Raw genomic sequence first — 230,686 nt, 5'->3', positions numbered from 1 at the left:
CGCCCGAAGCGCTTCGCAACATCTCGCAGTTGCGTTAAGGAGGGCACTACGGCTTGATTTGATTGGAAAGCAAATGGGAATTCTGCTCGCTCTGGCGCCGTTCTTCGTGTTCGCCCTGGTCGACCGGTTCGGCGGCGCCACCGAAGGCCTGATCGCCGCGGCGCTGGTGGCGCTGGCGCTGCTGATCCGTGGTGTGGTGATCCGCCGCGAAACGCCGAAGATCCTCGACCTCGGCACCGCGCTGCTGTTCGGCGGCATGGCGCTGTACGCGTCGCTGGGCAATCCGGACTGGTCGCTGATGGGCGTGCGGCTGCGGGTCGACGGCGGATTGCTGCTGATCGTCCTGGTGTCGATCGCCATCGGCAAGCCGTTCACCTTGCAATATGCCCGCGAGCATACTGAGAAGGAGCGGTGGGCCAACCCGTCCTTCGTGCGCAGCAACTATCTCATCACCGCGGTGTGGGCGTTGGCCTTTGCGGTCGTGGTCGGCGCCGACCTGATCCTGCTCTATCTGACCACTTGGCCGCACTGGGTTGGGATCAGCATCATCGTCGCGGCGATGGTGGCCGCGAGCAAATTCACCACCTGGTATCCGAAACACAGCCGGGCCGCGGCGGCCGCGGCCGGCGAAAGCGGCGCTGCTGAATAGCTATCGTCGCGATCCTCGGTTAGACATTGCGCGCTACAACAAGAAACCGAGGAAACCGTCATGTCCCAATCCGCTTCCCGCATCGTCCTGGCCTCCCGTCCGCAGGGCGAGCCGACACCGGCGAATTTCCGCCTTGAGGGATTTCCGGTGCCGACGCCCGGAGACGGCCAGCTGCTGCTGCGCACCATCTATCTGTCGCTCGATCCCTATATGCGCGGCCGGATGAGCGACGGGCCGTCCTATGCGGCGCCGGTGCCGGTCGATGGCGTGATGGACGGCGGCACCGTGGCCGAGGTGATCGCCTCGCACCATCCTGGCTTCGCCAAGGGCGATTTCGTGCTGGCGCATTCCGGCTGGCAGAGCCACGCGCTGTCCGACGGCAAGGGGCTGCGCAAGGTCGATCCGAAACTGGCGCCGATCTCCACCGCGGTCGGCGTGCTCGGCATGCCCGGCATGACCGCCTACACCGGGCTTCTCGAAATCGGCAAGCCCAAGGCCGGCGAGACCGTGGTGGTCGCAGCCGCCTCCGGCGCGGTCGGCTCCGCGGTGGGGCAGATCGCCAGGATCAAGGGCGCGCACGCGGTCGGCATCGCCGGCGGCCGTGAGAAATGCGACTACGTGGTCAACGAACTCGGCTTCGACGCCTGCCTCGACCATCGCGAACCCGATCTCGCCGCCAGGCTCAAAGAGGCCTGCCCGAAAGGCATCGACGTGTATTTCGAGAATGTCGGCGGCGCGGTGTTCGAGGCGGTGTTTCCGCGGCTCAATCCGTTCGCGCGGATCCCGGTGTGCGGGCTGATCGCCGACTACAACACGATCTACGATGGCGACACGCCGACGCCGAAATGGGCCAATTCGATCATGCGGGCGATCCTGGTGAAGCGGCTGAATTTCCGCGGCTTCATCGTGTCGGATTTTGCCGCGTTGCACGGCGATTTCCTGCGCGACATGTCGCATTGGCTGCGCGACGGCAAGATCAAGCACCGCGAATTCGTCACCGAAGGACTGGCGAGCGCGCCCGAGGCCTTCATCGGGCTGTTGAAGGGCGCCAATTTTGGCAAGCAGTTGGTGCGGGTCGGGCCGGACAACAGCTGAGACGTCAATGCTCAGGCGGCGGCGCGATGTCCGCGCGCGTCGCCTGAGCTGCGGCATCGGCGTCCGGCGAGCAAGGCGCCGATCGCCAGCGTCTGGATCAGGGCCGCGGCGATGAACAGCGCGGGCGCGGCACCCGCCGCCGTCGCGCTTGGCGCAAACTCGCGCAACAGTCCGAACGCCGCCGGAGCGAAGGCATAGCTCGCCTGCGCGATGGCGACGATCAGCGGCACCACGCGCGATACGTCGCTTGGCGCGAACTCGACCTGGGCGATCAGCGGCGGCAGCGAAGTGGCGTTGCCGATCCCGGCGCCGAACAGCACCACGCCGGCCAGCAGCAGCGGCAGGTTGTCACCGCCGGCGAGCAGCCAGGCGATCGATCCGGCGATCTGCACAGCGTAGCTCGCGCAGGCGACCAGTCGCCGGTCCGCGCCGAAGCGTCGGCTTGATGGTCAGGCCTCATCTAAGAGTCGTGGCGAAACTATTTAATCGTCCGGGTTGCAAGTCGTATTTTCTAAAATATACTACTATAGCGAGCATTATCCACCGATGCATTGGAGGGTTGTGAAATGAAGATCCCGTTGATTGTTTCTGCGCTTGCTTTGTTGATTGCACCGGCCTTCGGCCAAACCGTCGAGTATGGCAAGGACCGCATGGGTGCCGACATCGCCAACTTCGTGCTGCCGGCGAACAGCCTGCCGGAAAACTGCCAGGGCGCCTGCCAGGCCAACTCCAGTTGCATGGCCTGGACCTTCGTCCGCAGCGCCGGGCAAGGCCAGATGCCGCATTGCTGGCTGAAGAATCCGGCGCCGGCGGCGAAAGACAGCGTCTGCTGCGTCTCCGGCACCAAGTAATCACCCTGCAACGCTCGGGCGCGCATCGCCGAGCGCGAGCGTGCCCGAGCTTTCAGATCATCCGATCGCGGATCGCGGACAAGGCAGGATAGCCATTGCGGAAATAATGAAGCGTCATGGCGACCGCGTGCGCCGCTTCGGCTGAGCGCGGCTCGCCCGCCGCTGATCCGCTCGACAGGCTTGTGTATGATCGCCGTCCGGAGGCGCGCGCCGCGGCTCTGAGCGCCTGCAACGGAACCCGCTCCGCGATGGGTGGTTGTGACCCTGCCGAAGCTTGCGCCGCGTCGGCGGGGTTCATTGTCATTGGATGGGTGGCTCGCTATACGGGCAGCGCAGCCGCCGCCTGGAAGGTCGTCATGTCAGTTCAGATGGTTCTGCTGCCGGTATTCATGCTGGTGGCGCTCACCCTGGCGATGCTGTTGTGGTCGGGGCGGGGATCGCTCGGCGCGCGCGGCGACACGATCGCAGCAACGACCGAGCCGACCGTCGATCCGATGCAACTGGCGGTGCTGTTCTATGTGCTGATCGCGATCGGACTGCCGCTGCGGCGGATCGATCTGGTGCTGGTCATGCTGTCCTGGGTCTTCGTGGTGACGCGGCTGGCCCATGCCGGAGTGGTGGTGTCCTCCGGTGCGGCGGGCTTGCGCTCGCCGGCGTATTTGTCCGGCGCTCTGGTGCTGTTGGCGATGTGGGTCTATTTCGCACTGCGAATCCTGCTGCTGATCTGATAACGCTCGGCGCCTCCTGAATTTGAAAGTTTGCAATGACTCCTGCCGCACGGCTGTCCGCAGCCATCGAATTGATCGACGCGATCGACAGCCAGCGCGTTCCCGCGGCGAAAGCGCTGAAAGAATGGGGCACCGCGCACCGCTATGCCGGCTCCGGCGATCGCGCCGCGATCGCCGGCCTGACCTGGGACGTGCTGCGCCGCCGGGCCTCCAGCGCCTGGATCATGGACAGCGACACCCCGCGCGCCCGGGTGCTCGGCATGCTGAAGCTCGAGCGTGGTCTCGAAGCCGAAGCGATCGCCGCACTGTGCGACGGCGGCCGTTTTGCGCCGGAGCCGCTCAGCGAGGCAGAGCAGACGGCGCTGACTTCGCGCACGCTGGACGACGCCCCGCCGCATGTCGCCGGCGATTATCCGGAATGGCTCGACGGCGAACTCGCCGCGGTGTTCGGCGACGACCGCGTCGCCGAGGCCACCGCGATGGCCAGCCGCGCCCCGCTCGACCTGCGGGTCAATACGCTGAAGGCCAAGCGCGACAAGGTGCTGGGGTCATTGGCGCATCTCGGCGCCAAGGCGACGCCGTGGTCGCCGCTCGGGCTGCGGATCGAACTCGGCGCCGACGCCCGCAATCCCGGCATCCACTCCGAGGAGGATTTCATCAAGGGCGGCATCGAGGTGCAGGACGAGGGCTCGCAGCTCGCGGCGCTGTTGTCCGGCGCCAAGCCCGGCGAGCAGGTGATCGATCTGTGCGCCGGCGCCGGCGGCAAGACTTTGGCGCTGGCGGCGATGATGCAGGGCAAGGGCCGGCTGATCGCCACGGATCACGACAAGCGGCAGCTGGCGCCGATCTACGAACGGCTGTCGCGCGCGGGCGTGCACAATTGCGACATTCGCACCCCGAAGGGCCCGAACGACACCTTGAGCGACATCAGCGGCTCCGCCGATCTGGTGCTGATCGACGCGCCGTGCACCGGAACCGGCACCTGGCGCCGCAATCCCGACGCCAAATGGCGGATGCGGCCGGGCGCGCTCGAGGTGCGGCTGAAGGACCAGGTCGCGGTGCTCGACCGCGCGGTGCCGCTGGTCAAGCCGGGCGGGCGGATTACCTACGTCACCTGCTCGGTGTTGGGTCAGGAAAACGGCGCGCAGATCGCAGCCTTCATGGCGCGGCATCCGGAATTCGCGGTGGTCCCGCTGGAACAGACCGCAGCGGTGCTGTGGGACAAGGCCGAGGCGTTCCTCGCCGCGGCGCTGGTCTCCGAGCAGGGGCTATTGATGACCCCGCGCCGCACCGGCACCGACGGATTTTTCGTCAGCGTGATGAAGAAGGCGGGGTGAGAGGGCGGTCAGCCTACATCTCTGCGGTTCATGTTTGGTGTTCCCCGGATCAGCAGCGCGTCGCCCTTGCGGCGTGGTGCGCTGCTGATCTGGGGCCCCGGTGGCTTTGACGGCGCAGAACCGGGGTCCCGGATCTGCGAAGCAGCACCGCGTGCTGCATCGGGTCCGGGACACGGTTCCTATGGGCGCGGGCCGGCTTTTCGGGTTGCGAGCGGGCCCCCCATCGCGTAATTCCCTGCCATGACAGCACCCAGCAAAACCTCCGCTTCGCCCGTCGATCCGTCGCCGCATGTCGCCGCGGCGCATGACAAGATCCTGATCGTCGATTTCGGCTCCCAGGTGACGCAGCTGATCGCGCGACGGGTGCGCGAAGAGGGCGTCTATTCCGAGATCGTGCCGTTCAACAAGGCCGAAGCCGCCTTTGCTGCGATGAAGCCGAAGGCGGTGATCCTGTCCGGCGGCCCAGCCTCGGTGCTGGACGACGATGCCCCGCAAGCGCCGCTATCGATCCTCACCGCCGGCGTGCCGATCCTCGGCATCTGCTACGGCGAGCAGACGCTGGCCAAGCAGCTCGGCGGCATCGTGGAAGGCGGCCATCACCGCGAATTCGGCCGCGCCCAGATCGAGATCACCGACGATTGCGCGCTGTTCGACGGCGTCTGGGAGAAGGGCGGAAAATACGACGTCTGGATGAGCCATGGCGACCGCGTCACGCAATTGCCGGAGGGTTTCCGCGGCGTGGCGAAGGCGGCGGGCTCGCCGATCTCGGTGATCGCCGACGACGCTCGCAAGTTCTACGCCATGCAGTTTCACCCCGAGGTGGTGCACACCCCGGACGGCGCCAAGCTGATCCGCAACTTCGTGCGCAAGGTCGCAGGCCTCAAGGGCGACTGGACCATGCGTGCGTTTCGCGAGGAGGCGATCGAGAAGATCCGCGCCCAGGTCGGCAGCGGCAAGGTGATCTGCGGGCTTTCCGGCGGCGTTGATAGCGCGGTTGCCGCGGTGCTGATCCATGAGGCGATCGGCGATCAGCTGACGTGCGTGTTCGTCGACCACGGCCTGCTGCGCAAGGACGAGGGCAAGACCGTCGTCGACCTGTTCCGCCACCACTACAACATCCCCTTGGTGCATGTGGACGCCGCCAAACTGTTTCTCGGCGAACTCGAGGGCGTCAGCGATCCGGAATTGAAGCGCAAGACCATCGGCCGGCTGTTCATCAACGTGTTCGAAGGCGAGGCCAAGATGATCGGCGGCGCCGATTTCCTGGCGCAAGGAACCCTCTATCCCGACGTGATCGAGAGCGTGTCGTTCACCGGCGGCCCGTCGGTGACGATCAAGTCACACCACAATGTCGGCGGCCTGCCGGAACGCATGAACATGCAGCTGGTCGAGCCGCTGCGCGAATTGTTCAAGGACGAGGTGCGCGTGCTCGGCCGCGAACTCGGGCTTCCCGAAGTGTTCGTCGGCCGCCATCCGTTCCCCGGACCTGGCCTTGCGATCCGCTGCCCCGGCGAGATCACCGCGGAGAAGCTGGAGATTTTGCGCAACGCCGACGCGGTCTATATCGACCAGATCCGCAAGGCCGGACTCTACGACAAAATCTGGCAGGCCTTCGCGGTGCTACTCCCCGTCAAGACCGTCGGCGTGATGGGCGACGGCCGCACCTATGAATACGTCGTCGGGCTGCGCGCGGTGACCTCGACCGACGGCATGACCGCGGACTTCTACGGCTTCGAGATGAGCTTCCTCGGCGCCGCCGCGACCCGGATCATCAACGAGGTCAAGGGCGTCAACCGCGTGGTGTATGATATCACGAGCAAGCCGCCGGGGACGATTGAGTGGGAATGAAATGATGTGGTTCGCGGCGCTTCGTGAACTATCGCCATATCTTCATAACTAGCTGAAATCAAACAAAAAGTCAAGCATTCACTATCGGAGCCTATCGCCCTTAAGCGATGGGCTCTGACGGTGCGCGCGACGGTATGCGTTTTTCGCCGTCAGCTGGATTTTAGCCCTACCGTCAGGCAAAAATCCAAAGCTATCCGCCAAAATTCAGTCTAATAGACTGATATATAATGATTATTATCATCGATTGACGGTATCGAATTTGACGGTAAAATTGACCTCGAAAAAGGCGTTTTCGATCGTCAACGAGGCCGTCCCCATGCTCACTGACATGGCCATCAAGAGGCTGAAACCAAAGGATAAATTATACAAGGTGGCCGACCGTGACGGTATGTACGTTTCCGTCGCCACGACAGGCCAAATCACCTTCCGGTACGACTACCGTCTGAACGGCCGCCGGGAGACGCTGACGATCGGCCCCTACGGCCCCGATGGCTTCACGCTCGCCGAAGCGCGTGAGCGCTGCATCGCGGCCCGCAAGCAGGTGGCGGAGGGACTTTCTCCGGCTCACGAGAAACAGCGCGACAAGCGGCGCAAGGCCATGGAGCGCAGCTTCGGCGCGGTGAGCGGCATATGGATCAAGGAAGCGCGCATGGCGGAAAGCACCCGCTCGATGCGCAAGGCCATCCTCGATCGCGATATTCTCCCTGCCTGGAAGAACCGCCTTCTGACCGAGGTGACGCCGGACGATCTCCGACAGCTCTGCGCCAAGGTGAAGGAGCGCGGCGCCCCTGCAACCGCCATCCACGCCCGCGACATCGTCAAACAGATCTTCGCCTTCGCCATCCTGCACGGAGAGAAGGTGCCGAACCCGGCTGACGAGGTGGGGCCAGCTTCGATCGCAACCTTCCAGCCGAAGGACCGGGCGCTGTCGCCGGCCGAGATCAAGATCATGCTACAGCAGATCGAGCATGTGCCGACGCTGCCGACCATCCGGCTTGGCCTGCGCCTGATCCTGCTCACCATGGTGCGGAAGAGCGAACTGCAGGACGCCACCTGGGACGAGGTGGATTTCGAGAACGCCGTCTGGACCATTCCGAAGGAGCGCATGAAGCGGTCGAAGGCGCACAACGTCTATCTCTCGCAGCAGTCGCTCGACATCCTGATTGCGCTCAAGACCTGCGCCGGCAATTCGCGCTACTTGCTGCCGTCCCGTTATGACGCCGACGCCCCCATGTCGCGCGCAACCTTCAATCGCGTGACCACGGCCGTCGTGGCGCGGGCGAAGAAGGAGGGGCTGCCGCTGGAGCCGTTCACGGTCCACGACCTGCGCCGGACTGGCTCGACGCTCTTGAATGAGATGGGCTTCAACAGCGACTGGATCGAGAAATGCCTCGCCCACGAGGACGGGCGTTCGTCGCGCGGCGTCTATAACAAGGCAGAGTACGAACCGCAGCGCCGCCACATGTTCCAGGAATGGGCCGACATGATCGATGCCTGGGTGAACGGTCAAAAGCGGGCGCCGACGCTGTTGCCGCCGGCGATGGCATTTATGGGCGGCAAGGGGGAATGCTGACGGAGAGCGGACGCGGTCCATCCGTAAGCCATGTGGCTAGGCGGTATTCAATTTCCGTCCGGCGGAGAGTGCGGGCAGCAATTGAGAATCGGGCAAAGTGTGTGACGACAATTATCTTGGCCGGCGGACGACAACTAGCTTGGCCGGTGTGGCCGGACGGCGGGAGGGCGTAGCCCGACCAGAGTCCGGCCACACCGGCTGCGCCGTTTTGTGGGGTCATTTGACGTCACTGGCGGTCGTTTCTGAGGTGGTGCAAGCGGTTCTTTCCTCAATGGAAAGGGCCGTTCGTGCCAGGCAGCCACCTCAACGACCACCAGGTGAGAACGTACATGGACCATCGTCGAACCCATCCTCAGCACACTGCCGCCGCCAAAGCGGGAATCAGCGAACGCTCGGCTCGTCGGATCGATCGCGATCCAACCTTGCCATCGCAGCGCAAGACACCCCGAGGTTATCGGACCCGTCCCAACCCGTTCGACGGCGTTTGGGAAGCCGATATCGTGCCGCTGCTGCAATCGATGCCGTCGCTGCAGGCCATCACCATTTTGCGCGAGCTGCAGCGGCGTCATCCCGGCCGCTTTCCCGACAGCCATTTGCGAACCCTGCAGCGCCACATGCGGCGGTGGAGCGCACTCGCCGGCCCCGAGCGCGACGTCATCTTCCGTCAGGAGCATCCGCCCGGTGCGCAGGGCCTTTCCGACTTCACCGATGCGGGCGAGCTTGGTGTGACGATGGTTGGGCTCGCCTTTCCGCATCGCTTCTATCACTTCGCGCTGGCCCATTCGCAGTGGGAGTACGCCCGCGTGGTCGAGGGCGGGGAAAGCTTCTCGGCGCTTGCCGAGGGGCTCCAGAACGCGCTCTGGCTGCTCGGGGGGGCCCCGCGCGAGCATCGCACCGACAGCCTCTCGGCTGCGTTCAAGAACCTCTCGGAGGAGGAGGACTTCACGCGCGCCTATCGTGAACTTTGTGACCATTACGGCATGGCGGCGACCCGCAACAATCGCGGTGTCAGTCATGAGAACGGCTCGATCGAAAGCCCGAATCGCCACCTCAAGAAGGCGCTCGATCAGGCGCTGACGCTGCGCGGTAGCCGTGACTTCGATACTCGGGTGGCCTATCAGGCATTCACCGACGACATCGTCGGCCAACGCAATGCCGCCCGCGACCAGGCCTTCGCAGCCGACCGCGCCGCCCTGCGGGCGCTGCCGCCGCGCCGCACCACGGACTTCAGCGAGGCTGCCGTGGTGGTCACGTCCTCCAGCATGTTCTGTCTGCGCAAGGTGTTCTACACGGTGCCGTCGCGTTTGATCGGCCATCGCCTCAAGGTGCACCTCTACGACGATCGGCTCGACTGCTTCCTCGGCTCGACGCAGGTGCTCGTGCTGCCGCGCGGCCGGGTGCCGCGGGGGGCCCAACGCGGACACGTCGCCGACTACCGGCACGTGCTGCCGAGCCTTCGGCGCAAACCCCAGGCCTTGCGCAACCTGGTATGGCGTGACGCGCTGTTCCCGCGGCCGGCGTTCCGCCGGGCCTGGGACACGCTGGTCGAGCGAGGCCCGATCGACCGGGCTTGTCGCACCATGGTGGCGTTGCTCGACATCGCCTATTGCAGCGGTTGCGAAGCAGAACTCGCCGCGCATATCGACAGCGTGCTCGATCTCGGCCACCTGCCGGATCCCAACGCCCTGCGGGCTGTGTTCAGCCGCGATGCCGCGGCTCAAAACGGCGGGGCGGCATTGCCCACGGTGGCCGTCACGATGCCGGCCGCGTTGATCTACGACGTGCTGCTGTCCAGCGTCCACGGCGAGGTGTCGTCATGCTGACGCGCGACAACACACCAGCGCCCATCACGGTCGATCTCGCTCGCCTGCCGATGCTGCTGACCTCCCTGCGGCTGCCGACCATCGGCCAAATGTGGGCGGACCTCGCCGAGCGTTCAGACCGCGAAGGCTGGCCGGCCGCTCGCTATCTTGCGGCCTTGCTCGAGCACGAGCTTGCCGAACGCTATCAACGTCGAATCCAGCGCAACATGCAGGACGCTCACCTGCCGGCGGGGAAGAGCTTCGCCACCTTCGACTTCGCCGCCGTCCCGATGATCAACAAGAGCCAGATCACCGCGCTCGCGGCCGGCGGTTCTTGGCTCGACAAAGGCGCCAATCTATTGGCCTTTGGCCCGCCAGGCGTTGGCAAGTCGCATCTCGGCGCAGCTCTCGGCCAGGCTCTCATCGAAAACGGCTATCGTGTTCTGTTCACCCGCACGACCGACATGGTGCAACGACTTCAGGCCGCTCGCCGCGATCTAACGCTGCAAAACGTCATGGAAAAGCTCGACAAATACGACCTGCTCATCCTCGATGACCTCTCTTACGTCCGCAAGGATCAGGCCGAAACCAGCGTGCTCTTCGAACTCATCTCCGCCCGTTACGAGCGTCGCAGCTTGCTCATTACAGCTAATCAGCCATTCGGGGGCTGGGAGGAAATCTTCCCCGACAAGGCAATGACCGTGGCCGCCATCGACCGCCTCGTGCACCACGCCGTCATTCTGGAAATGAACACCGACAGTTATCGTCGCAAGGCCGCAGTCACGCGAATGACCGATCGGAAGGCCTCGGAAAACTCAAAGCAAAAGCCTGTAACCAAAACGATCTAATCGTCGCAATCGCGCCAATTAGATCTTGCGTCGTTGCTCAACTCCTTGCACCCTCAAATCGCTTCAGAGGCGACCGCCAAAACCGGCCATCCTAGTTGTCGCCGACCGGCCATCGTAATTGTCACTCTACAGGCAAAGTTCGAAGTGCCCGACTTTTTTGGCATTTCCTAAGCTAGACTGTTACGTCCGGGATGGGGCCGCGAGCGGACCGGCGGCTTGTAGGGAATGAGCGCTGAAAGCGGACGTCCGTAAACTTTCGCCTAGGCAGGACTTGTTGCGGCGTTGCTTGGTCAAACTACCAGTGCTGTGTGAATATGTCATTTATGACACGTAGGAGGGCATTGTGGTCGACCAGGTCCAAGTCAAGAGGCTTCCGCCGTTCCCCTCCCGTGCAACCGTGATCGCTGCAGCCAACATGTTGAAGGCCGAAGGTCACTCGGGCTTCGAAGCCCTTCGTCTGGAGTACGATCTTCAGCATACAGACGCCGGATTGGGTTCAGGGCTGTTGGCGCGGGCAACGTCCCTGGCCACTTACGCATTGCAAAATCCCGAGGTCCGCACCCCCGAAGGCATCCCACTGCAAACAGCCATCGTCGCGCGAGCAGGCGAGCACTATCGAAGCGGCATACAGGTGAATATCGGCGAGAGGGAACGCGAGGCCTTCAAACTCGCGTCGTCGCGCGATGGCAGCCTCAATGACGTGACCGAGTCCGGCGAGGATGTCATCAGCATGCGCGACGGTTTCGTAGAAAGAAGACCAGCGGCGCCGATGAAAAGCCAGCAGTCTCTATGGGCGCCAGAGGCCCAACTAGAGCGTTCGAAGCGAGTCTTCATTGTGCACGGCCACGACGACAACATGAAGCTCTCCGTTTCCAACTTTCTGATGGCCATCGGTCTGGAGCCAGTCATTCTGGCTGACCAAGTGAATGCCGGGAAAACGATCATTGAAAAGTTCGAACGAAATGCTGATGTCGGCTACGCCGTCGTCCTGCTTTCGCCCGATGACTACAGCCCCCAGGGGGGTGATGGCGCGCCCGCCAGAACGTCATACTCGAGTGGGGCTACTTTATCGGTAGGCTCGGCCGGTCACACGTCTGCGCGCTGAAGCGCGGTCATGTGGAGCTGCCTTCGGACATCATCGGGATGGTCTGGGAGAACTTCGACGAATACGGCGGATGGAGGAGACGTCTGGTCAAGGAGTTGATCGAGGCGGGGGTCGCAGTCGACGAGCACAAAGCGCGCATGGCATGATCGCGCCACATCGATGACGCGCACCGCGAAGTCGTTCCTGCGAAACGGGCCGCGAGGCCGGCGGGGATAATCCGAGGGCGCAGAACTTATCTTCTCATCAGCGAGGACTTCCAAGGACATGAATGACGAGCTTACCGCGCGCGACATCGACGCTCCGGAATGTCAATCGGCGTTCAAATTTGACCCCGCATCGGCGTCCAATTTTGACCCCCTTGGGCGACGGGTCTGGGCGGTAGCGCTCGCCTCGTCGGAGCTGGTCGGGGTTGCGGAGACGAGGCGAGCGCGGGCGATTTGGTCGTCGTCGCGGTTTTTGAATCGCCAACTGTCGTTACCGGTCTCAACGATGTCGCAGTGATGGGTCAGGCGGTCGAGCAGCGCAGTCGTCATCTTGGCGTCGCCGAACACGCTCGGCCATTCACCGAATGCCAGGTTGGTGGTGACGATGATCGAGGTCCGTTCGTAGAGCCGGCTGACGAGGTGGAACAGGAGTTGGCCGCCGGATTGGGCGAACGGCAGGTAGCCGAGTTCGTCGAGCACGATGAGATCCATCCGGGTGAGATGCTCTGCGATCTGGCCCTGCCTGCCGTTACGGGTCTCGGCCTCGAGTCGATTGACGAGATCGACGACGTTGTAAAACCGGCCGCGGGCGCCGGAGCGGATGCAACTGCGGGCAATGGCAATGGCCAGATGGGTTTTGCCGGTGCCGGTGCCGCCGATCAGCACGATGTTGCGTTGCTGGGCAATGAAGCCGCCGCCGGCCAGGTCGTTGACCAGGGTCTGGTTGATCGGGGTGCCGTCGAACAGGAAGCCGTCGATGTCTTTGGCAAGCGGCAGCTTGGCGATGGTAAGTTGGTATTTGATCGAGCGCGCCTGCTTCTCGTTGATCTCGGCACTGAGCAGATCGCCAACGATGCGCTGGGGTTCGTGTTGCCGCTTGATTGCCGTGGTCATGATCTCGTCGTAGGCGGCCTTCATGCCGTAAAGCTTGAGCTCGCCCATCAGGTCGAAGAGTTGAGTACGTTCCATCAGACGGTTCTCCTCAGGTTGTCGTAACGGGCACAATCGGCGAGCGGCGCGTGGCGCAATGTCAGCGCGGCGGGCGTAAGGATGTTGGCCGGCGGCGTGGGATCGCGCTGGCGCGCCAGGATGTTGAGGATGGCGTCGGCGGAATGAACGCCGTGATCGACAGCTTCGGCGCAGGCGGCATCAACCGCCGGCAGCCCGTCGGTTAGCACCGCATTGAGGATGTCGACCATCTGCCGATTGCCATCGACGACGCCGGCGAGCTTGCGCCGCACTCGCTCCATCGCGGCCGGCAGCACCCAGTCCTTGAACGGCGCACCGTTGCGCAAGGCCCCGGGCTTGCGCGCCAGCACCGGCACGTAATGCCAGGGATCGTAACTGGTCTCGCCGCGGCCGAAGCAGCGAGGATGCTCGGCCACGATGCGGCCGTCCTGTCGGATGACGATACGGTCGGCATAGGCATGAACCTCGACCGGACGCCCGACGGCGCTCGCCGCCACAGAGTATTTGTTGTTGTCGAAGCGCACCAGGCAGGTCTTGGAGACCGATGCCGGCACCGCATGGAATCCATCGAACCGGCCGGCATAGGGGACGAGCTTCGGCCGCTCGGCTTCAAATACCTCCCAGATCGTTTGCTCGGTCAACTCCGGATGGCGATGCGCCTTGGCGTAGGCGATGCATTTGTCGGTGAGCCAGGCGTTCATCTCGTCATAGCTCTTGAACCGCAGCCGCGGCGTAAAGAACCGCTCGCGCACCAGGCCGACCTGGTTCTCGACCTGGCCCTTCTCCCAGCCCGACGCCGGTGTGCAGGCGACCGGCTCAACCAGATAGTGGCTGCACATCTGCATGAAGCGGCGATTGTAAAGACGGGCCTTGCCGACGAAGATCGTCTCAACCGCCGTCTTCATGTTGTCGTAGATGCCGCGCCCGCAGGTCCCCTTGAACAGTGCGAACGCCCGGTCATGGGCGTCAAACACCATCTCCTGCGTCTCGCGCGGATAAGCGCGCACCAACAGCATGCGGCTGTGACAGAGCCGGACATGGGCGACCTTGACGATCACCGTCACCCCGCCGAGCAGCACGACTTCGTGGCTCCAGTCGAACTGGTAGGCTTCTCCCGGCGCAAAGCTCAGCGGCACATAGGCCGCGGCCGTCGCCTGGCCTCGCTCTTTGGCCCAGTGGCGGGCGTAGCGACGCACAGCATCGTAGCCGCCGTCATAGCCTCGCCCACGCAGCTCTTCGAAGATCCGGATCAGCGTCAATTGCTCGCGGGCGGCCTTCGCAGCGTTGCTTGCAAGCAGTGCATCGAGCTCAGCCGTCCATCGGCCAAGCTTCCGTCGCGGTTGAACCTCGCGCCCATACTCGAATGACGTCTCACCGGACCGCAGCACCTTGCGGACCGTGTTCCGCGACACCCTCAGATCCCGGGCGATCTCCTTGATCGTCTTGCCCTTGAGAAAATGCTCACGCCGAATCCGAGCCACCGTCTCCACTGTCAGCATTCCCCCACCACCCGCTTCGAGCCAAAAGCGGGTAGCTTGGAGTGGAGGGGGTCAATTTTGAACGCCGATCCCCCGGCTCAGGGGGTCAAAATTGCACGCCGAATAACACTGAAACTCGGCCTGATCGCCGACGACAAGCCGGTGAAGGTTACGCTGGAGCTTCCCGCCAGCCTACATCGCGACCTGACCGCCTATGCGGAAATCCTCGCCCGCGAGGCGGGCCAAGCCGCCGCCGATCCCGTTCGCCTGATCGTCCCCATGCTGGAGCGGTTCATGGCAACGGACCGGGGATTTGCAAAGGCGCGACGCCCCCCTCGTTACTGAGCCCGCTTGTACTGGATCTCTCCGCTGGGGGCTGCGTCAGCCAGCCGAATTGCCGTCTTCGGAAAGTCGCAGTGTATCGCCGTAACCTCATCTTTCGGAGCAAGTCAGGTGATCCAAATCCTCGGATATTAGATGCCACACTCCGAGCTCATGTATCTTGACTGAACTCGCTTCTCGCCGCTGCAACACCTGCACCATCAGCGGGAAACTGGTCTGTTTGGCTCGAGGCGGCAGCCATTTCGGCCTCAACGCGTGCGGCCTTTTCAGGCGTATCGATATATTGCGATAGCACCGGCCGAGGGCCAAAGACATTCCGGCAGATGATCTGGATCTCCTTTTCGCGCCGGCGCACTTCGGTGGTGATGGTGGGCACGAGCGCGGCATGGGCGCGTACCAGATCGTCGCTCGACCGATCTTGGCCGATGGCCATTCGATAGGAAAACTGCGAGATCGTCCGATTGAGTTGCCGCACTTTTCGACTGTCGAAGACGTCGCGGTGCCGCGAGATCATGTTCACCGGCCCGCGTTTGCTGGAGCCGCGCACGAGCATGCGCGCGGAAACTGGGAAGATCAGCTCGACTTCGCCGGAATGCTCGTAAGGCGTCCGCGTAAGGAGCGCTTGGCGTCGATCATAACTGCAAACTGGATTGTCCGATGTGAGGAAGGGCACGCTTGTCTTGTTGTGGAGCACCTCGAAGCCGAGTCGGAAGCAGAGATCACCGAAATCCTTGAACTCGCCAGTCATCGCCAACAACGTCTCATGCGGGTTGATTCCGATGGGCACCGTGTCGAACTGACCAGCGTAGCGCTCAAGTTCTGGAGGAAGTGCGCCGATCTCTTCGGCGATCTTGTGCTCGGCGCGAAGCTTGGCCTCGAGCATCAAAGCATGGCGGTCGCGCGTTGCCGGAACGCGAGCGCGCATGATCGTTTGCATACCTAAGACGTTGAAGGAAATGGCAGGTGACAGCCGGCGAGCTGCGAGTGCCTGGACCGTCTCAGGCCACACGGTCTCGATCGTGTTCCACAGATCCTCGAAGCGATGGTTCTCCTGACCGCCCTCGGGCAGCTTCTGGGAATAATAGTCTCGCTCGAACCCGATCGCCCGCGGGTTCATCGGGTGCGGGTCTTCTGGCGCCTCGCAACGGTAGACCTGCACCCGGCCCCGTTCATCAGCGAAGCCGTCCATATAGACGGCCGAGATGAAGTGATGTCGGCGGTTATTGCGGTTGGTATCATCTCGCTCGGGATTGAGGATGCTGAACGGTCGGACATCATCATCGACGGGTACGTTGCCCCATGCGCCGAAATATGTGGGCGGCTTCGTCATCCGCGTTCTAGGCTCCCCACAAGTCATCGGGGCCGAGATAGCTCAGATCGAGATGGGCAACGTTCTGAGAGACGTTCGCTCGCACGAGACCACGCCGATTTGAGTTGAGCGGGTGTTGCAGCAGGCCGATCGCGCGCCCGTCGGGTGCCAGCACCAGCGGCTGTCCATTCCGGTGACAGAGGTTAACGGGCGTCCCGGGAGGGGCGGGTGCGGCGAACCACTGGACGTTTCCAAGATAGTCTCGCCGCGCCCAAGTCCGGTTGTCGGCCGGCGCGAACTCCCGGATAAATTCGAGCCACATGGCCCTCGTTTCTGCGGTCGGCCAATCTGGTTCGGCCGACCAGATTGCGACGCCGGGTGTGCGAAGCCAAGCTCGCAGTTCCGCACCGCTCGTAAACGTGGCGCCGGTGTCGGTAATGATTTTGATGGCAGCGAGCCGCGAGTTGAAGCCTGCCTGGATCAGGATTGACGCGGAGCGATTGATCGTTCCGGTTTCCACGGCCGGTACCGCCAGGCCCAACTCGTAATCCCCCAGCGCTAGGCCGAACACACCGACGACATCGCCATTGGCGGCAGCCCGAACGCGCAACGCCTCCATGGCCCAAGGCAGGCGATAGACCAGCCCACCCTCGATGAATTGCAACGCTTCACCTTCTTGACCGGCGACCGTCGCGGCGAGCGGCTGCCCAAGCAGCCAGCATCGCAGGATGTCCCGCCAGTTGACTGGGAATGGGTCGGGCTCGAATGGGTAGAAGGCGAACACGCGCTCGGCGATCCCGGTGATCGCGGCGATCGCCGCCTCATGATCCGACACCATGAGGGCAGCGTTTGCTTGGACGAGGAGATCGTTTGCCTCGGCTGCAACGGCGTCGAGAGCGTGACCGGCTTCGAGGCCAAGGCCCGCGAGGAAGTAGCCGCGTCGCGTTGCAGCCGTGGAATTCGCCCAGATGTAGCGACTTCGGGTGAGCAGCGCGGCGCGATAGGCGGCGCGCGATGCGTCGTCCACGCGGAGCAATCGACGCTGCCAGAGCGAGGATTGAAGGATGTTGTCGAGCGCGGTCTCGATCTGGTCATCCGGCACGTCGGCTTCGCCGATGAGGCTGAGAATGGCCGTATCGAGCGTCGCCATATGGCGCTCCCACTCGTTAAGTGCCCGCTCGCGCTTATCGGGCTTTTCCCCTGCGACCTCGGGAAAGGTCCATGCTGCCGCGTTGTTAACGACATAGTCGATCAATTGGTCAAGGTTGCCCCCAAGCCGGGCGTGCATGCGTTTGAGCAGCGAGAAGATGAGCTGGATGAGCCCGCTCTCCATCTCGCGGGCGCCGAGATCTTCGATCAGCTCGATCCACTCGTTGAGCTTCCTATTCTTTGCGTCCTCAAAGATGGGATAGAGGACGAGGCCTTCGACATCGACGTAGGCGCGACCAGCGCGGCCGATGACGTTTTTGAACTCGGAGACCTTGATCTTCTCCCCATGCCGATAGAGCGAGTGCATGACGACGGCCGTCGCTGACAGGTTGAGCCCCTGAGCGAGGGTTGGCGATGAGATCGTGACTTTGAGCACACCGTCGCGCAGCAACCGCTCGACTTCCTTGCGATAGGCGGTCGGCAACGCACCATGGTGGAGCGCCACGCCAAGCCGCAGGCATTTGAGGATGTCGCTGTCTGGGCCGAGCCATTCCTCGCCAAGCGCGATAGCAGTTTGGAGTGTGGCCGGGTTGACGGTGAGCAGAGATGCGAGCGCACCGCGCGAGTGCAACTCCACGATGACCTTGGCGAAGGGCTCGACACTCCGACGCTCTGGGCAGTAGATCAGAACGGTTTGACCATCGCTCACGAGCCGCCACGCCGTGGCAAGGCTCAGCTCCTGTTGGTTATCCGGGAAGAGCCGGGTGCGCAGCTTCTTCGGCGGCACGAACAATGGTGGAGCCGCGCCGGTGAGGAAGCGAGGCACGAAGGGCTTTTCCTCCCCGACACGAAGATTGAGACGCGCTGTTGGCGAATTCCATGTTACCTCGCCAAACCGCAGGCGTGTCGGTCGCCAGTCATGCTTGATCGGGCCTCCGGGCTGGTCGCGACGCAGCCATGCCGAGAAATCCTCGAGTTGATCTCCGTCAGGAAGGATCGCCGACAGGCAAACGATCCGGCGTTGATCGGCGTCTTGGCGGCGCAGGAGGCGCTGAATCTGGACTTCGTACCGAACCTCGCGCTCCCCAGGTCCGATCATGTGGCCTTCGTCGAACACGAGCAGGCCAACGTCGTCGAGAAGCGACGGATCGTTTCTCAATGCGAAGTCAAGTTTCTCAGGGGTTGCGACGACGATGTCGCGCTCGCGGATGGCGTCCTCATCGAAGCCGGACACGCCGATGCTGCCGTAGAGCGCGGAGATGGTCTTGCCGAGTGGACCGAAGGTGCGTTGGAGCGTGGTTTCTGTCTGCGCCGACAGGGCGCGCAGCGGCGTCACGAACATCACTCGTCTGCCGCCGGCCAGGCACCGCAGGATGGACAATTCGGCGATTCGGGTCTTGCCGGCACTGGTCGGCAGCGAGACGACGAGATTGTCCGTCTGATCGACAGCGCGCGACGCGGCCTCGGTCTGCGACGGCCAGAGGTCGACCTCGGCCCTCGGACGCCGAGCGAGCAGGGCGATGAAGAGTTCGCGAAGACCAGGCCATGAAGGCGCGGCACCACCGGCGGGGAGCAGCGGGACTTTCTCGTGGAAAGTGTTGGACCAGAGATCGGAAAGGAGATGGATGGCGACCCGATGCACCCACCATTGTGGCAGAAGGTTCAATTCCGCGCAGATTTCGAGACTCTCTCGAAGCTGCGCGATCGCCTGGTCGACAAGAGCCCGCTCGCCACGATCCAGCGCGAGCAGAAACATCGCGAAGGCGCCGAAGAAGGAATCCGTCAGGGCGAGATCTAGGCCCTCGAAAAGGAAGTCCTGTCCATCGCGCTCCGGCGCATCGGCGGCGGCGGGCTCGGCGAGGCGCTGTTGGAAGAGCGCTGCAATAGTCGCGTCCGACCCTCGGCCATCCAGGCGGAAGGCATACACGCGCGCCCGCAACTCGGTGATGTCTCGGCGCATCAACAGCGCGAGCGCCTGTTCGATGGGGGAGAAATTCTCCTCGGCCGCGACGATCGCGAGGAGCGAATAAGCTCGAGCGGATAGATGCGCGAGATGATAGCTCGCCGCCGCCATGACGAAATGGAAGTCGCGGTCGACCTCAGCGCGATTGCCTTTAGCCATAACTGCCTCGAGGGCGGTCGCCGCTTGTTCGAAAGCGATCCGTGCTTGGTTTGGGTCACCATCCAGTTCGAGGAGGCGCAGCCCCAGCCCAAGCAAGCCATAGGCGTAACTGTGGAGGTCGAAGCTAAGCTGCGACGAGAAGGCGGGGGCGCCAGGAGGCAGTACACCGTCACGCCAGATCATGGCACGCGCTTGGCCCCGCGCGATAAGTCTGCCGCGAAAGCCCGTCGCCGCGGCGTCCGTGATGGCGGCTATGATCGCTTCAGGGCTGGTTGGCATCGGTGATGACCTGAGCGTAGACCGCCCCGACGAAGGCGGCATGGCCATCGACGTGCAGGCCTACACCCCATTGTCCGATCGGACCGGGATAGGCTTGCAGCGCTTGAGTCAGCAGTGCCTGCGGGGAGTTTCCGGAGAAGGTGAAAAGGAGATGTTTGACGCTCTCGGGCGGGATGCCGTGCCGATAGAGTGCCTCGTCGATCGCATCGACAAGCGGCGCGTCAGCACCCAGCTCCATCAGCCTGGCCGAGATGAAGGACAGCGCATGCGACGATGGAAGGCCACCATCCTTGTCCAGGCCGGTCCGCGCCTCCTGCAGCGTCTGGGCGCGCAGGTCGATGCGACTCTTCGCTTCCGTCTTCAAGAAGCGGAGACGCTGTGTTGCAGGGTCGAGGATCATGCCGATGACATCATCGCCGCGCATCGCCATGTTGCGATGATCTTTCCAACGCAGCCGCTTGATGGGAGCACGATAACCGCTGTGCGCGTCGATCCACTCCGTCGCGTAGATTTCGCCGAGGTCACCTGATCGAATCTGCGGCGTTTGAGGGAGAAGATCGGTGATCATCTTCGCTGCAGCGGCTTTGCCCAGCCTCGCAAGCGCTCCGGCAATGCGCTCTTCGGCGGCATAGTGGGCTGGGACGGCCGTAGCTGTTACCTGAATCCCGGTCGCAGAGTCCGCCGGTCGGCCCGTCATGACGCGGACGTGGTGGTTGCCTACGGGCGTGTCGGCGGAGTCGCACCAATCATTGAATTGAACCATGCGCCTCCTCCTTAGCTCGGGAAGAGGTCGCGAACGCGAAGGAAGGGCATGCCGGTTTCGGCAGCCCTTCGCACCTTGCGTTCAAGAACCTGGTTGAGCGGTATCTTCCGGTCGAGCATTTCGTAGAGATCGAGGCCGTCCATGCAGATGACACGCTTGCCTCGGCCGAAGGCGACGAGGCCGTCTTCGGAGAAACCGCTGTTGCTTACGAATAGACCCCGCGTCCAGGCGGCCTTCTGTTCGATCTTACCGTGGAACGTGTGGAGATCGGCGACGCCGATGGGCTGGCCGTGCCATTTGGCTTCCAGCAGATAGGTGTCGTTTCCAAGGTGGAAGCTGCCGTCGATCTGTTCGCCCCGCAGTCGGAACGGTTCCTGAGCTGCCAGGCCGAAGGCGTCGAACAGGCTCTTGAGAAATCCTTCAAAGGCGAAGCCGCGTGCCTGTGCGCCGAGTGATGAGATACGCAGCAGCTCCGCCTTGATCGCCAGGATCTTCTGACGATCGAGAATGGGCGCTGGTGCCGGTCGGGCTGGGTTTGTAGCCGCACAGCTAGACAGACGATCGATCAAGCCTTGATAGCGCGACGCCGCGTCGACCACCGGATCCTTTCCGCCGCTACGAGCGATATACTCGGTGCGGTGCTCCCAGAGCGCGGTGAGCGCGCGGACGGCTGCGGTGTCGTCACAGTTCTGTAAAAAATAGCGCAGCCGCTTCCCCTTGGAGCCACCATTCGCCGCGTATTTGGGATCGTCGATGCCGACCTTCAGCTCGGACTTGAAAAAGTCCGCAAAGCTCGTGTCGGAAAAGTCCAGCACGAACCCGGGGCCTCGGACGAAGTCGACGAGGTCATCTACAAGACGGAGGTCGATGGACCGTATCGAGCTAATAACGTGTCCTCCCCAGCGGACTGTATTTATCTACTTATTGATGGATTCTTGAAGTTTCTCGATTTTCGCAATTATGTCGTCGAACGATGGCGGCCGATCGTCAAACATCATCGGCGCCATCTGTCTGTAGTCGGCGCGAAGATCCTTGATGCGGGCTTCGTCCGGCATCAAGCGAAGGCTCCCCGGCTTGGCGGTCTCGTAGCTCGCCCAACCGGAGCGGAAGAAAGTCGCCTTGTGCTTAGCGACCTGCGCCAAGAGGTCAAAGTCTGTGGCGGCGGCCTTTCCTTCATCAGTGCCAAGCAGCATCGCGAGATCGTAATAGTGCCGCGAGAAATACTGTGGCGTCGGCGTCTCACTCGGCCGATGTGCCTCGGCGTGTAGCGCCGTCGCCTTTTCCCAGAAGGTGCGCAGCGCGGACAGCACGACGACGTTGATGTCGGGGGCTTCGAAAAAGTCGGGGAAGTCCTCTGCCGCATAGGGGCGAATGATCTTTTGTTCGGTCGGCCACGGATCGCCGCGCGCACCGAGTTCTAGCCTCACCCTCGGAGTGATGTAAGCCATTCCGGCATAGTGAGTTGCCTCAAGCGCGGCTGGGTAGCGGAAATTGACCGTCTGGGCATCGTTGGGATCGATCTCCAGCCGCCATTCGGCATCCTTCGGCTCGCCGAGTTGGTCTATGATCGTGCGCCGTAACGCGGGGAGCAGCTTCTCCGCGATGTGATTTTCGACGTCGGCCACTAGGTCGTCGATGAGCTGAGCCGTCTTTTTCTTGCTGAGCCCTTCTTTTTCAGGATCGCGGTCCCCTGCGTATCCAAGATCTGCGCGGTCGAGGGACAGGTCGATGTCTTCCGAGAAGCGGCGGATGGCGCCATAGGCCTTAGACAGGGAGGTGCCACCCTTGAAAACAAGGCTGGCGAACTCCTCGCCCTGCAGTGCGAAGAGCCGCTTCAGGGTCCAGCAAACCCAGAAGTCCTTCTCGATGATCGTATCCGCCACACCGCGAGCCGCGCCGGTTTCACCGAACAGCGCGGCACGATCCTTCGATGAGAGTAGGGCGACCTTATCCATCGATGCCGGCCGCCACCGCGTTAGCGATCGATACCAGCGTCGGCCGCATCCACGCTGGCGCCTGCACCGCGGAGAACGCGAGCGTTTTCTTGTCACTCACCGTGAGTTGGCGCGAAGCGACTTGCGCGACATCAGCCGCACGCACGGCCCCGACATGGCGAAGGGCCTGAACGACGGTGCCCGCCGGGCTGCCTGGGGCGATCAAATGCTTCGGCGATGCATGCCGAAGGTCGACCACGCGCTTGCCGAGCACGACGCGGCGAGAAGGGCCATCGGTCAAGTAAGTGTTCTTCGCAGGCACCTGCGTCGTAAGGCCGAGAGCGTTTGCAGCGCGCGCACCTGCGATCTGAACCTGCGATCCAGTCTCGCGCGCCAAGGCATGCGCGACATCATCGGGTGCTGGGGAAAGCTGGCCGAGTTTCGGATGGACCTTGGGAAAGTCGTACAGGCCCCGAGCTAGCCGGCGCAGCTTCCCGGCCTTGACCAACCTCGAAAGCGCCTGATCGACCGCGGCTCGCGCCGCCACGTTGAGGAAGTCACTGGGCGTGTAAACGCCGCCGCGCCCAGCTGCACGGGCGCGCTTCATGATCTGATCAGGAACTGATGCAACTGCTGTTTTCATGCGTCAGAAAATAAGGCATATTTTTCTGACATTCAAGAGGCGCGACGTAGACCGATTTGGCGCTGAGCACGGCACGAGTTATTTGCAGGAATCTCAGCGAACGTTATAAAAATACCAGCAAAATCAAATACTTGATTGTTTCAGTTCTGGATTGCCCTTTCTTGAGGGCGTGATAAAACCTCCGCTATTGGTAAAATATATCGAGGAAATATCACGACACTGCCCCAGATCGATTCTCAACGTGCTCAAGCGCTCAAGCTGCTGAAGGCATGCCCAATGATGCGGCTGAAAGATTTTGCCGCCAATGGCATTGGTGCGGAAACGCTGGCGCGTCTTGTCCGGGACGGGTCGGTCATTCGCCCCGCGCGCGGCCTTTATCAACTCGCGGATGGCTCGGGCGATGCGGCGCGTATCCTTGCGGAAGCGTCGGTGCTCGTTCCGAGAGGTGTCATCTGCCTGACCTCGGCGCTGCAATTCCATGAGCTGACGCTGCAAATGCCGTCGACCGTTTGGATGGCCATCGATCGCGCCGCTTGGCGTCCCAAGATCGACTATCCTCCCATCCGCTTTGTGCGCTTCACCGGCTCCTCTCTGACAGAAGGTGTCGAGCGGCACTCCATCGATGGCATCGAGGTGGCAATCACAAATCCAGCACGATCGATCGTTGATTGCTTCCGCTATCGAGCGAAGGTCGGTCTGGATGTCGCTCTAGAAGGTCTACGTGAGGGGCTTCGACAGCGGAAAGTCACGAGCGACCAGCTCTGGGCTTATGGGACGACGGGAAAGGTCTGGTCGACCTTGAGGTCCTATGTGGAGGCGATGGTGGCGGCTGACGCGTGAATCAGCGTGAGGCTGCGGTGTTCGGATTCGCTCGACGTTGAGGTCGCGGCTGGAGGCCTTCAGATCGAGTGGAGGCGCGGTATCAATCACGCCATCTATCGCAGTCAATCACGACCTTTTGCGATCGGATCTAGCTATTTCTCCCGCACTCTGTATATAATGCAAACGTACAGATCGACGCCGCGCACCACGACACATTTATTGTGGAAAATCAATTGCGTGCGATTCTGACGGTATATCTGACGGTAAACGTCGATTCCTTCGTTTTACACTCATCGAAAATTCAAATACTTACCGCTTCGGTTAATCATCGAGTGGGAGTGACGGGAACGAACGGCGGCAATATCGTAGTTTCGGTGGCGGTTTTCGCTGCCGAACAGTCGCCGCTTAACCCGTATTTCAAACCCGCTGAGCCGGCATTCTCCGTCTCTGAACTCGCAAGTCTAACCTGCGCCCACTTGCAGGATGATGTGAAGCCACTTCAAAGAGCGAGAGGGCTCTTGCGTAGATAGCGTGCACAAAGGCTGGTCTGCTTCGCGCCCAACGTTGGCCATCGGCGGAGCGAACGGGCGATCCCGAAAGGCGCCCCTTTGCGCATGTTGAATGCAACACAGAATGGGATCGTGTCCCTTGGCGTGGTGTAGTTGGCGGCGTGTCACCGCGATGGCCGGTAGGGTCCGGGCCGGTCAGCTGGCGAAGGCCGGGAGGCTGACGGCGGGATCATCGCCGATCGGGGCGATGGTTTCCAGCGTCATGTAGCGGGCGCGCTGCAACGCCCATTCGTCGTTCTGCTCGAGCAGGATGGCGCCGACCAGACGGATGATGGCGTCTTCGTTGTGGAAGATGCCGACCACCTCGGTGCGACGCTTGATCTCGCCGTTGAGACGCTCGATCGGATTGGTCGAGTGCAGCTTGGTGCGATGCGCCGGCGGGAAGCTCATATAGGCGAGAACATCGACCTCGGCTTCATCGAGGAAGGCCGCGAGCTTCGGCAGCTTCGGCCGCAGTTGGTCGGCGACCCGGCGCCATTGGGTTCGCGCGGCTTCAGCGTCGTCCTGCGCAAACGCCGTGCCGATGAAGGCGGAGACGACGCGCCGCCCGCTCTTGCCGGCATGGGCGAGCACGTTGCGCATGAAGTGGACGCGGCAGCGTTGCCAGGTGGCGTTGAAGACCTTGCTGACCGCGGCCTTAATGCCTTCATGGGCGTCGGAGATCACCAACTTGACGCCGCGTAGCCCCCGGCGGGCGAGCTTGCGCAGGAACCCGGTCCAGAACGTCTCGGCCTCGGAGGGCCCGATATCGAGCCCGAGAATCTCGCGCCGCCCGTCGCTGTTGACGCCGACCGCGGTCCTCGGGCTTGACCCGGGGATCACCGCGACCGAGACGATGCGGCCGGCCTGGCGCACTTTGACGTAGGTGGCGTCGATCCACAGATACAGCCAGTCGCCCTCGATCGGCCGGCCAAGAAACGCCTTCACCCCCGCCTTCGCGGGGGCAGGCTCTTGTCGTCGATCTCTTCGCACAGCCGCGACACCTGGCTCTTGGAGATCCCGCTCATCCCCTTCGCCTTGACCAGATCACCGACCGAGCGGGTCGAGACGCCGTGCACATAGGCCTCCTGGATCACCGCGGTGAGCGCCTTCTCGGCCATCCGGCGCGGCTCCAGAAAGCCCGGAAAATAGCTACCCTTGCGCAACTTCTGGATCCGCAATTCGACGGTGCCGGCGCGGGTCTCCCAGTCGCGGTCGCGATAGCCATTGCGCCGCGCCAGCCGCTCAGGGGTCTTCTCGCCATGGCCGGCGCCGGTCAGGCCGCCGACCTCCAACTCCATCAGCCGCTGGGCGGCAAAGCCGATCATCTCGCGCAGCAAATCGGCGTCGGGGGTGAGCGCAGGTTCATCATGTCGTCGGTCATCGGCGGTTCCTCGGTTGCGTTGGTGTGTCGCAACCCGATCCTGCCGAAGACATCGCCGATGACCGCTGCTCGCTCGCTACGACGCTCTGGGGGGCGCGCTCGCGAGCGGCTCCGCTACCGTCCAGCTACACCACCTGGTGGGACACCATCGACAGTCAATCCCGGCTGCGGATTGAAGACGCGCGGCTGGGACGAGGGCGAAGGCGCGCTGGTCAACATGGTCGAAGCAGCGCGGCGGATCCGCCAAGTCAGTGCGGAATGAAGCGGCACCGTCCTGAATAGCGCCCGGCTCGCTGCGATCGGGGAGGCCTTCGGCGCTACGCCGGAGGCCTCCGACCATCGCGCCCAGCGCTCCCGCGTCGTCCTTCAGGGACTGTTGCGACAACGCCACATCTTCGATCTGTCTTTCGCATTTTTGCATTTAGTTCGAATCGAACAAGTCGGCGTCCCGGCAACGTTAGACAGTGAAGCCCGCACCCGCGATCAAAATGCTCCGATTGATATTGAGACGCGGGTGGAATTAGAAATGTTCTTGAAGAGTTGGAAAGTCTCGGCGGTCACATTCTCTGTGGTTGCCTCATCGATAGCAGCCGGGCCGTCACAAGCTCAGACTACGCCCCAGACGCTCGATACGATTATCGTCACGCGGCCGGACGAGGTGCGGCAGCGACAGCAGAGGCCCAAATCGTCCGCAGCCGCCCGCAGCGCTCGTCGACAGCAAGCAGTAGGCAGGCCCGCGACTCCGACCGCTCCCTCGGTGGTAGGAGTGGCAGAGCCGACGACTCTCAAATCGTCCGGTCAAACGCTCGACAAGGTCGATGCGGGCGCATCGGTCGCCACCGCGGAACAACTCCGCCAAAACGACGTCCGATCTATCGACGACCTTCCAAAGGTGCTTCCGGGTCTCGTGATCGAGAATCGTGGCAATCGCGCCTATGCGAGTTTCACCGCGCGCGGCATGTCGTCGCCGGATTATTACAGCTCGGCGGTGCAGGTGTATATCGACGGCGTCCCGCAGGCGACCGCAGCTATGGTGCAGGATCTGGACAATGTCGAGCGGGTGGAATTCTTGCGCGGACCGCAAGGCACGCTGTTCGGCACAAATGCCTACGCGGGTGTGCTGAACATCATCACGCGTCAGCCGCGCCAGAGCACGGCCACGGTCTTCGGAACCGCCGCCAACCGCCGGTTCGACGGCGGTTTCGCCGCCACCGGAGAGGTGATCAAGGATACGCTGTTCCTCGACTTGACGCTCAAGGCGGTCGATCAGTTCGGCCAGATTCGCGACAGCAACGGCACCAACGATGCGATCGACGGGTCCAAGTCCGTCAACGGACGCATCGGGTTGCGTTACGCGCCAACCGGTGGCGCATTCGATTTCAACGTCTGGGCGCACCACAACCACTTGAAGTCGAACGAAGAGACTGCGATCCTGGACCAAGACGTTCCGGATCGGATCTATCGCAGCTCGATTCTGGCGTTCCCGTACAACGAGATTGAACGCGACATTTCGACTGGCGGGTTGAACTGGAACTATCGGTTCGGTGCGTTTACGCTGTCGAGCACCACATCTTATCAATACGTCGATCTGAAGCGAAAATTGTTCGGCTATCAGTTTCCGGAGACGACCGGCCTGTTCAACCAGGAGGTCAAGTTGACTTATAATGACGGCGGTCGGCTGCGCGCCGTCACCGGCGTCTCGTATCGTGACGGCACCTTCGAGCGCGATGCCTATGTCGGCCTGCCGATGCAGAGCGTCAACAAGGTCGATACGCGAAGTGCAGCGCTGTTCGGCGAGAGCACCTACGCCCTGACCAACAAGATGGATTTGACGGTCGGCGCGCGGGGCAGCATCGATTGGGCATCAATCGACTTCAGAGGGCTTGACCTAGCGACCTATGTGCCGCTGGCTCTCGCGAACGACGCAGAGTTCACCAGTTTTCAGCCGAAAGTCTCGCTCGGATATCAATTGACCGATCAGGTCAGGGTCTACGGCCTGGTTTCGGAAGGCTACAAGCCAGGCGGATTCAATCATGCGGTGTCGTTCGCTGCCGACGGCCAGGCTTACAGACCGGAGACGGCCTGGAACTACGAAATCGGCACACGTGCGAATTTCTGGAACGACCGTCTACAGTTCTCTGCGGCTCTTTATCGCATCGAGTCGAAGGACAAGCAGATCTATGTTGGCCCGATCGGTTTGCAGGTGCTGCGCAATGCTGGCGAGGCGACGAGCACGGGTGTCGAAGTCGAGACCAGGATCAGGCCGACGGAGCGGCTGACGTTGACCGCAAATGCCAACTTCGGACGATCCGAATTCACCGATTTCGTCGATCCGATCAGCGGTGTGATCTACAATGGCAATCGGGTGCCCTACGCGCCGGACGTGACCGCTCACCTGTTAGGACGCTACCTGATCGATCAGACGGCGATGGCGGCGGACATCAGTCTGACAGGCGCGGTGCATTACTACAGCCAGGTGTATTTCAACGAGGCCAACACCTTGGGGCAGGATGCCTACGCGACATACGACCTTGGTCTCGAACTGGCGGTCTATAAAGGGCCGACCGTCAAGATCTTCGCGCAGAATCTGACTGACGTTGTCTACCGGACCAACAGTTTTTCCACCGGAGGATTGGTCTTGAGCACGATCGGCCAGGGCAGGCTGTTCGGAGTGTCCACCAGATTCCAGTTCTGAAACGGACGCCGCCAGGCGCCCGCAAACGTGCTTTGAAACGTCAAAAGGCTCCGGTCCTCCGGGGCCTTTTTCGCCGGTTCAGGCACGGCTCGTCCGGGGGAGGATGGCGCCGGCGGCGTCGGGCGGCCGGAATGACATCGTAAGGCTGACTTCCGCGAGGGGGGGCGGCGCTGCTACAGTGTCCGGCTGTTATTCGGCGTGCAATTTTGACCCCCTGAGCCGGGGGATCGGCGTTCAAAATTGACCCCCTCCACTCCAAGCTACCCGCTTTTGGCTCGAAGCGGGTGGTGGGGGAATGCTGACAGTGGAGACGGTGGCTCGGATTCGGCGTGAGCATTTTCTCAAGGGCAAGACGATCAAGGAGATCGCCCGGGATCTGAGGGTGTCGCGGAACACGGTCCGCAAGGTGCTGCGGTCCGGTGAGACGTCATTCGAGTATGGGCGCGAGGTTCAACCGCGACGGAAGCTTGGCCGATGGACGGCTGAGCTCGATGCACTGCTTGCAAGCAACGCTGCGAAGGCCGCCCGCGAGCAATTGACGCTGATCCGGATCTTCGAAGAGCTGCGTGGGCGAGGCTATGACGGCGGCTACGATGCTGTGCGTCGCTACGCCCGCCACTGGGCCAAAGAGCGAGGCCAGGCGACGGCCGCGGCCTATGTGCCGCTGAGCTTTGCGCCGGGAGAAGCCTACCAGTTCGACTGGAGCCACGAAGTCGTGCTGCTCGGCGGGGTGACGGTGATCGTCAAGGTCGCCCATGTCCGGCTCTGTCACAGCCGCATGCTGTTGGTGCGCGCTTATCCGCGCGAGACGCAGGAGATGGTGTTTGACGCCCATGACCGGGCGTTCGCACTGTTCAAGGGGACCTGCGGGCGCGGCATCTACGACAACATGAAGACGGCGGTTGAGACGATCTTCGTCGGCAAGGCCCGTCTTTACAATCGCCGCTTCATGCAGATGTGCAGCCACTATCTGGTTGAGCCGGTCGCCTGCACACCGGCGTCGGGCTGGGAGAAGGGCCAGGTCGAGAACCAGGTCGGCCTGGTGCGCGAGCGGTTCTTTACGCCGCGGCTGCGGTTCAAGAGCTATGACGAGATGAACGCCTGGCTCACCGACAAATGCATCGCCTACGCCAAGGCGCATCGCCATCCGGAGTTGACCGAGCAAACGATCTGGGAGGTATTTGAAGCCGAGCGGCCGAAGCTCGTCCCCTATGCCGGCCGGTTCGATGGATTCCATGCGGTGCCGGCATCGGTCTCCAAGACCTGCCTGGTGCGCTTCGACAACAACAAATACTCTGTGGCGGCGAGCGCCGTCGGGCGTCCGGTCGAGGTTCATGCCTATGCCGACCGTATCGTCATCCGACAGGACGGCCGCATCGTGGCCGAGCATCCTCGCTGCTTCGGCCGCGGCGAGACCAGTTACGATCCCTGGCATTACGTGCCGGTGCTGGCGCGCAAGCCCGGGGCCTTGCGCAACGGTGCGCCGTTCAAGGACTGGGTGCTGCCGGCCGCGATGGAGCGAGTGCGGCGCAAGCTCGCCGGCGTCGTCGATGGCAATCGGCAGATGGTCGACATCCTCAATGCGGTGCTAACCGACGGGCTGCCGGCGGTTGATGCCGCCTGCGCCGAAGCTGTCGATCACGGCGTTCATTCCGCCGACGCCATCCTCAACATCCTGGCGCGCCAGCGCGATCCCACGCCGCCGGCCAACATCCTTACGCCCGCCGCGCTGACATTGCGCCACGCGCCGCTCGCCGATTGTGCCCGTTACGACAACCTGAGGAGAACCGTCTGATGGAACGTACTCAACTCTTCGACCTGATGGGCGAGCTCAAGCTTTACGGCATGAAGGCCGCCTACGACGAGATCATGACCACGGCAATCAAGCGGCAACACGAACCCCAGCGCATCGTTGGCGATCTGCTCAGTGCCGAGATCAACGAGAAGCAGGCGCGCTCGATCAAATACCAACTTACCATCGCCAAGCTGCCGCTTGCCAAAGACATCGACGGCTTCCTGTTCGACGGCACCCCGATCAACCAGACCCTGGTCAACGACCTGGCCGGCGGCGGCTTCATTGCCCAGCAACGCAACATCGTGCTGATCGGCGGCACCGGCACCGGCAAAACCCATCTGGCCATTGCCATTGCCCGCAGTTGCATCCGCTCCGGCGCCCGCGGCCGGTTTTACAACGTCGTCGATCTCGTCAATCGACTCGAGGCCGAGACCCGTAACGGCAGGCAGGGCCAGATCGCAGAGCATCTCACCCGGATGGATCTCATCGTGCTCGACGAACTCGGCTACCTGCCGTTCGCCCAATCCGGCGGCCAACTCCTGTTCCACCTCGTCAGCCGGCTCTACGAACGGACCTCGATCATCGTCACCACCAACCTGGCATTCGGTGAATGGCCGAGCGTGTTCGGCGACGCCAAGATGACGACTGCGCTGCTCGACCGCCTGACCCATCACTGCGACATCGTTGAGACCGGTAACGACAGTTGGCGATTCAAAAACCGCGACGACGACCAAATCGCCCGCGCTCGCCTCGTCTCCGCAACCCCGACCAGCTCCGACGAGGCGAGCGCTACCGCCCAGACCCGTCGCCCAAGGGGGTCAAAATTGGACGCCGATGCGGGGTCAAATTTGAACGCCGATTGACAGTCCGGCGGCCTCTGGTCGGGCATGGTCCTCAAGGCGGGCAACGGTTCGATGTAACAGGTCGCGCGGGTCTGCCGCCCGCCCGGTGCGCCTGATTGCAACGAGGGATACCGCCGTTCTTTTGCAGGCTGTCGCCCTGGCCCCGTCCGAATGCGCCGCCTCGGCCCCGCGATCACGAGCTCGATGCGGATCGATCCGGGCAGGCTAAACCACGCTGGGGTTCTGAACGGGCGCCCAGGCGCCAGGATCGCGCCTGCTGCTGAGCATCCCAAAGCTCGCGATAGCGGCCTTTCCGCTCCAACAGAACTTGATGTGTGCCGCGCTCGACGATCCGGCCCTGGTCGAGGACCCAGATTTCATCGGCTTCCGTCACGGTCCAGAGGCGGTGCGCGATGAACAGGACCGTTCGATCTCGCGTGAGTTCGGCGAGGCCGGCTTGGATCTCGGCTTCGTTCTCGAAATCGACCTGAGCGGTCGCCTCGTCGAGTACCAGGACGCTGGCATTTTTCAGTAGCGCGCGCGCGATCGAGATCCGCTGGCGCTCTCCCGCGGATAGATCGGTGCCGGTCGCATTGAGCATCGTCTGGTAGCCATCGGGAGAAGCGACGATGAAGTCGTGGGCGCGCGCGGCCCGAGCGACCGCCTGGACCTCCGCGTCGGTCGCGTCCGGACGGCCGAGTCGGATGTTGTCGGCGATCGTTCCTTCGAACAGCGCGACATCCTGCAACACCATTGCGACCGTCCGACAGAGCACCTCCGAAGTCATCTCGCGCACGTCGACACCACCGATGCGGATGGAGCCGGAGCCGACGTCCCAGAGACGACCGACCAGGTGGGCCAGCGTGGATTTCCCCGAGCCCGATGGGCCGACGATCGCGACCAGGGCCCCCGAAGGGATGAATCCGTCGATGTCGCGCAGCACCACGTCCTGGCCGTCCTCGCGCTTATGGGAGAACGACACACCTTCGATCGCGATCGATGCATCTTTCGGAAGCAGTCCGGTCTCGGGCATCGGCATCGGGGTGGACTGCACGAGTGCGCGGATCTGAGTCAAGGTGATCTGCGCGACCCGGAGTTCGGCGATCTGGATGCCGAGATCTGCCAGGGCTCGAGCGAACCGGACGCCGACGATGAGAAACATGATGAAGCGCTCGACGTCGAGCATGCCCCGCGCCAACAGAAACGCTCCCGCCAGGGTCGCGATGGTGAAGCCTAGCTGGCTCAGGATATTGAAGCTCATCAACGCCGGAGCCGGCGCGAGCTCGTGCCGCAGCTGTTCGCGCCCGAGGCGGTCGATCGTCTGATGGAGAAGTTCCGCACGTTGTCCCGCGCCATCGAATTGGCGGAGGTCACGGGCGCCTTCGATGGCTTCGATCGATCCGGCGACCAAGTCAGTCTGCGCGCCTTGCACGCGTTCCGAGGCCCGGCCGATCAATCGCCATGTCCATGGGACGACGATGATCGTGACCGGCACCATCACCGCCGCAATGCAGGCAAGCGGCCAGGAGGCCCACAACATGATCAGCCACAGGAACAGCGGCAGCGAAACGTTGACGATCGTCAATCCCCAGGCGTGGGTGATCAGTTCTTGATAGAGCGTGAAGCGACTCGTCAGCAGTTCCGCGATGGAGGAGCGTCGCGCTTCGCTGAGCGTCCCCATCGGCAGACGGCTCAGATGGTCCGCGATCCGGAGTCGCGCGTCCGCCACCAGACGATAGGTCGCGACGAAATTGACGACGATGCTGTTCGACCGCAGCCAGGCCTGCGCAAATGTGGCGGAACCGACGACGACAAGGGCCTCGATCACCAGCCCGATGCTCGCCTGGCCAGCCAGGATTGCGACGATGACGCGTGCGAGTTCGACGTAGGGAAGCGCCTCGCAAAAGGCCGACGCCACGCCGAGAGCAAATCCGAGCTTTAGGCGAGGCTCGCGTCGTCCCGCGAGATCGAAGCCGAGATCAACGATCATACTCGAAATCCTCACGTTCCGAAGATCGCAGTCGCCACGTTGAGGCCCGTGACTGCGCGGCCCAAAGCCGGCGATAGGTGGCTGACGACGTCAACAGCTCTTCGTGCGTTCCGCATGCCTCGACTCGCCCTGCGTTCAGGACGACGATCTGGTCGGCCTCGACGATGGTCGAAAGCCGGTGGGCGACCACCAGAACGGTGCGTCCGACGGCGAGTTGCGACAGCGCATGTTGGATGGAAAGTTCATTTTCGGGATCGACGAACGCGGTGGCCTCGTCGAGCAGGAGGATCGGGGCGTTCTTGATCGCGGCTCTCGCGATGGCGAGCCGCTGCCGCTCGCCGCCGGACAAGCGAGCGCTGCTGTCGGCGATCGACGTCGCGGTGCCGAGGGAGGATCGTTTGAAGACGTCGGAAAGATTGACTGCCGAAAGCGCGCGTTCAATAGCGTCGACGCCGGCGGCTGGCGAGGCTACGCGAAGATTCTCGTCGATGCTTCCGGTAAAAAAGTACGGCCGCTGGAACACCGTCGCCAACAGGGATTGAAGATTGGTATCGGAAATTCGCCGGATGTCGACGCCGCCGATCTGAATGCAGCCGGAGCCGGTCTCCTGAAACCGGGCGAGGAGCGCGAGAAGCGTGCTTTTGCCCGCACCGCTCGGTCCGACTAGCGCAGTGACCCGCCCCGCGGGACAGTGGAACGTGACGTCGCGCAGGGCAAGCTTCTCGCCATAGTCGAACGAGACCGCCTTGAATGCGATATCGAACCGCGCTGGAAGAACCGGCTCGTTTGATCGAGGAAGCGGCCGCTGCTCGAGAAGGGTGGCAATTCTGGTCCAGCCCTGACGCTGCCGTTCGAAGGACGACATCGCGATCAACAATTTGAGCAACGGCGCCGTCAATGCGGCGCCGAGTAGCGAAAATAAAACGAGCGTGGGCGCATCCAGCATGCCATTGAGCAGAAATGCAACTCCGACCGGAAGCACGACGAGCAGATTAGTCGACAGTGAGATGGTGAAAACGGCATAGGCGCCGGCCGATCGTCGCGTCATCGTGGCGGCAAGCTCGGCGAGGGCGTGTATCGATCCGCGCAACTGATCCAACGTCGTCGCGGTCCGGTTGAACGCCTTCAACGTCGCCAATCCAGAAACATAAGCCATTAGGCCTGAATTCGCCGCAGCTTCGGCGGCGTGCCAACGGGTCACGTTCTCAGCATAAGATCCAAAGATCCGGAACTGGGCGTAGACGCTCACCGGGATCAAAGCCAGCGACACCAGGGTCATCCGCCAGTCGATCGTCAATAGAAAAATCGCGCCCAGCACCGTCGTCGACAATCCCGTGATGGCGTCGGGGTAGGTATGGGAAATCAAGCCTTCGAGGCCACCAGGGTCGTCCACAATCGCCTTCTTGTAGTCTCCGGCGCGGCCTTCGAGTGCACCGATCGGCAGTTCCGCTATCTTGGCAACCAGCACGTGGCGAAGTCGGCGTGAGACGCGGAACGCAGCGGCATGCGATGCGAGCAGGCTCGTGCCGCCGATCAAGAAGCGCGCGCCTGTTGCGGCGAGCATGGCCGTGGCGAATATCATCAGGCTGCCGAGGTCAGGCTGCGGTCCGATGAGAATGATCACCATGCGATAGATCAGCCAATACGGAAGCAACTCGAGGACGCCGCAAAGGAGCGAGAGAACGCCGGCGGTCGCCAAAAGCGGAGCCTGAGCGACCAACAGCGCTCGTAGAGCGGAGCGCGGCACCGCGTCCGCATCGAGATCCGCGTTCCGGGTGAACGATTCGGGCTGGGAGGAAGCCAGCTGCGGTGTTTTGGCGTTCATGTGTGGGTCTTGAACATCTGACAGTTGCGCGGATCGTCGCTTGACCCTGTGAGGCCGTTAATCATCAGGACGCGAGATTGCCAAGTCTGTGTGAAAATGCGGGCGATGCGTTGCGTCGGCTGCCGGCGCACCTAGTTCGATGTCGTCGGTCCGAGACTGTCATCGAGATAGAATGGAGTGGATCCATGGCTGCCACGAGGCCCCCGTATGATGAAAGCCCTTCATGCTGCCGTCCGGCCTGCTACGACAAGGATGCTCTGGTAGATTAGTCCCGAATCCGTCAGCAATGGTCCGCTTCGCGTTGCCGATGCGACACATGATAGTGTGAATGCAAATTCGAACTCTGCTGCCGAGATTCGACGATCATTGTCGCAGCGTCCGTCTCGATCGCGTGGCTCAGCCGCCGAAGTTAGGGTCGCTTGGCATATTGGCTCGGCGCCAAGCCTTTCTCAGCTCTGAAAATCTTGCTGAAATGGCTCAGATTGTCGAAGCCGACCGAAAACGCGGCTTCGGTCACACTGTGCCCATCTTCCAGCAGCGTCGCGGCCGCATCGAGCCGAATCTTGCGGAGATAGGAATGAACGGAATTGCCGACCACTTGCCGAAAGCCTTGCTTCAGCTTGCGCTCGTTCAAACCAACCTCTCGGGCGAGGCGAGCGATGGTCCAGTCGATGTGGTATTGGCCATCGATGATCTGCCGCGCGCGTTCCAGGCGGTCCCGATCCTTGCCTCGTACGGCATCTGGGCGCGCCAAAATCTGGGGCAGTGATGAGGTGACCACGCTCAAGCTCTCGATGGCCCGGCTGTATAGATAGAGTCGGCGCGACATTTCGTCTGTCAACCTGCAGGTGATGATGTCTTGAGCTGCCTTCAACAACGGAGGTGGGGCACGGAAACCGACCAATGAGGTCTGGCACTCGGGAAGACTGTGGTCAGTCGCGAGGCTGCCACCGAGAGTCGCCAGAGCGGCACCTCCGGCCTTCAGGAGGAACCGAAAGTCGAAGCGGATATCGACGGCGAGAAGGCGCTGCCCGCCGCGGACGCTGTTCTGGCCACGGCTGAAACGCGAACTGGTGAACAGCGCCGCCATGCCCGGTTCGATCAGAAGAGGTTGCGCGCCATCCAATGAAACCGCCCCGCGCCCCTCGAGAAAGACGCTAAGCGAGAACGTCGCGGGTCCCTCCTGACTGAGTGTGACATCGTGTGGGACAAAGGTGTCGATGATGTAGATCGCCACGTCTTCGCAAGGATGGTCTACGCGGACGGCGTCTGCGCCACCGAGCGCCTCCATTTCCTGATCGACGGCGCTTCGGCACATCGCGAAGCTGTCCAAATGCTGAATCGCTAGCATGACGCCCATCCTCATCTGCGTGTCGGCCGCAACACGGTAGCTTAGGCAATCCTCGAACAGATTGGGAGGCAGTTGCAATGCAGCTTGGGGAATATCTAGGTATTCTAAATCCTGTGCTGTCAGCAGGGAGATTTGCTCGCCCGGGGACGGCTGAGTTGGTATCCGGACGTTGAGCCTGCCGAGGAAAAAGCCGTGCCGCGCAAGATCGTGGAGGCCATCCAATCGACAGGGCGTCCGGTGAGATCGCGTCCGACCGGCCGCTTGGGCCGGTCCGGCGCTTCACAAGGACTTCCTGAACATCGAGATTGCGCCGACCAACGCGGCCGAAGCTATCAAGGCAAGCGGCCAAAGATCAGGGATGAGATGATCGATGCCAACCCCTTCCAGATAGACCCGGCGGGTGATCTCGATCGCGTACCGCAATGGATTGATCGCGTTGATATATTGCAGGACCGGCGGCATATTGGCCACGGGAGTCGTCAGCCCCGATAACAGCGCGAAGGGCATTGCTAGGACAAACGACGACAGCATCGCTTGCTGCAATGTCGCGGTGGCAGACGAGACGACGAGCCCGATTCCGACGGCTGCAAGCAGGAACAAGGCGAGCCCGGCATAGAGCATCACGAGCGAGCCGGAAAATGGGATCTCGAACCAAAATCTCGCCAAGGCGAAGATCACACTAGCCTGAACCGCACCGACAAGAATCGATGGCAATGCCTTTCCTGCCATGATTTCGGTCGGCCGTATCGGTGTGACCAGCAACTGGTCGAGCGTCCCCTCTTCGCGTTCTCGAGCCACTGACATCGCCGTCAACATCAGGGTTTGCAGAAGTGTTAAGGTACCAATCAAGGATGGTATCATATACCAACGTGTTTCGAGGTTCGGATTGTACCAAGCCCGCGGTGAAATCTGGATCGGTGCGTCGACGAGGCTGCGGCGTTTCGCCCAGTCGATATTGAAGGCATCGACGATCGCGCTAACGTAACCGAGAGCGATCGCCGCGGTATTCGAATTGCGGCCGTCGGCGATTACCTGGATGGTGGCGGATCCGCCGGAGTCGATTCGACGACTGAAGTCCGGTGCAATATGGATGACAATCAAGGCTCGCTGATCGTCGATATAGCGCTCGATATCGGCGACCCGTCGGAGATCGCCGACGCGATTGAAGGATCTGGAACCTTCGAGGTGAGCGAGCAGAGCCCGCGAGGCATTGCTGCGGTCTTGGTCGAGAACGGCATAGGGGATGTGGTCGAGATCGAAGCTCGCCGCGTAGCCGTAAAGCAGGCATTGAATCAAGGGGACCACCAGCAGACCGAAGCGGCTTCGCGGGTCTTTCAGGATGGCGAGAAATTCTTTGCGAGCCAGGGCATATACGCGGATGAGCGCGTCGAGCATTCGAGCCTCACAGGATCTTTCGTGTTGCGCGGGCCGAGAAGATCAGGAGAACCGTCGCGATGGATCCGAGGACTAGTGCATTTGGCAGAATGATGCTCCACACGTTTCCCGCAAGGAAGAGTGTCTGAAGCGTACTCACATAGTATCGCGCTGGAAACAGATAGGTGATCCATCGAACGGCGGTCGGCATGCTGCGAAGATCGAACAAGAATCCGGAGAGCATGAGGGCGGGCAGAAAGGTCAGCAGGAGCGTCGCCTGGCTCGCGACGAACTGGCTTCGGGTCGCTGACGACACCCAAAGACCTATTCCAAGAGCGACGAGAAGATACAGCATCGACACCAGTGTCAGTATCCAGAAGGAACCTCGGAGGGGAACGTCGAATAGTAGGGTTGCCAGGCCGATGCACAGAAACAGCCCGGTCATTCCGAGGATGAAGTATGGAATGGTCTTTCCAAGAAGAATTTCGCCCGGTTGCACCGGCGTTACGAACAGCGACTCGAGAGTGCCACGCTCCCATTCGCGCGCCATGACCAGGGCGGTGAGAAAAGCCCCGATCAGCGTCACGATCAATACGATCACGCCTGGAACGAGATAGTAACGACTGTCGTTGTTCGCGTTGAACCACATTCGGCTTGCGATCGTCGCGGCCGGCGGGAGGAGGGCGCCGCCGGAGTCAGGGCGGTGAAGCTGCCAACGGCGGATCGCACCCATGGCATAGTTCCGGACGATGCGGGCTGTATTCGCATCGGTCCCGCGAACCAGAACCTGCAAGTCGGTGTTGCCCATCGCGAGTTGCCGTGAGAAGTCAGCGCGTATCCGAACGATGCCGTCGAGTTTGCGTTCCTGTATCAGCTGGGTGGCGCGGTGCAGGGATGTGACGACCCGGACGTCGAAGTAGGCCGATGACCGGAACGACGATACCAGTTCGGTGGTCTCCGGCGAAAAATCTTCGACCACGACCGCGATCGGGACGCTCCGGACGTCGAGCGACAATCCATAGCCGAACAGGAGCACCATCAAGATCGGCATCACCACGCCGATCGTCATGCTGCTCGGGTCGCGGATGATCTGGTAGAATTCCTTTCGGACCAGCGCCCGAATGCGTCGCAGCTTTTGCGTTGCGCGTGCTTGCATTCTCCCGCGCGCGGTCGTCATTCAGCGCTCCGATCGATTGTGACTTTGGTCGAGACGATTTCGACTGACGATGTCGACGAAGGCGTCCTCCATGCTCGGGCTCGGATTCTCGGCGGTGACGGCGCAGCTGCGGATATCTGAGGGCCGACCTTGTGCCAGAATCGTTCCGCCATCCAATATGACCAATTGATCGCAATATTCGGCTTCTTCCATGAAATGAGTGGTGACGATCGCCGTCACGCCGCGATCGACGAGATTGGTGATGCGTCGCCAGAACTCGCGGCGCGCGAGTGGATCGGCGCCGCTGGTGGGTTCGTCCAGAAACAGAATGTCGGGTTCGTGCAGCAGAGCCGCGGCCATCGCGAGCCGTTGTCGGTACCCTCCCGGAAGTTGACTGCTCGGCACGGTCGCGAACGGAGCCAACTGGAACTCATGCAATGCCCAGTCGAGGCGGTTGCGTTTGCAGCGGCCGCGGAGCCCGTAGAGACCCGCGAAAAAGTCGAGATTTTCCGTGACAGTGAGTGCGCCATAGAGCGAGAATTTCTGCGCGACGTATCCGATACGGCGTCGAGCCGACTTCCGACCGTGGCGCAGATCGAGGCCCGCAACACGCAACGTACCGCTCGTCGTCGGCAACAGGCCGCACAGCATCCGAAATGTCGTGGTCTTGCCGGCTCCATTCGGCCCGAGCAGGCCGAAAATCGTTCCGCTTTGCACGCGGAATCCGATGTTATTCACCGCCGTAAAACCGCCGAACCGACGGACGAGGTCACTGGCTTCAACTACCAATTCGCCGTTCGGCTTGGTAGACGGAGCGGGTGCCGGTTCGAAGAACTGATGTGTTTCGGTCTCCCGCAGCAACATCATGAAGCCATCATCGAATCGGGAAGGGACCGGTACGAATTCACAACCGATGCCGCGCGAACCATCCGACTGGAGATCGACGCCTCCGACAGGTGCAGCCGCACGAATGATCCGAACCTTGCCGGCCTCCGGCACGGCGTCGACCAGCGCAGGGTCGTGGAGCAGGCGGGCCTGTAACGAGCGCGCCGGGTCGGACGAACTGGCGACGAAGACGCGGCCGGCTGCTAGATCGGCAATGTCCTGCGGCGCGCCTTCTCTCAGCAGACTGCCATTGTGCAGCACGATGACGTGTCTGCAACGCTCGGCTTCTTCGAGGTAGGACGTGCTGAACAATACCGTGAGGTGGTGGTCGTCGACGAGGCGACGGACCATTGTCCAAAGATCGCGTCTCGAGAGTGGATCGATGCCGACAGTCGGCTCGTCGAGCAGCAGCAATTCCGGGGTGCGGATGAGAGTACACGCGATTCCAAGCTTTTGCTTCATGCCACCGGATAGATGGCCGGCAAGACGAGATCTGAAGGGAGTAAGGCCGGTCATTGCCAACAGCTGATGGCAACGCTCGCTCCGTTCGGGAAGGCCTACGCCATGAAGATCGGCGTAGAGATCGACGTTCTCTTGGACCGTCAGATCCTCGTAGAGGCCGAACGTCTGGGGCATGTAGCCGATCAGATCCTGGACGGCTTGCGTGTGGGTCGTCACGTCGAAGCCCAGAACCGATAGCCGACCTGCGTCAGGGCGCAGGAGGCCGGCAATGGTTCGAATGAGCGTGGTTTTGCCCGATCCGTCCGGTCCGACCAATGCGGTCAGCGCCGCTCTGGGGACGTGAAATGAAACGTTCCGGAGGGCTTGCACTGTCTCGCGGCTCGCGCCGCGGAACGCTTTGGCGAGTTGTGTTCCCAGAACTGCCGCGGCCGCTCCCGTCATGGGCTAAGCCGCGCTGGCTGCATGTCGGCCGACCGGGCGGAGCCGTCGCGATCGAGCGAAAGCCGCACCGTGGCGGGCATCCCGAGGCGCAGATCGTCCGACGGGTCGTGAACGAACACGCGCACCTGGTAGACGAGGCTCGTGCGCAGCTCCGCGGTCTGTATCTCCTTGGGGGTGAACTCGGCGGTGGGTGAGATGAAGCCGATCCAACCGTCGAAGCGCCGGCTCGGAAAGCTGTCGACCTCGACCGTCGCGCGGGCTCCCGGTCGCAGCTTGCCGAGGTCGGGCTCTCCGACATAAGCGCGAACCCATTTCGGATCGAGAACCGCCAAAGATAGGACAGGCCTTTGCGGCGACGCCATCTCCCCCGGCTCCATGAGCCGGGAGCGAACGACTGCATCGGCGGGGGCCAAAAGTTGGGCGTCAGCACGCTCGCGCCGGAGCCACGCCAGTCGTGCATCGTCGGCGCGCAATTGCGCCTCTGCCTGCTTGATCTCTTCGCGGCGTGGCCCGGCCACGATCAAGTCGAGGGCCCTCTCGTTCAAGCGGACCCGCGCGACGGCGATGTCGACAGTGGCCTTGGCATTGTCGAAGTCCTGCTCGCTCACCGCGGCTTTGCTCAGCAGGCTTTTCTTACGTTCGTATTGTCGTTGTGCGTTGTCGGCGTCGGCCTTCGCTTGATCCAAATTCGCTCTGGCTTGGGCGATTTCCTCGGGCCGACTGCCATTGCGCAGGCGCTCGACGATTGCCCGTTGCGCATCCGACTGGGCTTCGGCCTGCGCGACCCTCGGTTCGAGCCGGCTCGTGTCGAGGCGCGCAACCACGTCGCCTTTTCGAACGCGGTTGCCCTCCTCGACGAGCATGGCCGTGATTCGTTCGTTCCCGTTGAACGCCAGCTCGATGCTGCGCAGATCGACGTTCCCGAACAAGACCAGCTCGGACGGAGAGGCGCCCGATCCGGGACGCCACAACGCGAAGGCTGCGAGTGTCGCTGCCAGCACGGCTCCACCAATCGACAGTCCTAAGCGCATCTCCGAGCGATATCGGCGAAGTCGATCCGAGTCAAAGTCAAATTCGAGTTTGGAACTTGAACCTAGTCCTTTGGATGATAGTACGACCTGTCAAAACGACCGGTGCGCGAAATGGAAGACTCACTCGTGCGTGCACGCGCAACTCACAAGATCGTTCCGAATGCGGCAATCCTGAGCATGGATCGTTAGACGTCGCGGGACATACTTCATATCATGACCGATGGTAATGCGCCTTCGTCGGGACCGCCCATGCGTTCGATTCACATAATGAAGCGGAAGTTGGAGTAAATGTAGTTACATCGCGCCGTCTTTTTAACTACGACCACGCATCGTGCAAAATTGTGGAATGTTGATATGTGTACCGACGCGGATCCGGGTCGTTCCAGCCGAGATACTCTGGTTTCCCGTCTGGAGAAGTATGCGCAGCTCGAGGGTGGCAGGCCGGCGTTGGATTTCGTCGACCGGTCCACGGGTACACGAACGCAATTGTCTTATGGTGAGCTCTCGCATCGGGTAAAGGCCGTTGCCGTAAACGTGCAGGATGCGCTAGTGCCTGGAGGCCGCGCGTTGCTGCTGTTGCCGTCGGGGCACGACTACGTCGTCGCGCTTCTTGCGTGCCTGTACGCCGGCGCTGTCGCGGTGCCCGTCAATTTGCCGGGGGCATCGCGGGTCGCCCGCGTGCTGGGGCGAGTCGAGCACATCTCACGCGATTGCGGTGCGACAGCAATTTTGACCACTCGCGCCATCGCCGACCAGTCGCGCGAAGCGTTGACGTCGTTCGTGGCGGCTCATCGGCTGCGCCTTATCCTCATCGACGATGCTAAATCCGGTCGCGCATGGTCCGGATATAGTCCGTCAGAAACCGACATTGCCTTCATTCAGTACACGTCGGGCTCGACCGCGGAGCCGAAGGGAGTGATCAACCGCCACGACACGCTGATCAGCAACGTGTCGTTTCTTCGTTGTTTGCTATGGCCGAAGGATGCGCCGGTCGTGGCGAGCTGGCTGCCGCTGTTCCACGACATGGGCCTCATCATGGGGGTTCTTGCGCCGCTCGCGCTTGGCGGCCGGGTCGTCTACATGGCGCCGGGAGCGTTCGTCAGCGATCCGTTGATGTGGCTGGAGTTGGCCGCCCGAGAGCGTGCAGCGGTGCTGCCATGTCCCGCGTTTGCGCTCGACGCTTGTGTCGAGCACTACGATGCCGATCGGCTCCGCGATCTGGATCTGAGCTGCGTCGAAAGCCTCGTTCCGGCTGCGGAACCGGTTCATCTGCGGCAGGTACGTGCGTTCTTCGATCTGTACAGCCGTCACGGCCTGCATTGGGGCGCGATACGTCCTTCTTACGGCCTCGCCGAGGCAACGTTGATCGCGTCCGGATCGAGTCACGACGGCGGGCCGGTCGCGGTCAGCGTCGATGCGGCATCGATCGCCCGCGGCACGGCGCTCGTCGTCACCGACGGTGCGCCGGACAGCCGCGTGTACCTTTCGAACGGTGCTGATTTCGGCGGGCAGGACCTGCGTATCGTCGATCCGGAAACGCGGCGGACAAAGCCGGCCGGGGACGTCGGTGAGATCTGGATTTCGGGGGCGGCGATAGCGGCGGGCTATTGGGGGCGTTCCGACGCTACAGAAGAGACATTCGCTGCGCATCTGTCGGATGACGGTGCGAGCGACGCCACGAATTATCTGCGCACAGGCGATCTCGGATTCCTGCACGGCGGTCATCTCTACATCACCGGACGTTCGAAGGATGTGATGATCTTCCGGGGACAATGCCACTATCCGAACGACATCGAAGCGAGCCTGGCAAATCTCCACGACGATATTATTGCGGGAGGGGCTGCTGCTTTCGCGATTCCGGGGGATCAAGGCGTCGAGCGGTTGGTGGTCGTCCAGGAGGTGCGCCGCCATAGCGATCTCGATGCGGCGGCACTCGAAGCGTCAATCCGCGAAACCATTGCGCGTGAACACGGACTTGCGGCGCACGACGTCGTCTTGATTCGCCGTGGTACGCTCAAACGGACGACGAGCGGTAAAGTTCGCCGGGCCGAAATGCGTCGCCTTTACATTTCCGGCGGCCTCACGATCGTTGGCAGCGATCGGCAGCCCGCTGGTCAGGACACGCGTTCTCCTTCGAGGGAGCAACGGCGTGACGCCGTTCGCGGCAAGGTTCTGGATTGTGTCAGGCGAGCACTCGGTCCGTCGAGCCCTCGTGTGATCGATCCCGCCAGAAGCCTGTTCGCACTCGGTCTCGACTCGCTCGCTGCGACACAGGCGGTCGCGGCTCTCGAAAGGGATCTGGGGCGTTCGTTGCCCGAAGGGGTGTTGTTTGATTACCCGACGGTGGATGCGCTCAGCGATTGGCTGGTATCCCGCGCCGAGGAGGCGCCTTGTTTGCCGCCCGACCAGCCGCTGTCACGTCGAGAGGCAGGCGAGCCGCTCGCGATCGTCGGTCTTTCTTGTTTGTTCCCCGCCGGGGCCAACGATATCGAGGATCCCGCCGAATTCTGGCGCTGGCTGATGACCGGCGGCGATGCCGTGCGGGGGCTCGCGGCCGACCGCTTCCGTCAGGATCTCGACATTCCGGGATACGGAGCGTGCCTTCGTCGCGTCGACGGCTTCGATGCCGCGTTCTTCGGTGTCGGGCCGCGCGAGGCGATGAACATGGACCCGCAGCAGCGCCTTTTGCTTGAAGCGACCTGGCATGCGCTAGAGGACGCCGGCTTCGTGCCGCAATCGCTGCGCGGCAGCGACACCGGCGTCTTCGTCGGCGTTGGCACTGGTGACTATGGGCATTTGCCGTTCGTCACGCGCGATCCCGCCCACCTCGATCCGTACTACGGCACAGGAAACGCATTCGCCGCCGTTGCGGGGCGGATTTCCTACGTGTTCGACTGGTCGGGGCCGAGCATCGCCGTCGATACCGCATGTTCCGCGTCGCATGCCGCGGTTCATCTCGCCTGCCAGTCGCTTCGTACCGGCGAGAGCTCGCTTGCCGTCGCCGCTGGCGTCAAGCTTCAAATCCTTCCGGAGATCGATCTGGTGCTGGCGCGCGCTGGCATGCTGGCCGCTGACGGACGGTGCAAGACTTTCGACGCAGCCGCCGACGGTTATGTGCGGGGTGAGGGTGCCGGCGTCGTCGTGATCAAACGTCTGGCGGACGCGCTCCGCGACGGCGATCCAATTCGCGCGGTCATTCGCGAAAGCGTTCTGAGCCAGGACGGCGCGAGCGCCAGCCTCTCCGCTCCCAATTCCGAGGCGCAGCGGCGAATGCTCTCCAAGGCGCTGGCCCGAGCGGAATGGACGCCAGCCGATGTCGACTATGTCGAACTCCACGGCACTGGGACGCGACTTGGTGACCCCATTGAGTTCGAGGCTCTGGCATCGGTGTTCTTCGGTCGGGACGCGACCGACCCACTTTATCTCGGCTCGGTGAAGACCAATATCGGGCATCTTGAGGCGGCCGCAGGAATCGCCGGGCTCATCAAGGTGGTACTCGCTTTGCAGGAGGGGCGAATTCCTCCTAACCTGCATTACAATCGACCGAATCCGGCAATTGACCTTGCGCGCATACCCGCCGTGATACCGACGGCGCCGATCGATTGGCCGCTGCGGGGAGATCGGCGCCGCGCGGGCGTCACGTCGTTTGGGTTCGCCGGCACGATCGGCCATATTCTGCTCGAGCAAGCTCCGTTGCGGGAGGCTCCCGCATGCTGTCGTTCCGATCGGGTGTCGCTGTTACTACTCTCAGCGAGAAGCACAGGTTCGTTGGAGGAACTACGTCGACGATACCTGGAATGTCTTCGCGATTTGGACGGTCCCTTGTCGGCGTTCGTCAATGCTGCAGCTCGCCAGCGCCAGCATTTTCTGGACCATCGGTTGATTGCGATCGGTGCTGATGCAAAAGGCCTGGCGGGTGCCTTGGTCGCCGCAAATCCCGTGCAACAACAGCGCCCGGCACGTATTTGCTTTCTGTTCACAGGGCAAGGTGCGCAGCATGCCGGGATGGGCCGGGCGCTCTACGACGCCGAGCCGGCCTTCCGTCGCGCAATCGATCGTGTCGATGCGGCGATGTCTCCGTTCCTCGGCGGATCGATCCGCGATCTGATGTTCGCCGCGGATGCTCTGGAACTCCACGAGACACGTTATACCCAGCCGGCGATGTTTGCTTTCGGCTACGCATTGGCGCAGCTCTGGCGCGGCTGGGGCGTCGAGCCGGACACGATCATCGGGCACTCCATCGGCGAAGTTGCGGCCCTCGTGCATGCCGGTTCGCTGACTCTCGACGCCGCCGCATCCTTCATCGTGCGGCGTGCCGGGTTGATGCAGTCCTTAAAGCAGCGTGGCGGCATGATGGCTGTTAGGCTAAGTGCCGCAAACGTATCGGAGCGGATTGCCGACACATCGATCTCGATCGCAGCGATCAATGGTCGAGAAGACGTCGTCGTTGCAGGCCCGGACGCGGACATTGATCGACTATCGGCGGAATTCTCCGCTCAGGGCATCAGTGCGCGGCGGCTGAAGGTCTCGCACGCTTTTCATTCGGCACTGATGGATCCGCTTCTCGAGGAACTGGAGGCTGTGGCCGAGAATTGTGAGGCTCGCGCGCCCCGCGTGCGCTTCATTTCGACCCTGTCGGGGGATTTGCTGTCGGGCGCGCCCGATCCTGCCTACTGGCGCCGTCACGCGAGAGAGCCGGTCCGTTTCGCATCGGCGCTGGGTGTCGCGATCGCCAATGGCTGCGACTGCTTCATCGAGATCGGCCCGCGCCCCCTTCTGGTCTCGCTTGCTGGACGCGAGGCTCATGAGTCCGGTCTTGCGGACGGGCTGTTCCTCGCCAGCGCGAGGGAGGGAGAATCCCATCCGAACAGTCTGATGGAGTGCCTCGGAGCTTTGTATCTGCGCGGCGTAGACTTCAATCTGGAGGCGGCGTTTCGGGGACCTGCAGCATTGCCAGCGGCGCTCCCGTCGTATCCGTTCGATCGTCGCTCATACTGGCTCGAATATCGTGATCAGCACGAGGGACCGTCCCCTCAGTTGCCTCAGATGCGCAAGCAGGACGAGTCGGCCGAACTTTCATTGAGCCGCCTAACATGGACCGAAGCCGTCCTCCCTCAGAACGATCCGGCGCCCGCGCCGCGACTGTATCTCATCGAGGGGGGGGGTGCCGCAGGGCGAGCAGTCGCCGAGAGCTGCGCTGAAGTGGGGGTGATCGCATCCGATGCCGAAGCGCTGCCCGCTGCAGCCTCGGGCGATTCGATCCTGGTTTGGCTCGGTGCGCTCGCCGCGCACGAGGCCCCGCAGCCGGACGCGCTATGGCGGTACATTGCATATTGCCAGGCGCTGTACCGAGCCCGCCTGACGGCACGTATCGTGGTGGTTACCAGAGGAGGCCAGCGAGACGGTACTGCCGCGCCCGCACAGGCAGCTTTCTGGGGAGCGACCCGGGCGCTTGCGATCGAGTGCCCCGATCTGCAGTTTCTCCTCGTCGACGTCAACGCGGCAGACGATCCGGCCCGCGTTCTCGCGACGATTGCGCCTCGTCTGAGCGACATCATTCCGCAGGAGGACATGCTGGCGTGGGATGGGGCACAATGGCTCTCCCCGAGGCTGGAAGCGGTGCCGGCGTTCGAAGCCCAACCGGGCCCGGTCGGTACGGACGGTACCTACCTGATCTGCGGCGGCCTTGGGGCGCTGGGTGGACATGTGCTGGATTGGCTGGTCGCCTGCGGCGTACGTGACATCATCGTTACAGGTCGCGGCGAACCGGGATCCCGGGCGCGGTCGACATTCCAGCGCTACGGTCAGGCGGGAGTTGATATCCGATACGTCCGCGCCGACGTCGCGAACGAGACGGACATGCGCAATCTGTTTCGAGAGATCGACGAGTCGGCGCGCGCGCTACGTGGTGTCTTCCACTGTGCGGGTATCGGCCGCTTCGATACCATCGATGCGATCGATGAGGCCGCGTTCCGTGAGGCCACGCAAGCGAAGGCGGATGGCAGTTGGATCCTGCACTGTCTCACATGCGATCGGAGCGACGTCGAGCACTTCGTCGTCTTCACGTCGATCGCGGGGATCTGGGGGTCGCGCTTCCAAATCCACTATGGCGCCGCCAACGCCTACCAGGACGCGCTGGCCCGGTTGCGGCGAGCGCGCGGATTGCCGGCCCTTGCGATCGCCTGGGGAGCATGGGGCGGCGGTGCCGGGCTGTCGGAGGTGGACGACAGCCTTCTACAATATCTGCATCGTGCGGGGATATCGCGCTTCGAGCCGCAACGCGCCATCACCACATTGGCCGGCCTGATAGCGACCCCCGGCAATTGGATCGCTGCGGAGGTCGATTGGCGCAGATTCGCTCCGCTCTACCGGACGTTCGGCCGCAGTGATCTTCTCGCACGGCTTGCGCCGGCGACGGAGGCGACGGCGAGCCGTAGCGAGGATTGCCCGGATTGGACGCGCTTGTCCGCCGCAGACCGGCGTTGCGTGTTGGAGAGCTTCGTCCGCACGACCATCGCCACGGTGCTGCGGATCGACGCCGGGGAGATGCACGACGACGTCGAACTCATCAAGCATGGACTCGATTCGATTCTGGTGATGGATTTCGCCCGCGCGTGTCGGCAGAAACTCGGTGTCGACTGTGCGCTTCGCGCGATCTTCGAATCCGCGACGCCGGGCGGCCTAGTCGATTATCTCGAAGGGCTCGCCGCCTCGTGTGAGCGAACGCACGAGGAGGCGACCGTCGATCAGATCGTTCCCGATCTCGCGAGTCGGCACGAACCGTTTCCGTTGACGGATTTGCAGTACGCCTATTGGGCAGGACGTGATCCGCAGTTCACGCTCGGCAACGTCTCTTGTCATGCCTATCTGGAATCCGAAATCGTCGGCGCGTTCGATCTCGCGCGCCTGGAGGCCGCGTGGAATCTCCTGATCGCCCGCCACGACGCGTTGCGGCTCGTCATCGACGATCATGGCATGCAGCGGATCCTCGCCGAAGTACCGCGGTATCAATTCAGGTTGGTCGACCTCACCACGGCTGACGCGGCCGTCGTCGACGACCATCTTTCGGCCTGGCGGGAGGAGATGTCGCACCAGGTCCTCGATTCCACCTCGTGGCCGATGTTCGATCTCCGGGCGTCGAAACTGCTGGACGGACGAACCCGTCTCCACTTCAGCATCGACATGCTGATCAACGACGTCGCCAGCAGCCAGACCCTATGGAGCGAGCTCGGGCGCGTGTACCGCGCCGGATCGATCGAAGCGGCAGGTCTCGAGCCGTTCACCATCTCGTTCCGCGACTACGTCGTCGCCAAGGCGAATCCATCGCCGTCGCGGCAGGCGATCCGTCAGCGGGATTGGGCCTACTGGATGGAACGGCTGCCATTGCTGCCGCCGCCGCCGCAACTGCCTCTCGCGGTGAATCCGGAACAGGTCGCCCGTCCGCGATTCGTCCGTCACGCGGCGCGTTGCGATCAGGCCCAATGGTCGGAATTGCGTCGGCGGGCACGGTCGTTCGGGGTCACGCCCGCGACCCTGCTGATCGGCGTGTTCGGGGAAGTACTGGCCGCTTGGAGCGATCAGCTTGATTTCACCCTCAACCTCACGATCTTCGATCGTCTGCAGAACCATCCGGATGTTCCGCGTCTCGTCGGAGACTTCACGTGCGTCACGCTGCTTGCGGTAGATTGCCGAGAACCGATGCCGCTCGCCGCGCGTCTGCAGACGATCCAGAAGCGGATGCTCGAGGATCTCGAACATCGAAGCGTCAGTGCCGTCGAGGTTCTGCGCGAGAAGAATCGCGGGAACGATCGCTTGGTCGGAGCGCCGGTGGTATTCACCAGCCAACTCGGGATGCACGATCCCACGAAGGGAACCTCCGACGGTGATCCGCTCGGACAGGTCGTCTACGGGATAACCCAAACTCCGCAGGTATGGCTCGACTACCAGGCGGCCGAGCTCGACGACGGACTGCTGTTGAATTGGGACGTGGTCGAAGGGCTGTTCCCCGAGGGCGTGATCGAAGCGATGTTCAAGGCCAATGCGGACCTGCTCGCCGCGCTGGCTACTGCCGACGACGCCTGGACCCGCGCGGCGGGGGCCCTGCTGCCGCAGTCGCAGCGCGAGGTCCGCCGACACGTCAATGCGACGAAGAGCGAGCTGCCTCTCGATACGCTCGACAATCTGTTCTTCGAGACCGCGGCACGCGAGCCCGACCGCATCGCGGTGATTGCCGGTGATACGATGGTCAGCTATGGCGAGCTTGCGAGCTGGAGCCGACGGCTGGCAACACGACTGCGAGCCGAAGGCATCAGGCCGGGCGACCGTGTGGCGGTCGTGATAAGCAAGGGGCCGGAACAGGCCGCTGCATGCCTCGCGATCCTCTCACAAGGCGGCGTCTACGTCCCGCTCGATCCGGCTATGCCGACCGCCCGGATGGCCAAGGTCGTCGCGGGCAGCGGCATCGGCATCGTACTCGTTCAACAGTATCGGGATGATTGCGTCGCTGAACTTGGCGTTCGTGTTCTCGTCGCCGACCTCGTCGAATGTCGAGGATGCGAAGAAACCGAAGCGGCGCCGGGCCGATCGCTGAATGACGAGGCCTATGTGATCTACACCTCGGGCTCCACGGGAACCCCGAAAGGCGTGGTCATCGATCACCGTGGCGCGGCCAATACTGTTCTCGACGTCAACCGTCGCTTTGGTGTCGGCCCCGACGATCGGGTGTTCGGGTTCTCAGCGCTCGGGTTCGATCTGTCGGTGTACGATCTGTTCGGAACGTTCGCCGCCGGAGCGACCCTCGTGCTTCCGGAGGCCGACGGCACTCACGATCCGCGCCATTGGTCCGATCTGGTGCAACGTTACGGCGTCAGCGTATGGAATTCCGTTCCGGCGGTCTTCGACCTGTTGCTCGACGAAACGAACGCCGATCTCGCGAGCTTGCGACTGGTGCTGCTGTCGGGCGATTGGATTCCGCTGAAATTGCCGACCAGGCTCCGCGACCGTGTCCAAACCGCAAGGTTGATCGCGCTCGGTGGCGCGACGGAAGCATCGATCTGGTCGAACTGGTTCGAGGTTCGCCGCGTCGAGCCGCACTGGCGTTCGATACCATACGGATTCCCGCTCTCCAACCAGTCGTATCGCGTGCTCGATCCTGCACTGCGCGATCGTCCTGACTGGGTGGTAGGAGACCTTTACATCGGTGGTGTCGGCGTCGCGCTGGGCTATGACGGCGATGCCGAGCGTACCGCTGACGCCTTCATTGTTCATCCCGATGGCGAACGCCTCTATCGCACCGGAGATCTGGCCCGCTACTGGCCCGACGGCACGATCGAATTTCTCGGTCGCAGAGACGGCCAGGTGAAGATTGCCGGGCACCGCATCGAACTCGGCGAGATCGAGAGCGCACTCACTTCGCACCACGAAGTGTTGGACGCGGTCGTCGATGTGGTGGGAGCCGCTGAAGGATCTCGACGGCTCGTGGCGTGGGTCTCGCTGGGGGACGACGGCGACGATCTGCAGACCACTGTGGTCGCGGAAGCGGCCACCGTCGAGCGGAACGGCAAGGATCTCGGCCGCGCATTCGCGACGTCGTGGGAAGCCTCGCCTTGGGGTAACGACGAACTCGCCGACTTCTGGGGATGGCAGGAGCTCATTGCGCGGCAATGCGTGCGCGATCTCCTCGCGTCCCAAAGCGCGTTCGGGAACAGCGATCGGCCGTATACGCTTCCAGGCCTGGAGCGAAGCTTGGGGTTGACCGAGAAATACCGGGCCCTGCTGCCACGCTGGCTTTCGCTGCTCGAGACGTCTGGTGAGTTGCGCCGGAACGGGGGCGACTGGTTCGGGCAGCTCGCCGGGTCGGACTGGGACCTGATCGCTCTGCAGGCCGGCCGGTTCGGCGTGCCACCGGCGGTCATCGCGCGTCTGCGCGACAGCGCAGACCGGCGCCATGCGGTGTTGCGCGGGGAGGAGAGCGCGCTCGCGGTGTTCTATGATGAAGGTTCGGGACTCAGCCCCGAACAGCTTGCCAAGCTCCATCCCTGTGCAACTCGGATCTACGCGGATGTCGGCTGCCAGCTCGCGCGTATCGCCGCCGAATCCGATCGACCGCTGCGGATTCTGGAGCTCGGGGCGCGGGCAGGGGAAGCGACGCGGGAATGGCTCGCCGCCGCCGCCGCTGCGCCGATCGAGGTGACGATCACCGACCCGTCCTCGCTGCTGCTCGACGACGCTCGCGCACGCCAACCGGATGCCGCCGCTTCGATCTGGCGCGTGTTCGATCCCGATCGAAGTCCGACGGCCCAGGGATTCGTCGAACACGAGTTCGACGTCATCGTCGCATTCAATGCACTCCATCGCAGCGACGACGTCAATCGCGTACTGAGCAATTGCCGGCGGCTGTTGCGGCCGGCCGGCTTGCTGATCGGTGTCGAACTGACCATCAACAGCCCACTCCTCGATGTGACCGTGGCTCTCATTGAGAGTGGATTCGATCAATTGCAGGATCTGCGCCGTGGCCGCGGAGCTCCTCTTCTGAGTGGCGAGGAGTGGCGTGGCTGCCTGCAGGCGGCGGGTTTCGCCGATGTCGCCGCAGTGACGCCTGCGGCAGATGCCGGGCTGTACGTTCTCGCCGCGCGTAACAGCGACCGGGTCAAGGTATTTGAGCCGGACAAGGCGGTCGCGTTCTTGGAGCGACATCTTCCGGCGTACATGGTCCCCCGTCAGATCGTCCGCCTGGATGGCATGCCGTTGTCGCCGAACGGGAAGGTGGATCGCAAACGGTTGCCGCGACCCGATCAGACCGGACAGATGCCGAAGCACGGCCAAACGGAGGCGCCAAGGACATCCACGGAATGCAAGCTCGCGGAGATCTGGTCCGAACTACTCGGAACAAAAGCGGTCGGCAGAGACAGCAGTTTCTTCGAGGGCGGTGGCGATAGCCTCATCGCTGTACGTATGGTGGAGCGTGTCCGCTCGCGTCTGGGACGCAGGTTGGCCCTGCGTGACGTATTCGCGGCCCCGGTTTTGTATCAGCTCGCCGAACGCCTGGATGGCGATGCCGACGTCGCGGACGTCGTGAGCAGGAAACGCCTGGCGTCGGATATCGCCGCGCGCCACGATCCCTTCCCCTTGACCGACGTGCAGCAGGCCTACTGGATCGGACGACAGGGGTTGTTCCCGCTCGGGGGCGTTTCGACTCACCTTTACGTCGAGATCGACGTAAAGAAGCTGCCGCTCGGGCGCCTCGAGAAAGCGTGGAACCGGCTGGTGAGGCGGCATGATATGTTGCGTGCCGTGATCGATGAACGGGGGATGCAGCGCGTCCTGCAACACACGCCGGTCTATCACTTCCTCGGAGCCGATCTCAGCGACGCCGATCAGTGCGAGATACAGAACTGGCTTGAGCGTCAACGCGCGGATATGAGCCATCGCGTGTACGACGCATCGGTGTGGCCGCTGTTCGAAATTCGTGCGGCGCGCCTGTCGGAAAGCGTACGTCTGCTGATCAGCATCGACAATCTCGTTTGCGACGGCAGGAGCATGGTTCTGCTGCTGCACGAATGGGCGATGTTGGCACGCGATCCGGACCGCGACCTCGCGCCGCTCGAAATCGGCTTCCGCGATGTGGTCTTGCATCTGGTGAGCGAACAGGACGGCGCGCAGGCCCGGCGGGCTCTCGACTATTGGATCGATCGGATCGGCTCGCTTCCGTCGAGTCCGAATTTGCCGTTGATCGGCGATCCCGCTGCGTTGACCCCACCGCGGTTTCGTCGCCTCGAAGCCGTGCTCGATGCCCCGATGTGGCAGGCGCTCAGATCGCGCACGGTCGCGGCCGGGCTGACGCCCAACGCCGTTCTCCTCACGGCCTACGGAATGTCGCTTCGAGCCGGCGGCGGGGGCGATCGCTTCACTCTCAACCTGACGCTGTTCCAGCGACCGGAGCTTCATCCGCAGATCGACGATATCGTCGGCGACTTCACCTCGCTGCTTCTCGTCGCGTTCGAGGAACGGTCCGGCGACACCTTCACCGAGCAAGCACGGCGGCTGCAAGAGCGTCTCTGGATCGATCTGGATCATGCGGACGTGTCGGCCGTGCGCGTCATTCGTGAAGCCGCGCGGCGAGGGGGTAATATACAAGCGCTGGCAGCCCCGGTCGTTTTCACCAGCGGCATCGGAGTGGACGGGGCGGCTTCGGGCCTCGGGGGCGCTGCGCTCGGGGAACTCACATGGGGGATCACCCAGACGCCGCAAGTGTGGATCGATCATCAGGTGGTCGAACGCGACGGTCGACTGGTGTTCAATTGGGACTACGTCGACGGCCTGTTTGCGCAGCCGTGGATCGAGGCCGTGTTCGGCGGGTATCGAGACCTGCTCGTTGACTTGGCGCAGCAGGCCGAGGCGTGGGAGATCCCGACCTCCCGCCTCGTACCCGGTCTCGACACGACGTTGGTCGGCCACGCTACGCGAGCGCACGGACCGCAGATCGGGCAACCGGCCGCAAAGGCTGTCGTGATATCCGTTGGTGCCGGCCGCGATATGGAAGGCTGCGTATCCGAGGCCTTTGCGCGCGAGCTCTCGCGTGACGACATCGATCCGGCGCGTAACGTCTTCGAGCTTGGTGTATCCTCATTGGTTTTGATCCGCATTCATCAGCGGCTTCGTCGCGATCTCGGCTGCGATTTTCCGGTCGTGACCATGTTCGAGCACCCGACGATATGCGGACTGGCGCGCTATCTCTCAGGCGCAGCGGCCTCGGCTGAGCGCCATCAGGTCGATGAGCGCCTTGCTGCGCGGCAGAGAAACGCCAAGCGGCGTCGGCCCTCCATGCATGATGGCTCCGCGTCGATCTATTGATCAGAGAACGGTTAAAGATGAAAGACGACGTGAGTTATCGTGAGGTCTATGCCGACACGCAGCCGATTGCGATCATCGGAGCGGGCTGTCGTTTCGCCGGCGCGCGGAATCCATTCTCCTTCTGGCGTCGCATCGTCGATGGAGAGGAGTTCACCCGGCGCGTCACGGAGGAGGATCTCCGACAGGCCGGTTTCGATCCGGGATTGCTCGACCATCCGGGATTTGTGCCGATTGCCAGCGTCGTGGAAGACGTCGAACACTTCGATGCAGAATGGTTCGGCTACTCGCCCGCCGAGGCAGCGACGATCGATCCGCAGCAACGCGTGTTCCTAACTTGCGCTTGGGAGGCGCTGGACATGGCCGGCCTCGCATCTGCAGCGCGCGGCAGCCGTGTCGGCGTCTTCGGCAGCGCGCGGATGAGCACGTACAGGCTGCCGAAGGCGGGCGACGTGCTGGAGATCATGACGCCACGAGTGTTTCAGCGCTTGATCGGCAACGACAAAGACTATCTGGCGAGCCGCGTTGCCTACAAGCTCGGATTGAGCGGGCCTGCCGTCACGATTCAATCGGCGTGCTCCAGTTCGCTGGTGGCGATCCATACGGCCTGCGAGCAATTGCGGAGCGGTGAGTGCGACCTCGCGCTCGCAGGCGGTGCCGCGCTGACCTTTCCCATGGCCGCCGGCTACATGCATCACTCCGGCATGATTTTCTCACCCGACGGTCATTGCCGTCCGTTCGACGCCGATGCCGGCGGCACCTTCATGGGGAACGGCGTCGGTGTCCTGCTGCTCAAGCCTTTGCTCAGAGCCCTCGAGGACGGTGACGCGGTCATCGCCGTGATCCGCGGCTCGGCCGTCAACAACGATGGCGACGGCAAGGCAGGCTATACGGCGCCATCGTTGCGCGGCCAGCAGTCCGTGATCGAGGAAGCAATGGCGCTCGCCGGAGTAACGGCGCAGGAAGTCGGTCTGGTGGAAGCCCACGGCACCGCGACTCCGCTCGGGGATCCGTTGGAGGTGGAAGCGTTGGCACGGGCGTTCGATGCCGGCTCGTCGGCCTCTCGATCCTGTGCTCTAGGTTCGATCAAAGCCAATACCGGGCATTTGGATACGGCCGCCGGAGTGGCGAGCTTGTTGAAGGCGGCCTTCGCCGTACGATATGGTCTGATCCCGCCTTGTCTGCATTTCCAAACTCCGAACCCCGCCTTGCGGATCGACGAGACGCCGTTCTACGTCCCGCAAGCACTGATCCCATGGGAAGCGGAGCGTCGGATTGCCGGTGTCAGTTCGTTCGGTATTGGCGGGACGAATTGCCATGTCGTCGTGGAGCGGCTGCCGCCCGGATTGCAGCCTGCCTCCCGTCAAGAAGGCCTAACCGCCATCCTCGTCGTGTCCGGACGCGACGAGGAGACGCTGCGCCAGACGGCCGCCATGCACGCCGATACTTTGCTCGACCATCCCCCTGAGGAAGGTCTGCTGAACTACTGCGCGACCGTTGCCCATCATCGCACGATGATGCCGTATCGTCTGGCCGTCGCCGGTGACAGTGTCACGGCTCTGGTTGGGCGTTTGCACGAAGTGTCGAGACACGGGAGCCTCGCCTCCGAGCTGATGACGGGGGGCCACAATGGATGTGTGGTGTGGGCGGCGAAGGGGACGGAAGAACTGGGGGGTCGTCTCGGTGATACCATCCCCAAGCTCGACGACGTCATACCGCGTCCGCGCCATCGTGCGCTGGCACCGTCCGCGACGCTGCTCGGTGAACGTCATGTCGAAGAGGATGGTGAAGACTCTCGGCGATCCGGTGGTGCGGCCGACGTTTGGCGTACAGCCGTCGATTCTCTGGCCGCCGCCGCCGTCCGAACGACCGACGATCACGACTGGTCCAGCCTTTCGGAAGAGGCGGCCACCGTACGCGAGTTGCACGCGGTTCACGCCGGGCAGGCAGTCGTTGATCTCGCGCTGTTTCCCGACGCAAAGACATATCTGACGATCGATGAGGTGCTCCAACGCGGGCGAGTCAAACCGGTCTATCGTCAACTGCTTCAGCGGCTGTTGCGGGATCTCTCGGATGAGGGTGTCCTGGCTCGGGACGGCGAGCGCTATGGTCGGCTCCGGCTTCGTGCTGCGGGCGCGACTGACGGGCTGCTTGCTAAGATGCGCGTGCACGGCTACGGCCGTCTCGCCGATCTTGTGATGCGGGCCGGCGGGCATCTCGCCGCCATGTTGCGCGGCGAAGTCGACCCAGTCTCCGTCGTATTCCCATCGGGAGCGATGGATGACGTCGAGGAGATGTACGAACGGCAACGCGATTCCGTCTATCTCAACGGCATCGCCGCCGAAGCCGTGGCTGCGGTGGTGGCTGCAATGCCACGAGACGCCGAAATCCGCGTCCTCGAGATCGGCGCGGGGACGGGGGGCACGACGGGCGCGCTCCTGCCCACGCTGCCGCGATCTCGCTGCGACTACCTGTTCACGGATATAGGGCCGCTGTTTCTTCGACGTGCGGAGAAGAAGTTCGCGGCTTATCCGTTCATTCGCTACGGAACGTTCGATTTCGAAAGAAGCCATACGGAGCAGGGGCTGGCCGAGGCGCAATTCCATCTCATCGTGGCTGCAAACGTCATTCACAATGCGCGAGACCTCCGCGCATCGCTCGGCCGCGCACGAAGACTCCTGGCTCCGGGAGGCATCCTGCTGTTGCGCGAAATCACCGAGCCCAAGCCGCTGTTCGACTTCGTATTCGGTCCGTTGACCCCAGAAGTATCCGACATCGAGGAGCGCGGCGGTGAATTTTTCCCGGCGATCGATCGCTGGACCGAAGCCCTGAGCGATGCCGGCTTCGTCGGCTGGACTTCGGCTCCCGGCGTGGAGCAGATCACGGCCCGCATCGGCGAGAGGATCATCCTTGCGCGAAACTCCGGCGACCTGAAATTTGCGACGCGGCGTGCCCCAGCATGCGGCACGACCGCACCGATGGACGTGGCCGGACTGTTGCAGCGTCTTGTGGAGCGACACGGCTGCTGCCACTGGCGCCTCGAGGACGTATCCTGCGCACCTGCGACCGGCGCTGAGAATGAGCAATGGCGTGATTCCGGACAGGAGCTCGCACTGTTGGGGGGGGCTTCCGGCAGAGTGCTGCTGAGCGGCCGACGTGGTACGAAGACTGTGGCGATGCTGCCGCGCCTGGATCGCACCCGCGCCCGGAGGCTCGACGGCGAGCCGCGGCGGGTGCTCTCCGAAATGCTCGGCGTTCTTGGTCCGAACTGCGCATTTCATGCGAGTTCGATCGAATGCACCAGTGTACCGAAGGAGGGGGCGCACTGGCTGATGCAACATAAGTCCGATGCCGGCGTGGATCTGACCTTGTTCGACGATGCCGGCTGGCCGCTCATTCGGTTGGAGCAGGCGCATCCTGTCTCCGAAGCGGATGCGGCATCTCCTTCGCTGTATCGTTGGACGTGGCGCGCCGAGGACGGCGAAAGCGCTTGGCAAGAGATCTCCTGGGACGCGGAGCGCATTGTGCTGCTGTCCGAGGACGGATCGAATCTCAGCGAGCTACTCGGCGTCGCGCCGGTACGGGATTTCGCCTCGGTGCCGTCCAATGCGCCGGCGGGCGCGCATATCGTCGTCGATCTGACAGGCGGATCGACCCGGCCCATCGCACAGCTCTATGCCGACGTAGCGGCAATCCTGGACATCGCTGCTCGCACGCATGGGCGAGTGACGGTGATGACGTCGGGAGCGGCCGCTGTCGCTGCTTGGGACGCAGTCCGTCACCCAGAAATGGCGGGTATTCCGGCTTTGCTCCGTGTCGCGGGGCGTGAGCGGCGCGACCTTGTCCTGCGCTGGATAGACGTTGATGAACCGGCCGACCGCGATGGCCGATGGAAGCGCTGGTTTGGCGGCGACGCTGCCGAGGACGCCATTGCCGTGCGCCATGGCCAGATCTTCGTTCCGCGTTTGACTAGGCTTGCGACGGCGAGGTCACTCGCGACCATCAACCAAGATGGTATTTATCTCATCACCGGTGGGTTGTCGCCGCTCGCACTGTCCACGGCCGACTGGCTCGTTGCGCAAGGCTGTCGGGAGATTTGGCTGGTGGCACGTCGCCGACCAGCGGCGAACGAAGCAGATCGCGTCGAGGCCCTCCGAGCGGCCGGAGCCAACGTTCGGCTTTCATGCGATGTCGATGTGGCTGATCTGACGGCGTTGGAAACCCTATTGAAGTCCATTCAGCAAGACGCTCTCCCGCTTGCCGGCATCTTTCATCTCGCCGGAGTTCTGCAGGACGGTTCCATTGCGACCCTCGGCCCAAGCCATTTTGCCCAAGCTATCGCTCCCAAATGGGTAGGGGCGTGTACCTTGCTGTCGTGGATGCCGCGGCTGAAGCCGGATTTCCTGCTCTTGTATTCATCGGCGGCGACGATCTTCGGCCCGCCGGGGCAGGCAGCTCACGCGGTTGCCAATGCGATGCTCGAAGGCCTTGCGCGGCAGGCCAGCGCAAGAGGCCTGCCGGTCAAGGCGCTGTCCTGGGGATTCTGGGAGGAGGAACGCAGCGATCGCGCCGAACTGACCAAGAGTCTGCACGGACAGGGCATGCTCGGCTTGGCACCGAACGAAGCGTTCCGGCTCATTCACGCGGCCCTGGCCGATGCGGCAGCGGTTGTCGCGCCGATGCACATCGATTGGGAACGCATCGCGGATCAGCTTGGGGAGTCGTCGCCACGCATCCTCGAAGACTGCGTTCGTCCGACCGGGAGCGCGCCGCTGAGGCCCGCATCTCGCAACGTCCGTTCGAAGCTCCGTGAAATCGTCGCCTTGCTTCTCAAAGCCGAACCGATGACGTTGGATGTTGACGCCAATCTGGTGCAGCTTGGCCTCGATTCACTGATGTTTCTCGAACTCAGCCATACGCTGAAGGTTGAATTCGGCGTCGATGTGTCGGCCGAAGTCGCAATTGAATGCAACACTCTGTCCAAGCTTTCCGATTGTCTCCAGTCGCAGCTGGCGGAAACTGCGGTGTCGGATGTCGACGAGGTGCAGGCGATTCTTCGTCGCGAACTAGCAGTGCTTCTTCGCCGGCCCGAGGACCAACTCGATCCGACATGCAACTTGGTCCAGAGCGGTCTTGACTCGCTGATGTTCCTCGAGTTTAGCCAGCGCGTTTCGAAGACGCTCGGCGTCACCGTTTCGGCCGAGACCGCGCTACAGTACGACACGCTGGCCAAACTCGCCGCGGCTGTCGTCGAGCAACGATCGGGACGTCGCAAGACAGCGAGTCCCGTTCGTGCGGCTCTGGACGAGCTCGCTGCAGCCGAGCCACATCTGTTGCTGACCAACGGCGACTTGTGTCCATCGTCGGCGCCGGCTTCGGCCCATGCCTCGCTCTCGCCATTGCAACGAGCCTGGTGGCTCGGTCGTAGAGACGGACGGATTCTGGGGGGGATCGCGCGCCATCTTTACGTCGAATACGACAAGACTCCGACGGTCTTCGACATAGACGCCTTCGAGGTGGCCTGGAACAGTCTCATCGTCCGTCATGCCGGGTTGAGAACGACGATCGATGCCGACGGCAATGCCCGCGTGTTCGAGGAGACGCGCGCTTATGCGATTGTTCGCGAAGATCTCCGCGGCCTCGACGTATTGCAGCGCGACCTCCGTTTGGCGGATATTCGCGAGCGGATGAGTGGGCAACGTCTCGATCTTTCGGCTTGGCCGCATTTCGAGTTGCGGGCGTCGCTGCTCGACGACAGCCGCCTCCGTCTTCACCTCGACATCGATACCACTTGTGTCGATATCGAGAGCTTTCAAGTGATCCTGCACGAGCTCGGCGCCCTCATTCGTGAGCCAGAGCGACAACTTCCGTCACTGAGCTTCTCGCCGTCCGACTATCGGCGAGGAATGGAGTTGATCGGCACGACGAGTGTTCATGCCGACAACGAGGCCGATGCGCTGCGGCGTGCGGCGAGGTTAGCCGGTGCGCCCGATCTTCCATTGGCCTTGAATCCAGCGGAGCTCACGACGATTCGTTTCCAGATCCGTCGTGAAAGTCTGACGAGAGTCGATTGGCTCGCACTGAAAGGCGAGGCGCGCCACCGAGGAATCTCGCCCACGGCACTTCTGCTGTCTATCTACGCTGCGGCACTGTCCGCCTGGTGCGGCGATTGCTCGCGGTTCGCACTGCAGCTCGCTTATTCCGACCGCAGGTCGCTTCACGCGCAAGTCATGAATATCGTCTGCGACGCGAGCGCGATCCTGCCGATCGATTTCGACCTGCGCGAGAATGCGAGCTTTGCCGAAATGGCACGCACAACGCAGGCCAAGATCGACGCGCACCTCGCGCACGAAACGTACGACGGCGTTTCGATGCTCGCTGAGACGAACCATGGCCGGCGGTTTCCGGATACGCCGTCTCTCGGGTTGCCGATCGTGTTCACCAGCCTGTTCGGTGTTCGCAGCGCCTACGCTTTGCCCGAGACCGCCGATCCGGTCCTCGGCATGCCGAACTACGAATACGCGGCGCAGCCCCAGGTCGCGCTCAATTTTCAGGCGCTCGAAGAGGAACACAGCATGCTGTTCAATCTAGACTGGGTCGACGGGCTGTTTCCCGATCTGATGGGGGAGGCGCTCATCCTCGCGCTGTCCAGCCTGCTTCAATCGTTGGCTGCGAATCCCGGCACGTTTGATCTTCCTCTGTCGAAGCTCGCCTCCGCCGATCCCGAGATCGGCGTCGTCCGGACCCAGGCACCGTTCAGTTTGGCCGCTTGGCTACAGCGGGATGTCCGATGAGAAACTGTCCGATCAGGGTCGTCGTCTGCGGCACGCGCTTCGGGGAGCATTATCTCGCAGCCTTGGCGCAGGCCAGGGACAGCTATCAACTCGTCGGCATTCTGGCACGTGGGAGCGAGCGCTCGCGTGCCCTTGCCGCTCACTTCGACGTGCCGTTGTATGGCCGCCCGTCCGATATTCCCGATGGCGTCGCTGATGTGGCATGCGTGGTTGTTCGAACCACAATCTTCGGCGGTGACGGTTCGCGCATCGCCGGGGAACTGCTTTCGCGGGGCATCCATGTGCTGCAGGAACACCCGGTCTATCCGGGTGAAGTCACGCAACTGAAGGCGAAGGCGCGCGAGGCGAACGTTCGTTATCATGTCAATACGTTCTATCCGCACCTGCCTGCCGGCGATCTGTTCACCGACTATGCGCACCAGGCCGGGACGGCGCGGCGGCCGAGCTTTATCGAGCTGACGACCAGTCGCCAGTTGCTGTATTCGAGTCTCGACCTTCTCGGCCGTGCGCTCGGTGATCTGGCGGATTTCAGGCTCGACGGTCCGCTCGTGCATCGCGGCGCGCAGCCGCCTTTCCATGCGTTTCAGGGGAGCATTCGCGACGTCCCCTTCAGCCTGCTATTGCAGTCATATCTTGATCCCGCCGATCCAGATCACCATTCCCTGGTCATGCACCGGATCGCCGTCGGGTGGCCGGAGGGGACCGTCAATCTTCTGAACAGCTTCGGCCCCGTGGTTTGGACGCATGCGCTGTATGCGCCGCAATATCAACGCGATGATCTCGGTTCGTCCTACCTGTTGTCGCGTTGGAGCCAGGCCGATTGTAGGTACTTCACTCAGCCGACGGCACAGCTGTTCGGTGATCGGTTCGGCCCGCCTGTCGTGAGTGTGGTCGATGATCAGTTTCCAGGCGCGATACGGCGCGCGCTGGATGAACTTCGGCGTGCGATCGACGATCCACTCGACGCGCCGTGGCAAGCGGATTCCTATCTCGCAAACCTTGGGCAATGCTGGCTGCATCTCATGCGTGCGGCCGGCGCGCCGGCCAGTCGGTCGATGCCGCCGCCGCCGCCGCCGTTTCCAGATCCCGTTCGCTACGCTGCGGAGATCGCCAATGGACGATGAGGTCGTACGGCAAACCAATCGGCGAGCCTATGGTCGTCTGGATCGCGCGCTGAAGCTGGCCGGGCTGGGGCAGCACGCGCAGTTCCTCAATTGGGGTTACGCCCCGGTTGCCGGCTTCGCAAACGAGGCCGATGGCCCCGCACCGGACGCCGGTCCCAATGCGATGCAGGAGCGTCTGGTCGCTGAACTGATCGGTCGTGCGTCGCTCGACCAGAAACGCCTGCTCGACGTGGGATGCGGACGTGGCGGCTCGCTCGTGTTCATGCAACGCCACTATCGTCCGCTCGCATTGTCCGGCATCGATCTCAGCGCCGCCAACGTCGAGCGGGCGCGTCAGGCGCTCGGTGGTGCGCCGACGGGTACGGCACGAATACGCCTTCAGGTCGCCGATGCTTGCGCACTGCCGCAAACGGACGCGTCGCAGGACATCGTCTTCAACCTGGAATCGTCTGGCGCCTATCCTGACCTGGTGAGCTTCTTCGAGCACGTCCGCCGAGTTCTGGTGGAGGACGGGCTGTTCCTCTACGGCGATGTCTGGCCGGCTACGCTGATTACACCGTTGCGGCACGTGCTCGATGGGCTGGGATTTTCGGCCGAGATCGTTCGCGACGTCACGCCACAGGTCCTCGCGGCACGCGGTCTGGCGTCGGCGGGAATTCTCGGCCGCCTCTCGCAGGCCGATCCGGACCTGTGTGCCGACACCGAAAGCTATTTTGCTCTGCCGGGCTCCGCGATCTGGGAAAGTCTCGAGCGAGGCGATCTTCGCTACATTCTAGGTCGATGGCGTCGGACATCACGTCCGCGGTCACCGCGGCCGGATGGTGAACGGAGCCTTTGCAGCCGATCGGAACGGCTGCAGGCTCTGCTCCAGCAAGGAGCCGATCGAACGGAGTCCAAGAAGCGCTGGTTTCCGTTCGGATCTCCGGGTGCCGATGCCGCCATCAACGTTCTGGCATTCCCTTATGCGGTCGGTGGGGCATCGGCGTTTCGCGGTTGGCTGCATGTGGTCCCGAAGGATTGGGCGTTCTGTCCCGTGCAACTGCCCGGACGCGAGCAGCGGCTCGCTGAGCCGGCATTCCGTACCGTCGAGACTGCCGTGGAGGCGCTTCTTCCCCTCGTGCTTCCCTTTGCTTCGCGGCCGCTGGCTCTGGTCGGATGGAGCCTCGGATGCAAGCTGGCCTTCGAGTTCGCCCGCCGGTGGGAGGAGAGGACCGGCCAGCCGCCGCGGCTGCTGTTGCTCGGTGCATGCCCGAGCCCGCGCGTGTCGCGGTCGAACTGGCAGTTCCTGGAAGGTGAGAACTGGGCCGCACGACTCCGCGCGCTCGGCGGCACGCCTGAGGCGGTGCTGGCGAGCAGCGAGATGCTGGGAACGCTCGAAGGCGCGCTGCATGGCGATTTCGAAATGGCCGCGCGTTACCGGTGCGAAGCGACCATCCGCGCTCCGATTTTCGCTGTCGCTGCCGAAGACGACAAGCTGGTCTCCGTGGACGAGGTATCCGCATGGCGCCATTGCACGAGCGGCGGATTCTCGATGGAGCAGCGTCCGGGCGGACATTTCCTCGTCCGGGAAAGCGGCCGACAGATTCCGGAGCTCATGGTCGAGAAACTGTCAGGGTTGCTCGGCGCAGGCAGCATCGGACACTCCGGCGAGCGTTCCGTCTGCTCGTCATCCAACGCGTGGTTTCCATGCAATCGTTTGCCGTTGCCAGACGCTACGAGGTTGATCTGCTTTCATCATGCCGGAGGAAATGCGCAATCTTACCGGGATTGGACTTCGCATCCGGCTCTCGGGAAATTCGCTGTATGCCCCGTCGAGCTGCCGGGGCGCGGCACGCGGTACGGCGAAGCGGCGGCGCGCGATCTGACCGGACTGATCGACGCCTGCTGGCCACATTTTCGCGACGTCATCGGCACTGAACAGCCGGTCGTTCTGTTCGGCCACAGCCTCGGTGCGCTCGTCGCCTACGAGGTCGCTCGGCGCATGCAGGCGGACGATCGGCCGCCTGCAGCGTTGATCGCCTCGGCGCGGCGTGCGCCGACATCGGTCTCGCCGGAGCCATGGCGTCACATGTTGCAGGACGGGGAGCTGGTCGACGAACTCCAACGTCTCGGCGGAACCGCTGCCGAGATCCTCAGGCACCGTGAATTGCTCGATCTTGTCCTGCCAACCATTCGATCTGACTTCGCTCTGACAGAAACTTATCTTCATCCGCCGGGATCGAAGCTCTCGTGTCCGGTGATTGCGATACGCGGTACGGCCGACCACGAGGTCTCGGCCGGCGATCTGGATCGTTGGCAAGAGGTGTCGAGCGCGCGTTTCGAACGCTGGACGTTCGACGGCGACCACTTCTATCTCAACGACGCCACGATACGCGATCGACTGCTCGATCGACTTGTATCTCGTGTGGCGAGTTTGATGTCGCACGAGCCGTTACCGCGCGCGGCCGCCCTCGGTGGCGCTGTACAACGCGGCCCGTAAACTGCCGACGAGGGAGCTGCTCTGGTGATGCAAAGCGCGGACATGTCTTTGGAGCGAGCCCACGTCGGTTCAAGGCCGCGCCAATATCAACATCGATCAGCGAGGTAAGTCGTGCCGCAAGTGAATGTAGCTTCTTCGCTCAACGAGGTCGAGCGCCGGCTTCTGCAACAGGTCGCCTCGACCCTTCTCCCGGAGGGGGGCGGCTGCACGTTCCGGGTCCTGGAGATTGCCGCCCCGAGCCTGGATGTATTCGATTGCCTCGAGACGATCGCCACCGACGTGGACGTCAAGCACCTCGTGACGCATGCTTCGGTGCTGCATCTGGCAAATCTGCGACTGCGCGCGCCGAACTGCGCTCGCCTGCGTTTCGCCGCCTACGATCCGACCTCTTGCGCGCCACCGGACAAAGGACCGTTCGACCTCATCTTCGCGGCTCGTGACGCGATCTTGCCGTCCCGCGCACGCCAGGAATTGGCTGCTTTGCTGACTCCGACGGGAAGGTTCGTGACTTGGCAAACCGCAGCTGCGCAGGAGCGATCCGTGATCGCCGAAGCAGACGGCGTGCGGCTGGTCGAGGTTGCGCCGTTCGTCGAAAAGGGAGTGACGCCGCCTGAGCCGACCGCCGGTGTCGACGGCGGCGAGGCGAGTCCGAAGTTTCCGCTGACCGACATCCAGCATGCGTATTGGGTCGGGCGCGGTGACGTGCTCGATCTGGGCGGCGTCGCTTGCCACGTCTATTTCGAATGGGAGATCCCGAATCTCGATGCTGCGAAGCTGGAACGGGCCTGGAACGATCTGATTCAGCGTCACGGGATGTTGCGTGCGGTGGTGACGCCCGATGGCGAGCAATGTATCCTCCCCGACGTCCCGCACTATACGATCGCCATCGAGGACGTGTGCGGTCTGCCGGCGGCTGTGGCTGAATCCAGACGACTCGAGAAGCGGGCGCGGATGAGTGCTCAGGTTCTCGACGCGCATCAGTGGCCGCTGTTCGAAATCTGCGTGACCCGCCTGTCCGCACAGACATCCTTGTTACATCTCGATCTCGATCTCCTGATCGTCGATGTTCAGAGCTTCCATATCCTGCTTTCCGAACTGGAGATGCTGTATCGGGATTCGGCCTCTCTTCTTCCCGCTCCTTCGCTGACTTATCGCGATTATCTGCTGGCGATCGTCCGCGATCGTGAGAGCCCGGACTTCCAGAATGACCGCGCATGGTGGTTCGGCCGCATTGCTGATCTCCCGGGACCGCCCCGCCTTCCTGCCGCAAACCGCGGCACTGTGACTGCGACGACGTTTCGGCGGTTGCGGCGGCGTTTGCCCACAGAGCAGTGGCAAACGCTGGAACGGAGGGCGCGGGCGCACGGCATCACATGTTCATCGTTGCTGCTGGCCGCGTTCTCGGAAGTGCTGGCGCGGTGGGTTTCCGAGCCGCGTTTCCTCCTGAACCTGACGCAGTTCGACCGTCGCCCGCTGCATCCCGACGTGATGAGGCTGGTGGGCGATTTCACGTCGGTTCTGCTGATCGATATCGATGCGGCAGGCCGTGTCGGCTTCGTCGAGCGCGCTCGCGTGGTTCAGGCGACATTGTGGCGCGCTCTTGCGCACGCGCGCTTCAGCGGTATCGAGGCGCTTCGCGAGATCGCGCATCGACGCGGTGAAAGGGCGGATCGGCTCATGCCGATCGTTTTCACCAGCCTGCTCGGCATCGATATCGATTCGCTCGTTCATCGAAATGGGGGAGGGGGCATGCTGGGCGAGCCGTGTCATCTCTACACCTGCACGCCGCAAGTGTCGCTCGATCATCAGGCGATGATCCGCAACGGCAGCCTGGAATACAATTGGATCGTCATCGACGACGTATTTCCGCCGGGTGTCGCCGACGCCTTGTTCGAAGTATATGGCGCGTTTCTCGATCACCTCGCCAGCGAGAACGCGGACTGGACCGAGCCGTCGCCGGACGTCCTGTTGTCCGGCGTGGAAGTAGAAGAGCGGGCCCGCGCGAACGGGACCGCGGTGCCGATGAGACTGGCGCGGCTCGAGCGCCTGTTTCTGGAGCAGGCGTCGAGATCCCCCGATGCGATCGCAGTGATCGCGCCCGACGCTGAAATGACCTACGGCGCTCTGCGCGAGCGTATGGAGAGGTTCGCCGGGGCGCTCACGGCGATGGGGGGTGGTCCGGGAGAGCCGATCGGCGTCGCGCTGCCGAAGGGCGCCGATCAGATCGCCGCAGTACTCGCGATTTTGCATGTCGGTGCGTTCTATGTGCCGATCTCTCACGACATGCCGAATGAACGGATCGGGCTTGTCGTGGCGGGCGCCGGCATGAACAAGTCGTTCGGCAATCCCGACGCCCGCCGATGGCCGAACACGCTTCATGTGATCGATCCGAAGCGAGCAGCGGCTGCCGACCGAGTGGCGCCTCGGTGCGAAGCGTCGCTCGACGATCCTGCCTACGTCATCTACACGTCGGGGTCGACCGGCGTGCCAAAGGGTGTGACGGTGACGCATCGCGCTGCGGCCAACACTATCGTTGACGTCAATAACCGCATCGGCGCCTCCGCCGGAGATCGTGTTTTCGGGATCTCGGCACTCGGTTTCGATCTGTCAGTCTACGATATTTTCGGGACGTTGGTGGCCGGCGCAGCGCTCGTGCTCCCGGCAGAGGAAGATCGGCGTGAGCCGGACGCATGGCTCGGCCGCCTGGTCGACACGGGCGTGACGATCTGGAATTCGGTGCCGGCACTGATGCAGATGCTGGTCGAGCATGTCGAGGCGAAACGTAGTTTGCTTCCGCAGCTTCGCTGGACCTTGTTGTCGGGCGACTGGGTTCCTCTCGGATTGCCGGACCGGATACGCGCGGTGGCGCCGGGGAGCCGGATGGCTGCACTCGGCGGCGCGACCGAAGCCGCGATCTGGTCGAACTGGTATGAGATTGGCGAATTGAGTCGCGATTGGCCGTCGATCCCGTACGGCTTTCCATTGGCCAATCAGCGCTACCATATACTCGACGACGAATTGCGCCCACGTCCGAATTGGGTCGAGGGCGATCTCTTCATCGCAGGTGATGGACTTGCATCTGGTTACTACGGCGATCCGAAGCAGACTGCTCGCGCGTTCTTCGAGCATCCTCGGACGGGTGAGCGGCTCTACCGTACCGGAGATCGCGCACGCTATCGACCGGGGGGCATCATCGAATTTCTCGGCCGCCGTGACCATCAGGTCAAGATCAACGGCATGAGGATCGAACTCGGTGAAGTCGAAGCCTGCCTGGTCTCCCACCCGGACATCGAGGCCGCCGTGGTCGAGGCCGTCGACATCGGCAGAGCGCGCAAGCTGGTGAGCTATGTCGTGCCGTCCGCCGCGCCTCGTGAATGTTTCACGCAACGGTCGGTCGATGCCGCGGATGCCGTCGAACATTGGGACGTGGCGACCACCGCCATGGCGGAGGCCGCTGGTGAACAGGTCGAGAGTACCGTGCTCGCGTCGCTGCGCGATTTCGAGCGGATCGGGGAAGAGCTGTCGAATGCGGCGATCCGCCGGGCTCTCGTCGCGATCGGTCTGGGCGACCGAACGAGCCTCGATCCGAAGCGAATCGCGGACGACGTACCGCATTACGCCGGCCTCGTGAGGCAATGGCTGGATGCCTTAACACAGGAAGGCACCTACCGCCGGGAGGGCGATCGTTTCGTCCGGTCGGGGCTGCTCGGGGATCCGGACGAACTGGATCGTCGTATCGAGCGCCGGATCGCGGAGTTGAGAACCAGGCTGTCGTGGACAAGGCAGGGCGGGGCGCTGGTCGACTGGATAAGCACGTGCGTGCGTCGTTTGCCGGACATCGTGCGGCGGCAACCGGCGGAGGCGCTGGAATTGCTGTTCCCGGACGGGGATTTTTCGCGCAGCGAAGCATTGTACCAGGACAACGTGATCGCGTCCTGCCTTGGCCGAGCCGTCGCAGAGGGCGTCGCGGCGCGCGCTGCGGCGTGCCGTGGTCGCCTGTTGCGGATCATGGAGATCGGTGCGGGGGTCGGCGGGTTGACGTCCTATGTCTTGCCGCGTTTGGCGGGCGTCGATTGCGAGTACGTCTACACCGATGTCAGTCCCGGCTTCCTGAAGATGGCGAAGGAAAAATTCGGTGCGTATGGGTTTGTCCGCTACGATCTCTACGACATCCAGCGAGCGCCGGAAGAGCAGGTCGAAGCCCTGCACGGGTTCGATATCGTGCTCGCGGCCAACGTGCTGCATAACGGTCGGGACGTCGTGCGCACCCTGTCTGACGTGAAGCGGCTTTTGTGCCCCGGAGGTATGCTTGCTGTCATCGAGGCGACGCGCAACAAGACACTGCAACTGGTCACCGGCGGGCTGATCGAAGGGCTTCATGCCGAATTCGACGATGATCGGCGCGACAGCGGCCTGCCGATGTTGAACGCGGAGTCATGGTGCCGCGCGTTGCGCGAGGCCGGATATCCGGACGTCGCCGTGCCCGCGGAAGGACAGTCGATCGCAGCTTTCGGTCAGCAGGTGATCGTTGCACGTGGACCGGAGACGATCGTTACCGTCGAAACTGCACGCATCGACGCGTATCTGCGTGGCAAGCTGCCAGCCTATATGGTTCCGAGCCGGCATGTACGAATCGATCGGCTGCCCTTGTCCCTTAATGGAAAGATCGATCGAAGCCGCTTGCCGCGGCCGGTCGTGCCTGAGGCGTGGCCTGGACAACTGACGAGCGAGCCGCCACGGGAGGGTATCGAAGCTGCGATTGCAGGGGTGTGGCGAGAGCTCCTGGGATGCAAGGAAGTGTCCCGTACCGACAGTTTCTTCAATCTCGGCGGTGATAGCCTGATCGCGACACGGTTGGCGAGCAGACTCCGGAAGGAGCTCGGCCGGGACGTCGCATTGCGGCTTCTGTTCGATCATCCGGTTCTGGCGGACCAGGCGGTCGCGATCTCCGAGCAGGGGATGTATCGTCGTAGCGCACCGGTCCTGTTGACGTCGGGACCGAAAGGACCTTTGGTTTGCCTTCATGCCAGCGATGGATATGCCGCGGCCTACCGTCCGCTGGCCGAGCGCCTGCAGGGCGTTTGCGTCCTGTCGGCGGTCGATGCGCCGGGACTTCTCGCCGACGAGAGGCCGCTCGAATCCTTGAGTGCTCTTGCTGCTTATCATCGCGGTGCGTTGGGACAGATGCCTGGATCGGGTTGGCAGCTTCTCGGCTGGTCGATGGGAGCCCACACAGCGTGGAAGCTTGCAGGAGATCTGATCGCGGCTGGCGAGCGAGTGATGCGGCTGGTGTTGATTGATCCCTCTCCAAGAGGGCCTTTCGAGGCGGCGATACGTTCGCCGGGGGCACTGCTCGAAAGCTGCGCGAGTGACGTTCTACGCTCCGAACTGCTCGCACAAGGCCTCACGACCGAGGCGCTCGACGGAATGCCCGATGCGGACCGTGTCGCGGTGTGGCGAAGAGTGCTGAGCGGACGTGGCCTGCCGGATTCGCTTCTCTCCGATGATGATGCCCTCGGCAGGATGATCGCCGTCATGGCCGCCAATCTCGCCGCGATGGTACAAGCGAGGCTGGCACCGCTTCCTCCTGGTCCCGAAGTGGTGGTCTATACGGCGACACGCCGGATGCCGAATTGGGGTGAGCCATTGATGGATTGGTCGACGCTTTTCCCTCGGTCCACGCATCATGTGGCGATCGATGCCGATCATTGGTCGATTCTGGCGTCTGATGTTTTGACGAAGGATCTGGCAGGGCGCGTTACATAACCGCCGGAACATCCTCCACTTACCGGAATTGAAGCCGTGGTTGCGACGGAAGTCTGGATTGCACGCGTCGATAGCGATTTGGGCGAGGTGAATCGGCATTGGCTCGACGATACCGAGCGCGCGCGCCTGAATGCCTTCGTCGCTGAGGCCGAGTACCGTCGTCGGCTGACGGCCTGGTGTTTGCGACGCCATGTCATGTCGTCGCTCTGCCCGAGCGTGTCGACACATGCGTGGCGTTTCGACTATCCATCTGACGGTAAGCCGAGGCTTTCGTCGCCTTTCGATCTGTTTGGGATCGAGCATAATCTCAGTCATGCGGGCCAGTACGTATCGTGCATCGTTTCCGGCTATGCATGCGGTGTCGATGTCGAGTTGTTGCGCGACGGGATCTCCGGACTGACAGATGCGCTCACGCCGGAAGAGCTGGACGACGTTCGCCGAGACAGCCGACCAGACGAGCGCTTTCTGCGCTACTGGACGATCAAGGAGGCGGTCCTGAAGATGTTCGGCGTTGGTCTCGCTTGCCCCTTGCGTGCGGTGCGAGTCAGATTGGCGAGCGACGGAAGAGCGGTGGATGTCGAGGTGCCGTCCCGCTTGTCGCTCTCCCTCCGTGGCGGTCTGGTGGTCGACTCGTGGTCTTTGCCGGGCAATCACCGACTCGCCACGGCCTGTGCAATCCCGATCGGTACGGCGTCGCCCGTACTTCGGGAATGGCGAGGTGGGTCCTGATCGTCAGTCCTTGAGCCAGGCCCGAGCCTGGGTGAGCGCATCGGAATCGTTGGCAACGACTCGATAGGGGTAAGGAAGAAACACTTTGTTCGCGAGGCTGAGCGCTTTGACTGCGAACGAGGTCCGACGGCGAGCGTCGGGCTCGATCCGAATCCCTCCTGCGCACAGGCGTTGCTGCGTCGCCCTGGTTCGCTTGAACCAGTCTCGATAGAGCTTCATGAAGTGCTTGGAGTCTTTTGGCATCTCCGGGCCGTGAAAGACCAGGACGAATCGCTGGTTGCGCGCAAGAAGCGCGTCGAACTCGGCGATACTCGCTTGCGCCATGTCGTCTGGCACGTGCGCCGGCATCTGGTAGCGGGCGATCGGCCAGGAGGAAAGGTCGAAATTGGGTCCTAACGTCATGTTCGTCCATCCAGCAACTCGGCTACTCTGAGGAGCCGAACAAAAGTCATCGACGAATTAAACCAGTTCCACCGTATCGAGGGAATTAGAAATACACTAAGATGTTGAAGCTTGGAGGAGCGAACGCGAGACGAGCCGGCGGAGTGAATCGGCGAGGAGTAAGACATTTCACCTTGGCGCTACGAGGCGAAGCATGGTGTCGATCAATGTCTCTCCCGCGCGGAGCCGTTGAGCATGGTCGTTCCGAAAAACTGGTATCCCCGTTTCGGGATCATGCTCTAGTCTTCCAAGTAGTTAACCTTGGCGACGAGTTGGTAGCCACCGTTTCGAACCGTTTTGAAGAGGTGCGGAAGGCCGGAGTTGGCCAGCTTTCGCCGCAGCCGGCTGACCAGGACATCGATGGACCGGTCCGTCGCGTCTGGCTCGCGTCCGCGCGTCAGATCGAGCAATTGATCCCGCGACAGCACCCGGCCCGGACGATCGAGAAAGGTCCGGAGCAGATCGAACTCGGCTCCTGTCAGTTCGATATCGCGGCCCTGCGGATCGACCAACGACCGCGCAAACGGATCGGCGACGAAGCCTTCGAACGAATAGCGTTCCCTGCCGCCGTGAGCCGAACGGTCGTCTTGACCGCGACGAAGCACCGCGCGGATGCGCGCGACAAGCTCCCGCGGATTGAACGGTTTGCCGAGATAATCGTCGGCGCCGATCTCGAGACCGACGATCCGATCGACCTCCTCTTTCAGTGCCGTCAGTAGGATGACCGGAATCTTCGATCGCTCGGATCGCAAATCGCGGCAAAGATCCAGCCCCGACCCGTCGGGCAACATGACGTCGAGCACGATGAGATCGATCTGGCTGGTCGCAATTCGTTCGCGGACGTCGGCGCATCGCGACGCTAGCTGCACGCGGAAGCCCTGCTCCTTGATGTAGCGCGCCAGGAGCTTCCGAATCTCGAGATCGTCGTCGACGATCAGAATTTGCGGCACATGCATGGGCTGATTTGGTCACATTGGAGTAAGGGGCAGAAGGAACATTTGTAACGAAGGCTGTCCTCGAAACGCCTGGACATCTTTCGTCACAAACGCCGCTCGCGCGGCAATCTTCGGTCATGTCGGGTCGGATTTCCAGCCACGTGGGCCGCCTATCAAGAGCGCAGAGTTCAACATCAGGGGGTTTGAATGCGCTCCGCGGCCGAGCTGGATTTCTCCAGTATCTATAAGACGTTTCGCTTCCGCCGGCTATGGCGCGCCGAACAGCGCGGGATGCTGTCAGACGCGATGACTGCCCTGATGCTGGTCACAACGCTGCGGGTGACGCCTCTTGCCAGCGGCTGTTTGACGGGCGCGCTGATGCAGCTCCTATTCGCCGTGGCGCCGACGAGATCGCTTTCAAGGACGGCAGCAGGCTGGCGTGAGTTGGTGCGTGGCCAGCCTTCTCCCTCGTTGCTGACCATGCTGGCTGCGATGACACTGTCGGGCTGCGCGACGGCGCCGCTTGTCCAAGGTACGGGTCTGTCGTCCTATGACGGACTGCAGCAGTCGGACGGAAAGATCACCAAGTCGCGCCTTCACGTCAAGAAGGAGCAGGTCGCAGCCGCCAAGACGATCAACATCGCCCCCACGCTGTTTCCCCCTAACGCTGCGCCGACGTTGTCGAGCGAGCAGCGAGCGCTGGTCGCCAACGCCGTGAACCGCGCACTTTGCATCAGCCTCAGCGATCGCTTCGAGGTGATCGCGGCGGGACGTCCGGCAGACCTCACCGTTCGGGCAGCCGTCACCCATGCCACGGAGACCGACGAGGCCGCGGCGGGGGTCTCGGTCGCGGCGTCGATCGGGACGAAGTTCGTCGATATGGGCAGCGTTCCGATCCCGATCCCGCGCGTCCCGATCGGCCTGGGAGAGTTGTCGATCGAAGCAGAAGCGGTCGATCGCGGCGGCCGGCAGCAGGCGGCGATCGTCTGGGCCAGAGGCGCAACCGCGTTCTTCAGTTCGCCCCGGGTATCGAAAGCGGGTGACGCTTACGAGCTCGCAGGATCTTTCGGCGAAGATTTCGCGACGCTGCTCAACAAGGGCGAGAGCCCGTTCGGCGGCGTCGGCTTCAGCGTTCCGTCCTGGCAGAAGATCAGCTCGAATGTGGGGCTCGCGCCGAAGTACGCGGCGTGTGAGAGCTATGGGCGCTCGCCTGGCGTCGCTGGCCTGGTCGGCGGCAAGCTCGGGTTTCCGCCCGAATGGACCGATGACGGCGCAAACAGCGCTGCAACCCGCTGAAGACTATGAGCGCAGCGAGCCGCGGGCACGCGTCCTCGGCTTACGCTGGCTTGCAAGCGCGTGATGCCACGCTAACCCCAGATGCAGGTGGAACGGCAGATGCACAGCGTCGGTCGCCATCGCCGATCGCGTCACCAAGGAGCGAGGATGTCCGCATTGCCGAGGCCTGTCGGGCGGCGCATGTCGTGGATCGGGATGGCCGGGTCCGGATTCAGCTCGACGCCACTGCTTCGTCTTGCCGCTGTGTTGGTCGTGGCGTTGTCCTGCGCCGGATGCGCGAGCCTCAACGCGCGCAATGTTGTGCCGGAGCGACTTGCCGACGAGGCCGAACTCGCCGGCATGCCCAATATACGCATCTGGGGAGACGCCTCGGCCGCTCCGCAAATGATCACCCTGCAGCACTCGCCCAAAGCGCGTGCGCTGTCCCGCGCGCGAGGCGCGGAAGGACAGCAACCGCGGTTCAACGTTCTGGCGATCTCGGGAGGTGGCGAGGACGGTGCCTTCGGCGCCGGACTCCTGGTCGGCTGGAGCGACGCCGGGACCAGGCCCGACTTCGACGTGGTCACCGGGGTCAGCGCCGGCGCGCTCGCCGCGCCTTTCGCCTATCTGGGGCCAAGCCGCGACTCTGATCTGAAAGAGGTGTTCACCAGATACACCCGAAGCGAGATCTACGATCCAGGCATCCTGCCGCTGCTGGGCGGCTCCGGCCTGGTCGATAGTTCGCCGCTCCAAGGCCTGATCGCGAGCTACGTCGACGACCGCTTCCTGCGCGACATCGCCACCGAGCGCAGGAGAGGGCGCATCCTGCTGATCGGCACAACCAATTTGGACGCGCAGCGGCCGGTGCTGTGGGACATGGGACGCATCGCGATGAGCGGTCATCCGCACGCTCTCAGTCTGTTTCGCAAGATTCTGCTGGCCTCGGCCTCGATCCCTGGGGTGTTTCCGCCCGTCCACATCAAGGTGAGCGCCGAGGGCCGCAATTACGAAGAGCTCCATGTCGACGGCGGCGTGACCCAGCAGGTCTTCGTGCCCTCCTTGCCAATGGCAGCCGACGACCTCGAGGTTCCAGCACGACGATCGGCACGGCGGATGTTCATCATCCGCAACGGGAAGGTCAGCCCCGAGTGGGAGACCATCGAAGCCGGTGTGTTCTCGATCTCTCGCCGCTCGGTCTCCACGCTGATCAAGAACCAGGGCATCGGCGACATCTACCGGATCTACGCCAAGGCCCAGGCCGACGGCATCGACTTCAACCTCGCGGCGATCCCCTCCGACCTCGGCGTGAAATGGACCAAATCGTTCGATCTTTCCTACATGCGCGCGCTCTACGACGAAGGCTATCGCTCTGGCGTACAAGGCTATCGCTGGATCAAAACCCCACCCGGCCTGGCGACGGCAGCACGGCCTGCGGTGCCGCCAGTTGCAAAACCTCAAGGGGTGGCAATGTCGACAGCCGAGCGACGGTGAATGTCCGGCGAACGGCGAGTCGCAGCCGCAACTTGACCGACACAAACTCAAATACGCTGCCCCTTGAGCACACTGCCGTGGGCTCGTTCACGACGATCGATGAGCCGGCAGCCGCACGGTCTGCATCAACCCGCGCAGGCGACCGTTTTCGATTTTGATGGTCCCGCCGGCGCGCTGCACGATTTCATGGGCGATGGTGAGGCCGAGCCCGGCGCCGCCGAAATGCTTGGTGCGCGCGCGATTGGCGCTGAAGAACGGTTCGAACACCCGCCCGAGCATGTCGGAGGGAATCCCCGGGCCGTCGTCTTCGATGATGACGCTCACTTCCGACGGCGCGCTCTCGATCGCGACCCGCGCGCGCTTGCCGTGGGTGGCGGCGTTGATGATCAGATTGCGAAACCCGCGCTTCAGGCTGGTCCGGTCGGCGAGCACGCAGCCCGCCGCGGTGCGGGTGAGGTTGACGTCGTAAGACAGCGCCCGCAACTCCTCGACCGTTTCGGCGATCAGGAGGTCGAGCCCGAGGGATTCGGGCGTCGTCTTCCCCGCTTCCTCGCGCACCAGCTGGATCGCGCTGTCGGCAATGCGATCGAGCTCATCGATATCTTTCAGCCACATCGTGCGATCATCGTCGTCCTCGACGAACTCTGCGCGCAGGCGCATGCGGGTGATCGGGGTTCGCAGATCATGGCCGGCGGCGGCGACCACGCGCATCCGGCTGTCCATCGCCACCTTCAGGCGCGAGGACAGCGAGTTGAGCGCCTTGGCCGCGAGACGCACCTCGGCTGGTCCTTCGATCGGGAGTTCGGGCAGCAGGCCGTCTGGACCGACGTTCGCGATCGCCCGCTCGATCACCACCAGCGGCTTGACCATGCGATTGGCGAAAAACAGTGCCACCGGCAACACCCCGAAGGTGACGAAGGCGAGCCACTTCAACAGCCTGTTGAGGATGCCGCCTTCCGGGGGTAGGTCGGCGATCTCGGTGACAATCCAGCCGCGATCGACCGGAACTGACAGCAGCGGCAGATGGTCGTTCCGGGACACCACGACGTCGCGCGGCATGCCGCGTTCGGCGACGGCCTGGCGCAGCCAGGCGGTGAGGTTGGCCTCGACCTGGCCGCCGCCGGGCTCTTGCCGGACGCTCACCAGGCTCGGCGCGACGCGCGCGGCCCGATCGAGCAGTTCGACCTGGTCGGCAAGGGCACCGATCGCCTGCCGTTCGTTCGGCGGCTTGAACAGATAGACCAGCGCCGCAGTCGAGATGCTCACCGCCGCAACGATCATGACCGCGATCAAGACGGCGAGTTTTGCGCGCAAGGTGTTCACGATGGCATGTCCACGGCCTCGACCTTGACGACGAACTGATAGCCGCCGTTGCGAACCGTCTTCAGAAGCCGCGCCGTCCCCGACGGATCGAGCTTGCGTCGCACGCGGCTGATCAGGACGTCGATCGAGCGGTCGAACGTGTCGCTGCGGCCACGGGTGAAATCGAGCAGTTGATCCCGCGACAGCACGCGGCCCGGCCGATCCAGGAACACCTGCAGCAGGTCGAATTCGGCGCCGGTCAGTTCGATCGCGGTGCCGGTCGGGTCGACCACGCTACGCACTTGCGGGTCGGCGACAAACCCCTCGAACCGATACGCCCTCGACGCGCCCACCGGGGCGGGCGTCTCCGAGCGGCGGCGCAAGACCGCGCGGATTCGCGCCACCAGTTCGCGCGGGTTGAACGGCTTGGAAAGATAATCGTCGGCTCCCATCTCGAGGCCCAGGATGCGATCGACGTCCTCCTTGAGAGCGGTGAGCAGGATAATGGGGATCGGATTGCGCTTCGCCCTGAGGTCCCGGCAGGCATCGAGGCCCGAGCCGTCCGGCAACATGACGTCCAGCACGACAAGATCGATCTGCTCGGTCGCGAGGCGCTGGCGCAGCTCGGCGCAACTTGCCGCCAGCAGCACGCGAAACGCCTGTCCTTCGACATAGCGCGCGAGCAGCTTCCGGATCTCCGGGTCGTCGTCGACCACCAGGATCTGGGGCGTCTGTTCGGTCATGAGTCTGCGTTGGCCAATCTCATCGCTGCGTTCTACCGCGAAGCGCGGTCCAGGCGAGCCACCATTCGTAACGAACTGCGATCCCATAGCGATTCAGCAATGTTTCGACACAAATCGGCGGATGCAGAGACACGCCGACACGAACTGTCCAACCCAGGCAAAGCTCGCACTCTATGCGAATAGAGGCCGGGTTGCCCCGAGGTGGGACAACAACACCGGCTGTCGGACGAGCGAGGCCAAGATCCAGAATGACAACGACTGCAGAACACACCGGCATGTGGGCCGCCTCCATCGTAGTTCTGCTAGCGATTCACTCCGCGGCTCACGGACAGGATTCCTCGGCCGCGATGACGGTGGTCGCGAGGCCGGTGGAAAAATCCGAGATCACCGGCAGCATCACCGCGACAGGCAACGTGGTCGCCTGGCGCGAGATTCCGATCAGTTCGGAAGTCGGCGGCCTTGCGATCACGCAGATCGCGGTCGACGAGGGAGATGTCGTCGCGCAGGGCCAAGTCCTGGCGCGGCTCAATCAGGATCTGACGACGGCCGCGCTGGCGAAACAAAAGGCTGCGATCGACGAATTGCAGGCAAGCCTTGCGATTGCCCGATCCGACGCCGCACGCGCTCGCGCCGTCTCGTCCGGTGTGATCAGCGCGCAGGTGATCGAGCAACGCGAGACCCTGGTCAAGACGACCGAGGCGAAGCTGCAGGCCGCGCAGGCGCAGCTCGACGACGCCGAAGCGCGGCGGCGCCAGACGGTGATCGTCGCGCCCGCCGCCGGGACGATCGCCTCGAGGTCGGTTGCGATCGGCCAGGTGGTTCAGGCCGGCGTCGAGATGTTCCGGCTCATTCAGGACGACCGCGTGGAGGTCGATGCGCGGGTGCTGGAGCAGGATCTGATAGCCGCCGCCGCCAGGCAAACCGCGACGATTATCGGCCCGAGCGGCAAAGCCGAGCAGGGTGTCGTCCGAGCGGTCTCGCCGATCGTCGATCCGAAGACCCGTCTGGGGACCGTCCGCATCGCGCTCCCTCGCGATACGCCGCTGAAGCCCGGCATGTTCGCGCGCGTCGCCATCGCGGTCGAGAGCAAACTGGTGCTGACCATTCCGCTGAAGGCGCTGGTCTGGCGCGAAGCCAGGGCGCACGTCTTCAAGGTCGGCCGCGACAATCTGGTGTCGCTCACCGAAGTCCGCATCGGCCGCGGGGCGACCGACGATGTCGAAGTGCTGCGTGGTCTCGACGAGGGAGACCGCATCGTTACCCAAGGCGCCGGGCTTCTCAACGACGGTGACGTCGTGAACGTTCAGACCGCGGCGGCCAAGCGCGGTTCGGTCCGATGAACAACATCTCCAGTTGGGCGATCCGTCATCCGGTGCCGACCACGATCCTGTTCGTGCTGTTGACGTTGTCCGGCCTGGTGGGGTTTTCGCAGTTGCGGCTCAACAACATGCCGGACATGGACATCCCCACCGTGACCGTCACCGTCCGCTGGGCCGGAGCCGCGCCGACGGAGATCGAAACCCAGATCACGCGATTCATCGAAGACAGTGTTGCGGGATTGGGCGCCGTCGACCACGTTCGCTCGACCATCAACGAAGGCCTGTCGATGACGATGGTCGAGTTTGCGATCGGCACCGACATCGACCGTGCCAGCAACGACGTTCGCGATGCCGTCGTGTCGATTCGATCGAAGCTGCCGCAGGCGGCGCTCGATCCGATGATCCGCCGTGTCGACGCCACCGGGCAGGCCATCCTCACTTTCGTGGTCGATGCGCCGGGTATGGCCCCCGACGATCTGAGCTGGCTGATCGACAACGACGTCGCCAAGGCCGCGCTCGCGGTGCCCGGCGTGGCACGGATTTCGCGATCCGGCGGCGTCGACGCCGAGATCACGATCAAGCTCGACCCCGATCGGTTGATGGGGCTCGGCCTGACGGCCGTCGAGGTTTCCGACCAAGTCAGGGCGCAGACCATCACCGAGCCGGGCGGCCGCGCGGCGCTGGGCGGAATGGAACAGGCGATCCGCGCGCTCGGAAGCGTCGCGGACGTCGGGCGGCTCGAGGATCTGCGCATCGCCTTCAGCGACGGACGCAGCGTCAAGCTCTCCGAGCTCGGCAGCGTCGAGCGATCCTGGGCGGAGCCTCGCCAGAGGGCGAGGCTCAACAACCGCGAGGTCGTCGGCTTCAATGTCTATCGCGCCGTCGGCTCCGGCGAGTTCGCGGTGACCCGCGACGTTCGCAAGCGGATGGCGGAATTCACCGCAGCTCATCCCGGCGTCCGCATCCTCGAGGTCACCTCGTCGACCGACGCCGTGGTCGAGGGTTACGACGCCGCGATCGAGGCGCTATGGCTGGGCGGCTTGCTGGCGGTTCTCGTCGTCTGGCTGTTCCTGCGCGACATCCGCGCGACGCTGATTTCATGCGCGGCGCTGCCGTTGTCGCTGATCCCGACCTTCGCCGTGATGGCTGCGCTGAACCAGTCGCTGAACAACATCACGCTGCTCGCGATCGCCCTGGTCGTCGGCATCCTCGTCGACGACGCGATCGTGGAAATCGAGAACATCGTTCGACATGTTCGGCAATCCGGAAAACGCGTCTACGACGCCGCCATCGATGCGGCCGATGAAATCGGTCTCGCGGTGGTGGCGACGACGTTCGCGATCATCGTGGTGTTCGCGCCGGTCGGGTTGATGCCCGGCATTCCCGGTCAATTCTTCAAAGCGTTCTCGATCGCCGTCTGCACGTCGGTGTTCTTCTCGCTGATTGTTGCGCGGCTGCTGACGCCTTTGATGGCGGCGTTTCTGCTGAAGGCTAACCACAGCGAGCATGGCGAGCCGGCATGGGTTCGGCGCTACACGTCGATATTAGCCTGGACGCTGCGCCATCGCTGGATCACGATTGGCGCAGGCGTGGTGTTCTTCGTCGCCTCACTTGCGCTGGTTCCGTCGCTCCCCGCAGACTTCATGCCTGCGGCTGACCGCGGCCGGTCGGTTGTCATCCTCGAACTGGCGCCAGGCACGCCGCTGCAGGACACCGACGCCGCGACACAACGCGCCACGCGGCTGCTGATGGCGCGGCCTGAGGTGGCGTCGGTCTACGCGGCGCTCGGCACCGAAACCTCCACGATGTCCGGCCCAGGCGATCTGTCGACCTCGGTCGGCGACGTGCGACGCGCGACCGTTACGATCAACCTCGTGCCGCGCGCCGAACGCGCGCTGTCGCAACAGGCATTCGAGACTTCGATCGGGCGGCAACTGGCGTCCATTCCCGGCCTCCGGATCCAGCTTGGCGAGGACGGATCATCGGGCGCGAAAATCCAGGTCGCGCTGCTCGGCGACGACTCCGCGACGCTCGCCGACGCAGCCAGGCGATTGGCACAGGAGATGCGGACGCTGCCGGGATTCCATCGGGCGCGCGTAGCGAGCAGCTCGGCGAGGCCCGAGCTACATATTCTGCCCAAACAGGACAAGGCGGCACTGTTCGGCGTGACCACGGCCGCGATCGCCAAAACCGTGACGATCGCCACCGTTGGCGACATCGAGCAGAATCTGTCGAAGTTCAGCCTGGACACCCGACAGATCCCGATCCGGGTGCTGCTGAACGAGGCCGCGCGCAGCGACTTGTCGCGCCTATCTCTGCTGCAAGTCCCGGCCTTCGAACGCCCGGTGGCATTGGCGTCGGTGGCCGACATCAGCTTCGGATCCGGCCCTGTGCAGATCGAACGGACCGATCGAACTCGCAGCGAAACCGTCGAAGCGGCGCTGAGCGGGCTCACGGTCGGCGAGGCCGAGAGCGTTGTCGCCAACCTTCCGCTGATCAGACGATTGCCGGCCGGGATCGTCTACAAGCCGGAGGGTGACTCCGAACGAATGCGCGAACTGTTCGACGGCTTCAAACTCGCGATCAGCTCGGCGGTCGTTCTGTTGTTCGTGGTGCTCGCGCTGTTGTTCAATGGCTTCGTGCAGCCCGTCACGATCCTGACCGCACTGCCGTTGTCGCTCGGCGGCGCGCTCGGCCTGCTGCTGCTGACGAGTACCTCGATTTCGTTGCCGGTGCTGATCGGACTGCTGATGCTGATGGGGATCGCTGCGAAGAATTCGATCCTGCTCGTCGAATACGCCATCGTCGCGCAACGTGATGGCGGCGTGGATCGCGTGCAGGCTCTGCTGGACGCGGCGCGCAAACGCGCGCGGCCGATCGTGATGACCACCGTCGCCATGAGCGCCGGGATGCTGCCGATCGCGTTTGGCATGGGAGCCGATGCCGAACGGCGCGCCCCGATGGCCATCGCGGTGATCGGCGGCCTGTTCAGTTCGACGATCCTGAGCCTGGTTTACGTTCCGGCGTTCTTCACGATCATGGACGATCTGTCGTGCTGGATTGCAAAGCTGTTCCGTGGCCGAACGCAGAGGGGAGCATGACGACGGCGGCGATCCGCGAGCGGACGCTCGAGCGTTCGGCCCATCTCCGGGTAGCACGAATTATCAATCGGATCATCGAGTACGATCGGGTCTGCGCACGGCCCGTCGCGTCAGTAAGACCGCGGGCTCCGATCCCAACGCCGGTCTTCGGCCACGCATTTGCGCCCCGCGAAGCGGCGCGATTCCTCGGTCCGAAGAGGCCGATACGATGGCCCGACGTGGTGGCGGTCGCGCGCGCCGGCCCATGCCGTCCTGGCTACGCGAGGCCGGAGGCTCGCCAGGTGCGTAAATTTTCTGCACGAAGGCACCAATTGCGGCAGCTGTCGCCGCATCAATGCGCTTGACTGGAGATAAGATCTCGAAGACCGTATCAACCATGCGTTGGGCAAATGAGCCCAGAGACGAGCGACACACAACGATTTCCAACACCGCGCTGTCGAGCGCGTTTGGTTGGTGGCGAAAGCGCCCACGGCCTCACGGCCGGCGGGCGCTTTTTTTTGGATTGAGCGATGCTACGAAAGACGTATCGGATCGGCGTGATGCTATCGACGACGGGCTCCTACGGCGCCGTCGCGCGTTCGATGCTCAATGGCGCGACGCTTGCTTTCCAAGAGATTGCCGCTGCGGGCGGGGCGCCGCTGCTGGAGCCGGTGATCGTCGATCCAGCCGGCGATCTGGCGCGCTACCGCGCGCTCAGCCTGGAACTGCTGTCGTCAGGAGTGCGCCACGTGGTCGGCTGCTATACATCGTCGAGCCGCAAGGAGGTGATCCCGTGCTTCGAGAAGTGCGATGGATTGCTATGGTATCCATCGCACTATGAAGGGTTCGAGAGTTCGGACAACGTCATCTACACCGGTGCAGCGCCGAACCAGCACGTGTTGCCGCTGGTGGACTATCTCGTCGCGCGTGTCGGCAAGACCGCGTTCTGTATCGGCTCCAATTACATTTGGGCTTGGGAGAACAACCGAATCTTCCGGGAAGCGCTGATGGCGCGGGGCGGCAGCGTGATCGCCGAACGCTATTTGCCGGTCGGCGACACCGACGTCGATCGCGTGGTCGAAGCGATTGTCGACCAGCGGCCGGATTTCGTCTTCAACAATCTGATCGGCAGTAGCGCCTATTCGTTCTTCCGCGCGCTGCGCCGCGCCTGTCGCGCCCGCGGCATCGATCAGGTCGCTACGATCCCGGTCGCTTCCTGCACGCTGTCGGAGCCGGAGCTCGCCGAAATCGGCGAAGATGCAGTCGATGGCCATCTCTCCTCGAGCGTGTACTTCTCCTCGGTCGGCGGCGTGGCGAATGCCGTCTTCCGTCGCGCCTATGCCGCGGCGTTTCCGCAGGGGCCGGCCTCGTCGGCCGACGCCGAATCCTCCTATATCGCGGTCAAGCTGCTCGCGGCGGCGTTGCAGCAGGCCGGAACCGACGAGGCCCGCGCTGTGCGCGCCGCGGTGGCCAATCAACGGTTGGCTGCGCCGCAGGGCGAGGTCCGTATCGATCCGCAGACCTATCATGCCTGGTTGACGCCGCGGATCGGCCGCTCGACGGCCGACGGACAGTTCGACGTGCTGCTCGAAGCCCAGCAGCCGATTGCTCCCGATCCCTATCTCGTCCAGACCTCGCCGCGGTTCGCGACCGCGATGCGATCTCCGCTATTGAGGGTGGTGTAGGCATGACTTTGCAGCTTCTGCAGAATTTCAAGGGCGGCCGCGCGCTGGTGGTGATGGAGCGCTCGAGCAGAGAATGTGCGTTGGAAACCACGCTCACCAAGCTCGGGGTGTCCTGCCACTATCCAAGCATCGTCGACGGCCACGCGCAGATCGATTTCGCCGCATTGCAGGCGGATCGCGACATCCTGTTCATCGATGGCGATCTCGGCGACGCCGTCGCGATCGAGGTGAACCCGGCCTCGCGGTTGCCGCCGGTGCCGGTGATCGGTCTGGTCGGGGTCGAGGCGCCGAGCCGGCTCAAGGCGCTGGTCAATCTCGGGGCCACGTCGTTTCTTCGCAAGCCGGTGCATGGCGGCGCGGTCTACACCTCGCTGTTTATGGGCATCAACCAGTTTCTCCTGCGCAGCGAGATGCACGAGCGCGTGCAGTCGCTTGAAGAACGCCGGCGCGGACGCCGCGCGGTGCTGCGCGCGGTGGTCCAGCGGATGCGCGACACCGGCCTCGATGAGGACGGCGCCTACGCGCAGCTGAGGCGGGAGAGTATGGGCGCGAGGCAGTACCTGGAACTCTATTGCGAGAACCTGCTGAGCAGACGGGCCAAGCCGCCCGACGACACCGACCGCATCGGCGCTCCGCCGCTGCAGCGTGGACATCAACGAGCGATCTAGGAGATACACATGAACCGAACTGTAGTTCGGGGACTGCATGCCGCAGTCCTCGCGGGGACGCTTGTCCTCGCCTCAAATATGGCCTTCGCGGAGACGCCGATCAAGCTCGGCGTGCTGGAAGATCAATCCGGCGACTTCGCGGTGGCAACGATCGGAAAGGTGCACGCGATTCAGCTCGCCGCGGAGGAGATCAACAAGTCCGGCGGCATCATGGGCCGTCCGCTCGAACTGGTGATCTACGACACGCAGTCGGACAATACGCGCTACCAGGAATTCATGCGGCGCGTGCTGCAGCGCGACAAGGCCGACGTGGTGTTCGCGGGATTCTCCTCGGCATCGCGCGAAGCCTATCGCCCGATCGTCGATCAGCTCAACGGCTTTGCCTTCTACAACAACCAGTATGAGGGTGGCGTCTGCGACGGACATATGATCGTCACCGGCGCGGTCCCGGAGCAGCAATTCTCGACGCTGATCCCCTACATGATGCAGGCCTACGGCAAGAAGGTCTACACGCTCGCCGCCGACTATAATTTCGGTCAAATCTCGGCCGAGTGGGTCCGCAAAATCGTCAAGGAAAACGGCGGCGAAATGGTCGGCGAGGAATTCATCCCGCTCGGCGTCTCGCAATTTTCGCAGAGCATCCAGAATATCCAGAAAGCCAAGCCGGATTTCGTGGTGACGCTGCTGGTAGGCACCGCGCAAGCCTCGTACTACGAGCAGGCGGCCTCGGCCAACGTCAACCTGCCGATGGCGTCGTCGGTCAATGTCGGCCAGGGCTACGAGCACAAGCGCTTCAAGGCGCCAAGCCTGAAGGACATGTACGTCACCACCAACTACATCGAGGAGATCGACTCCCCGACGGCCAAGGCGTTCCTGGCAAAGTTCAAGGCCAAATTCCCCAACGAGCCCTATGTCAATCAAGAAGCCGAGAACTCCTATCTCGCGGTCTATCTGTACAAGCAAATGGTCGAGCGGGCGAAGTCGACCAAGCGCGACGACATCCGCAAGGTGATCGCGCAAGGCGACGTCTGCATGGACGCGCCTGAAGGCAAGGTCTGCATCGACCCGAAGAGCCAACACATGTCGCACACCATCTATCTGGCCAAGGTCGGCGCCGATCATTCCATCACCTTTCCGAAGGTCTGGGAGGGCATCAAGCCGTATTGGCTCGGCGACGCCGGGTGCGACCTGACCAAGAAGGATCCGACGGCGCAGTACACGCCGTCGAATCCGCCGCCGAAGCCGTAACCGACGACGCGACGCTCCGGGGGTGCACCGCACCTCCGGGGCGGCCGTGGCGACCGCAGCGCCGCTGCGGTGTTCTCAAACGACACGATGCTGGATCCGACATGGACATCACGACGCTGGCCTTCTCTGCGCTGTTTCAATTCGGGGACGCTTTCGCGTTCCTGGTGCTGTCGGCCTGCGGGCTTGCGGTGATCTTCGGCATGATGGGCGTGATCAACCTCGCGCATGGCGAGTTCATCATGTGCGGGGCCTATGTCACGGCTGCCACCGTGCATGCGGGGCTGCCGCTGCCGCTGGGGATCGTCGCCGGGGCGCTGGTTTCGGCGCTGGTCGGCATGCTGGTCGAGTTCGTCGTGGTGCGTCACCTCTATGAGCGCCCGCTCGACACCATCGTGGCGACCTGGGGGATCAGCCTGATCGCGACGCAGGGCACGCTGATCGCGATCGGATCGACGATGGGCGGCGTCGGCACGCCGTTCGGCTCGTTTCAGGTCGGGGCCTACTCCTATTCGATCTACCGGATCGTGCTGTTCGCATCGGCGCTCGGCGTCTTGGGCGGGCTGTACGCCTTGTTCAATTGGACATCGTTCGGCGTCAAGGCGCGCGCCACCATTCAGGTGCCGCACATGGCCAACGCGCTCGGCGTCGATACCCGTTGGATCTACAGCTTGACCTTCGCCTGCGGTGCGGGCCTCGCGGGCCTCGCCGGCGGGCTTTACGCGCCGACCATGACGCTGGTGCCGACGATGGGAGCCACCTTCCTGATGGAGGCCTTCGTCACCGTGGTGATCGGCGGCGCCGACGTCTTCCTCGGCACAGCACCCGCAGCCGCAGTGCTCGCCGTGGTGAAATCGGTGATGACCTCCTGGCAGGGGCAGCTGTTTGGCCAGATCGGCTTGCTGATCGCCGTCATCGTCGTGGTCCGCGTGCTGCCGAAGGGCATCTCCGGATTTCTGTTGCGCGAACGGACATGAGGAAGACGACGGTGAGTGGTTTGATGTCCTTGTTTCGACGCCTCGAGGGCCCGCAGACGGTGGGGCGAGGGCCGGCGTTCTGGTCGCTGTTCGGCGTCGTGTTGCTGTCGGCGCTGGCCTATCCGCTGATCAGCGACGGCTACACGGTGGGCAACACGGTGTACTTCTTCGTCTGGGTGTTCATCGCGCTGAGCCTGTGTCTGATCTGGGGATACGGCGGCGCGTTGTCGTTCGGCCAAACCGCGTTCTTCGGCATCGCCGGCTACTCCTACGGCATTCTGACGATCAATTTCGGCTCGGCCTATGGGCTGACGCTGGTCGCGATGCTGCTGGCGATCGGCGTTGCCGCGTTGGTGGCGGTGCTGCTCGGTTACTTCATGTTCTTCGGGCGCATCGAGGGCGTGTTCCTCGGCATCGTCACCCTTGCGGTCACCCTGATGCTGGAACGCTTCATGGCGCAGACCGCCGGGCCGGAATGGCGGATCGGCAGCGCGCGGCTGAACGGCTTCAACGGCATGAGCGGGATGCCGCCGCTCACCATCCCGTGGTTCGACGGACCGATCGTGCTGTTTGCCGATGTCGGACTGTACTACTTCGTGCTGGGCCTGGTCATTGTGGTCTATCTCGGCTTGCGCATTCTGGTGAACTCGTCGTTCGGCAACGTCATCGTGGCGATCCGTGAGAACCCGCAGCGCGCCGAGATGCTGGGCTACGACATCCGCAAGTTTCAGCTCATCAACTTCGTGATCGGGGCGGCGCTCGCCGGGATGTCGGGCGTGCTCTACACCGCCTGGGGGCAATACATCACGCCGTCCAGCATGGGCATGACCTCGGCGGCGTTGCCGTTGATCTGGGTTGCGGTCGGCGGTCGCAGCGACCTGACCTCGACGGTGATCGGCACGCTGCTGGTGCTGGCCGGCTTTCAGGCGCTGACGATCTACGGCAGCCAGTATGCGCTGGTGGTGATGGGCGTGCTGTTGCTGCTGACGGTGCTGATCGCGCCGAACGGCCTGGTGCTGGGCGCGATGAACTGGATTGCGGGACTGGTCTCGCGCAGCAAGCGGGAGCGGAACTGATGGCGCTTCTCGAGCTCCACGATCTGAACAAGCATTTTGGCGGTCTGCACGTCACCAACTCGGTCAATCTCGCCTTCGAGCCCGGCGAGATCCATTGCCTGATCGGGCCGAACGGCGCCGGCAAGAGCACGCTGTTTCGGCTGATCCTCGGCGAGTACCGGCCGGGCTCGGGCGAGATCCATTTCGCGGGTGAAGACATCACCGCCCTGAAGCCGTTCGCCCGGATCGGGCGCGGGATGTCGGTGAAATTCCAGGTGCCGGGCATCTTCAAGGGCCTCGCGGTCCGGCAGAATCTGGAGATCGCCCTGCAACGCACCCACCGCGGCGCCGAGCTCAATCACGAGATCGACCGGCTGTTGGCGTTTCTCGGCCTTGAGGCCGAGCAGAAGCAGACCGCGGGCAATCTCAGCCACGGCCAGAAGCAGTGGCTGGAGATCGGCATGGCGATCAGCCTGAAGCCGCGGATGTTGCTGCTGGACGAACCGACCGCCGGCATGTCGCCGGAAGAGACCTTTCAAACCGGCCAGATGGTGCAACGGCTCAATGCCGAGGGCATGACGGTGCTCGCGGTCGAGCACGACATGGCGTTCGTCCGGCAGGTCGCGCAGCGCGTCACCGTGCTGCATCTCGGCCAGGTGTTCGCGCAGGGCACGATCGAACAAATCGTCGCCGACGAGCGCGTCGCAGCGATCTATCTGGGGCAGGCTCATCATGCGTAAGGAAGTCATCCTCAACACCGTCGGCCTGCGCGCCGGCTATGGCGGCAAGCCGGTGCTGCAGGGCCTCGAGATCGAGGTGCGCGAGGGCGAGATCGTCGCGGTGATCGGGCGCAATGGCGTCGGAAAATCCACGCTGATGAAAAGCCTGATCGGGCTGGTGCCGCCGATGGACGGCTCGATCGTGTTTCGCGGCGAGGCGATCGAAGCGCTGCCGGCGTTCCGCCGGGCGCGGCTCGGCATCGGTTACGTGCCGCAGGGGCGCGACGTGTTTCCGCGGCTCAGCGTCGGCGAGAACATCGCGGTCGGCGCCGCGATCAAGGGCGGCCTGACCGACGCAGGCAAGCAGCAGATCATCGAGACGTTTCCGATTCTCGGCGAGCGATGGAGCCAGCCAGCCGGCACGATGTCCGGCGGGCAGCAGCAGCAGCTGGCGATCGGGCGGGTGCTGATCGCCGACCCCGACCTCATTCTGCTCGACGAACCCTCGGAGGGAATCCAGCCCAACATCGTGCAGGATATCGCGCGCGACATGGTGGCGCTGAACCGCAAGACCGGCGTCACCATTATCCTGGTCGAGCAGAATCTCGACATGATCCGCGCCATGGCGCAGCGCTGCTACGTCATGGAGAAGGGCCGCATCGTCGCCGATCTCGATCGCAGCGCGCTCGACGACGAAGCCGAAATGCGTCGCCACCTCGCGGTTTGAATTTCAACAATGGAAAAGGAGCTCATCATGGACTGGCAGACGGATTCGATTATGGCGCGCAAGGGCGTCGCCAAGGGCGTGGCCGGCACGAGCCACGCGATCACCGAGGCCGACCAGGGCAAGTATCACTATGTCTACGGGCCCTATGTCGATCCGATTCTGACTGTCGATCCCGGTGCGGTGGTGTCCGCCGAAACCCATGACGCCTTCGAGGGCGCCATCAAATCAGAGACCGACATTCCGTCGAAGATCCTCAACTTTCCATTTCTCAACCCGCAGAATGGGCCGATCTATGTCAACGGCGCCGAGAAGGGCGACGTCCTGGCTGTCTCCATCAAGAGCATCGTGCCGCGTGGGCCGCAGCCGCGCGGCACTACCGTGGTGATGCCGGAGTTCGGCGGCCTGGTCGGCACCGGGCAGACCGCATTGCTCAATCCTTCGCTGCCGGAGCGGGTCAAGAAGCTGCACATCGATCTGGAGACCGGCACCAAATGGAACGACAAGATCACGCTACCCTATGAGCCGTTCATCGGCACCATCGGAACCTCGCCGGAAATCGAGGCGATCTCGTCGCTGGTCCCGGATTACTATGGCGGCAACATGGACCTGCCGGATGTCGGCGTCGGCGCTATCATCTATCTGCCGGTCAACATCAAGGGTGGGCTGCTGTATCTCGGCGATTGCCACGCCGCCCAGGGCGACGGCGAACTGTGTGGCGTCGCGATCGAGCATCCCACCGTCACCACCTTGCAGATCGATCTGATCAAGGGCTGGAACATTCATTGGCCGCGACTGGAGACCAAGGACTTCATCATGTGCATCGGCTCGGCGCGGCCGATGGAGGACGCCGCGCGGATCGCCTATCGCGAGCTGTGCCGCTGGATGGCAGCCGACTACGGCTTCGAGGAGATCGACGCCTACATGCTGCTGACCCAGACCGGTCGGGTCCGGCTCGGCAACATGGTCGATCCGAAATACACGCTCGGCGCTTCGATCAAGAAATCGTTCCTGGTCTGAGAGGAGAACGGCGATGTCGCGCAAGATCCAGGTTGCCACCGTCCAGTTCGAACCCACCATGTTCGAAAAGGAGCGCAACATCGCCGGTCTCCTCGCTCTCTGCGAGCAGGCGGCGCAATCCGGCGCCCGGTTGATCGTGACGCCGGAAATGGGCACCACCGGATATTGCTGGTTTGATCGCGCCGAGGTTGCGCCCTATGTCGAGCCGATTCCCGGGCCGAGCACCGATCGCTTCGCCGCGCTGGCGCGAAAATACGATTGCTACATCGTCGTCGGCCTGCCGGAGGTCGACGACGACGGCATCTATTTCAACTCCGCGGTGCTGATCGGGCCGGAGGGCGTGATCGGCCGGCATCGCAAGACCCATCCCTATATTGCCGAGCCGAAATGGTCGGCGGCAGGGGATCTGCACAACCAGGTGTTCGAGACGCCGATCGGGCGCATCGCCATCTTGATTTGCATGGATATCCATTTCATCGAGACCGCGCGCTTGATGGCGCTGGGTGGCGCCGACATCATTTGCCACATCTCGAATTGGCTGGCCGAGCGGACCCCGGCGCCGTACTGGATCAGCCGGGCGTTCGAGAACGGCTGCTACGTGATCGAAAGCAACCGCTGGGGGCTGGAGCGCACAGTGCAGTTTTCCGGCGGCAGCTGCGTGATCGCGCCGGATGGCGGGATCGCCGCCGTCATCGATGGCGGCGACGGCGTGGCGATGGCGGAGATCGATCTCGATCTGGCGCGGGCGCGCCGTGTCGCCGGCGAGCCGGTGTTCCAGCGGCGCCGGCCGGAGCTTTACCCTGAGCTGCTGACCGACACCTTCAGCTGGAATCCGCGCGATTTCTTCAAGCTGTACGGTCATCAGCCATGGCCGGAGGGCAAGTCGTCGCGGGTCAGCGTCGCGCAATTTGCGCCGAGCTCCGATGTGGACGGCAATCTCGATCACATCGACGCGCTGGCTCGGCAAGCCAAGGCCGACGGGGTCGAGCTTGTTGTGTTTCCGGAACTGGCGATCAGCGGTCTGATCGACCCGGCGCAAGCTGCGCAGGCGATTCCGGGCCCGGCGACCGATCGGCTCGGCGACCTCGCCAAGCAGCTGTCGCTCTATCTGGTCTGCGGCATCGCCGAGCGAGCCGGCGAACTCACCTACAACAGCGCGGTCCTGATCGCACCGGACGGCGCATGGACGGTCTATCGCAAGACGCATCTCACCGAAGACGAGCGCAGCTGGGCGACCGCAGGCGACGACTGGACCGTGGTCGATACGCCGCTCGGTCGGATTGGCCTGCTGATCGGTCATGACGCGATGTTTCCGGAAGCAGGCCGCGTGCTGGCGCTGCGCGGCTGCGATCTGATCGTCTGCCCGGCGGCGATCGCGACCCGGTTCAGCTCGCCGCATGCCGGCACGGCGGTCGCGCAGCCGGCGCCGATCCCGACCGGGGCCGATCCGTATCACTGGCATCACTTCCGCGTCCGCGCTGGCGAGAACAACGTGTTCTTCGCCTTCGCCAATGTGATCGATCCTGCGCGCGGTTACGCCGGCCTGAGCGGCGTGTTCGGCCCCGACACCTTTGCCTTTCCACGCCGCGAAGCCATGGTCGAAGACGGCGAGGGCGTCGCCACGGCGGTGATCGACACCAGCAATCTCGACAGCGTCTATCCGACCAATGTGGTGCGGCGGAAGGACCTGGTGGCGATGCGGATGCCGCACAGCTATCGGCCGCTGATCCAGGCGGTGGCGGGAAATTTCTGAACACGGCAACGGAGCAGACCATGGATCTCGGATTGAAAGGCGCAAAAGTGCTGGTGACCGGCGGCACCAAAGGGATCGGCCGGGCCATCGCCGAAACCTTCGCCACTGAGGGCGCGGATGTCGGCGTCTGCGCCCGTAGCGCGGCGGACGTCGAGAGCACCGTCGCTGCGCTGAAAGCCATGGGCGTTGCAGCCTATGGCGGCGTGGCGGACGTGGCTGACGCCACGGCGCTGAAGGCCTGGGTCGAGACGATGGCGAAACAGCTCGGCGGGGTCGACGTCGTGGTCGCCAATGTCAGCGCGCTGGCGATCGGGCAAGATGACGAAAGTTGGGAGAAGGAATTTGCCACCGACATGATGGGCACGGTGCGGCTGGTCAACGCCGCGATGCCTTATCTTGAATGCAGCGATGCCGCGGCGATCGTCACGGTGGCGAGCGTCTCAGGCCGCGAGATCGATTTCGCTTGCGGTCCCTATGGGACTTTCAAGGCGGCGATCATCCATTATACGCAAGGACTGGCCTATCAACTCGCCGGCAAGAACATTCGCGCCAATTCGGTATCGCCCGGCAACACCTATTTCGAAGGTGGCGTGTGGGACCAGATCAAGCACGGCAATCCGGAGCTTTACAACACAGCGCTGGTGCTCAATCCCACCGGCCGGATGGGGACGCCGCAAGAAATGGCCAATGCGGTGGTGTTCCTCGCCAGTCGCGCGGCGAGCTTCATCACCGGAACCAATTTGGTCGTCGACGGCGCGCTGACCCGGGGTGTGCAGTTCTGACGGCACACGCCAAGGGGCGGTCAGCCGCTCGGAATGCCGCGCGACGAGAAAGGTCAGAGTTGTCCAGGGGCCGCACCGCGCAACCGCGCCCAACGGTCGCGCGGTCGGTTGCCTTTTCGACTCCCCTTCACTAATCACGTGGTGTAAGGCGGCTGCAAGTCGCTTATAACGCATTGCAAGCGCGCGACCGATTTGGCTCTCATCCGCGCGCGGACAACCAATGGAATCGATGGCGTGAGGTCACGCGATGAAATTCCGGGCCGCAGGCCGGTGTCGGCGCGGGAAGCTGCCGCAACGGCGCTCCTAGCAAGGCCTGTGCGGCTGTTCCAAGCTGCGATCCCTGTTCTGGCGACCGGAGTGCCGGCGGTGGTGGTCAGCATAACGGCCGTTGATGGCGTCGACGGATGGCTGGGGGCGGGACTGGCGCTGATCATGCTGGCGATCGCGGTCGTCGATCGTCGGCGCTTTATCATTCCTGATGTCCTGACCGCGACGGCGCTGGCGCTGGGAATCGTAAACGCGATCGTGGCGGGGCGCGACGATGCGGGCGCAGCGCTCGTCGACGCGACGCTGCGCGCGATGGTCCTCGGCCTGATGTTTCTTTCGTTGCGGATGATCTATGCCCGGCTGCGCGGGCGTCAGGGCATCGGACTGGGCGACGTCAAGCTCGCCGCCGTCGCCGGCCTATGGCTTGGCTGGTCGACCATGCCGATCGCGGTTGAGATCGCCGCGGTGTCTGCGCTTATGGTTTACGCGGCGCGCCGTTACATCCTCCGGCATGCCGTTCGGCGGAGCAGCCGGCTGCCGTTTGGCTTGTACTTCGCGCCGGCCATCTGGCTCGGCTGGCTTCTGGAGGCGACCGTGCTCCGGAGCGGGTGATGGGCCGGCGCTCCGTTCAAAAGTCCGGACCTGCCGACCATTGCCGAGCGAGCCATTGACCCTCGGCGATCTGGCCGCGTGTCATCTTCGATGCCACCGCGTTGCGAAGATTCTGGTATTTGCCGCGGAGCTGTTTCGGCGCGCGGGCTGCGGCGAGATTGAGCCAGGCGTACGCCGCAACCTCGTCGCGCGGCACGCCGTGGCCCTTGTCGTACATCAGGCCGAGCAGATACTGCGCCGTGGTATTGCCCTGTTCAGCCGAGAGGCGATACCAATAGCTGGCTGCATCGTAGGCCTGCGGAACGCCTTGGCCCGTCGCATACATGAACCCGAGCATAGCCTGCGCACGGGCGTTGCCGCGTTCGGCGAGCGGTGGAAGCAGCCGTGCGACCTTGACAAACTCGCCCCGGGCGAATGCGGCGCTAGCGGCGCGAACGGAATCCGCGAAGGCCGGACGGGTCACTGCGAGCGCAACGACGACGGTGACGAAAATCAATTTGGCTGATCGCTCCATGTGACCCCGCGGTTACAAGTGCCTCGCGCTGCCGTCGATCCACCCCGTTCAGCGGTGCCGCCGTTCAGCGGTATTTGGCGGGGACGGCTTGTCCCGACCCGACCGCCCCGATCGTGCCGCGAAGTTTGGTACGCAGTTCCTCGGCGACGAAATGCGCGTCCGAACCGTCGCGAATGATCTGCGGACGGATGAAGATGATCAATTCGGTTCGCTTCATTATCTTCTCGGTCTGCGAGAAGACGTCGCCGACCCCTGGAAGCTGGTCGAGCCCCGGAATGCCGGACCGGGTTTTGTTCTGGGTATCGCTGATCAGACCGGCGAGCAGCACGGTCTGGCCGCTGGCGACCGCTACCGAACTCTTGACCTTGCGGGTCGACACCGTTGGCGTCAGCGAGTTGGTCGAGGTCGATGAAGACGACGAGGTTGACGAGCTCGCGACCGGATTGCTGATCTCCTGCTCGATCTCCAGCCTGACATTGCCGTTGGCGTTGATGCGCGGCACGACCTGCAGCAGGATTCCCGTGCGGCGATAATCGGTGGTATTCGCGATCGTATTGCTGCTGCTGAGCACGGTGGCGCTGCCGGTCTGGATCGGGATCTCGTCGCCGACCTGAAGAGTCGCGACCTGATTGTCGATCACCACCAGCGAGGGATTCGACAGCACTTTGACCTCGGTGATTGCGTGCAGGGCGTTGAGGATTGCCTTCGGCGAGGATCCCGAACCGACCAGGAAATTGAAGCCGGGGATTGCGCGATTGAGCACGACGTCGCTGGCGGCGCTGATCAGCGCCGAACTTGACGCGGTGCCGAGCGATCCGCGGTCTGCCGGCATTCCGAAATCGCGGCTGGTGAGGTAGGTCTGAACGCCGAACTGCAGGTCGTCGGTCAGCGTGACTTCGGCAATCGTGGCATCGATGGCGACCTGGAGCTGAGGTTGGTCGACTTGTCGTACGGTTCGCTCGACGATGCTGTATTGCTCCTGGCTCGCGTAGATCAGCAACGCGTTGTTGACGGTGTCGGCGGTGATCCGGATGCCGTCCAATATGTTCCCGGAGCTGCTCTCCGCCGTTCCGCTACGCCCACCCGGCGAGCCGCCGCTGCGGGCATCGAACAGGCTGCCCTGCGCGCCGGACGGCGTTGCCGGCGCGTTCGTCGTGGCGGCGCCGCTGCTTGCGGTCTTCGCGCCCGTTGCAAAGCCGCTCGATGATTGGCCCGCCGATAGCCGGTTGAGTGCGGAACTGCTGCTCGAACTGGCCGCTAGACCGGACCCCGGCGCGATTTGGCCGGCGGCGCTGTCCAGCGCCGATGACGACCCGGTTGCGCCGCCACCGCCAAAAATCTCATTGAGGACGCGCGCAATCTGTCGGGCTTCGCCATATTTGACGCGGTAGACGTGGATCGCCGAACGCCCGGTGTTGGTCGTGTCGAGGCGCTGAATCCAGGTCTCGACGCGACGCAGCAGTTCGGACTTACGGGTCACCGCAAGCACAGCGTTCATCCGGCTGATGGCCTGGAACTTAATCATGCTCTGCGTCACGCCGCCTTCACCGGAATCCACGATCTTTTCCAGTTCGGCAATGATCGGCTCGGGGTTGCTGTTCTGGACCGGGAATATTCCGACCGACTGTCCGCGCATCCAATCGGCATCGAAGCCGAGCACGAGATCGACGGCATTGCGCCGCTCGCTGCCGGTGCCTTGAAGCAGGATCAGGTTGCGGCCGGTGTCGGCCCGCACCATGCCGGGCTTGGTGCCGAAGCTGTCGACCAGTTTGACGACCGTTTGCGCCGAAACATGCTGCAACGGCACCACCGAGATCCCGTAGCCCGCCTCGGTCCGCTCGGCTGCATCGGCCGATCCCACCCCGACCGCATCGGCCTGCGGCATCAGCCGGTAGGCGGCGTTATCGCGCACCAGCGCGACGCCGCCGATCCGCAGCGCGTTCTCGAGCGCGAACAGGATGTCGGACTTCGGCACCGGACGCCCCGACGACAGGCTGATGTTGCCCTGCACGCGCGGGTCGATGACGTATCCGATCCCGAGGATGTCGCCGAGCACGACCTTGGCGACCGAGGCGACCGGGGTGTTTTCGAAATTCAATTCAAAGCCGTCGCCGCTGGTCGCGGAAGCCGGCGGTGCCGTGGCGGATGCCGCCGCATTCTTCGCCGGATCGGCCGGGTAGATTGTCGGCTTCATCGGACGTCCCGTGCTCAGTTCGGCCGGGCGCATTTGGCTGGGATATCGCGGCAGCAGATCGATGGAGCGGATTCTTTCGAACACATCAGGGGCTTGGTCGGCGTCGGTGTCGGCGATCGTGTTGCACCCGGCGAGGATCGCGCCGAACACCACGAAATGGACCAACAAACCAACTCGGCGCGTTACTCGGCCCACTGTCTGCCTCACTGATACGCGCGCCTGTTTCGGTCGCCGGTACGACGACGAGGCGTATGATATTCCCTAACGAATCCGTGTGACGGCAATGTGTGGTGTGGTGAGAAATATATCAGATCGTGGTGCACGCGGATCGGTGATGACGTGGCAAAAGACGCTCCAGCGGCGGCGCTTCGCGTTCGATCGACGCGCCATATCGTGGTCACTTAACGGTATCGATATCATATTGAGATCCACCAATGCATCATATGTAACTCGCCGTGTCACATTTCCAATCGCATGCCGGAGGTAAGAAGCCCGGTCACCGTCCGTGGTCTCGACAACGAATTGGGACACGTCGATAATGGATCGGACTGCCCAGGATTTTGTCGCGCATTTTTGCCGCGAGAATGCTCTAGCGGCGGAATTCGCCGGCCGCGGTGCTGTTGCCGCCGGGGCGGCCGACGCCGACCGCGGCCTGCGTAAACTCTGGGAGATCAGCGAATTGTCGGCGAGTGAGTTCGCCGACGCGGTGGCACGGTTTTACGACCTGCCGCGAACTACGCTTCCGGAGCTGATTGCAGCGCAGTCGCAGGCGCATCGGTTCTCCCGCCGTTTCTTGCGGGAGATGGCGGTGTTTCCTTATCAGTCAGCGACCGGTGAGCCGATCGTCGCGATTGCCGATCCGAGCGACCACGCGTCGATACGGGCGGCGGCGATCGTGTTCGGCGCCGCCGTCAGCACCCAGGTCGCTTCGTTTGAGGACATCGCGACGGTGCTCGATCAGCGTCTCGGCGAGGATCACAACTCCGAGGACGAAAGCGTCGCGAGCATCTCGTCGCAGGACGACGACATCGACAATCTGCGCGATCTGGCCAGCGGCGCGCCGGTGGTCCGCGCGGTCAACGATCTGTTCGAAAGCGCGGTCGAACTGCGGGCCAGCGACATTCATATCGAGCCGACGCGCACCGCGCTGATCGCGCGGATGCGGATCGACGGACTGTTGCGCACCGTGCCGACGCCGGCCGGGGTGCCGCCGCAAGCGGTGATTTCCCGGATCAAGATCTTGGCGGGTCTCAACATCGCGGAACGGCGGCTGCCGCAGGACGGCGCTGCTCGGTTCCGTGCGGCGCGTTCGGAGATCGACATGCGCGTTGCGATCATGCCGACGCAACACGGCGAGTCCGCGGTCATCCGCTTGCTGCCGAGGGACCGCGGCCTGCTCTCGATCGAGAAGCTCGGCTTCCTGCCGGGCGACGAAGGCAAGCTCCGCGGCATGCTGACGCTGCCACACGGCATGATCGTGGTGACCGGGCCGACCGGGAGCGGCAAGACCACGACGCTTGCCACGGTCCTGTCGGTGCTCAACCAACCGACCCGGAAGATTTTGACGATCGAGGATCCGGTCGAATACGAAATTCCGGGGATATGCCAATCCCAGGCCAAGCCGTCGATCGGTCTGACCTTTGCGACCGCGCTGCGCGCCTTCGTCCGCCAGGACCCCGACGTGATCATGGTCGGAGAGATCCGCGACGCCGAAACCGCGCATGTCGCGATCCACGCGGCGCTGACCGGCCATCTGGTGCTCACCACGCTGCACACCGAAACCGCGGCCGCCGCGGTGCCGCGGCTGCTCGACCTGGGGGTGGAGGCGTTCTTGCTGCGCTCGACGCTACGGGCGGTGATCGCACAACGCCTGGTTCGTCAGTTGTGCGATCGATGCAAGGCCGGCCGTGCTTTGACCGAAGCCGATATCGAGGTCGATCCGCGCTATGCCGCCATTGGGCTCAAACTCGGCGAGACCATCTTCGAGCCGGTCGGCTGCGAGCGCTGCGGCGGTACCGGGTATCGCGGCCGCTGTGGCGTGTTCGAGATCTTGGAGATGAGCGAAGACGTCCGCCAGTTGATCGACCAGCAATCCGATTGGGCCTCGATCGACAAGGTCGCGGTTCGCAACGGCATGACGACGATGATCGATGACGGCCTCGCCAAATGCCGCTGCGGCATGACCTCGGCGGCCGAGATTCTTCGCGTCACCACGGTGCGGTGACGAGATGCCGAATTTCCGCTACCGCGCGCTGACCCAGACTGGCGAGATCGTCTCGGGGTCGATTTGCGCGGCGAGTCTGGGAGAGGTGTCGCAACGGATCGAGTATCTCGGTCTGGTCGCCATCGATATGGTCTTGGACAATGCGGCGAGCGGCTGGTCGTTGCAGCTGGGGTCGTTGTCGAACCCGCGCCCCGAGGACGTCACGGTCTTGACGCGGGATCTCGCTCTGCTGATCAAGGCGGGGGCCCGGCTCAACGATGCCCTCGAATTGTTGGCCAATGACATGGACGTCGGCCGGCTGCGCCCGGTGGTGCTGAAGATTAGAACGGCGATTCTTTCCGGCGAGAGTTTTGCCGAAGCGCTGGAACGTCATCCGGCGCAGTTCCCAGCGATGTACGTTGCATTGATCCGGGTCGGAGAGATGTCCGGGACGCTCGACCGCATCCTGGAGACGCTTGGCACCGAGCGTAATCGCGCCGAAGCGCTGCGCCGGAAAGTGACCGACGCGTTGCAGTATCCGGCCTTCGTGTTGCTGGCGGCCGGCGGCGTGCTGATCTTCTTTGTCTGTTTCGTGTTGCCGCAGTTTTCGTCGGTGCTGCGCGACTTCAACGCGAAACTCGATCCGGTCATGGAGATGTTCATGGCGCTGTCGGATCTGCTGCGCGGCCACGGCATCGAAGTTGCCGCAACCGCCGCTGGGATCATCATCGGCGGCTGGCTGCTATGGCGCAGACCCGGCGTTCGCGCCGGCACGGTCGCGCAATTGGCGCGGCTGCCGGTGATTTACTCGGTGGTCGAGTTTCACCGCACCGCCTTGTTCTGCCGCAATCTCGGTATTCTGCTCGGCAGCGGCGTGACGCTGACCGCGACGCTGCGGATTCTGACCGACATCATGTCGGAGACCGGAAACGTCCCGGTTTGGACGGCGATGGCCGATCGGGTCCGCCACGGCGGCAAGCTCTGCGATGCGCTCACCAACGCAGCAATGCTACCGCCGGTGGCGGTGCGCATGCTTCGGCTGGGCGAGGAAACCGGGCAACTGCCGACGCTCGCTACCCGCGTCGCGGAATTCTACGAGACCAAGCTGCAGCGCCAGCTCGATCGCTTGGTCGGGGTCATCGGGCCGGCCGCCATTGTCATGATCAGCGTCGTGGTCGGCGGGCTGATTGTTTCGGTGATGACCGCATTGTTGTCGGTCACCCAGGTTGTCGGATGAAGAACGGGAAAGCACCATGATGAACGGTCGAAACAGCATTGCACGAGCAACCGCCGGACGTCGCGCCAGAACAGGGCAGGCCGGGTTCACCCTGGTTGAGATGTTGGTTGTCATCACCATCATCGGCATGATCATGGGGTTGGTCGGGCCGCGCGTCCTCAACTATCTGAGCGAGTCGCGCGTCAAGGCGGCGAAGATCCAGATCCAGAGCTTTAGTAGCGCGATGGATTTGTTCTACCTCGATGCCGGACGGTTCCCGACAAGCTCGGAGGGGCTGGCGGCGCTGGTGCACCCGGTGAGCGGAACGTCGGCCTGGAACGGGCCCTATCTCAAAGGAGCCACCGTTCCCAATGATCCATGGGGCAACGCTTATGCTTACAGACAGCCCGCAGAACACGGGCCTTACGAAATTCGTTCGTTCGGTTCGGATGGACAAGAGGGGGGGACCGGGACGGCGAGCGATCTCACCTCGGCGCAGGACTGACGGCGACAGCGCCGAGGCGGGATTCACTCTGCTGGAGATGGTCTGCGTGCTTGCCATGGTGGCGTTGCTTGCGGCGATCCTGCTGCCGCGTTCGCCGACGACGACGTCGCGGCCGCGATTGCTGGCCTATGCGGTCGAACTCGGAGCTCTGCTCAAGGCCGACCGCAACGCGGCGCTTTGGCGCCGCGGTGCGGTCGCCGCCGTGGTCGATGCGCCCGGGCGAATGGTCAGGTCCGGGTCGACTGATCGCGTAGTGCGTGTTCCGGACGACGTCGACTTCGATGCGCTACTGCCGAAGCGCTGCAACGGCCGCATGGCGCTGTCGTCGATCAGCTTCTTCGGCAGCGGAATGTCCTGCGGCGGCACGATACGGCTGACGCGGTTCGGCAGCGGGTACGAGGTGCGGGTCAATTGGCTGACGGGGGGCGTCGACATTGTCGCGCAGGATACGTTCTGAGCAACGCGGCGAAGACGGCTTCACGATGATCGAGGCGGTGGTCGCGCTGGCGTTGGTGGCGGTTGTGCTGGCGGCGATCGGATCGCTCGTCGCGACCAACGCCCGCGGCGTGCGCAACCTCGAGCAGCACGTGACGCTGGCGCAGATTGCGCGGATGGTGGCGAACACGATCCCGCGTTATGGCGACGCTCTGCCGGATGAGCTTGCCGGCGAGACATCGGGCTATCGCTGGCAGATGCGCGCGTCGCCGTTGTTGGACGCGGCCGCGGTTCCGGGATCGCGATTTATTGCGCAGCGCGTCGAACTCCGCGTGAAATCTCCGTCGGGCGCTATGGTTTCGCTGGAAACCGTTCGGCTGCAAAACCGGAGTGAGCTCAGATGAGCCGGCCGCTCGCTCGCGCGCAACGGGAAGATGCCGGCTTCACCCTGTTTGAGGCGCTGGTCGCCATCGCGTTGATGGGACTGATCCTGGGTGCGCTGGCGACGGTGACGGCGCAGTGGTTGCCGAACTGGAATCGTGGTCTGGTTCGTGCCCAACGCAACGAGCAGGCGGCGATCGTGCTCGACCGCCTGGTGGCCGACCTATCGGCGGCCGAGTATGTTTCGGCGAGTCGCTTGAGAAACGTCCCGCTGTTCAGGGGCGCCGAGTTTGCCGTCGTTTTTGTACGTTCGGCGTTGGGTCCGAATGGCCGTCCCGGACTTGAGATCGTGCAGATCGCCGAAACCGCCGACAGCCGCGGACCGGCGCTGGTCCGCACGCGCGCTCCCTTCGTTCCACTGCCGACCGGGGATCCGCAGGTCGATCCGATTCCGTTTGCAGATCCCGTTGTGTTGCTGCGCCCGCCGCTGCACCTCGCGTTCGCCTACGCCGGGGCCGACGGCAATTGGAAGCGCGCCTGGCGGCCATCGGGCGAGTTGCCGAGCGCGGTTCGCTTTGATGTCCATGACTCCGAGCGCGGAACGCTGATTTCCACCGCGACCAGGATTCACATCGAAATGCGAGCGCCGCGACCGGAAACGGCCGGCGAGGCGGCCGAGGAAAATGCTCAGCCGCAACCCGGCGGCGCGACGGGGGGACAATGACAGCGAACAATTCGACGAAGCAACAATCGGGTTCGTCGTGCGACGGCTTCATCGTTGTCGCCGCATTATGGCTGCTGGCGGCGCTTGCCGCGCTGGCCGGCGTGGCATCGGCCTATGTGGCGCAATCGGCCACGGCGCTGGCGGCGTTCGACGCCGCGATACAATCGCAGATGGCGGCGAGCGCGGGAATCGAGTTGACCGCCTATCGGCTCTCCGGCCCTGCGACGGCCAACCGTCCGACCCACGGTGGATTCAACTTCAGACTTGGCAATTGCAACACGACCGTGGAATTCATGTCGGAGGCCGCACGCATCAACCTCAACATGGCGCCGCGCGCGATGATCGCCGGCTTGTTCAGGGCGCTCGGCGCGCAGACCGGGGCCGCCGATCAATTTGCCGATCGGGTGGTTGCCTGGCGCAGCGCGCCGAAGCCGAACGCGCCGGACCCGGAGGAGCGGTTGTATCGCGCCGCTGGATTGAACTATGGCCCCCGCCGCGCGCCGTTCGACAGCGTCGACGAGCTTTGGCTGGTGCTGGGGCTGCCGCCGGCAATTGTCGAACGCGCACTTGCCTTCGTGACGGTCTTCAGCGGCCTCGCCGAGGTCAACGTGTTGGATGCCGCTCCTGAAGTCGTTGCCGCGCTCCCCGGCATGACCCCAGGACGGCTCGACGCATTCCTCAGTCAGCGGGAGCTTCTTCCGCCCGATCCTGCGGTGATTCTCGGCGCGCTGGGCGGCAGGCAGCCAGGCGCAACAGTGTCGGGAAGCGAGGCCTATCGCGTCCGTATGCGCATCGGCTTTGCCGACGGCCGGCAAAGAACGCCGGAGGCCGTCATCATGATCCTGGAGGCTGGCGAGCGGGAGGCCTATCGCGTGCTGGCATGGCGGGACGAGCTCGAGCCGGGCATGGCGGCGCAACGACCGGAGCAAAGCCGATGAGCAGCCTGGGCCTTGTCGCGAAGGCGTTTTCGCTGTGGATCGAAACCGTTGCCCGCACGGTGAGCGCGCCGTTGGAGAAACTGAAATCAGTTCGCCGCATCGAGGTGGTGGAAGATGACGCCGGCATCTTCACGATGCAACTGCCGGCAAAGCCGGGGAAGGGTGGTGACATGCCGCCTTGTCGTATCGCGGCGGCCGAAGGCCAGATCTGTCGATCGTTGTCCCCGGAGTGGGCCGCCATGATCCGGGGCGGCCGGATCGAGGTGCTGCTGCGACCGTCGCGCTTTGTGTTTCGCCAGCTTGATCTGCCGAGCCGGGCGGTAGAGTTTCTCAACGGCATCATCCGCGCACAGATCGATCGGCTGACGCCGTGGACCGCAAGCGAAGCCGTCTATCACTGGACGCCGCCGCGCGGCGTCGCCGGCGACCGGATCGAACTCACCATCGTGGCGACTGGGCGGGCGGCGGTGGTGTCGCTTGCGCAAGAATTTTCCGATTGCGGGGCCGCCATCGTCGAGGTTTCGACCGCGCCGTTTGGTGCGGAGCGGGTGATGGTCCACAACCAGCGGGCCGGCGGTCGAACGGGTTTTGGCCGGCTGCGGCTCGCCTTGGTGGCGGGACTGGCGACCGCCGCGGTGCTGGCGGTGCTGTCGCGCGGGGTGGCGGGACTGCTCTGCGACTCCTACGACACCCAGCAGCAGCAGATTCAGCGACGGATCGCGGAGCGCCGCGCCATCTTGCGCGGCAGCCAGATCGGCTCGGCGACAACCCCGATCGAGCTGCTGGCGCGTCGCAAGCTGACGACGCCATCGAGCGTGATGGCGATCGAGGCGCTGTCCGCGCTGCTGCCCGACGATACCTATGCCACGGACGTTCGCATTGAGGGTAACAAGCTGCAACTGGTCGGTATCACGCGTAACGCGCCATCGCTGATCCAGATCCTGGAGCAATCACCCCATTTTTCCAGTGCCGTGTTCTTCGCGCCGACCACCCGCGCCGCCAACGAACCGGGGGAGCGTTTCCATATCGAGGCCAGGCTCAAAGCGCATTTCGGATTCGGCTCATGATCGATGTCAATCGGATCGCAAGCGGGCTCGCTCGGTTTCCTGTCGCGGCGGTCGCAGCCTATTTGGGGCTGATCATTGTGTTGGGGTTCATCAGCATCGACGGCGTCGTCGAGGTGCTGCAGCGACGCGACGCCGTCGCCACGGCGTCGGAGATTTTGAGCCGACTTGAAACCGGCCATCCGGCGCCGCCGCTGGCGGCCCGGCCCGACGTCAGCATTCCTGCCGGCTCACCTTTCCTCGAAGGCGCCACGGCATCGGTCGCCGGGGCGGCGCTGCTGCAGCGCGTGGCCGCCGCGACAAAGCTGATGCACGGCAACACCTTGTCATCCCAGCTCGACCTTGCGGGATCTGCCGCCAAGGCCGGCTCCATCAGGGCGACGTCGAGTTTCGAGATCGAACCCGCATCCTTGCAGCGGCTGCTGTACAATCTCGAGGCCGGAATGCCGTTCCTGTTTGTCGACGAACTGGTGATTCAGGCGTCCTCCGGGTCGACGAATCCCGGAAAACTGCGCGTGCTGCTGGGGGTCTCCGGACAATGGCAAGGTCCGAAATGATCGTGTTTGCTAGTCTGAGCTATCGCATACGGTCCAGGCGTCAGCCGTGAATCCGCCGGCCGCGGCGGGATCGTTCGAAGACGGCCGATGACGGCCGCGGCCGCGATGCGCGCACGGAGCCGAGGCGATTGAACCGGCACGGATTTTCTTGCGTGAGGTCGACACCGCGACGGGTGCAATCCGGGACTGTCTCGTCCGTTTCAAGGAAATGCCCCGGGCAAGGCCTGCCCAGGGCGTAGATCAATACCCAACTGCGCGGATGGTTAGTTGCTGCTCTGCTTGTTTGGCGCCGCTTGAGCACGGTCGAACCGCTCGATCGTCGCCGCGGAGCGCGCCTTGTCGACCAGATCAAACCGCGCCGCATTGGCAACCATGGCCGCGACCCGGTCGCGGATCTTTTCAAATTCCACCGGCTTGCGTGGGCGCCGCTCCTCGAGTTTGATGATGTGCCAGCCGAAGGCGGTCTTGATCGGCGCGGACACCTCTCCCGGCTTCAGCGCGAAGGCGACGTCGGCATATTCCTTTCCCATCTCCGGGCGCGTGCGCCAGTCGAAGTCACCGCCTCTGGCCTTGGTGGCGGGATCTTCCGATAGATCCGCTGCGACGGCCGCAAAATCTTCGCCCTTGTCGATCCGCGCGAACGCCGCCTTGGCCTTGACCTCCGTTGCGCTCGCCGCGGCCGCATCGTTCGCATCCGGAAACTTGAACACGAGGTGGCGAAGATGCAGCTCGATCTGGTCGGTCGCCGGCTTCACCACAACCTCCTGGTAGGCCTTGCGCACCGCATCTTCGGTCACCGCCTGTTGACCGACCACCTCGAGCAGATGGTTCATCAGCCCCTGATTGCGCGCGTAGCTGGCCCGACGTTGCAGATCCGCCTCATCGGCGATCTTTCGATCCTTGGCGACTTGGGCGAGCACCATTGAATCGATCACTAATGTGAGCAGCGCGTCGCGCCGCTCACGCTTCTCCTGAACGGGCAGGTTGCGGCCGATCATCTCGTCCGCCAACTGCAGATCGCTCTCATGAATGGGCGCGCCGTTGACGGTGGCGATCACCGGGTCGGCGGGCGCCGACTGGCCGGACGTGTGTCCCGCCGTGGCGGCGAGCAACACCGAAAAGCAGACGGCGGCAGCGCCGGCGCGCACAGCGCCGCGGGCCTTTGCCATACCGAGAGCGGGCATGGAAGTCATCATAATATCCTCCAATTCGACAGACCGCTTCTTAACAAAATGAACGTAACACCGGTGTGATATCGGCGCGACGGACCGGTGACCTCGCGCAAAAGCTTGCCGATCGACCGTCGGCAGTGCCGGGCGCGCTTTGCGGGAGCGGCTTCTATCGAAGTTGTGCGCCGATGACGCCAGCTGCGGCGCGCTCGTCCCGCCATCCGGCGTGGTGGTGTCATATCATAAAATAGGCGCGAAATTTTACCGAATATCGTAACGCGCCGCGCTTGCCGCGCCTGCGTCACGGCGGCTGACGAAGACTTGAATCGTCAGAGCGCCCGAATTGATGCGGCAATTTGCGACGTCTGAGGGCGGCGGCTGTTGTCGTACGTCGAACATAGTTCACAAAACAACAATGAGGTGATCACATAACATGTGTACCGTAACAACTGCGCCGACGCACTTCCAAACCGGCGGGGCGGGCGCCCAGTTCTTTCCAGGAGGTCTCAGAGATGTGTAACTTGAAGGCGTTACTCATGGGCTCGGTTGCGTTCGCCTGCGTCGGCGTCGCGTCGGAATCCGCCAACGCCCAGCAGTCCTATGCGTTCGGCGTCGGCGCGACGTTTCCGCAGATCGCGTATCGGCAGCTGGCCGATTGTTTGTTCGACCAGGCGCAGGGCAGTGCCGGCAAGCCCGGACCTCTCGCCAAGGCTGCGAGCTGTCCCGGTTTTAACAGCGGCGCCAGTGGCGTCCTCAACAGCGGCACCGGCGGTTTGATCCTCTACGCCGGCACCGGGTCGGGGAACGGCAAATTGGTGCTGCGGACCAACGATCCGACCCAGGCCAGCGCGCCGTCCAGTTCGATTCCGTGGACCGATCCGAGTATCGCTGAAAGCCTCGCCGATTACGATGGTGTTCAGTTCATCGGCAGCGATGACGTGGTGACGTCCTCCGACGTTGCGGCGTGGACTGCGCGCGGCAACAATGCCACCTTCGGCAATCTAATCCAGATTCCTGCGTTGATCGGCGCCGTCGGGCTAGGGTACAATGGCACGGACGGCGCCGGCAACCCGCTCAACACGCTTGCCGGCGGTCTGAACCTGTCGCGCAAGGCGCTGTGCGGCATCGTGTCGGGCCACATCACCCAGTGGAATAATGCGATCCTGACCGCAGACAACGGCGGCGTTCTTGGCGCCGGCAACATCACTTTCGTCCATCGCTCGGACGGCAGCGGCACCACCTTCCTGTTCAGCAACGCGCTGGCGACGCAGTGCCAGTTCGAGTTCGGACCGAACAACGAGACCGACACCACCGTGGTGTCCTACGCGTTCCCGTGGACGGACCGCTCCTCCGGCACCTCCGCGTGCCCGCTTCCGGTGGCGCGCGGTGCGAACCAGAACAACTGGCCTGATCAGTTCACCACCGACCAATGCGGCACCGCCGTTGCGAATCCGGGCGGTGGCCACTTCGCCAGCGCGTCCGGCAGTGGTGGGGTCGCCAGTCGGGTAGGATCCACCTTGCCCAGCGGCTACGGCACCATCGGCTACGCGTCGGTCGATTACTGGGCACCGGTCCGGGTCGGCGGCAGTCCGGTGGCGAACGTCCAGTCGCAATGGGATATCACTGCCGGCACCGGTCAGTTCCGGGCGCCGACCGCGGAAACCGCGCGGATCGCGATGGCGTCCGCGATTCCGCAGTTCAACGCCAGCAGCCGCGCCAATCCGCTGGCGTGGAGCCTGCAGGGCGTGGTTCCGAACCCGGTTGTGGAGGGCGCGTACCCGATCTCCGGCTTCACCTGGTTCGAAATGTACCAGTGCTACGCGCAGCACACCGGGAACGACGCGTTCGGCAAGTTCCGCTCCTTCCTGGACTATCTTTATAACGATAACGCCGGGGCTGTCGCCACGGCGATCCTCGACAATAACGGCTTCGCTCCGCTGCCGGCGCAATGGCGTACCGAGGTCTACGCACTCTTGAATGACACGGCTAACGGCCCGAACTACACCGGTGTCGGCGGCTGCGTCGGCAAGACCGGCGCCAAATGATCCGATTGCGGATCTTCAGCCGAGCGACGAACAAAATGTGAGCGTGTGCACCCGGCAATGCCGGGTGCACATTGCGTTTTAGTCATCGGCGTCGGACGCTCGGCGGTCGTGTTGCATTGTCGCGCGGTCATTACGCCTGGCCGATGTCACATTACGAATAACATTGACAGTTAGCATAAAATCTCGTTGCTTGCGGCTCATGATGCGGGCGCGCGGCAAAAGTACAAGAGCCGTGAACTTTCGTTCGTCATGCCCGGTCCTGTGCCGGGCATCCACGTCTGAGCGGCTCGCGACATCAAGGACGTGGAGGCCGGGATTAAGCCCGGCCATGATGATGCGGGTGGGGTGCGATCAACGACCGTCGGGGATTGCGCGGATCGATCGACGTTAGGCCGGGAGCGCGCTTCCGCCGGCGCAAAATGACAGGCTTAGAAATGGCGGTGCGCGGGTCCGTGATTGTGCTGATCGGTTTGCTACTGAGCAACGCCGAGACGCTGGCGGTGACCGCGCCGTTGACCGCGGATGCTCATGAGGAGATGTTGGCGTCGAAACCGATACCGAAGCCGGCGACCCCGGCTGCGGCGCGCGCGCCGGTCGGCAATCCGTTGTGGGCGATCCCGCTGGCGCGCTTGACCGCGACCCGGGAGCGCCCGCTGTTTGCGCCGTCGCGCCGCCCGGCCGTGGTCGCCAAGCCGGCCCCCGCGCCGGCGGCGACGCCGCCCAAGCCCGCTGAACCCGACCAGCCGCAATTGTCGCTGGTCGGAACCGTGGCTGGGGGAGGGGTCGCAAGCATCGGCTTGTTCGTGAATCAGGCTGACAAGAGCGTGGTGCGGCTGAAAATCGGCGAGACTCACAAAGGCTGGGTGCTGCGCGCGGTCCGGCCACGACAGGCGGTGTTGGGCCGGGGCTTGCAAAACGCCGTGCTGGACTTGCCGCAGCCCGACATGAGCAAGGCCGGTGCCGTGCCGCCAGCGGGCCGCGCGAACGTGGCGGCTCCGCCGTCATCGTCCTTGCCGGCGAATAGCCCAAATCCGCCCGGCCGGAATTCACCGCCGCCGCGGCCGAGTGCAGCGTCGGCTGCGCCGACCGACGCCGCGCAAATCATTGAGCCGCCGGTGCTTAGTCCGCGACCGCCGCCCGCTAACCGGGTTCAGAAGGTGCGGCTGCCTTAGGGCGCTGCGCGCGATCACCGGGCGGTTGGTCGATGTGAGCGTCGGCGACGGTAACTTAATCCACCATAACGCCTGACAAATACGACGGACTGAACGCAGCGCCCCACCATCGGCGGGCGAGGCGCCGTGCGCCGCAAAAGGCTGTGTACAGGCGTGCGACGAGGCGTCGCGGAGGTCGCGTGATATAATTCGTTCATACCAATGTTAACAAACGATCGGTAAATGCCGGGCGCGGTTGCGACCGTCCGCGCCCCGCTAGGGGGCGGGTTTAAGCATCAGGAGCCAGCATGGCCGATCGCGAAATACTCATTCGTTCTGGCCGTTTGCGACGGGCTCTCGACGCTGCGCTACTCGGCGGCGTCAGCCTGTTGGCGCTGATGCTCGGCAGCAATCCGGGCGCGGCGCGCGGCCTCACCCCCGGCGGATCTGTCGGCTCGACAGTGGCGGCGCAGCAGGCGGTCGCGGCGGCGGCCCAGCAAGCCTCGGCAGCGGCGACGCAGGCACAGGCCGCGCTGGCCCGCGCCGCGGCGGCGCTGGCGGCGGCGCGAAAATTCCAGGCGGACGCTGCCGCGGCGGCCCGGGCTTCGTCCTCATCGGTAGCGAACGGCCTGGCCACCGGGGGGCTGATGCCGTTCGGCGGCACCGCCGCCGATCCGTCTGCCGGGATCAGGGCCGGCACCACCGCCTGGACGCTCTCTGGCGATCTGCCGGTGCAGACCAGCAACGGGTCCCAGGTCACGGTCGATATCAACCAGACCCAGGCCAAGGCGATTTTTTACTGGGATACGTTCAACGTCGGCGCCAAGACCACGGTGAACTTCAACCAGAGGGCGTCGGACTGGATCGCGTTGAATCGGGTGCTCGATCCCTCCGGGGCGCCGAGCAAGATCCTGGGCCAGATCAACGCGCTCGGCGCGGTCTATCTGATCAACCGCAACGGCATCGTCTTCGGCGCCGGCGCGCAGGTCAACGTCCACACTTTGGTGGCCTCCAGCCTCGACATCGGCAAACTCGGCACCGATCTCACCGCGCGCGACCAGTACTTTTTCAACACCGGCATCGGAAATCTGAATTCCTTCTCGGTGCTGGATCCGGATGCGAGCGTTGGCGCCGCAACGAAATTCCTGCCCGGCGATGTCACGGTCGAACGCGGCGCCTCGATCACCGCCAATATCCGCACCGACATTGCCGCGCTCGGTTCGCCGGGCTCGATCTATCTATTCGGCAAGAACGTCAGCAATTCCGGTCTGCTCACCGTGCCCACCGGCGAGGTCGGGATGGTGGCGGCGCGCATCATCGATCTGATCCCGAACGGCTACTCAGCGCTGCCGACCGCGGTGCTGGGCACCGATGCGGACGGCAATGCGCTGACATTCCGTGGCACCGAATTCATGCTTTCCCAGTTCGGTTCGGCTTATGACTCCTCAGGGTACCCCACGGTTCAAGGCGGTTTTAACTACTTGGCCGGGACCGGCGCGGTTACCCATGACGGCCTGATCGAGGCCTCGCGCGGCATCGTGATCATGAACGGCGACAAAATCGCCATCAACAATCCCGGCGGCGGCTCGCTGCGAGATGCCTCAGGCACCCTCATTCAGGGCGTGATCTCGGTCGATACCAGCATCGACCGCAACAGCATGGTGCTGCTGCGCGCGGCCACCAGCGTCACCCTGAACGGCGTGATCTCCAGCCTGCCATTCGACGACGGCGCCGATCCGCTGCCGAGCGGATCGAGCAGCGGCAGCACGGTGCAAAGCTTTACGCCGGCCTATATCGAATTGAGCGCCAAGGGTGAGATGACGCTCGGATCAAGCGGGCTGGTCTCGGCGCCGTCGGCCCAGGTGGCGGTTAAGACGCTTGGGAGTGGTATCGGCTCGCTGTTCGCCCAGGGCGGCACCCAAGGCAACATTGCTTCCAATGGCAGCAACGCCGGGGTGTCAATCCTGCTCAATCCCGGCGCGACGATCGACGTCGCCGGGCTGCAGAATGTCGAACTGCCGGCGAGCTACAATTTCATTTCGTTCCAGCCGCGCGCCGAATTCGCCGACATGCCGCTGCAGCGCGATGGCGTGCTATACGGTAAGACCTTGTGGATCGACATCCGCGCCTCCGGCACCCGCGCCGACGGCACCAGCTGGGTCGGCACGCCGCTGGCGGACGCCAGCGGCTATGTCAACGCGGTCGGCCGGAGCATCTACCAGCTGATGACGGTGGGCGGCCAGGTCAGCCTGAGCACTGGCGCATCTGCCGGCACGGTCCAGACCACCGGCGCGGTGATCAACGTGGCCGGCGGCAGCGTCACATTCCTGCCCGGCGTGGTGCCGGTGACGCGGCTGCTCGGGATCGACGGCCGCATCTACAACATGACCAACGCCGATCCGAACATGACCTATGTCGGATTCGCCGGCCAGTTCACTGTCGACCATGCGCGCTGGGGCGTCACCGAAACCTGGTCCGTCGGAACGCAAACCTATGTCTCCGGCTATACCGAGGGCCGCAACGCCGGCGGCGTCGCGGTGACGACGCTGACGCCGACGCTGGGAGCGATGTATTTCGGCTCGGTGGCGGGCGAGCGGCAGATCGCGGCGGGCAGCCTGCCGTTGCAGGGATCGCTGACGCTGACCACGACTTCGGATGTGCAGATCGGCACGGCGCCTTCGGACAATTTCACGGCGAATCCGCTGTATTCCGTCACCCTGTCGGCCGACACGCTGTCGAGCTACGGGCTGAGCACGCTCGCGATCACGGCCTACGACCTCGTGGTATCGAGCGGCAGCACGCTGTCGCTGGCGGCCGGCGGCAGCTTCTCGGTCAAAGCTGCGGGCATCGTCGATATCGCAGGCACGGTCTCGGCCGCGGGCGGCGCGATCAGTCTCGAGACCGATTACTATGGTCTCCATAATGTTAGTGGACTGTTCCAGTCGTCGCCGATTAATAATTCCAAGGTGGCAGCGAATATCTTCGTCGAAGGCACGCTGGACGTCAGCGGCCGCTTCGTCAACGACACCGGCCGCTTCGGCACGGATGCATCCGGGCCGGCCTTCATCAACGGCGGCACCATCTCGATTAGCACGAACCTGAACAGTAGTGCTATTGACTCGAAACAGGTTGACACCACGGGCAGCATCTTGCTGGCCAAGACCAGCGTGCTCGATGTGTCGAGCGGCGGATATATATCGGCTCAAGGAAAGCCGAAAACCGTCGCCGGTGGCGGAATGGCCGGCAAGGCCGGTAGTGTTTCCCTTGCTATCGTCCAGTCAAACAGTTGGAGACCACGGGAGAGTGGTAGTCCTGTACCCGAATTCCCCGAATCCGGTACTATAGCCGTACTTCAGCTCGACGGCAGTTTGCGCGGCTATGGATTTGAGAGCAACGGCGGCCTGAGACTGGTCGCCTTCGATACGATCCGGATCGGCGGGACGCTGCAGCCCGGCGAGACGTCGTCGATTCGCGTCAACGGCGTGGCCACTACGCTGCCGGTCGCGCTGCTCACCGGCGGCGGGTTCGGCGACTATACGATCGAGTCGCTCGCGGACGGCTGGACCGGCGCCACCGCCAACATCATTGTCTCGGCCGGCGTCAGCCTGGCCCTGCAGCAGCAGAACCTGTCGAGCGTCGCCGATTACAGCGACACCGCGACCGGCACCAAGCTCGGCCAGCAGGCGCAACTGGCGACCCTTCCGGACGACCAGCGCAAGCCGGTCAACCTCACGCTCAGGGCTGACAACATCCTGCTCGACACCGGCTCGAAGATCGTGACGGACCCGAAATCCGCCATTGCCTTCGGTGGTATCGATGGCTTGTTGAAAGTCACCGATCCGCTGCGCAATGCGGCGGCGAAAAGCGTCCAATTTCTCGGCAGCATCGTCGATCCCAGCGGCGCCGTGCTGGTCAACGCGCTGAAGACCTATCTCGGGCCGCAGGCGGTGGTCGACCTGTCGGGCATCTTCGTCGCCAATTCCAGGTTCGGCGAGCCGAAAGGGCCTTCGACCGGCGGCAGCTATTTGTCGGGTGGCAGTTTTACGGTCGAAGCGGCCGGCCTTAGAACGATCAATGTTCTCATCGATACGTCGGATGTTACAAAGCACTATCTCTACTACACCTATGGCCTTCCGGGCACAGGCTATCTGGTTGCCGATCGCGGAGCGATCGTCGATGTCTCCGGCGCCGCCGGCTTGGTTGAGGTCGCCGGCGGGCACGGCACTTCGACGTCGGTGTGGTCGTGGAGCGACGCCGGCACCATCAGCGCCGACGTCACTGGCTTCGCCTGGGGCGGCAGCTTTGTCGCCACCGGCGGTCGATATCTCGGCGCCGACGGCATTGTCCATGCCGATTTACGCGCCAACAACGGCACCTTCATTCTCGGCGGCGGTTCCATCTTGCTGCGGCAGGATATGACGGACGTCAACGCTCATTTGTCTGCTCCGCAGTCGCTCTATGTCTCCGCCGATCAGCTCGCGCCGTTTGATAATATCTACCTTTACAGCGGCGCCGCTGTTGGCGGCGCGGCCCGGCTGTTCGATGAGCTGCCGGCGTATAACCGGCTGGCCGGGCGCAATGTCGTCGCCGGGACCTATGAGGTGGCCGGAAGCACCTACAACATTCCCTGGACGTTCACTGGTAGGCCAAACATGGTCTTCAACCCGCTGACCATCTCGGGTTCGCTGGACTGGCACGTGCAAACTGGGCTCCGCATTGCGGCCGGCACGATCGCGTCGTCGACGACCACGGACAATAGCACCGTCACGCTGGATGCGCCCTATCTGCTGCTCACTGGCGGCAATGGCACGGCGGCGTCCGGCCGCAACACGTTGACCATCAGCGGCCAGGCCATCGACATTTTTGGCGCGGTCAGCCTATCGGGTTTCGCGCAGGCCAACTTCGTCAGTTCGGGCGACATCCGCCTCGGTACTAGGAAAGTCTCGAATACGATTGCGACTGGCACGGGGGCATCGACCGCCGCCTCCAGCTTCACGGGCAGCCTGGATTCCAAGGGCGATGTTCTGCTCAAGGCGCAGCGGATCTATCCGGTTTCCGCGGTCGACTTCACCATCACGACGCCGGGCAAGGTGAAATTCCTGGCGCCGGCCGGCAGCGACGCCGCCATTCCGCTGGCCGCCGGGGGCGGCATGACGGTGATCGCAAGCGCGATCGAGCAGGCGGGCAATCTGTTCGCGCCGCTCGGCAAGATCACGCTCGGCAACACCGACAGCACGGTTTCGAGCATCATCACCCAGAGCGTCACCCTTGAGCCCGGCAGCCTGACCTCGGTCACGCTCGCCGACACGGTGGTGCCCTACGGCGCGACTTTGGACGGCACCAACTGGTACTACAACGCCAATCTCGATCCGATGTCGCAGCCGCCCACCAAGGGTCTGGTGCTCGACGGCGCCAACGTGGTGCGCGCGGACGGCTCGACCATCGACCTGCGCGGCGGCGGCGACCTGCAGGCGATCGAATGGATTCAGGGCAATGGCGGCTCGCGCGACACGCTGAATAAAACGACGCTTGGACAGACGGTCTACGCGCTGGTGCCGTCGCAGAGCACGGCGGTCGCGGCGTTCGATATCCATTTCACCACGTTGCGCACCCTCACATTGGACACCGGCAAAACCATCATGGTCGGCGACGCCGATCCGCTGGTCGGCACCCAGATCACCATCGCCGGCGGCAACGGCATTGCGGCCGGAACCTACACGCTCTATCCCGCCCATTACGCCACCCTGCCGGGCGCGATGCGCGTGGTCTATTACGGCAGCAATATCGGCCGCAACGTCGCATCAGGCACCACGCTGCCGGACGGCACCGTGCTGGTCACCGGCTACACCACGCAGTCGACCGCGTCGGCGACGCAATCCTCGGGCCAGAGCCTGTTCGCGGTGCAGACCAGCGCGGTCTGGCGGAAGTACAGCGAATACAATCTGAGCAGCGCCAACAGCTACTACAGAGCGTTGGCGACCAAGAACGGCAGTCTCGTGCCACGGCTGCCGATGGATGCCGGGCGCCTTGCGGTCCTGGCGCAACAGTCGATCCTGCTCGCCGGCGTCGCCCTGACCCAGCCGGGACAAGACAGCCTCGGCACCACCGGGCGCGGCGGCGAACTGGACATCAGCGCGCCGCAACTCGCGGTGATCGGCCACGCCCAATATGTCAACAACGACATTGCGGCCGGCTATGTCGGCCTCGATCTCACCCAGGTCGAGGGCTTCGAGAGCGTGCTGATCGGCGGCCTGCGCAGCGACACCACGACGGGGACGCTGATCACCGCAAGGGCGACCAATGTGCTGGTCGACACCCAGGGCGAGACGTTCACGGCGCCGGAAATCCTGTTGGTCGCCAAGACCGCCGGGGAGTGGCAACGGCTCAGGCAATCGGTGCAAGTCGGTTCCGATCCGGCAAATACAGTGCTGATCGAATTGCCGGTCTATGTGCCGATCGCCGGCACCGGGGTGGTCACGGTCAAGGCCGGAAGCGTCATCGAAACCACCGGCGCGGTCCATAACGGGTACGGACGCAGGTTCTACTTCCCCAGCAATTCCGGCACGACCCCGGCGCAGCAGATCGCCACGGCCTTGGGCGGAACGGTGGCTTCATCGGGAACCGCGATCACCGGGGTCGATCTCGCTAAATTGCAGGCAGCCCTCGCTGCGCAAACCAGCACCGGCTTCAATAGTCTGGCCTATTATGCCTATGGCGGCGGCGCCATGGACCCGCTCGGCGCGCTGTTCGCCGCCAGCAACGACCCCGATCTGGTGTTGTCCGGACCGGCGGGCGCTTCGGTGTCTGCACTTACCTTGCAGTTCGCGGATGTGACCAAGGGGAAGGTGACCGGCCTGCCGGCCGCGGTCGAAGGTGCGGTGACCGGGACGGTCACCCTGCAAGGCGGCGATAGCGGTCGAGTCTCGATTGAAAATGGCACAAGGATTGCGACCGACACCCTGACTTTGCAGGCGACCGCAGCGACCAACGCAATCAATCTGGAGACCAACGATCTGCACGCCGACCAGGTCAACCTGACGGCGCACAGCATTGCCATTGGCTCCAACCCGCCGGCCGCCAGCGGCAAGAGCCTGATCTTGGCGGCGAACAGCGGCCGGTTCGGCGACGTGCACGGTCTGACGCTCAGGGCGCTGACCGGCGGCATCAGCGTCTATGGCAATTTCGATGCCGGCGCGGTGATGGAACGGCTCACGCTGGACGCAGCCGTGGTGGCCCGGGGCGATAGCAGCGGCGCCGCCAAGGTCTCCGCCAAACGCGGCACCATCACCCTGGCCAACAGCGGTGCCGACGCCTCGACCGGTTCGGCCTCGACCGCCGGTGATCTCGGGCTCACGCTCGAGGCGGCCGACATCGTGCTCGGCGGCGGCGGTAAACAAGCAATTCTGGGCTACGCTCGCCTGAACTGGCTCGCCAGCGATCGCGTACTGGTTGCCGGCTCCGGAGCGCTTACGCTCGGCACCGCGACCGACAAGGTCGATTTCACGGTGACCACGCCGACCATCCTGGTCGCAAGCGCCACCGTGAGCGGCACCAAGAGCTTCGGCATCACCACGCTCGGCAACGTCATCCTGGCCGACACCACGCCGCGCAGCGGCGCGGTCGATCGTCCGACCGACAGCGCGGAGACCAACGGCGTCTTTGCGATCACCGCGGCGAGCATCAGCGTCGGCAACACCATCCAGGCCCAGGCCGGCACCATCACGCTCGACGCGACGGCGGGCGACGTGACGCTGCAGACCGGCGCCTATCTCGCCGCCGGCGGCTACAAGAAAACTCTGATCGACGTCGACACCTATGTCGCCGGCGGCAAGGTGGTGCTGAAGGCCGACGCCGGCAACGTCGTTACGGCGTCGGGCAGCGTCATCGACGTGGCGCAGCCGCAGGACGGTTTGGGCTACGCCGGCGAAATCGACGTCACCGCGCTCAACGGCGGCGCTACGCTTCATGGCACGCTGCGCGGCAGCGGCGGCCCCGGTCTCGGCGGCCGGTTTTATCTCGACATCAAGGGCGCGGCCGATCTGACCCGCCTCGCGGACACCTTGCTGGACGGCGGGATCACGGGAGTCATCGAGATCCAGACCCGGACCGGCAATCTCGAATTGCAGGCGGGACACACGCTGCAAGCCAATGCCGTCTCGCTGACGGCCGATGACCCGACCTGGGACAATACCGACACCTCAAAGCAGCTCGGCCAGCTCACCATCGCCGGCACGATCAACGCCGACGGTTACTCCGGCTACACCGCCGACGGACTATGGCAGGCAGGCGGGCAGGTCGGCCTGTTCGGCCACAACCGAGTCACTTTGAAATCCACCGCCCGGATCAGCGCCACGACCAGCCACGCCGACGAGCGCGGCGGCGACGTGATGATCGGCACCGCCTGGGCTGCCGGCGGCAACGCCGACCCATCGCAGAATTCCACCGCCGGCTATATCGACCTGCAGGCCGGATCGGTGATCGACGTCAGCGGCGGCACCAAGGGGGGACTCAGCGGCGGCACCGTGACGCTGCGGGCGCCGCTCGACGGCGCCAACGACGTCAAGATCGCCGGGTTGGACTCGACCATCCGCGGCGCACGCGCGGTCTACATCCAGGGCTTCATTACCATCAATACCGAAGCCACCCCGAACAATGTCAGCGGCATCGATGGCAGCAAGCTCACCACCAAGGACGGCACCGCGGTGACGTGGGACGGCTATATCGATCCGGCGGGAGCGGTGACATCCTCTGGCGCGGCGATCGATTTCGGGGTCTGGACCGGGGTGAGTGGCGTCAAACTCACCTACAGCGGCGGCTCCGGATATACCTCGGTTCCGAATATCTCGATTGGGACGCTCAATGGCAGCCTGGTGGGTAATTATTACCAGGTCATAGATCCCGTCACCGGTGCCATCTATCGATCTAGCCTCCGGATCGCCTCCGTTCAAGTTACCAACGGCGGTAGTTACACCACCGCGCCGACCGTTGTCGTCGCCGCGCCGAACGAGGGAAGTAGCGCAACTTTCAATCTCCAGATGAGGTACACAAACAACACGCTGACATTGAGCACCTCAAGCGCGGTACCTTATACCAACGTCGCCTTCTATAGCAGCGCCGGAGTGATGATGGCGAGGGGAAAAATTGCGCCGGACGCAACGACGCCCGGAAGGTACACTGTCACGATTACGACTTACCCATCGAATGTCGCGATAACTAATCTAAATCCATCTTCGATCAAGCTATGTTCATCTCTAGCCTGCCTCACGGGCACTTTCGTCGATATCACCAACACCAGCAGTGTGGTCTCCGGTAGCCTTTACGTCTATGCGATCGTCCCCGTTGATGGCGGCTCAGGTTACGTCAGCAGCAGCCAAGCGAGCCTGACTTTACAGGGCGGCGTGGGGACATCGCTGGCGACCGCGAGTGTCAGCATGGGCGCTGCGGTGACCATTCTTGGAGTTTCCAAAGGCTATACGGCCGCCGCGATAGCGCCCAAAATAGTGGCCGACGCCACCAGTTGCCCGACGGCCACTTGTACCGCCACCACGGTCGCGTTGGCGACGACCACGACCACCGGCCTGACCGGGGCGACGAAACCGCAAGGGACCAGTAACGTCTTCGTGCCCGGCTCGAACTACCTTCCGCTCGCCACCAGCAAGGTCTTTGCCGGCACCGCGGACAGCGCCGTCCTCACCATTTCGCCATACGCAGACCATCAGCTGCTCTATACCGACGTGCTCGCCAATTTCGTCGAGGGCAACGGCATCCAGGGCGTGGGCCTGACCGGCAGCTATGGCTTCAGCAACCTGTTCGCCCGGCTGCAGAACGGACTGGTCGGACAACTCGGCGCCAGCATCGTGCACGTGCAGCCTGGCATCGAGCTGGTCAACACCAGCACCAGCAAGAATTCCGGCGACATCACGGTGGCCAGCAACTGGAACCTGGCGGCGGTGAGCGCGGTCGGCAATCTGAAGACCGTCACCACACCAGGCTCGGTGACGTACAACTATTTCGATCCGGCGACGGGCTACGTCAACTTCATCTACCGGCTGGCAACGCCGTGGGGCGGGCTCGACGCCGGCGCGCTGACGCTGCGCGCGGTCCGGAACGTCAACGTCAACGCCTCGATCTCCGACGGGTTTTTCCAGGCAGGGAATTACAGTGACGCCGACTACGTTAACTGGCTCTATACCTACGTGCAAAGCACGAGAATGATTAACGCAATTAGCTCATTACAACATGGTAGTTTAAACTACTACTACCTTAATAAATATTCGAGTGGCGCGGTTCCAATCGCTCCCTATAAAGACGCCGCCAATTCGGTCAGCCCGACCGCCCAGGATCTCGCGGGTGCGGACCTGTTCCCGAATTCGCTGAATGTCTGCACCGTCGATTGCAGCGCGGCGAACATCAAGCAGGTGACCGATCCATCCTCCTGGTCCTACAGCTTGACTGCCGGCGCCGACGTCGCCAGCGCCAATCCCACGGCCATGATTTCGCTCGCCAATGCAGGCGGCAAGGGCGACGTGATCATCGACAACCACACCAACTATTCGCAGACAGAGTTTTATACGCCCGCTGGTAATAACTATACGAGCAAGAACGTCGACGTCAGTCTTGCGACCATGGTGCGGACCGGGACCGGCAATATCGCAATCACGGCGGCGCAAGACGTGATCCTGCGGGATAAGGTGGCCCCTGGGGTGATCTACGCGGCCGGCGTCAACAGTGCAAAGCTGGCCGATGCGAATTACAGCGGCACATCGAGCGTCGTCGCAGGCAATGCGGAGGGCTTCTACGAGCCCAAGGTGCTGGCCTATGGCTACAGCGAAGGTCTCCTGTATTACGGGCCGCCCACGGCGGCGGCATTCCCCGAACAAGGCGGCGATGTCACTGTCGAGGCGCAACGCGATATCATCGGCTACAGCGGTAGCGGCAACAAGACCTTGCAGTATTATCAACCTTGGCTGTTGTCCGACGCCGGTGTGTCGCCCGCCACCACGCAGGCCAGCGGGCTTTCGATTAGCCTGGTCGGGCAGGGCGTGTTCGCGCCGCTCGGCAGCCAGATCGCCTCGCAGACCGCCTGGTGGATCCAATATGGCAGCTTCCAGCAGGGCATCCTCAGCGCCGGCGGCAATGTCACCGTCACCGCCGGGCGCGATCTGATCGACGTGTCGGTGTCGCTGCCGACCACCGGCCGGGTCAGCGGCGGCCTGTCGGCGACCAGCACGCCGGTCACCCACCTCTACGGCAGCGGCAACATGCTAGTGCGGGCCGGGCGCGACATTCTCGGCGGCGCGTTCTACGAAGGCTCCGGCCATGCCAGCATCATCGCCGGGGGGGCGGTCGGCCAGAACGGCACGATGACGAGTAAGCTGAAGCTTGCCGACGTGCCGCTGCTCGCCGTCGATACCGGCCAGATCGCGATGACGGCGGGTGGCGCACTCACGATCGCCGGCGTGATCAATCCTGCGGAGCTGCACCTCCAGACGCCGAGCTGGGCGAATCCACTTGAAGTTAGCTGGCAACTTTCTGGATACCTCCACATCGATAGCTATGGTCCGGACAGCAAGGTGCGGCTGGTGGCCGCGACCGGCGATCTCACGATCGATTACTCGACGCAAAACCTATATCCTGCGAGCTTCGAAGCGCTTGCGCTGAAAGGCAGCCTGATCACCAGTGGAAAAACTGGGTTTGGTATCGTGCTGAGCCCGTCGGAGCATGGCAGCTTCCTGTTGCTGGCGCAGGGCGACGTCGATCTCACCTTCGGCAGTTCCGGGGGAATCCCGATCTCCGCCGGCGCGGCGCTGCTCGAAACCGCCTTCGATCCGTTCCAACCTAACAACGGCTATGACGGCGCATTCAGCAAGGGGACCCTGGCGCAGCAGGATTACAGCTCGGCGCAGATCGCGCGGATCTACGCGGTGACCGGAGACATCACCGCGACCGGAGGCTACGTTGAAGCCAACCCTAACGCGGGTATTAGGATCTCGTCCTACAAACGCATCGAAATCAACCGGCCGACCAAGATCTATGCCGGAGGCGACATCGTCGATCTCAACCTGGTGGTGCAGAACATCTACCAGACCGACGTCAGCACCATCGAGGCCGGCGGCAGCATCTATTACACCGGCACCAACAATGGCGGCGGCCTGCAGGTGGCCGGACCGGGCTTCTTCGTGGTGCAGGCGGGCGGGGATATCGGCCCGTTCCTTCCCGCGGCCTATGATCTCGCATCGACAGCGAGGGTCCAGGAGGGCATCACATCGGTCGGCAACGCGACGATGACAGCGGTTGGCAATTCCGGATTTGTCGGCATCTACAATGCGTCGTTGCTCGGTCCTTATGAGAATCCCCGTCGCAATGCGCTGCTGACGGAAGCGGCCGGCACCGCCCAGGGCGCCGACATCGTCGTGCTGTTCGGCGCCAAATACGGCGCCGACTACCAGGCTGTGGTCGACACCTATATCAACCCCGCCAACGCCGCCAAGGTCGCATACAACTACCTCGGCGAGCTGCGCGACTTCCTCGCCCGCGTCGGCATCGCCACCACCAGCACGCAAGACGCCTGGAACAAGTTCACCAATGCCGACAAGCTGGCGGTCCCGCCGGTGAGCCAGGACCTGCGCCAGATCTTCGTCGACAAGGTGTTCTTCGCCGAGCTGAAGGCGGTGGGGATCAGCGAGCAAGCGGGCGTCACGCAGCACCAGCGCGGCTACGAAGTGATCAACACCCTGTTTCCGGCCAGCCTTGGCTATACCGCCAACGCGCTCGGCGACGGCATCAGTGGCACCAGCGAGCGGGTCTGGACCGGCGATCTCAATCTGTTGCATTCCACCATCCAGACCAAGCTCGGCGGCGATATCTCGATCTTCGGGCCGGGCGGCAATGTCATCGTCGGCTCGCTCGCCGCCGAGTCCAACAAGAACCTGAAGCTGCGCGATCTCGGCATCCTCACGCTGGGCGGCGGTGCCATCAACATCTTCACGGATCAGAGCGCGTTGGTGAATTCGAGCCGCGTGCTCACCACCCAGGGCGGCGACGTGCTGATGTGGAGCTCCAACGGCGACCTCGACGCCGGGCGCGGCTCCAAGACCACGCTGTCGGCGCCGGCGTTGCAGGTGGAGTTCGACCAGGACGACTATCAAACGATCGATCTCGGCGGCTTCGTCACCGGCGCCGGTATCGGCACCTTGAAGGCCTCACGGGTCGCCAAGAAAAGCTCGGTCTATCTGATGGCGCCGCGCGGCAAGATCGATTTCGGCACCGCCGGAGCCCGGTCTTCGGACAACCTGGTGGTGATCGCTCCGGTTGTCGCCAATGCCAGCAACGTCAGCGTGGCCGGTGCTACGACCGGAATTCCGATGATCTCGGTCCCCAATGTCGGCGCGTTGACCGCGGGTTCGAACGCCGCGGGCGCCGCCGCCAAATCCGCCGAAACGCCTTCCGCTTCCGGCAACCGGGATCGGGCGTCGATCTTCATCGTAGAGGTCGTCGGCTACGGCGGCGGCGACGGGCAGAGCCGGTCTGCCCCGAGCGGCGCAGACAGCGAGAGCGAGCCGCAGGCGCGCGGTACCGACCAACAGCCTGATCGCAAAGACAGGCGGCAACAATAGCCGATTTCCGGAGAAATACACGCCGGGCAGATAGCAGAGGCGATTACCGTTCGCCGTCAACGCGGGGGCATGGCGGGCATCCGGTGTTGAATACCGTCCGAAGCGAGGATGCGAGGGGCGCGACAAATCCGCCCATGACGATGGCGGTCATCCATCATTGGTATCGTCCCGGCGATGCCGGCTGGGACGCGCATTTGACTTGGCTGGCCGGGACGGATCGGAACTGTGGTGCCGATACCCTCTTCACGGGTACTTCAAATCATTTCTCTTATGCGGTCATAGCAAAGATAAGAAACGTCTCTATTGTCACGGAGAGGTGACTGCATTGTGGTGGAGGACCACGTCCGCTGCAGGCGCGGTCTTGTGACCCGGGGGGGCGAATGCGAAGTAGCAAATCGGTCAAGATCAAATATCGCGATCCATCGATACCAGCGGCAAGTGCGCAGGTCTATGAGTTCGATGCAGTGCTGACGAGGAATCAACGGCGTCGCCGGCTGAAAACTCTCGAACAAGAGAACGCCATGCTGGCAAGCGTGATGTCGCAGACCCGGATCGAGATTGTTCGTCTGCGCAAGTTGTTGATGGAGCCGTGACTTGCCAAGGTCGAAGTCGAGCAAGTGAACAGCGGCTCTGAAACCACGTACGGAGCGACGCGAAGGCGAGGGGTCATGGCGACTGCTTATCGGCGTGCGACATTCCTTGGCGGCATAGCGTTCACTGCGGTCGTGCTGATGGGTGGGATGACGACGGTTAGCGCCCAGACATCCGACGGGGCGGCGGAACGACGTGAGGCGATTATCATCGGCGGGACGAAGGCGGTGACGACGCCGTATGAGCGGTGTGTCGAGGTGGAGATCGGCGGCCAAAATGCGCTCGGCTGTCTCAACCAGAAACTCAGACGTGAGGTCGAACGAGTGAGCCCCTCGTTCAACCTGCCGCCGATCGATGCGCGTTCGCCCGATGTTCGTGTCGGCAATGCGAACGAGGCCGCCATACGCCAGCAATACGGCTCCAATTATGGTCGCTCGATCTATCCGTTTCGGCCGCCGCCGCCGGTCTACGTTATGCCGCGTCGCTGATGCCTGGGTATTTCACCGAGCGAGGCGATGAACGGAGGCGTTCATCGCGTTTTGTCGGCCTGGCCGCGGCCGCAGCCTGGCTGCTGGTGTCGTTGGGCGGGGTGGTCGCGGCCGCCCAAGAGGGCGACGGCCAAGGCGATGTCGGTCCCGCTGCGTCGATTGCGAACGACGCCGATGTAGCTCCGGAGGCCGATGTTCCGACGCCTGTGGTATTCGATCCGCCGATCACGAAGCCGCTGACGCAAGCCGATCTGCCGCCGAAGAGTGTGCTGTTCGGCGGCACCGCTCCGCGACACCTCAGCATCGCGTTCAGCCGCGATTGGCGCGCCGGCCGCGACGAATACCGCAGCATTGTCGAGCGGGAGTCGCTCGCCTTCGGCATACCGCCGGCGTTGCTCGACGCGGTGATGGCGGTCGAGAGTCGATACGACCCGGCCGTGATCGGCTTGGACGGTGAGATCGGCTTGATGCAGGTGATGCCCGCGACGGCCCGCATGCTTGGCTTCATCGGTAGCGAGGCGCAACTAGCGGTTCCGGACGTCAATATCCATTACGGGGCGAAGTATCTCGCGGGGGCTTGGCGGCTGGCGGGGCAGGATCTCTGCACCGCCGCCATGAAATATCGTGCCGGACACGGCGAGACCCGGTTCTCCGTCCGATCGGTGGATTACTGCATGCGCGTCCGCAATCATCTGGCCGCGCGCGGCGCCGCGGTCACCGGCGCGGTGCCGCAGCCCAACCTTGGTGAGACGACCGGTCGACGACTTCGCGGTCAACCGACGCTTTTCGGCGCCAAGCTCGATTTTGCGGCGCTGAACGCGCGGCTGCGCAGTGTGGCCGATAAGAATCCCGCGCGCCATTGAGTCGGCTATCCGATGTCGCGATGATGCCGGCGCCGGCCACGATGATAAGAGAATGGCCGCTCATGGCCTCTCATCTCGGGCGCGGCAATGCCGGCGACGCCTAACACGGGCGGTCCGCTAACTTATATCCTATGCGAACCGCAGAACAGCGGCGCAGCGGCGGCGTCCGGTGTCGATCCGACGGCGCATCATATCCGACTATCGTATGGTCGCCGCGGCGGCGCTGAGAATGGGGCGAACGCCCGCCTTATGGCGCGCTAAATATAGGAGGAATCCGAGCGGCGAAGCACGCATTTGGGCGGGAGGGGGCGCTTGAGGCGCTGCGCGCAATGCGCAACCGCTTGTTTAAGATCGGTTTCAACGGTTCGCACAGTGACTCCGAGGCGTTTGGCGATTTCGCGATGGGCGACCCCTTCGACGCGCGAAAGCAGCAGCACATGTCGTCGGCGATCGGGGAGTTCGGCAATGGCGCGCCGCAACAGGATGATTTCGGAGCGATCCTCGGTCACCCGCGCTGCGTCGGGCCGGTCGTCGGGGATATCCAACAGGCAATCGGCCTCGTCGACCGTCAAGCGGCGGCTCTCAGCCCGCAGCCGGTCGTTGGCGATGTTGAGGGCGATGCGGAGCAGGTAGGCCTTCGGGCTTCGCACCGCGACCATGTCGGTCATTGCCTCGAGCCGAAGGTAAGTTTCCTGGAGCACGTCGGAAGCAAAGTCCGCCGAGCCGAAGCGGCGGGTGAGTTGTCGATCAAGTTGGCGGTAATCCGTGAGCAGCAGATCGCGCAAATAGTTGATGGTAACACCACTCATAACACGCCGGCCTTAGCTCATCGATGCAGCTCCGGCTGATAGGTATCGGGCCGCAGCTACAATATTGTGACGGGAATACGATGGTGCTGGAGCGAACATAATGCAAAGAAATCGCTGTCCCGACGCGTAGTGATGTCGCGTAAGGTGCGATACTAAATGTTGATCCCGGTTGACGTCTCGTATGAGACGCGGCTGTGGCCCTGCGCCGCAGCGACTTTTCCATTTTGTTTTCGTGATGGCGCCCCGGGCGACGTCTATCGAATAGGAACGCCGGATCGTTTCGCTAACAAAGCGTTTGCTGCGCGAGTGACTCAGTCACGAGATGCCGACGAGCAAAAGTATCGAGGACTGTGTGAACTCTTCTGGTATCAGTGACGGGACCATGCTGCGCGAGCACAGGCCGCGGTGGGTGGTGGCGTTTGGGATCCGTTCCGGCACGACTGCCGGGCGGGGGTGGCAGATTGCCGCCTGCTGTCTGGCGTTGGCGACCTGCGATGGGCGGTCCACGTTGGCCGCGGCAGCGCCTGCGGAATCGATGACAGGCGAGCCGAATAGAAGCAGCCAAGCCACTGACAGTTCCGCGATTGCGTCGCGACCGGGACGGCCGGCCGGGACCGGTTCGCCCGGTACGAGTTCGAAGGCGGCTGCCTCGGGCACGACGAGCCGCTTCGATATTGACGAGTACCGGGTCGAGGGGGCCGAAAACCTTCCGCAGATCGAGGTCGAGAGTGCGGTTTATCCGTATCTCGGCCCGGGTCGTACCTCGGACGACGTCGAAAAGGCCCGCGCCGCCTTGGAGAAGGCTTACCATGACAAGGGCCTGCAAACCGTGGGCGTCTCTGTTCCGCAGCAGGATGCGCAACGCGGCTTCGTCGTTCTCAAAGTGGTCGAGAACAAGGTGGGCCGGCTGAGGGTCAAAGGCTCGCGCTATTTCGATCTCGCCGAAATCAAGCGCCGGGCGCCTTCCGTCAAGGAGGGGGCGTTGCCGAATCTCCAGGCGGTGACCAACGACATTGTCGCGCTCAACCGGTGGCCGGACCGGCGGGTCACGCCGGCGCTGCGCGCCGGGGTGACGCCTGGCACCGTCGACGTCGATCTCAATGTCGAGGACACTTATCCGCTGCACGGCAGCGTCGAACTCAACAATCGGCAGAGTCCGAGTACGACGCCGCTCCGCCTGAGCGCGTCGCTGCGGTACGACAATCTGTGGCAACTCGGCCACTCGATGACGGTGAGCTATCAGGTGGCACCGCAGAATCCGAAGGATGCGACGGTTGTCTCCGCCTCCTACCTGGCGCGAACCGACTATGACTGGCTGAATATACTGGTCTATGGGCTGAAATCGGACAGTTCGGTCGCGACCGTCGGCGGATCGAACGTCGTCGGCCCCGGCCAGGTGATCGGCTTCCGCGATGTGATCACGTTGCCGACACGGGGCGAGCTGTTTCACACGCTGTCGCTGGGAGCCGACTACAAGGATTTCCAGCAGACCCTATCGCTCGCTGATGGCTCGTTCGATTCGCCGGTGAAATACGTTCCGCTGGTTGCCGCCTACAGCGCGACTTGGCAAGGGGATGGACGGCTGACGCAGCTCAACGCGGCCGTTACCACGGGACTGCGCGGCGCCGGCAGCAGCCCGGAACAGTTCGACGTCAAGCGTTACAAGGCGACTGGTAGCTTCGCTCATCTGCGCGGAGATCTGTCCCACACCCAAGAGTTGCCCGGCGGCCTGCAATTGTTCGGCAAGCTGCAGGGCCAGCTTGCCGATCAGCCGCTGGTTTCCAGCGAACAGTTCAGTCTCGGAGGCCAGGATACCGTGCGCGGGTATCTCGAATCCGAGGTGCTGGGCGATTACGGCGTCGCCGGAACGCTCGAACTGCGCTCCCCGAATCTCGCTCCGTACTGGGAACAGACGTTGGAAAATCCAACTGGCGCGCCAGTGAAATTCAATGTGTTCGACGAGTGGCGGTTCTTCGCATTTGCCGATGCCGGCCATGCCAAGATCCACAATCCGCTCGAGGAACAGCAGCAGCGGTTCGATCTGGCGAGCTACGGCGTCGGCACCCGGGTGAAGACCCTGAGGTACCTTAATGGCATCGTGTTTGTCGGCATACCAGTGACCAGTCAACAGGTCACGGTCGCTCGTAGCCCGCTCGTGAGCTTTCGAATTTGGGGAGAATTCTGATGACGGTCCGTGTCCGAAAATCCTTCCGCTGGAGGACCGTCAGCGCGCCTTTGATGCTTGCGCTGGTGCTGTTCTGCGTGCTGTGGCCCGGTCAGGCTTCGGCGTGGTGGAACGATCAGTGGAGCTTGCGCAAGAAGATCACCATCGATACCGGCCCATCCGGCGCCGGCATCAGCGAGTCGATCGGGACCACGCCGATCCTGGTGCGACTGCACGTCGGCAATTTCCGGTTTGGCGCGGCCAAGGACGACGGCGGCGATCTGCGTTTCGTCGCCGCGGACGACAAGACCCCGCTGAAACACCATGTCGAGAAATTCGACCCGCTGCTTGGCGAAGCGCTGGTGTGGGTCAGCGTCGCCGATCTGAAGCCCGGGACCAAGAACGAGATCTGGCTGTATTATGGAAATCAGAAGGCGCCGGCGGCGGTCGATGCCAAGGGCAGCTATGACCCGGATGCGCTGCTGGTCTATCATTTCGCCGAGCGCGGCACGCCGGCCCAGGACTCCACGGCCTGGGCGAACGCCGCGCAGAGCCTTGTGCCGGGCGCCGACGGCGCCATCATCGGCCAGGGCGCGAGGCTGGATGGACAGACCCCGTTGATGTTGCCTGGCGCGCCGGCATTGGCCGTCGCCGAAGGCGGAGAGCTGAGCTGGTCGGTCTGGCTGAAAATGGCCGCGCCGCAGCCGCGGGCGGTGCTGTTCGCCCGGCATGACGGAGCCAACGGACTGATCATCGGTCTCGACAACGGCGTGCCGTTCGTCGAGGTGACGAACGCAGGGAGCGTCCAACGCAGCGGCGAGGGGGCGGCGATCGCGTCGTCGACGTGGCACCATCTCGCCGTAACCGCCAAGTCCGGCCAGATCGCGCTTTACCTCGACGGCAATCCGTTCTCGACGCTGGCCGCGAGTTTGCCGACGCTGACTGGACCGGCTGCGGTCGGGCGGGATACCCTCGCGACGGTCGCGGAGCCGGCTGCCAGCGCGCCGCTGCCTGACGCATCGGCAACCGATGCTGCGGCGGCTGCCGCAGATCCTGCCGCTGCCCCCGCTGCAGCCGCCACGGTCGGCTTCGTCGGCGATATCGACGAACTGCAGATTGCCAAAACGGCGCGCCCCGCCGGCTTCATCAAATTGGCGGCGATCGGGCAGGGGCCCGACCAGGCGAAATTGATTTCGTTCAGCGTCGACGAGGAAACCGCGAGCTGGATCAGCGGCTATTTCGCCGTGATCCTGAAATCGGTAACGCTCGACGGATGGGTGGTGATCGGAATCCTGGCGATCATGATGGTGATCAGCTGGATCGTGATGATCGACCGGGTATCGTATCTGAACCGGATCGCGAAGGGGAACAGGCTGTTTCTGAAGCACTTTCGCGAGTCGGCGACCGACCTCGAAGGGCTGCTGCAGTTCGACCGCGAGGAGACCGACGCGAGCATCGCCGGAAAGAGCGATACGCAGGATCACAAGGCCATCCATTCCGCGCCGCTTCATCGTCTGTTCCATATTGGCGTCCAGGAAATCCGCCGGCGGTTCTCCGCCAATGGCGGCGGTCCGCGGCTGCTTTCGCCCCAAGCGATCCAGTCGATCCGTGCGGTGCTCGACAGCGGCTTCATTCACGAGACGCAGCGTCTCAACAAGATGATGGTGATGCTGACGATCGCGATTTCTGGCGGACCGTTCCTCGGGCTGCTCGGCACCGTGGTCGGCGTGATGATCACCTTCGCGGCGATCGCCGCCTCCGGCGACGTCAACGTCAACGCGATTGCGCCAGGCATCGCCGCCGCGCTGGTTGCGACCGTGGCCGGCCTCGCGGTCGCGATCCCGGCGCTGTTCGGCTACAACTACCTGACTATCCGCATCAAGGACTCCACCAACGAGATGCAGGTCTTCGTCGACGAACTGGTGACGAAGATGGCGGAGTCCTATCACCAGCAGCCCGATAGACCCCGACGTCAGGCCGCGGAGTAGGACGATGCACGTTCAGTCCGAAAACAAGCCGTATGACGACATCAACATCACGCCGATGCTCGACCTCGCTTACGTGCTGCTGGTGATCTTCATCATCATGACCACGGCGACGGTGCAGGGCATGAAGGTCAACCTGCCGAAAGCGAGCGCGACTCCGAGCCTCGCGCAACAGACCACCAAGGCGATCACCGTCGCCAACGACGGCAAGATCTTTCTCGATACCGTACCGGTGACGCTGTCTGAGCTGGAGCAGCGGCTGGTGCAGCAACGGGCGCTGACGCCGGAGTTTCCGGTCGTGGTGCGCGGCGACAGCCAGACCCAATATCAGAACGTCGTCGATGTGCTCGACCTGCTCGGGCGCCTCAACTTCAACCAGGTCGGCATGGCTACCAAGCCGCTGGTGAGATGAACAGCGGTCGCGAGGACGGGCGATGACTTTCAATGACGATGACGACGACGAGGACGCTGGTCCGTCGTGGCGCCGCTATGCGCTGATGGGCGGCACCGGCGCGTGCGTCGTCGCGCTGCTGGCCGCGGGCGTACTCACGCTGCTGAGCGGCGACAAGGATCCGCCGCGCAAGGTGAGCGAGCTGACCATCATCAATGTCGCGCCTCCGCCGCCTCCGCCTCCGCCGCCTCCGCCACCGCCCGAGCAGCAACCCGAACAGAAGATGGTCGAGCAGACGCCGGTCAAGCAGGAGATCGAGGATAGGCCGGTCGATATTCCCAAGGATTCACCGCCGGATTCCAACGATGCTCCGCCGGGACCGCTCGGTCTCGACGCCGCCGGCAACGGCCCGGGCGATCTGCTTGGCCGGCCTGGCGGACGCGGCCTGATCGGAGGCGGCGGTGGCGGCGGCGGCAACAGCCGTTGGGGTTGGTACGCCAGCATCGTCCAGACGCAGATCGAATCCGCCTTGCGGGCGAATGAAAGAACCCGTCATGCGGTGATGCGGATCCAGGTCCGGCTGTGGCCGGACGTGATGGGCCGTATTACCCGCGTGCAACTGGTGTCGTCGACCGGGAATAGCGAACTCGACGCGGTTATCCGCGATCAAATTCTGAGCGGCATGACGCTGCGCGAGCCGCCGCCCAAGGACATGCCGATGCCGATCATTGCCCGGGTGACTGCGCAGAGCCCGACCTGAGCGTCAACTATGCGCGCCATCGGCGCGTGCGAGCGTTATCAATGAACTGTGAAGCGAGAAGGGTTGGTTTGATGTGGCGTTCTGAAATGATGATGCGGGGGGTTGTGCCGATCGCGGTCGCTGTGGTCGCGCTCGCGGGTCCCGCTGCCGCGCAGGATGAAGCCGACATGCGGGGCAAGCGGCCGACAGTGTCGCGTGCCGCTGCGCCGTCGTCCAACGCCACGATCAATCTGATCAACCTGCTGGTGAAGCAGGGTGTCCTGACCGAGGAACAGTCGGTCGCGCTGATCAAGCAGGCCGACGACGAGGCCTACGTGGCGCGTCAGGCGGTGCGCGACGCCGCCATCAAGGCCGACGGTGCCGAGAAGGCCGCGGCCACCGCCACCAGTGCCGTCTCTCCGCCCGGCACCAAGCGTGTCGTCTACGTTCCCGAGATCGTCAAGAAGCAGTTGCGGGAGGATATCAAGCGCGAGGTGATGGAAAAGGCGGAGCGTGAGAACTGGGCCTCTCCGGGCAGGTACCCGGAATGGGCGCAACGGATCCGGTTCTATGGCGACGTCCGGGTGCGCGGCGAGGGCGATATCTACCCCAAAGGCAACGCCGGACAATGGGCCGTCAATTACAACGCCATCAACACCGGAAGCCCCTACAACACGCTCGGCGTGGGGGCGAATTACAATCCGTACTTCTGGCCGACCTATAACACCGATCAGGATCGCACCCGCGCCCGGTTGCGCGCGCGGCTTGGTATGGAAGCCGATTTGTTCGACGGCTTCAAGGCGGGCTTTCGGATTGCGACGGGCGACAGCGGTTCGCCGGTGTCGTTCAATCAGACCCTCGGCGGCTCCGGCGGAAATTTCAGCAAATACGGCGTCTGGCTCGATCGCGCGTTCATCAAATACAGCCTGTGGAACGATTTCACGTTCCAAGCGGGGCGCTTCGACAATCCGTTCTTCAATGCGACCGATCTCGTATTCCATCGCGATCTCGGTTTCGACGGCGTGGCCGTCCAAGCCAGATATGATGCCTGGTCCGACATTACGCCGTTCGCCGCCGCTGGAGCGTTCCCGATCTTCAACACCGATCTCAATGTGGGGTCGAATTTCGATTTTGCCAATTACGACGCGTTGCCGTCAAAATCGCGAAGCAACGACAAGTGGATGTTCGGCGGCCAAGTCGGCGGCGATGTCCGCTTAGTGCCCGACATCGATTTCAGATTCGGGGCCGCATATTATGACTTCACCAACGTGCAGGGTCGGCTCTCGTCGCCTTGTTATGTGTTTGGTTCGATCGATGTTTGCGATACCGATCTGACCCGTCCGTCATTTGCCCAGAAGGGCAATACCTACATGCAGCTGCGCGACATCATTTACTATCTCGACAGCAGCGGCAATCAGTACGGCACATACCAATATTTCGGCCTTGCGTCTGCGTTTCGTAACGTGGTGCTGAGTGGGCGGCTGGATCTGGGGCAATTCCATCCGGTGCACGTCGTGCTCGACGGCGAATACGTCCGCAACGTCGCCTGGGACAAGGATGATATCGCCGCCAAGGTGTTGGCGAACCCGCTGCCGACCGCGGCGACATCGGGCTGCACGTCGACGACGAGTTGCAACGCAGTTTACACGGGAGGCAACCAGGGCTGGCTGGCGCGGATGACGGTCGGGTACCGTGAGCTCAGGCAGTTTGGGGACTGGAACGCGCACGTCGGTTACAAGTGGCTGGAGTCCGACGCCGTAATCGACGCATTCGCCGACTCCGATTTCGGTCTCGGCGGCACCAATTTGAAGGGTTACTTTCTCGGCGGCAACCTCGCGCTCGGACCGAACGTGTGGGCCTCTGCACGCTGGCTGAGTGCCAACCAGGTGGCGGGCGCTCCCTACGCCGTCGATATCTTCCAGCTCGACCTCAACGCACGGTTCTGATCATGCGGCAGCTGCTTTCATATCTCATCATTGCCTTGGCGCTCGTTGCTGCAACGGCCGCGCGCGCCGAAAACGAGACCGATCGTCTGCGCGAGGCGCTTCGCAGCGTGACGGCGCAGCTGCGCTCGCTGGAAGATGCACGGGCGGTGCAACAGGCCAAACTGACCGCGGCCGAGCAGGAACGCGACAGGCTGCGCAAGCAGAACGAGGCGTTCCGGGCTCAGGTCAAGGAAGCCGAGCAGGCGTATCGGCAGGCGGTGAGGGATTTCAACGACCGGCTGGCCGAGCGCGACGACGCGCTGGAGAAATGGAAGAGCGCCTATGGCGAGGCGGCAACCGTCGCCCGCACCAAGGACGCCGAGCGCGCCAAATTCGAGGGCACGGCGACCGCATTGAGGGCCAGCAACAAGGCCTGCGAGGCAAAGAACGCCCAGCTCCTCAGGGTCGGAAACGAGATCGTAACGCAATACGAGGCGATGAACCCCATGGAACAGATCTGGGACCACGAGCCGGTGCTCGGCCTGAAGCGGGTCGATCACCAGAACGCCGCCCAGGACTTCCGCGACAAAATCCTCGATCAGAAGGCCACGCCATGAACAAATACACAATCACCGCTGGAATGCTGGTCGCCCTGGCGGCCTCGACGCCTGCCGCCATGGCGCAGACCCGAACGCCGCTTCCGCCGGCCCCGGTTCGCTCAACCGCGGTACAGCCAGCGGCGGCGCCAGCGCAGCCAACGACGGCGCATGTGACGCCAGCCCAGCAACCGTCATCGTCTGTGGCGAAGGGCGGCGAGATCGTTGCTCGGATCGGCGAGAACGACATTACCGCCGAGGAGGTGCGGGCGGCCATATCATTCCTCGATGCTCGTCAGCAGGCCGCTCTGGCGCGCGATCCCGCACAACTCAGCCAGACGGTGCGGGCGATCCTCGCCAACCGCCTTGCGCTCAAAGAAGCGCTGGCCAAGAAGTGGGACCAGCAACCGGTGATCGTGGCCCAGCTTGCCCGCGTTCGTGAAAGCCAGATCGTCGAAAGCTACCTGCAGTCGCTTACCACGCCACCGGAGAGTTATCCGAACGAATCCGAAATCAAGGCCGTCTATGACGCCAACGCCAGCGCCTTGATGGTCCCGCGTCGCTTCCAACTCGCGCAGATTGTAGTCGCGGTCGCGAAGGATGCCGACAAGGCCGCAGAAGACGCCGGGCGGAAGAAGCTTGATGATGTTCTGAAGAAAGCGAAAGCTCCCGGTGCAGATTTTGCGGCGCTGGCGCGCAGCGTTTCCGACGACGCCGCCACGGCCGAACGCGACGGGGAAATCGGCTGGGCTGCCGAGCCCGACCTGAAGACTGAAATTCGCAGCCAGATCGTCGGGCTTGCGAAGGGCGCTATCTCGGAGCCGGTGCGGCTCGACGACGGTTGGCACATTCTCAAGCTGCTGGACACTGAGGCGTCGCGGCTGCGGTCGTTGTCGGAGGTCAGGGATGCGCTGGTGCAGCGCATCCGCGCGGAGCGCGCTGATGCCAATCGTCGCGCCTATATGGCTGAATTGCTGAAGCAGACGCCTCCCGTGATCAACGAAATCGCGCTGTCGAAACTGCTCGAGGCAAAGCCCGACGCGACGTCGGTCCGTTAGCAGGATCGCGAACGGGCTTCAGGCAGGTCGGCAGCCGGAACGTCGCTGTCAGAAGTGGTCCCAAGCGCCAGCTATGCGGTGTGCGAGGTCGGCTTAGTACCACGCGAACCGCATTGCTGATGCAGGCAGCGTCTGGAGATCATGGCTTGTTTGATGTCTGGGACGTGGCTCCGGCATTGCTGCGTCGGTCCAGGCTACGGTGTACTATATCGAGCTGCCGATAACATAGTGGTATAACATTATCGTGTTCCTGCGAGAGCTCTTTGGGCGGCGGGGTCCGTGATGTCTGCCTCGCTTAACACGTTTTAACGAGGCTGTCGGGGCGTTGATCCGATCGATCGTAAGCGATCAACAGACCGAAATACCTTTCACATCCTACCGTCCAGCGTTGCGCCGCGAACCTGCCCATGGCCTGCCGGTAATCCCATCGATCGGCTGTTCCTTGGCCCGATGGCGCTGCCGGCAGGCCGGCCGCGGAAACCCGTGCCTGCCCGAATTCTTCCAGCCCACTATTGAAATCTTTATGGATTCGAGCTTACTGAGAGAGCTTGCTGCACTTTCGGTGAGCAGGAGTCGGATCGGAGAAGATAGAAATGGTCGGCAAGAGGCATGCGTCGGAAGAAATTGCGACCAAGCTGGCGCAGGCCGACGAGCTCGCAGCGAAGGGCAAGACGCAGCGTGAGATTTCAAAGGCGCTCGGCGTCAGCATCATGACATATCATCGCTGGAAGAAGATGCCGGACGCAACCGTCGGTTCGGTTGGACGGGGGCGCGGCAAGTCGGAAGCGAAGCCGCAAACATCGAGTGTTATCTCGGCGGAAGAAATGATCAAACACCTGGAATTGGAAAACGCTCAGCTGCGACGGATTGTGACAGATATGTTACTTGAAAAGCTGAGGCTCGAAGAAGAGCTTCGCTCGCGCCAGCAGGTGCGCCTTCGTCATCCCGAAAGACAATAGCGTGGCTGCCCAGCTCGGTGCAGGTCAGACTCGACGTTGGTGAGACTTTGCGACGCAGTCAGAAGGTCGCGGTTGTGGCGTCGATCCGTCATTTGCAGCGGCATCGAGGTGAAGCTGGCCTTCGGCAGCGCTGCAAGACCACGTTGCGCCGGCGGTAGCGTTGCGGCGACGGCCATGATCCAGCGGTGTCGCGCGAGCCGGAGAGCGAAAACCGGGCGCCCCGTCTGGTTGGGCCATCGACCGCTCCCGCGGCGAGCGCCCCCAACAGAGCGGTCGTCCCCCGGCATCGGCCGGCAGCCGAGCTATCGCCCGTGCTCGGCAATCACGGCGAGAAAAGCGGCGCCGTAGCGATCCAGCTTGGCCTCGCCGACGCCCGGGACCTTTGCCATCTGGGATCGCGAGCCGGGACGCGCGGCGGCCATTTCGATCAGCGTTTTGTCGTGGAAGATCACGTAGGGCGGCACGTTCTGCATGCGGGCCAGTTCGGTGCGCTTCTCGCGCAAGGCCTGAAATAGCGTGCGGTCGGCCTCGGGCAGGGCGGTCGAGGCCTGGGCGCGGACACCCTTGGCCTGCGTGGCGCGCGGCTTTGCCGGAACGCGCAGCATCAGCACCGGCTTTTCGCGCAGGAACCGGCGGCCCGCCTCCGAGATCGACAGCCCGCCATGGCCGGTCAGGTCGACAGCGATCAGGCGAAGCGCGATCAATTGGCGCAGGATCGCGCGCCAAGTGCGGCTGTCGTGCTCCTTGCCGATGCCAAAGGTCGAGATGCGGTCGTGCCCGGACTGGGCGATGCGGTCATCCGCGACGCCCAACAGCACTTGGACGATGTAGGCCTGACCGAAGCGCTCTCCGGTCCTGTAGATGCAGGACAGTGCCTTCAGCGTCGCGACCGTGCCGTCGAAGCGTTGCGGCGGCTCCGCGCAGGTGTCGCAGTTTCCGCAAGGGGCGGAATGGTCGCCAAAATAGGACAGCAGCACCTGGCGGCGGCAGCCCGCCGTCTCGGCGAGACCCAGAAGCGCGTCGAGCTTCTGTCGCTCCATGCGCTTGCGTTGCTCCGGGGCGTCGGACTCCTCGATGAAGCGGCTGCGCAACGCGATGTCTTCGTGGCCGTAGAGCATCAGCGTGTCCGACGGCAGGCCATCGCGACCGGCGCGCCCGGTCTCTTGGTAATAGGCCTCGATGCTGCCGGGCAGATCGAGATGCACGACGAAGCGCACGTCGGGTTTGTCGATGCCCATGCCGAAGGCGATAGTGGCCACCATGATGACGGCCTCTTCGCGTTGGAAGCGGGTCTGGTTGGTCTGGCGTTGCGCCTTGTCCATGCCGCCGTGGTAGGGCAGCGCGTTGTAACCCTCCTCGCAGAGCCAGGTCGCGGTTTCTTCCGTCTTGCGCTTCGACAGGCAGTAGACGATGCCGCTGTCTCGCTCGTGCTGCTTCAGGAAGCGCTTCAGCTGCGCCCGCGGATTGTCCTTCTCCGCCATGGCATAGTGGATGTTGGGGCGGTCGAAGCCGGCGACGAAGGCATCGCTTTTGGCGATCTTGAGATGCGACAGGATCTCGGCGCGCGTCGGCGCATCGGCCGTCGCCGTCAGGGCCATACGCGGCGTGTCGGGAAATTGCGTGACGAGCGCGTCGAGTTGACGATAAGAGGGGCGGAAATCGTGCCCCCATTGCGATAGGCAATGCGCTTCGTCGATGGCGATCAGCGACAGCGGCGTGCGGCGCAGCAGCTCCAGAATGTCGGGTCTAAGCAGCGTCTCTGGCGCGACGTAAAGGAGATCGAGCCCGCCGCTCGAGATGTCCCGCCACAAGGCGTGTCGCTCGTCGCCCTGCAGGTCGGAATTCAGCGCCGCGGCCGTGACGCCGGCCTGCCGCAGCGCCGTCACCTGATCGGCCATCAGGGCGATCAGCGGCGAGACGACGAGGCCCATGCCGGGTCGGGCGATCGCGGGGATCTGGTAGCACAAAGATTTGCCGCCGCCCGTCGGCATCAGCACGAAGGCGTTGTTGCCGGCCATCACATGGGCGACGATGGCGGCCTGGGGGCCGCGAAAGGCGTCGTAACCATAGACGGTTTTCAGGATCTGCAGGGGATCGGCGGTCACGGCGGCTCGGAGAAGAATCGGAAGGAGGGGCTTTCATAACAGGTTTGCCGTCGGCCCGCCCGCTAGGGCTAACCCGACGCTTCGTTGGCTTTGAAGCTGATCCTCAGATTTCAAGCGATGGAAGGCAAGGGTTTGTGTCGGCCAGCGGGGTTCGATTATCTGCGAATGACGGCATTTTGGAGAGCTTACCGGCGCAACGCAGGTCGTCTCGATGCGTGCCGACGAAGCGGCGCGGTCTCAAGCCACCTCACTGCGATCAATGGTCGGACCGTCAGCTGCCCGCCACCGCCGGTTCGGCCGTCAGCGCCTCGCTGATCTGCCACAGCCGTCGGTTGGCTTGCGGGTCGAGCGTCTGTGCGGGCGCCGGGATGGTCTTGCGATCGCCAAAATACCGACCACTGACGTTCGCCAATTCGGGGGCGTTGGCGAGATAGAGCACGCGCCGCGCCGCCTTCTCGGGCGAAGGGATCGCCCAGCCCAGCAGCCGGGCAAACAGCTTCAACAACACGCCTTGGGCGCCATCGGTGCCGCCCAGATTCGATTTGAAGACGCCGGGGAATACGCAATTCACCGTCACGCCGGAGCCCTCAAGCCGGCGCGCCAGTTCGAAGGTGAAGTGCAGATTGCCGAGCTTGGATTGGCCGTAGCCCTTCATCATGCTGTAGGGCCGCCGCTCCCAATTCAAATCCTCGAACTCCATCGCCGTGGTGATGCGGGTGCCGACGTTGACGATCCGCGCCGGCGCGCTGGCTTTGAGCAGATCCAGCAGCAGGGTGGTGAGGAGAAACGGGCCGAGATGGTTCACCGCCAGCGCGCACTCGATTCCGTCCGGGCTGAGCCGCCGTTCCGGGAAGGCGGTGCCGGCATTGTTCACCAGCAGCTCCAGGCGGCCGAGGCGCTGGTGAACCGCCTGCGCCAGCGCGCGGATCGCAGATTGATCGGCCAGATCGGCGACGAACAGATGCAGATCTTCGTTGCCCGTGGCGGCGCGGATGTCTTGTAACGCCTTTTCGCCCCGCGCGCGGTCGCGGACCACCAGGCCAACGCGAATGCCCTCGGCCGCCAGCGCCGTGGAGATCGCCTTGCCAAGGCCCGAGTTGGCGCCAGTGACCAAGGCGGTTCGTTGTCCCTCAGGGCTTGTGCTCATCGGCTGTTCCGCCTCACCGGATGCAGGGCTCGACCATCGCGCAGTTCTCGACAGGCAGAATTACGCTATCCGGATAGGCCGGCAACCCACCCATTGGGTGGGGCGGGATGGGCCCGGCGGCCACCGTGCAAACCGCATCTCGCGGCTGGGGCGAGCATCGGCTTTGGCCTCAAGCTACGGAACCTAATGTATCGGCCCGGCGTTTGCCCGCCAGTTCCTATGCCACCTCACGGGAGTATTCCATGGGCATTCTTTGGACCATCATCATCGGCTTCGTCGCCGGCGTCATCGCCAAGTTCCTGATGCCGGGAGACAACGAACCATCGGGCTTTATCTTGACGACGATCCTCGGCATCGTCGGCGCATTCGTCGCGACCTATCTCGGTCAGGCGCTGGGCTGGTATGGGCCGGAGCAGGGGGCCGGGCTGATCGGTGCGGTGGTCGGCGCGATCATCGTGCTGCTGGTCTATGGCTTCGTGGCCGGCCGCCGTCAGCGGGCGATCTGAGGCCTGCAACGCGGGGCCAATTTGCGTCGCAAGCGCGCTGAGTGATCCGGCGGCTCCATAGCCGCCGGTGTCGCGCTCATGGCTTGATAGGATAGTTGGCCGGCGCCTCTCGGCCCGTCGGTCTACGTTGCCACGAGCCCTTTGCTGCGGAACAGCTCACGGGTGCGTTCGAGCAGCTCGGGGGACGGCGGCGGGGTGTCGGCCAGCCGATACGGCGTGCCGACGTCGGCCCATTTGAACGCGCCCATGTTGTGGAACGGCAGCACGTCGACACGTTCGACATTGCCGAGGTCGCGCGCGAAGCAAGCTAAGCCTTCGATCTCGTCGAATTTGTCGGTGAGGCCGGGCACCAGCACGTAGCGCAGCCAGACCGGCTTCTGCATCGCCGCGAGCCGGCGGGCGAACACCAGCGTCGGCTCCAGCGCGACCCCGGTGAGGTTTTGGTAAGTCGCCTCGCTGAACGCCTTGATGTCGAGCAGCACCAGATCGACGTCGGCCAGTAGATAGTCGTCGGCATGGGCGCCGAGAAAGCCCGCGGTGTCGAGCGCGGTGTGCAGCCCCATCTCCTTGCAGCCGCGCAGGACGGCGTGGGTGAAGTCGGGCTGCACCAAGGGCTCGCCGCCGCTCAGCGTCACGCCGCCATGGGCGTGCATCAAAAACTTGGTATAGGCCGCGATGTCGCGCAGCACGTCGCGCGAATTGCTCGGCTTGCCGTGATGCATGTGCCAGGAATCGGGATTGTGGCAGTACTGGCAGCGCAGCAGGCACCCCGCCAGGAACAGCACGTAGCGAATCCCGGGACCGTCGACGGCGCCGCCGATCTCGGTGGAATGCACCCAGCCCGAGATGGCCGGGCGCACGGCGCGCAAACCCGAAGGTTTGCGCGCCGCGGTGGCGTAACCGGCGTTGGCCTGGTCAGTGTACACTATGGAAGGTCCGAGAGATGACGTCGAGCTGCTGCTCGCGCGTCAGTTTGGTGAAGTTCACCGCGTAGCCGGAGACCCGGATGGTGAGCTGCGGATACAGTTCCGGATGATCCATCGCGTGCAGCAGCGTCTCGCGGTCGAACACGTTGACGTTGATGTGGTGGCCGCCTTGCGCGAAGTAACCGTCGAGCAGGCCGGTCAGATTGTCGACGCGGTCGGCTTCGCCGGCGCCCAGCGCCGAGGGCACGATGGTGAAGGTGTAGGAGATGCCGTCCTGCGAATGCGCGTAGGGCAGTTTCGCCACCGAGGCCATCGAGGCCACCGCGCCCTTGACGTCGCGGCGGTGCATCGGGTTGGCGCCCGGCGCGAACGGCTCACCGGCCTTGCGGCCGTCCGGGGTGTTGCCGGTCTTCTTGCCGTACACCACGTTGGAAGTGATGGTCAAAACCGACATGGTGGCGACCGAGTTGCGATAGGTCTTCTGCTTGCGCAGCCGCTCCATGAACTCCTTGACCAGCCAGATCGCGATCTCGTCGACGCGGTCGTCATTGTTGCCGAACGCCGGATACTCGCCTTCGATCGCGAAGTCGGTGGCAAGCCCGCGGGCGTCGCGGATCACCTTGACCTTGGCGTGCTTGATCGCCGACAGGCTGTCGGCGGCCACCGACAGACCGGCGATGCCGCAGGCCATGGTGCGCAGGATGTCGCGGTCGTGCAGCGCCATCTCGATCCGCTCGTACATGTACTTGTCGTGGCAGTAGTGGATGGCGTTGAGCGCGCCGATATAGGTCTTGGCGAGCCAGTCCATCATCGGGCCGAGCTTGGCTTTCACATCATCATAGTCGAGCACGTCGCCGGTCACCGGCGCCAAGGTCGGGCCGATCTGTTCGCCGGACAGTTCGTCGCGGCCGCCGTTGATGGCGTACAGCATGGTCTTGGCGAGGTTGGCGCGGGCGCCGAAGAACTGCATCTGCTTGCCGATCCGCATCGCGGAGACGCAGCAGGCGATGCCGTAATCGTCGCCCCAATAGGCCCGCATCAGATCGTCGTTCTCGTACTGGATCGACGAGGTGCGGATCGAGGTCAGCGCGCAGTAGTCCTTGAAGCCCTGCGGCAGGTAGTCCGACCACAGCACGGTGAGGTTGGGCTCCGGTGCCGGTCCGAGCGTCTCCAGCGTGTGCAGGAAGCGGAAGCTCGACTTGGTCACCAGCGCGCGGCCGTCCAGCCCCATGCCGCCGATCGATTCGGTGACCCAGGTCGGATCGCCGGAGAACAGCGCGTCGTATTCCGGGGTGCGCAGGAAGCGCACGATGCGCAGCTTCATGACGAAGTGATCGACCAGCTCCTGGGCGGTGGCTTCGTCGAGCACGCCTTCGGCGATGTCACGCTCGACGTAGATGTCGATGAAGTTCGACACCCGGCCGAGCGACATCGCGGCGCCGTTGGATTCCTTCACCGCGGCGAGATAGGCGAAGTAGGTCCATTGGATCGCCTCGCGGGCGTTCAGCGCCGGCTTGGCGAGGTCGAAGCCGTAGGCCTTCGCCATCACCACCAGTTCCTTCAACGCGCGGATCTGCTCAGCGATCTCCTCGCGCTGCCGCAGCACGGCGTCGTCGAGCGAGTCGAGTTCGAGGCTGGCGGCTTGCGCCTTCTTGTCCTCGATCAGCCGGGCCACGCCGTACAGCGCGACGCGGCGATAGTCGCCGATGATGCGGCCGCGGCCGTAGGCGTCGGGCAGCCCGGTGATGATGCCGGACTTGCGGCACTTCACCGCGTCGGGCGAATAGACGTCGAACACCGCGTCGTTATGAGTCTTGCGGATGCCGGGGAAGATCTTCTCGAAGCTCGGATCGGCTTTGAGGCCGTAGGCTTCGAGCCCGTTCTTCACCATGCGCCAGCCGCCGAACGGCATGATCGCGCGCTTCAACGGCGCGTCGGTCTGCAGGCCGACGATCTGTTCGAGCTCGCGGTCGATATAGCCGGCGCCATGCGCCACGATCGAGGAGAACGTCTTGCTGTCGACGTCGAGCACGCCGCCGTGGTCGCGCTCGAGCTGCAACAGATCCTTCAGCTTGGCCCACAGCGCCTGAGTGCGCGCGGTCGCCGGCACCAGGAACGACGCGTCGCCCACCCACGGCGTCACGTTCTTCTGGATGAAATCACGAACGTCGATCTCGCGGGTCCAGTTGCCGGCAGCAAAATCATGCCAGGGGTCGTTGGGGAGCGGTGCCGCCGCAACGACGTCAATGGTGTTCTGGATGTTCATGATGCCTCCTCGTTGGATAGAATGACGGAAGCCAGCGGATTGGCGCGCCTCCGCGTTGCGCGATGTTCATTGCCTGTCGTCGTGTATGGCGTCCCAACCGCCCGGCTTGCGGCGGGGCGATGCCGCCGTCGATCACATCGGCCTGGCACCGCGTGTCGGGTCGTTCCCGGGCGGTGGCATCGGCTACTGGAGATGACGCTGTCGAACGCTACCGTCTTATCGGCCGTGTTGCCGAATTAGGTTAAGGAAGACAAGCCGGCGCCTCAACCGTCGAGGACGAAACGGCAGGTTGCCACCGCGCGGTCTCCCTTGAGCTCCGCCCGGTGTTCAACGATCCAATCAGCAGTTCCGATCGCCTTGTTTCAAGCCGCACTCGCAACTGCGAGCGTGAGGCACTCGCGTCGTATTGTCAAGGAACATGCTTGTGCAGATGAGGAGAAGGCGAGGACCGCGTCTACGTCTTGCGGCTGAGCGTCGCAGGCCGAGGTGACGCAGCCGCTCTAACAGGTGTTTCGATCGATACGACGCTGGTGAGCCTGGCTGACGGCCCCGTGGCACGAGCGCCGCACTTCGAAACAGCTAGCGGCGCAACGGCTGGCCGGATCGGTGTCGTCCGGACGGTTGATCGGGTTGAGGCCGTTGGCGGCTCGTAACAGAGCCGCCAACGGATTCCCGCAGTCCGACCGCCGGAGGTGCGCAAACCGCCGCACCCGGCAGAAAGTAGGTCGCACAGTCAGTTTTTCGTCACCGACGATCGGCGAAAGCTGTCGCGGGTCACCTGGGCGCGCGGGGTGTCGAGCTCAGGACGTTCAATAGCTCCTCGACCCGAAGGTTTCCGGCTGGGACGAGAGCAGGCGGGACAGCGAGACGATCTGGAAGATCGCCGAGACCGCAACGAGGACGTAGACGATCCGCGATGCGGCCGATGAGGTTGCGGTTTCGGCGGCCCCGTTGCCCAGGATTGCCGTCACGAGATCGAAGTCAAATAGGCCGACCAAACCCCAGTTCAGGCCGCCGACGATCAGAAGTAGCAAGGTGATAGCATTGACGATGCGCATGGTGGTCCTCCGATGATGAGAGGCCGAACAACATCGGGATCAGCGGCTTGTTCCTAGACAGAAGCGCGAAACAATCAAGAACGACGACTGTTGCGCGCATGGTCGCAGGCGGAGATGAAAACGCTCGTTGTCGATGGAGAGGAAGCAAGAATTCGCGAGCCGAACGCTATTCCTCGATCTCGCTCAACACGGCCTCGGGTGCGACTTAATGACCTCGCCGATGTCAGGTGCCGTGTCCGCCGGCACGTCGAGTTCTCGGCGATCGCTGTCACCATCTTGATCAGGATGGTCAATCGTATCCGGTCGGCAGTTCATGTGCAGGTTGAAGTCGTCAGGTTTGTCGGTGCCGCATTGCGCGTTTCTGGCTGATCACGAAGGTGGAGAGAAAGATCGCCGCCACCGGGCCAGGACGACGAAAGAGAACTGTGGCACCCCGGGCAGCAGGTTCCAGGAGATCTATCAGCCGTAGACCCTCCGATGCGGATACACGAAAGTCATGCTGCCGGCGAACGCCCTCGTGGTGCTGGCGAGTTCCTCTTTAAACCCGGCCGGCTGCAACTGCACGTGGCGCGCCGCTGGCGCGGAGCGCTTCGATGTTCTGGCGAAGGGGTGGAACTCAGCTTGGATTGAGGTCCCGATCGACGTTCTTATGCTCCGACACCGCCAGACCCCGCCTTATGGACAGCATTGCCGTCGGCTCAAGCGCGGATCTCCGGTTTTCTCAGTCCGCCACTCGGCGAGTTGCCAGGTGCGGAGAGGCCCCTTTTGCTCGTGGCCGCCAGTGCCATCGTTTCCTTGAACAGGGAGTTCGCTCTGCGGCGGGGGCAGGAGACGAAATTCTATTCCTCGGATCGCCGCAACAACGCCAATTTCCTCCCCGGCACACTCCTGTAAGGTCCCGCAAACGCGATCCGATTGCGCGCCATCGCTGTTACTGTTTCGCCAAGGCAGAAATGTCATGTGGAAACGGACGGCGACGATGCAGACGATCGGCTTGATTGGCGGAATGAGTTGGGAAAGCACTGCAGTGTACTATCGTCGATTGAATGAGCAGATCCGCACCCGGCTCGGCGGTCTGCACTCGGCGGATATCCTGATGCGCTCGATCGACTTCGACGCCATCGTCAGCCTGCAGAAGCAGGGCCATTGGGACGAGGCGTGCCAGATCCTGGCGGACATCGCCCGGGTGCTGGAACAAGGCGGCGCCAGCTGCCTGTTGATCTGCACCAACACCATGCACAAGCTGGCCGACGAAGTGCAGCAGGCGGTGTCGATTCCGCTGCTGCACATCGCCGACGTCACCGCCGAGGCGGTGAAGGCCGAGGGCTTGAGCCGGCCGTTGTTGCTGGCGACCCGCTACACCATGGAACAGGACTTTTACGTCGAGCGATTGCGCGAGGGCTTCGGCCTCGATCCGGTGATTCCCGATGCCGACGGGCGGACCGTGATCCACGACATCATCTTCGATGAATTGTGTCAGGGCATTGTTAGCGACGCCTCCCGGAATCTGTACCTCGACGTGATCGCGGAGGGTAAAGCCAAAGGCGCCGATTGCGTGATCCTCGGCTGCACCGAGATCGGCCTCTTGGTCGGGCCGGAGCATATCGATCTGCCGGTCTTTGATTCTACGTTGCTGCATGCCGACGCCGCCATCGAGTTTTCGATGGCTAAGCTGGCACCGCGTCCGCGAGCGGCCTGAAGATCGGTCGCGATCAGCAAGACGTGAAGCGAACCACCTTGCCATTCTCCCGAGAACGAAGCTAAGGCAGGACAAGTATGAACGATACGGTTGCCGCCATTGACGAATTCCGGCCTGTTCTCGATCACGTCGTCATCAATGTGATGGGGGGGCTGGACGAAGCGGCGGCGCAATACGCCCGGCTTGGATTTCAGCTCACCGAGCGCGGACATCATACGCTGGGCTCCAGCAACAATCTCGCGATCTTCGGCAACGACTATCTGGAGCTGCTCGGTTATCTGCCGGGCCGCGAGACCCAGCGCGCCGATCTTTGGGCGCATCCCGCGGGGCTGACCGGTCTGGTGTTCAAGTCGATCGATGCCGAGCTGGTGTATTCCACTCTGAAAACCCGCGGCGTGCCGGTGCAGCCGCCGATCAGCTTCGCTCGGCCGGTCGTGTTGGCCGACGGCACGCATGACGCGCGGTTCAAGGTTGTTCGCGTCAGCGGCGAGCAGGTCGAGAATGGCCGCACCTTCTTCTGCCATCACGATACGCCCGAACTGGTGTGGCGCCCGGAATGGCAGGCGCATCGTAACGGCGTGACCGGCATCGCCGAATTCGTGATCGCAGCGCGCAATCCGGCACGGACCGCAGCGCTCTACGAGCAAATGTTCGGCCCGGGGCTGCTGGCTCAGATCAGCGGCGGGGTGTCGTTTCGGGCCGGCGCGGCCACCGTGCTGGTGTTGCAACCTGAGGCGGTTGCAGAGCGCTATGCCGGTGCAGCGCTGCTTAGCTCGGACGGCTCGGATCGCATGGTCGCGCTGGTGTTCAAGGTGGCCTCGCTCGATACGCCGCGGGCGGTGTTCGACGCCGCAGCGATCGCTTACCAGAGCTATGCCGGTGGCATCATCGTGTCGCACGCCGACGCAGCCAACGTCGCGCTCGGATTCACCGTATGAGACCGGCCGTGATGAACGATTTCACGAAGAGTTTCGCGCTGGATTACACCGGCGCGCGCGGCAAATTCGTCGCCACGGCCACCGCGCTTGGCTGCGCGCTGTCGCAATATCGGCATCCGACGAAGACCGGACCGGACGGCGAGGCGTTGCTGATCGACGTGGCGCGGCTCGGCGATCCCGGGGCGCCGTCGCAACTTGTGATCATCAGCGGCACCCATGGCTTGGAAGGACTGAGCGGCTCGGCCGCGCAAATCGGCTGGATGCAGAGCGAGTTTGCCCGCGCGCTGCCGCGCGGCGTGTCCGTGCTGTTTGTGCACGGGCTCAATCCGTATGGGTTCGCCTGGGGAACGCGGACCACCGAGAACAACGTCGATCTGAACCGCAATTTCATCGACCACGACGCGCCATATCCCGCCAACCCGGGCTATGCCACGCTTTATCCACACCAGGTCCCGGACGAGTGGACCCCAGCCGCGCTTGTCCCGTACACCGACGCCGTCTCGGCCTATCAAACCGCTCACGGCGCCGATGCGCTGTTCGATGCGCAGGCGAGGGGCCAATACGAATTTCCGCAGGGCACCAACTACGGCGGGACGCAGCGCGAGTGGTCCAATCTGGCGCTGGAAACCATCGTCGCCGATCATCTTGGCGCAGCGGAGCGGGTCGGCTTCATCGATTGGCACACCGGGATCGGCGACTGGGCGAAATCGTTCTTCCTGTGCTTCAACGACGAGGGCGGCGCGCTGCATGGCGAGGCCGTGCGCTGGTGGGGCAAGGACCGCATCGTCGGCCAGCGGCCGCATAACGTGGCGCGGCCGAATTATCAGGGGCTGGTGTTTCACGGCCTGAGCAAATTTCTCGCTGGCCGGCCGATGGTCGGCGCGGTGATCGAATTCGGCACCCGCGGTCCCCACGTCCGCCACGCGCTACGGCTCGATCAATGGCTGAAGTTCAAAGCCGAAGCCGACAGCGAACGGGTTCGCCTGCTGCGCGCCGACTTGCACGACTGCTTCGTGCCGGTGTCGTCGCATTGGCGCGGCGAAACCACCGAACAAGCGATCTCGATTACCCAACAGGCGGTCGAGGGACTGACGACCTGGTCCCTCGCTGCCACAACAGCAGCCTAACAAAAACGGAGCGAAACAGCACATGCGCGCGGTGGTCCTTCACGAACATGGTGACAACGACAAATTGCAATTCGTCGCGGATTATCCGACGCCGAAAGCCGGCGAGGGCGACGTCGTCGTCAAGGTGAAGGCTTCTTCGATCAATTATCACGACGTCTTCACCCGTCGCGGCATGCCGGGCATCAAGGTGCCGCTGCCGGTGATCATCGGGCTCGACGTGGTCGGTGAGATCAGCGAACTCGGTGCCGGCGTCGAAGGCTGGAAGCTCGGCGACCGGGTATTGATCGATCCGGTCAACCGCGTCGAGGGCGGCCTGATGGGCGAGACCCAGGACGGCGGCCTGGCGGAATACTGCCGCGCCAAAGCGCACCAGTTGGTGAAGATTCCCGACGCGGTGACGTTCGAGCAGGCGGCGGCGTTGCCGGTGGCCTACGGCACCGCGATCCGGATGATGAACACCATCGGCAAAATCAAGGCTGGTGAAAAGGTCTTGATCCTCGGCGCCAGCGGCGGCGTCGGCGTGTGCTGCGTGCAGCTCGCCAAGCTGGCCGGCGCCTATGTGATCGCCTGCGCCGGCAGCGAAGAGAAGGGCCGACGGCTCACCGAACTCGGCGCCGATGAGATCATCCTCTACACCCAAGCCGATTTCATGAAGACGGTGTTCGAGCGCCACGGCAAGCCGCATCGCCGGCGTTTCGTCGAAAGCGGCGGCGTCGACGTGGTGGTGAACTTCACCGGCGGCGACACCTGGGTGAAATCGATGCGCGTGCTCAAGGTCGGCGGCAGGTTGCTGACCTGCGGCGCCACCGCCGGCTATTCGCCGCAGGAAGATCTGCGCTTCATCTGGACTTTCGAGCTGCAGATCCTCGGCTCCAACGGCTGGGAGCGCGACGACCTGCCGAAGCTGTTCGATCTGGTCGAGAGCGGCAAGCTCAAGGTCTTGATCGACAAATCCTATCCGTTGGAGGAGGCGAAAGAGGCGGTGCGGGTGATCGAAGACCGCGCGGTGTTCGGCAAAGTCGTGGTGACGCCATGAGCAAGCCTGAGCCGCTGACCGCGGCGCAAATCCAGGCGATGCTCGATGCCTCGCCGTTCGCCCAGTTTCTCGGATTGGCTGTGACCTCGGCCGATCCGGAGAAGCAGGAGGTGACGATGCGCACGCCGATGCGCGCCGAATTTGAACGTCGTCCGGGCTCCAAGCAATGGCATGGCGGCGTGATCGCGTCGGTGATCGACACCGTCGGCGATTTCGCCGTTGGCATGATGGTCGGCCGCGGCCTGCCGACCGTCAACTTCCGCGTCGACTACCTGAAGCCGGCGGTCGACACCGCGCTAGTGGCGGTGTCACGGGTGCGCCGCGCCGGCAAGAGCGTCGGCGTCGCCGATGTCGACGTGTTCGACGAAAAGGGGGCACTGCTGGCGATCGGACGCGGCACCTATTCGACGCTGGAGTCGAAATGACACCGTAAGCACCGCAACGCAGCACCCGAGCCAGGTTCGACGCACTCGCAACGTAAGGAATACAGATGAGCAGGTTTTCGAGACGTGACTTTCTGCTGACAACTGCGGGCGTAGTGCTGGCGAGCCGGCTCGGGAGTTCCGCGGCCGCAGCCGCGGCGGCGACGCCGAAGCGGGGCGGAACGCTGATCGGCACTTGGGGCGGCTTCGAACCGCAGTCGCTGTTCGTTCCCGCCGGCGGCGGATCGAGCCCGTATTTCACCTCGACCAAGGTGGTCGAGCGGCTGTTGCGGCTCACCGTCGACCTCAAGTTCGAGCCGGTGCTGGCGCTGTCGATCGCGCCGGCCGCCGACTTCCGCAGCTACACCATCAAGCTGCGCGACAAGGTGACCTGGCATGACGGCAAGCCGTTCACCGCCGACGACGTTGTGTTCAACGCGATGGAATACTGGAAGCCGATCTCCGCCGGTGTGTCGCTCAACGCGCTGGAGGCGGCGGAAGCCGTCGATCCGCTCACCGTGGTGTTCAAGTTCAAGGCGCCGGTGCCGGAGTTCTTTCTCAAGTCGGTGCTGTCCGGCAAAGCCGGCCTGGTGATCCCCAAGCACATTTATGCCGGCAGCAATATCATCACCAATCCGGTCAACAACACCCCGATCGGCACCGGCCCGTTCAAGGTCAAGGAATGGGTGCGTGGCAGCCACGTCGAATATGCCCGCAACGAGAGCTATTGGAATCCGGGGCTGCCCTATCTCGACAAGCTGGTGATCCGCTGGTGGCGCGACCCGGCGTCGCGCTCGGCGGCGTTCGAAGCCGGTCAGCTCGATATCGGCACGTTCAACCCGATTCCCTATCCGGAGATCACCCGGCTCACCGCCGGCGGCAAGTTCGTCGCGGAGACCAAGGGCTATTCAAACTCCGCCTGGATCGCGACCGTCGAGTTCAACCAACGCCGCGACATCTTCAAGAAGCGCGAGGTGCGCCAGGCGTTGATGATGGCGATCGATCGCGAATTCATCGCCGACACCATCTTCTTCGGCCGCGCCAAGCCGTCGGTCGGGGTGGTGCACAACTCCAACGCGATCTTCTTCACCAAGGACGTCCAGGCCTATCCGTTCGACGTCAAGAAGGCCGCTTCGATGCTGGATGCCGCGGGCTATCCGGTGAAGGGCGGTTCGCGCTTCAAGCTCAGCCTGGTGTCGGCCGGCTGGTTCGAAGAGAACGTCAAGATGGGTCAATACGTCAAACAGGCGTTCGAGGACCTCGACATCACCGTCGACCTCGCGGTGCCGGACCGCGCCACCTCATTGAAGCGGATCTATACCGACTACGACTATGACGTCGCGATCTCGAACAGTACCGGCAGCGTCGAGTTGGTCCCCACCTCCACGCAATATTACACCACCGACGGCATCGTGAAGGGCGCGGCGTTCCGCAACGCTACCGGCTATTCCAATCCGGAAATGGACAAGATCGTCAGCAGCATGACGGTGGAGACCGACGAGCCGAAGCGCATTGCGCTCGCCAAGGAGTTCGACCGCCTTGCGACCAGCGAAGCGCCGATCCTGCCGATGGTGGATCTCGAGCCGGTGACGATCGTGCGCTCCGACGTGCGCGACCATTCATTGACCGCGGACTTCATGGGTGAGAGCTGGGCTGAACTCTGGCTCGATCGCTGACAAGGGAGGCAACGTGCGTCGCATCATCATTCGCCGCCTTCTTCAGATCATCCCGCTGATCCTCGGGGTGATCGTGCTCAACTTCATGCTGATCCATATGGCGCCGGGCAGCCTGTTCGACGTCATGACCTCGGAGCAGCAGGTCACCGACCCGGCGATGCTGGATCAGCTGCGCCACACCTACGGGGTCGACCAGCCGACCTCGGTGCAACTCGCCAAATACATCTGGTCGGTGATGCGGCTCGACCTCGGCTTCTCCTACCGGCAGAATGCCCCGGTGCTCGACGTGATCCTCGAGCAGCTGCCGTCCACGGTGATCCTGATGCTGTCGGCCACCGCGATCGCGCTGCTGGTCGGCATCACCGCCGGGGTGCTGGCCTCGGTCAAGGTCAACACCATCTGGGACAATCTGATCTCGCTCGGCGCGGTGTTCTTTTTCGCCGCGCCGAGCTTCTGGCTCGGCATCATGATGACGGTGCTGTTCGCGGTGAAGCTCGGCTGGTTTCCGGTCGGCGGCATGCGCACCATCGGTTCGGAGCATGGCGCGTTCGGCGACGCGCTCGACGTGATGCACCATCTGGTGCTGCCGGCCACCGCGCTCGGGCTGTTTTACGCGGCGACCTACGCCCGGGTGATGCGAGCCTCGATGCTGGAGGTGTTTCGTCTCGATTTCGTCCGCACCGCGCGCGCCAAGGGGTTGTCCCGCGGCCGCGTGGTGATTGCGCATGTGATGCGCAACGCGCTGTTGCCGATCGTGACGCTGCTCGGCCTGCAGCTCGGCACCATCTTGGGCGGCAGCGTAGTGATCGAGGCGGTGTTCAGCTGGCCAGGCATCGGCAGTCTGTTGTTCGACAGCGTGATGAGCCGGAACTTCCCGATGGTGCTCGGCGTGCTGGTGCTCGGTTCGCTGCTCGTCGCGGTGTCCAACGCCGCGGTCGATCTGATCTATCTGCGGCTCGATCCGCGCATTCGGGTGAGGTAGCGCATGCTCAGACTCACGATCGATTTCGCCGGACGCTTCGCCCGCAACCGCGCCGCTTTGGTCGGCTTCGTGCTGGTGATCCTGGTGATCGGCATCGCGCTCTCGGCGCCGTGGTTGTTTCCGCGGAACCCGCTGCGGATCGTCGGCAAGCCGGAGATCTGGCCGTTCATGTCGTCGCGCTATCCGCTCGGCACTGATTCACTCGGTCGAGACATCGCGGCGATGATCGCCTACGGCGCCCGCACAACGTTGCTAATCGGGCTGTGCGCAAGCCTGACCGCGACCATCATCGGCATCAGCGTCGGCGCCACCGCGGCGTATTTCGGCGGCTGGATCGACGAGCTGTTGATGCGCTTCACCGAACTGTTCCAGACCATCCCCAATCTGATCTTCGTGCTGACCATCGTCTCGATCCTCGGCCAGAAGATCGAATACGTCACCATCGCGGTCGGCATCGTGACCTGGACGCCGATCGCGCGGCTGACCCGGGCGGAATTCATGTCGCTGCGCGATCGCGAATTCGTCCAAGCTTGCCGCGCCATGGGGATGGGCAATCTGCGCATCATGTTCGGCGAGATCCTGCCCAACGCGTTGCCGCCGGTGATCGTGCTGTCGTCGCTGGTGATCGCCGGCGCGGTGCTGTTCGAATCCGCGGTGTCGTTCCTCGGGCTCGGCGATCCCAACGTCTCGAGCTGGGGCCGGCTGATCGGCGATGGTCGCACCTTGATCCGCAGCTCCTGGTACATCTGCGCGGTGCCGGGTCTGGCGATCATGCTCACCGTGCTGGCGCTCAACCTGGTCGGCGATGGCCTCAACGACGCGCTCAATCCGAAGCTGAGGGACCGCTGATGGCTGCCGTCACGCTCGCGACACCCGCGCCGCTGTTGGAGATCGATCGACTCGAAGTGTCGCTGTTCACCAGGCGCGGCGTGCTGCCGGCGATCGATGGGCTGTCGCTGACGGTGGCCGCCGGTGAAACCCTGGCGATCGTCGGCGAATCCGGTTGCGGCAAGTCGCTGTCGGCGCTCGCGGTGATGCGGCTGTTGCCGGAACCGCCGGCGAAGATCGTCGGCGGCGCGATCCGTTTCATGGGCCGTGATCTCGCGGCGTTGTCGGATCGCGAGATGCAGCGGGTGCGCGGCCAGGACATCTCGATGATCTTCCAGGATCCGATGACTTCGCTGAACCCGGTGATCACCATCGGCGATCAATTGGTCGAGGCGATCCGCTGCCACGCCGATGTCTCGCGCAAGGAGGCGTCGAACCGCGCGGTCGAAATGCTGCGGCGGGTGCGGATCCCGGACGCCGAGCGGCGGCTCAATGACTATCCGCATCAGATGTCCGGTGGCATGAGCCAGCGGGTGATGATCGCGATGGCGATCGCCTGCGGTCCGAAGCTGCTGATCGCCGACGAGCCGACCACCGCACTCGACGTCACCATCCAGGCGCAGATTCTCGATCTGATGAAAGAAGTGCAGACCGACACCGGGATGGGGCTGATCATCATCACCCACGACCTCGGCGTGGTCGCCGAGACGGCGGATCGGGTGGTCGTGATGTATGCCGGCCGCAAGGTCGAGGAGGCCCCGGTCGAAGCGCTGTTCGAGCGGCCGCTGCATCGCTACACCCGCGGGCTGCTTGGAGCGACGCCGTCGGCGTTGCGACATGGCAACCGGCTCGTGGAAATCACCGGCAGTGTACCGGCGCTGGAGAACCTGCCAACCGGCTGCGCGTTCCAGAATCGCTGCCCCGACGCGTTCGATCGCTGCCGCGCCGAGCGCCCGACGCTGCAGCCGTTGCTACCACACCGCACCGCCGCCTGTTTCGCCGCCGAAGAGGAGTTGTCGCGCGATGTCGCTGCTATCGGTTCTTAGCCTTTGCGTGCAGTACCAGACCGCGCAGGGCACCGTGCGCGCGGTCGACGATGTCAGCTTCGAGCTTGACGCTGGCGAGACCGTCGGCCTGGTCGGCGAATCCGGCTGCGGCAAGTCGACGCTTGGCAAGGCGGTGATGCGGCTGGTGCCGTGCTGCGACGGTCTTGTCGTGCTCGACGGGCAGGACATCACCCATATGCAGAGCCGCGCGTTGAAAGACGCACGCAAGACCATGCAGATGATCTTCCAGGATCCTTACGGCTCACTCAATCCGCGGCATGATGTCGGCACCATCGTCGGCCAGCCGCTCAGCGTCGCCGGGTGGTCGCGCCGCGATATCCGCGACCGGGTCGTCGAGTTGCTGGAGCAGGTCGGGTTGCCGAAGGAGGCGGTGCGGCGTTATCCGCACGAGTTCTCCGGCGGCCAGCGTCAGCGGCTCGGCATCGCGCGGGCGCTGGCGCTCAGCCCGAAGGTGATCATCTGCGACGAGCCGGTGTCGGCGCTCGACGTCTCGGTGCGCGCCCAAGTGATCAACTTGCTGGAGGATCTGCAGCAGTCGACCGGGGTGGCCTATCTGTTCATCTCGCACGATCTGTCGGTGGTCGAGCATATCTCCGACCGCTTGATCGTGATGTATCTCGGCCGCGTCGTCGAGAGCGGCCGCAGCGAGGACGTCTGGCGCCAACCGGCGCATCCCTACACCCAGGCGCTGCTGGCGGCGGCGCCGGTGGCCGATCCACGGCAGGCACGGCGCCGGGCCAAGAGCATCCTGCAGGGCGAATTGCCGAGCCCGCTCAATCCGCCGCCGGGGTGCAGCTTCAACACCCGCTGCGCGTTCGCGCAGGAGCGCTGCCGGCAGGAACGGCCGATGCTGCGCGCGGTGAGCGGCGGGCGCAGGGTGGCCTGTCATTACGATCTTTTGGAACATCCTGCGGCGGTGCCGTTTGCGGAGGCGGCCCAGTGATACGTCAGAGTTTGGAGGACGCGATGCGTTGGCATAATCTCGGAGACTTGGTCGACCGCAATCGCGACCTCGATCGCGAGGCGATCATCGATCTGGTCGATCGCGATCACCCGCGCCGCTACAGCCATCGCGAGATCGATCGGCTGGCCAACGGGGTCGCGAAGTATCTCACCGAGCAGGGCTACGCCCGCGGTAGCCACATCGCGATCGCGTCGTTCAACCGCGCCGAATACATCGTCTGTTATTTCGGCATCATGCGCGCCGGCTGCGTCGCGGTGCCGGTCAACGTCAAGCTGCCGCGCGACACCATCGATTACGTGATGGACGACGCGAAAATCCAGCTCGCCTTCGTCGACGCCGCGCACCGGCCACTGGTGCGCGAGGGCATCAAGGTGATCGATTTCGATGACGCTGGTGCTGGCGGTTTCGCCGGGTTGATCAAGCCCGGCGAGTTTGAGAGCGTCAAGGCTGCGCCCGACGAAATCGGCCAGATGCTTTACACCTCCGGCTCCACCGGCCGCCCGAAAGGCGTGCCACTGACGCATTCCGGGCAGCTTTGGGCGATCGCGACGCGCACCGGCGGCGCGCTCAGCGACGATGAACGCTACGTCATCGCCCAGCCCTTGTTCCACATGAACGGGCTGTTCGCGATCAAGACGATTTTCGCCAGGAACGCCTCAGTGGTGCTGCTGCCGTCGTTCGAGGTGCGCAGCTACATCGATGCCATCGCGACCTATCATGTCACCGCGGCCAACGCGGTTCCGACGATGTGGGCGCGCGTCGTCAAAGAGCACCAGCTGCTGTCGACCCACGATATCACGTCGATCCGGCGGTTGATGCTGGGTTCGGCGCCGATGACCATGGCGCTGTGGGACAAGATCAAACAGGCGCTGCCGAACGTCACCATCACGCTCGGTTACGGCACCACCGAGGCGGGGCCGGCGGTGTTCGGTCCGCATCCGCAGGGCATCCCGACGCCGCCGATGGCGCTCGGCTATCCGATCGATCCGGACGACGTCCGGCTGGCGAACGGCAGCGAGAGCGAGGGCGTGCTGCTGATGCGCAATCCGGCGCTGATGCCGCGCTATCACAATCTGCCGGAGCAGACCGCGAAGGCGATCTCCGACGGCTGGTACTACAGCGGCGACGTGATGCGCCGCGACACCGACGGCTTCTACTATTTTGTCGGCCGCGCCGACGACATGTTCGTCTGCTCCGGCGAAAACATCTATCCCGGCGAGGTCGAGAAGCTGCTGGAGCGACATCCGCAGGTGCAGCAGGCGGTGGTGGTGCCGCTGCCCGACGAGGAGCGCAGCCAGGTGCCGGTCGCCTTCATCGTCAGCCGCGCCAAGGCGCCGCCGAGTTTCGACGAGATCCGGCAATTCGCCATTGCCAACGGCCCGGCCTATCAGCATCCGCGCCGGATCGAATTCGTCCATGAATTGCCCTGGGCCGGCACCAACAAGATCGATCGCAAGAGCCTGATCGATCGCGCGCGGACTCTGGAAGCCAATCGCGGGTGGTCGGCGTGACGCGGGCGTTGACCGGAAAGATCGCGCTCGTCACCGGCGCCAGCCGCGGCATCGGTCAGGCGATTGCGAAGCGCTTGGCGGCCGAGGGCGCGACCGTCGCGGTGCACTACCATTCCGCGGCGGATGCGGCGAAAGCGACCATCGACGATATCATGGCCGCGGGCGGCGCGGGCTTTGCGCTGCAGGCCGATCTGTCGGCGAAGGGCGGCGCTGCTGCGCTCGCCGAACAATTGTCCGCACAACTGATCGAGCGTTATCGCAGTCCGCAGTTCGACATTCTGGTCAACAATGCCGGGCTCAGCAAACGCGCGACCATCGAGGACGTCACCGAGGAGGATTTCGATCGGCTATTGCAGACCAATCTAAAATCGCCGTTCTTTCTGATCAAGGCGCTGCTGCCGCAGCTGCGTAACGGCGGTCGCATCGTCAATATTTCCTCGATGGGGACGCGCGCGGCCTATCCGCTGATGGCGGCCTATGCGCCGGCGAAGGCGGGCCTCGAGGCGTTGAGCCGGCTGCTCGCGCAGCATCTAGGCCCCCGGCAGATCACGGTGAATTCGGTGCTGCCGGGCGCCACCGCGACCGACATGAACGTGACGGCGCGCGATCCGGTGGCGAGCCGTGCGGTCGCCGAAACCATTGCGCTTGGCCGCGTCGGTCAGCCCGACGACATCGCCAAGGTGGTGGCGTTCCTCGCCTCCGACGCCGGCGGCTGGGTCACCGGCCAGCAGATCGACGCCAGCGGCGGTCAGCGCTTGTAATGCGGCCTTCGCCGCCAAAGGAATTTTGATGAGCTTCGTCGACCCTTCAGCCTTTACGACGCGTCCGGAAATCGTCGGCACCTTCGGCGTGGTGACGTCGACGCATTGGATCGCCACCGCGGTCGGCATGTCGATCCTGGAAAAGGGCGGCAACGCGTTCGACGCCGGCTGCGCGGTGGCGTTCGTGCTGCAGGTGGTGGAGCCGCATCTCAACGGCCCCGGCGGCGACGTGCCGGTGATCCTGCACGACGCCAAACGCGACCGCACCGAAGTGATCTGCGGGCAGGGCACCGCGCCGGCCGGGCTCAGCATCGAACATTGCCGTTCGCTGGGGCTCGATCTGGTGCCGGGCACCGGGCTGCTCGCCGCCTGCATTCCCGGCACCTTCGACAGTTGGATGCTGCTGCTGCGCGACTACGGCACCATGGATCTGGTCGAGGTGCTGGCGCCGGCGATTTCCTATGCGCGCCGCGGCCACCCGCTGGTGGAACGCGCCAGCGCCACCATCGCCACCGTCAAGCAGCTGTTTCTCGAACACTGGCCGACCTCGGCCGCGGTGTTTCTGCCGAACGGCGAGGTGCCGGCGCCCGGCACGCTATTCTGCAATCCGACGCTCGCCGACACGTATCAGCGGATCCTGCAGGAGGCGCTCGCCACCGGCGGCAATCGCACGGTGCAGATCGAGGCTGCGCGAAAGACCTGGTCCGAAGGGTTTGTCGCCGAGGCGATCGACAAATTCTGCAAGAGCCCGGTGATGGACGTCACCGGCCGCCACCACGCCGGCGTGTTGGCCGGCCAGGACATGGCGAATTGGCAGGCCAGTGTCGAGCAGCCGATCGGCTATGATTACGGCCGCTACCGCGTGCTGAAGGCCGGACCCTGGACCCAAGGGCTGGTGGCGCTGCAGCAACTGGCGATCCTGAAGGGCTTCGATCTCGACAAGCTCAGCCCGGTCGATCCGGAATTCATCCATCTGGTGGTCGAGGCGTCGAAGTTGGCGTTCGCCGATCGCGAGGCGTTCTACGGCGATCCGAAGTTCGCCGAGGTGCCGGTCGAGATTCTGCTGTCGGATGCTTACAACGCGGTGCGTCGGACGCAGATCGGCGAAACGGCTTCAATGGAATTGCGGCCGGGCAGCATCGACGGCTTCTCCGGCAAGGTCGATGCGCGGGTGTCGAGCGGCGCGCGAGTCGCCGTCGGCGCTTCGGGCGCCGGCGAGCCGACGGTCGGGCGGATGGGCAATGTGCGCGGCGACACCGTGCATTTCGACATCATCGACAAGGACGGCAATATGATTGCCGCCACGCCCTCCGGCGGCTGGCTGCAGAGTTCGCCGGTCATTCCCGAACTCGGCTTCGCGCTCGGCACCAGGGCGCAAATGTTCTGGCTCGACGAAAGCCATCCAGCCTCGCTGGTGCCTGGCAAGCGGCCGCGCTCGACGCTGTCGCCGACCATGGCGCTGCGCGACGGCAAGCCGTATCTGGCCTGGGGCTCGCCCGGCGGCGATCAGCAGGACCAATGGATCCCGCAGTTCTTCCTGCGCCACGTCCATGCCGGCATGAACCTGCAGGAAGCGATCGACGCGCCGGCCTGGCACAGCGAGCATTTCCCGGCGTCGTTCTGGCCGCGGCAATCGCGACCGGGCGTGCTGGTGGTGGAAAATCGGCTGCCGCCCGCAACCATCGAAGAGTTGCGCCGCCGCGGCCACATCGTCGAAGTCGGCGAGGAGTGGTCGGAAGGCCGCCTGGTATCAGCCGCGCTTGATGGCGATTATCGTCGCGCCGCCGCCAATCCGCGCGGCATGCAGGCCTACGCCGCCGGACGATAGCCCCGTCCTTCATCGCCACAGGCCGCCTTATCGTCGCGACCGGGCTTTTAGCCCGGCTGCAGGCGTGCGCGTGATAACCATCAAATCAAAAGCTATGCGCCGTTCGGCAGGCGACCGCTTTTGCGGTCGCGCGGCTTGGCAGTGGCGCCGCCGACGTCATCATGACATCAAATCAAGCGCCGGCTTGCTGTGACATTGCGCAGCCTGGCGAATGTTTATGCTCGCGGATGCGATTGGCTCGCAATATCCTTGCACAGTAGCAGCGTTAGATGACATGAATATGCTCCCGCTGCGCTGAATTGGAGGCCAATATGCTCGACGAGCTTGACCGCAAGATCCTCGCAACGTTGCAGGTCGACAGCAGTCTATCGATGCAGGAGGTGGCCGAGCGGGTCGGGTTGAGTTCGACGCCCTGCTGGCGACGGATTCAAAAGCTGGAAAACTCCGGTTATATCAAACGCCGCGTCGCCCTGCTGGATGCCGAGAAGCTCAACCTCGGGGTCAGCGTGTTCATCGCGGTGCGGACCAACCAGCACAGCGCCGAATGGGTGCAGCGGTTCCGCAAGATCGTCGTCAGCTTTCCCGAGGTGGTCGACTTCTATCGGTTGAGCGGCGACGTCGATTATCTGATCCGCGCGGTGGTCTCTGACATTCGCGCCTATGACGACCTCTATCAGAGGCTGATCGCCAAGATCGATCTGCAGGACGTCTCCTCGATGTTCACCATGGAGCAGATCAAGTCGACCACCGAACTGCCGTTGTTCAATGCGCCGGCCAAGCGCGGCCGCAGCGACGCCCCGGCCGAGCGGAGCCTGGCCTTCACGCAGTGACGGCCAGGGTGGCAAGTACAAGCCTGTCAGGTTGCGGCCACGCCGAAGCGCCGGGCTAGTTTCAAGCCATCGCGGATGCTGAGGCCGAGCAGGGTGATGTTGACCGCACCCGCCAGCAGTTCGAGCGCCTGAATCACGATGAAGGTGCGGTCGAACTGGCCGGCGGCTGCCTGCCGTTGCAGCATGACGGCGCAGGGCACCAGCACCACGACGCCATTGAACGCGATGATCGGCATGCGCAGGCGCTTGCTGACGATCTCCGGCCGTTGCGACTTGCCGCCGAGTTTGAAGCCGGTGAGGCCAGCGGTGGCGAGCGCCGGGATCAGGACAGCCAGGCCCCACAGGATGCCGAGCTTGACCGCGGCGATCGCTCCCGGATCGCCGCCGAGTTCGACCACCACGGTCGACAGCCAGAACCCGAGGATGGTGAGAAAGCCGATGATGCCGGCGATGGGATGCAGCGTGCGGATCATTCCGAACTCCTGTCGTTGGGTTGATCGTCCAGCCGGCCGCGCAGGGCGGCCAAAGTGTCCGAGGCCTTGCGGATCTGGCGCGGGTCGAGCCCCGTCACGAGGGCGTCGGCGACCGGCGTCCACAGTTGCGTGGCGCGCGCGAACACGCGTTGGCCGCGCGGCGTCATCACCACGAGCTTGGCGCGCTTGTGCGCCGGGTTGACCGCAAAGCTCACCAATTCGGCCGCGGCCAGTTCATCGACGATGCGCTGCACCGACTGCCGGGCAAGGCCCATATTGTCGGCGAGCCGGGCGACCGAGAACGTGCCCTGGCCGTGCGCGATCGACCCCAACACCTGCCAGCGGGCGCTGGTGAGGCCGAGCGGCTTCACCAGCGCGTCGCCGTGGCGAATCAAGGCGCCATTGAGCCGGAAGACCTCCAGCACCAGGGCATTGACCGGGTGATCGAATGGCGGCGAAACGGATGTTATCATGACAGTATGCTGCCATAATGGCAGCATACTGTCAATAGGAGCCGAGCCCGGGCCGGCTCAGCTCATTGCAGACATCGCAGCTGGCGGCCGGCAGCTCATCCGAGGTGATGCACCTGTTGCAGCCCATAGACCGGCGTCGGAATGCCTTCCATGCGGGCTTTCAGCTGCAGCGACAGGAATTGCGAGTAGTGCCGCGACTGGTGCAGATTGCCGCCGTGAAACCATAGACCCGGCTGCTGCGTCGGCTTCCACATGTTGCGCTGCTCACCTTCCCAGGGGCCGGGGTCTTTCCTGGTATTGGAGCCGAGCCCCCAGCACTTGCCGACCTTGTCGGCGACCTCCTTGGAGATCAGCTCCGCGGCCCAGCCGTTCATCGAGCCGTAGCCGGTGGCGTAGACCACGAGATCGGCGGGCAACTCGGTGCCGTCGGTGAGGATCACCGCGTTTTCGGTGAGCCGCTGCACGTCGACGCCGCTCTTCAACTTGATGCTGCCGTTGGCGACCAGTTCGGAAGCGCCGACATCGATGTAGTAGCCGGAGCCGCGCCGCAGATATTTCATGAACAGGCCGGAGCCGTCGTCGCCGAAATCGAGCATGAAGCCGGCGGCTTCCAGGCGCTTGTAGAAGTCCGCGTCGCGTTCGCGGATCGCGTTGTAGATCGGGATCTGGAATTCGTGCAGGATCTTGTAGGGCAACGACGCAAAGATCAGGTCGGCCTTTTCGGTGGTCATGCCGCTCTGCACCGCCTGTTCGGAATACAACGGGCCAAGCCCGATCTCCATCAAAGAATCCGACTTCACGATGTGCGTTGACGAGCGTTGCACCATGGTGACGTCGCCGGCGGCTTCCCACAGCGCCGCGCAGATATCGTGCGCGGAATTGTTGGAGCCGATCACCACCGCCTTCTTGCCCTTGTAGGCGTCGGGGCCGGGATGCTGCGAGGAATGATGCTGATCGCCCTTGAACAGCGCCATGCCTTCGAATGTCGGCATGTTCGGCTTGGCCGACATCCCGGTCGCCAGCACCAATTGCTTCGGCTTCAGGGTGATTTCCTGGCCGTCGCGCTCGACCACCACGGTCCATTCGCCGGCGGCTTCGTCGTAGCTCGCCGTCTTGCAGGTGGTCGAGCTCCAGTAGTTCAGCTCCATCACCTTGGTGTACATCTCCAGCCAGTCGCCGATCTTGTCCTTCGGCGAGAACACCGGCCAGTTCGCCGGGAACGGCAGATAGGGCAGGTGGTCGTACCACACCGGATCATGCAGGCAGAGCGACTTGTAGCGCTTGCGCCAGCTGTCGCCGGGGCGCTCGTTCTTTTCGATGACGAGGGTCGGCACGCTAAGTTGGCGCAGCCGCGCTGCCAGCGCGATGCCGCCCTGGCCGCCGCCGATGATCAGGCAATAGGGCTGCTTCGTGATGCCGAGTTCGGCGGCCTCCTGCTCGCGTTCTTCCTTCCAGGTCTTGCGATTGCGGTCGGCGCCGTGCTTGGCGCCCATCGGCCGGTCGAAGCCCTTCGGCTCCTCGAAGCCCTTCAGTTCAACCATCGTGGTCAACAAGGTCCAGATCCGGCCGTCCTTCAGCCGCAGATGGCCGAAGCCGCGAGCGACCGCGGTTTCGAATTGGATCCAGCTTTCGATGAGGCCGTCGGCCTCCGAGGAATCCTCGCCGTCGGCGATTTTCCACTTCGCCGGCTTGGTGTCGGCGAGCCTCGCCTCGAGCATCCCGCGAACCTGGTCCTTGCCCTCCATGGTCTTGATATTCCAGGTGAAGGTGACGAGGTCGCGCCAGTAGCAATCGGTCTGAAACAGATCGAGCGCGCGCTCGATGTCGCCGGCGGACAACGCCTGATCCAATGTCGCGAGCAATTCGGTGACTTTGCCGTTGGGGGCCTTGTCGAGCATCCTGATGTCCTCCCGTTTGGTCATGGCGCCATTGAGCGCTCGTTGTTCGCCGCCGCGAGACCGGCGTCGGGAAGGCTGCGCCCGCCGCGATCTGATCCCAGAGCGGTGCAAGAGTAACACGTCGGCTGCACGAGGCGAGCTGGAAGACCGGCCAGTTGCGCGACGCTGGTCTTCGTATGCTGCGCCGCCGCATGAGATTGCCGCAGTGCGCAAAGCGAAAACTAACAGAATCGGATCTGCCGATGTGGGCAAAATGGGTAGTTAGTGCCGGATCAGTTGCGAGCAATGTCGGCGACCCGACGTCATGTCGAAGGTATGATTACACGAGTTTTCTCGAATCTATTAGTTCGTATCAAAACAATGCGGGACATTTAGTCGCGGTTTGATTTGAATCAAAGGCTCGCGACCTGTCACTATGAAAGCCTGAGGTACTTGAATGGGCTTCAGTTCGGTTTGTTAGCATGATCAGCCAGGTCCGCTGGTCCAACTAATCACGACAATCATAACATTCGTACGCGCCGAGCGCGTATCTGTGGGGGTAACGATGGGGGGCTCTTTGCGAGCTGCGCCACTTTATTGTGGCGCGGCAACGGTGGATCGTGCGCCGGTGAAACACACCGGTCGTCCGGCGATCGGCGGGCAGGGTCGGGCAACCCTGACCGAGCCGATCGTCCAGGCCCGAGACTCGGCTCGGGCGTTTCTATCAGCTCTGACACTGGCGGCGATGATGGCGCTGGGGCTGCTCGCCCCAGCCAGCGCCGAGGACGCAGCGGTTTCTGATGGGCGGGGGCGGCTCGACCGCACGCCGCCGCTGTCGAGCACGGTCGACCCCGACGTCGCGGCGCTGGCGGACTACGCCGCGCAAAATCTCACCGGCTCCGACGCCAAGCCGAATTATTCGCCGGCACAGCCTGGTTACGGGGCGATCGCCGCGCACGCCGGCCTCGGTCTCGGCTCAGGCCTATCGGCGGCGCATGGCGCGTCGCCGCATGGCGGGAGCGGCGGCGGGCACGGCAGCGCGCGCCGCTTCACCACGCTGCTCGACGGATCGAATGACCGCGTCGCTGCAATCCTGACATTGCCGGACGATCCGATGTTCAAGGCCGTCGCCGAATATGTCCGGCTGGGGGCCGCGATGAAGGTCGCAACCACAGCCGAGCAGCGAATTCTGCGCGGCCATGAGCAGCGTCACCTGCGGGCGCAGCGCGTCCGGCACGAGCCCGACTACGTCGCGCTGATGCCTGAGCCGCGCGAGGCGACGGTGAAGACCTGGGTGGCGCTGGAAAACTTCGAGGACAACCCCGATACCCCGCCACAATTCGATTTCGTCCAGATCCTGGCGGCGAAGACCGACGGTTGGAAGCCGATCCTGATCGCGGTGCAGAAGCAGACCCAAGCCGCCGTCGGCAGTGCGCGGGCACCGATGGTGGCGCCGGCGCCGGGCGATCCGGACGGGCGCTACTTCGTCGGCTCGAAGCCATGCGAGACCTGTCACGCCGGCCTGTTCGACGAATTCCAGCAGACCGTGATGGGCCGCAACATCAAGTCCGGCAAGCTCACCCCGCAGGGCAAGATGGAATGCGAGACCTGCCACGGTCCCGGCTCCGCCCACGTCAACGGCGGCGGCGGGCGCGAAAAGGGCGGCATCCGCTCGTTCCGGCTCACCGACAGCCGCGGCGTCGACGTCGCCGATTTCAACGGTGTCTGTCTGAGCTGCCACGAGAAGGGCGACCAGACCTATTGGCAGAGTTCGGCCCATGAGAGCCGGGGCCTAGCTTGCGTCAACTGCCACACCGTGATGCGCAAGGTCTCGCCGCGCAACCAGCTGAAAACCGAACTGGTGATGGATACCTGTTTCCAGTGTCACAAGGATCGTAAGGCGCAGGCGCAGCGCACTTCGCACATGCCGGTCCGCGAGAACAAGATTACTTGCGTGAACTGCCACAACCCGCACGGCAGCGCCTCCGAGAAGCTGCTGCGCGAGGCGACGGTCAACGACACCTGCTTCCAGTGTCATGCCGACAAGCGCGGGCCGTTCCTGTTCGAACACCCGCCGGTGCGCGAGAACTGTCTGAACTGCCACGAGCCGCATGGTTCCAACCATGAATCGCTGCTGATCGTGGCGCGGCAGCGGCTGTGCCAGCAGTGCCATACCAACCCGCACAATCAGCCGGGACTTCCGGCGGCGGCGCGGTGGGCGGTCGGCAATGCCTGCCAGAATTGTCACACCAACATTCATGGATCGAACGCGCCGTCGGGGTCGCGATGGCACCGCTAGGCAAAGCCGCCGGGGCAGGCAACGGCGAGCGTCGCCACGACATACGGCACGTCGACATCAAAGGGGGCTGGGAAATGATGATCAAGCAAAGATTGCTGCCGATGTCCGCCGCACTGGCGATGGTGACCGCGGCGCCGTTGAATGCGAACGCAGCGGACCCTCCGGCCGCTGTGCCGGATTTCGAAGCAGCGCATGAGGGCTATGACTTTTCCGGCGAGTTCGACGTCGGTGGGCGTGCGTTCATCAAACGCCCGCCGAAATCGTCGGCGCATTATGTCACGCCGGCCAGCCCCACTGCGCCGGCCAATCGCGATCCCAATAACCGCTCGAAGTTTGAGGAGTATGGCGCCATCCCGCCGGGGCTGTTTGCCGAGTACCTACGGATGACGCTGCAGAGCAAGGACGGCCTCTACTTCGGCGAACTGCGCGCCGACAACATCGGCAACAACAATCAGCGCTACATCGTCGACGCCTCCAAGGCCGGAGAGCACTACCTGACCGTGGTGTGGGATCAGATCCCGCATCTCTACAACACCAGCGCGCTGAGCATCTGGAACGGCGTCGGCACCAACAACCTGACCACCACCGTCGCGATCCCCGGCAGCACACTCGCCCCCGTCGGGGGAGTTTCCACCCCGGCGCAGCGCGCAGCCGTGACCAATGCGCTGGCCGGGAAGTTCAACCCGCTCGACGTCGCAATCCAACGCGACAAGGCCGCTGTGGCCTATCGCTGGACGCCCGATCCGCACTGGGACGTCAAGGCGAGCTACTCTCACGAGAAACGCGAAGGCATTCAGACCTCGGGCGTCGCGATCGGCGGCCTCGGCTCGCTGCAGCAGTTGCAGGCGCCGCGTCCGATCGACGACACCACCCAAATCGGCAAGGTGACCGGGCAATATTTCGGCCCGACGCCATGGGGCGGACATTTCAACGTCCAGGTCGGCGGCGGCGTGTCCTTGTTCGAGAATAACTACAGCTCCTTCACGGTGCAAAACCCGTTCGCCGATACGGTGACGCCGTCGATCTATTCGCCCGCCGCCCGCATCAGCCTGATGCCGAGCAACCAGGCTTACAACACCACGGTGACCAGCGGCGTCGATCTGCCGTTCAAGACCCGTTGGAACAGCACGATCCAATACACCACGATGCGGCAGAACGAACAGTTCATGCCATTCACCGTCAATCCGAACATTGCGACGTTCTTGCTGCCGGCGTCGAGTTTGAACGGCGAGGTCAATACGTTTCTCTACAACACCAACGCCACGACGCAGTGGACGCCGGAATTCCGTTCGACGTTTCGCTACAGGATCTACGACAACGCCAACCAGACGCCCGAACTGCTGATGCCGTCCTATGTTGTCGAAGACTCGTCGGCCACCGGCATCGCGGCCGGCGTTCCCCGACGCGCGCTGGCGATGTCCTACACCAAGCAATACGCCAGCGAGGATTTTCAGTGGCGTCCCGCCAAATGGGTCACGCTCGGCAGTAGCTTCGGCTGGGAACAGTGGGACCGCACCCGCCGCGACGCCAATGTCACCAACGAATTCATCGGCCGCGGCACCGCGGATTTCAAGATCTACGACGTGGCGACGCTGCGATCCAGCCTGCAATACGCCGAGCGGCGCTATGACAATTACGACGGCCGCGCGATGTCGCTGGACACCTACTACGCCGCGTCCAACACCGGGACGAATTTCCTGATCCGCAAGTTCGATATGGCCAATCGCAATCAGACCAAGGCCAATGTGTTCCTCGACATTTCGGGCCCCAGCGGCAGCATCTTCAGAGATTTCGTGATCTCGCCCACCGCTGGCCTGCGCTTCGAAGACTATCCGGACGATCCGGCGTTCTTCGGGCTGCGGAAGAGCGACAGCTGGAACGGCGGCGTCGACGTCACCTACGTGTTCAAGCCGGGAACGGCGCTGCAGGCGTCGTATCTTTACGAGACCTATGATCGCTTCCAGGTCGGGAGCGGCACGATCACCAATCCGGTGACCAACGCCACGTTCCCGGCGGTCCCCGACGCGTTCACGAGCAACACCCACGAGAAGGTGCATACCATCCTGGTCGCGGCCAATGCCGAGATCATTCCGGGATCGCTGGATTTCAAACTCGGCTATTCGCTGTCGCTCGGCAAGGAAGATTGGGATTACGGCGCCTTCGCCAACTATCCGCTGCAGGGTAATGGCGTGGGTTACTCGCCATTCCCCACCGTCCGCACCAATGTGCAGCGTCTCGACGCCTCGCTCAAACACACGGTCGATCCGTCGATCGTCACCCAGCTCGGTTGGACCGGCGAGGTGTACTTGAAGGCGCGCTATATCTGGGAGCGTAGCAGCGTCGAGAATTGGCAACAGGATCTGATGTCGCCATACCTGTACCTGGTGGACCAGACGCTGGCGCGGCTGATCGACATGGGAGCCACAAATCCGAATTACAACGCGCAGTATTTCCAATTGTCGCTCAACGCCAAGTGGTGAACTGCGTGAGCCGCGCCGCGCGATCCAGGCGGCACGGCTACTCGACAAGCCGGCGGGCCGAAGCAGTTTCGGCACCGGCGCTTGTTTCGACGGCGGCAACAACAGAAGTGCCGTCGAAGATCTGCAACCAAATCAACTGTTACGGAGGAAGCACGATGAACGATAAGACAAAAGACACCCACGCGCTGTCGCGGCGTCGGCTGCTGAGGACCGGGGCCTACGTGGTCGGCGCCGCGGCGTTGGTCGGGGTGGCAGCGACCGGCGCCGATGCGCAGGTCGCCAAGAAGGCCTCGCAACGCGACGCCGGCTACCAGGAATCCCCCAACGCCGGCAAGAGCTGCTCGACCTGTCGTCAGTTCCAGCCGCCGAGTTCCTGCACCACGGTGGAGAGCCCGATCAGCCCGACGGGTTACTGCAGGCTGTACGCCAAGAAGGCGTAACAGGATGCGCCGGTGGGCTTGGGCCGCACCGGCGCGCTGCTGATCGGGACGGCGCTGAGCGCGTCGGGTGCGCGCGCGGTTTGAGGTTGCGAGGGCGGCCATGGCACGCTAAGCGACAGACGCGCGTGCCAGCGCACGGATCCAGGCCAATGTCCATTACGCTCTATGGCATCAAGAATTGCGACACCATGAAGAAGGCCCGCGGCTGGCTCGACGCCAGCGGCGTGGCCTACCAGTTTCACGACTACAAGACCGCCGGCATCGACCGGGCCGAGTTGACGCGCTGGGTCAAACAGGTCGGCTGGGAGCTTCTGCTCAATCGCGCCGGCACCACGTTTCGCAAGCTGCCCGACGCCGACAAGGACGGTCTGACCGAAGCCAAGGCGATCGCGCTCATGGTCAGCCAGCCGTCGATGATCAAGCGGCCGGTGCTCGATCTCGGCAGCAAGCTCCTGGTCGGCTTCAAGCCGGAGCTTTATGCGAGCGCGCTAGCTTAGCCCGGTCCCAGCTGCGCAGCGGCCGCAGCTGCGGTGTCTTCTTGTGCTGGTGGCCGTCCATCCGCGCCAGCAGCGTGTCGAGTTCGGTGATCGCCTTGAACAGATAGGGGCCCTTGTTCAGCATCACGCATTCGGCGCGCGCCGCCATCGCCGCGTCGGTCATCTCGCCGCGCGACGGCGTGCCCTTCTTGACCAGATGTTCCAGCACTTGCGTCGCCCAGATCACCGGCACGTGGGCGGCCTCGCCGATCCACAGGATCTCTTCCTGCATTTCGGCGAGCCGGGCGAAGCCGATCTCGACGGCGAGGTCGCCGCGCGCGATCATGATGGCGGTGGGTTGCCGGCCAGCGGCCTGCACCACGATCTCCGGCAGATTGGCCACCGCTTCCGGGGTCTCGATCTTCAAGATCAGCGACAGCTTGCGCCAGTCCTTCGGGCGGCGCTCCGCCAAGGCGGCCTGCAGCGCTTCGACGTCCTTCACCGACTGCACGAAGGAGAACTCGATGCCGTCGGCATGGGTGGCGACGAAGTCGAGATCGCTGCGGTCCTTGGCGGTCAGCGCCGGGATCGCCAGCGGCGTATCGGGGAAGTTCAGACCTTTCTCCGGCTTCAGCCGCAGGCCATTGTCGGCGGCGGCCGTCACCCGGCCGAGCAGCCCCCAGGCGGCGACCCGCTCGACGCGAACGCAGAGCTTGCCGTCGTCGATGAATACGCGCGCGCCGACCGGGGTGCGCAGCACCGGTTCGGACAGCGTGCATTCGATGGCGAAATACTCGTCGTCGAGATCGACGCGGTCGAGCCCGCCCTGCGGCACCAGCGCCAGCACGTCGCCGAGCCCGATCCGCTCGCGGCCGATCGGCAGCCGCGCCAAGCCGGTACGGATCTTCGGCCCGGCGATGTCCATCAGGATCTTGATGCGGTGCCCGGTGGCCTGTTCGGCGGTGTGGACGTGGTTGATCATGCGCTGCCACTGCGCGGCGGAATCGTGCGCGCAATTGATCCGGATGGCGTCGACGCCGCGCTCGGCGAGCCGCAGCATGAAGGTCGGATCGTCGGCGGCCTCGGTCGGGCAGGTCACCAGCAGCGCGGTGCGCCGCAACGAGGGCGGGCCGAACACCGCTTCGGCGCAATGCGCCAGATGCTGTTCGCCGGCAAAGAACTGTCGCGCCGAGGGGCGTTCCGCGGCAGCCTCGCCACACAGCGCGGCGACGCTGGCGGCGACCGCTTGCAGCGTCGGCAACACCCGGCTTTCCAGCCGGCCCAGCGACGACATCCCGAGCGCCATCAACGAGCGTTGCAGCGGCCGCAGATCGTGGCGGCGCAGCGCCAGATAGTGCGCGAGGTTGGCGGCGCTGGCGACGAAATCCCGGTCCTCGATGCGGTCGGTCCAGGAGGCCATTCGCAGCGCGCCTTCGGCGCTGACCTCCGCGATCAGGTTGTCGAGTTTTCGCTTCAGGGACACAACGTCGTGCATTTCAGGCTCCGGCTTCTTCAGGCCGCTCGGGCGACCGCAACCAGCCCCTCTAGTCGATTCAGACGAAAGCTATGTGACGACCGCAACCAGCGCGGGCGGCTTTGGCCGCCCGGAACGGATCCCGATCCCAAGTCATGCTCTCGCCCCGCCGTGTACGCTGCCCAGCATTGCACCTTGCGCAACCCTGCGGGCGATTGCATATTCCGATCAGACATGACCGGTGCCCGGCCGCCAACGCGGACGACGGCACCGGCAAAGAACACAAAGAAACGTCGGGCGCGCGCGAGGATTCGCGCGACGACCGAGGGGGAAATCTGTTTGGCCGATGACTTCATTCTTGAGACCCACGGACTGACCAAGGAATTCGCCGGCTTCTTTGCCGTGCGGGATGTCAATCTGCGGGTTCGCCGCGGCTCGATCCACGCCTTGATCGGTCCCAATGGGGCCGGCAAGACCACGTGCTTCAACCTCTTGACCAAGTTCCTGCGGCCCTCCGCCGGACAGATTCTCTATAAGGGACGCGACATCACCGCGATGCCGCCGGCCGACGTGGCGCGACTGGGGCTGGTGCGTTCGTTCCAGATCTCGGCGGTGTTCCCGCATCTCACCGCGCTGGAGAACGTCCGCGTCGCGCTGCAACGCCAGCACGGCCATTCGTTCGATTTCTGGCGCGCGAAATCGGTGCTCGACCGCTACAACGACCGCGCTAACGAGTTGCTCGCCGACGTCGGCTTGAGCGAGTTCTCCAACACCCCGGCGGTGGAAATGCCGTACGGCCGCAAGCGTGCGCTGGAGATCGCCACCACGCTGGCGCTCGATCCGGAAATGATGCTGCTGGATGAGCCGATGGCCGGCATGGGGCACGAGGACATCGACAAGATTGCGGCCCTGATCAAGCGGATCTCCGCCAAGCACACCATTCTGATGGTCGAGCACAATCTCAGCGTGGTCGCCAACCTGTCCGACATCATCACGGTGCTGACCCGCGGCCATGTGCTGGCCGAGGGCAACTACGCTGACCTCACGCAGGACGAGCGCGTCAAGGAAGCCTATCTGGGGGCAGGGCATGGTTGAGACGATGACCACCGCAGCGGACACCGCCGCCACCACGCCGATCGCGCAGTCGGCCGGCGATGTCGTGCTGGCGGTGCAGAACCTGCAGGCGTGGTACGGCGAATCGCACATCCTGCACGGCATCGACTTCGACGTCCGCGCCGGCGAGGTGGTGACGCTGCTGGGGCGCAACGGCGCCGGCAAGACCACCACGCTGAAATCGGTGATGGGCATCATCGGCAAGCGCAGCGGCAGCATTCGCTTCGAGGGCAAGGACATCAGCCGCGCCTCGTCCGACAAGATCGCGCGGCTTGGGGTGGCGATCTGTCCCGAGGAGCGCGGCATCTTCGCCAGCCTCGACGTGCGGGAAAATCTGATGTTGCCGCCGCAGGTGCGGCCGGGCGGTTTGTCGCTGGAGCAGATCTTCGAACTGTTTCCGAACCTCAAGGAGCGGCTGAAGAGCCAGGGCACCAAACTGTCCGGCGGCGAGCAGCAGATGTTGGCGATCGCCCGCATCCTGCGCACCGGTGCCCGCTTCCTGATGCTCGACGAGCCGACCGAAGGGCTGGCGCCGGTGATCATCCAGCAGATCGGCCATACTATCCAACGGCTGAAGAACGAGGGCTTCACCATTCTGCTGGTCGAGCAGAACTTCCGCTTCGCCGCCACCGTGGCGGATCGCTACTACATCGTCGAGCACGGCAAGATCATCGACGGCTTCGCCAATTCCGAACTCCAGGCCAACATGGACAAACTGCACAGCTATCTCGGCGTCTGATTGGCGCACCAAAACACCAAAAAGGAGGAGACAATAATGAAAAACAAGAGTTCCGCGCTTCTGCTCGGCACCGCATTTGTACTTGCCACCGCTGCTCTTGCGTCCGCCCAGAGCACGGACAAGACGGTCAAGATCGGCTCGCTCAGCGACCAGTCCGGCCTTTATGCGGACGTCGGCGGTCCCGGTTCGACGCTGGCTGCCCAGATGGCGGTGGAAGACTCCGGCCTGACGGCCAAAGGCTGGAAGATCGATGTGATCTCCGGCGATCACCAGAACAAGCCCGACATCGGCTCGAACATCGCGCGGCAGTGGTTCGATGTGGACAAGGTCGATGTCGTGGTCGATACGCCGAACTCCGGCGTTGCGCTGGCGGTCAGCAACATCATCAAGGAAAAGAACGGGGTTTTCCTCAATTCGGGCGCCGGCAGCTCGGATCTGACCAACGCGCAATGCTCGCCCAATACGATTCACTGGACCTACGACACCTACATGCTGGCGCACGGCACCGGCTCCGCCTTGACCAAGGCCGGCGGCGACAGCTGGTTTTTCCTGACCGCCGACTACGCGTTCGGCGCGGCGCTGGAGCGTGACACCACGGCCGCCGTCAACGCGGGGGGCGGCAAGGTGCTCGGTGGCGTGAAGCACCCGCTCAACACCTCCGACTTCTCGTCCTTCCTGCTGCAGGCGCAGGCCTCCAAGGCCAAGGTGATCGGTCTCGCCAATGCCGGCGGCGACACTTCCAACGCCATCAAGCAGGCGGCGGAATTCGGCATCATCGCCGGCGGCCAGAAGCTCGCCGGGCTCCTGATGTTCATCACCGACGTTCACGCCATAGGCTTGCCGGTGGCCCAGGGTCTGAACTTCACCGAGACGTTCTACTGGGACGCCAACGAGCAGACGAGGGCGTTTTCGAAGCGGTTCCAGGACCGGATGCGCAACAAGCAGGTGCCGACCATGTCGCAGGCCGGCGTGTATTCGGCGCTGACCCACTACTTCAAGACGCTCGATGCGATGGGCGGCAATTCGCATGACGGCGCCAAGATCGTCGCCAAGATGAAGGAAATGCCGACCGACGATCCGTTGTTCGGCAAGGGCTCGATCCAGCCCAACGGCCGCAAGATCCACCCGGCCTACCTGTTCGAAGTGAAGAAGCCCGCGGAATCCAAGGGACCGTGGGACTATTACAAGCTGGTCGCCACCATTCCGGCGGAAGAAGCCTTCACGCCGCTCGCCAAGAGCACGTGCCCGCTGTTGAAGAAGTGAGCTTAGCGGCCCGGCAGCTTCTGCTGCTGGGCCGTGTTTTCCCCGCGGCACCAATCGAGAATCTCATGTCGATCAATCTTCAGGCCTTGTTCGCGCAATTGCTGGTCGGGCTGATCAACGGCTCGTTCTACGCGCTGCTGAGCCTTGGCCTTGCCGTGATCTTCGGCATGCTCAACATCATCAATTTCGCCCACGGCGCGCTGTATATGATGGGCGCCTTCGCGGCGTATTTCCTGCTCAACGTGTTTGGCATCGGCTATTGGTGGGCGCTGATCATCGCGCCCTTGGCGGTCGGGCTGTTCGGCATCATTCTGGAGCGCACCATGTTGCAATGGATCGCGCAACTTGATCATCTGTACGGGCTGCTGCTGACGTTCGGCCTCGGGCTGATCATCCAGGGCGTGTTCCAGAATTATTTCGGCTCCTCCGGTCTGCCTTACGCGATCCCCGAGGAGTTGCGAGGCGGCATCAATCTCGGATTTATGTTCTTACCCGTCTACCGCGGCTGGGTGGTGGTGTTCTCGCTCGTGGTCTGTCTGGCGACCTGGTACCTGATCGAGCGCACCCGGCTCGGCGCCAATTTGCGCGCCGCGACGGAGAACCCGACGCTGGTGCGCGCCTTCGGCATCAACGTGCCGCGGATGATCACGCTGACCTACGGGCTCGGCGTCGGCCTCGCAGCGCTCGCCGGTGTGCTGTCGGCGCCGATCAATCAGGTGCGGCCGCTGATGGGCGCTGACTTGATCATCGTGGTGTTCGCGGTGGTTGTGATCGGCGGCATGGGCTCGATCATGGGCTCGATCATCACCGGCTTCGCGCTCGGCATTATCGAAGGCCTGACCAAGTATTTCTACCCCGAAGCCTCCAACACCGTGGTGTTCGTGCTGATGGTGCTGGTGCTGTTGGTGAAACCCTCTGGACTGACGGGACGGACCACCTGATATGACCTCGATCTCCGACCAGGCCGTTCCTGTCGCCGGCCGTCGCGCCGTCCGCGACGAAATGATCGCCTTTGCCGTCATGACCGCGCTGCTGGCGGTCGTGCCGTTGACCGGGGTGTATCCGTTTTTCGTCATGCAAGGGCTGTGCTTTGCGTTGTTGGCGTGCGCCTTCAACCTGTTGATCGGCTACGGCGGGCTGCTGTCGTTCGGCCACGCGATGTTTCTCGGCACCGCGGGTTATGCCAGCGCGCATGCGCTGAAGGTGTGGGGCGTGTCGCCCGAACTCGGCATATTGATCGGCACCGCCGCTGCCGCCGCACTCGGCGTGATCACCGGGCTGGTCGCGATCCGCCGGCAGGGCATCTACTTTGCGATGATCACGCTCGCCTTGTCGCAGCTGTTGTACTTCGTGTATTTGCAGACGCCGTTCACCCATGGCGAGGACGGCATTCAGGGCATTCCGCAGGGGCATCTTTTCGGCTTCATCGATCTCGGCAAGCCGACCACGCTGTACTACGTGATCCTGGTCGGCTTCTTGTTGGGTTTTCTGGTGATCTATCGTGCGATCAATTCACCGTTCGGCGAAGTGCTGAAGGCGATCCGCGAGAACGAGCCGCGCGCGATCTCGCTGGGCTACAAGACCGATCATTACAAGCTCTTGGCCTACATCCTGTCGGCGACGCTGGCGGGGTTTGCCGGGTCGCTGAAGGTGTTCGTGGCGCAGAACGCGTCATTGACCGACGTGCACTGGACGATGTCCGGCGAAATCGTGCTGATGACGCTGGTCGGCGGCCTCGGCACCATCTACGGACCGGTGGTCGGCGCCTTCGTGATCATCGCCATGCAGCAGTATCTGGCCGGGTTCGGTCAATGGGTGACGGTGATCCAAGGCGTGATCTTCGTGATCTGCGTGCTGACCTTCCGGCGCGGCGTGATCGGTGAAATCGCGCACTACTTCAAGCGCTCGCTGTAATATAATACCCGTCGCGCCATTGCGGCCCGCTGCAGCAACGCCCGAATGAACGATTGCCGCCGGTCGTTGTTGAAGCGTGGCAGCGCGGATCTGTTCGCGTGATGATGAGCCGGCGGAAAAATGGTAACGAAGTACTAGAAAGCTGCGTAAACCGTTGAAAAGCGACGCAAGTTCTAGTTCTGAATCGATCATTTTAATCATGCGGCGACAAAAACCGTCCTATTATTGTGATTCTTAATGCCCGACGTCTCTCTAGAGAGAGATACAACCTGAAAAGGCACCCGAAATCGGGTGAAAAGGTAATCACATGCAATATTGGATCGCTGCCTTTGCAGCTGCTCTTGTAGTCGTCATCGGCTACGCCGCCGGCCCCGTAGGGGCCATCGTCGCCATCGTCGCGTTCTCGGTGGCGCTGTTCCTGCTCTGGTCCTACAATCTTGGTTTCAACGGCGCATGGACCGGCTTTGGTCTGGACCGTTTCACCGCGCCGTTCTGGAAGGCGGAGAACTGGGATCGTTTCGGCACGATCTTCGCCGATCGCGAAAAGGTGGTGAAGGCCGGCACCATCGCGGTGGTGCTGATCGCGTTGTCGCTGGTGCTGCCGGCGAACCAGGTGGCTTTGGCCGTCGTGGTGGTTGCGGCCTGGTACGTGTTTCAGGTCTATCGCGCCAACAAGCCGGTGGTCACCAAGTCGACCACTCTGGATCCGCAAGTCTACGGCACCACCTCGGAGCCCCGCAAAGAGATCTCCCGGATCAACTAATCACTCGTTCTCCGGAAAGGGCGGCGCGGAGCAATCCACGCCGCCCTTTTTGCGTTTGAGATAGGCTCGGCTCGGGTGAGTTGCGGATCGAGACAAGCGCGAGGGCGCCTCGCGCTTGGTGCCGATCGGCGTGAGCCGCGTGAGGCGCTTGGTGATCGCTGCGCCGCGCCCGCAGGCCCAGGAGCGGACGCGGAGGGCGGATTGCTCTAGGCGCCGCAGATAAGCCCTCAGTCTAATCGAATGAACCGCGAGCAAGATCCGGGGTGCTTGGGTCATTGCGAGCCGAGGCCGGCGCGGTGCGCCGGCCGACAGCGAAGCAATCCGGGGGCCTCATGCGGGGCCTTGAATTGCTTCGGCGCAAGAGCTTTTCGCAATGACGCGTGACCGCCGATTTCAGTCGATCGGTTTTTCAGTCAGACACTTAGGAGCGCTGCTGCAAGTCATATTGCAAGGAGTACTGCAGCGGCAGGAAACCGTTGCGCTGCGCTTCGGCGGCATGGAACGAGGCGGGCGTTCGCGCAGCGATTGGCCGCGTCGGCAGCTCGCGCGGCACCGCCTCGCCGAATAGATCGTCGCCGTCCGCTTCGGTTCGGGACACGTGGCTTCGCGACCTGACGATCGGCGACCGCTCGGTCCGGGATACCTCGTCGGTCGTCGGCGGATGATCGATGCCGTGGCTGAGCACTTCGTTCTTCGCCATGTCGTTGCTGGCAGCCTCGGACGCGTCCACCGCTGGTTGGGCCGCGAAGTCGGTGCGCGGGTGATCGGCGAACACCTCGTTGCGCAGCGGGGGGAGCGGTGCGGTCGACAGGCTCGCCCGTGCCGGCCGTTCGCTCGGGCGTGGCGCGAGGTCGAGCGGCACCAGCCGCGGCAGCGGCGAGCGGGCGGTGCGGTCGCGCACCGGAATGCGCACCACGCGGTCGCGGCGGTGCGGGCGCGGGGCGTCGGCCTTGCCGAAGATCGACTCGAACAGCCGCTTGGCGACGCCGGGTTCGATGCGCGGCGCCGGCTGCGGTTCGGGTTCGGGCAACGGCTCGTCGGCGGCATTCTGGATGCGGCGGCGGGCGCGCTCCACCTCGTCCTGGATCTTCGCCGCGTAGACGCTCGGCGGCGAGAAGAAGATTTTGGCGACCACCGGGACGATCTCCAGGAAGATGATGAAGAACCGGGTCATCCAGGAGAACAGCGCCATGGTGCCGCCGTCCTTCGGATCGTTCTTCAATTCCTGATAGGCCGCCATCCGGGTCAGCGGATCGACCTTGTCCTTCTTCTCCTGGAAGTAGGACTCGCTCAGCGCCTTGCGCCGGAACTGCTCGACGCTGGCCAGCCGCTCGGCCTCCAATTGCTTCAGTTCGGCGCGAGCGGCGTCGATCTGCGCCTGCAGCGCGCTACGCTTGCCCTCCAGCGCCGAGCGCTCGACGTTTCGCGCCGCCAGCGCATCGGCGATGACCTTGGCCTGGGCGCCGCGCAGCTCGTCGCTCTTGGCGTGCAACTGCGCGATGTCGGCGTCGCGGGCGGCGATCTGCGCCTGGTATAGCTCCTTCTGCCGCTTGGCGAATTCATAGCGCGGCCCGGCGCCGGGCCGGCCGCTATTGGTCGGGCTGAGCTTCTGGCCGAGTTCTTCGGCATTCATATCGGCGGCGTAGCGCTGAACGGTCTGCTGGATCTCGCGCTGTTCGGCGCGCAGCTCGGTTTCCCGCACCGCCAGCGACTTGATCTGTTGTTCGATATCGCTGGAGCGGCCCTGCGCCGCGGCGTCGGCCGCCGGCACCTCGGTCAGCGCGGCCTGCAGCAGCCCCTCCAACGCGACGATGGCGGCCTGACGGCGATCGATCTCGCCGCCGAGCTGCTGGTTGTATTGCTCGATCTTCTGGTAGATCGGCTGATTGGCGGCGACGCGGTCGCGCTCGATCTTGTCGTCGATGGTGCCGGAAAAGATCGCCAGCTCCAGGAACATCGCGATCACCCAGGCCAGCCCGAACGACATCGCGAGCCGGATCGCGATCCGGCCGAACCGCCAGGTCGATTGACGCGTCTCGGCTTCGCTCTCGGCGGCGTCGCCCTTGGTCCAAAGGGCACCTTGGTAGAACCAGTCGGACTGGCACAGCGCGCGGTCGAACATCAGCACCGTCAGCGCGATCACCACCGCGGCCAACAGCCGGGTTCCGACATCGGCGATCATGTAGCCGGTGGCGTGGAACGAGATGCCCAACACCACGACGAAGGACAGGCACAGCGAGAACCCCAGATGCGCTGCCCACATCTTGTCGGTCGCCGGACAGGTTTCCAACGTCTTGCGATCGACGCCTGCGATGAAGTTGAGTGCTGTACGAATCATGGCTGTCCCACTCTGCGATGCTCGACCGCGGTCTGGTGACGAAATAAGGAAAAGTTAAGTTTGTTGACTCGGTGACAATCCGAAAGGATGTCGATTACGCGCACTGATCCACAGGGAGAGGCGTTACCGAATACTCACCTACCGCTAGTAACTAGATCGGTCGGTAGCATGGGTGGGTCGCCGGGAATTCAGACACGCCGTTTCGGCTGCGGTGAACACCAGCGAAAAACTGCCTCTGACATCGTGACCATCATTTTGACGGTCCCGATCACTCAAGATCGCGCAACTCTAAGTCGGGCGATCCGCGTGATTCGAACGCTCCTCCATCATTCCTAACAAAGCGTAAATTGACCAGCGAAAATTGCCGGCGTCGCGACGCCGGTTTGCGAACTGCGGACTTGCTGAAACCGTGCCGCGGGCCTATGCCGCCGGTCCGAGCCGGTGGAGCGTATCGGGGCACCATAAAGCGGTGGATGACCGCGCTTTGACCCACCGCAATTGCCTGCCAGCCCGGGAAATGATCTATGACGCTTCTGTGACAGGGGGGCAGCCGTCCGGCGCCCCGTCGCAAACAATGGACTTTTCAATGCTGCGTTGGTTTCGCGCCTTTCTGCCAAAGGAGGAGAGGTTTTTCGACCTGTTCGCCCGACACTCCCAAACCGTCGTGCAAGGCGCCGAGGCGCTGCAGGACATGCTGCGCGGCGGTGACGAGACGCCGGTGCATTGCCAGCGGGTCAGCCAGTTCGAGAACGACGCCGACGCCATCACCCGCGAGGTGCTGACCGCGGTGCGGCGCACCTTCATTACCCCGTTCGACCGCGTCGACATCAAGAACCTGATCACCTCGATGGACGACGCCATCGACCAGATGCAGCAGACCGCCAAGGCGGTGATCCTGTTCGAGGTGCGCTCGTTCGAGCCGCCGATGCGCGAAATCGGCACCTTGCTGGTGGAATGCGCCAATCTGGTCGGCCGGGCGCTGCCGTTGATGAAATCGATCGGCCCCAACGTGGCGATGCTGACCGCGATCACCGAGGAGCTCGGCAAGCTGGAGGGCCGCGTCGACGACCTGCACGACATCGGCCTCAAGGAATTGTTTCTCAAGCACCGCAACGCCAGCGCGATGGATTTCATCGTCGGCGCCGAGATTTACGACCACCTCGAGAAAGTTGCCGACCGCTTCGACGACGTCGCGAACGAGATCAACAGCATCGTCATCGAACAGGTATAGGGCAGGGCCGCGCAGTGGACGCCACGCTGGGTCTTCCGATCCTGGTCGGATTAATCGCAATCGCGCTGCTGTTCGATTTTTTGAACGGGCTGCATGACGCGGCGAATTCGATCGCCACCATCGTGTCCACAAGGGTGCTGCGGCCGCAATATGCGGTGCTGTGGGCGGCGTTTTTCAATTTCGTGGCGTTTTCGGTGTTCGGGCTACATGTCGCCACCACCATCGGCACCGGCATCATCGAACCCAGCGTGATCGATGCCCAGGTGATCTTCGCCGCCCTGATGGGCGCGATCGTCTGGAACATCATCACCTGGGCGCTCGGCATCCCCTCCAGTTCCTCGCACGCGCTGATCGGCGGCTTGCTCGGCGCCGGGCTCGCCAAGGCCGGCTTCGCCGCCGCGGTTTGGAGCGGGTTGACCAAGGCGCTGTTGGCGATCGTGCTGTCGCCGGTGATCGGCTTTCTGCTGGCCTTGGTGCTGGTCGCGATCGTGTCCTGGGCCTCGGTGCGCTCGACGCCGTTTGCCGTGGACCGCGCCTTCCGGATCCTGCAATTCGCCTCGGCCTCGCTATATTCGCTCGGCCACGGCGGCAACGACGCCCAGAAGACCATGGGGATCATCGCGGTGCTGCTGTACTCGCAGGGCTATCTCGGCGGCGAATTCTCGGTGCCGTTCTGGGTGGTGCTGGCGTGCCAATCGGCGATGGCGCTGGGCACCTTGATGGGCGGCTGGCGCATCGTCCGCACCATGGGGCTGCGGATCACCAAGCTGACCCCGATGCAGGGCTTCTGCGCCGAAACCGGCGGCGCTGCGACGCTGTTCATGGCGACGTTCCTCGGCGTGCCTGTCTCCACCACCCATACCATTACCGGCGCGATCGTCGGCGTCGGCTCGGCGCGGCGGGTCTCGGCGGTGCGCTGGAACGTGGCGAGCTCGATCGTCTATGCCTGGGTGATCACCATTCCGGCCTCCGCGATGGTCGCCGCCGTATCGTTCTGGGTCGTCAGTTTTCTTCGTTGACGCAAAGCTTTAGCGAAATGAATTGAGGCTCTAAGCGACGATGCGCAGGCCGACGATGCCGGCGATGATCAGTCCGATGCACAACAGCCGCAGCGCGTCGGAGGGCTCGCCGAGCAGCGCGATGCCGAGCACCGCGGTGCCGACCGCTCCGATTCCCGACCACACCGCATAGGCGGTGCCGACCGGCAGCGTCTTCAGCGACAACCCGTACAGCAGCACCGAGCCGACCATGCAGGATAGCGTCAGCGCCGAAGGCACCAGCCGGGTGAAACCATCGGTGTATTTGACCCCGATCGCCCAGCCGATTTCCATGCAACCGGCAACCAATAGATAAATCCAGGCCATGACGACCTCCACGAGAGCGGGGCAGGGTCGTCCCTGCGTCATTTGGGTGATTGGGAGGTCGTCCTCTTGGCCCTATATGAATGACACCGCCGCGCCGCGCAACCATTTGCCGTGGCTGCGACAACGCCCTTGATTGCGCCCGCTTTCCCTGCCACAGGCTCGCTTATGTCCGACATTGCCATACCGGCCGATCCGTCGCCGTTGCATTCCTCGATCGTCGCCGAAGTGGCGCGACGCCGCACCTTTGCGATCATCTCGCATCCCGACGCCGGCAAGACCACGCTGACCGAAAAGCTGCTGCTGTTCGGCGGCGCGATCAATCTCGCCGGTCAGGTCAAGGCCAAGGGCGAGCGCCGCAACACCCGTTCCGACTGGATGAAGATCGAGCGCGACCGCGGCATCTCGGTGGTCACCTCGGTGATGACCTTCGAGTTCGAGGGCCTGGTGTTCAACCTGCTCGACACCCCGGGCCACGAGGACTTTTCCGAGGACACCTACCGCACGCTGACCGCGGTGGATTCCGCCGTGATGGTGATCGACGCCGCCAAGGGCATCGAGGCGCGGACCCGGAAACTGTTCGAAGTCTGCCGGCTGCGCGACATTCCGATCATCACCTTCATCAACAAGATGGACCGCGAAAGCCGCGACACCTTTGATCTTCTGGACGAGATCGAAAAGACCCTGGCGCTCGACACCACGCCAATGACCTGGCCGGTCGGCCGCGGCCGCGACTTCCTCGGCACCTATGATATCGGCACCGGCGGCGTCCGCCTGTTGGAAGGCGGCGGCGCCAAGACCGGCGCGGCGCTTGAGATCGACATCGCCGATCTCGCCGGGCGCGGCAATCTCGACGTCGCCGAGGTCAAGGAAGAGCTGGCGCTGGTGTCAGAGGCCTGCAAGCCGTTCGACCTCGAGGCGTTCCGCGAGGGCCATCTGACCCCGGTGTATTTCGGCTCGGCGCTGCGCAATTTCGGCGTCGGCGACCTGTTGGAAGGCCTCGGCAAGTTCGCGCCGCCGCCGCGGGCGCAGGAGAGCAACCTGCGCAAGGTCGAAGCGGACGAGAAGGGGATGACCGCCTTCGTCTTCAAGATCCAGGCCAACATGGACCCGAACCATCGGGATCGCATCGCCTTTGCAAGGCTTTGCTCGGGCAAGCTCACCCGCGGCATGAAGGCCAAGCTGGTTCGCACCGGCAAGAATATGAGCCTGTCGAGCCCGCAATTCTTCTTCGCCCAGGACCGCGCGCTGGCTGATGAGGCGTTCGCCGGCGACGTCGTCGGCATTCCCAACCACGGCACGCTGCGGATCGGCGACACCTTGACCGAGGGCGAGGACGTCACCTTCGTCGGCGTGCCGAGCTTCGCGCCGGAAATCGTCCGCCGGGTCCGGTTGAAGGACGCGATGAAGGCCAAGAAGCTGAAGGAGGCCTTGCAGCAGATGTCGGAGGAGGGCGTGGTCCAGGTGTTCCGGCCGCGCGACGGCGCCCCGGCTCTGGTCGGCGTGGTCGGCTCGCTGCAGCTCGACGTGTTGAAGGCGCGGCTCGATGCCGAATACCAGTTGCCGGTGGATTTCGAGGTTTCCGAATTCCAGCTGGCGCGCTGGATCTCCTGCGACGATCGCAAGAAGCTGGAGGCCTTCGTCGCCGCCAACGGCTCCGGCGTCGCCGACGACGTCGACGGCGATCCGGTGTTCCTGGCCAAGAACGAGTTTTACCTCGGCTACACCCGGGAACGCGCCGAGGGCATCGTGTTCTCGGCGATCAAGGACGTGAAGAAGAAGGGGTGAGCGGCGCTCCACGTCCCATGTCCGATCCCGGCTGCGGCGGGGCATCGTCACGGGCGCCACGCGCGGACCCGACGGGATCGCCGTCATCCTGAGCTGCGACCCCGCTGTTGCGGCGGGCCTCGAAGGATGCGGCTGAGCGACGATGCGGTCGCCCCGCTCTGGGGCAGCGCCACACTTGCGGCCATCCTTCGAGACGCCCGGCGTCGCGCTGCGCGCTTTGCCGGGCTCCTCAGGATGACGCTGAAATGGGCGGCGACCGGCCCGCCGATGCGTGCAAAATGTCAAACAGCCACGATCAAATAGTTCTGGATGTGCGCCCGCGATCTCGCGGCGCTAAGCGCCCGAGCTTTGCAAGAGTCCCCCTCGAACCAATGAGGGGGGAGGCGCGCCGCAGGGCGCGGGGGTAGATGTTTCGCGGTCTGCGGCTTGCCTCGCAAGGCCAGTCGCAAAGACCGCGCGTCGCCTTGCGGCGCGCCGTCCTGCGGCGATTATGGGCCCCGGGACCGTGCTTCCGGGGACAGGCGCGATGCACTCCGCACCACTGATCCCGGCGATCTCTCGCCGTTCACCTGTCCCGCGTCCAGCCAACCAGCAAGTGGCAGAGCCTCGTAGTGGGCCCGGACGGTGGCCTGGGGCCTCCCGGGTGATGCTTGCGAGGCACCAGCGCGGGACGCCGCGTCGACCGAGGAGGAGTTGCCTCCGCATCGGCAGCGATGAGTGAGTTGCCCCACCGCTCGCTCTGTCCCGCTAACGTGACGCCTCGCGAAAGCGCCCCTCACGGACAGGACGACTAGGAATATAATCACGTGCGTGAAATTGTCAATGGGGTCGGCGCTGTAGCCCGGATGGAGCGCAGCGAAATCCGGGGACAGAGCCTCCCCGCCGGAGTTGTATCGGCGGGATATCTAGCCGAGAGGATAATCGCTATTTGCTCCCGGATTTCGCTTCGCTTCATCCGGGCTACGGACTACGGACTAACTCCACCCTCCGCCGTCATCCTGAGGAGCCCGGCGAAGCGCAGCGAAGCCGGGCGTCTCGAAGCATGCGCCGTGGGGTGGGAGTTCACCGCGTACACGTAGCCGCATCCTTCGAGGCCCTCGCGTTGCTCGGGCACCTCAGGATGACGGCGCTTTGCGTGTCGTACGGCGCATTGGCGGTTTCCCGGATTTCGCTTCGCTTCATCCGGGCTACGGACTAACTCCACCCACCGCCGTCATCCTGAGGAGCCCGGCGAAGCGCAGCGAAGCCGGGCGTCTCGAAGGATGCGCCGCGGGGTGGGAGTTCACCGCGTACACGTGGCCGCATCCTTCGAGGCCCTCGCGTTGCTCGGGCACCTCAGGATGACGGCGCTTTGCGTGTCTCGTACGGCGCATTGGCGGTTTCCCGGATTTCGCTTCGCTTCATCCGGGCTACGGACTAACTCCACCCACCGCCGTCATCTGACGCGCCGCTTGATGTCCTGATTGGCCAGTTCGCGCAGATAGCGATCGAGCGGCTCGACGCCGCTGCAAAAGGCTGCCCGGTCGTGCGTCGCAGCGAGGGCTTCGATCCGAAACCCCTGGCTCACGGCGCAGGCTTGATCAAATCGCGGTAGGCTTCCGCGGCGCCAAGCAGATTGTCGGAGGGGTGCGGCGGATCGAGGATCGCGGCAGCGAAGGCGCGCTGATCCTCGACCGCAAGCCGGATGATCTGGGTTTCTTCGATGGTGCGGGCGGCGGCTTCCTGCGCGGCCGCGACGACGAAATCGCTGACGCTGCGGCCCTGCAACTCGGTGGCGCGTTTCACCACCGCCAGCGCCTCGGGGCGATGCGGGCTTCGATGCGTGCGGTGCGGGCTCGGTCTTGGGCCATAACGACCTTCCAAGGTCTGAATCTTGCACGATTATTTGCCGCACAAATCAACCGCGCAACGCTCGCATGAAATATATTGCCGCGGGGCCAAACGTGCACGAAACCATCCGCGCCCGCTGCGGCTTATGGTCCCCTGAGGAGGACGGAACGACCAGCTCCCGCAACAATGCATCCCAGCTATCGACCTGCGAGCAAGATTGCTGCGTTACAATCATCTTTTCTGGTGTTTTATTGCTGGCAGTTGATCGAGATCAACGAGCGGTCCGGAGTCGCGGAAGAGATACTCGCCGGGCACCAGACTTGCCGCAGCTTCACCAGCCGCCTGACGAAGGACGATCATGAGTACGCTTGCCACCAAGGACAATGGGATCTTGTCGAAGCTGCTGTGGGCCGCGGTGGTGGCGCTCGGCGTAGTGTCGTTCGGCATCGTCGCGCTGAGCCGCGGCGAGACCATCAACGCCTCCTGGCTGGTGATCGCCGCGGTCTGCGTCTATTTCATCGCCTACCGCTTTTACGGGCTGTTCATCGCCGAGAAGGTGCTGGGCGTCGACCCCAAGCGGCGAACTCCCGCTCACGTCCACAATGACGGCCTGGATTACGTCCCGACCAACCGCTACGTGCTGTTCGGGCATCATTTCGCGGCGATCGCCGGCGCCGGCCCGCTGGTCGGCCCGGTGCTCGCGGCGCAGATGGGCTATCTGCCCGGCACGCTGTGGATCTTGGCCGGCGTGGTGTTCGCCGGCGCGGTGCAGGATTTCACCGTGCTGTTCCTGTCGACGCGGCGCGACGGCCGCTCGCTCGGCGATATCGTGCGCTCGGAGATGGGACCGGTCGCCGGCGGCATCGCGCTGATCGGCGTGCTGTTGATCATGGTGATCCTGCTCGCGGTGCTGGCGCTGGTGGTGGTCAAGGCGCTGGTCGGCAGTCCGTGGGGCACCTTTACGGTGTTCTCGACCATTCCGATCGCCATGCTGATGGGGGTCTATGCCCGCTTCATCCGGATCGGCCGGATCGCCGAAATGTCGGTGATCGGCGTGGTGCTGCTGCTGGCGTCGCTGATCTACGGCCGCACCGTGGCGGACAATCCGGCGCTCGCCGCCTGGTTCGATCTCTCGGGCGAAACGCTGGCGCTGGTGATCATCGGCTACGGCTTCGTCGCCTCGGTGCTGCCGGTGTGGCTGCTGTTGGCGCCGCGCGACTATCTGTCGACCTTCCTCAAGGTCGGCACCATGGCGCTGCTCGCGGTCGGCATCATCATCGTGCAGCCCGATCTGAAGATGCCGGCGGTCACCCAGTTCATCGACGGCTCCGGCCCGGTGTGGTCGGGTAGCCTGTTCCCGTTCCTGTTCATCACCATCGCCTGCGGCTCGGTGTCCGGCTTCCACGCGCTGATCGCCTCGGGCACCACGCCGAAAATGGTCGAGAACGAGAATCAGCTACGGTTCATCGGCTATGGCGGGATGCTGACGGAATCCTTCGTCGCCATCATGGCGATGATCGGCGCCACCGTGCTGGAGCCCGGCGTGTATTTCGCAATCAACAGCCCCGCGGGCGTGATCGGCACCACCGCGGTGCAGGCGGCGCAGGTGGTGTCCGGCTGGGGCTTCGTCGTCACCCCCGACATGCTCAACCAATTGGCGCAGGATGTCGGCGAAAAGACCCTGTTGTCGCGCACCGGCGGCGCCCCGACGCTGGCGCTCGGCATGGCGCACATCCTGTCCGGGATGTTCGGCGGCCGGGTGCTGATGGGGCTGTGGTATCACTTCGCCATTCTGTTCGAGGCGCTGTTCATTCTGACCACGGTCGATGCCGGCACAAGGGTCGCCCGCTTCATGATCCAGGATATGATCGGCAGCGTGGTGCCGGCGTTCCGCAAGACCGAGTCCTGGGCCAATAACCTGATCGGCTCGGCGCTGGCGGTCTGCGCCTGGGGATACTTCCTGTATCAGGGCGTGATCGATCCGATGGGCGGCATCAACACGCTGTGGCCGCTGTTCGGCATCTCCAATCAGATGCTGGCCGGCATGGCGCTGATCCTGTGCACCGTGGTGCTGTTCAAGATGAAGCGGCAGCGCTACGCCTGGGTGACCATCGTGCCGACGCTGTGGCTGCTGATCTGCACGCTGACCGCGGGCTTCCAGAAGTTGTTCAGCGCCGACGTCAAGATCGGCTTCGTCGCCCACGCCTGGAAATTCAGCGATGCGGCCGCGGCCGGCACGATTTTGGCGCCGGCCAAGACCATGGAGGAGATGCACCGCGTCATCGTCAACGACTACGTCGACGCGACGCTGACGGCGATGTTCATCGCCGTGGTGCTGTCGATGATCGTCTACGGGGTGATCGCGATCCGCCGCGCGCTGGGCGATCCGAAGATCACCGCCATTGAGGTCGGCCTGCCGACCACCGTGCAAGGAGCGAAAATTGCGTGACCTGATGGCGATGAAAGAATGGACGGTGCGCGCCGCGCGGCTGATGGTCGGGATCCCCGACTATCAGACCTATGTGGAGCACCGCCGGCAGACCCATCCGGATCTGCCGGTGATGACCTATGAGGAGTTTTTCGTGGAGCGGCAAAACGCGCGCTACGCGGTCGGCAAAGGCCGCTTCCGCGGCTGCTGCTGAGCGGGCGAGGCGAGGGGATGAGGCGGGGCGGCGGCGCCTGGCGACGAGAGCCGCCGCGCGCGATCAGGGCTTTCGCGCCGTGATCCAGAGGAACGTCGCGGTTTCGTTGTCCTGTTCGAGCAACTCTGCCTGCTCCAGACACAAGCCGGCGTCCCGGATCAGTCGCTCCGCCTCTTCCGGGGCGTGATGACTGAAGAACATCGGGGCGCCCAGCCAGTCTCCGAGCCATTCTCCCTCCGAGGCTCCGAAACTCGCGACCAACACCCCACCGGGGCGCAACCACGACGCGATCCGTCGGATCAGCGCGGCGTGCTCATTCCTTGGGACGTGCGTGATCGCGTAGAAGGCGGCGACGGCGTCGAATGTCTCGGCTGCGAAGCTTACAGCGGTCATATCGGCGTGGATGAATTCGGCCTCGGGGACGTTGCACCGGGCGCGCGCAATCTGTTCCGGCGAGGCGTCGACGCCGGTGACCCGAAAGCCGCGCGCGGCGCAGTCGCGCGCCACGGGCACGCCGGCTCCGCATCCGAGATCGAGCACCCTCGCTGTTTCGGCGAGCCGTGCGATCAGCTCCGCGAGCTTTGCGGCGCGCACCGACGATCGAGCAAACTGCTCGAAGTAAGCGTCAGCTATTTTGTCGTAGCCGTCCGCGACCAGTCGCTTGAGGTCGTGCGCTCTCATGTCCGCACAATAGTGCAAGACCCGGGAGGACCCAACGTCGCAGTCGTCCGGTAGCATCGCCGCGGGCCGCTCACCAACGAGAGCGACACGGACATCGGCGGCTGCTGCGATCGTCAAAGCGGATGGCTGGCTTCCGTCGCCGCCGCCGCCTCCAGCCAGTCGCACACCGCCTCCGGCATGGCGTGGACGTGGCCGGGAAAGCGGCCGGTGGGGAAGCCGACATGGCCGCCATGGTCGGGCTGCCACAGCATCACCTCGGGGCCGGCCTGGTTCGGGTTGGGGAGGGATTGCTCCGGCACGAACGGATCGTTGCGGGCGTTGAACACCAGCGTCGGCACCCGGATCGCGACCAGATGCGGCTTGGCGGAGGCGCGGCGCCAGTAATCGTCGACGCTGGAAAAGCCGTGCAGCGGCGCGGTGAAGCAGTCGTCGAACTCGCGCAAGGTGCGCGCCGCGATCAGCCGCTCGCGGTCGAACAATCGAGGGTGCTGCTGCCATTTCGCCAGCGCGTGCGGCTTCATGGTGCGCAGGAAATGCTGCGCATAGGCCAGCCGGTTGAAGCCGCGGTCGATCGCAGCCCCCGCGGCGGCGAGATCCAGCGGCGCCGAGACCGCCGCCAGCGCCCGCACCACCGGCGTCGCGGTGGAGCCGGCTTCCTCCGCCCAGCGCAGCAGCGCGTTGCCGCCGAGCGAGACGCCGGCGGCCAGCACCGGCGCGCCGGCGGCCTCGCGGATCCGGCCGAGCATCCAGCCGATCTCCTCGAAGTCGCCGGAATGATAGGAGCGCGGCGCCAGATTCGGCTCGCCCGAACAGCCGCGGAAATGCGGCACGCTGAAATGCCAGCCGCGCGCCTTCGCCGCCTGCGCGAACGCCACCGCGTAATGGCTCGACGAACTGCCCTCGAGGCCGTGGAACAGCACCAGCCAGGGCGCGCCGCGCGCGCCTTGCAGGTGGTCGACGTCGATGAAATCGCCGTCCGGCGCCTGCCAGCGCTCGCGCCGATAGGCCGGCCCGGCGGCGCGCCACGGCCGCAACAGCAGCGCCGGCCAGATCGTCTGCAGGTCGCCGCCCGGCAGCCACCACGGCGCGCGGTAGTCGTGCAGCGCGGTCATCCGCAGGTCGGGGAACGGGCGATGTTGCATGCGGCGCGGTACCGGCATCACGTCAGGCGTTGAGCTGACGCCGTCTTACACCGGATGCGGCGAACGCCGCGTCAGCAAATCGGCGGTCGCGAGGTCGCAGCCCCGCGGCGGTGCGCCGGCCTTCACCCCGCCGCATCGCTCTGCCAGACTCGGCGTCGAATCGTTGCGGCTGCCGACCGGCTGGGTTTGGCAGCCGTGCGCCGGCGCGGAATTTTGGGAGACCGTCTTGATGCACAGCCAAACTTCGACGCGGCGACGTGGTGCGCTCCGGATCGTGCGATCAGCACGGCCGGCGGTGGCGCTGCTTGGCGCAGCATTGCTGACGCTGCTGACGCTGCTGACGCTGCTGGCGATGCCGCTGCCGGCCCGCGCTCAGGGCCTGGTGCAGGGCGTGCAGCAGGGCTCGCGCGAAGGCAACAAGGCGGCCGGGCCGGTCGGCGGGGTGTTGGGCGGCGCGATCGGCGGCGTGGTCGGCGTGGTCGGCAGCGTGCTCGGCGTGCCGGGCAACGCGCCGCGGCAGCAGCCCGCGCAGCAGGGACCGGCGCCGGCTCCCGATGGCCAATCGCCGGCCAATGCGCCGGCGAAAGGCGCCGCCAAGCCGGCCAAGGGCGCCGCCAAGCCGGCCAAGGGATCGAAGGCCGCCAAGCAGGCGGCGAGGGAGGCAGCCAAGACCGCGAAGCCGTCGCAAACCGTCGCCGCGCCGCTGCCGGTCGAACTCACCGCCGACCAGATCGTCGCCAATTCCGACGCCAACATCGCGCGGATCAAGGCCGAACTGAATTTGACGCCGGAGCAGGAGAAGCATTGGACCGCGTTCAACGCCGCGATGCATTCGCTCGGCAACAACGGCGCCGATCGGCTCAGGCTGCGCGCCGAGCGCGCCAAGCGCGATCCGCCCGACGACATCGTCGAGCAGATGCGCAACGAGGCGCAGTTTCTCTATGACCGCGCGCAGGATCAGCGCAACGTCGCCGACGCCGCCGACCCGCTGTTCATGAGCCTCGACGCCAAACAGAAGCCGATCTTCATCGCCGAGATGGTGCGGCTGTCGCGCGAGCGCGGGCTGGATTAGCGCAAGGCAAATCGCCAAGCGGTTCGGCGACGCAGCGCCGCCGCCCGGAAAACTGTTGCAACGCCGCGGCGACCGCTTCACTATTTCCGCCCTGACACCTGCACTGCCTTGAACCCGTCGGAACCCGCAATGACCGCATTCGCCGCCGAAGACGTCCGTAAAATCGCTCTGGCTCTGAGCCGGACGGCGATCGAAACCGTGTCCGAGGAAGACGGCGGCGCCCGCAATCAATGCAAGCTGTGCCACGCCTCGGTGGCGTGGGAACACAAGGGCGACGACATCGTGCATCAGCCGGATTGCGCGGTGGCGATCGGCCAGCGGCTGCTGGCGAAGCTGCAGCCACACGGGGTGTAGCCGCAGGGGGCGGCCTCGCGACATCGGCCGCGCTTGGACGCAAGCGCATCGCCCTCACGCCGGCTGCAGCGCCGCCGCGGGGCCGCACCAACCGCACCAACCGCACCAACCGCACCCGTCGCGCCGTCGAAGCGCCGCACCGGCCGCCTTGCCAAGCCGGCCGCGGTCCGATATCGCCTTGGCTTGGTGGGTTTGGAAGGGTGGCCGAGTGGTTTAAGGCAGCGGTCTTGAAAACCGCCGTGCCTGCAAGGGTACCGTGGGTTCGAATCCCACCCCTTCCGCCAATCCAGTACAGAACTGCGAACGCCGCCAGCCGCCGATTCTACGCCGGAAATCGCCGCGAGCGTTCTGAGCAAATCGCTCTTTGACCCCATGATGCGGACCTCGCGGTCGGCAACCTCGACCCTCTGGGCCAAGGCGCGCAGATGGTCGCGGCGATAGCCGCCACCTTCGATTCGCATCCGCTGGCGGGCCGTGGCTGCGAACTTGCGCAGCATCGTTGTGGTGACCGGTTGCTGAGCCGCGCTGTCCAACATGGCCTCGGCCCGCGTGGTGTCGGCCTGGGCCCTGTCTCGAATCGCTTTCAATCCGCGCCACGATTCGGCAGAAAGTCCGCGCGCCGGATGCAAGTTGCGGATCGTTTCAAAACTAACGTAGGAGTTTGCGCAAGCTCTGGTGAGAACGCGGATTGCAAACTCGCGGGTTCGATAGTTCAGGGATGAAAGACCGTGCTATTGTAAACGACAAGGGGAGATATGCACTTCTTCAGAAACTGGCTGCTACCAATTCTGTTCGCTGGAGTGGGAGCCTTGTTGGGCATTTTCATGGTCGGTCCGGCTGGCTTCAGCATAGTGCAGACGATCGATGGGTCGCCGGTCGTCGGCGGATTCATTCCACCGGAACAGGTCAGCACAATAATCAATCAAGGGAAAAAGATCGGTAGTTATATCAATTGCTATGGCGTGGCCCTCTCCGGCGAACCGTTCCACTGGATAATTGGAATCGAGCCCATACTCCAAGTAGGGGAGATCACAGGAGGGGTATAGCGTAAACGAATTGCCCGCAGGCACGATGTCGCCGCCGATAGAGCCACCTGGTACGCGGACGGTAGGCCGACATTCGCAGCGGCGGCCCAGGGTGAAAGCGGTCTATCCGGAAGTGTCCGCGATCAAACTGCAATGTGGCGGATAAACTGTCCCGGCTCGAATTGTCCCTTCATCAGACGCTGTTTCGGACACCAAATCGACATGCCGTATTCGTGCTCAGAATCGGTATTCAACACCCGGTCAGCAGCGACGCTTATGAGGCAATCCTGGCCGCGCCGATCTTCTCCGTTGTTGGGGAACGGTGGCTCTAACCCGAAGAGACGATGGCCACGCCAATCCGTGAGCCACATTGCAACGAAGGGCTGCAAGGCCATCGGGACCAGGCTGAAGTCGTTCTCCTGCGAATAGCTCAAGCACAGCTTTTCCCAAAACGCCTTAGCCCGCCCGAGTAGAAGGGACTTCGGCGGATAATTTTCTTCGATCTTATCGTGCAGAATCCGGCGCGCCGTGAAGACTTCGTCGACCTGAGCTTGGTCTATCAGCGCTTCTGGCGGCTTCGACAGAGCTGCCTCCCGCCAAGCCTTCATTGCCGAAACCACGGGTGGGGCGCTACGTGCCATAACCGTGTAATAAGCAGTCTTGCTTTCAATCACTCTGTTTTTTGCCTGGCCGTCACCGTTTCCCTGCAGCCGAGCCAAAAAATCACGACCAAAGCCGAGCTCGCGCTCGAGACTTTCAATCACGATTTCCGCTTCCAACGCGGCGATGCCCCAGTTGATTATCCAATTGCGGGGGTGTTCGAAAGGATCTGGTAGAAAGGGCGGGCGCCCGCTGCCTGTGTCGAGAAAAGCTACAGGGTCGATGGGCCAATAGCTGAACACCGGCTTGTCGCTAAAAAAACCATGCTTGCGGATGGGTTCCAGTTGGTCGGGTAATGACAGCGGCACCGCCCGCCCCATGTCGGCAACGCTCAGCACAGGGCATGCGTAGGATCGGCCAACGAAAACCAGCAGCGCCCCCTGCTCGGGTAATCCCGGCGGACGTAGTCCCGTTTCCGGCTCAGGTTGCAATGATGCGAGATCGATCTGGGCGATGAAATGCAATGGCTTCCCGTCGGTATCCATGGGCCAGGAAAAATCGGTTGGAGCATGGGGAATTCCACCTAGCCAGGATGTAACGACCTTCGAAGTATCGTAAGGCGAGCGGAGCAGCAGCGCCCATCCAGGCGTCGGCGCAACCGGCTCTTCCCATCCGGCGCGAGCCATGAACTCTGCGGCGATGTCGGCACCAGTATGCGCTGTTTCGGGTTTGCGGCTCATACCGCTGGGTTTTTTGAACCAACCAAACATAGACTTGCCCTCTCCCGCTTGATTACTCGTTGCAGTCAAATGCAGCTATCGTTCGGGAGCTAGCGTAGCGGTAAGGCGTAAATAAATTGCCCCAATCATCGTTGGTGCCCCGCCGGCACGTCGTTCTTCCTTGTTTGCCAAACTCCCGACGAGCAGAACGATCGAACGGGAGGTTGTGCATCAGACGGCCAGCAAGGCGTTTTGGACTGCCCTTGGCGCGCGGCGTGGCTGTCCTTGGCGTTACCGGCAGCGAAGACCTGCCGGATGTGTCGTCAATTGCTCCGGTCGAGCGGGCAGCGGTGCATGCTCCGTTCCGTGACCTTCTGGTCGCGCCGCTCCGTGATTATAGGGCTATGGCGTAGCCATAGTACTCACCATATTCGTTCGTGGCCCGCCAACACCGTTTCTTCGCTGCGACGCGCCGCTTCCTTCGAACGTTACAGACTACGATCGACGGTCGCTTTCCTCGCCCCTGAACGGGTTGAACACGATCGCGCCCAGCCCGGCGACGTCGCGATCGTTGCGCGTCACCAGCGTCAGGCCATGCGTCAACGCGGTGGCCGCAAGCAGGCCGTCGACAACCGGCAGCGGCCGGATGGCGCTCATGCGCCCCCATTGATCGGACACCGCGTTATCGATGCCGAGCACGCGGCCATTGAATGCCGTCTCCACTTCACGCAACCAGCGTTCAAGCGCCTCCGCCTTGCCCGGGTCGCGAGGGCGTGCCAGCTCGACGCCCTTGCGGATTTCACCAAGGACGAGCGTACTCAGAAACAGATCCTCGTCAGCGAGGGACGCGTACCAGGCCGATACATGGGCGTCGCAACGCGGGCCCTTGCGGAGCTCGGAAACAATGTCGGTATCGATCAGGTAGTTCATGGATCGACGTCACGCCCGGGGGCCGGACTGCGATCGAGATCGATGCCGTCGAGTGGCGCGGATGCAAGGAGCGTCTTCAGGCTCACTTTGGCCGGCTCGACGAAGCGTTGCTGAAGCAGGCGGCGCGCCTCGGCCTGCCGCGACGGATCCGACAAAGCAGAAGCCACACGGCGGACAAGGATCGCATCTTCCTTGCGAACGTTGACTTCGACCCGCACGAAACCCTGGCGCTCCATCCGCGCGCGATGCGTCGCAACAGGAGATTTGGCTTTGGCCATGGCGTCCTCCGCGTTTCCGGAAAATATACCGGAAATAAGCCGCCGCGCAAGCGGCGAGGAGCGATCGCGGCCGGCCGCGGCTGGTGCGGAGACCCGCCCTGTGCGCAGCTGCAGTACCACAGGCGTTGGTGCGCTTTCGCCTCGACCAAAAAACCGCCGAAACATCCGAACCAGCCGTCGTCGGCGACTCGGACGCCGCCGATCGGGGAATGGATGGTTCCGGCTGCTCCGCCCGCCGTCTATCCGAGTTGCGCCAGCCGTTCGATGAAGCGCTCCTTTCGGGCGTGGCGTTGGCGGATCGATCGCAGGCGTTGCACGAAGTCCTCGGCGCCGCCGTTTGCGGCTGCGATCGCCTGCAGGTCGACGAGCAGGGCGGTGGCCTTGTCGTAAGCGTTGGGATTGCGCCGCTCGATCTCCGTCTCGATGTCTTTCCACACGCGCTCGCCGCGGCCTTCGAGATCCTTCAGACGCGCGCGGCGTTGGCGTTCGGCGGCTTGCTGGAGCTTGGCGCGCTCGGCGGCGGCCTTGGCGGCCTGCGCCCGCGCGCGGGCGGCCCGGATCGCCTCGGCGCCGGCGCGCAATTCGGAGACGCTGCGCGCAGGGGCCTGCGCCGCCGCGGTTTCGGGCGCCAACCGATCGCGGACCAGCGCCCGCAATTCGTGCGCCACATGCGCATCGCCCGCGAACAGCCGGGTCAAAAGATCGGTCTTCTGTTGCTCGCTGATCGCCGCGATGATCGGCCGCACCGCCTCCGCCGGCGCTGACAGCCCCCGGGCCGGGCTGGCAGGCTGCGCGGCGGCGACCGCGACCAGGTCGCGGTCGATGTCGAAGAAATCGACGAAGGCTTCGAGCGGCCCGCTCAGCGGCCCGAGGCCCGGCATCGGCTCCAACTGATCGGGGCCTATCTCGTCGGTTTCGACCGCCATCAGCCAGAGCAGGTAGAACAGCCGAAGGTCGCCGCTCAGGATGTCGGCGCGCAACGGCGCCAGGTCCGCCAGCCAGCCCGAGCCGTCGTCCCAATCCTCGAAGTCCACCTCGTCGCGCGCCACGCTGAGGATCAAGTTATCGCCGGCGGTCGATAGCTTGACGTCCTCGACATCAGCGATGAACGCCTTAAGCGCAGCGCGATCGAGCAATCTCCGCGGCAGTCTGATCATCAGTCTGCGCGCGCCCCAATTCGCCAGATAGAGGTGGAGATCGAACCAGCGCTGCATGAGTGTCGTCGGATCGCCTTTGAAGTCACCCCATTGGTACGAGTTGGTGAAACTGCTGGTGGTGATCCGCGCCCGTGTCGACAACTTCCGCAGCGCCTGACAATCCGCCTCGCTGAGCGGACGGTCGATCGCCTGGAATTCGTAATATTGGTGTTCGCTCATGTCGGTGAGGTTTCGCAAAGCGGCAATGAGCAAACCTATAGCATCGATCCGGCTTGCGTCATCATCGGCCAGGGCAGGGCGGGGGCATGCGCCAGCTCGGGCGGCGCAACCCGCGTCCAACAGATCGTTGACACGGCGGCGGTTTCGGCGTGATTTTACCGTGTCTGTCTGCAACGGAGCGATGTGATGTTGCGTCGAGCGTTTGTCATCGCGTTGGCCCTGGCCGGCGCCGCAGTGTTGTCGGCCGACGAGGCCGCGGCGCGCAGCGGCGTGCCGCGCGGCGCCTTCTTCGGCGTCTACGGGCCGTACTACGCGGGCACGTTCCGCTACGGCAGCGGGCCCGACTTCAGCGACGGCGATTGCTACCCGCTGCGGCAGCGGGTGATGACCCGTGCCGGCTGGCGAATTCGCCGGATCGAGGTGTGCGATTAGTTCGCCGCGCCCGCGCTGCGCGCGCGATTGTTGGGTCTGCCCGCACCGCTGCTGCGCGGCGCGCGCGGCGGCGCCCGCTGCACTCCGTGAATTCCGCTGCGGCTAAAATTTGCGCCAAGCTGCGCCGCCGCTGTCACAGCCGCGCCAATGGAATCGCGTTGATGGTCGCGATGGCCCGCTCTCGACGCCGCCGACGGCTTCGGATTATTTTTGCAGAAAGCACTGTCGAGTCGCGTGAGGCCTGATACGCTGGGTCCGCGAGCAGGCTATGGCCAACTGCGAAGGTACGGAGGTAGTGAGATGCGATCTTCCACGATGATACTTCTTTCAGCAGCGGTTGCAGTGGTCCTGTTTCTGGCGGCGGGCGGCCGCAACGAGGCGGCGCAAGGCGATCGAACCGAGGCGGCGTTGACGCCGGCATCGCCCGTCGTGGTCAGCCCGATCCGCGCGATCACCTCGGAGTCCTGCGCCTCGGACGGCTGTCCGGCGGCCTGCGATTCCAATGAAGCGCTGGTGTCGGCGATTTGCGTCGGCGTCACCGGGGCGAAATTCTCCGAAGCGATCCGGGTCGAGGATGGCGTGATGACGGCAACCTGCGGCTCGAGCGCGAACAACATCGTCGTTCTTTGTGCGCGCAAATAGTCGCGCGCCTCATGAGCCCGGTGCGGCTTCGACAGTCGTCCACCGGGATGAAAGGTCAGACACATGAACTCCTGGATTGCTGCATTCACGGCTGCGGTCGTGTTCATCATCGGCTTCGCGGCCGGTCCGCAATGGTCGATCGTCTTCCTGGCCGTGCTCGGGCTGGCGCTGTTTCTGCTGTGGGCCAACGAACTCGGCTTCAGGGGCGCACTGGCGCGGCTGGGGCTGGATCGGCTGAAGCCGCCGGTTTGGAAGCGCGAGAACTGGGTGGACTTCCAGACCGCGCTGCTGGACCGCGACAAGCTGGTGAAAGCCTACACCGTGGCGCTGGCGCTGGTGGCGTTGAAGCTGATGTTGCCGGCCAACCAGGGCATCGTGGTGCTGGCGGCGCTGGTGCTGGCCGGCTGGTATATCTTCAAGATCTATGAGGGCAACCGCTACCGGGACCAGGCCGACACCGCCAAGTTCAACTAGGCGGACTAAAGGCGGGCGCCCGCGAGTCGCCTGCAATCGGGGCTCGCGGGAACCAAGCGCCGATCTGCGGCTAGGTAAGGGGGCGTGACCGGCAATCCGGCGCGCGGTTTCGAGCCTGGAGGTCGGTGGTGAACGAATCTGCTCATTGCGGAGCGCCGAAGCGCCTGGCGGTGCTGGGCGCAGCGGTTGACCTCGGCGCCTCGCAGCCCGGCACCCTGATGGGGCCGGCGGCGTTGCGCACCGCGGGACTGCTGCCATTGCTGACGGCGTTGGGCTTCGTGGTCGAGGACCACGGCGATCTTTTGCCGACGCCGCCGATCGACGACGCTGACGAGGCGTTGCCCGCCAACGCCCGGCAATATCGCCAGATCCAGGGCTGGGTCCGCGCGCTCAGCGCGCGCGCCTACACGCTGGCGCAATCCGGCGCGATCCCGATCTTTCTCGGCGGCGACCACACGCTGTCGATGGGCTCGGTCAACGGCGTCGCTCGCCACTGGCAGCAGCAGGGCCGCGAGCTGTTCCTGCTCTGGCTCGACGCCCATGCCGACTACAACACCCCGGCCACCACCATCACCGGCAACATGCACGGCATGTCGGCGGGGTTCCTCTGCGGCGAAAGCGGGCTCGACCGGCTGCTCGGCGACGAGCCGCGGGCGTCGCTCGATCCCGGCCGGCTCGAACTGTTCGGCATCCGCTCGATCGACCGGCTGGAAAAGCAATTGGTGCAGAGCCGCCGCATCAGCATCGCCGACATGCGGCGGATCGACGAGTTCGGGGTCGGGGTGTTGATGCGCAGCTTCATCGAGCGGGTGCAGGCGCGCAACGGCGTGCTGCACGTCTCGTTCGACGTCGATTTTCTCGATCCGGAGCTGGCGCCCGGCGTCGGCACCACGGTGCCGGGCGGCGCCACCTATCGCGAAGCCCATCTGGTGATGGAGCTGTTGCACGACGCCGGGCTGGTGCGCTCGGTCGACATCGTCGAGCTCAATCCGTTTCTCGACGTGCGCGGCCAAACCGCGCGCACCGCGATCGAACTGATCGGCAGCCTGTTCGGCCAGCAGATCACCGACCGGCCGACCCCGAGCAACGCGGTGTCGCGCGAGTTCTGAGCACCGCCGCCGGCGGCGATCAGCTGGAATGGTTCCGGAGCAGGCGGCGGATGGTTTCGGCCTGGCTCAGCGCTTGCCGACGCGCGTCGTCGGCGGCCAAGCGGTCGCGCGCGTTTTCTTCGATCAGCAGTTCGATCAGGGCGAGGCGGCTGGCTTCGTCATCGGCTTGGGCGAGCAGCGTCCGGTAGCGATCGATGTCGAACTCTGCTTCGTCGTCAGCCATCTCCGCACGCCCGTTTACGAATCTAAAGCGGGACCGTATCGCCGGCGGCGGCGGCGCGAAACCCCATGACGCCGCCATCCACAGCGCACACGCAAATGGCTCTAGTCGGATTCCCGGTCCGGCAGATCGACGCTGCCATGCCGCCAGGCGAGGTCGCTGCGCTTGCGGCGCGGCCGCGCCCCCGGCGGCCGGCGCAGCGGAAGACGCGCCGAACCGGTCTTGATCAGTCGCGGTCGCACGCGCGCGATGTCAGCCAAATACCGGCTCGCCATCACCACCCCGACCACGCCGCATCCGATCGCGGCCGCCACCAGCAGCGCACGCAGCGCCATTTGCAAAACGTCCAGCGCCTCGATCATCGCCGTCGCCTTTCGCCTGATTGAATCGGCAAGCGATGGCGGCGAGATTGGTTCCGGCGACGGCGCGGGGGTTCGGCGATTTGATGCGGTCCGCGCGGAGCAACATGGCGCGACACTCACCACGACGGTGCGCGGAACATGGATGAGGCGGCAAGGGCTGTGCTAGGGCTGCTGGAATGAACAAGATCACCTGGGCCGAGATCGGCCATGTCAGCGAACCCGGCCAATATCGCTATCGATTCGGCGTCGTCATTGTCACCGCCAACGACCTCGCGATCTGGCAGCGGTATCCCAATGCCGCGTTCACGGTCATCGAACCCTCGGTCTATGCCGAACAGCGCATCTTCAAGCTCGGCACCGTCGAACTGCGCGAAACCGGCGACGCTCCCAGCGACGACGATTATTAGCGCGCGACGAGCGTGATCTTAGGAACGGCACGCCGGTTTTCAAGACCGGTGTGTCAGCGAGAAGGCCCATCACGGCCTGAAGGTGCGCGACGCCCTCGCGCTGGGCGACGGGCCCTAGCTTTTTTTTGACAGCAACTCGCGCAGTGCGGGGCATCCAGCATCTGCTCGGCCAGCAGCTTCTTAAGCTTGGCGTTCGCCTCCTCCAAAGCCTTCAGCCGCTTTGGCTTCGGAGACGTCCATCGCGCCGAATTTGGCCTTCCAATTGTAAAACGTCGTCTCCGAGATCCCGTGCTTGCGCGCCAGATCGGCGGTCTTCGCGCCGGCCTCGTGCTCCTTCAGCACCGCAATGATTTGCTCTTCCGTAAACCGTGCCCGCTTCATCAGTCCGTCCTCGTCAGAGCCGGACTCTAACTCCAACTGGAGGAAAATCTCAGGGGCAGGTCACTCTAGCACGAGCCTGGAATCCTTGCTCACGCCAAAGCACGATGAGATTGGGATGAATCATCATCGTGCTTTGGCTCATTGTTTGAGCATGATCTGCGCGCAAACGCTTTGCGCTTGTCGTGAGAAAAACCGCTTCACACTTTTACGGTTCATGCTCAAGCTCGGGTCTCAATCCGGGGTTGTAATCCGTTTCACATCGACCGGTTTCATCGCGTCTTGAGCGGGGGATCGACATAGATGATCGGCAATTGCAGATTGTCGAGGCGCACCAGCGGCATCGGGTGAACCGTCATCGACGACATGATCGTCAGTACGAAATCCAGTTGGCCATTTTCGGCATGCGGCTCGTTCGCGTCGAACCAGAGCTCGATGGCACCGGAAAGAGTTGCGATCATCCCGGCAAGATCGGGCTGTTGTGGCTGCGGGGGCCCGGCGGCGACCGCGACCGTTGTCGGCGGCTGCATCACGACCGGCAGCGAAACAAGCGACAGCGCCGGATTGATGGCATAGCTGTAGCTGCATTCCATCTGCACGGTGATGGTGTCGGCGACGTAGTTTTTCAGCAGCGCCGCAAAGACCGCCGTCAGCTGGTCCTGCAGCGAGCGCGTGACGGGATTGCCGTCCAGCGACCCCAGTTCCGCGACCTGCACCGGCTGGCTCGAGCCAACCACAGGATGATAGGGCGCCGCAAATTTCACCTCCGGCGTCGTATAGACGAAAGCATCGGCGATCGCCCTGCCGCCGAGGAACTCGTTCCGTTTTAGAAGGACGCACGACCAGGCATCCTGCCGCTGCAGCACCTGCATCTCGGCCAGCAGGACAGTGCGGTCGCCGATGGCTTGGCCGAGGGCGTTGCTGAGCGGCTTTTCGTCGCTATCAACGAAATAGAAGCTGAAGGCGGCGGCAGTCGTCGCAAACGTTTTCGTCTTGTAGCCCGCGATCGTCACGGTCGGCGGGGAGATCCCTTCCGGCGGCGCGCCGTCAATCGTCACCACGAGAACGTCGTAGTCGTAGCCCTCGACCCGGCCGGGCGCCTCGGAAACGATGAAGTCATATTTGGCCGCGCTCGAGCCCTGATGGCTGCGCGAGGCCCCGCGGGCGACCAGGTTCATGCTGTCGCCGAACGTGGCGACATGATCGACCAACTGGTTGAAGGATTTGATCGCGACCGTCGCCTTGGCGATCGTGGCGGGGTCGACCGTCGTTGCGTCGACTTTCGCCAGAATGCCGTTGAGATCGATCGCCACGCTCGGATAGACCGTGACGAATTCGGCAAGCGCGCCAAAGGCGTCGACCGCCATCGCTCGCAAGCCACCCTCCGCAACGTTGAAGATCACTTCGGCGTAGATGCGATCCTGCGGATAATGGAAATCGAGCGAATAGGTGAACTGGTAGGTCCATTCGAGCAGGTTTGCCAGTTCGGTGGCGTCAGGATGGCTCTGCGCGCCGCTCTGATCCGTCATCGCCGGGGTGGTTGGGAAGGACCGTAGGACGAGCGGGACGTCGAAATTGCCGAGCTGGCTCGACAGTGCCGTTCCGGCCGATGCTTCAACGAAGGCGAGCCAGCTCGACGCCTTGTAGTCTTGGATACCTGGCACATCGGAGATCTGATGTTCGATCGAGATACCATCATATTTGGCGCCCGTCACGCTCAGCACCTGTTGCACGCTGCCGTCGGCGTTCTTGACCACGCCGGGCGCAGTCACAAGCGAGACGAGTACCGCGGGCTCGGCGGCGGAAGTAGTTTGCAACGCGAGCTTCGCTGCCGTGAAGGAAACCGTACTCGCCATCGTGCCGCTGACGGAGCCATAGAGATTGGGCGGGTACGACATGTCGTCGTCCCGGGCGTCCGCCTTGACATCCGCGAGGAACTCGATCGCGGCATGGACGCTGTAGGCATTGCCGAGCGCGACCAGCATTTCCTGATAGAATGCCTCGCGGGCGGCAATGAGCCCGGCCTCGTCGGCCGTCTGATCCTTGTAGACCGCTACCATGAGGGTCGACGCCGAGCTGGCCAGAGCCTCCTTCGAGGCCAGCAATTGTCCCAGATACCCTCCCTCCACCGGATCCTTGGTTCGGCCATCGACGAGCAGGATCGCCGAGGTGAAGACCGGCGTCAGTACTGTGTCGACCGCAGCGAACAACTGGCTCATCCAGACGTCGTAATCGATGTTGGAGAAATCCAGCATGTGCGACGGCTCGGAAAAATCGATGCCGACACCGCTCACATAGTCGTAGATCGGTACATTGTTGCGCGAGATCAGCACGTTCGATATCGGGCGTGGCGCTAGCACGATCGGCTTGCCGGGGTTGCGCAAGCTGTAGTGGATCGGCTCGCCGATCGTGGTACCGAGACGGACAGCCGAGATCGCCGGTGCGGCCCTGCCGGCGGACGGTTGCGTCCGGTCGATGCCGGTTGCCGCATTGATCGAATAGGCCGACGTCGACAGGGCCTGGCGCAGGCCTGCCGCAAAGCCGGTCAGCGAGGCGCTGCCGTCTTGGTCGCCCGTCGGCGATATGCCGGTCGCCACGCGGCGGACGCCATCGAGCGCGCCGCAATCTCCCTCGAACACGCCACCCGTGCGCGCCATCACGAAGTCCAGCGTAAGAAGGAAGATCTGATCCTTGACGATATCGGCAGGATTGAAGGGGACGCGGATTGCCGGTGTCGGGCTTGGCGGCGGGACGGCGACAGCCTTGTTGCCGTCCGCGCGATCCTGAATGAAAGCAAAGATAGCCTGCAGCCATTGCAGGAGGCCGGCAACTTGCGTCGACGGGATCGCCTGCTCATCTGCAAGCAGCGAGGTCGCGAGAGTCAGCGCAACGCCCTTGGGATCTGTGAGCTGGTAGAGGAGTGTCACATAGGTCGGCAGCGCCTGAATGGCATTCTGCCGCCAGGATTTCGTCCCGTCGGGATTCTCCTCGGGCGACTGATAGGCCGTGGGGCTGAACGACAGATCGACCGCGAGCGTCGGCTGGCCGCCGCCGGCAGCCGGCAAGACGCTCCAGCCGGACGACACCGAAGGCCACCGCGCCAGACCGACCAGTGCATCGGTGTAGCCGATGAGGATTGGCGAACGGTTGAGCGGGCTGTTGCTCGCCGGCGCCGGGTTCGACAGCGTGGTGATGATCAGATTGCCGTAGAGATCCTGCCACGAGAAATTCAGCTGCAGAAGCGAACCATTGCCGCGATAGGGGCTGTCGTTGGCTTGGAGACGAACGCCGGTCGCACCGCCCCCGGTCTTGCTCAAGCCGGTATAGGGGATCGACAGCGTGTAGTCCCAGCTGCCGCCGTCGGCGAGCGCGCGCGGGCGGAGCATCTTGCTCGATACGTTGCCGGTTGGCGCCTGCGGGCCGGCGGGCAGTCCCATATTGCTGGCTTTGAAGTCCTGATTGGCGGCCACCAGATAGCCGAGAAGGCTGAAAGCGTTAGTCAGGAAATCGACGGCATAGCCGGGCGCAGCCGGATCGCTCGGCACCGACATCGGCATCGGTCGGTGCGCGGCAGTCGACTGCACGCCGGCGGTGACGGTCGAGGACAACACTGTCGGGCCGCTGACCACGGTCAGAGCCTGGTTTGCGGCAAGCAGACCGGTCAGTTCGGCGTTGTCGACCGCAAGCGCAACCACTGTCGTGCCGTAATAGGCCGCGATGGCGGCAAGCGTCGTGCCTCCGGGGCTGGATCCGATGGCAAGCGTGATGTCCGGCAGCCGCAAACCGGTATAGAGCGGCAGCGGATTTTGCCACGACGTGATTGCCGGATTGGCGTCCTTCAACTGATTGAGAGTGATGCCGAAGCGACGCGCGATCGCGTCTGGATCGCGCTCAGCAGCGGTCGCCAGCGGCGAGACGAAATAAACGCCGTTCTCGACCGTCGGTGTGGCCTTGCTCGCCAGTTGCAATGGCGCCGCAGCGGCCGCGACGTCGGCAATCTGGGCGAAATAGCGTGTCGCGATGCCGCCGAGGCTGTCCTCTGTGCCTGTCGTGATAGTATGTACGACGCCCGCGCTCGTCGCCACGATAGAGGCGTCGCTGAGATCCACGGCGTCGCCAATGATCACCGCGTTGATGTAATTGGTGATCGCGTTCTGCAGCTCGGGTTGGGACGGCTTGGCGTAAGTGACGATCATCGTCAGCGGCGCTTCGCCCTTGTCGTTGAATATCCGGTCCGGCAGCCCGCTCCCGGTCGCGCCATCGAAATAATACAGGAAGAAACCGCCCGAGCGCGTGATGCTCGCTTCCCAGAGCAGGCGGATGAATTCGGTCGGCTTGTTGAGAACTGTCGGGCCTGCCGCGATCGGCGCCTCTGCATCGGCAACCTGGCGCGCACCGGGCGGGCGGGTCACGGTGGACAGATTGACCTGCGAAATGCCGAGCGTCAGCCGGTCCGCGGCAGCGCTTTCAATTCCCGACGTACCGCCGGTGCTGGAGCTGGCAAAGCCGAGTGTGATCTGGAAGATCGCCGAATCGTTGCCGCCGATTGCCGCAAGCAGGCGTTCGAGTACGACGACGTCCTGGCCGCCAGCACCGACGATTTCATAGGTCGTCGAACTGGCCGGGCTCGAAGCACCCTGATCGGGTACTTTCTTGACCGAGAAGCCGACGGCCGAAGCCAGACCGTAGTCGACGACAGGCGTCGATACCGTCGTCGCGCTGGCCTGATCGTAGCGTTCGACGGAGAAGGTGAAGCGCGGATTGATGGCGCGCGTTGTCGGGTCGGGCAGCGCGACCATGGCATTGGGCAGCATCCAGAGATTGACGGTCTTCGGAGCCGCCGGCGCCGGCGCATAGGGCAGCGCGATGCCGGCAGTGCTCTGCCAGATGATCGGCGAGGCGAGCGGATAGGTCGCCGCCGCACTTGCCACCATCTGCCCGGCGCCCAGTCCGGATGCCGGAATATCGAGCGCATTGCCACGGGCATAGTTGGTCAATGCAGTGATTGCAGCATTCTCGACCGAATCAGGCGTCACCGTCAGCGTGAAACTGTTGCCGCCGGGGGACGTCATCCAGCCGAGGGCCGTGAAGCCGTTGAGCGTGATGGTGTAGTTGTTTGGCGCCACGATCGTCGGCAGGGCGATCTGCTGGCCGGTCAGGGCAAAGAGGCCTGCCGTGTCCGGAAGCTTCAGTTGGCCGCCCTGGTCGGTCACCCACATGCCTATCGCATTCGGCGTGATGCCTGACGTCGGCAGGCGCATGCCGTGGAAATAGTAGCGCGACACCATGCCCGAGAGCTGTTGCAGCGCCAGCGCGCGCTGCGCTTCCTGAATGAGCGCGCCGACCTCGAACTGCGGCAGATGCGCGATATCGAGATATGGATCGGCAACCGGATCGAACAGGCCGGCAATCGCGCCGTTATCCGTCGCGGCGAGATCGAGCATGCTGACACCGAGTTTGCCGGCGAGGCCGGTCAGTGTATCGCCGGTCGCGGTCGTGACCGGGTAAGCGGGGACATGCATCGCGCCGAGCGGGGCCAGCAGGTCCGTGTTCGTCCGGATGTCGCTGTTGGCGAGAAGATCTGCGACCGTGGTGCCGAAAGTCTCCGCCAACGTCGAGAGCGTATCGGCACCGAGTGTGGTGTAGCTGCTAGCGTTGTAAGTGTACGTCTTGCCACCTGCGATAACACCAGCGGTTTCCGCATTGAGCGTCGCCAGCTGGGTGGCGTCGAAAGCAGAGCCAAAGCGGGCATCGCCCGCGATGCCGACGAAGCTGTCGCCGGGCTGGATCGCATACGTCGTGCCATTGACGGCCAGTGTCTTGCCGCCCGCCAGCGCATGATCGCCGTTGTCGGCGAACAGGTCGGCGAGCGTGTAGGCGTCATCGCCGCTCAATTTTCCGGTCGTATTGACCCAGGTGACCACGTCGTTGCAGGTCTGGCTGGACTGGATCGGATACTTGTAGTCGCGCAGGCCGTCCTGCAGCGCCTGCACCACCTGGCGCATGACGAGGAGGAAGTAATCGGTGAAGATGAAGTCGGCCATCGACGTGTCGCCGTTGGCGAGCGCCAGCCGCGCATTCTTCGGCGCTTTCTGTTCGCCTTCGACCTTGACCGCGAGCTCGTTGAAATAGTCGCGTAACATCAGGAGGTAGGCGTCAGTGATGCTGTTGTAGTCGGTGAAACTGTATTTCAAGGCCGCGGCGCTGCCATATGCCGGAACGTTCAGTTCGAGCGCGACCGGCATCGGGAAGTAGGCGACGTCGGCCTCGCCGGCGGTCGTCGGCGGTGCGTGCAGCGCGAAGCTGACCTGATCCGACAGGAATGCATCGATGGCTGCGCGCGGGATCGGCGTCGGGTTCGTCGTCGTGTCCGACAGATATTGCAGGAGCGCGTCGAGCTGGGCTGGCGTCACGATGGCCTTGTCGACCTGGCCGGGAGACATTGGCTCCGTTCCGATCGCAGCGATCGCCCATTGGGCGACGCGTTTCGCCAACAACTCGAACGGCGTATCGGCGACTTCGCCGGCCGCCTTGCGGGCGCTCGAATGCGGATCGGCGCTTGCCGATTTCACGCTGTCGATGAAGATCGACAGGATATAGCACGGCAGCTGCTGGCTGAGCTGCGTCGCCTGATCGCCGGCGATGGTCGGTGCGGCCGCGCAATAGCCCGCCAGCGCAGCCTTGGCGGCGGGCTTGCTCAGGTTCGACCAGACCGGCTGCAAGGCGGTTCGCAGGCCGCGGCGCGAGTTGCGTCTGCCGAGCCGCGCATTGAGCGGACGCGCCATGCGCGGCAGGGCCTTCGCCTGCGGCGACGCCAGATGCCATGGCGAATCATGCGCCGTGGTGAGGACGAAGGTTTCCTTGACGCGGGCGGAGAAGCTGAAGCTGAGGTGGATCTTGAACAGGCCGAGGTTGATGGTGACTTCCGCCGTGACGTCGACCGAGGCGGCGACGGTGATAGGAATATCCTGATAGCTTGCAAAGACGATCTGCGCGTAGATCTTGATCTCGATGCGCACGCTGGCCTTGATGATGGCGAAGTCGACGGTGCCGTAGAGAAGGCCGATGATACCCATCGTGCCGGAGAGCGAAAAGAAATACTGGCCCTGCAGCTGATCGTTGCCGCTCGTGCCGACATTGGTCGCCGTATAGGGGTTCCATTTGGCGAGAACGCCTTCGATGATGCCGAACACGGTGAGGCTGAAGCCAGCGCTGAGAATGCCGATCTCGACGGATTTGCCGAGACCGAGCTGCGCGCCGAAGCCGAATACGATGACCGGATTGAAGGTGCCGTTGGTCACCGCGGGAACCGCCGTTGACGTTGCACTCGACAATTTTCCGAAATAGATGCCGCCGCCACCGATGAGCGGAATGCCGGGCGGCACGATCGCCTCGATCGTGAAGGAGCGTGCGAAGTTCTCGTTCCAGGGGAAGCCGATATCGATCAGGAAGTCGCCGTTGGTGTAGACCTGGATGGCAAAGATTGGCAGTGTGATGGTGAAAACGCCGGTCTGAAACTTGCGCATGATCGCCGGTAGGGCGATCTCGGCCTGATAGACGCCGAGATTGTCCGATATCTTGCGGTACATGATCTGGAAATCGAGGCCCTTGAAGATCTTCGCCGCCGAGCCTTCCAGCGCGAGACGCAGCCCGTAGAGGTTCGGATCGTTGAAGACGATTTGCAGCGTGACGACATAGCCGCCCTTTTCGTCGTCCTCGATCTTCAGGACGCCGAAGTCCATGCCGATCAGCCAGTTGCTCGATGCATCGAACTGGATCGGCGGAATTTCTCCGGCCTTCGGTGGTGGCAGGGTCGCCATGCAGGCGATCGCCTGTTGCACGGTCTTCGACGTAGGGAAGCAGGACGCCGTGACATGCTGGCCGAGTGCGAGCAGGCGGATGTCGATATATTTGTTGCCGCCGCCGGGAGGGGCCGGTGTCGTCTCCGGCTTTGCCGCGTCCCAGTTGAGCGGCTGCGACGGGTTGTCCTGCCAACGGAACTCGCCGACAATGTTGACCCGGACGCCGTTGTCCTTCGGATTGGCCTTGTCGTTGTTGTACTGCACCGAAATCGCGGTGAGCCGGGCAAAGCCCATCTCGATCGGGCCGATGTTGATCTGAAAGGAGACCGTGCCGGCGGTGATGTCGAAGACCAGCGAAAAATTGCTGAGACTGATGCTGTTGAGGACGTTCCAGGGCGCGGCAAGGCCGAATCGCGAACCGGTTGCCCACGAAATGAAGGTCTCGATCATGCCGCCGAGCGTCGTGCCCTCGGTAAATCCGATCGAGGCGATCCAGTGCGGTTTCTGGTCGACGAGTTTTTCTTCGAGCTTGCCGGTGAAGATGCCCCAGGTGATGAGATAGCACTGGTAGTTCGGCTCGAACGAATAGGCGAGCCTGAGCTTGATGTTCGACCAGGTGATGAGGGCGGCGATCTCGCCGTAATATCCTGGCTTTGCCGCCCCGCCTTCGACGGCACGCACGAGGGCATGCCGGCCGTTTGCATCGACAATCGGGAAAAGCTCCGGGCTGATGGGTACGCGCGCAACGCCCATGCCGACGACCGGTGCGCCGGCGGCCAGATAGCCGAACTTGCCGATGATGGTGCTCTCGAAATTGATGTCTTTGAGGAACGGTACGTCCCAGACCTTGACGGTGCCGCCGACTTCGTAGGAATTGCCGACGCCCTTGGTGCCGCTCGACGCAATTTTGGCGTTGAACGCGGTAATGTCGATTTTCGGTGCGGGCGTCGGGATCCATCCCGCAGGGAGATAGGTTCGCAAGATGTCGACGACGCTGATGGTGCCTTGCGACAGCGTGCCGGAGAACTGCCATTTGCCGGATCCGAGATAGGCAGCCGTCACGGCAAGCCGGAACTCGGTCGGTTGCCCGATGAACATCGTCGTCTCGGCGGTAATCGAGCCGGTCGGATTGCTTCCGGTCCCGTTGACGTCCATCGACAGGCCGGTGAGGGTGAAAATCCTGACGCCTGCGATTTCGATCGGCCAATCGGTATCGAGCGCGCCGGACACGGCGTAGACAGGCGTCTTGACCGGCTGCACCGACATGGTGAGAAGGGTGACGTTGGCGGAAAGATCGAGCGTATAGCTGGGCGGCAGGAAGAACGTTAGGAAGTCGCCGAGCGGGATCGGCCGGCTGCCATCCTCCATCTGCGCGGTCATCGAAATGTCTGGGTAGGAAATACCGAGCGAAATGCGCCCTTTGCCGATCGTGATGGTGCCGGCCGCGAGCCATGACACTTGCCGCGAGCCAGTTGGCGAAGCGACAGCGACCGTCAGCATCGCCCCTTTCTGCAAGGCGACCTTGCCGAAGATCGGCCAGTCCGCCGCCGTGGCGATATTGACGTTGAGGCCAGTGACGGCTGTGCGGCTGTAGTCGTAGGCGAGCTGAATGCCCTTCAGCGTCAGGTTGGACGCGAGATTGAGCGGCGGCGGCAATGTCGGCAGGAAGTTGATGCCGCCGAGCAGCTGGAAGAGTTCGTTGAAGCCCGGCGGGTTGTTGCCGAAGTCACCCTTGAACAGCAGCTCGTTCTGGCCGGCCGGGTAGGCAAAGCTCACCGAGACCGGCGTTTTCCCGATCATGAACAAGCCCGTGACTTCGCCCTGAATGCGCTGGCCGGAGTCGGCGACCGTCACCGCAATTGACGTATCGTCGACGGTGAACCAGGGCGCACCCTCGAAGCTGAAATCCTTGCCATGCAGCGTGAGGGCTGCCGTCAGGCTCTCCAGCGTTTCGCCCGCCGTGAAGACGATATCGGATGCAAGGCTGCCCGAACCAAAGGAGAGCGTCGGGCCGGTGACCGTGATCTTGTCGTAGGGCGAGGAGAAGGAAATCGTAACCGCGGTCAGGCCCGAGCCGATCGAAAGGGAATCGCTGCCGATGATCTTGGTCAGAAGATCGAATATGATGCCGGTGTTCAGCGCGCCGGGAATCAGGTTGAGAACGCCGCTGCTGACGTTGGCCGTCAGCGTGTTGTAGAACTGCTGCAGCGGGCTTTCGGCATCGGCACGCGCCAGTGCGGCACGGCGCGCGGCCAGTTGTTGCTGCTGGGCCCAGACTGGCAGCTGCTGCAGCGACCAGATCAACGACATCAGCAGCTTGTCGTTCTGCTCGGCGTGATAAAACGTCGAGATTGACGTGAAATACTGCTGGTAGGGGCCGTTCGCGAGGGTGATCGACTGAATGATGTAGGTGCCAATCCGGGCGGCGGGCGTGTCCGCCTGATTGGCCGGCCACAGCGACAGCCATTGCTGCAATTCCGCAACGATTACGCCGATATTCGCCGACATGGCGGCGACGAATTGTTGACCACCGCCGAGGAACGTCGTCGGGTAGACGGAGACGCCGCCACGCGCCATGTGGATGTAGGGCATGCCGAGATTGAGCGCGAGGTTCGCGGTTCCCTTGCCCTCGAACACGAAGGGCAGCGAGGCGATCCCATACATGAGATTGAAGACGTCCGGCGGCAGATCCGGCATCGCCACGACCAGAATCTCGTTGTTCTGCAACGCGTCGACCGCGGCTAGGAATGCCGCGGAATTACTGGTGCTCTGGACCCGCACGCGCTGCGGCAGGCCGTTGGCGGTGGCATAGGTCATCGCCAGCTGGAAGCTGTTCGATCCGTCTGGCGCCGGACAATTGAGCTGCCCGTTGACCGCGAGCGTGAAGTCCGCCCACGAGCTGGCCTGCATCCGGCTGACGACGCCGATGACTGTCGGACGCTGCAAGGTTTCGTCGCCTTGCTGCTGCGCATAGGCGACCGCCGCCGTGAGGCTGTAGAGAATTCCCCACGAGCGTCCGGTCAAGGTCGAGATGCTGCCGCCTGCCGTGTCGCCAATTCCATACACCGGCAGGAAGTTGATCTGCTTGTCCGTATCCGGCTGCATGAAACCGTCGATCAGTTCGGCAATATGCAGCTGCTCCTGATTGGGAAAGCTGTCGAACAGCGTGTCCCATTCCTGGTCCGACACCGTCGGTTCCGGCATGTAAAAGGCGCGGTCGACAAACCCCGGACCCAACGCCGGGACGGCATTCAAGACGATGCGCTCCTGCTGACCTTCCGCCGGGCGCTGCCAGAGCAGATTGTCCTGCAACGGCCATTGGAACGGCTGCAATTGCAGATAGGCATCGACGTTGAGTCTATCCGCCGCCGTCATGTTGACGTTGAGTTCGGAACCGCCGCAGATTGCCAACCTAGCGGCAGCGAGCCCGAGGGGGGTACCGGCCTGATATGCGGTGAAGACGAGATTGACGCCGTTGAGCTGATAGGGAGCGCCGGGGTTGTTCGGGTTGAAGCCCGGCAGAAGGACGGCCAGTTTTGGCAGGTTCGGATCGTCCGCGTCGACTTCGTAGACAACCCGGATCGGCCCCGCACAGCCGAACCCAATCATGCGCTTCAGGATATTGATCGAACTGGCTTGATGCCCGAGCCCCGACGACGCCCCGATGAAGATCCGCAATTCACCAAGCGTGCCATCGGTGAGCAGCGTGCGAAGCCGGGCCAGGTCGGCGCCCGTCATCACCCCATTCTGCTGGATGACGTTTTGCTGAAAGGCGTTGATCAGGTCGGTCAGCGGCATCTTGGTCACCCTGCAGTCGACGGAGTTCGGACTTGGCGCGTGCCGCGCACGGCCAGGCCTCAAAGGCGATCGAGATCGGACGAGAGAGTTTTCGGCGGAGCAGGCATATTGTTGTAGATCGCGTACCAGCCGAGACCGCTCGGGCTGCCTTGCGCCGCCGGGTTGCCGAACAGGTAGAACGACGTCGCGCCATTGGGCGGAATCTTCAGGAGACCGAGGAATTTCAGCGCGATCTCCGTCATCATCAGCAGGAAGGCGTTCGAGCGCGTATCGAATGTCAGCCGTAGCGTGCCGACCGACAGGCTCAGGACCGTCTGCAGGCTGATGAGTTTTGCGCCCGCGCCCGCGCCGGGAAGCGACAGATTCGCCGAGGCCGGAATGGCGTCCGTTCCGCTCGCGGGGGTCCATGCGGTGAGCAGCGTCGAGACCAGCCCGACATTGCCGGCAAGCTGGCCGGGCGAGCCCATATCGAGCCGATAGCGCAAGCCGTACCAGATGCTGTCGGCAACCCCGGTCAGACGGAGGTCGGTGACCAGATCGAGATAGCCGAGCTGGCGCGGGCCATTCTCGGCATCGCCGCCGATCAACCCCTCGAATGTCAACGCAAACTGGCTGTACAGACTGTCCTTGCGCGGCGTGCTGGTTTGCATGTCGAAGCGCATATTGGTGGCGTCGAACGTCATCGCGCGGTTGGCGGGGGTGGCGACCGGATAGCTCATCAACAGCCCGAGATTGCCGAACGACAGGCCCTTACGGCGGTAATCCTGCCCGTCATTGTTGCCGAAGGAGAAGAGATCGAACGGCGTGCTGACGCCTTCGACCGCAGGCGTCCTCAACTCGAAGAAGTCCATGAAACCGCCGAACGCAAACCAGATCGCCGCATCGCTCGTCGACGAACCGGCGCTGAGCGTGTTCATCTGCGCACCGGTGATTTCGACTTTGTTCAGCACCGAACTGTTGAAATAGAAGGTCCAGTCCTTGTCGGTGCTCATGTTGTAGACGGGCTTGCCCTCATTGTTCTGATAGGTGCCCGCCATGATGATCGAATTGTAGCCGTTGCCGCCCGGTCCCATATGGTCGATGGACGCGCCGAACAGGTTGTTCAACGTGATTTGGGTGAAGCTCGAGAAATTGGTGACTGCGGTGTTTTCAAACAGCACCTTCAGCGTCAGCACGCGGTAATCATAGTCTTGGCCGGCGGTCGGCGCGACCGGTTGATCAGGCTTTGCCTCGTCGTAACCGGGATCGACGTAGTAGATGAGCCCGAACACCGAGCTTTGCTGATCGATGCCGATGCTGCCGCCGTCCTTCTTCACCTGGCTGATCGAGATCGCGAAATGATGGGCGTAGAACTGCGTCGGATAGGCGATGCCCGCCATGATGCCTGCGAGATCGGTGGGTACATCGGCGATGCGGGCCCGCAAGGTCAGAATGCCGGTCCAGTCGGGCGACTTGGCAATTGCGTTGAATTTGCTGAAATAAGCGTTGCCCTTCTGCCGTGCCGCGGTGGCGAAATAGCTCTGCAGCCAGCTCGACAGCGGATTGATCTGGCCCCGATCGGGCGGGTTGCCGTCGACGGACGGCGAAGCAAATGTGTCGCGCTGGGTCCACAGCGTCGGATTGGCCACCAGATTGGCATCGGCCGGACCATCCGGATCGTAGAGCGGGCCGCTGATGTTCTTGACGATCATGACGTTGCTGTAATCGTCGTAGCCGGGCGAGGTGCCGATATTCGCCTCGAGCAGCCAGTTCTCGATGTTGAGCCGGTTGGCGAACGAGCCCTTGGTCGCGTCGACGAGCACGTCCTTGTTGGCGACGACGAGGAAAAGCTGGTTGGTGTTGAACGCCTGCTGCAACGCCGGCGTCGGTTCGTTGAACGCCATTTCGGTTGCGGCCGGCGTGACGGTCTGGCCGAGCAGAATTTTCGACCAGCGGGTCTCGCGGGCTTCCGTCGTGACGGTCGCAATCAGTCCGGACGGCGTTGTCGCATTGAAGCTTGCATCGGCGGCGGCGGCCAACCCCCTTGCGGAGACTGCGCGCACCGACGCGACACCCGCGCCTGCCGCCTTGCCGATGATTGCACGGCGCGTCGGCGCGATCACCAGCGTCTCGAACTTCTTCAGCGCGTCGGCTCCCGCCGGTCCTTGCGTCACCACGTTGGCATAGGGGAAGATCGGAAATGGCAGCGTGCCGTCGTCCGGCAGAAGGCTGCCGGGATCCTTTGGGCCCAACAGCGCCTTGTAGCTCGGTGCGATGATCGGATCGTCGCCGAACAGCGCCGAGCCCTCCGGTTGTGCGGCATAGGCGATGTGGCTTCCCAGTAAAGGCAACGGCAGCAGCGTCGCCCAGGACGTCATCAGTGTCTTGTCGAGCAGCGGCGCGTCCGGATCGACCGGTTTGGCGACCGGCGAATAGGGTTTCGGCGGATAGGTGGGTGCAAAAGCGGGCTGGCGCGAGGTGAAGCGAAACCGGCTGGCATTTTCCGGCTCGGTGCCCGGCTTCAGGCTGAACAGCTCGATTCCCGACAGGCCAGGCAGCAGTTGGGCGGTTTCGTGATCGGCGCCGAGCGGCGCATCGATGCTGAAGTCGCCCTGTGGCGACACCTGAAAACTGTCCTGATCGTTCGCGTCTTTCTGGCCGACCGTGAACACCAGTCCGCCGGGTTCGAATCCGGACGGGACGTTCGCGCTACCGATCGGATACAGCGTCACGACATCGCCGGTGATGGTGCGAAAGCAGGAAGCGAGCGCCGTCCTCGCCTCGTCCCGGTTGCTGCCGGTGAACAGCAGGATCGACTTGACGGCTCCCGACACATTGGTCGGATCGGACGGATCGATCGTGACATCGAAGCCGAGATCATCGTTGCCGGTGCTGCCGGCAATGCCGGCAAACGGCATCAACTGCGAGACCATGCCGCCGGGCGCTTCCGGTTTGCTCGCGGCGGTCTGAAATCCCCAACGCCAGGCGTCGTTCAGCGATTGCCGCCTGATGAAGGTGGAGAAGCAGATGGCGGCGCGCTTCGGCCCGCGGAACGGCAAGGTGCCGCTCAGGGCAGGCTCGGCGGCGGGCTTTGCGGCACCGTTGAACCGGATGTTGGCAGACTGGGTGCCTGCAAATTCGAGGGTCGTTTCGACAAGCGCGATGGCCACGCCGTTGGCAACTTCAAGCACCAGTGACGGTGCGACGATCGGGGCAACCAGCGCCGCGATAACGCTGTTGCCTTGTGCCGACAGCCCCAAGAATGGCGGATTGAATCGCGATACCGACACCGCTGCAGCGACGGCTTCGGGGTCGGCGATCCAGAAGAGGCCGCGAGGGAAATTGGCCCTCAGCCACTCCCAGATGGCCTGGCAGAACGTTTGCTGCGCGGTCTGGTTGCCGCCAAAGTCCAGCGGGATGGGAGAAAACAGGAATGATCCGCTAAGACTCTGGTCGGCAAGTGCGGCGGCCAGTTCGATCGAATCTCCCGGCGGCGGCACGCCGTCCGCCAGGAGAAAGGCGACATAACCGGAGTCGTCATCAGTTTTCGGCCCGAGATACAGCGACGCGAACGCGGCTTGCGCGAAAAACGCCATGACAGGCTCCGATCAGGTGAGGCAGACCGCACCCGACCGTGAGCTGAGAGACCCCGAAGGTCGCAGGCGAATCTGTGCGATAACCGGAAGAGAGATGCCGATCAAACCTTGAAGGTGACGAAGGCGCAGAGCCGGGTCAGCGGCAAATTACCTGTTGCGGCCCAGCCCGTCGGATAGAGACCGATCGAGTAGGTATAGCCGCGCAGGAGGCTGATTCCGTTGAAGGTAGCGACGCCGGCATTGCCTGCATCCAGGATCTGCGTGCGAGCTTTCGGCTGGGTATCCTTCCAGGGGATTGTCGGTCCTTCCCACAGGCCGGCCCAGGCGCCCGCCTTCACCCCGTTGAAGCCGTTGAGGAAGGTGTAATCGCACGTCAGCGAGTTGGAGCCGATACGCTTGGTGGCGATCGTCGGCGATGCATAGGCATAGTCCGAACCCGTCGCCGGCACGAAGGCCGAGGCGACCACATTGGCATAGGCAGAGAAAGGCGGGCTCGTCACCACGGGACCGACCGCATAGCCGATGATGTAGCTCTGGATGCCGATTTCCAGGCCATCGAACGAGAGGTCGCCCTGCGAATTGCTCAGTGAGATCGCCTGCGAGGACTTTGCGTCTTGCGTCCACGGAATCGTGCTGTCGCCTGCTTGCCAGAGATAGACGCTGTTGCCGTTCGCCGAGGGATTGTTGCCTGTAATGGTCGAATATTCGAGGCTTATCTGCTTGCCGGAAACGTCGGTGACCAGGATCGATGTCGTCCCGATGGTTGCTGACTTGAGTACAAGTTCTCTGTCGATTGTTTCTGCGGTCGAATGTGACATTGCGCTTATCCCTTGAGGTCGCCGTCGGCCGTACAGGCCGAACGATCCATTGCTCATGCGGGTTGTGTAGGGCTGGTGCCGCGCCTTGGCGAAAACACGTAACAGTAATTGTAGCACTTGATGAAATAGCAACGCTGGATTGTATGCTACTTTTCGCCGGCCGACAAGCGTGTCACCGCAGATATAAACGCTAAAGTTGTAGTGGTAGTATTGTCAAGCCAAACGGTGCCCGGCTTCGCCAAGAGGCTACGCCGGACAAGCTCCGCTCCTTCGCCACGAAAGATCCGCTCCTTCGCCACGAAAGAGAAGGGCGGGCCGCCGCCACCTGGCAACGCTGCCGCGTGCACTTCATGCGCAACGTGCTCGCCCATGCCGGCAAGAGCGGGCGGCGCGTCGTCTCCGCCTTCATCGGCACGGCGTTTGCGCAGGATGACGCTGAATCCGCGCGAACCCAATGGCGCCGCGTCGCCGACCAACTGCGGCCGAAGCTACCGAAGCTACCGAAGCTCGCGGCCTTCCTCGACGACGCCGAGGTCGACGTGCTGGCCTATATAAGCTTCCCTTCAGCGCATCGCACCAAGCTGCATTCGACCAATCCGATCGAACGCCTCAACGGCGAGATCAAGCGGCGCACCGAGGTGGGGGGATCTTCCCCAACGAGGACGCCATCGTCCGCCTGGTCGGCGTCATCCTGCTCGAACAGAACGACGAATGGGCGGTGCAGCGCGCCCGCTACATGACGCAGGAAACCATCGCCCCGATCGGCGATGATCCCGCCGTCAGCCTCCCGGCTTTCGCCAGCTGACCGGCCCGGACCAACCCGGCAGTCGCGGTGACCCGCCGCCAGCTACACCACCTCAGGGGACACGATCACAACAATAGTGAATCCGACGGGCAAGGACGAGGCCAACAGCGGCTGCAACGGTCAGGCCCTCATTATATCGATAAACGCGCCGAATGAGCCTCGCAACGCGGCCCCAGAAAAGTTTTGCAGGTTAGGTGCCGGCCGGTTGTCTTTTTAACTGAGAGTTAGTGATTGCGGTTTCCGCAGCGCTGGCGTTTTGGGGTTCTTTCGGAGGCGGCGGGCGTTCGTGCAAGATCGTAGTCGGTACAAGGATCGCGGGCCATCGTCCGCGTGCTGGGCTTTGCTTTGCCTGAAGACGGCCGTTGTGACGCTGGCGGCCAGCGCTGCGGTGTCATCGCCGGCATTCGCGGCAAAACAGACGCGCGCGGATCGCTCGTCCGCGGCAAACACGGCTGCATCGAACGAGGCTGCGCGGCCTGCAGCGCTCTCGAATGCGCAGGCCGGAACCGAAACGCTGCCGCAAACACCCGCATCCACACAGCGCTTCGATATCGATGATTTTGCCATCCAGGGCGCCGACAAGCTTCCGCAAATCGAAATCGAAGAAGCGATCTATCCGTTCCTGGGACCAAACAGGGGCGTGGAGGATGTCGAGAAGGCCCGCGCCGCGCTGGAGAAAGCCTATCACGACCGCGGCTATCAGACTGTCAGCGTCTCGGTGCCGGAGCAGAACGCCCAGCGCAAGGTCGTCACACTGAAAGTCACCGAACTGAAGGTCGGGCGGCTGCGCGTGAAGAACTCGCGCTACTTCGACATCGACAAGATCAAGAATCGCGCGGGCTCTCTGAAAGAGGGCGCGCTGCCGAATTTCAATGACGTGACAAAAGACGTCGTGGCGTTGAACCAGTGGTCGGACCGGCGGGTAACGCCGGCGCTGCGTGCGGGCGTCACGCCCGGTACCGTTGACGTCGATCTCAATGTGGAAGACACCGCGCCAATTCACGCCAGCGCCGAATACAACAACCGGCAATCACCCAACACGACGGCGACGCGGTTCAACGCGACGGTCCATTACGACAATCTGTGGCAGCTCGGCCATTCGCTGAGCTTCAGCTATCAAGTCGCGCCGGAGCGGAACACGGACGCCGAGGTGTTTTCCGGCTCCTATCTGGCGCGCGTGCCGAACGTCGATTGGTTGAACGTTCTCGTCTACGCGGTGAAATCCAGCAGCAGTGTTGCGACCGTCGGCGGCATGAATGTCGTCGGCCCCGGACAGATCTTCGGCGGTCGCGCGGTGATGACGCTACCGGCGCGGGAGAACTTCTTCCATACGCTGTCGGCGGGTCTCGACTACAAACACTTCGACCAGACCGTGATGCTCGGCCGCGACGGTTTCTCCTCGCCGGTGACGTATTACCCAGTGGTCGCAAGCTATGGCGCGACGTTTCAGAACGCGAACTTCACGACCCAGCTCAACGCGTCGGTGACCTACAACCTGCGGCCGATCAGCAGCGCGTGGGATGAGTTCGACGCAAAGCGCTACAAGGCGTCACCGAGCTTCACGCACTACAATCTCGATGTGTCGCACACCCATGAACTGGGTGAGGGGTTTCAGCTTTACGGCAAAGCGCAGGGCCAGATCTCCGATGGGCCGCTGGTCTCCTCCGAGCAGCTCAGCATCGGCGGCCTCGATACCGTGCGCGGCTATCTCGAATCGGAGGTGCTGGGCGACAACGGCGTGGTCGGCAATCTGGAATTGCGCAGTCCAAATATCGGCGAATGGCTGCAGAAGCACGTCAAGGACGAGACCGGGCAGGGGCCGTCGCGCTTCACCACCTTCAACGATTGGCGGGTCTTTGGCTTCGCCGATGGCGGTCACGCGACCGTGCTGACCTCGCTTCCAGAACAGCGGGCGCAATTCGATGTCTGGAGCTACGGCGTCGGCACCCGCTTCAAGGTGTTCAATTACGTCAACGGCATGATCGCCTATTCGGTGCCGATGGTCAGCCAAGCCTTCACGCAGGCGAACGATCCGCGTGTGAATTTCCGCATTTGGGGTGAGTTCTGATGACAACGGGGTTGGGTGACATGCGCGTGCGCAAATCGGGGTTTCGGCGGGCGACCGCAAATGTCTTGACGGCTGCGTTGTTCGGGCTTGTCGGCGCCTTGACGCTGTTGCCCTCGCCAGCAAAAGCGTGGTGGAACGACGACTGGTCGTTGCGCAAGAAGATCACCATCGACGCCAGTGCCTCGGGCGCCGGCATCACGGATCCGATCGGCACCACGCCGGTGCTGATCCGGCTGCATGTCGGCAACTTCCGGTTTGCTGCGGCGAAAGACGACGGCAGCGATCTGCGTTTCGTCGCCGGAGACGACAAGACACCGCTCAAGCACCACCTCGAAAAGTACGACTCGTTGCTCGGCGAAGCCCTGGTCTGGGTGGCGGTGCCGAACGTGCAGGCCGGTGCCAAGACCGAGATCTGGCTTTACTCCGGCAACAAGAAGGCGGCCGCGACCAATGACGCGAAGGGGACCTACGACCCGGACACCCTTCTGGTCTATCACTTCAGCGAACGCGGCACCCCGTCGCTGGACTCCTCGGTGTGGAGCAACAATGCGCAGAGCATTGCCCAGCCGGCGGACGGCGCCATCGTCGGCACCGGGCTTCGCCTCGGTGGCAACTCGGCGCTGACGTTGCCGGCATCGTCGTCACTCGGCTTGGCAGCCAATGCGCCGTTTTCCTGGTCGGTCTGGATCAAGCCGGCCGCGCTGGTGCCGAACGCGGCGCTGTATAGCCGCCGCGACACCGCGGCATCCAACGGGCTCGTCATCGGGCTCGACAATGGCGTCCCCTTTGTGGAGGTCACCAATGCGGGCACCATCCAGCGCAGCGGCGCTGGCGCGGCGCTCGCGCCGGGTGGCTGGCATCATTTCGCGGCGATCGCCAACAACGGTCAGGTCGCGCTCTATCTGGATGGCGCGCTCTATGCGTCGGTTGCGGCGGCGCTGCCAGCACTCAATACAGTCGCCCTGATCGGGGGTGACACGCCCACCTCCAATACATCCCCGATCGCCCCCGGGGCGGCGCCGTCCGCATCCTCACAGTCTGATTCCGCTGCTGTGCCGGATGCGGACGGTGGCGCGACCGCAACACCAGAGGCTGCTCCTGCCGCTCCGGCTCCGGTGGCGGCGCTGGCCGGCTTTGTCGGCGACATCGACGAGTTGCAGATCGCCAAGGTGGCGCGGCCCGCGGGCTTCATCAAGTTTGCGGCGACCGGGCAGGGACCGGACGCAGCCAAGCTGGTGTCGTTCAGCGTCGATGAAGAAACCGCAAGCTGGCTGTCGGGTTATTTTGCGGTGATCCTCAAATCGGTGACGCTCGATGGCTGGGTCGTGATCGGCATCCTGGCGATCATGGCGGCGCTGAGCTGGGTGGTGATGGTTGACCGGGTCTCGTACCTGAACAAGCAGACCAGGGCCAACGCCCGCTTCGCGAAGAGCTTCCGCGAGGTGTCTTCGGACCTGACGATGCTTGACCGCGGCGATGCCGATGAGATCGCAACGCTAGGGGGCCGGCTGAGTGAAGACGATGCGACGATGATGCGCGCGTCGTCGCTCTATCGCATCTATCACATCGGCGCCTTGGAAATCCGCGGTCGCTTCGCCGGCAATGGAACGCGCGCACCGATCCTCTCGGCGACTTCGATCGCGGCGATCCGCGCGACGCTCGACAGCGGTTACGTCAAGGAGATGCAGAAGCTCAACCGCCTCATGGTGGTATTGACCATTGCGATCTCCGGCGGCCCGTTCCTAGGCCTGCTCGGCACCGTGGTCGGCGTCATGATCACATTCGCGGCGATTGCGGCGTCGGGCGACGTCAACGTCAACGCCATCGCTCCGGGCATCGCGGCGGCTCTGGTGGCGACCGTCGCCGGCCTTGGCGTCGCGATCCCGGCGCTGTTCGCCTACAACTACCTGATCTCGCGCATCAAGGATCTGACCACCGACATGCAGGTCTTCGTCGACGAGTTCGTCACGAGGATGGCGGAGCTGTATTCCGCCGACCGCGAGCGGTCCGATCAGATCGATCGACGCATGGCCGCGGAGTAACGGCGATGCAGATCCAGAGCGACGCCAAACCATACGACGACATCAATATTACGCCGATGCTGGATCTCGCTTACGTGCTGCTGGTGATCTTTATCATCATGACGACGGCGACGGTGCAGGGCCAGAAGGTCAATTTGCCGAAAGCCTCCGCCGCGCCAAGTCTGGCCACGCAGACCACGAAGGCGATCACCGTCGCCAACGACGGCAAGATCTTTCTCGACACGATTCCGGTGACGTTGCCGGAACTCGAGCAGCGCCTGGTGCAGCAAAAAGCGCTGACCCCGGAGTTCCCGGTGGTGCTGCGCGGCGATTCGGCCGCGCAATACCAGAACGTAATGGACGTGCTCGATTTGCTCGGCCGCATCGGCCTCACTCAGGTCGGTCTCGCAACCAAACCACTGGTGAAGTGACGGAGGCAATGATGCGGCTCGCACCCATGCGCAACTCCATCGATCATGCGACTACTGGTGGTCGCTTGCTGCGGCGCGTGCGCGCGTGGTTTGCGGCAGGCATCCCCGCCTGCGAAGTTGCGCCGGGTGAACCGCGCGAGGTCGAGCCGCGGAGCGTCGTGCCGGAGACCGTTGGTGTCGACGACACGAAATCGGCAATTCTGCTTCCATTCCCGATCCATGGCGAGGCATTGCTGGTCAAGCTTGCGGACCTGCTGCGGGACCGTGTCGCCAATCGCGCGTCGGCGCGCGATGGGTTTCTGCTGACCGTATCGCGGACGCCGCACTCGCGGCTGCTAATCGATGACGCCAGCTACGTCGAGTTCCACGCACACAGGTCAATGTATCATCTCGTGGTCGAGGCTGGGCTCGATACGACCGTCATGCTCGACACCACCGACTTCGACACCCTTGTCCAATTCGTCGTTCAGTACATCAACGGCAGGCTTTCGGATTCGACGGCGCTGGAGGTCGCGTCGTGAGCTTTCCGACCGAAATCAAGCATCGATTGATGCGCGCTGTTGCACCGAGCCGCGCCGACAATCGTGGCGAGGGCAATTCATATGTGCGCTACGGCGCGGCACTGGCGATGACCGCTGTCCTCTTTGGCGGTGCGGCGTATCTGTTCGTCGGCCACGACGATATGCCGCCGCCGCGGCAGGTGCGCGATCTCACGATCGTCAACATCGTGCCGCCGCCGCCGCCTCCGCCGCCGCAGAAAATGCCCGAGCAGAAGATGATCGAGCAGCCGAAGATGGCGGAGCCGGAGTTCAAGGAAGACAAGCCGCTGGAGAAGCCGCAGGACGAGCCGATCAAGGACGCCAAAAACAGCGAGCCGCCCGGTCCGCTCTCGCTCGACGCCAAGGCGGTCGGTCCCGGCGACCTGTTCAACCTTGGCGGCAAGCCGGGTGGCAGTCCCTATGGCGGCGGCGGCGGCGGTAGCCGCTGGGGCTGGTACGCCTCGATCGTGCAATCGCAAATCGAAGCCGCGTTGCGCGGCAACAGCCGGACCCGCAACGCGGTCATGCAAGTGCGAGTCCGGCTGTGGGCCGACGGCTCGGGGCGCATCAGCCGGGTGGAACTGATGTCCTCGACCGGCGACGCCGGACTCGACGCGGTGATCCGCAACGACGTGCTGGGTTCGCTGACGCTGAGCGCGCCACCCCCTAGGGACATGCCGATGCCGATGGTCACGCGCGTCACCGCGCGCCGGCCGAGTTGAGGGCAGCCGCGATGAATTTCGAAGAGCACGATTGGGCCGAGAAACGGCTCGATCAATCGATGCCGGATGGCAAACAGAATGAAGACCGGAGCGACACGTCATCATCCGCCGCGGTGCGCGCGCAAATCGAAGCCGCGTTTCGCAACCGGCAGGTGCGGATCCAGTTCTGGGCCGATGACTCAGGTCGCGTCTATCGCATGCGGCTGGTCTGCGCGACCGGCAATGCCGATCTCGATGCGGTTATTCGCGATGACGTGCTGCAAAGCTTGATGCTGAGCGAACTCCGAAACGACATGCCGACAGACCTGGAAGTGACCGCCCAGCTGTCCGCCGATCATGACTGCCGGGCGATTCAACACACGTCGAGCGACGCGTAAAGGGGATTGGGACTGATGCTGAAGATGACTATGAATGCTCGCTGGCGCGAGATTGCATGGGCCGTGCCGTTGTGCGCGCTGCTTGGCGCCACAACGGCTTTGGCGCAGAGCGCCGGCGATCCGGGGGAGGCGCTCGCTCGGAAGGGCGACTCGAAAAAGCCGGCGATTTCGCGGGCCAAACCGACTTCGCCGAATGCGACCGTCAACCTCCTCAACCTGATGGTGAAGCGGAAGATTCTCAGCGAAGAGGAAGCACAGGCGCTGATCAAGCAGGCCGAAGACGAGGCTTATGTATCGCGGCAGGCTGCCAAGGATGCAACCGTCAAGGCGGATGAGGCCGCAAAGGCGGCGAATGCGGCGGCGTCAGTCGCCAATCCGCCCGGCACGCGGCACGTCACCTATGTGCCGGAGATCGTCAAGCGGCAGTTGCGCGATGACATTAGACAAGAGGTGATGGCAAGGGCTCACAAGGAAAACTGGGCTTCACCGGGCGCCTATCCGGAATGGGCGCAGCGCATCCGTTTCCACGGCGACATGCGCGCGCGCTATCAGGGCAGCTTCTTTCCCACCGGCAACGACCCCAGCGGCACCGTCAATTTCAGCGCGATCAACAGCGGTTCGCCGTTCGATAACTGCTTTGCCCTGGGTTGCAGCAATCCCTATTACGCGCCGACTTTCAACACCGCGCAGAACCGTGAACAGTACCGCTTCCGCGCCCGGCTCGGGATGGACGCGGATTTGGCCAACGGCTTCACCGCGGGGCTGCGCATCGCCACCGGCGAGAACAACTCACCGGTTTCGACCAACCAGACCTTCGGCGCGAATGGCGGAAATTTCTCCAAATATGCGTTGTGGCTCGACCGCGGCTTCCTGAAGTATCAGACCTGGAACGACGATCTCACGCTATCGGTCGGCCGCTTCGACAACCCGTTCTGGTCGCCGACCGATCTCGTTTGGTACAAAGATCTGGGGTTCGATGGCGTCGCCGTGCAGGCCAAGCGCGAAGTGTTCGAAGGCTTCACGCCGTTCATCGTCGCCGGCGCATTCCCGATCTACAACACCGACTTCAACGCCGGCATCAATCTTGGCCGCAGCGGAGCCAGTCCGGGCGATCCGAACGCCGGTCTGCCCCACAAATTGCCCAGCAATGACAAATGGCTGTTCGGCGGCCAGGCTGGCTTCGGCTATGAGGTCAGCCCGGAATACGCCATGCGCTTCGGCGCCGCCTATTACGACTTCAGCAACGTTCAAGGACAGCGCTCCAGTCCCTGCACGGTGCGGAGCGCCTCCGACGTCTGCGACACCGATATCAGACGGTCGCTGTTCGCGCAGAAGGGCAACACCTACAGGGAATTGCGTAACATCATTCCGGACGCGTTCAACAATTTCGGAGCGACCAACCAATTCCAGTATTTTGGCCTCGCCAGTGAGTACCGGCCGGTGGTCGCCAGCGGTCAGCTTGACCTCGGCCATTTCCACCCCGTCCACGTCGTGCTCGACGGCGAGTATGTGGTGAATACCGCGTTCAACCGCGATCTGCTGAACCAGACCGCCGTCAACAACAAGGCGCCGACGGTCAACGGCGTCCCCAGCAGCCCGCAGTTTGATGGCGGCAATCAGGGCTGGATGGGGCGTGTGACGGTCGGCAACAGGCAGATCAAGTACCTGTGGGACTGGAACGTGCATGCCGGTTACAAATACCTGGAATCGGACGCGACCATCGATGCCTTCGCCGATTCCGATTTCGGGCTCGGCGGCACCAACCTCAAGGGCTACTTTCTCGGCGGCAATCTCGGCCTCAGCGAGAATGTCTGGGCGTCCTTGCGCTGGATGAGCGCCACCAACATCGGCGGTTCGCCTTACGCCGTCGATGTCCTCCAGGTCGACCTCAACGCGAAGTTCTGATCATGACACCACGTATCAATATCAATCTTGCGGCGTTCGCCGTGATCTCGGCCGTCATGATGGCGAGTACGGCCTATGCCGACACCGAAACCGAACGGCTGCGCGAGGCGTTGCGCAGCGCCACCGCGCAGACGCGCCAGCTGGAGGACCAGCGCACCGCGCTGCAAGCAAGGGTCGCGGAGTTCGACCGCGAGAAAGCCGCTGCCAAAGCCCAGGTCGACGCTGCGAAGGCCGAGGTTCGCGACATTCAGAAACAACACCGCGAGGCAATCGAGGAGTTCAACAAGCGCCTCGCCGAACGCGACGAAACGCTTGAGAAATGGAAGGCGGCTTACGAAGAGGCGGCGACGGTGGCGCGGACCAAAGACGCCGAGCGAGCGAAGTTCGAGGGGCAGGCGGCGGCGTACAAGGCCAGCACCAAGAACTGCGTCGCCAAGAACGGCCAGCTGTTCAAGGCCGGCGGTGAATTGCTGCAGCAGTACCAAGAGGTCACCATCGGCGACACCATCGTTGCCCGGGAGCCTGTGCTTGGGTTGCGGCGTGTCGAGATCCAGAACCGGATCCAGGAGAGTCGTGACAAATTGCTCGATCAGAAGGTGACACCATGAACGATCTCATCACCCGGATGGTGCGACCTGGCCGCATCACGGCGATTGCCGCGGCCCTGCTGTGCGTTCCGGTAGTCGCGCTCGGCCAGACGCCGCCAACGTCGCTGCGTCCGGCTCAGGCCCCCGCTAAGCCGAAGCCGGCGCATCCGGGCGTGGTCGCACAGCCGCCAGCCGGACCGGCTGCCGGCACGCAGGACCTGACGACGGGCAAAACTGCGGCCGGCCGCGGTGACGTCGTCGCGCGGGTCGGCAATAGCAACGTGTCGGCAGACGACATTCGCAGCTACGTCGCAGCTCTGGGACCGCGCGACCAGGCCGCACTCGCGCAGGACCCGGCCTTGCTCAGCCAGGCCGTGCGCATGCTGCTCGCCAATCGGCTAGTGTTGCAAGAGCTTCTCGCCAAAAAATGGGACCAGCAACAGAGCGTCGCAGCGCAGCTCGACCGGGTGCGCGAGAGCGCGCTGGTCGAACTCTATCTGCAAAGCGCGTCAACGCCGCCGACCAACTTCCCGGGCGAGGACGAGCTGCAAAAGGTCTACGACGCCAACCGCAGTGCGCTGCTGGTGCCGCGCCAGTTCCAGCTGGCGCAGATTTTTGTTGCCGCCCCCAAAGATGCCGACAAGGCGACCGAGGACAACGCCAATAAGAGCCTCAATGAGATCCAGCGTCAGCTGAAAACGCCCGGTGCGGATTTTGCCGCGATCGCCAATGAAAACGACGGCAAGAATAGCGGCGATCTCGGCTGGCTTGCGGAAAACCAGATCCGTCCGGAAATCCGCGCCCAGCTGATGGGAATGGCCAAGAACGCGATCTCCGATCCGGTCCGGCTCGACGACGGCTGGCATATCCTCAAGCTCATCGACACCAAGGCGGCCTATACCCGCACCCTGCCGGAGGTGCGCGATCAATTGATTCAGCAGATGCGCGCCGAGCGGGCGACCATGCTGCGACAAGCCTACCTCACAGAATTGCTCAAGAGGCATCCGCCGGTTCTCAACGAACTCGCGCTGTCGAACCTCTTCGACAAGCCCTCCCGATAACGCATCGCTCGGAGACCATCATGCCCGATACCAACATCGACAAACTATCCCTCGACAGCTTGCGCGAGGTGCTGCAACAGGCCGGCTATCGGGTCGAGACGGTGACCGATCCGATCGCCAATGTGGCGTATCTGCGCTCGGCGACCAACGGGCTCGCATTCGATATCCGTGCCGGCAACCGGCTCGCTGACGGCAGCGCGGAGTTTGTCGATATTGCTTTTACCGCGATCCTTCAGGTGCAGGGCGATCTGCCGCTCGATCTGGTCAACCGCTGGAATGCGAGCCGCCGCTTCGCACGGTTGCAGCTCAGCCAGCCTTTCCTCGTGCTCTCGCTCGACGTCTGCGTCGCCGGCGGCGTCGCGCCCAACCATCTGCGCGCCCAGATCGAGATCTGGGATCACCTGGTGCAGCAGCTGATCACGTATCTGCGCGAGGAACTGCCCAAGCTAGCGCCCGTCAACACGCCCAGTCCTGGCGCCGCATTGAACCACCAGCCCAAGGTCGCGTCGCCAGGCGATGACGCCGGCGAGTCCGCGTCGTCTGTCAGCGCGGCGTAACGGCGTCCTTCCTCGATCCGCTCTCGTCCGTTTGCTCCACTTGCTCCGAAAGTCGCCAGCCATGTCCGCGAATGTCAAAGCCTCCCGGTCGCGTCGTTGCCGCCAACGAAGCTTGACGGTATCGCCCGGCAAGCCGGTGCTGGCGCGGGCGGTGTCGCGCCAGATGTTGCTGGCCGGCTGCAGCGCGCTTGCCATCATGCTGGCCGCGCCGAACGCCCATGCCGTTGTGGTCGGCGGGGGAAGTGGCGAAGGCACGATCGTCTCGGCGCCCAACCTCGCGACGGATGCGGCGCGGGCGGCCGCGCAGCAGGCCCAGCAGGCGGCGCAGAAGGCACAGCAATCGCTGGAGCGCGCCACCCAAGCCCTGCAATCGATGCAGTCAATCCAGGCCGCAGCCCGCGCCGCCGCCCAGGCTGCGCCGGGCGCGGTGCCGAACGGGCTTGCCCCCGGTGGCCTGCAGGAGGCGCCGGGGGTGAGGCAGGACCCCTCGCTGTGGCAGGGCGCGCGGTTGCCGACGGAGACCCGAGCGGGCGGTCAGGTCCAGGTCACCGTCGAGCAGACGGTGTCCAGGGCTATTCTCAATTGGCGCAGCTTCAATGTGGGCAAGGAGACGGCGCTTACTTTCAACCAGCAGGGCAACCGCGACTGGGTGGCGCTGAACCGGGTGACGGGCGACACCGGCCCGAGCCAGATCCTGGGCTCGATCAATGCCGATGGCCAAGTCTATGTCATCAACCAGAACGGCATCCTTTTCGGCGGATCGTCGCAGGTCAATGTCGGCGCGCTGGTCGCCTCGGCAGCGAAGATCACCGACGAGCAGTTCCGCAACAGAGGCCTCTATTCGGCCCAGACCGGTGGCAGCTATCTGCCGAGTTTCACCGACGCCGGCGGCAAGGTGATCGTCGAGGCGGGCGCGCGGATCGCGACCCATGCACCGAAATCGGTCACCGCGGGCGGTGGCTTCGTCATGCTGCTGGGCCAGGAGGTGAAGAATGCCGGCCAGGTGCTGCTGCCGAAGGGCCAGGCGCTGCTCGCGGCCGGCGACGATTTTGTCCTGCGTCGCGGCTACGGCACCGATGGCAATCAGGCCTCCACCACCCAGGGCAGCGAGATCGCGCCGATTATCCGCGCTGGAAGCCTCAGTGGCAGCGTCACCAATAACGGCCTAATCTTCTCCCAGCAGGGCGACATCACGCTGGCCGGCCGCACCATCGCGCAGCACGGCGTCCTGGTATCGACCACCTCGGTCAACACCCGAGGCACTATCCATCTGCTGAACTCCGCGACAGATGGGCTGGGCAGCGTCACCTTGGGGGCTTCCAGCCTCACCGACATCCTCCCCGAACTCGACAGCAGCGAGACCGCGCTGAACGCGCAGCGCGACGCCTTGATCAAGGCCTCCGGTGAGGTCGCGCATCTGCCGGTGCGCAGCGCGCCGTTCGACAACCTGTCGCTGCTATCCGACCGGCTCGACCAGTCGCGCATCGAGATCGTCACCGGTGGGAATGTGCTGTTCAAGTCCGGCTCGCTGACCATCGCACAGGGCGGCCAGGTCGCGGTCTCGGCGGGCCAACGCATCTTCACCGAGAGTGGATCGACCATCGACGTCTCTGGCGTGCGCGGCGTGCTGCTGCCGGTGACAGCCAACAACATCAAGGTCAACATCCAGGGCAATGAGCTGCGCGACAGCCCGGTCAACCGCGACAGCACGTATTTGAAGAATGCCAACGTCTGGATTGATTTGCGCGACCTGGTCTTGGTGCCGAAGGAGACCGGCGGCTACGCCAGCGACCGCTATTACACGCCGGGCGGGCTGCTGGAGGTCTCCGGCTATCTCAACACCACCGCGCATAAGATCGGCGAATGGACCGCCCTTGGCGGCACCATCACGCTGTCGGCCCCGGAGGTGGTGGCGCAGCGGGGATCGGTGTTCAACGTCTCTGGCGGCTCGATCACCTATGAAGCCGGCAACATCCGCACCAGCAACTTCCTCGGGGCCGACGGCCGGCTCTACAACATCGCCAGTGCCCCCGCCGACATGCTGTATTATGGCTTGGGCGAGGGCTTCATCCGCAAGCACGAGCGCTGGGGCATTACCGAGGTGTGGATGAGCCCACTCGGGCGTGGCCGGGAAAGTTTGCATTGGGATCCGGGCTACACGGTCGGCCGCGACGCCGGTCGCCTCAATCTGTCCACGCCGACTGCGATGTTCGAAGCCGAGATCATCGCCGACGTCATAGCCGGCGAGCGCCAGAACAGCCCACGCGCGGCCAATGTCGCCGACGGCTACAAGCAGGTGCAGAACGCCGCAGCGGTGGCCGGTACGGTGGGGATCGGGCAATATACCGCGCTCGGGCAGCCGGATCTCTATAACAGCGACGTTCGGATCGGAGATGTCTCCTTCGTCACGGCGGCGCTCGGTGCTGCCGATGTTCTGCCGAGCGGCCGCGCCAATACCGTGTGGCTCGATGCCCGGCATCTTTCCGAACAGGGGCTCGGCGGCCTGCAGATCGGCACCCGCGGCACCATTACCATCGACGGGGATCTCACGCTCGCCAAGGGCGGCGCGCTCGGTCTCATCGCGCCGATCGTCGAGATCAAGGCCGACATCACGGCCCAGGGCGGTTCGATCGACGCGACCAATGTGTTCACGTCCGCGTTGCTGGGCACTGTCAACCTTGCATCGAACGGGATGTCGCGGATCGCGGTGCGCGCGGGTGCCGTGCTCGATCTCAGCGGCGTGCAAGGCCTCGACGCGCCGGGGCAGGATCCGAATGTGCTGGCTTATCTCAATGGCGGTTCGGTCTCGCTGCGTTCGAGCCGCGATGTTGTCGTCGAAGACAACGCGGCGATCGACGTGTCGTCGGGCGCTGCAATGCTCAGCACCGGCAAGATCCAGGGCGGCCGGGCCGGCTCCGTCACGCTCAAGGCCAATCTCAACGGAACGAATTCCACGGGTGACCTGACCCTTGCCGGCGACGTGCGCGGCTATGGCATGAACGGCGGCGGCACGTTGACTCTGCAGACCGATCGCGTCGCGATCGGGGCCGCGTCCGACATCACCGGCGCGGGTACGCTGGCGCTGGCCGCGAATTTCTTTTCCAAGGGGTTCGGCTCTTACACGATCATCGGCAACCGCGGCGTGACGGTGGCGGACGGTGCGATCGTGGATGTCACGATGCCGGTCTATCGCCTTGCGAATTCGACGGCGGCGGGCCTCGAAGCCTGGACGCCGCCGGTTTACACGGCCGACAGCCTGACCGGCGTGCTGACGCAGCGCGGCGGGGCCAGTCTGACGCTGCAGGCCGGCAACAGCCAGTTGCCGGCAAGCGAGTTGCCGTCGGTCGGTCTCACCGTCGGCACGAAGGCCGCGATCAGTGTCGATCCCGGCAAGTCGATCGCCCTGAGCAGTGTCGGGCAACTGACGGTCGACGGCACGCTGCACGCGGCAGGCGGCAACATCTCGCTCAAGACCATCGATCTGGTGGGGTCCCAGGTCGATAAGGTTGCAGCCACGACCAACAACCGTTCGATCTGGATCGGCGAGCGCGCCCGGCTCGATGTGGCAGCACAGGCCGCCACCGCGCTCGATGCAGGCGGAGGACGCTATGGCGTTGTCGCCAATGGCGGCAGCATCGTGATCGGTGGCGAGATCGATAGCGCGCTGGGGCAGGCGACGAGCTCCAACAACTTCATCGTGGTGCGGCCCGGCGCGGTGCTCGACGCCTCCGGCACCGCGGCGACGCTGGACGTCGCCGGTCTCGGCAGCGTCGACGTCGCCAGCAATGGCGGCAGCATCTCGCTGGTCTCCAATAACGGATTGTTCCTCGACGGTACGATGATCGCCCGCGCCGGCGGAGCCGGGGCGGCAGGAGGCAGCCTGAACGTCGCGCTGCAGATGCCGGAATACCGCATCACCAGCGGTGACCTGGTGAATCTTCCGCTGGCCGATCCGGCCTATCGGGCATTGCGTCAGATCGTTCTCGCCGATCGGCAGGGTAGCTCGGTGCTGGGTGCCAACCTGCAGGCCGGTGCGGCCGATCCGGCCCTCGCCTATGGTTACGGGCGCCTCGGTGCCGACACCGTGGCGCGTGGCGGCTTCGACAATCTGTCGGTGATGAGCAGCGCCATCGGTTTCGACGGCAATGTCAGCCTGCGTGTCGGGCAGAGCCTGAACCTCTACAGCGATATGATGATGCCGGTGACCGGCAGTACGCAGGATGCCCGGATCACGCTGGCCGCCGCCTATGCCCGGCTCGGCCAGATCAACTACGTCTACAAGGAACCGGACCCCCAAAAATCGCGCACACCGGTCTTCACTGCCGACCCGATACGCTACGACGTGCAGCTCGACGTCGCCGCGCAACTGATCGACATTCGCGACACCGTCAATCTGACCTTCGGCAAGACGCGGCTGGCAAGCGCCGGCGATCTGCGCTTCGTACAGGGCGTGCGGCCCATGGGCGGTCTGATCAGCACGTCGCTGCTCAGTCCCGGCAGCGTCACGCTGCGCGCGGCGCAGGTCTATCCGACGACGGGCACGGTCGCGCAGGTGCAGGTCGGGCAAAACACCGTGAACGCTGTGATCGGCTATGATCCGGCGCAGACACTGCGCATCGAGGCAATTTCGGCCGAGACGCCGGCGGTGCCCTATTCGGTGTTCGGCGACCTGACGCTGGCCGCGGCCGTGGTCGAGCAGGCCGGCGTCGTTCGTGCGCCATTGGGCAAGCTGACGATCGGAGCGGGCGGCTATGACAACAACAAATCCACCCGTGTCACCCTGCTGGCGGGCAGCCTGACCTCGGTCAGCGGTCGCGGGCTGGTGATGCCCTATGGCGGCACCATCGACGGTCTGAGCTACAGCTACAACGGCAAGAACGTGACGCTGATCGGCGCCGGCGGTGCGAGCTTCGTCGGCGGCAGCGGCGGGCTGACAGTCGGTGTTGCTTTGGGCGGACAGAGCGCGGTGGTCGAAACCGGCGCGGTGCTGGATCTGTCCGGCGGTGGCGATCTCACCGGCGCGGGCTTCATCAGCGGCCGCGGTGGCTCGGTCGATATTCGCACGACGGCATTCGCCAACGCCAATCCCGGCAACAGATTCAGCGCGTCCGGCAATACGGTCTATGCGATCGTGCCGGGCTTCAAGGGCAACTACGCCCCGGTGGGGTCGGAAAACGGCGCGAACGATCCGGTTGTCGGGCGCCAGATCACCCTGGACGGCAGCGTGCCTGGGCTGCCGGCCGGCACCTATACGTTGATGCCCGCGACCTATGCGCTGTTGCCCGGCGCGTTCCGCATCGAGATCGGCGCGCAGCAATCGCGCGCTGTTGTCGCCGGCGCCCATGCTGTCGGCAACGGTTCCTATCTCGCCTCGGGCCAGCTCGGCATTGCCAATACGACGATCAAAGACAGTCTCCTCAGCCGGATCGTGGTGACGCCGGGCGCCGTGCTGCGCAGCTATTCGAACTACAACGAAACCAGCTTCGCCAATTATGTGGTCGCCGATGCCGTCAAGCGCGGCGTGCCGCGGGCCATGTTGCCGATCGATGCGCGCAGCCTGCTGCTGAATCTCAATCCCGGCGCCGGCATCAATGCCTTCCGTTTCAACGGCAGCGCGCGTTTCGATGCGGCGAAGGGCGGCCATGGCGGCGCCGTGATGGTCGCGACCAGTTCCGGCGGCGGCTCCGATATCGAGATCGTGGCGGAAGGCGGTACGGCGACGGCCGGCTTCGCCGGATTGTCGATCGATTCATCGATGCTCAATTCGCTCGGCGCGTCGCGCATCGTGGTCGGCGGCATTCAATATGTCACTTACGGGCAGGGCGGCCGGCTCGTCGATAGCGCCGACTCCACGCAATTCATCTATCTGCGTTCGGGCTCGCTGCTGGCGGCGCCCGAAGTCTTTCTGATGGCCAACAGCAACAACACCCGAACCGGAAGCGGCATCGTCATCGAGCAGGGCGCACGTATCAACACCATCGGCAAAGGCGCTGCTGCCTATGACTCGCGGGACGGCTATGTCTATG

Annotated in this window: 156 protein-coding genes, 1 tRNA gene and 6 pseudogenes (1 of these 163 running past the window's edge); 112 read left to right on the top strand and 51 right to left on the bottom strand. The window is 63.7% G+C overall.

Annotation, left to right across the window (positions count from 1 at the left end; translation table 11 throughout):
- The first annotated feature begins 73 nt into the window (after window positions 1-73).
- A complete protein-coding gene (locus tag RPC_RS15380) occupies window positions 74-649 on the top strand; it encodes a hypothetical protein (RefSeq protein WP_011473503.1) in 576 nt (191 codons plus the stop codon).
- A 60-nt stretch (window positions 650-709) separates the two neighbouring features.
- On the top strand, window positions 710-1,744 hold the full coding sequence (locus RPC_RS15375) for an NADP-dependent oxidoreductase (protein ID WP_011473502.1): 1,035 nt from the start codon (window positions 710-712) through the stop codon (window positions 1,742-1,744).
- An 11-nt stretch (window positions 1,745-1,755) separates the two neighbouring features.
- On the opposite strand, the gene RPC_RS15370 is transcribed toward RPC_RS15375, so the two are convergent.
- Window positions 1,756-2,136 carry a hypothetical protein gene (locus tag RPC_RS15370; RefSeq protein WP_041801901.1) on the bottom strand — a complete coding sequence of 127 codons (381 nt, stop codon included), beginning with the start codon at window positions 2,134-2,136 and terminating at the stop codon, window positions 1,756-1,758.
- Window positions 2,137-2,310: 174 nt separating this feature from the next.
- On the opposite strand from RPC_RS15370, the gene RPC_RS15365 reads away from it, so the two are divergent.
- A complete protein-coding gene (locus RPC_RS15365) occupies window positions 2,311-2,595 on the top strand; it encodes a PAN domain-containing protein (protein WP_011473501.1) in 285 nt (94 codons plus the stop codon).
- A 52-nt stretch (window positions 2,596-2,647) separates the two neighbouring features.
- Here RPC_RS15365 and RPC_RS15360 read toward each other — a convergent pair whose 3' ends face one another.
- Window positions 2,648-2,899 (bottom strand): hypothetical protein, encoded by a 252-nt coding sequence (locus tag RPC_RS15360; RefSeq protein ID WP_157043226.1) that lies wholly within the window; start codon window positions 2,897-2,899, stop codon window positions 2,648-2,650.
- A gap of 52 nt (window positions 2,900-2,951) precedes the next feature.
- Between RPC_RS15360 and RPC_RS15355 the strand changes: the two genes are divergently transcribed.
- From RPC_RS15355 to RPC_RS25545, 8 genes are all read left to right on the top strand, one after another.
- Complete coding sequence (locus tag RPC_RS15355) at window positions 2,952-3,323, top strand: MAPEG family protein (protein ID WP_011473500.1); 372 nt, start codon at window positions 2,952-2,954, stop codon at window positions 3,321-3,323.
- A gap of 35 nt (window positions 3,324-3,358) precedes the next feature.
- Window positions 3,359-4,660, top strand: coding sequence for an RsmB/NOP family class I SAM-dependent RNA methyltransferase (locus RPC_RS15350; RefSeq protein ID WP_011473499.1), 1,302 nt, complete (start codon window positions 3,359-3,361; stop codon window positions 4,658-4,660).
- A gap of 240 nt (window positions 4,661-4,900) precedes the next feature.
- Window positions 4,901-6,508 (top strand): glutamine-hydrolyzing GMP synthase, encoded by a 1,608-nt coding sequence (gene guaA, locus RPC_RS15345; protein ID WP_011473498.1) that lies wholly within the window; start codon window positions 4,901-4,903, stop codon window positions 6,506-6,508.
- 316 nt (window positions 6,509-6,824) lie between these two features.
- Window positions 6,825-8,081 carry a tyrosine-type recombinase/integrase gene (locus tag RPC_RS15340; RefSeq protein ID WP_011473497.1) on the top strand — a complete coding sequence of 419 codons (1,257 nt, stop codon included), beginning with the start codon at window positions 6,825-6,827 and terminating at the stop codon, window positions 8,079-8,081.
- A 329-nt stretch (window positions 8,082-8,410) separates the two neighbouring features.
- Window positions 8,411-9,904 carry an IS21 family transposase gene (istA, locus tag RPC_RS15335; RefSeq protein WP_011471085.1) on the top strand — a complete coding sequence of 498 codons (1,494 nt, stop codon included), beginning with the start codon at window positions 8,411-8,413 and terminating at the stop codon, window positions 9,902-9,904.
- Window positions 9,898-10,731, top strand: coding sequence for an IS21-like element helper ATPase IstB (gene istB, locus RPC_RS15330; RefSeq protein WP_011471086.1), 834 nt, complete (start codon window positions 9,898-9,900; stop codon window positions 10,729-10,731). Before istA (RPC_RS15335) ends, istB (RPC_RS15330) begins: the two co-directional genes overlap by 7 nt.
- 343 nt (window positions 10,732-11,074) lie before the next feature.
- Entirely contained in the window at window positions 11,075-11,836 is a 762-nt protein-coding gene (locus tag RPC_RS25105) for a TIR domain-containing protein (RefSeq protein WP_011473496.1), read from the top strand.
- On the top strand, window positions 11,779-11,982 hold the full coding sequence (locus RPC_RS25545) for a TIR domain-containing protein (protein WP_080507345.1): 204 nt from the start codon (window positions 11,779-11,781) through the stop codon (window positions 11,980-11,982). The genes RPC_RS25105 and RPC_RS25545 overlap by 58 nt, the downstream gene beginning before the upstream one ends.
- Window positions 11,983-12,144: 162 nt before the next feature.
- On the opposite strand, the gene istB (RPC_RS15320) is transcribed toward RPC_RS25545, so the two are convergent.
- Entirely contained in the window at window positions 12,145-13,008 is an 864-nt protein-coding gene (gene istB / locus RPC_RS15320) for an IS21-like element helper ATPase IstB (RefSeq protein WP_011473484.1), read from the bottom strand.
- A gap of 8 nt (window positions 13,009-13,016) precedes the next feature.
- Window positions 13,017-14,507, bottom strand: a pseudogene (gene istA / locus RPC_RS15315) (IS21 family transposase); the annotation flags it as partial.
- A 57-nt stretch (window positions 14,508-14,564) separates the two neighbouring features.
- Here istA (RPC_RS15315) and RPC_RS25540 point away from each other — a divergent pair.
- Window positions 14,565-14,831 carry a DUF2274 domain-containing protein gene (locus RPC_RS25540; RefSeq protein WP_011473494.1) on the top strand — a complete coding sequence of 89 codons (267 nt, stop codon included), beginning with the start codon at window positions 14,565-14,567 and terminating at the stop codon, window positions 14,829-14,831.
- A 148-nt stretch (window positions 14,832-14,979) separates the two neighbouring features.
- Here RPC_RS25540 and RPC_RS15305 read toward each other — a convergent pair whose 3' ends face one another.
- From RPC_RS15305 to RPC_RS15280, 6 genes are all read right to left on the bottom strand, one after another.
- Window positions 14,980-16,158 (bottom strand): DUF4238 domain-containing protein, encoded by a 1,179-nt coding sequence (locus RPC_RS15305; protein ID WP_011473493.1) that lies wholly within the window; start codon window positions 16,156-16,158, stop codon window positions 14,980-14,982.
- A 7-nt stretch (window positions 16,159-16,165) separates the two neighbouring features.
- Window positions 16,166-19,687, bottom strand: a complete 3,522-nt coding sequence (locus RPC_RS15300) for a DEAD/DEAH box helicase (RefSeq protein ID WP_011473492.1) — start codon at window positions 19,685-19,687, stop codon at window positions 16,166-16,168.
- Window positions 19,671-20,450, bottom strand: coding sequence for a Hachiman antiphage defense system protein HamA (locus RPC_RS15295; protein ID WP_011473491.1), 780 nt, complete (start codon window positions 20,448-20,450; stop codon window positions 19,671-19,673). Before RPC_RS15295 ends, RPC_RS15300 begins: the two co-directional genes overlap by 17 nt.
- 11 nt (window positions 20,451-20,461) lie before the next feature.
- Entirely contained in the window at window positions 20,462-21,265 is an 804-nt protein-coding gene (locus tag RPC_RS15290; protein ID WP_011473490.1) for a restriction endonuclease, read from the bottom strand.
- A 102-nt stretch (window positions 21,266-21,367) separates the two neighbouring features.
- Window positions 21,368-22,405 (bottom strand): nucleotidyl transferase AbiEii/AbiGii toxin family protein, encoded by a 1,038-nt coding sequence (locus tag RPC_RS15285; protein WP_011473489.1) that lies wholly within the window; start codon window positions 22,403-22,405, stop codon window positions 21,368-21,370.
- Complete coding sequence (locus RPC_RS15280; protein ID WP_011473488.1) at window positions 22,398-23,027, bottom strand: DUF6088 family protein; 630 nt, start codon at window positions 23,025-23,027, stop codon at window positions 22,398-22,400. The genes RPC_RS15285 and RPC_RS15280 overlap by 8 nt, the downstream gene beginning before the upstream one ends.
- A 276-nt stretch (window positions 23,028-23,303) precedes the next feature.
- Here RPC_RS15280 and RPC_RS15275 point away from each other — a divergent pair, with 276 nt between their 5' ends.
- Window positions 23,304-23,867 (top strand): type IV toxin-antitoxin system AbiEi family antitoxin domain-containing protein, encoded by a 564-nt coding sequence (locus tag RPC_RS15275; protein WP_011473487.1) that lies wholly within the window; start codon window positions 23,304-23,306, stop codon window positions 23,865-23,867.
- A gap of 686 nt (window positions 23,868-24,553) precedes the next feature.
- Here RPC_RS15275 and RPC_RS15270 read toward each other — a convergent pair.
- Window positions 24,554-25,781, bottom strand: a pseudogene (locus RPC_RS15270) (IS256 family transposase).
- 154 nt (window positions 25,782-25,935) lie between these two features.
- Between RPC_RS15270 and RPC_RS26620 the strand changes: the two are divergent.
- From RPC_RS26620 to istB (RPC_RS15255), 4 genes and pseudogenes are all read left to right on the top strand, one after another.
- A pseudogene (locus tag RPC_RS26620) lies at window positions 25,936-26,043 on the top strand (hypothetical protein); the annotation flags it as partial.
- 504 nt (window positions 26,044-26,547) lie between these two features.
- Window positions 26,548-28,476: a TonB-dependent receptor gene (locus RPC_RS15265; protein WP_049766111.1), complete on the top strand. Its 1,929-nt coding sequence runs from the start codon at window positions 26,548-26,550 to the stop codon at window positions 28,474-28,476.
- Window positions 28,477-28,771: 295 nt separating this feature from the next.
- Window positions 28,772-30,262 (top strand): annotated as a pseudogene (istA, locus tag RPC_RS15260) (IS21 family transposase); the annotation flags it as partial.
- A gap of 8 nt (window positions 30,263-30,270) precedes the next feature.
- Window positions 30,271-31,134, top strand: coding sequence for an IS21-like element helper ATPase IstB (gene istB / locus RPC_RS15255; protein WP_011473484.1), 864 nt, complete (start codon window positions 30,271-30,273; stop codon window positions 31,132-31,134).
- A gap of 172 nt (window positions 31,135-31,306) precedes the next feature.
- On the opposite strand, the gene RPC_RS15250 is transcribed toward istB (RPC_RS15255), so the two are convergent.
- The 7 genes from RPC_RS15250 to RPC_RS15220 all read right to left on the bottom strand — a co-directional run bounded on the left by RPC_RS15250 (window position 31,307) and on the right by RPC_RS15220 (window position 41,598).
- A complete protein-coding gene (locus RPC_RS15250) occupies window positions 31,307-33,103 on the bottom strand; it encodes an ABC transporter ATP-binding protein (protein ID WP_011473483.1) in 1,797 nt (598 codons plus the stop codon).
- Window positions 33,093-34,928 (bottom strand): ABC transporter ATP-binding protein, encoded by a 1,836-nt coding sequence (locus RPC_RS25100; protein ID WP_011473482.1) that lies wholly within the window; start codon window positions 34,926-34,928, stop codon window positions 33,093-33,095. Before RPC_RS25100 ends, RPC_RS15250 begins: the two co-directional genes overlap by 11 nt.
- 409 nt (window positions 34,929-35,337) lie before the next feature.
- The gene (locus RPC_RS15240; RefSeq protein WP_415914719.1) at window positions 35,338-36,501 is read right to left on the bottom strand and encodes a helix-turn-helix transcriptional regulator; all 1,164 of its coding nucleotides are present in this window, start codon (window positions 36,499-36,501) and stop codon (window positions 35,338-35,340) included.
- A 57-nt stretch (window positions 36,502-36,558) separates the two neighbouring features.
- A complete protein-coding gene (locus RPC_RS15235) occupies window positions 36,559-37,674 on the bottom strand; it encodes an ABC transporter permease (protein ID WP_011473480.1) in 1,116 nt (371 codons plus the stop codon).
- Between the two features lie 7 nt (window positions 37,675-37,681).
- Entirely contained in the window at window positions 37,682-38,830 is a 1,149-nt protein-coding gene (locus RPC_RS15230; protein ID WP_011473479.1) for an ABC transporter permease, read from the bottom strand.
- On the bottom strand, window positions 38,831-40,597 hold the full coding sequence (locus RPC_RS15225; RefSeq protein ID WP_011473478.1) for an ATP-binding cassette domain-containing protein: 1,767 nt from the start codon (window positions 40,595-40,597) through the stop codon (window positions 38,831-38,833).
- A complete protein-coding gene (locus RPC_RS15220; RefSeq protein WP_415914718.1) occupies window positions 40,594-41,598 on the bottom strand; it encodes an efflux RND transporter periplasmic adaptor subunit in 1,005 nt (334 codons plus the stop codon). The genes RPC_RS15225 and RPC_RS15220 overlap by 4 nt, the downstream gene beginning before the upstream one ends.
- Window positions 41,599-41,982: 384 nt before the next feature.
- On the opposite strand from RPC_RS15220, the gene RPC_RS15215 reads away from it, so the two are divergent.
- The 6 genes from RPC_RS15215 to RPC_RS15185 all read left to right on the top strand — a co-directional run bounded on the left by RPC_RS15215 (window position 41,983) and on the right by RPC_RS15185 (window position 71,369).
- Window positions 41,983-54,480: a hybrid non-ribosomal peptide synthetase/type I polyketide synthase gene (locus RPC_RS15215; RefSeq protein ID WP_011473476.1), complete on the top strand. Its 12,498-nt coding sequence runs from the start codon at window positions 41,983-41,985 to the stop codon at window positions 54,478-54,480.
- Between the two features lie 17 nt (window positions 54,481-54,497).
- Window positions 54,498-61,271, top strand: a complete 6,774-nt coding sequence (locus RPC_RS15210) for a beta-ketoacyl synthase N-terminal-like domain-containing protein (protein ID WP_011473475.1) — start codon at window positions 54,498-54,500, stop codon at window positions 61,269-61,271.
- Complete coding sequence (locus tag RPC_RS15205) at window positions 61,268-62,395, top strand: thiazolinyl imide reductase (protein ID WP_011473474.1); 1,128 nt, start codon at window positions 61,268-61,270, stop codon at window positions 62,393-62,395. Before RPC_RS15210 ends, RPC_RS15205 begins: the two co-directional genes overlap by 4 nt.
- Complete coding sequence (locus RPC_RS15200; protein WP_011473473.1) at window positions 62,385-64,874, top strand: alpha/beta fold hydrolase; 2,490 nt, start codon at window positions 62,385-62,387, stop codon at window positions 64,872-64,874. Before RPC_RS15205 ends, RPC_RS15200 begins: the two co-directional genes overlap by 11 nt.
- 111 nt (window positions 64,875-64,985) lie before the next feature.
- Window positions 64,986-70,640: a non-ribosomal peptide synthetase gene (locus tag RPC_RS15190; protein WP_011473472.1), complete on the top strand. Its 5,655-nt coding sequence runs from the start codon at window positions 64,986-64,988 to the stop codon at window positions 70,638-70,640.
- Window positions 70,641-70,676: 36 nt separating this feature from the next.
- Window positions 70,677-71,369: a 4'-phosphopantetheinyl transferase family protein gene (locus RPC_RS15185; protein ID WP_011473471.1), complete on the top strand. Its 693-nt coding sequence runs from the start codon at window positions 70,677-70,679 to the stop codon at window positions 71,367-71,369.
- A 3-nt stretch (window positions 71,370-71,372) separates the two neighbouring features.
- Here the strand turns inward: RPC_RS15185 and RPC_RS15180 are convergent, their stop codons facing one another.
- The gene (locus RPC_RS15180; protein WP_011473470.1) at window positions 71,373-71,771 is read right to left on the bottom strand and encodes a hypothetical protein; all 399 of its coding nucleotides are present in this window, start codon (window positions 71,769-71,771) and stop codon (window positions 71,373-71,375) included.
- 278 nt (window positions 71,772-72,049) lie between these two features.
- Window positions 72,050-72,766, bottom strand: a complete 717-nt coding sequence (locus tag RPC_RS15175; RefSeq protein WP_011473469.1) for a response regulator transcription factor — start codon at window positions 72,764-72,766, stop codon at window positions 72,050-72,052.
- Window positions 72,767-72,952: 186 nt separating this feature from the next.
- On the opposite strand from RPC_RS15175, the gene RPC_RS15170 reads away from it, so the two are divergent.
- Window positions 72,953-74,041 carry a DUF3313 domain-containing protein gene (locus RPC_RS15170; RefSeq protein ID WP_011473468.1) on the top strand — a complete coding sequence of 363 codons (1,089 nt, stop codon included), beginning with the start codon at window positions 72,953-72,955 and terminating at the stop codon, window positions 74,039-74,041.
- Between the two features lie 147 nt (window positions 74,042-74,188).
- Window positions 74,189-75,511, top strand: a complete 1,323-nt coding sequence (locus tag RPC_RS15165; protein ID WP_157043224.1) for a patatin-like phospholipase family protein — start codon at window positions 74,189-74,191, stop codon at window positions 75,509-75,511.
- A gap of 87 nt (window positions 75,512-75,598) precedes the next feature.
- On the opposite strand, the gene RPC_RS15160 is transcribed toward RPC_RS15165, so the two are convergent.
- The gene (locus RPC_RS15160; RefSeq protein WP_041801889.1) at window positions 75,599-76,834 is read right to left on the bottom strand and encodes a sensor histidine kinase; all 1,236 of its coding nucleotides are present in this window, start codon (window positions 76,832-76,834) and stop codon (window positions 75,599-75,601) included.
- Window positions 76,831-77,556: a response regulator gene (locus RPC_RS15155; protein WP_041801887.1), complete on the bottom strand. Its 726-nt coding sequence runs from the start codon at window positions 77,554-77,556 to the stop codon at window positions 76,831-76,833. The genes RPC_RS15160 and RPC_RS15155 overlap by 4 nt, the downstream gene beginning before the upstream one ends.
- A 248-nt stretch (window positions 77,557-77,804) precedes the next feature.
- Here RPC_RS15155 and RPC_RS15150 point away from each other — a divergent pair, with 248 nt between their 5' ends.
- From RPC_RS15150 to RPC_RS15090, 13 genes are all read left to right on the top strand, one after another.
- Window positions 77,805-78,896 carry an efflux RND transporter periplasmic adaptor subunit gene (locus tag RPC_RS15150; protein ID WP_011473464.1) on the top strand — a complete coding sequence of 364 codons (1,092 nt, stop codon included), beginning with the start codon at window positions 77,805-77,807 and terminating at the stop codon, window positions 78,894-78,896.
- A complete protein-coding gene (locus RPC_RS15145; protein ID WP_011473463.1) occupies window positions 78,893-81,976 on the top strand; it encodes an efflux RND transporter permease subunit in 3,084 nt (1,027 codons plus the stop codon). The genes RPC_RS15150 and RPC_RS15145 overlap by 4 nt, the downstream gene beginning before the upstream one ends.
- A gap of 509 nt (window positions 81,977-82,485) precedes the next feature.
- Window positions 82,486-83,640 carry a transporter substrate-binding domain-containing protein gene (locus RPC_RS15140; RefSeq protein ID WP_011473462.1) on the top strand — a complete coding sequence of 385 codons (1,155 nt, stop codon included), beginning with the start codon at window positions 82,486-82,488 and terminating at the stop codon, window positions 83,638-83,640.
- 2 nt (window positions 83,641-83,642) lie between these two features.
- Window positions 83,643-84,308, top strand: a complete 666-nt coding sequence (locus RPC_RS15135; RefSeq protein WP_011473461.1) for an ANTAR domain-containing response regulator — start codon at window positions 83,643-83,645, stop codon at window positions 84,306-84,308.
- Between the two features lie 9 nt (window positions 84,309-84,317).
- Window positions 84,318-85,556: an urea ABC transporter substrate-binding protein gene (locus RPC_RS15130; RefSeq protein ID WP_011473460.1), complete on the top strand. Its 1,239-nt coding sequence runs from the start codon at window positions 84,318-84,320 to the stop codon at window positions 85,554-85,556.
- A gap of 101 nt (window positions 85,557-85,657) precedes the next feature.
- Window positions 85,658-86,530 (top strand): ABC transporter permease subunit, encoded by an 873-nt coding sequence (locus tag RPC_RS15125; protein WP_011473459.1) that lies wholly within the window; start codon window positions 85,658-85,660, stop codon window positions 86,528-86,530.
- Window positions 86,531-86,553: 23 nt separating this feature from the next.
- Window positions 86,554-87,606, top strand: a complete 1,053-nt coding sequence (locus tag RPC_RS15120) for a branched-chain amino acid ABC transporter permease (protein WP_011473458.1) — start codon at window positions 86,554-86,556, stop codon at window positions 87,604-87,606.
- The gene (locus tag RPC_RS15115) at window positions 87,606-88,325 is read left to right on the top strand and encodes an ABC transporter ATP-binding protein (protein ID WP_011473457.1); all 720 of its coding nucleotides are present in this window, start codon (window positions 87,606-87,608) and stop codon (window positions 88,323-88,325) included. The genes RPC_RS15120 and RPC_RS15115 overlap by 1 nt, the downstream gene beginning before the upstream one ends.
- Entirely contained in the window at window positions 88,318-89,031 is a 714-nt protein-coding gene (locus RPC_RS15110; protein WP_011473456.1) for an ABC transporter ATP-binding protein, read from the top strand. The genes RPC_RS15115 and RPC_RS15110 overlap by 8 nt, the downstream gene beginning before the upstream one ends.
- 27 nt (window positions 89,032-89,058) lie before the next feature.
- Window positions 89,059-90,048, top strand: a complete 990-nt coding sequence (locus tag RPC_RS15105; RefSeq protein WP_011473455.1) for an acetamidase/formamidase family protein — start codon at window positions 89,059-89,061, stop codon at window positions 90,046-90,048.
- Between the two features lie 13 nt (window positions 90,049-90,061).
- On the top strand, window positions 90,062-91,801 hold the full coding sequence (locus RPC_RS15100; protein ID WP_011473454.1) for a nitrilase-related carbon-nitrogen hydrolase: 1,740 nt from the start codon (window positions 90,062-90,064) through the stop codon (window positions 91,799-91,801).
- A gap of 20 nt (window positions 91,802-91,821) precedes the next feature.
- The gene (locus RPC_RS15095; protein ID WP_011473453.1) at window positions 91,822-92,583 is read left to right on the top strand and encodes an SDR family NAD(P)-dependent oxidoreductase; all 762 of its coding nucleotides are present in this window, start codon (window positions 91,822-91,824) and stop codon (window positions 92,581-92,583) included.
- Window positions 92,584-92,898: 315 nt separating this feature from the next.
- The gene (locus tag RPC_RS15090; RefSeq protein ID WP_157043223.1) at window positions 92,899-93,462 is read left to right on the top strand and encodes a prepilin peptidase; all 564 of its coding nucleotides are present in this window, start codon (window positions 92,899-92,901) and stop codon (window positions 93,460-93,462) included.
- 16 nt (window positions 93,463-93,478) lie between these two features.
- Here RPC_RS15090 and RPC_RS15085 read toward each other — a convergent pair whose 3' ends face one another.
- The gene (locus RPC_RS15085; protein WP_011473451.1) at window positions 93,479-93,976 is read right to left on the bottom strand and encodes a tetratricopeptide repeat protein; all 498 of its coding nucleotides are present in this window, start codon (window positions 93,974-93,976) and stop codon (window positions 93,479-93,481) included.
- Window positions 93,977-94,040: 64 nt separating this feature from the next.
- On the bottom strand, window positions 94,041-96,365 hold the full coding sequence (gene gspD, locus RPC_RS15080) for a type II secretion system secretin GspD (RefSeq protein WP_011473450.1): 2,325 nt from the start codon (window positions 96,363-96,365) through the stop codon (window positions 94,041-94,043).
- Between the two features lie 343 nt (window positions 96,366-96,708).
- Here gspD and RPC_RS15075 point away from each other — a divergent pair, with 343 nt between their 5' ends.
- The 9 genes from RPC_RS15075 (at window position 96,709) to gspM (ending at window position 104,193) form a co-directional block, all read left to right on the top strand.
- Window positions 96,709-98,394, top strand: coding sequence for a GspE/PulE family protein (locus RPC_RS15075; protein ID WP_011473449.1), 1,686 nt, complete (start codon window positions 96,709-96,711; stop codon window positions 98,392-98,394).
- 4 nt (window positions 98,395-98,398) lie between these two features.
- Window positions 98,399-99,610 carry a type II secretion system F family protein gene (locus RPC_RS15070; RefSeq protein WP_011473448.1) on the top strand — a complete coding sequence of 404 codons (1,212 nt, stop codon included), beginning with the start codon at window positions 98,399-98,401 and terminating at the stop codon, window positions 99,608-99,610.
- A gap of 16 nt (window positions 99,611-99,626) precedes the next feature.
- Window positions 99,627-100,094: a type II secretion system major pseudopilin GspG gene (gspG, locus tag RPC_RS15065; protein WP_011473447.1), complete on the top strand. Its 468-nt coding sequence runs from the start codon at window positions 99,627-99,629 to the stop codon at window positions 100,092-100,094.
- Window positions 100,039-100,551, top strand: coding sequence for a prepilin-type N-terminal cleavage/methylation domain-containing protein (locus RPC_RS15060; RefSeq protein ID WP_080507342.1), 513 nt, complete (start codon window positions 100,039-100,041; stop codon window positions 100,549-100,551). Before gspG ends, RPC_RS15060 begins: the two co-directional genes overlap by 56 nt.
- Entirely contained in the window at window positions 100,529-100,933 is a 405-nt protein-coding gene (locus RPC_RS15055; protein ID WP_011473445.1) for a prepilin-type N-terminal cleavage/methylation domain-containing protein, read from the top strand. The genes RPC_RS15060 and RPC_RS15055 overlap by 23 nt, the downstream gene beginning before the upstream one ends.
- Window positions 100,930-101,634 (top strand): PulJ/GspJ family protein, encoded by a 705-nt coding sequence (locus RPC_RS15050; protein ID WP_011473444.1) that lies wholly within the window; start codon window positions 100,930-100,932, stop codon window positions 101,632-101,634. Before RPC_RS15055 ends, RPC_RS15050 begins: the two co-directional genes overlap by 4 nt.
- Before the next feature lie 101 nt (window positions 101,635-101,735).
- Entirely contained in the window at window positions 101,736-102,572 is an 837-nt protein-coding gene (locus tag RPC_RS15045) for a general secretion pathway protein GspK (RefSeq protein ID WP_415914717.1), read from the top strand.
- Window positions 102,569-103,639, top strand: coding sequence for a PilN domain-containing protein (locus RPC_RS15040; protein ID WP_011473442.1), 1,071 nt, complete (start codon window positions 102,569-102,571; stop codon window positions 103,637-103,639). Before RPC_RS15045 ends, RPC_RS15040 begins: the two co-directional genes overlap by 4 nt.
- Window positions 103,636-104,193, top strand: a complete 558-nt coding sequence (gene gspM / locus RPC_RS15035; protein WP_011473441.1) for a type II secretion system protein GspM — start codon at window positions 103,636-103,638, stop codon at window positions 104,191-104,193. The genes RPC_RS15040 and gspM overlap by 4 nt, the downstream gene beginning before the upstream one ends.
- Before the next feature lie 263 nt (window positions 104,194-104,456).
- On the opposite strand, the gene RPC_RS15030 is transcribed toward gspM, so the two are convergent.
- Entirely contained in the window at window positions 104,457-105,389 is a 933-nt protein-coding gene (locus RPC_RS15030; protein ID WP_011473440.1) for a peptidylprolyl isomerase, read from the bottom strand.
- Between the two features lie 509 nt (window positions 105,390-105,898).
- On the opposite strand from RPC_RS15030, the gene RPC_RS15025 reads away from it, so the two are divergent.
- From RPC_RS15025 to RPC_RS15000, 6 genes are all read left to right on the top strand, one after another.
- Window positions 105,899-107,407, top strand: a complete 1,509-nt coding sequence (locus RPC_RS15025) for a substrate-binding domain-containing protein (RefSeq protein WP_415914716.1) — start codon at window positions 105,899-105,901, stop codon at window positions 107,405-107,407.
- A 452-nt stretch (window positions 107,408-107,859) separates the two neighbouring features.
- Window positions 107,860-108,579 carry a hypothetical protein gene (locus RPC_RS15020; RefSeq protein WP_167532078.1) on the top strand — a complete coding sequence of 240 codons (720 nt, stop codon included), beginning with the start codon at window positions 107,860-107,862 and terminating at the stop codon, window positions 108,577-108,579.
- Between the two features lie 287 nt (window positions 108,580-108,866).
- Window positions 108,867-122,174 (top strand): filamentous haemagglutinin family protein, encoded by a 13,308-nt coding sequence (locus tag RPC_RS15015; RefSeq protein ID WP_011473437.1) that lies wholly within the window; start codon window positions 108,867-108,869, stop codon window positions 122,172-122,174.
- A 380-nt stretch (window positions 122,175-122,554) separates the two neighbouring features.
- The gene (locus tag RPC_RS15010; protein WP_041801880.1) at window positions 122,555-122,767 is read left to right on the top strand and encodes a hypothetical protein; all 213 of its coding nucleotides are present in this window, start codon (window positions 122,555-122,557) and stop codon (window positions 122,765-122,767) included.
- Between the two features lie 75 nt (window positions 122,768-122,842).
- Window positions 122,843-123,253 (top strand): hypothetical protein, encoded by a 411-nt coding sequence (locus RPC_RS26840; RefSeq protein WP_011473436.1) that lies wholly within the window; start codon window positions 122,843-122,845, stop codon window positions 123,251-123,253.
- Window positions 123,253-124,116 (top strand): lytic transglycosylase domain-containing protein, encoded by an 864-nt coding sequence (locus RPC_RS15000; protein WP_011473435.1) that lies wholly within the window; start codon window positions 123,253-123,255, stop codon window positions 124,114-124,116. Before RPC_RS26840 ends, RPC_RS15000 begins: the two co-directional genes overlap by 1 nt.
- A 257-nt stretch (window positions 124,117-124,373) precedes the next feature.
- Here RPC_RS15000 and RPC_RS14995 read toward each other — a convergent pair whose 3' ends face one another.
- Window positions 124,374-124,925 carry an RNA polymerase sigma factor gene (locus RPC_RS14995; protein WP_011473434.1) on the bottom strand — a complete coding sequence of 184 codons (552 nt, stop codon included), beginning with the start codon at window positions 124,923-124,925 and terminating at the stop codon, window positions 124,374-124,376.
- Window positions 124,926-125,307: 382 nt separating this feature from the next.
- On the opposite strand from RPC_RS14995, the gene RPC_RS14990 reads away from it, so the two are divergent.
- The 8 genes from RPC_RS14990 (at window position 125,308) to RPC_RS14955 (ending at window position 134,742) form a co-directional block, all read left to right on the top strand.
- Window positions 125,308-127,110 (top strand): ShlB/FhaC/HecB family hemolysin secretion/activation protein, encoded by a 1,803-nt coding sequence (locus RPC_RS14990; RefSeq protein ID WP_080507340.1) that lies wholly within the window; start codon window positions 125,308-125,310, stop codon window positions 127,108-127,110.
- The gene (locus RPC_RS14985; RefSeq protein WP_011473432.1) at window positions 127,110-129,077 is read left to right on the top strand and encodes a DUF2341 domain-containing protein; all 1,968 of its coding nucleotides are present in this window, start codon (window positions 127,110-127,112) and stop codon (window positions 129,075-129,077) included. Before RPC_RS14990 ends, RPC_RS14985 begins: the two co-directional genes overlap by 1 nt.
- 4 nt (window positions 129,078-129,081) lie before the next feature.
- Complete coding sequence (locus tag RPC_RS14980; protein ID WP_011473431.1) at window positions 129,082-129,486, top strand: ExbD/TolR family protein; 405 nt, start codon at window positions 129,082-129,084, stop codon at window positions 129,484-129,486.
- A 22-nt stretch (window positions 129,487-129,508) separates the two neighbouring features.
- Window positions 129,509-130,225, top strand: a complete 717-nt coding sequence (locus tag RPC_RS14975) for a TonB C-terminal domain-containing protein (RefSeq protein ID WP_011473430.1) — start codon at window positions 129,509-129,511, stop codon at window positions 130,223-130,225.
- Between the two features lie 41 nt (window positions 130,226-130,266).
- Entirely contained in the window at window positions 130,267-132,150 is a 1,884-nt protein-coding gene (locus RPC_RS14970; protein ID WP_157043221.1) for a putative porin, read from the top strand.
- A gap of 2 nt (window positions 132,151-132,152) precedes the next feature.
- Entirely contained in the window at window positions 132,153-132,746 is a 594-nt protein-coding gene (locus RPC_RS14965; protein WP_011473428.1) for a hypothetical protein, read from the top strand.
- Window positions 132,743-133,783, top strand: coding sequence for a peptidylprolyl isomerase (locus tag RPC_RS14960; protein ID WP_011473427.1), 1,041 nt, complete (start codon window positions 132,743-132,745; stop codon window positions 133,781-133,783). The genes RPC_RS14965 and RPC_RS14960 overlap by 4 nt, the downstream gene beginning before the upstream one ends.
- 593 nt (window positions 133,784-134,376) lie before the next feature.
- The gene (locus RPC_RS14955) at window positions 134,377-134,742 is read left to right on the top strand and encodes a helix-turn-helix domain-containing protein (RefSeq protein ID WP_011473426.1); all 366 of its coding nucleotides are present in this window, start codon (window positions 134,377-134,379) and stop codon (window positions 134,740-134,742) included.
- Between the two features lie 302 nt (window positions 134,743-135,044).
- Here the strand turns inward: RPC_RS14955 and recQ are convergent, their stop codons facing one another.
- A complete protein-coding gene (gene recQ, locus RPC_RS14950) occupies window positions 135,045-136,847 on the bottom strand; it encodes a DNA helicase RecQ (RefSeq protein ID WP_011473424.1) in 1,803 nt (600 codons plus the stop codon).
- Window positions 136,848-137,118: 271 nt separating this feature from the next.
- Window positions 137,119-137,994 (bottom strand): SDR family NAD(P)-dependent oxidoreductase, encoded by an 876-nt coding sequence (locus RPC_RS14945; protein WP_011473423.1) that lies wholly within the window; start codon window positions 137,992-137,994, stop codon window positions 137,119-137,121.
- Between the two features lie 242 nt (window positions 137,995-138,236).
- On the opposite strand from RPC_RS14945, the gene RPC_RS14940 reads away from it, so the two are divergent.
- Window positions 138,237-138,500, top strand: coding sequence for a GlsB/YeaQ/YmgE family stress response membrane protein (locus RPC_RS14940; protein ID WP_011473422.1), 264 nt, complete (start codon window positions 138,237-138,239; stop codon window positions 138,498-138,500).
- A gap of 122 nt (window positions 138,501-138,622) precedes the next feature.
- Here the strand turns inward: RPC_RS14940 and pflA are convergent, their stop codons facing one another.
- The 3 genes from pflA to RPC_RS14925 all read right to left on the bottom strand — a co-directional run bounded on the left by pflA (window position 138,623) and on the right by RPC_RS14925 (window position 142,750).
- On the bottom strand, window positions 138,623-139,426 hold the full coding sequence (gene pflA, locus RPC_RS14935) for a pyruvate formate-lyase-activating protein (protein WP_011473421.1): 804 nt from the start codon (window positions 139,424-139,426) through the stop codon (window positions 138,623-138,625).
- Window positions 139,416-141,692 (bottom strand): formate C-acetyltransferase, encoded by a 2,277-nt coding sequence (pflB, locus tag RPC_RS14930; protein ID WP_011473420.1) that lies wholly within the window; start codon window positions 141,690-141,692, stop codon window positions 139,416-139,418. Before pflB ends, pflA begins: the two co-directional genes overlap by 11 nt.
- A gap of 809 nt (window positions 141,693-142,501) precedes the next feature.
- A complete protein-coding gene (locus RPC_RS14925; RefSeq protein WP_011473419.1) occupies window positions 142,502-142,750 on the bottom strand; it encodes a DUF378 domain-containing protein in 249 nt (82 codons plus the stop codon).
- A gap of 979 nt (window positions 142,751-143,729) precedes the next feature.
- Here RPC_RS14925 and RPC_RS14920 point away from each other — a divergent pair.
- The 14 genes from RPC_RS14920 to RPC_RS14855 all read left to right on the top strand — a co-directional run bounded on the left by RPC_RS14920 (window position 143,730) and on the right by RPC_RS14855 (window position 158,419).
- A complete protein-coding gene (locus RPC_RS14920; protein ID WP_041801877.1) occupies window positions 143,730-144,449 on the top strand; it encodes an aspartate/glutamate racemase family protein in 720 nt (239 codons plus the stop codon).
- A 77-nt stretch (window positions 144,450-144,526) separates the two neighbouring features.
- Entirely contained in the window at window positions 144,527-145,387 is an 861-nt protein-coding gene (locus RPC_RS14915) for a VOC family protein (RefSeq protein ID WP_011473416.1), read from the top strand.
- An 11-nt stretch (window positions 145,388-145,398) separates the two neighbouring features.
- Window positions 145,399-146,514 (top strand): M14 family metallopeptidase, encoded by a 1,116-nt coding sequence (locus RPC_RS14910; protein ID WP_041801875.1) that lies wholly within the window; start codon window positions 145,399-145,401, stop codon window positions 146,512-146,514.
- Window positions 146,515-146,536: 22 nt separating this feature from the next.
- Window positions 146,537-147,550 carry a quinone oxidoreductase family protein gene (locus RPC_RS14905; protein WP_011473414.1) on the top strand — a complete coding sequence of 338 codons (1,014 nt, stop codon included), beginning with the start codon at window positions 146,537-146,539 and terminating at the stop codon, window positions 147,548-147,550.
- Complete coding sequence (locus tag RPC_RS14900; protein ID WP_011473413.1) at window positions 147,547-147,975, top strand: PaaI family thioesterase; 429 nt, start codon at window positions 147,547-147,549, stop codon at window positions 147,973-147,975. Before RPC_RS14905 ends, RPC_RS14900 begins: the two co-directional genes overlap by 4 nt.
- 65 nt (window positions 147,976-148,040) lie before the next feature.
- Window positions 148,041-149,648, top strand: a complete 1,608-nt coding sequence (locus tag RPC_RS14895; protein WP_011473412.1) for an ABC transporter substrate-binding protein — start codon at window positions 148,041-148,043, stop codon at window positions 149,646-149,648.
- A gap of 13 nt (window positions 149,649-149,661) precedes the next feature.
- Window positions 149,662-150,630 (top strand): ABC transporter permease, encoded by a 969-nt coding sequence (locus tag RPC_RS14890; protein WP_011473411.1) that lies wholly within the window; start codon window positions 149,662-149,664, stop codon window positions 150,628-150,630.
- 3 nt (window positions 150,631-150,633) lie between these two features.
- The gene (locus tag RPC_RS14885) at window positions 150,634-151,479 is read left to right on the top strand and encodes an ABC transporter permease (protein WP_011473410.1); all 846 of its coding nucleotides are present in this window, start codon (window positions 150,634-150,636) and stop codon (window positions 151,477-151,479) included.
- Complete coding sequence (locus tag RPC_RS14880) at window positions 151,479-152,504, top strand: ABC transporter ATP-binding protein (protein WP_011473409.1); 1,026 nt, start codon at window positions 151,479-151,481, stop codon at window positions 152,502-152,504. The genes RPC_RS14885 and RPC_RS14880 overlap by 1 nt, the downstream gene beginning before the upstream one ends.
- Window positions 152,482-153,468, top strand: a complete 987-nt coding sequence (locus tag RPC_RS14875) for an ABC transporter ATP-binding protein (RefSeq protein WP_011473408.1) — start codon at window positions 152,482-152,484, stop codon at window positions 153,466-153,468. Before RPC_RS14880 ends, RPC_RS14875 begins: the two co-directional genes overlap by 23 nt.
- A gap of 23 nt (window positions 153,469-153,491) precedes the next feature.
- On the top strand, window positions 153,492-155,000 hold the full coding sequence (locus tag RPC_RS14870) for a class I adenylate-forming enzyme family protein (protein ID WP_011473407.1): 1,509 nt from the start codon (window positions 153,492-153,494) through the stop codon (window positions 154,998-155,000).
- Entirely contained in the window at window positions 154,997-155,761 is a 765-nt protein-coding gene (locus RPC_RS14865) for an SDR family NAD(P)-dependent oxidoreductase (RefSeq protein ID WP_011473406.1), read from the top strand. The genes RPC_RS14870 and RPC_RS14865 overlap by 4 nt, the downstream gene beginning before the upstream one ends.
- A 28-nt stretch (window positions 155,762-155,789) precedes the next feature.
- Entirely contained in the window at window positions 155,790-157,589 is a 1,800-nt protein-coding gene (locus tag RPC_RS14860) for a gamma-glutamyltransferase family protein (RefSeq protein ID WP_011473405.1), read from the top strand.
- Between the two features lie 311 nt (window positions 157,590-157,900).
- The gene (locus RPC_RS14855; RefSeq protein ID WP_011473404.1) at window positions 157,901-158,419 is read left to right on the top strand and encodes an Lrp/AsnC family transcriptional regulator; all 519 of its coding nucleotides are present in this window, start codon (window positions 157,901-157,903) and stop codon (window positions 158,417-158,419) included.
- Window positions 158,420-158,445: 26 nt separating this feature from the next.
- Here the strand turns inward: RPC_RS14855 and RPC_RS14850 are convergent, their stop codons facing one another.
- The 3 genes from RPC_RS14850 to RPC_RS14840 all read right to left on the bottom strand — a co-directional run bounded on the left by RPC_RS14850 (window position 158,446) and on the right by RPC_RS14840 (window position 161,263).
- Window positions 158,446-158,892 carry a hypothetical protein gene (locus RPC_RS14850; protein ID WP_011473403.1) on the bottom strand — a complete coding sequence of 149 codons (447 nt, stop codon included), beginning with the start codon at window positions 158,890-158,892 and terminating at the stop codon, window positions 158,446-158,448.
- On the bottom strand, window positions 158,889-159,392 hold the full coding sequence (locus tag RPC_RS14845) for a MarR family winged helix-turn-helix transcriptional regulator (protein ID WP_011473402.1): 504 nt from the start codon (window positions 159,390-159,392) through the stop codon (window positions 158,889-158,891). Before RPC_RS14845 ends, RPC_RS14850 begins: the two co-directional genes overlap by 4 nt.
- Before the next feature lie 68 nt (window positions 159,393-159,460).
- Complete coding sequence (locus RPC_RS14840; protein WP_011473401.1) at window positions 159,461-161,263, bottom strand: NAD(P)-binding domain-containing protein; 1,803 nt, start codon at window positions 161,261-161,263, stop codon at window positions 159,461-159,463.
- Window positions 161,264-161,870: 607 nt separating this feature from the next.
- Between RPC_RS14840 and RPC_RS14835 the strand changes: the two genes are divergently transcribed.
- The 4 genes from RPC_RS14835 (at window position 161,871) to RPC_RS14820 (ending at window position 166,958) form a co-directional block, all read left to right on the top strand.
- Window positions 161,871-163,541 carry a DmsE family decaheme c-type cytochrome gene (locus tag RPC_RS14835; protein ID WP_415914715.1) on the top strand — a complete coding sequence of 557 codons (1,671 nt, stop codon included), beginning with the start codon at window positions 161,871-161,873 and terminating at the stop codon, window positions 163,539-163,541.
- Window positions 163,542-163,615: 74 nt separating this feature from the next.
- Window positions 163,616-166,021 carry an MtrB/PioB family decaheme-associated outer membrane protein gene (locus RPC_RS14830; protein ID WP_041802888.1) on the top strand — a complete coding sequence of 802 codons (2,406 nt, stop codon included), beginning with the start codon at window positions 163,616-163,618 and terminating at the stop codon, window positions 166,019-166,021.
- Window positions 166,022-166,176: 155 nt separating this feature from the next.
- Window positions 166,177-166,461 carry a hypothetical protein gene (locus RPC_RS14825; RefSeq protein WP_011473398.1) on the top strand — a complete coding sequence of 95 codons (285 nt, stop codon included), beginning with the start codon at window positions 166,177-166,179 and terminating at the stop codon, window positions 166,459-166,461.
- A 149-nt stretch (window positions 166,462-166,610) separates the two neighbouring features.
- Window positions 166,611-166,958: an ArsC family reductase gene (locus tag RPC_RS14820; protein ID WP_041801870.1), complete on the top strand. Its 348-nt coding sequence runs from the start codon at window positions 166,611-166,613 to the stop codon at window positions 166,956-166,958.
- Here the strand turns inward: RPC_RS14820 and RPC_RS14815 are convergent.
- On the bottom strand, window positions 166,924-168,432 hold the full coding sequence (locus tag RPC_RS14815) for a pyruvate kinase (protein WP_011473396.1): 1,509 nt from the start codon (window positions 168,430-168,432) through the stop codon (window positions 166,924-166,926). The genes RPC_RS14820 and RPC_RS14815 overlap by 35 nt on opposite strands.
- Window positions 168,433-168,750: 318 nt before the next feature.
- Between RPC_RS14815 and RPC_RS14810 the strand changes: the two genes are divergently transcribed.
- The 6 genes from RPC_RS14810 (at window position 168,751) to RPC_RS14785 (ending at window position 174,203) form a co-directional block, all read left to right on the top strand.
- Window positions 168,751-169,506, top strand: coding sequence for an ABC transporter ATP-binding protein (locus RPC_RS14810; protein ID WP_011473395.1), 756 nt, complete (start codon window positions 168,751-168,753; stop codon window positions 169,504-169,506).
- Window positions 169,499-170,263, top strand: coding sequence for an ABC transporter ATP-binding protein (locus tag RPC_RS14805; protein WP_011473394.1), 765 nt, complete (start codon window positions 169,499-169,501; stop codon window positions 170,261-170,263). Before RPC_RS14810 ends, RPC_RS14805 begins: the two co-directional genes overlap by 8 nt.
- Window positions 170,264-170,299: 36 nt before the next feature.
- Window positions 170,300-171,526, top strand: a complete 1,227-nt coding sequence (locus RPC_RS14800) for an ABC transporter substrate-binding protein (protein ID WP_011473393.1) — start codon at window positions 170,300-170,302, stop codon at window positions 171,524-171,526.
- Between the two features lie 65 nt (window positions 171,527-171,591).
- Window positions 171,592-172,467: a branched-chain amino acid ABC transporter permease gene (locus RPC_RS14795; RefSeq protein WP_011473392.1), complete on the top strand. Its 876-nt coding sequence runs from the start codon at window positions 171,592-171,594 to the stop codon at window positions 172,465-172,467.
- A 1-nt stretch (window position 172,468) separates the two neighbouring features.
- A complete protein-coding gene (locus tag RPC_RS14790) occupies window positions 172,469-173,440 on the top strand; it encodes a branched-chain amino acid ABC transporter permease (protein WP_011473391.1) in 972 nt (323 codons plus the stop codon).
- 307 nt (window positions 173,441-173,747) lie between these two features.
- Entirely contained in the window at window positions 173,748-174,203 is a 456-nt protein-coding gene (locus RPC_RS14785) for a hypothetical protein (RefSeq protein WP_011473390.1), read from the top strand.
- Window positions 174,204-174,624: 421 nt separating this feature from the next.
- On the opposite strand, the gene RPC_RS14780 is transcribed toward RPC_RS14785, so the two are convergent.
- Window positions 174,625-176,541 carry a DUF4407 domain-containing protein gene (locus RPC_RS14780; protein WP_011473388.1) on the bottom strand — a complete coding sequence of 639 codons (1,917 nt, stop codon included), beginning with the start codon at window positions 176,539-176,541 and terminating at the stop codon, window positions 174,625-174,627.
- 586 nt (window positions 176,542-177,127) lie between these two features.
- Between RPC_RS14780 and RPC_RS14775 the strand changes: the two genes are divergently transcribed.
- Window positions 177,128-177,772, top strand: coding sequence for a DUF47 domain-containing protein (locus tag RPC_RS14775; RefSeq protein WP_011473387.1), 645 nt, complete (start codon window positions 177,128-177,130; stop codon window positions 177,770-177,772).
- Between the two features lie 14 nt (window positions 177,773-177,786).
- On the top strand, window positions 177,787-178,791 hold the full coding sequence (locus tag RPC_RS14770) for an inorganic phosphate transporter (RefSeq protein WP_011473386.1): 1,005 nt from the start codon (window positions 177,787-177,789) through the stop codon (window positions 178,789-178,791).
- A 30-nt stretch (window positions 178,792-178,821) separates the two neighbouring features.
- On the opposite strand, the gene sugE is transcribed toward RPC_RS14770, so the two are convergent.
- Entirely contained in the window at window positions 178,822-179,136 is a 315-nt protein-coding gene (gene sugE / locus RPC_RS14765; RefSeq protein WP_011473385.1) for a quaternary ammonium compound efflux SMR transporter SugE, read from the bottom strand.
- Between the two features lie 165 nt (window positions 179,137-179,301).
- Between sugE and RPC_RS14760 the strand changes: the two genes are divergently transcribed.
- Window positions 179,302-180,921, top strand: a complete 1,620-nt coding sequence (locus RPC_RS14760) for a peptide chain release factor 3 (RefSeq protein ID WP_011473384.1) — start codon at window positions 179,302-179,304, stop codon at window positions 180,919-180,921.
- A 1,435-nt stretch (window positions 180,922-182,356) separates the two neighbouring features.
- On the opposite strand, the gene RPC_RS26835 is transcribed toward RPC_RS14760, so the two are convergent.
- Together RPC_RS26835 and RPC_RS14750 are read right to left on the bottom strand one after the other, a co-directional pair.
- Entirely contained in the window at window positions 182,357-182,488 is a 132-nt protein-coding gene (locus tag RPC_RS26835) for a hypothetical protein (RefSeq protein WP_415914714.1), read from the bottom strand.
- Window positions 182,485-182,784, bottom strand: a complete 300-nt coding sequence (locus tag RPC_RS14750; protein ID WP_011473383.1) for a DUF1778 domain-containing protein — start codon at window positions 182,782-182,784, stop codon at window positions 182,485-182,487. Before RPC_RS14750 ends, RPC_RS26835 begins: the two co-directional genes overlap by 4 nt.
- 325 nt (window positions 182,785-183,109) lie before the next feature.
- On the opposite strand from RPC_RS14750, the gene RPC_RS14745 reads away from it, so the two are divergent.
- Window positions 183,110-185,200, top strand: a complete 2,091-nt coding sequence (locus tag RPC_RS14745) for a carbon starvation CstA family protein (protein WP_011473382.1) — start codon at window positions 183,110-183,112, stop codon at window positions 185,198-185,200.
- Window positions 185,201-185,204: 4 nt separating this feature from the next.
- Window positions 185,205-185,393, top strand: coding sequence for a YbdD/YjiX family protein (locus tag RPC_RS14740; RefSeq protein WP_011473381.1), 189 nt, complete (start codon window positions 185,205-185,207; stop codon window positions 185,391-185,393).
- A 63-nt stretch (window positions 185,394-185,456) separates the two neighbouring features.
- Here the strand turns inward: RPC_RS14740 and RPC_RS14735 are convergent, their stop codons facing one another.
- Together RPC_RS14735 and RPC_RS14730 are read right to left on the bottom strand one after the other, a co-directional pair.
- Window positions 185,457-186,074, bottom strand: a complete 618-nt coding sequence (locus RPC_RS14735; RefSeq protein ID WP_041802883.1) for a class I SAM-dependent methyltransferase — start codon at window positions 186,072-186,074, stop codon at window positions 185,457-185,459.
- A gap of 113 nt (window positions 186,075-186,187) precedes the next feature.
- Window positions 186,188-187,216, bottom strand: a complete 1,029-nt coding sequence (locus RPC_RS14730; protein WP_415914713.1) for a YheT family hydrolase — start codon at window positions 187,214-187,216, stop codon at window positions 186,188-186,190.
- A gap of 229 nt (window positions 187,217-187,445) precedes the next feature.
- Between RPC_RS14730 and RPC_RS14725 the strand changes: the two genes are divergently transcribed.
- From RPC_RS14725 to RPC_RS14710, 4 genes are all read left to right on the top strand, one after another.
- A complete protein-coding gene (locus tag RPC_RS14725; RefSeq protein ID WP_011473378.1) occupies window positions 187,446-188,288 on the top strand; it encodes a Spy/CpxP family protein refolding chaperone in 843 nt (280 codons plus the stop codon).
- A 129-nt stretch (window positions 188,289-188,417) separates the two neighbouring features.
- Window positions 188,418-188,642 (top strand): DUF3222 family protein, encoded by a 225-nt coding sequence (locus RPC_RS14720; RefSeq protein WP_011473377.1) that lies wholly within the window; start codon window positions 188,418-188,420, stop codon window positions 188,640-188,642.
- A 194-nt stretch (window positions 188,643-188,836) separates the two neighbouring features.
- Window positions 188,837-188,926, top strand: a tRNA-Ser gene (locus RPC_RS14715).
- Window positions 188,927-189,451: 525 nt separating this feature from the next.
- Window positions 189,452-189,688 (top strand): hypothetical protein, encoded by a 237-nt coding sequence (locus RPC_RS14710; RefSeq protein WP_157043218.1) that lies wholly within the window; start codon window positions 189,452-189,454, stop codon window positions 189,686-189,688.
- A 122-nt stretch (window positions 189,689-189,810) separates the two neighbouring features.
- Here RPC_RS14710 and RPC_RS14705 read toward each other — a convergent pair whose 3' ends face one another.
- From RPC_RS14705 to RPC_RS14690, 4 genes are all read right to left on the bottom strand, one after another.
- Window positions 189,811-191,037, bottom strand: coding sequence for a DUF1963 domain-containing protein (locus RPC_RS14705; protein WP_080507339.1), 1,227 nt, complete (start codon window positions 191,035-191,037; stop codon window positions 189,811-189,813).
- Between the two features lie 444 nt (window positions 191,038-191,481).
- A complete protein-coding gene (locus tag RPC_RS14700) occupies window positions 191,482-191,916 on the bottom strand; it encodes a type II toxin-antitoxin system VapC family toxin (RefSeq protein ID WP_011473375.1) in 435 nt (144 codons plus the stop codon).
- Window positions 191,913-192,194, bottom strand: a complete 282-nt coding sequence (locus RPC_RS14695) for a hypothetical protein (protein WP_157043217.1) — start codon at window positions 192,192-192,194, stop codon at window positions 191,913-191,915. The genes RPC_RS14700 and RPC_RS14695 overlap by 4 nt, the downstream gene beginning before the upstream one ends.
- Window positions 192,195-192,433: 239 nt before the next feature.
- A complete protein-coding gene (locus tag RPC_RS14690) occupies window positions 192,434-193,570 on the bottom strand; it encodes a hypothetical protein (protein ID WP_011473374.1) in 1,137 nt (378 codons plus the stop codon).
- 186 nt (window positions 193,571-193,756) lie between these two features.
- On the opposite strand from RPC_RS14690, the gene RPC_RS14685 reads away from it, so the two are divergent.
- From RPC_RS14685 to rocF, 4 genes are all read left to right on the top strand, one after another.
- Complete coding sequence (locus RPC_RS14685; RefSeq protein WP_011473373.1) at window positions 193,757-194,002, top strand: hypothetical protein; 246 nt, start codon at window positions 193,757-193,759, stop codon at window positions 194,000-194,002.
- A 315-nt stretch (window positions 194,003-194,317) separates the two neighbouring features.
- Window positions 194,318-194,644, top strand: coding sequence for a hypothetical protein (locus RPC_RS26515; RefSeq protein ID WP_415914712.1), 327 nt, complete (start codon window positions 194,318-194,320; stop codon window positions 194,642-194,644).
- A 63-nt stretch (window positions 194,645-194,707) separates the two neighbouring features.
- A complete protein-coding gene (locus RPC_RS14675) occupies window positions 194,708-195,118 on the top strand; it encodes a hypothetical protein (RefSeq protein WP_011473371.1) in 411 nt (136 codons plus the stop codon).
- 128 nt (window positions 195,119-195,246) lie between these two features.
- The gene (gene rocF / locus RPC_RS14670; protein ID WP_011473370.1) at window positions 195,247-196,227 is read left to right on the top strand and encodes an arginase; all 981 of its coding nucleotides are present in this window, start codon (window positions 195,247-195,249) and stop codon (window positions 196,225-196,227) included.
- 19 nt (window positions 196,228-196,246) lie between these two features.
- Here the strand turns inward: rocF and RPC_RS14665 are convergent, their stop codons facing one another.
- Both RPC_RS14665 and RPC_RS14660 read right to left on the bottom strand, forming a co-directional pair.
- Window positions 196,247-196,450, bottom strand: a complete 204-nt coding sequence (locus RPC_RS14665) for a hypothetical protein (RefSeq protein ID WP_041801858.1) — start codon at window positions 196,448-196,450, stop codon at window positions 196,247-196,249.
- Between the two features lie 101 nt (window positions 196,451-196,551).
- Entirely contained in the window at window positions 196,552-196,809 is a 258-nt protein-coding gene (locus RPC_RS14660) for a hypothetical protein (protein WP_041801856.1), read from the bottom strand.
- Window positions 196,810-196,985: 176 nt separating this feature from the next.
- Between RPC_RS14660 and RPC_RS14655 the strand changes: the two genes are divergently transcribed.
- Complete coding sequence (locus RPC_RS14655; protein WP_011473368.1) at window positions 196,986-197,216, top strand: hypothetical protein; 231 nt, start codon at window positions 196,986-196,988, stop codon at window positions 197,214-197,216.
- Between the two features lie 63 nt (window positions 197,217-197,279).
- Here the strand turns inward: RPC_RS14655 and RPC_RS26250 are convergent.
- From RPC_RS26250 to RPC_RS14635, 4 genes and pseudogenes are all read right to left on the bottom strand, one after another.
- A pseudogene (locus RPC_RS26250) lies at window positions 197,280-197,597 on the bottom strand (transposase); the annotation flags it as partial.
- A gap of 269 nt (window positions 197,598-197,866) precedes the next feature.
- The gene (locus RPC_RS14645; protein WP_157043214.1) at window positions 197,867-209,194 is read right to left on the bottom strand and encodes a hypothetical protein; all 11,328 of its coding nucleotides are present in this window, start codon (window positions 209,192-209,194) and stop codon (window positions 197,867-197,869) included.
- Window positions 209,195-209,253: 59 nt separating this feature from the next.
- Entirely contained in the window at window positions 209,254-212,769 is a 3,516-nt protein-coding gene (locus tag RPC_RS14640; RefSeq protein ID WP_011473365.1) for a hypothetical protein, read from the bottom strand.
- 101 nt (window positions 212,770-212,870) lie between these two features.
- On the bottom strand, window positions 212,871-213,587 hold the full coding sequence (locus tag RPC_RS14635) for a hypothetical protein (protein ID WP_011473364.1): 717 nt from the start codon (window positions 213,585-213,587) through the stop codon (window positions 212,871-212,873).
- 320 nt (window positions 213,588-213,907) lie between these two features.
- Here RPC_RS14635 and RPC_RS14630 point away from each other — a divergent pair.
- From RPC_RS14630 to RPC_RS14575, 12 genes and pseudogenes are all read left to right on the top strand, one after another.
- Window positions 213,908-214,392, top strand: a pseudogene (locus RPC_RS14630) (transposase); the annotation flags it as partial.
- Between the two features lie 286 nt (window positions 214,393-214,678).
- Window positions 214,679-216,460, top strand: coding sequence for a ShlB/FhaC/HecB family hemolysin secretion/activation protein (locus tag RPC_RS14625; protein WP_011473363.1), 1,782 nt, complete (start codon window positions 214,679-214,681; stop codon window positions 216,458-216,460).
- Entirely contained in the window at window positions 216,460-218,502 is a 2,043-nt protein-coding gene (locus RPC_RS14620) for a DUF2341 domain-containing protein (RefSeq protein ID WP_011473362.1), read from the top strand. Before RPC_RS14625 ends, RPC_RS14620 begins: the two co-directional genes overlap by 1 nt.
- Window positions 218,503-218,507: 5 nt before the next feature.
- Window positions 218,508-218,912: an ExbD/TolR family protein gene (locus RPC_RS14615; protein ID WP_011473361.1), complete on the top strand. Its 405-nt coding sequence runs from the start codon at window positions 218,508-218,510 to the stop codon at window positions 218,910-218,912.
- A gap of 11 nt (window positions 218,913-218,923) precedes the next feature.
- Complete coding sequence (locus tag RPC_RS25095; protein WP_011473360.1) at window positions 218,924-219,433, top strand: hypothetical protein; 510 nt, start codon at window positions 218,924-218,926, stop codon at window positions 219,431-219,433.
- Between the two features lie 29 nt (window positions 219,434-219,462).
- Window positions 219,463-220,173, top strand: a complete 711-nt coding sequence (locus tag RPC_RS14605) for a TonB C-terminal domain-containing protein (protein ID WP_049766208.1) — start codon at window positions 219,463-219,465, stop codon at window positions 220,171-220,173.
- Window positions 220,174-220,184: 11 nt separating this feature from the next.
- Window positions 220,185-220,550 (top strand): hypothetical protein, encoded by a 366-nt coding sequence (locus tag RPC_RS14600; protein ID WP_041801853.1) that lies wholly within the window; start codon window positions 220,185-220,187, stop codon window positions 220,548-220,550.
- A gap of 15 nt (window positions 220,551-220,565) precedes the next feature.
- Entirely contained in the window at window positions 220,566-222,455 is a 1,890-nt protein-coding gene (locus tag RPC_RS14595) for a putative porin (RefSeq protein ID WP_041802876.1), read from the top strand.
- Between the two features lie 2 nt (window positions 222,456-222,457).
- Window positions 222,458-223,063, top strand: a complete 606-nt coding sequence (locus tag RPC_RS14590; protein ID WP_041801850.1) for a hypothetical protein — start codon at window positions 222,458-222,460, stop codon at window positions 223,061-223,063.
- The gene (locus tag RPC_RS14585; protein ID WP_011473356.1) at window positions 223,060-224,103 is read left to right on the top strand and encodes a peptidylprolyl isomerase; all 1,044 of its coding nucleotides are present in this window, start codon (window positions 223,060-223,062) and stop codon (window positions 224,101-224,103) included. The genes RPC_RS14590 and RPC_RS14585 overlap by 4 nt, the downstream gene beginning before the upstream one ends.
- A gap of 20 nt (window positions 224,104-224,123) precedes the next feature.
- On the top strand, window positions 224,124-224,660 hold the full coding sequence (locus tag RPC_RS14580; RefSeq protein WP_011473355.1) for a YbjN domain-containing protein: 537 nt from the start codon (window positions 224,124-224,126) through the stop codon (window positions 224,658-224,660).
- 163 nt (window positions 224,661-224,823) lie between these two features.
- A protein-coding gene (locus RPC_RS14575) for a filamentous haemagglutinin family protein (RefSeq protein ID WP_415914844.1) crosses the window boundary here: on the top strand, window positions 224,824-230,686 show its beginning. 6,548 nt of this gene lie beyond the right edge of the window; the window shows 5,863 of its 12,411 coding nt (coding positions 1-5,863); the start codon lies at window positions 224,824-224,826; its stop codon lies beyond the right edge, outside the window.

The sequence above is a fragment of the Rhodopseudomonas palustris BisB18 genome (genome assembly GCF_000013745.1).
Taxonomy (GTDB): domain Bacteria; phylum Pseudomonadota; class Alphaproteobacteria; order Rhizobiales; family Xanthobacteraceae; genus Rhodopseudomonas_A; species Rhodopseudomonas_A palustris_F.
This window is presented reverse-complemented; position numbering and strand designations above follow the sequence as displayed.

What these genes read in the sequence shown, in the direction of transcription:
- RPC_RS15380 (WP_011473503.1), top strand. Translation starts at nt 74, where the DNA reads ATGGGAATTCTGCTCGCTCTGGCGCCGTTCTTCGTGTTCGCCCTGGTC.
- RPC_RS15375 (WP_011473502.1), top strand. Translation starts at nt 710, where the DNA reads ATGTCCCAATCCGCTTCCCGCATCGTCCTGGCCTCCCGTCCGCAGGGC.
- RPC_RS15365 (WP_011473501.1), top strand. Translation starts at nt 2,311, where the DNA reads ATGAAGATCCCGTTGATTGTTTCTGCGCTTGCTTTGTTGATTGCACCG.
- RPC_RS15360 (WP_157043226.1), bottom strand. Translation starts at nt 2,899, where the DNA reads ATGACAATGAACCCCGCCGACGCGGCGCAAGCTTCGGCAGGGTCACAA.
- RPC_RS15355 (WP_011473500.1), top strand. Translation starts at nt 2,952, where the DNA reads ATGTCAGTTCAGATGGTTCTGCTGCCGGTATTCATGCTGGTGGCGCTC.
- RPC_RS15350 (WP_011473499.1), top strand. Translation starts at nt 3,359, where the DNA reads ATGACTCCTGCCGCACGGCTGTCCGCAGCCATCGAATTGATCGACGCG.
- guaA (WP_011473498.1), top strand. Translation starts at nt 4,901, where the DNA reads ATGACAGCACCCAGCAAAACCTCCGCTTCGCCCGTCGATCCGTCGCCG.
- RPC_RS15340 (WP_011473497.1), top strand. Translation starts at nt 6,825, where the DNA reads ATGCTCACTGACATGGCCATCAAGAGGCTGAAACCAAAGGATAAATTA.
- istA (WP_011471085.1), top strand. Translation starts at nt 8,411, where the DNA reads ATGGACCATCGTCGAACCCATCCTCAGCACACTGCCGCCGCCAAAGCG.
- istB (WP_011471086.1), top strand. Translation starts at nt 9,898, where the DNA reads ATGCTGACGCGCGACAACACACCAGCGCCCATCACGGTCGATCTCGCT.
- istB (WP_011473484.1), bottom strand. Translation starts at nt 13,008, where the DNA reads ATGGAACGTACTCAACTCTTCGACCTGATGGGCGAGCTCAAGCTTTAC.
- RPC_RS15305 (WP_011473493.1), bottom strand. Translation starts at nt 16,158, where the DNA reads ATGACGAAGCCGCCCACATATTTCGGCGCATGGGGCAACGTACCCGTC.
- RPC_RS15300 (WP_011473492.1), bottom strand. Translation starts at nt 19,687, where the DNA reads ATGCCAACCAGCCCTGAAGCGATCATAGCCGCCATCACGGACGCCGCG.
- RPC_RS15295 (WP_011473491.1), bottom strand. Translation starts at nt 20,450, where the DNA reads ATGGTTCAATTCAATGATTGGTGCGACTCCGCCGACACGCCCGTAGGC.
- RPC_RS15285 (WP_011473489.1), bottom strand. Translation starts at nt 22,405, where the DNA reads ATGGATAAGGTCGCCCTACTCTCATCGAAGGATCGTGCCGCGCTGTTC.
- RPC_RS15280 (WP_011473488.1), bottom strand. Translation starts at nt 23,027, where the DNA reads ATGAAAACAGCAGTTGCATCAGTTCCTGATCAGATCATGAAGCGCGCC.
- RPC_RS15275 (WP_011473487.1), top strand. Translation starts at nt 23,304, where the DNA reads ATGATGCGGCTGAAAGATTTTGCCGCCAATGGCATTGGTGCGGAAACG.
- istB (WP_011473484.1), top strand. Translation starts at nt 30,271, where the DNA reads ATGGAACGTACTCAACTCTTCGACCTGATGGGCGAGCTCAAGCTTTAC.
- RPC_RS15250 (WP_011473483.1), bottom strand. Translation starts at nt 33,103, where the DNA reads ATGATCGTTGATCTCGGCTTCGATCTCGCGGGACGACGCGAGCCTCGC.
- RPC_RS25100 (WP_011473482.1), bottom strand. Translation starts at nt 34,928, where the DNA reads ATGAACGCCAAAACACCGCAGCTGGCTTCCTCCCAGCCCGAATCGTTC.
- RPC_RS15235 (WP_011473480.1), bottom strand. Translation starts at nt 37,674, where the DNA reads ATGCTCGACGCGCTCATCCGCGTATATGCCCTGGCTCGCAAAGAATTT.
- RPC_RS15230 (WP_011473479.1), bottom strand. Translation starts at nt 38,830, where the DNA reads ATGACGACCGCGCGCGGGAGAATGCAAGCACGCGCAACGCAAAAGCTG.
- RPC_RS15225 (WP_011473478.1), bottom strand. Translation starts at nt 40,597, where the DNA reads ATGACGGGAGCGGCCGCGGCAGTTCTGGGAACACAACTCGCCAAAGCG.
- RPC_RS15215 (WP_011473476.1), top strand. Translation starts at nt 41,983, where the DNA reads ATGTGTACCGACGCGGATCCGGGTCGTTCCAGCCGAGATACTCTGGTT.
- RPC_RS15210 (WP_011473475.1), top strand. Translation starts at nt 54,498, where the DNA reads ATGAAAGACGACGTGAGTTATCGTGAGGTCTATGCCGACACGCAGCCG.
- RPC_RS15205 (WP_011473474.1), top strand. Translation starts at nt 61,268, where the DNA reads ATGAGAAACTGTCCGATCAGGGTCGTCGTCTGCGGCACGCGCTTCGGG.
- RPC_RS15200 (WP_011473473.1), top strand. Translation starts at nt 62,385, where the DNA reads ATGGACGATGAGGTCGTACGGCAAACCAATCGGCGAGCCTATGGTCGT.
- RPC_RS15180 (WP_011473470.1), bottom strand. Translation starts at nt 71,771, where the DNA reads ATGACGTTAGGACCCAATTTCGACCTTTCCTCCTGGCCGATCGCCCGC.
- RPC_RS15175 (WP_011473469.1), bottom strand. Translation starts at nt 72,766, where the DNA reads ATGCATGTGCCGCAAATTCTGATCGTCGACGACGATCTCGAGATTCGG.
- RPC_RS15170 (WP_011473468.1), top strand. Translation starts at nt 72,953, where the DNA reads ATGCGCTCCGCGGCCGAGCTGGATTTCTCCAGTATCTATAAGACGTTT.
- RPC_RS15165 (WP_157043224.1), top strand. Translation starts at nt 74,189, where the DNA reads ATGTCCGCATTGCCGAGGCCTGTCGGGCGGCGCATGTCGTGGATCGGG.
- RPC_RS15155 (WP_041801887.1), bottom strand. Translation starts at nt 77,556, where the DNA reads ATGACCGAACAGACGCCCCAGATCCTGGTGGTCGACGACGACCCGGAG.
- RPC_RS15150 (WP_011473464.1), top strand. Translation starts at nt 77,805, where the DNA reads ATGACAACGACTGCAGAACACACCGGCATGTGGGCCGCCTCCATCGTA.
- RPC_RS15145 (WP_011473463.1), top strand. Translation starts at nt 78,893, where the DNA reads ATGAACAACATCTCCAGTTGGGCGATCCGTCATCCGGTGCCGACCACG.
- RPC_RS15140 (WP_011473462.1), top strand. Translation starts at nt 82,486, where the DNA reads ATGCTACGAAAGACGTATCGGATCGGCGTGATGCTATCGACGACGGGC.
- RPC_RS15135 (WP_011473461.1), top strand. Translation starts at nt 83,643, where the DNA reads ATGACTTTGCAGCTTCTGCAGAATTTCAAGGGCGGCCGCGCGCTGGTG.
- RPC_RS15130 (WP_011473460.1), top strand. Translation starts at nt 84,318, where the DNA reads ATGAACCGAACTGTAGTTCGGGGACTGCATGCCGCAGTCCTCGCGGGG.
- RPC_RS15125 (WP_011473459.1), top strand. Translation starts at nt 85,658, where the DNA reads ATGGACATCACGACGCTGGCCTTCTCTGCGCTGTTTCAATTCGGGGAC.
- RPC_RS15120 (WP_011473458.1), top strand. Translation starts at nt 86,554, where the DNA reads ATGTCCTTGTTTCGACGCCTCGAGGGCCCGCAGACGGTGGGGCGAGGG.
- RPC_RS15115 (WP_011473457.1), top strand. Translation starts at nt 87,606, where the DNA reads ATGGCGCTTCTCGAGCTCCACGATCTGAACAAGCATTTTGGCGGTCTG.
- RPC_RS15110 (WP_011473456.1), top strand. Translation starts at nt 88,318, where the DNA reads ATGCGTAAGGAAGTCATCCTCAACACCGTCGGCCTGCGCGCCGGCTAT.
- RPC_RS15105 (WP_011473455.1), top strand. Translation starts at nt 89,059, where the DNA reads ATGGACTGGCAGACGGATTCGATTATGGCGCGCAAGGGCGTCGCCAAG.
- RPC_RS15100 (WP_011473454.1), top strand. Translation starts at nt 90,062, where the DNA reads ATGTCGCGCAAGATCCAGGTTGCCACCGTCCAGTTCGAACCCACCATG.
- RPC_RS15095 (WP_011473453.1), top strand. Translation starts at nt 91,822, where the DNA reads ATGGATCTCGGATTGAAAGGCGCAAAAGTGCTGGTGACCGGCGGCACC.
- RPC_RS15085 (WP_011473451.1), bottom strand. Translation starts at nt 93,976, where the DNA reads ATGGAGCGATCAGCCAAATTGATTTTCGTCACCGTCGTCGTTGCGCTC.
- RPC_RS15075 (WP_011473449.1), top strand. Translation starts at nt 96,709, where the DNA reads ATGGATCGGACTGCCCAGGATTTTGTCGCGCATTTTTGCCGCGAGAAT.
- RPC_RS15070 (WP_011473448.1), top strand. Translation starts at nt 98,399, where the DNA reads ATGCCGAATTTCCGCTACCGCGCGCTGACCCAGACTGGCGAGATCGTC.
- gspG (WP_011473447.1), top strand. Translation starts at nt 99,627, where the DNA reads ATGATGAACGGTCGAAACAGCATTGCACGAGCAACCGCCGGACGTCGC.
- RPC_RS15060 (WP_080507342.1), top strand. Translation starts at nt 100,039, where the DNA reads ATGGACAAGAGGGGGGGACCGGGACGGCGAGCGATCTCACCTCGGCGC.
- RPC_RS15050 (WP_011473444.1), top strand. Translation starts at nt 100,930, where the DNA reads ATGAGCCGGCCGCTCGCTCGCGCGCAACGGGAAGATGCCGGCTTCACC.
- RPC_RS15040 (WP_011473442.1), top strand. Translation starts at nt 102,569, where the DNA reads ATGAGCAGCCTGGGCCTTGTCGCGAAGGCGTTTTCGCTGTGGATCGAA.
- gspM (WP_011473441.1), top strand. Translation starts at nt 103,636, where the DNA reads ATGATCGATGTCAATCGGATCGCAAGCGGGCTCGCTCGGTTTCCTGTC.
- RPC_RS15030 (WP_011473440.1), bottom strand. Translation starts at nt 105,389, where the DNA reads ATGATGACTTCCATGCCCGCTCTCGGTATGGCAAAGGCCCGCGGCGCT.
- RPC_RS15025 (WP_415914716.1), top strand. Translation starts at nt 105,899, where the DNA reads ATGGGCTCGGTTGCGTTCGCCTGCGTCGGCGTCGCGTCGGAATCCGCC.
- RPC_RS15015 (WP_011473437.1), top strand. Translation starts at nt 108,867, where the DNA reads ATGGCCGATCGCGAAATACTCATTCGTTCTGGCCGTTTGCGACGGGCT.
- RPC_RS15010 (WP_041801880.1), top strand. Translation starts at nt 122,555, where the DNA reads ATGCGAAGTAGCAAATCGGTCAAGATCAAATATCGCGATCCATCGATA.
- RPC_RS26840 (WP_011473436.1), top strand. Translation starts at nt 122,843, where the DNA reads ATGGCGACTGCTTATCGGCGTGCGACATTCCTTGGCGGCATAGCGTTC.
- RPC_RS15000 (WP_011473435.1), top strand. Translation starts at nt 123,253, where the DNA reads ATGCCTGGGTATTTCACCGAGCGAGGCGATGAACGGAGGCGTTCATCG.
- RPC_RS14995 (WP_011473434.1), bottom strand. Translation starts at nt 124,925, where the DNA reads ATGAGTGGTGTTACCATCAACTATTTGCGCGATCTGCTGCTCACGGAT.
- RPC_RS14990 (WP_080507340.1), top strand. Translation starts at nt 125,308, where the DNA reads ATGCTGCGCGAGCACAGGCCGCGGTGGGTGGTGGCGTTTGGGATCCGT.
- RPC_RS14985 (WP_011473432.1), top strand. Translation starts at nt 127,110, where the DNA reads ATGACGGTCCGTGTCCGAAAATCCTTCCGCTGGAGGACCGTCAGCGCG.
- RPC_RS14980 (WP_011473431.1), top strand. Translation starts at nt 129,082, where the DNA reads ATGCACGTTCAGTCCGAAAACAAGCCGTATGACGACATCAACATCACG.
- RPC_RS14975 (WP_011473430.1), top strand. Translation starts at nt 129,509, where the DNA reads ATGACTTTCAATGACGATGACGACGACGAGGACGCTGGTCCGTCGTGG.
- RPC_RS14970 (WP_157043221.1), top strand. Translation starts at nt 130,267, where the DNA reads ATGAACTGTGAAGCGAGAAGGGTTGGTTTGATGTGGCGTTCTGAAATG.
- RPC_RS14965 (WP_011473428.1), top strand. Translation starts at nt 132,153, where the DNA reads ATGCGGCAGCTGCTTTCATATCTCATCATTGCCTTGGCGCTCGTTGCT.
- RPC_RS14960 (WP_011473427.1), top strand. Translation starts at nt 132,743, where the DNA reads ATGAACAAATACACAATCACCGCTGGAATGCTGGTCGCCCTGGCGGCC.
- RPC_RS14955 (WP_011473426.1), top strand. Translation starts at nt 134,377, where the DNA reads ATGGTCGGCAAGAGGCATGCGTCGGAAGAAATTGCGACCAAGCTGGCG.
- RPC_RS14945 (WP_011473423.1), bottom strand. Translation starts at nt 137,994, where the DNA reads ATGAGCACAAGCCCTGAGGGACAACGAACCGCCTTGGTCACTGGCGCC.
- RPC_RS14940 (WP_011473422.1), top strand. Translation starts at nt 138,237, where the DNA reads ATGGGCATTCTTTGGACCATCATCATCGGCTTCGTCGCCGGCGTCATC.
- pflB (WP_011473420.1), bottom strand. Translation starts at nt 141,692, where the DNA reads ATGAACATCCAGAACACCATTGACGTCGTTGCGGCGGCACCGCTCCCC.
- RPC_RS14925 (WP_011473419.1), bottom strand. Translation starts at nt 142,750, where the DNA reads ATGCGCATCGTCAATGCTATCACCTTGCTACTTCTGATCGTCGGCGGC.
- RPC_RS14920 (WP_041801877.1), top strand. Translation starts at nt 143,730, where the DNA reads ATGCAGACGATCGGCTTGATTGGCGGAATGAGTTGGGAAAGCACTGCA.
- RPC_RS14915 (WP_011473416.1), top strand. Translation starts at nt 144,527, where the DNA reads ATGAACGATACGGTTGCCGCCATTGACGAATTCCGGCCTGTTCTCGAT.
- RPC_RS14910 (WP_041801875.1), top strand. Translation starts at nt 145,399, where the DNA reads ATGAACGATTTCACGAAGAGTTTCGCGCTGGATTACACCGGCGCGCGC.
- RPC_RS14905 (WP_011473414.1), top strand. Translation starts at nt 146,537, where the DNA reads ATGCGCGCGGTGGTCCTTCACGAACATGGTGACAACGACAAATTGCAA.
- RPC_RS14900 (WP_011473413.1), top strand. Translation starts at nt 147,547, where the DNA reads ATGAGCAAGCCTGAGCCGCTGACCGCGGCGCAAATCCAGGCGATGCTC.
- RPC_RS14895 (WP_011473412.1), top strand. Translation starts at nt 148,041, where the DNA reads ATGAGCAGGTTTTCGAGACGTGACTTTCTGCTGACAACTGCGGGCGTA.
- RPC_RS14885 (WP_011473410.1), top strand. Translation starts at nt 150,634, where the DNA reads ATGCTCAGACTCACGATCGATTTCGCCGGACGCTTCGCCCGCAACCGC.
- RPC_RS14880 (WP_011473409.1), top strand. Translation starts at nt 151,479, where the DNA reads ATGGCTGCCGTCACGCTCGCGACACCCGCGCCGCTGTTGGAGATCGAT.
- RPC_RS14875 (WP_011473408.1), top strand. Translation starts at nt 152,482, where the DNA reads ATGTCGCTGCTATCGGTTCTTAGCCTTTGCGTGCAGTACCAGACCGCG.
- RPC_RS14870 (WP_011473407.1), top strand. Translation starts at nt 153,492, where the DNA reads ATGCGTTGGCATAATCTCGGAGACTTGGTCGACCGCAATCGCGACCTC.
- RPC_RS14860 (WP_011473405.1), top strand. Translation starts at nt 155,790, where the DNA reads ATGAGCTTCGTCGACCCTTCAGCCTTTACGACGCGTCCGGAAATCGTC.
- RPC_RS14855 (WP_011473404.1), top strand. Translation starts at nt 157,901, where the DNA reads ATGCTCGACGAGCTTGACCGCAAGATCCTCGCAACGTTGCAGGTCGAC.
- RPC_RS14850 (WP_011473403.1), bottom strand. Translation starts at nt 158,892, where the DNA reads ATGATCCGCACGCTGCATCCCATCGCCGGCATCATCGGCTTTCTCACC.
- RPC_RS14845 (WP_011473402.1), bottom strand. Translation starts at nt 159,392, where the DNA reads ATGCTGCCATTATGGCAGCATACTGTCATGATAACATCCGTTTCGCCG.
- RPC_RS14840 (WP_011473401.1), bottom strand. Translation starts at nt 161,263, where the DNA reads ATGCTCGACAAGGCCCCCAACGGCAAAGTCACCGAATTGCTCGCGACA.
- RPC_RS14830 (WP_041802888.1), top strand. Translation starts at nt 163,616, where the DNA reads ATGATGATCAAGCAAAGATTGCTGCCGATGTCCGCCGCACTGGCGATG.
- RPC_RS14825 (WP_011473398.1), top strand. Translation starts at nt 166,177, where the DNA reads ATGAACGATAAGACAAAAGACACCCACGCGCTGTCGCGGCGTCGGCTG.
- RPC_RS14820 (WP_041801870.1), top strand. Translation starts at nt 166,611, where the DNA reads ATGTCCATTACGCTCTATGGCATCAAGAATTGCGACACCATGAAGAAG.
- RPC_RS14815 (WP_011473396.1), bottom strand. Translation starts at nt 168,432, where the DNA reads ATGCACGACGTTGTGTCCCTGAAGCGAAAACTCGACAACCTGATCGCG.
- RPC_RS14805 (WP_011473394.1), top strand. Translation starts at nt 169,499, where the DNA reads ATGGTTGAGACGATGACCACCGCAGCGGACACCGCCGCCACCACGCCG.
- RPC_RS14800 (WP_011473393.1), top strand. Translation starts at nt 170,300, where the DNA reads ATGAAAAACAAGAGTTCCGCGCTTCTGCTCGGCACCGCATTTGTACTT.
- RPC_RS14795 (WP_011473392.1), top strand. Translation starts at nt 171,592, where the DNA reads ATGTCGATCAATCTTCAGGCCTTGTTCGCGCAATTGCTGGTCGGGCTG.
- RPC_RS14790 (WP_011473391.1), top strand. Translation starts at nt 172,469, where the DNA reads ATGACCTCGATCTCCGACCAGGCCGTTCCTGTCGCCGGCCGTCGCGCC.
- RPC_RS14785 (WP_011473390.1), top strand. Translation starts at nt 173,748, where the DNA reads ATGCAATATTGGATCGCTGCCTTTGCAGCTGCTCTTGTAGTCGTCATC.
- RPC_RS14780 (WP_011473388.1), bottom strand. Translation starts at nt 176,541, where the DNA reads ATGATTCGTACAGCACTCAACTTCATCGCAGGCGTCGATCGCAAGACG.
- RPC_RS14775 (WP_011473387.1), top strand. Translation starts at nt 177,128, where the DNA reads ATGCTGCGTTGGTTTCGCGCCTTTCTGCCAAAGGAGGAGAGGTTTTTC.
- sugE (WP_011473385.1), bottom strand. Translation starts at nt 179,136, where the DNA reads ATGGCCTGGATTTATCTATTGGTTGCCGGTTGCATGGAAATCGGCTGG.
- RPC_RS14760 (WP_011473384.1), top strand. Translation starts at nt 179,302, where the DNA reads ATGTCCGACATTGCCATACCGGCCGATCCGTCGCCGTTGCATTCCTCG.
- RPC_RS14745 (WP_011473382.1), top strand. Translation starts at nt 183,110, where the DNA reads ATGAGTACGCTTGCCACCAAGGACAATGGGATCTTGTCGAAGCTGCTG.
- RPC_RS14740 (WP_011473381.1), top strand. Translation starts at nt 185,205, where the DNA reads ATGGCGATGAAAGAATGGACGGTGCGCGCCGCGCGGCTGATGGTCGGG.
- RPC_RS14735 (WP_041802883.1), bottom strand. Translation starts at nt 186,074, where the DNA reads ATGAGAGCGCACGACCTCAAGCGACTGGTCGCGGACGGCTACGACAAA.
- RPC_RS14730 (WP_415914713.1), bottom strand. Translation starts at nt 187,216, where the DNA reads ATGCAACATCGCCCGTTCCCCGACCTGCGGATGACCGCGCTGCACGAC.
- RPC_RS14725 (WP_011473378.1), top strand. Translation starts at nt 187,446, where the DNA reads ATGCACAGCCAAACTTCGACGCGGCGACGTGGTGCGCTCCGGATCGTG.
- RPC_RS14720 (WP_011473377.1), top strand. Translation starts at nt 188,418, where the DNA reads ATGACCGCATTCGCCGCCGAAGACGTCCGTAAAATCGCTCTGGCTCTG.
- RPC_RS14705 (WP_080507339.1), bottom strand. Translation starts at nt 191,037, where the DNA reads ATGTTTGGTTGGTTCAAAAAACCCAGCGGTATGAGCCGCAAACCCGAA.
- RPC_RS14700 (WP_011473375.1), bottom strand. Translation starts at nt 191,916, where the DNA reads ATGAACTACCTGATCGATACCGACATTGTTTCCGAGCTCCGCAAGGGC.
- RPC_RS14695 (WP_157043217.1), bottom strand. Translation starts at nt 192,194, where the DNA reads ATGGCCAAAGCCAAATCTCCTGTTGCGACGCATCGCGCGCGGATGGAG.
- RPC_RS14690 (WP_011473374.1), bottom strand. Translation starts at nt 193,570, where the DNA reads ATGAGCGAACACCAATATTACGAATTCCAGGCGATCGACCGTCCGCTC.
- RPC_RS14685 (WP_011473373.1), top strand. Translation starts at nt 193,757, where the DNA reads ATGTTGCGTCGAGCGTTTGTCATCGCGTTGGCCCTGGCCGGCGCCGCA.
- RPC_RS26515 (WP_415914712.1), top strand. Translation starts at nt 194,318, where the DNA reads ATGATACTTCTTTCAGCAGCGGTTGCAGTGGTCCTGTTTCTGGCGGCG.
- RPC_RS14675 (WP_011473371.1), top strand. Translation starts at nt 194,708, where the DNA reads ATGAACTCCTGGATTGCTGCATTCACGGCTGCGGTCGTGTTCATCATC.
- RPC_RS14665 (WP_041801858.1), bottom strand. Translation starts at nt 196,450, where the DNA reads ATGGCTGACGACGAAGCAGAGTTCGACATCGATCGCTACCGGACGCTG.
- RPC_RS14660 (WP_041801856.1), bottom strand. Translation starts at nt 196,809, where the DNA reads ATGATCGAGGCGCTGGACGTTTTGCAAATGGCGCTGCGTGCGCTGCTG.
- RPC_RS14655 (WP_011473368.1), top strand. Translation starts at nt 196,986, where the DNA reads ATGAACAAGATCACCTGGGCCGAGATCGGCCATGTCAGCGAACCCGGC.
- RPC_RS14645 (WP_157043214.1), bottom strand. Translation starts at nt 209,194, where the DNA reads ATGCCGCTGACCGACCTGATCAACGCCTTTCAGCAAAACGTCATCCAG.
- RPC_RS14640 (WP_011473365.1), bottom strand. Translation starts at nt 212,769, where the DNA reads ATGGCGTTTTTCGCGCAAGCCGCGTTCGCGTCGCTGTATCTCGGGCCG.
- RPC_RS14635 (WP_011473364.1), bottom strand. Translation starts at nt 213,587, where the DNA reads ATGTCACATTCGACCGCAGAAACAATCGACAGAGAACTTGTACTCAAG.
- RPC_RS14620 (WP_011473362.1), top strand. Translation starts at nt 216,460, where the DNA reads ATGACAACGGGGTTGGGTGACATGCGCGTGCGCAAATCGGGGTTTCGG.
- RPC_RS14615 (WP_011473361.1), top strand. Translation starts at nt 218,508, where the DNA reads ATGCAGATCCAGAGCGACGCCAAACCATACGACGACATCAATATTACG.
- RPC_RS25095 (WP_011473360.1), top strand. Translation starts at nt 218,924, where the DNA reads ATGCGGCTCGCACCCATGCGCAACTCCATCGATCATGCGACTACTGGT.
- RPC_RS14605 (WP_049766208.1), top strand. Translation starts at nt 219,463, where the DNA reads ATGCGCGCTGTTGCACCGAGCCGCGCCGACAATCGTGGCGAGGGCAAT.
- RPC_RS14600 (WP_041801853.1), top strand. Translation starts at nt 220,185, where the DNA reads ATGAATTTCGAAGAGCACGATTGGGCCGAGAAACGGCTCGATCAATCG.
- RPC_RS14595 (WP_041802876.1), top strand. Translation starts at nt 220,566, where the DNA reads ATGCTGAAGATGACTATGAATGCTCGCTGGCGCGAGATTGCATGGGCC.
- RPC_RS14590 (WP_041801850.1), top strand. Translation starts at nt 222,458, where the DNA reads ATGACACCACGTATCAATATCAATCTTGCGGCGTTCGCCGTGATCTCG.
- RPC_RS14585 (WP_011473356.1), top strand. Translation starts at nt 223,060, where the DNA reads ATGAACGATCTCATCACCCGGATGGTGCGACCTGGCCGCATCACGGCG.
- RPC_RS14580 (WP_011473355.1), top strand. Translation starts at nt 224,124, where the DNA reads ATGCCCGATACCAACATCGACAAACTATCCCTCGACAGCTTGCGCGAG.